Genomic DNA, 229,945 nt, shown 5'->3' on the forward strand with positions numbered 1-229,945 from the left:
CGATCGCGTCGGGACGGTAGGCCGTACCGACCAGCGTGTTCTCAGGGCTCGGCGGGTGGGGCTCGATGCCTTGTTCGTTGACCCATTGGCTTGAGTACGACTGGACGCCCACGAAGTCGTCGCCGGCTGATCCGTGGAGGTAGAGGTCCTCCCAGATGTGTTCAAGTTCGCGCTTCTTCTCTTCGGCTCCGGGGCGTGCGACGAATGCCCGGTTCGCGATTGTCCAGCCGACCTTGGCGTTCGTGCGGGCGCGGACGATGTCGCGGGCGGCGCGGTGCGCCTCGACCAGGCGGGCGCCGATCTGCGGGTCCGGCGGGGAAAGCTGGGGCCGGGGGTCTTGATCCACGGTGGGGCTCTGCCAGTCCTGCTGGGCTGCAGGGGCGGCCGTCATCATCCGGCGCATGGTGGCCATCATGGCGAGCATGTTCGGTTCGTTCATCGTCACGATCCAGGGGACGCCGTCCAGGATCGTGGTTGCCTCGGTGACGTAGGAGCTGAACCGTTCGATCGCCCTCTCGCCCAGCCATCCTCCCTCGTCGGCGAACCACTGCGGCGTGGTGAAGTGGTTCAGGGTCACGACGGGTGTGAGCCCGAGTCCGAGGGCTGTGTCGATCATGCGGCGGTAGTGGGCGAGCTCGGCGCGGGAGAACCGGCCAGGGAGGGGCTCGATCCTGGCCCATTCGATACCGAAGCGGTAGGCGTTGAGGCCTGCGTCGGCAAGCAGCGTCATGTCCTCGGCGTACCGGTGGTAGCTGTCGATGGCGTCGCCGCTGGGTTCCATGCCGGGGACAGTCTGCTCCTGGAGCCACCAGTCGCTGTTGATGTTGTTGCCCTCGATCTGGTGAGGTGCGGTGGAGGCGCCCCAGAGGAAGCCGGGCGGGAAGTTGTTCATAGCCGTCTCTTTCTCCGCGGCGCGGCCGCGGATTCGTGGTTCTGGATTCGTGGATTAGTAGTCTCGACTGACTTGGATCGTTTCAAATTGAGTCCGGACTGATTGCCGCTCAAGCGGCTGACCAGCCGCCGTCGCTGGGCAGGATAGCTCCATTGGTGTTGAGTGCGACACGGGGAACAGATGTTGCGGCGCGTTGTTCAGATCGTCGCGATGAGATCTTCGATTTTCTTCTTCGTGTCCATGACGGCTTCGCCGGTGAGGACGCGGAAGGCTTGTGCGACTTCGTTGGCGAAATCGAACGACGGGTCCACGAGCCACTGCGCCCGCAGGCCGCTCCAGAGCGCCATCATCTGCCTTCCCGTACCCATCGGGTCGAGCCCGGGACGTGCACGCCCTTCGCTCTGGCGTCGCTTGACGGCCGCAGCGAAGGCGAGGATGGCGTTCTCGTTGTGCTTCTTCATGTAGTGGTGCGCCGGGTGCTCTGGATTCGGGGCGTCCGCCTCTAGGGCGAGGAGGAGGCGGACGGTACTCTCCTCCGTGAGCGCCAGGCGCGCCGTTCCGGCCGGATCCCAGTCACCGGAGAGAAGCTCACTCGCCACGGACTCGGCCGTCATGCGTGAGCCGATCTCCTCGTCGGCGAACTCCATGGCCGCGACCAGCACGTGGTCGCGGGTCGGGAAGTGGTACATGAGCGCGGTCTCGCTCATGCCCGCCGCCGACGCGACTTCTGCTGTAGTCAGGGCTTTGTGCCCCTTCTCGCGGATGATGTCCAGCGCGGCCCGGGCGACGGCCGTGCGCCGCTCTGCGGTCTTGGCGTAGCGCCCTCGTGTCTTGGTGGCCTGTTCCATGTGATCCACGTTACGTAAATTCTGAAGAGACCACAAGATCTTTCGCCAAAAAAGTCCGAAGTTGTCGGCAATGGCATCTGACCGGGCCTTGAAAAGCTGTAGTCCTTCCATTTTCGCGGACAATATCCGTGGTGCGGCAAGATTTCGGGGAGAAGGTCATCGGCTTGCCCACGGCCTTCGGCATGCCCTCGACCACGGAATTCGAACGCGAGCTCAGGACGTGGACACGTCGATCAGGATCTTTCCGACGGAGCCTTGCTCCACGGCATCGTGCGCCGCCGCGGTTTCATCGAGTTGAAAGCGGATGAGAGGGAGCCCGTGTTCACTGCCGACTCGCAAGGCCCCTGCTTTTAGTGCATCGGTGACCGCGGCAACGGCCTCCATCTTCTGCTGATCGGTAACGGTGTACGTGAGGACGAACTGGTATTGAACGTTTTTGGCCATACTCTCCCGAATGGGAATGGCCAAGGATTCACCGGGTGCAGCAGCATAAATGGAAATGGTCCCCCCAGGTTTCAGCACCTCGAGGTCAGTGACGATGTTCGCCGGAGCGTTGACATCGACGATCGTATCAACGCCTCCGGGGGCTGCTTGATAAACGGTCTGCGGGACGTCGGCAGTGCGATAGTTGATCACACAGTGCGCGCCCGCCGCGCGAGCAAGTTCACCTTTCCGATCCCCGCTCACGGTTGCGATGACGGTTGCCCCCGCCCAGCGGGCGAGCTGAATGGCAGCATGCCCGACCGCCCCCGCGCCTCCGGTGACAAGCACCACCTGCCCTTCCAAAGATCCGGGGAGAGCCTGGCCGGTCCGTTTTGCTTGGAGGTCAGCGCGCGATGCGCGGTCAACGCCGGGATCCCCAGGGATGCGCCCGTGTCGAAGGATTCCGTGTCCGGAAGTGCAACGGCCTGCGCGGCCGGCACCACCACATACTCCTGGGCTGTGCCCTCGGTGCCGCCCCAGGCAACGTCCCAAAGCCAAACGCGATCTCCGATGGACAGTCCCATCACGCCGGGTCCGAGCTCGTCGATAACGCCTGCGCCATCTTGGTTGGGCACCTTTGGTGCCTCCAGCCTGCTTCCGGTCCCGCTGCCGGCCCGGGACTTCCAGTCGGTGGGATTGACTCCCGACACCACCACCCGGACTCTGACTTGGCCCGGTCCCGGTGATGTTAGCGGCCTGTCTTGCAGAACCAGCACCGACGACGGACCTGTCCTTTCATACACGATGGCTTTCACTGTGACTCCTAGTCTTCGGACTCTATGTCGGGAGAGAGCACCTATGGGAAGGGCGCGCGTCGCGAGCGCCAGAGGCTCTCCTTCCGCCATTATGGCCGAGACGTTCTCCATGATGACAAGTACATCCACGTGGGTGCACTCCTGGACGTGGATGGAGCGGTCTTGTCGGGAACTGTCGAACATCCGACGGATAGGGCCCCCCCGCGTGGCCTCTCCGTGGGGTGTCAGGTCATGAGACTTGAGCGGTGATTTCGTGTTCCTTGAACTCCTTGGCTGTTTGGATAAGGCAGTTGGCAAGGCGTTTCGCGTCTTCCCGGGTGAACCGGGCACTTGGCAGGGCAACGCTGAAGGCGGCATGTTCGCCGTCGATCACTCCCAGGGAGACGGCGAGGGCGGCGACTCCGTCTTCGCTTTCCTCGTAGTTCGCCCCCACGCCTACCCGGCGGGTTTTTTCCAGATCCGCATGGATTCGCGCCAGGTCGATTTTCCTGTCGCGCCTCCCGGAGCTTGCCGTTGCGATCTTGTACCGGGCATCAACCTCTTGCGGAGTTAGGTCAGCGAGCATTGCCTTGCCTGCTGAAGTGACATGGGCCGGGAGTACGACGCCGGTCCTCAGGCCGAAGCGCAGTGCGTGTGTCGTTGCTTCGATGCCATCGAGGTGGTGAATTTCGGTGCCGACGAGTGTTGCAAGGTGGACCGTCTCGCCAACGCGTTCGGAGAGGCGCTCCAGGTAAGGCCGGGCGCGGAGGCGAAGCGGTGGCACCGGTTGCATCATCCCTGGACGGAGGAACTCCGGCCCGGGGGAGTAGCGTTTTTGTTCTCCCTGCCGTGCAAAGCCGTCTCCGACGAGAGTAGCGAGCAGGCGTTGCGCTGTTGACGGGTTAACGTCAAGTTCCTTCGCTGCCTCCGTGACGCTGAGGGAGCCGTTTTCGGCCATCAGCTTCAACAGCACCAAAGCGCGATGGACGGCTTCAACCCGGGAAGACTCTTCATTGCGTATCACGCAATTACTCTAACATCTATTGCGCCACGCACAATCGCGGGGCTACGGTTACATCACTTCCAGGTGGACAAGGCGCAGAACCGGACCAAGAGTCCGGACCGACCGCTACACCTGGCACCCCCAACAATCCGCTCACCCGACAAAGGAGTCTTGATGAGTCAGCCCGCCCCCACCCCTTACGTGAAACGTCCGCTGCGGACCCGCACGCCAGCATCGCCCCAGGCCAAGCGCGCAGTCGTCAGCGGAACCTTCGGTTCGGCCCTCGAATGGTTCGACTTCGCCGTCTACGGCGCGATGTCGGCAACCGTCTTTCCGGTGGTGTTCTTCAACAAGCTGGACCCCGCCATCGGGTTGCTGGCCTCGTTCGCCGCCTTCGGTGTCGGCTTTTTCGCCCGCCCGCTCGGAGGCGTTGTCTTCGGCTATCTGGGAGACCGGTTCGGACGCCGAAAGATCCTGCTCACCACTTTCATCCTGATGGGTGTGGCGTCAATGATCATCGGCTTGCTGCCGCCGTACTCCGCCATCGGATTCATCGCCCCGTTAGCGCTGGTTTTCATGCGCTTCATCCAGGGAGTCGCATTGGGTGGTGAGGCGACTGGCGCTCAACTCATGACGATGGAGCATGCCCCTGCAGACCGGCGCTCCTTCTATGGCGCACTCATGGCGATGGGGTCGCCCATCAGCCAGGTGCTGGCCAACCTCTTGCTTGCGGTGCTCTCCGGCGTGCTGAGCGCGGAGGCTTTCCTCGCTTGGGGCTGGCGGGTGCCGTTCCTGCTCAGTATCTTCCTCGTGGCCGTGGGCATCTATATCCGTCTCAAGGTCGAGGAGACTCCGGTATTCGAGGAGGGTGCCAAGGAGATTGCGGCAGAACAGGCCAACCCCCTGAAGGTAATGAAGACCCAGGGCGTGACAATCCTTCGGCTGATCCTCGCTTTCGCCCCGATCGTCATCACGTTCTACATCGTTTCGGTCTTCGGCATCAGCTACCTGACCAGCCACGGATTCACCCAAAGCCAGACGTTCACCATCATCATGATCTCCAATTTCCTGTCCGTGATCGCGATCTGGTGGGGTGGCCGGCTGTCCGACGTCTACGGTCGCCGGAAGATCCTCATGATCGGCTCTGCCGGCACCTTGCTGGCAGCGTTCATCTTCTTCCCCGTCGTAAATCTGGGCAGCTTCCCGCTGGCGCTCGCGGTGGTGGCCTTTGCCCTCGTCTCTGCCCAGTTCGGCAATGCCGGGCAGGGAGCGCTTTTCGCCGAAGCCTTCCCGACCCACATGCGCTACACGGGATCCGCATTGGCCTTGACTGGATCGAACCTGATCTTCGCGGCACCTGCCCCTTTCCTTGCCTCGTGGCTGATGACCATCAGTGCCGGCAACACTGTCTCGATCACGATCTTCTGGGTGGTCACCATCGTTGCCGCGCTGATCAATATGCTCCTGATGGGCGACGGCAGGACACTCGAAGGGAAATCGCATCGATTCGGTCGCTATGCACCGGCAGCCGAAACTGGTGATCGGGACGTCCAGCCATCCACCAACGCGATGGTGAGGTGACCGATGATCGTCGAACAGCGCATCGAATCCATTCACCGGAAACTCCCGGAACGCCACACTCTCACCAAGACGGCAGTCGTCACAGGAGGCGCAGGCGGCATCGGACGGACGATCAGCCGTCGCCTCGCGACGGAGGGCTACGCCGTCGTCGTTGCCGATATAGATCAGGACGCTGCCGATCACGCGGCGGCCGGCCTTCCCGAGATCGACGGCGCGAATCACCGCGGTTTCGGCGGCGATCTCACCGATAGCGCCGTCAACCGCGAGCTGGCACAGTTCGCTGCCGGTACTGCGCCTATCGGAGTCCTGGTCAACGCCGTCGGCATTTCCCCGAAACGCAACGGCCGGAAGATCCCGTTCTTCGAGCTCGGCGATGAGGAGTGGAACCACGTGATGGCGGTCAACGTCAGCGCGCCGTTCTTTCTTATCCGAGAGGCATTCCGATACATGCCTGCAGACGGCAGCGCAAGCATCCTGAACCTGCTCTCTATTACGGCCAAACTGGGCACCGGCGGCCCCGCCGATGCCGGCTTCGGTCCATTCCTGCCCAGCAGCGCGGCCTACGGGGCGTCAAAGGCGGCACTGCAAAATCTGACCGCCAGCCTCTCGCATGAACTGGCGGATCGGCGGATCCGCGTCAACGGAATCGCTCCGGGCTTCGTTCAAACGCCGATGATGGGCGAGGTTCCCATGGATGAGAGGCTCCTCGGCCAGGTGCCGATGAAGCGCTTCGCGAGACCTGAAGAGATCGCCGACGCCGTCGCGTTCCTTATCAGCGACCAAGCCAGCTACATCACCGGAATCAGTCTCGACATCAACGGCGGTTGGCTCACCTGCTGATTGCTGCACGGAGACGCCGCCCCGGACACTGCGGTCACCGTTCAACTCTTCCGACATACATCTGAAAGAGAGCGTGCATTACTACCATGCCCGAACAACATACATACGATCTGATTGTCGTCGGCTCCGGCATCGCCGGGCAGACGGCCGCAACGTCAGCTGCTGAGGCGGGACTGAAAGTGGTCCTCCTGGAAAAGACCGGAAGCCTCGGCGGGTCTTCGGCGATGAGTGGCGGCTGGTTCGCGTTCACCGGCACCGAAGAGCAGGAAGCGGAGGGTATCGAGGACTCTCCCGAACTGTTCCTGCAGGACATGCTCGAGGTTGGCCAGTACCTCAACGACCCGTCCCTGCTGCAGGCCTACCTCACCCACCAGCAAGAGACGTACCAGTGGCTTAAGCACCACGGAGTGGAGTTCCGCGAAGTGGAGATCAGCTCCGGACAGTCGGCACGTCGCAGCCACAACTCGGTCATCAAAGAAGTCCTCGCCTCACTCCACCGCGACTTCACCGCCGCGGGAGGACAAACCCTCCTCAACCACCGGGCCGTACGACTCGTGCAGGACGAGTCTGGGCGCGTCACGGGAGTCGTCACCCAGTCAGAACAGTCAGGCGAACTGTTCATCGCAACCGGCGGTGTCATCCTGGCCACTGGCGGATTCAGCCGAGGAACGGAGCTGCTGAAGACATTTGCCCCCGAGCAGCTGGCCGCCATCCCCTACGGGGGAAAGGGCAATACAGGGGACGGGCTGCGGATGGCATGGAAGCTCGGGGCCGGCATGGCCGACATGTCATTCGTCAGCGGCACCTACGGCTCCCACCCGGACACCGGGGAGGACTTCCATGAGCTCCTGACGGCCTATTACATGGGGGCTGTCATCGTCAACAAGCACGGCCGGCGCTTCGTCGACGAATCGCAGGATTACAAGACCCTCGGTCGAGTGGTCCTGGACCAGCCCGAAGGACTCGGTTTCGAGATCTTCGACGCCAAAGTGCGGGCGAAGTCCCACCGGGGCATTCCATTGAAGGACATCGACACCCTCGAGGACATCGGACACGTGCACAAGGCGGACACCCTCGAGGAACTGGCCGAAATTGCCGGCATCGACGCCGGTGCCCTCGCCGACACCATCCGCAAATACAACGCCGCCGCTGCCGGTGGGCAACCGGACGAGGTAGGGCGGAGCAACCTGTGCAACGGCGTCGGTGAGCTGCTGCCCATCGACCAAGCGCCCTTCTACGCCTACCCCGCCAAGTCTTTGATGACCACCACCTACTGCGGCCTCACCATCACGGACCGGGGCCAGGTCCTCGACGTCGACGGCGGGGTGATCGACGGTCTCTATGCCATCGGAGAAGTGACCGGCGGATTCCACGGCGCGGCGTACATGACGGGCACATCCCTAGGCAAGGGCGCCGTCTTTGGCCGCATCGCGGCCGAGCACGCTGCCGCAAGGCTTGCCAGTGGCGTCGGCGTCGGCGTCGCATGAAACACGAAACGGAGGAGTATTTCCTTGGCACATCACGAAAGCGCTGACGAGACGCGCAAGGTGGACGTCGTCGTCGTCGGGTCCGGGATCAGCGGATCATCCGCGGCCATGACCGCGGCCCGGACCGGGGCGAAGGTGGCGATGCTGGAGAAATCGGAGAGCTTCGGCGGATCTGCCGCCCTGTCCGCCGGCATGTTCTGGACGGCGCCCACCGTCGAGGCCTACGAAGCCCGCATTCCCCTGGGAAACCCGGAGCTCGGGACCCGCGTGGTCGGGGACTACCAGGAGGCGCTCGCCGAGCTGCGCGCCTCGGGGGTGAGAGTGGCCGATGAGCCCAAGCACGGCATCATGACCTTCGGCATCGGCTACTCGACTGATATTCACGCAATCCTTGCTTGGTGTCGGGAGGAAGTGGTTGCGGCCGGAGGCCAGGTCCGCACCAATTCGCCGATCATCGACCTGCTATACGACGGCGGCAGGGTCACCGGGGTGGTCGCGCGTGGGGACGGGGATCGCTTGGTGCGCTACGAAGCCAAAGCGGTCATTCTGGCTACCGGCGGATTCCAAGGCGCCCGCGATGAGTTGACCCGCCACATTGGTCCCAACGCGGATCGGTTGATGCTGCGGTCCAATCCTGGCAGCGTTGGCGACGGGCTGCGCCTGGCCCGCTCTGCCGGAGCCGGGGGCACGACGGCGATGAGCACCTTCTACGGACACCTCCTTCCGTACCCCGTTGACCGGTTCCAACCGGAGGACTACCTGCCGTACTCGCAGTACTATTCCGGGTCCACCGTGCTGGTCAATCTGCTTGGAGAGCGATTCACAGACGAGACGGAAGGCGACGAACTGCTCAACCAGGCCGTCACCTTCCAACCACAGGCCCGTGGCGTGCTGATTTTCGACGAGCATGTGCGCAGCACCGAGGCGACCGAAGAACCGTTCCCGGGGCTTGGAGCCACCGACCGGTTCGCCACCGCCGTCGACGCCGGTGGCACGTACGCGGTAGCCGATACGCTGCCCGCGCTGCTGGACCAGGTCGCCGCGTGGGGAATCGACCGCCATACCCTCGGCCTTACCTTGGACGCCTATGCGGATGCGGTAGCCTCCGGCGGAGGAATCGCCCGTGGCATCAAGGTCTCCGGGACGGCCCGCGCCCCGCAACAAGGACCGTTCTACGCCCTGGTGGTCCAGCCATCCATCACCTTCACCTTCGGGGGAGTGCGCACCAACTCCGATGGCGAGGCCCTTGACCACGACGGTCGGCCCATCCCCGGCCTCTACGCCGCCGGAGCCGACATCGGAGGTCTGTCCAACTACGGTTACGCCGGAGGCCTGGCACCGGGATACATCACAGGACGATGGGCCGGGAGATCAGCATCACAACTGGTGGCTTCAGCCTTCCAGCTGAACCGCGCACCGTCGCTGAGCAAACAAGCCCACCCAACAACACCCGGAGCAACAGCATGAACACCACCGCAGATGTCCTTGTCATCGGCGGCGGAGGCTCAGGAATGAGCGCCGCCATCTCCGCAGCGACGAGCGGAGCTACTGTCATCCTGCTCGAAAAATGCCCCAAGGTCGGCGGCAGCACCGCAATGTCAGTCGGATCATTCACCGCGGCCAACACCTCCTACCAGTACCGCGCCGGCGTCAACGACAGCATCGAGCTGTTCGTCGAGGACATGAAGGTCGCCAACGGCCAATTCGAGGACCGCGAAAACAAGGAGCTTCGCCGCATCCTGGCCGAGAACGCAGGAACCACCGTGGAATGGCTCTCCAGTATCGGGGTGCAGTTCCTCGGCCCGACTCCGGAGCCGCCCTACGAGAAGCCTCGGATGCACAACGTCCTGCCGAACTCCTCAGCCTACGCATCGGCACTACTGCGGGAATGCAGGAAGCGCGGCGTTGAGGTGCGCACATCCATGCGCGTGGACAAGCTCCTGCGCAACGGGGCGGGCGAGATCATCGGAGCCCGGGCGAACGGTACCGACTTCTTCGGCCGCCGCGGCGTGATCCTGGCCACCGGAGACTACTCCGCGTCCACTGAGATGAAAGCCGAGTTCGTTGGAGAAGCCGCCGCCAAGATTCCCCCTGTGAATCCAAACAACACGGGAGACGGGTTCAAACTGGGCACCGACGCAGGCGGAGTCATGATCCAGATGGACCGGCTCTACGAGGGGCTGCGGTTCGCGCCCGCAAACCGGCCCGATCCCATCAAGATCCTGCCCTCGCACCCGCTGTTGTCCAAGGCCATGCGGCTCGTTGTCGAGCGACTGCCAAAGAAGCTGCTCGCATACGTTATCCGTGGCGCCCTGACTAGTTGGGTGGGCCCGAACAACACGATGTATCAGGCGGGTGCCATCTTGGTAGGACGTTCCGGGAAACGGATAGCCAACGAGGACTCCGACAAACTCATGGCGCGCGCCGCAGCTGCCGATGAGAAGAACACGGCCTTCATGGTCTTCGACGAACGGGTGGCCAGAAGGTTCTCCGCGTGGCCGCACCCGGTGTCGACTTTCCCGGGAGTGGCCTATGCCTATGTCGACGACTACAAGAGATACCGTCCCGACGTCTACCACCGGGCTGAAACCATCGAGGACCTCGCCTTGGGCCTTGGGGTGACGGCCGCAGTCCTGAAATCCACCGTCGAGGAATGGAACGCCGATGTCGCGAACGGAAAGGACAGCCGGTTCGGCCGGCAGCACCTTGGCGACGGCGTCAGCGAGGGACCGTTCTATGCTCTAGGCCCGATGAACGCCTACATCACCCTTGCCGACGGCGGCCTTGCCGTCGACACCCAGCTGCGCGTGACACAGGCCGATGGCGAGGCAATACCAGGGCTGTGGGCCGCCGGGTCCACGGGTCAAGGAGGCCTGCAGCTCCTCAACCACGGCCTGCATATCGGCTGGGCGATCGTCTCCGGCCGACTCGCCGGACGAAGCGTAGCCCAGGCCCCGAACCGCCTCGATCTCGAAGCCGTTGGGAACGCCGTCGTCCTCACCGTTTGCGAACCGTGAGTCCAGCGTGGGTGGCCCACCTGGTGCGTCTCCACAGGATTTCCCAAGGATTTCCCCGAGAACGCTACAACCTGCCTTCCTCCGTGTGAGCATTGGCTGGGGACGACGATTCAGGCCGCTTCCAGCGGGAGGGGCCACCGACACAGGAGAAGTTGAGGAAGATGTCCGACGCCGGACCAGCAAGGCATGACAGGCGGTCATGACGATGCTCCAGCTGGCCAGCCCGGACGGGATCCTGCGCCCCGTCGACCCCGTCGGAGAGTACTTCAAACCGGCCATGTCGAGTGTCTCTCACCCGTCGCGATGACTTTGATCGAAGAGTCAGACGAGGCCTCGATGACCCGAACAGCGTGGGATCATCAGCGGCAGCCTGAACTGCAGGAGGCGTACGGACTAACGGGCGGGACCGGAAGGAGCCTCGCGGATTCCAGCGTCAAGGGCGCCAAAGGCGCCAAAGGCGCGGTGGAACTGCGGGCCGATGGCGTTGTCCACGTGATCTGGACACCGAAGGGCACCATCGAAGCCGCCGATGCCCTCGCGGCAATGGTGGCCGTCGACGAAGTCTGCCGGGGGTCCGAACACCCGTTGCTGGTCGACATGGCAATGACGGAGGCTCTCAGCCGGGATGCCCGATCCATCTTCTCCACTTGCGCCGCCTCGCGGATCGCATTGCTCGGGTCCAGCCCAGTGGATCGGGTCATCGCCAGCTTCTTCCTCGGCGTCCACAAGCCACCATGTCCCAGCCGCTTTTTCACGTCCAGGAACGAGGCCATGGCGTGGCTGGCCCAGCCGGCGGGGCCTTCGTGTTGACGGATAAGGGAACCTCATGACATTTGGCTCTGCATCACAGGATTTTCCGCCACGACCCGATGGCATCCTAAAAGGCGACGGGCTGGGCGACCGGATCCCGGGACAGGCGGTCATCGAGAAGCTGCTGGTCGACAGGGACAGTGCGCCCTCGCGGTCCCTTTTGGGGCGTATTTTCGGTGTTGACCCGCTGAGCCCGGAAAACCTCCCCTGGTACAAGGGCGCCCTCGGAGAGGTAGCAGTGGGGAGGATCCTTGAACATCTAGGGCCTGAATGGACGGTCCTGCACGCCGTCCCGGTCGGCGCCGGCACATCGGATATCGATCACGTCCTGATAGGTCCGGCAGGGGTCTTCACCCTCAATACCAAGAACCATGCGGGTCAATCCGTTTGGGTGGCCGGGCAAACCCTGATGGTCGCGGGCAAGAAGCAGCGCCACCTCCACAACGCCAGCTATGAATCAGCCCGCGCGGCGAAGCTCCTTACAAGCGCGGCGAACCACGCCGTGGAAGTCTCCGGCGTCGTCGTCATCGTTGCCCCCAAGAGCATGACGGTCAGGGAAAGCCCCTCCGGCGTCGCCGTGGTCACGGACCGGCAGCTCCTGCGTTGGCTCAACGGCCGCCCGACTGTGCTGACGCCAAGGCAGGTAGACCTTGCTGCAGCGGCGGCCGTCCGGCCCGGGACCTGGCACCGGAACCCGCTGGCCGGTGCGGACGTCGCAGCTCTTCAGCATGAATTCGCCGCGCTCCGCACCCTCGTGGACCGGGCGCGGCGCCGTCGCGCAGGATGGATTCTCGCCCTGTTGATCCTGGCCCCGGTAGTCCTGACCAATCTCACGCGATTTTTCTGACTGCCAACGGCAACTTAGAACTGACCGGTGGCGGCAGGTATTTTTGGACAGGGTCGGGCGTGGTCGCCGCGATAGGCAGCCTCGTGGCGCGGGCTGCTCTCGGCTGCCTGCCTGTCGCGAGGACTGGAAGGATGTGCGTGCTTTGGACTCTCGTGTGTCTTAAGCCCTGGTCCTATGAGACCTGTGGCGACTCTAGTGACTGGTGTGGCATCCGACCCGGTCCGGGCCGACTCAGCGGATGCACGTTTTCTCAGGATGTCCGCACGCTATTGCAACCCGCCAGTAAGTTACCGCAAAGTAGCTAGGGATGCCGCGGACATAGGGGTTCGCGGCCAGGAGAAAGGCAGGCCATGCGCCGATTCCGACTCACCGCCGTGCTCGCCACCGCGCTGCTCACGATTGGACTCTTCGCCTCACCCTCGGCTCAGGCCGACTCGATCTCGCCAGACCCGCCCGGGGCCAATGACTGGACGTGCAAGCCGTCGAGCGTGCATCCGTACCCCGTGGTCCTTGTCCCCGGAACGTTCGAGACGATGTACAAGAACTGGGCACTGCTTTCACCCGTGCTCAAGGACCAGGGGTACTGCGTCTTCGCGCTCAACTACGGGGTGGTCAATGGTGTCCCCGCCAGCGGGGCGATTCGGGACTCCGCAGCTGAGCTTGCGACGTTCGTGAAATCAGTCCTCGGCGCGACGGGTGCAAAGAAGGTCGATCTCGTCGGGCACAGCCAAGGCGGGATGATGCCGCGGTACTACATCGGCTTCCTCGGCGGCGCCAAGTACGTCAACCACCTCGTCGGCATTGCGCCGTCGAACCACGGCACACAAGGCCTCATCGCGCCGTCGCCTGCTGGGATGATTCTCGACACGACCGCAACGAGCACCCTGTGCCAGGCCTGCACTGACCAGCATGCAGGGTCGGCGTTCATGGCTGAGCTCAACTCGATAGGCGACGCCGTACCCGGCCCGTCCTACACCGTGATCTCGACCCGATACGACGAGGTCGTTACCCCTCACTCGAGCCAGGCTCTTGTTGGGTCGGTGAAGCAGGTGTCCAACCTTGTGCTCCAGGACTACTGCCCTCTGGACACATTCGAACACGATCAATCTCCCAACGATCCGAACGTGTGGTCCCTTGTCTCCAATGCGCTTCTCCAGAGCGGCCCCGCAGATCCGACGTATCGCCCGGAGTGCGTCTAGCGGTCAGCGTCCCGTCTGGTCCCCCACCAGGCGGGACTTTCGTCCTGCTGTGGCTCGCACCTTGAGGGTGAGCACGGCCAGCGCGAGCATTTCGAGTCCGGTCCATGCGAGCGTCCCGCCCCAAATTTCAGGGGAGAAGCTAAGTGCGCCGTCGTGGAGCGCCACACCAGCGAAGTACGGGGCCCAGAACACGACGGGGGAGAGGCCTGTAACGGTCATGAGCCTCGCGTTACGGTCCGGGGTGGGGCGCACCACCGCCCACACCACTCCAACGAGGACGGAACCGACGAGGGCCACCGGCACGAGCCAGGCGTCCCGAAGTGCGACCATGACCTGCAGGGCTACAGAGGGGAGCAGTGCCATGGCCGCGGGCACCGCTGGGTGCAGGCGCCAACGCAGCGACAGCAAGAGGGCGGGCACGAAGAGCACGGCCGTTGAGACGAAGAACGATGCCAAAGAGACCATGACGGACGACGACGTCGGAATCGTCACCGCGGGCTGCGCCCCGGCAGCGCCGGTGTATGTCTGGATGAGCCCATGGCGTGCGAAGACCGCGAACTCCTGCAGGATGAACGCGGCAACCATGCCAGAGAGCATAGCGCTCACGACGGCGGGGATCAGCCGTGGCCAGGACCGCTGGGGCGAGTGCCATGCTGCGGAGAACGGCGCGCCGAGGATGAGGAAGCCGCCGGTGGCGAGCCCCAGATGGGACGGGCTGAATAGGGCCTTGAGGCCCTGCTCGACGCCGAACACCGAATGCCAGGCGAAGTCGGCCGCCCCGGAGATGAGGAAGAGGAGGACCCCGGCTGCCGCGGCCCCGTATCCGGCGGGGATCGCTTCGGTCCACCGCGAGCCGGGGGCGTGCCGGCGCCAGGTCAGGGCGGCGATCCAGAGGGCGCAGGCCGCGAAGCCCGAGTAGAGAATCGCGTGCCACGGAGTGAAGAACGTCTCGAGGTCGCGGAGGTTGTTGTGCGCCCAGCCGTCAACATAGGTTCCAATGAGGAGCCAGACGCCTGCCGCGAGGGTGATGACGTCTTCAACGGCAGTGGTGGGGCGGTGAATTGCCGGCGGAATCGCAAAGGTGTGTGCTGCTGCGGCGTCCATAGCTCCACAGTAGGTCCCGCCGCTTTTCGAGGCGAGAGGCAGCCTTGACGCGCTACGGGTGCGCTTCGACAACCGCCTCGGCCGGATCGCCGCCGCTCCTGGCCTTGTCCGAAAACGCACAAGGTCCACCCAATCAGGGCGTGCGGATGTAAGGATCGGTTATGCCCCACCGCCTGATGCTCCTCGATACCGCGTCGCTGTACTTTCGTGCCTTCTTCGGCGTACCCGATTCGATCCGCCGCGCCAATGGCACTCCGGTGAACGCCGTTCGCGGCCTGCTGGACATGATCGCGCGGCTCACCACCGACTATGGAGCGACGCATCTGGTGGCGTGCTGGGACGACGACTGGCGTCCGCAATGGCGGGTGGACCTCATCCCGACGTACAAGTCGCATCGGGTTGCGGAGGCGGTGGCGGGCGCTCCCGACGTGGAAGTGGTGCCGGACGCGCTGCAGGTGCAGGTTCCCATGATCCGCCGGGTGCTCGACCTCGCGGGCATCGCCGTCGTCGGAGCTGCCGGACATGAGGCCGACGATGTCATCGGCACCTATGCCAGCCACGCGGAGCTTCCTGTCGACGTCGTGACGGGCGACCGGGATCTGTTCCAGGTGGTCGACGACGCACGCCAGGTGCGGGTCATCTATACGGCGAGAGGCATGAGGAACCTTGAGGAAGTGACCGATGCTGTCGTTGTCGGCAAGTATCGCGTGTTGCCCGAACAGTACGCCGACTTCGCGACGCTGCGCGGCGACGCCTCCGACGGGCTGCCGGGCGTCGCCGGGATCGGCGAAAAGACCGCGGCGTCGTTGCTCGCGGCGTACGGCACGCTCGACGAGTTGCTCGCGGCCGCGGTGGATCCAGACAGCGGGCTGTCCGCGCCCGTGAGGTCGAAACTCGCCGCCTCCGCCGACTACCTGACGGTTGCTCCAGTTGTTGTGAAAGTCGTGCGCGACCTCGCACTGCCCACACTCGAAGAGGCGGGAGCGCTGCTACATCCCGTCGTCGGAGACGCGCGCATTGAACTCGAGCGTCTTGCTACCGACTGGAACCTCGGTGGCTCGGTGAAACGATTGCTTGACGCCCTCGAATTCCGTCAGTGACGTCGAATCCGACCAATTGCACGTTGAATTCGCGACACGGCCATAGGCCGGGCTGGTCGTCGTCCTCCGGGTTTCAGTAACTAGCGAACCTTGAATAGGTGGCGGCCAATGACAGGTAGTGGCCACTCGGGCGGTTTCAACGCGGAGTGAGTAAGGTCATCCACGTGTCAGACCGCTCAGGCGCATCGTCGTGGGCGGGCTGCCACGAGCTGAATTCACTCCATAGGAGGTCATCACCATGTCCGTCATCATCACAACCAAGGTTTCCGGTGACACGAGCGTGTTCGCCACGTCTCTGGTGGACCGCGCTGACGAGTACCGCCAGTGGGGCGAGCGGGGTCGGGCGGCAGGCGCTATCCACCACCAGTTCGCGATCGGGGACGGGTTTGTCCTCGTGGTCGACGAATGGGAATCGGCTGAGGCATTCCAGAAATTCTTCGGTGATCCCGAGATCCAGGCGTTCATCGGCTCAGTCGGCGGCGACCCGAACGCGGCACCCGAAATCGCCATGGGAGAGTCGATCGACTCTCCGGACAAGTACTAGCCGTCGACTCGAGCCGATCCGCTTCCGGATGCCTGCCGCTTGGAGAACCGTTTAGAACACCGGCCGCCAGGTCTCGACGGCGTCATTGCTGACCGCGACTACCTCGCGCCAGCGGTCGAACACCGAGCAGGGGTGGGAGATGCCCAGGTCCACGATGTCGCCGACCTGCAGGCCCTCGGCGTCGTCCACGATGGCGTGGTGGTCGAAGAGTCGGGTCAGCGTGGCGTCTGCACCGGCAGGCAGGAGGGCCCCGTTACGGTACCGGGAAACGATCACCGGCAGGCCGGCGTCGTACGCCAACTCGCGCTTGCCCGCGTTCAGGACAACGCGCCCGGCTTCCGGGGCGGAGATGACCAGCGTCCGCACCACTGCCGCGGCGGCGAGGCCGGGGACCGGGGAGACGCCCTGGTAGGTGCCGTGGTCGTGCACCACGTAGCAGCCCGAACGCAGCACGTTGACTGAGGCGCTGTGCGGCAGGAACGCGGCTGCACGGTCCTGGAACGCCGAACCGCCGTTGCTGAAGACCGGCAGCTCCACCTCGAAAGTGGGGTGCAATGCATCGAAAATGTCGCGGGCCAAGCGGCAGTGCGAGTCGATCCCGGCCAGGTTTTCATCCGTCCGGGTGTTCGGTGCCACGCCCTCGTAGGCGCTGACGCCGGCTAGCAGCAGGCTGCTGGCGGCACGGATCTCCGCGGCCAGGGGCCCGGCCTCGGCCTCGCTGCGGATCCCGGTGCGGCCGCCGGGGGTTCCGACGTCGATCAGTACGTTCAGCGGCCGGGGGGAGTCCTCGAACACCTCGGTCATGGCCCGGACGCCCGCCGCGGAATCGGCCAGGCAGTAGATCTCCAGCTCCGGCGAGGCGGCCAGCCAGGCACGCAACTGCTCGAGGTGGCCCCGGAACAGGACTTCGTTCGCAATGAGGATCCGGGTGGCACCCCACTCTATGGCCTGCGCGGCCTGCGCGGTGGTCGCTACGGTCACGCCCCAGGAGCCGGGCAACTGCCGGCGGACAATCTCGCCCGTCATGGTGGTCTTGATGTGCGGGGCCAGCACCATGCCGTGCTCCCGGGTCCACGCCTCTTTGATACCGATATTGCGCTCGACGGCGGAAACGTCCAGGAGCATCTGCGGCAGGGTGTGGAGCGGGAGGGTGGCGTCAAGATGCGGCATGTGGTGAAGTTCTTTCGGGATCGTCCGGGAAGCTTGGTTCCCAGAGATCCTATCGCTGCGGCGCCCCTCTTCCTCTGCCGGGCGTTGGTCGTGAAGTCTAGTTTTGGGATGTTCTCGGGCTACGAACAAGCCGCACGAGCTCTGCTTCCGGACCTGATAGTTGGCGGGGTCCGTCCCACACCGCGCGCAACGCCCGATGGAGGACAAGATCCTGGACTGGGATGATCTTCATTTCTCCGGCTTTTACCTGGTCTGCCACTGCAAGGGTGCTCATCACTGAAGGACCCATGCCGGCTAAAACGCTTGTACGGATAGCGGCCGCGCTGCCAAGTTCGAGCAAGGGAGCCGCACGCGGGTACTCGGCCAGTGCAAGGTCAAGCGTGATGCGGGTGCCCGACCCCGGTTCACGGACAAGCAAGGATGTTGATGCTAGTTCGGCAATGGAGATCGGCTCCCGTCGCCGGGTCCATGGGTGTTTGGGATGAACTACGACGACCAGTTCGTCGCGGGCCACGGTGAGGCTGTGCAAGGTCCGGGGGATGGTTGGAGATTCAACGAAGCCTATATCGCAGGCTCCGCTGCTCACATCCTCGAAAACCTGCGCGGAATTATGGACAAGCAGGTGTATCCGTACTTCAGGGTGCAGCCTTCCGAATGTGCCAAGCCAACTGGGCACCAGGTGTTCGGCGACGGTCATGCTGGCAGCTACCGTCAGTTCGGTCCGTCTCTCCGCGCGCAGGGAATCGGTAGCCTCCAGCATCTGCCGTGCTTCGGCGAGGATTCTTCGCGCCCAATGGGCCACGACCGTGCCTTGGGGGGTGAGCGTGGAACCCGTTGGACTGCGCTGCAGCAGGGTCATGCCCAGCTGGCGCTCCATCACTCTGATGGATCGGCTCGCGTTGGGTTGAGCCAGGCCCACCCGCCGGCTGGCAGCGCTGAGGCTTCCGTAATCGTCCACTCCAACCACGAGTTCCAGTACGGTCAGATCCGGCCACTTTGCCATGCGCCAAGCATATAACAATGAGAAATGTGTTGCGATTTTGATATACCCACATGTAAAGAAGACGGCTATCTCGAGACCATATTCCGGCCGACAATTAGGAGATGAGCAGCCAGGAGATCCAGCGAGGGCCTGGCGCATGCCGGCTCCGGGAGGATCGCAGACAAGCATGAGACAAGACGTTGCCACACCGGCAAAAGACGGACGGCAGGATGCGCTGCCTCCCCGAGGCTTGCGGAACAAGCGGTTGCCCGGACTGATGGCGGCGGCGGCCGCCGTCGCCGTCGCCTGGCTGATCCATTCGACCGTCCCGGTGATGCCCTTTTTGACAGCGTCAGTAATGCTGGGAATTCTTTCTGCAAATCTCCCCGGGATCAGCACCGCCGTAGAGGGAGTCCTGCAGCCCGGGCTGGTGCTTTCCGCCAGGAGGTTCATGCGGCTGGGAATCATTCTGTTGGGTCTCAAACTCAGCCTGGTCGATGTAGGTGCGCTGGGCTGGAAGACGCTGGCGATCGTGGTTGGTATTGTCCTGCTGACCTTTTTGGGAACGCTGGTCCTGGGCAAGGCACTCAAACTTCCGGGCGATCAGCCCCTGCTTCTCGCAACGGGATTCTCCATCTGCGGCGCCTCCGCCATCGGGGCCATGAGTGGAGTCACCAAAACGGATCACCGCGATACCGTTGTTCCAATCGCCCTTGTGACCCTGTGCGGAACGCTGGCGATCGCGGCCCTTCCCGCGCTCAAGGGACCCCTTGGCCTGGACACTGTCCAGTTCGGCTACTGGGTAGGAGCCAGCGTCCACGATGTGGGGCAGGTTGTGGCAACGGCGCAGACGGCGGGTGCTGCTTCCCTTGCCGTCGCGCTCATCATCAAGCTCACCCGCGTGCTGATGCTTGCGCCGATGGTCACCGGAGCCGCGCTGGTGGCACGCTTCCGCCGCCGTCGGACGGCAAACGGCGCTGAGGATACCGCCATCAAGCTCCCTCCGGTGATCCCGCTCTTCGTGGCCGGGTTCATGGCGATGATCGTTTTGCGGACGCTGGGGATCCTGCCGCCGGTTGTCCTCGAAGTTGCTGGCACGGTCCAGGACCTCCTGCTTGCCGCAGCCCTGTACGGGCTTGGAACCTCAGTTCAGGTCCGGTCCCTGCTCCAGACCAGTGGCAGGGCCATCATCGCAGCGATGCTCTCTTGGGGTCTCATCGCAGCGCTGGCATTTGTCGGCGTGCACTTCATCTAGGTGCTCTACGAGCCCACTGAGTAGCACGGATTCCCCATTCGGCCATTGCCGAGCGCCCCAACGTCACCCGACGCCGTCACCAACCGCCACGCGTGGGCGTATGTCCCGTCCGTGCATCGTCCGGCATAGCCATTTCGGCCCGCAGCCCCAGGAGCCGTATCGGACGGCCCGCTTCAATTCCCGCTGCGAGGTCCAAGGCCCGCGCGAGGATTTCGCTCCGGTCGAAAGTCTCGGGAATCTTTCTCGCATGGGTGGTGGTGAAGAACGGCGCGTACCGAACCTTGAGGGTCAGCCCAACCACGGGCCGTCCTTCGGCCACAACATCCTCAAGGACACGCGCTGTCAGCTCCTTCACGGCGTCGTGTATTTGGGCGGGGACGATCAGGTCCTGCTGGAAGGTGGTTTCCCGGCTATGCCCGCGGGAAACCCACGGGGTGTCGTCCACAACGCTGGCGCCGTCCCCGCGTCCGAGCTGCGCGTACCAAGGGCCCATCCTAGGGCCGAACTCGGGCACCAGGTCCTGGGGGTCGGACGCGGCCAGCTCGGCGACTGTATTGATGCCGAGTTTGGCCAGCCGGCCCGATACTTTGGCCCCGACGCCCCACAGGTCCTTGGTGGGCCGACTGCCCATGACGTCGAGCCAGTTCCCGGCAGTGAGACGGAAGACGCCGGCCGGCTTGCCGAAACCGGTGGCCACCTTGGCCCGGACCAAGGTGTCGCCGATGCCCACGCTGCAATGCAGCTGTGTTCGCTCCAGGACAGCGGCCTGTATCTGCCGGGCGTAGGCTTCCGGATTCTCTGTCTCGGTGCCTATAAAGGCTTCATCCCAACCCAGCACTTGAACGGTGGCGCCGGGCTGCTCGCGCAGGGTAGCCATCACCGTTTCAGACGCCGCGAGGTAGGCCTCCTGATCGACGGGGAGGATCACGGCGTCGGGCACTTTCCGGGCCGCAATCCGCAAAGGCATGCCGGAACCGACGCCGAACGCCCTGGCTTCGTAGGATGCGGTCGATACCACGGCCCGTTCCGTGGGGTCGCCCCGGCCGCCGACAATGATCGGCTTGCCCGCAAGCTCCGGCCGCCGGAGCACTTCGACCGCCGCGATGAACTGGTCGAGATCGACGTGTAGCACCCACCGGATTCCGCTCACGCCACCAGTCTGCCTTAAACATCCCTGCCAAGCATCGGTTCTCCGCCGAGCTTGGCAGGCTCAGCCAACCTCCTGTCCGTGGCCGCAGCTGTCATGTCTCCGCGCGTTCCGCCTCCATGTCAATACCCGTCACCACGTCGCCCGCCCGCTCATAGACGAGCCAGATCGCGCCCTTCGGGAAGGCCCGCGGCGGCTGGGCGACCGTGAAAGCGGCGGGAACCGTCCCGTCGCGGAAGATCCGCTTGCCCCTGCCGAACGTCACCGGGTACAGCCAGAGATTCAGCCGGTCGACGAGGTCCTCGGTGAGGAGGGTCTGGAGGAGGCCACCGCTGCCGATGACGTGGGTTTCGTCGTAGCGTTCGCGGATCTCGCGGACCTCCGATCCGACGTCCGCCAGCACCGTCGTCCCCGCCCAAGCGGGGTCGGTCAGCGTGTGGGATGCGACATACTTCGGCACAGTGTTGAACCGGGCGGCGATTGGGTCGTCGGCCGGGGCAGTGGGCCAGAAACCGGCGAAGATGTCGTAGGTCTTCCGGCCGAGGAGAAGCGCGTCGAGGCGTTCGATGCCCGCTCCGATCGCTTCGCCCGACTCCTTGTCGAAGTATGGCCCCTGCCAGCCGCCGAACTCGAAGCCGCCCTCGCGATCTTCGTCCGGCCCGCCGGGTGCCTGGTATACCCCGTCAAGGGTACTGAACAAGTCGACGACGATGATTCCCATGATGTGCTCCCTTGCATGAACGACAAGCGGATACCGTTTTTTGGCTAGCCTTCGCGGTCGATCTGCAGATAGCTGAGTCCGCTCACGTCGAGCCAGTATTGGGTGGGAGTCTCTACGAGGCGCAGCAGCACGCCCTCGCAGGAAGCGCAGCGGACAACGATTCCCGGTGCGTCAACGTACACCATCGTCTCCCCGAAGACGCGGACCGCGCCGCAGTGCTTGCATCGACCGATCGCTGCGACGATATCGAAGCGGAACAGTTCCCATAGCGGTCCTGCCACCGCGTTTCCGTCCAGATGGGGTACCGCGTTGCCTGCGATTCCAGCGATGTCCTGGTCCTCGAAGCCTGGATCTCCAGCACCTGGAGAACCGGAGCCGTTGTTGCCACTCACCGGGTTCCTCCTGTTCCGCCGAAGCGCTCGGTCTTGATCGAGGCGGTGGGATATCCCGCCTGTACGAGCCATTCCGCGACCGTTTCCACAAAGACCGTCTGGCCGCAGATGAAAATGTCCGGGGCGGGATCAGTCGGCAAGATGTTGGCCAGCAGGGTTTCGGCCGTGAGCCGTTGCGGAGCAGCCGGCCAGCCATCTGGCGTCTTGCGTGTGTAGACGTAGTCGATGATCAGCTTGCGGGATTCCTGCCCCAAGGCTTGGAGTTCTTCCCGATAGAACCCGGCTTCGGGTGACTTGAGTGAATAGAGCAGCCGGAACTGCGCCGGATTTTCCGATGCATGATGGGCGCGGATCATGGACATGAGCGGCACGATGCCTGATCCTCCGGCAATCAGCTGGACGGGGTTTGTATCCATCGGATTCCAGACGAACCAGCCACCCACGGGACCACGGATCTCCAGCTGGTCACCGACCGCCAGCTCCCTGACCAGATAGGGGGAGACCTCTCCGTTGGCCAATTCGTCAACGGTGATTTCCAGGGTTTCGTCCATGCCTGCCTTGGCCACCGAGTATGAGCGCACAGCCGTGTACCCGTCGTCGGCAGTGAGGCGGACATCGATGTGCTGGCCGGGGAGGTTGCCGTTCAGGCCGTCCACCCGGAGCCCTATGGTTCTGGCCGTTTCGGTTTCGGGGATGCCGCTGACGACGTCGGCAACGCGCCACTGCGTGCTCATCTGGCGCGCCTCATGAGTAGCGCTCCTCCCGCCACGGGTCGCCGTGGATGTGGTAGCCGTTGGTCTCCCAGAAACCAGGATCATCATCCTGCATCAACTCGATGCCGTTGATCCACTTTGCACTTTTCCAAAAGTAGAGGTGCGGCACGAGGAGGCGGGCAGGTCCGCCGTGTGCGCGTTCAAGCGGCTCACCGTCGAATTCCCAGGCTACCCATGCGCGGCCGCCAAGGAGGTCCTGGAGGGGGAGGTTGGTCGTGTATCCGCCGTAGGAGCGGGCCATCGTGAACTCGCAGCCGGTTTCCACATTTTCAAACAGAGTATCCAGGGACACACCCCGCCACGTGGTGCCGAGCTTGGACCAGCTGGTCACGCAATGGATATCCGTATGGATGTCCATCTGGGGCAATGCCATGAAGGTATCCCAGGACCATGCATGGCGCTGTCCGGCCTCGGTGGTGATGAAGAATTCCCAGTCCTCGGTGTGGATTCGAGGCGCAGGGCCGGCGGTGAGGACTGGAAAGCCTTCGGTTTCATATTGGCCAGGTGGCAATGCCGGATTGCCGGTCTGTCGTCTTCCGTGAAATCCAGACGAGATGATGCCCATCATGTACCTCCGATGCGGAGCGTCGGGCCGAAAGTGCTCGGTTCCCCAACGATAGGGCAATCGCCGGTGCGGGGTCTAGATGAACCCCGGCCCCTATCCCGGCGGCGGCGAGCGATGGGAGGCGCTACTCGGCGGACGGCCGCCTTCGTTGCAGTTTCGTCGCCGCCCGCTGTTCCTTCGCAACCCGGTGCCGGCGTTTCGAGCTCCGGGTGGGTTTGGTGGCCCGGCGGCGAGCAGCATCGGGAGCAAGCCCCTCCGTCACGAGGTCGGCGAGCTTGGCCAGGGCAATCTCGCGATTGCGCAGCTGGGAGCGCCGCGCGGAGGCGGTCACGGTGATCACCCCGGCAATGAGACGTGGTCCGAGACGTGTGACCAGCATCAGCCGTTGGTCATCCGAGAGCACAGCGGAGTCGGCGACATTCCATGTGAGTTCGACCCGGCTGTCCGAGGTGTTGACGTGTTGCCCACCCGGCCCGGACGAACGCGAGAACCGCCAGCCGAGTTCCGACGCAGGAATCGTGAGCACGGGCGATACTTCAAGGTCCATGCACTTAGCGTTGCACGATATGGGCGGCATCGAAGCCGCTATCCCCGCGCGATCAAATGTGGTCCCATCAACCGAACCCATCATGGGCTACTTCATTTCGAGGCGACTCCGGAGTTGCTGCGGGTAATCCTCGATCTCGAAGGTGTTGTCCATGAATGCAGGGTACGCCCGGACGACCGCCACTTCGAGGTCGGGGTCGCCAGCGCCGCAAGAGGAGGAGACTATGACGGTGAGCTGCTGTGCTCCTCAGGAGCAGGGTTTGCCTTCGCTGATGAAAGGGTCGAGATGAGCTACAAATATCGAACTGTACGGGTTCGCGGCACCGACTTGATTGGGACCATTGCGCGCAAACACGGGAGCGCGCCCGAGATCTACGAGACCTCAAAGGATGCGAACACTTCAGTAGTTCCAGTGTTCTTCCAGGCAACGGGCGAGATCCGCTTCTTTGACAGGTCCATGCTGGAGGACGTAGTGACGCCAACTGGTTAGCAGTGGCGGCGCATCCTCGGAACGGGTGTCTGGCTTTCCTAGGACTGGCAGGGCCACGCGCCAGAGCCGGACCCGGCTCTACTGTGGATTCGACAAAGCCGACCCCCATCAGGGCCGGCCCCCATCAGGCTTGCCAAGATGCGTGGCCGGGCTGGCCTTTGCGGGGAGTCCGGTCGGAATCGCCGAGCCATACCGAGGGAGAAACGATGAGAATTGCAGTGACCGGTGGAAGCGGAAAGCTGGGCAGGCACGTGGTGCGCCGACTCACGGAGGACGGGCACCAGGTGTTGAACCTGGACCGTGCGGGTACGAGAAACCCTGGCCTGGCGATCGTGGACTTGCGTGACTACGGTCAGGTGTTGGACGTGTTTTTGGGGCTGGATGACCGGCACAGTGGTTTCGACGCCGTTGTGCATCTGGGCGCCATTCCGGCGCCCGGCATCGTCCCCGATGCCGCGACGTTTGAGAACAATATGCTCTCTACGTACAACGTGTTCCAGGCGGCCCGCCGGGCCGGCATTAAGAAGGTTGTCTACGCCTCCAGTGAGACGGTACTGGGCCTGCCGTTCGACGTCGACCCTCCCTATATCCCGGTGGATGAGGAATACCCGGCCCGGCCGGAGAGCACGTACTCGCTGGTGAAGCATCTGGAGGAACAGATGGCCATCGAGTTGACGCGCTGGGACCCTGAGCTCAGCATCGTGGGGCTGCGGTTCTCGAATGTCATGGACGTGGAAGATTACGAACGATTTCCGTCGTTCGACTCCAACGCCATGCTTCGCAAGTGGAACCTGTGGGGGTACATCGACGGGCGGGACGGTGCGCAGGCCGTGGCTCGTGCCCTTGAATACGGCAAGCCGGGGTTCGAAGCGTTCATCATTGCCAACGCGGACACGGTCATGGGCCGGTCCAGTGCCAGCCTGGCCGCGGAGGTGTTCCCCGACGTGAAGGTGGTCAAGGAACTGGGCGAGCACGAGACCATGCTCTCCATCGATAAAGCCAGGCGGCTGCTGGGCTTCGAGCCCGAACACACATGGCGCACCTACCATCCGAACCGCACAACCCCAACCGAGGATTGAGGAACATCATGGAATATCGCACTTTGGGCAACAGCGGCGCCGTGGTTTCGAACTACGCCCTGGGAACCATGACGTTCGGGGCCGAGGCCACCGAGGAAACGTCACACGCCATCCTGGACAGCTACGTTGCGGCGGGCGGCAACTTCATCGATACCGCCGATGTTTACAGCTCCGGGGTATCAGAGGAAATCATCGGCCGCTGGCTGGCCGAACGGCCAGATGCGCGGGACCGCGTGGTGCTGGCCACCAAGGGCCGCTTTCCCATGGGTGCGGCCCCAAACGACGTCGGGACCTCCCGCCGCCACCTCACCCGCGCGTTGGATGATTCGTTGCGGCGCCTGGGCGTGGAACAGATTGACCTCTACCAAATGCACGCCTGGGACCCCATCACACCCCTGGAGGAGACGCTGCGCTTCCTGCACGACTCCGTCAGTTCCGGCAAGATCGCCTACTACGGTTTTTCCAACTTCCTGGGGTGGCAGTTGACCAAAGCCGTCCACCTGGCCAAGGCCTTTGGCTGGAGCGCACCGGTGACCCTGCAACCGCAGTACAGCCTGCTGGTCCGTGAGATCGAATCGGAGATTGTTGCGGCTTCGCTGGATGCGGGCATTGGGCTGCTGCCGTGGTCGCCCTTGGGTGGCGGCTGGCTCTCCGGTAAGTACAAGCGTGACGAGCCGCCCGTCGGTGCCACCCGCCTGGGTGAAAACCCGGAACGCGGCATGGAGGCATGGCAAGCCCGCAACGACGACCCCCGCACCTGGGATGTCATCGGGACGGTGGAAAAGATCGCCGCGGATCATGGCGTGAGTGCTTCCCAGGTTGCGCTGGCCTGGTTGGCGGACCGGCCTGCCGTGACGTCCGTGATCCTCGGCGCCCGCACCACGGAGCAGTTGGCCGACAATCTGGCCGCGGCAGACCTGGAACTCAGCCCCGAGGAAACCGGGCGGCTCACCGAGGCCAGCCAGCCCCGTGTGGGCGTCTATCCATACGGCCCGATGGCCCAGAATCAGCGCAGCCGGAAGATCGAGGGCGGCCGGTAACGCCGGGCGCCAGGTCTTGGCCGCCGAATATGCCGAAGTCGATTGCTGACGAGGCAGGACAGGCGTTGAATGTGGCTTATGGTCGACTGGGTTCTACTCTCCAACCTCGGCACCGCCCTCGGCACGACGGTGCTCGCCATCGCAACGTTCATTTCCACGAGGTCGGCCAACCGCTCGGCGCGGCTGGCCGAGCGCGCCCTGCTGAATGGTCTGCGGCCGATCCTGCTGCCCTCCAACTGGTCGGACGCCCCGCAAAAGGTGCGGTTCATGGAAGGCAAGTGGATGGTGGTGCACGGCGCCCATGCCGCCCTGGAAATCGCCGCCGACGCCGTGTACCTGTTGATGTCCGTTCGCAACGCCGGTGCAGGGGTGGCAGTTTTGCACGGCTGGCACCTGCCTCCGGACGCCAGGGCTCCGCTATCACGGGTCGAGGAGTTCCACCGGCTGACCCGCGACATCTACGTGCCGGCCAACGACGCCGGATTCTGCCAGGTCGCGATCCGGGACCCGGAGTCGGCCGACTACCGCAACGCAACCGCGGGAGCGGCCGGCGACGGCTTCACTGTCGACGTGCTCTACGGAGACGCCGAAGGCTCGCAGCGCGTTGTCTCCCGCTTTTTCATTACGCCGGGACCTGCCGGCCTTGGCCACGAAGATGAGGCCGAATGGCTGCTGATGGTCTCGCGCCACTGGAACCTCGACCTGCCGGCGCCGCGCGGCTGAGTCCGTTGACTCTGCTCAGCGCCACGAGGAGACTTTCCTTTGGGGGTTGCCTCGTCGAAAGGAGCCCCAAATGCCGTGGCATGTCGAGGGTACGTATTTTGAGAATTGCAACTGCGACATGGTGTGCCCGTGCACGACCTCCGGGCAGACCGCACCTGCCGACAACGAACGCTGCAACGTGGCATTGGCCTTCCACGTGGATTCCGGTGACGTAAACGGCGTCGACGTCGGAGGCCTGACGGTCTGCGTTGTAGCGGATACACCCGCCCTGATGAGTGGCGGGGGTGGAAGCTCGGAGTTCTCATGGATGCCGCGGCCTCAGCTGAGCAGGCCGAAGCGCTCGGTGCAGTCTTCGGTGGCCAGCTCGGCGGACCAATGGAGGGCCTCGTCCCCTTGATCGGTGAAATGGCGGGAATAGAGTCGATGGAAATGTCCTACTCCGACGATGGGCGTAGGCACCAGGTCCGGATTGGCAGCGCCGTCGACATGGCGGTCGAGGACTTTGTGTCTCCTTTCGATCCGACAGGACTAGGGGTGAAAGTCAGCGGGGTCGGATTCCCGGCTGACACTCTGGCGGCCGGCACTTCCAGCACCGCCCGCGTCGACGTGTTCGGGATGACTTGGGATAACGCTGGGAAGAACTCTTTCTCGGCCCCCTTTGCCTGGTCGGCCTAGGCGGCTACGGATGCGGACAAAGGTGCCCTGGCCTTACGGCCCGGGCACCTTTGTCTTGTCTGTCCTTGCGGTTCAATCCAGTCAGTTCAGTCCTGGCCGAGGCCGGCTGCTGAGACCTTTTGTCCGCTGAGGCTGTTGAGGGTGCGGAGGTCGAAGATGCCGTTGATGTCGGCCGGTTTGGTGATGCCGGCGTCGACGCCGTCCTGGAGGAGTTTCTTGTAGGTTCCGGCGAGCGGGTCCACGGTGAAGGTGATGTTCTTCAGTGAGCGGTCGATCACGTCGGCCGGGAGGGTGCTGCCTGCGGCCGCCTTCAGTGCGGTGTTGATGGCGGTGGCCTTGTCGGCGGCCGAGGCGGAGTTGAGCCAATCCACGGAGGCCTTGTTGCCCTTGAGCAACGCGGTGACGGTCTCGGGGTGCTCGGCGGCGAACTTCTTGCTCACGATCAGGATCGTGGTGGGGAACTGGCCTTTCTCCCAGAGGTCCTTTTCGTCGACCAGGACCTTGGCGCCGGCCTGGAGGACCAGGCGAGAGGCCCAGGGCTCGGGCAGCCACGCGCCGTCGAGCTTTCCGTCCTGGAAGAGCTTGAGGGTCTGGGCGTTCTCGGTGGGGTTGATGGCGACGTCGCCGCCGCCGTTCGGGTTGGTCTTCAGGCCCTGCTTGCCCAGCCAGGCGCGCAGTGCCACGTCCTGGGTGCCGCCGAGCTGCGGTGAGGCCAGGGTCTTGCCCTTGAGGTCCGCCGCGGTGTTGATGCCGGGCTTGACCACCAGCTGGGCACCGCCGGAGGCTGCGCCGGCGATGATGTTGATGGATGCGCCCTTGCTCTGGACGAAGGAGTTGATGGCCGGGTTCGGGCCAAGGTAAGCGGCGTCGATCGCGCCGGCGTTCAGGGCCTCGATGGCGGCCGGTCCGGCGTTGAAGATCTGGGTGCTCAGCTTCGTGCTGCCCAGCTCATTCGCGATGAGGCCCTTGCTGACGCCCACCAGGGCCGGGGCGTGGGTGACGTTGCCGAAGTAGCCCAGCCGCAGCTCCGTAGCGGGCGTCGTCGTTGCCGCCGCCACGGCAGGCTGGCTTTCGTTGTTCTTCGTGACGACCGATGCGACGGCGGCGCCGGCGCCGATCAGCAGGACGAGTCCGACGGCGATGCCGATCTTCAGCGTGCGGCGGCTCTTGGGCTTGCTGCTCTCGCCGGCGACGATGCGCGTGGTCGAGTTGTCATGGGGTGATGACACGGAGGTATTCCTTTGGGGGAGGGTGCAGGCCTGGGCAGTGCTCCAGTCCTGGGAACGGAGAATTGTTGGGGGTGATGAGGATGCGCCGGGTTCCGGTCAATGTCGGCGGACAGGCCTGGATTCCGGGACGGTGATGCCTCATGCGGGGACTGCTGCCCGGGCGTTGGAGCCCGTGCATGGAATGAGATTACGGACGCCGGAGGGTGGCGACAACGGCCCGTGACACCCGCGGTAATTGGGCGACGCGCGGGTTAATTTAGCGACGTCCGTGTTCATACGAAGACAAAAACCTTCATCTGATGATTCGCCGCCGGGGCGGGGGCCATTGACGCATGGTACATGACATGTAACATTGTACTGAGATGGTGATGTGGGTCACGAATTTGAAGTGCCAATTACCTGGGGACATCGCTGATATGAAGGAGCAGTGATGGTGGCCCTGAAGTGGTTGCGCACGGTTATCCGGCACGCGTGCGGGTTGCGATCCAGGGCAGGCGTCAGTCGCATTTCCACTTCGACCCCGGATGGGCAGCTTCTGGCCCGACGACTCGACGCTGATGACTCATACTGGTGGATCCTCGGGGGCGGCATCCATGTGCCGGGCTACGGCCCCGAAGGGGAGGGGTAGCAAAGAACGGAAGGGCTTCCCGCGCGGCCGGGAAGTCCCCTTCGGCGCGCCACTGAAGCCGCGCCCAGGCGTGCGCGCGTTGATCTCGCAACCTCACCCTAAATGCGTTTGGCATGCCAAAGCTAGGAATATTGCCGAAAAGTGATGACAAAGATCACATTTGATGGGATTCTGTATACCAAATCGCCTTGAGCGATGCCTCCCTCAAACAGAAAGGCATAGTGATGACACCCACGCGATCACTCCTGGAACGCATGGACGGCATGCGGGTCGGCAGGCCGCATCTGCAGCTTGCTCTCATCGGGGGCCTCGGACTGCTCTTCGACGGCATGGACGGCTCGCTCGTTTCGTACGTGCTGCCGATCATCAAGCCGCTCTGGCATCTGGATGGCGCCCAGGCCGGACTCATTGGCAGCTCACTTCTCATTGGCATCTTCATCGGTTCGATCGGCGCCGGAGTCCTCGGCGACCGGATCGGCCGCCGGCGCATCATGATGTACGCCCTTGCTCTCTACGCGGTGGCCACAATCGTGGCCGCATTCTCCCCGAGTTGGGAGTTCTTCTTCATTTTGCGAATCATCGCCGGCATCGGTATTGGCGCCGAATCGGCCATCATCCCGACCTTCATCGCGGAGTTTATCCCCAAGCACCGCCGCGGCTTCTTCGTCGGCGCCGTCGCCGGGTTCTTTGCGCTTGGCTACGTGAGCGCCGCCCTCATCGGCACCACGGTTGTTGCGGGACTTCCTGAGGGCTGGCGAATCGGCCAGCTGATCACGGCTGCGCCCGTCGTGATGCTGCTCTGGTGGCGGCGTGTGCTGCCCGAGTCACCAAGGTGGCTGCTGACCCGTGGCCGCCACACCGAAGCGGAAGATGTGATTCGTGGCCTGGAGGAAGGACGACTGGTCAGGGCATGGCACGGGCCCCAGGCCGCTGCGGGAACCACGGCGCCGAAAGCCCCGCCCCTGTTCCAGCACGCTGATCTGTGGCGGCACGGGAATGCTCGCCGCACCGCGGTGATCTGGCTCCTCTGGCTAGCGGTCACGTTCTCCTTCTATGGCTTCTTCGTCTGGATTCCCTCGCTCCTTGTGACCAAGGGAATGACGATCACCGGCAGCTTTACCTACTCCCTCATCATCACGGTCGCGCAGATTCCGGGCTACTACAGCGCGGCGTTCCTCAACGAGAGACTCAGCCGGCGCGTCACGATCGCGCTCTATCTCGTAGGGGGCGCGGGCGCGGCGTTCCTCCTCTCCCAGGCGTCGAACGAAGGCGCCGTCCTCCTCACGGGCTCGCTCCTTTCGTTCTTCATGAATGGCTGCTATGCGGGCCTCTACGCCTACACGCCGGAGGTCTACGGGACCAAGCTGCGGGCAACCGGCATGGGCAGTGCCTCTGCCTTCGGGCGCATCGGCGGCATCACCGCGCCGATCCTCATCGGTGCCGCCTTCCCGGCGCTGGGCTTCGGGGGCGTGTTCACGATGATCATGGCCGTCCTGGGCAGCGCCGCGCTCGTCGTCCTTGTCTTCGGAGTCTCGACGAGCGGGCGCTCCCTCGAGGAGATCGACGGCGGATCGGCAGGCGCCCCGGGAGGAGAAACGGGGCCCGACGGCGGCATCCAGCCCACCGCGGCAGGCATGCGTGCCGCTGTGCGTGGCAGTGAGGAAGGCAGCCATGGCAGTTCGCACTGACCCCGGACACTCCCGGACCGCCGTCGTCGTCCTTCGTCGGGCGCACATCCTCGACGTCGCGAGCGGGGAACTCAGCGCCCCGCGAACCATTGTTTCCCGGGACGGCATCATCACCGAGATCTCAGCCTCGACCCGCACGGTGGCGGATGCCGTCGAAATAGACGTGGAAGGCCAGACTGTCCTCCCGGGACTCATCGACGCCCACGCCCACGTCACGCAGGCGTCGGGGGACTTCAACGAGATTCTGTCCTGGTCGCCGCAATATCATGCGGCCCGCACCTCCCGCGTCCTGCACGAGATGCTCCTGCGCGGCTTCACCCTTGTCCGGGACATGGGCGGGGCGGACGCCGGGCTGGCCCGCGCCGTCGACGAGCGGCTCGTGACCGGCCCCCGCCTCAAGGCTGGTGGCCCGATCTTCGCCCCGACCGGAGGGCACGTCCTCACGAAGGTCTGCGACGGCGAAGTCGAGCTTCGCCGGGCACTCCGGGCCGAGTTTCGTGACGGTGTCGACCACGCTAAGCTCACCCTCTCTGGCGGCGTCGTGTCGAAGATGCGCCTCGAGGCACTCGGCTTCTCTGACGCGGAGGTCCTCGCTGCCGTCGATGAGGCCCGCCTCGCCCACCGGTACATCGCCGCGCACGTCTATACGGCCGAGGCCGTGGCACGAGCGCTGCGTCTCGGCGTCCGCACGATCGAACACGGCAACCTGCTCGACGACGAGTGCATCGGGCTCTTCTTCGAGCGGGACGCCTTCTACGTTCCGACGCTCGCCACATACTGGGCAATCCTTACCGAGGTGACGGGCCACGGGCTCGACGCCACCAAGAGGGCTGTCGTGGAGGACATATTCGAGCGAGGCCTCGAATCGCTCGCCAAGGCTTCGGCAGCGGGCGTCCGGATCGGCTACGGAACGGATCTTCACGGTGAGGGCCTACAGTTCCAACTCGAAGAGTTCCGGCTACGCGCGCGGGTCCAGGAGCCGCTCGACGTTCTCCGCTCGGCTACCGTCGTGGGCGCCGAGATCGTCGGGGAAGTAGGCCGCGCCGGCGTCGTGGCTGAGGGAGCGTTCGCCGACCTGATCGTCGTCGAGGGAGATCCACTGGCCGACATCGGCGTGATGGCCGATGGGCGCTCGCTTCGGCTCGTGCTTGCCGACGGCGATCCCGTGCGCCCCGGGTCTACAAGTCAACTCGGCCCCTTGAACGTCTGATCGCCCCGGGGTTAGCATTGCCGACGGGAACCGCCTGTCCCTGGGGCCCAGCGGGCACAGACGTCGATCAATCGAGGAGACGGCCATGGGTGAGACAACTGCGGAAGCGTCATCATCGCAGCTGATGGTCGACCTGATCATATCCCTGGACGGGTATGCCTCGGCTGAGGGATGGCCCGGCTGGTGGGGCCTGCAGGGGCCGGAATACCTGGCGTGGCTCGGGCAGGAGGGGGAGAAGGGCTATACCTTCCTTCTCGGGGCGAACACGTACCGGCTGATGTCCGGGATGTCAGAGGAGGCCGCGGCCGAGGACTCTGGATTCTCCGGTGATGAGGGGGCTACCCTGACCGGCCTTGCTGCCGTGCCGAAGGTCGTTTTCTCCTCCACCTTGCAGGCGCCCCTGACATGGCCGAACTCAGAGCTGGTTACGGGGGACGCGGTCGAGGCCGTGACGGAGATGAAACGGGCCGGGAACCGGCCCTTGAGCACCCTCGGGAGCCTGAGCCTCTGCCGGTCGCTGCTGAGCGCCGGCCTCGTGGACAGGTTCCGGGTGGTCGTCTTCCCGGTGATCACAGGCAGCACCGGGCGGGAGCGGATCTACGACGGTTATCCGGACGTCTCACTCGAGATGGTGGACAGCAGGACCTTCGACGGTCGGATCCAGCTGCTCGAGTACGTCCCCACGGTGCTCAGCGGTCCGCCGGGCGGCGGCCCGGCGTGAGTCAATCCGTGGGGAGCCCGCCGTGATCCCGGGCCTATCTGCGCCCAGACGCCTTCGCGGCTTTGATGGCAGCCTTGGCAGCCTGCTTGCTCGCGCGCACTTTTCTCAGCGACTCCGGGTCCACGATGTCGGCGACAGAAAGAAATGCGCTCTCCTGGCCATAAGGGGCGGCAGCCTCGCGCCAGCCTTCTGCCCGGAGTCCGCACTGCTTGCCGAGCAGCGCCAGGAAGATCTTTGCTTTTTGCTCTCCGAAGCCGGGCAATCCCTTCAGCCTGCGGAGCACTTCCTGCCCGTCCGGGTCGTCCCGGGTCCAGATGGCAGTTGCGTCCCCGTTCCAATCGCGTAGGACGGTCGCGGCGAGGTCCTGGACTCGGCCGGCCATCGAGCCGGGGAAGCGGTGGACGGACGGATGCTCCTTGAACATCTCGACGAAGCCTGCCGGGTCATATTCAGCGATGGCGGCAGGGGCCACGGTCCCGATGCGCGTCCTGATCTTTTGGGGTCCGGAAAACGCAGACTCCATGGTCACTTGTTGGTCAAGCAGCATGCCGATGAGAAGTGCGAACCCGTCATCGCTGAGTAGTTGGTCGGCTGCGGCGTCGCCGGTGATGTGCAGTTCCATGCGCCCATCCTCCCACCTGCTCCGTTCCAGGTCATGACGGGCACTACGTCCGATTCGATTCCGACGCGCTCGGGCGCGTTCTGGCGCGTTCTGTCATTCGTAATCACTGGGTCAGTCCTGCCCGTCGAACAGGCGCTTCAGGCAGTCGGCGTAGTTGGTCATCGTGTCTGCGAAATTGAGGAGCTGGAAGCGGCCGTAGGCGGTGGTCCCTGTCCTTTCGGTGTCTGCTTCGTCGGCGCGGCAGAGGAGTGGCTCGCAACTGGTTCCCTGCACGGTGAGCGTTGCGATTCCCCAAGGGTGGCTGGGTTCGGTGACCGCGATGCCCGCAGCGTCGAAGGTGTCTCGGAGGACGTATCTGGTGACGGTCCTCCATGACTGGAGAAACGGTGGCCGCAGCTGTTCAATGAGCTCGTCGTCCTTGCTGTCGTAAGCACGCCGCAGATTGGTAGATAGCTCGTCCCACTCTTGGGCGTCGCGGACCATGAGATGTCCGGCGCGTAGACGGGCAATAGTTTCGTTCAACGTCATGGTCAGTCCCCAAACTTCCGCTACTTGTCCCCGCCGACGAGGCAGGTCATCATGCGATGAGAACGGACAGGACCCCGGGATGATTCCCGCGTGTGGGCGGCTGGCGGGGCATGCCTGCGAACCAACCGCGCAGCCGTGCCTTTCTTACGAATGATTTCCTCCAGAGCTTCAAAGACGACTTGCATTGTGAGTTGGCTCCTCGAGGTTTCCGGCGGGTTGCCCGGTCTCTTGCGGCAGCCTTTCGAGATCCCGGCCAAGGCCCGCGAAAATCTCCGGTTTGTTTTTACGAAGGTGCCGGGCCAGGAGCAGACCCCCGGCGATGGCAGCGACCAGCAGCAAGGGCAGCATGGTGATGGCAGGGGCATCCGAGCCGGCCAGAACCGAAAAGTTGGCGATGGCCAGGACCACGATGACACCCAGGCCCAAGAGACCAATGCCTGGCGCCACCAGTGTTGCCCACAGTCGCCGGTCCCGGGTTTTCCTGAAATGCACGACTATTGCGAGGGTGGCAAGGAGTTGAAGTGTGAGGATCCCCAGCGTGCCGAAACCAGTCATGCTTGGAATGAGTGAGGTGAGGGGTTCCAGGCCAAAGAGTGCGAACAGTCCGGCCACCACGATCCCCAGGGCGAACTGGGCTATCGAAGCGCGCTGGGGAACCCCGTTGGGACGGGTCCGGCTCAGCCGGGGAGTGAGGATTCGTGCGCGGCCGAGGGAGTAGATGTATCTGGTGGCGGAATTATGCAGGGCCATCAGTGCGGCGAAAAGGCTTAGGAGCAGCAGGACCATCATGAGCGTGGTGAGGCCCTCGCCGAGATAGTCGTTTGACAGGAAGAACACCAGATCGCCGGCGGCAAGGTGCTCGGTAGCGACAGCCTGGGTTTGGGCTGTTCCCAGCGCGCTCACGATCGCCCACGTTGTCACCGCTGCGAGCGCTCCGATGAAGCCTATGGCAGTGTACGTGGCCCTAGGAATGGTCCGGCGGGGGTTCTTGGCCTCCTCACTGAACAGGCCGGTGGCTTCTACTCCAACGAAGGCATTGGCGGCGAACAGGAAACCGATGCCTGCTCCGCCGGAGAACACGATGCCGGGGTTGAAGACATCAAGGGTGTAGCCGTTCCTGAGCAGTACGGCAATGTCGAAGATCACCAGAATGGAGACTTCCAGGATCAGGCCTACCCCAAGAACTTTGGCGCTGAAATCGATGCCCTGGCGGCTCAGCAGGAACGCGGCGGCGACGGCCACGAGGCTCCATATGAACCAGTGAACGTTGAGTCCGGTGAGCTGTGCGATCACGGTCTGCATGAAGAAGCCTATTGTTCCTATCGCCCCGGCTACAAAGCAGTTATAGCCCAGCATTGCTACCAGTGCTGCCACCAGCGCCGCTGGTTTGCCGAGACCCTTGAGGACGACGGCGTAGAATCCGCCCGCGCTGACAAGCAGCTTGGACATCTGGGCGTAGCCAACGCCGAAGAGCAGGAGTATTGCGGTAACGATGATGAATGAACCCACCATCCCGGCTCCATTGCCGAGTGCCAGGCCAAGGGCAGTGATGACGATGATCCCTGTCAGCGGGGCGACCGCCGCAAGGACGAGGAAGACGACGCCGAAAACGCCCAGGGAGTCTTTGGACAGTTTGTCCGGACCGGCAGGTAGGTGTTCCTGAAGTTGATTAGCCATGGGTAACTCTCTTCTTTGAGCTGGCCTTCTTCGCCTCGGCGCAGGGGCCAGGTATTACGGCTGGGGTAATGATCAGGCAGGAAAGGAGGACCTGGCGGAATAGCCGAAGTCCGAAAGGATATTGGTCCCGTTGAGGGCACGGGCGCCTTCGCTGGAAAGGAACATGACCGTCTTGGCGATGTCGCTGGGGGTGTTGACAGGGAATTCCGCATCCTCGAAGCTGTCTACGCCCAAGCCTCGCCTGGCCATCGGCGTATCTACGATGGACGGGCAGACGCTGTTGACCCGGATTCCATGGGATTCGAAGAGCTCGAAGGACAGCGCCCTGGTGAGCTGTACCAGCGCCCCCTTCGAGGCGTTGTAGGCCAGCATCCCGGGAGCGGCGACGAAGCCTGAGTCGGATCCAATGATGGTGATGGAGGCATGCTGCTCTTTTGCGAGGAAGGGCAGGGTGTGCTTCACCGCGTGGAACACTCCCAACACGTTGACTTCCAGGACCCGGAGGAAGTCCCGGGATGTCACGTCCTGCACCGCGCTGCCCATTTCGCCCTCTATTCCGGCGCTTGCAACGACTGTGTCTATGCCCTGAAGCCGGGTGTCGAATTCCTTGAAGGCGTTGGCCATGGCAGCTTCGTCAGCGACGTCAGCCACGATTCCGTGGCACCGGCCGTCGCGGTACTTGGAGAGAGGTCCTTGGAAGGCCTGGTCCAGGCTTTGCCTGGAGCGGCTGATGATGCCCACTGTTGCGCCCTCCTCGAGGAAGGCTTGTGCTGTGGCAAGTCCGATCCCCGATGCGCCGCCGGTAATAACGACCCGTCGGGGGTTGCCTTGTGAGAGATTCATGTGTTTGTCCGATCAGAAGTGGTTCCCTAGATGCTGCGGAGCGAGGCTTCCAGCCCTTCCAGCAGTTGTTCCGCGTGGGATTTGTTGAATACGAGTGGTGGCCGCACCTTCAGGACGGTTTCATGTCGGCCCACCTTGCTAATCAGGATGTTGTTCTCCTTCATGCTTTCCACGAGCCTTTTTGTGACGGCCGGGGCAGACAGGCCCGATTTCGGGTCAGGGAGCAGCTCAATGCCGAAGAACAGCCCCCGACCCTTGACCGCGCTGACGAAGTCGAAGGCGGCGGCCAGTTTTTCCATCCCGTCCTTCAGGGCGTTGCCGGTACTCCGGGCGTTCGCCATCAGGTCCTCGTCCTTCATGACTTGCAAGACGGCACGGCCCGCGGCCGCGGAGACAGGATTCCCTGCGAAGGTATTGAAGTACAGATTGGCGGCACCAAACTCATCCAGCAACTCGGCGCTCGTGACGACACCACCCATCGGGTGTCCGTTGCCCATGGGCTTCCCCATGGTGACGAGGTCCGGGGACAGCCCGAACAGCTCAAAGCCCCACATCGCCTCACCCGTGCGCCCAAACCCGGACTGCACCTCATCCGAGATCACCAGGCCTCCGGCTGCGTAGATGCGCTGCTGAACGGCCTGCAGGTAGCCATCCGGCAGCCTGCAGAGGCCTTCCGTGGAAAACAGCGGATCGAACAGGAAGGCGGAGACGCCGTACCCCCCACTCTTCAGCGACTCAATGGCAGCGTCCAGTTCGCGAAGGCCTTTCTCCAGAAGCTGCTCTGGAGCGAGGTCGTTCCCGGCTGCATCAAGGTCGGGGATGCGGATGGCCCGGACATTGGCAGACAGTCCGTTCCTGGTGGGCAAAGCCGTGGTCACGTCCGCGAGGAGGGCGGTATTTCCGTGGTAGCTGAAGTCGGACACGATGATGCCCGTATTCCCGGTGCGCTGGTTGGCGATCCTGAACGCAAGATCGTTCGCCTCCGATCCGCTGTTGGTGAGGGAGACTTTGTCCAGGCCTTCGCCGAAGGTTGCCACGAGTTCCTCGGCGTAATCGATCACCTGGCTGTTCAGGTACCGGGTGTGGATGTTCAGCTGGGAGGCCTGGGCGCGGATGGCTTCGACAACGACCGGGTTGCAATGACCGACGTGTGGAACGTTGTTGTACGCATCAAGGTAGGTCCTGCCGTTGATGTCCGTCACCCACACGCCTTCGGCGGATACCAAAGCGATGGGTTCGTCGTAGAACAAAGGGGAATGGGCGCCGAGCGTCTTCAGCCTGCGCGCCAGTAGCCCGGATGCGGAGCTTTCATCCTGCTTGGGGCGGGAACGTGGATTGTGTGTGTCAGGCATTTGTCTCTCCGTTTTCGGGCATCACACGGAAGCCCGGCGATAGCGGGTGGATCATGAGGCGCGGATGCGCCGGTTCTTGGGCTGATGACGACGATGTACTGGACGACGCCGATGACGTTGCGGAGGGCGGGTTTACTGTCCCGTTGAGACCCGGGAGTAATTCCTCGCCATGTCCAGGACCATGGGGACAACGTGGCTGACGACGAATTCTGCGGCGTCGTCCCCTCGTCGTGTTGATGCCCAGCCCATGTAGGTCAGGCCTCGCGCTAGCAGCATGGCATCCCACCACTTCAGGTGTTCCTCCGGCAGTGCCCGGGCGGAGCGATATCCGTCGAAGACGCTTCGCTGGTAGTCGGGGTAGTTCGGATGGGGTAGGTAGAAGAAGAGCAGCGTGGCCAGGTCGAATAGATGCCAGCCCTCGCCGAAGTCGTCAAAGTCGATGAGGATGCACTCTTCGCCGCGGACCAGGATGTTCTCGGGCGTGAAATCCGCATGGATGACGCCGTACCGATCTGTGCCGACGCCGAAGGAATCCAGCTCATCCTTGAGTTCGCGCTTGACGCCCTTAAGCAGGGCGACGTCCTGCCTTGAAAGCTCAGCAATACTGCACGGATCGTCCCATAGGGCCCCATCTCCCACCAGGCCTTCGCCGTCCCAGGCCTGACGGTCGAAACTCACGATGCGACCGATGGCCGTTGCCTCATTGTGGAAGGTCGCGGCTAGGACACCGAGCCGGCGAAAGGTCTCAGGGCTGAGGCGTGCTGTTCCTTCAAAGGCTTCCACTATGTCGCCCAAGGGAGCCGCACCTTCCGCCCAAACCAGCACGTCAATCTGGGAAGTGGCGCCATCACTTCCTTCGATGAGGCAGAGCAGTTCACCATCCGCCGTCGGAAGCACCCCAGGGACGTCCACACCGCGGGCTCGTAGCGCCCGGAGGAAGTCAAGTTCGCACTTGACCTCGGAATCTGAGCGATAACCCGCGCGGTGCAGCCTCACGGCGTAGGACGTTTGCCCCTCGGGGCGAATGCGGAAGACGTAGTTCTCGCGGTATTTAACGAACTCAATGGGTGTGTTGTCTTGAAGTCCGTATTGCCCAAGTGCTCGCCGAACCGTCTCTACTGCAAGTGCTTGGTCCACAGTGGATCTCCCTCATTGATTTCCAGGTCCGTGAGGATGAATGATCCACCACCGGCTGGGTTGGCATGCGAGGTTCCTTCGCCCTCTCTTCTTCAAAAAGTGAACCACACCACAAGGCCAAAATCTAGACTCTGAGTCTAGATTTTGTGGTCGGAGGATAAGTTGGGGGAGTGTGGGTGGGGTTTCACGGAAGCAAGAGGTGGACTCTCCGTCTAGAAACGATGCTTAAGAGACAATTCTTGTGATGGAAGGATATATCCTGTCTCTTTCGACCATGGAGGCTGTATGACTGCGGCGACCGAAAAGCCTGTTGGGACGAACCTTCGGGAGCGTCGGCGGGAGCAAACAAGGAATGACCTGACCAGCGCCGGTTTGGAAATCATTTCTGCCGAAGGTGTCGATGCGGCCACCATCGATAGATTGGCAGCCCAGGCGGGGATGTCCCGTGGAACGGTCTACGCACATTTCGAGGGTGGCCGTGACGAGGTGCTCCAGGAGGCGTACAGGCGTGTTGGTCGCGATCTCGTCAATGCTGCCCAGCGGATGGCGGATTCCGCCGCCACGTGGCGGGACCGCGTCATGGCCTATGCGCGAGCGATGGTTGCGCTGACTGAGGACCGTCACCGCGGCTATTTCTATAACGTGGCGGGCCCTGCGTTGTTTGGCGGCCGCGTGGAGCGTGGGGAGGGCTCCTCCGCCAGCCTTGCTGCGATACGCAAGGAATTGCTCCATGCCCAGCAACGGGGCGAGATCGACAGTGAGGTGGACGCCGACGAGATGGCGGTGCTGCTTGTCGGATGCCTTCGTGAAGCGGGGATCGAAATTGCCCGTGAGGCGATGCAACCAGCGAAGTTCCTGTCGGCATTTCAGCGCTTGCTTGACGGCCTGAACGCTTAACGGACTCGGGTGGGACGGTGCCGGTCAGGCCCCAACTGGCTGGCAGTTGTTGTCGTTCTGAGGGCTCAAAGCGACAACAACTGCCAGCTACTTGGGGGCCCTTAGGCGATCTTGCGCCGGTAGGCGGCCATGGCGAGGACGTACGCGAGGACGAGGATGCCGACGCACCAGGCGAGAGCGATCCAGATGTTGCTGCCGACTGGGCGTTGCGCGAACAGGTCCTGGATTGCGTTGACGATCGACGTGACCGGTTGGTTCTCGGCGAAGACGCGCACGGGACCCGGCATGGTGGCCGTGGGTACGAAAGCCGAGCTGATGAACGGCAGGAAGATGAGCGGGTAGGAGAACCCGCCGGCACCGTCCACGGACTTCGCAGTCAGGCCCGCGATGATTGCGAGCCAAGTGAGTGCCAGCGTAAATAGCGCCAGGATTCCGGCGACCGCGAGCCATTCCAGAGGGCCTGCCGAGGTGCGGAATCCCATGGCCAGGGCTACCAGCACGATGATCAGGAGTGAGAGCCCGTTGGCGACCAGCGAGGTCAGGACGTGGGCCCACAGCACAGATGATCGTGCGATCGGCATCGAATGGAATCGTTCGAAAATGCCGCTCTTCATATCGGTGAACAACCGAACGGCGGTGTACGCTATGCCCGAAGCGATTGCGATCAGCATGATCCCCGGCAGCAGGTAGTTGATGTAGTTCTCGGCGTCTGTCCTGATTGCGCCGCCGAACACGTACACAAACAGCAGCATGAGGGCGATTGGCGTGATCGCGGTGGTGATGATCGTGTCCACGCTGCGAAAGATGTGACGCATTGAACGGCCCAGCAAGACGGCCGTGTCTCCGAAGAAGTGTTTGCTCATGACCTTTCCTTACTTGACTCGACCTTGCCGTCGTTTCCCACAAGTGTGAGGAAGATATCCTCCAGGGTCGGCTGCTTTTCGACGTACTCGACCTTCGCTGGCGGGAGTAGTTGTTTCAGCTCGGCGAGGGTGCCGTTCGCGATGATGCGCCCCTCGTGAAGGATGGCGATCCGATCGGCGAGTTGCTCGGCTTCGTCGAGATACTGCGTGGTAAGCAGAACGGTGGTCCCCTGCGTCGCGAGCTCCTTGATGACCTGCCATACGTCGATGCGTGCTTCGGGGTCGAGTCCCGTTGTCGGTTCATCGAGGAAGATCACTTTCGGCTGCCCGATGAGGCTCATGGCGATGTCAAGGCGGCGGCGCATGCCTCCTGAATACGTGGACACCTTTCGCGCTGCCGCATCGGAGAGGTTGAAGCGGACGAGGAGGTCATCCGCCACGTGGCCCGGGTCACTCAGATGCCGCAACTTGGCAACCAGCACCAGGTTCTCGCGACCGGAGAGGATCTCGTCGACCGCCGCGAATTGTCCGGTCAGGCTGATCGACTCCCGAACGTGGAGCGGGTTGGCCGCGACGTCGAATCCGTTCACGGTGGCCGTGCCGGCGTCCGGGCTCAGCAGCGTGGACAGGATCTTCACCATGGTGGTCTTGCCCGCTCCGTTCGAGCCGAGAAGGGCGAAGATGCTGCCCGGTGCCACATCGAAGTCAACGCCGCGCAGTACGTGCAACTCCTTGTAGGACTTTTCCATGCCTTGCACGCGGATCGCAGGTTCGTAGGTGTTGGGTGCGATGGTCACGAGCCCTGCCCCTTCCCGCCGTCGCCGGCAGCGGCGTCGATCGCCTTGGTCAGGCGCTCACGCTCCTTGTTGATCCATTGACCACCCGTGTAGTTGCGCATGAACGTCTCTGCGAATTCCACGGGGTCGTCACTGACGATCTCGCGGATCGGCGTTCCGTCCGCGGCACTCTGCTCGAAGAGATCGGCGAGGTCGCCGAGCATCGACACCAGCACGTCGCCCTTCGTGATGGACCCGTAGTACATCAGGTACCGCTCCAGCGCAGTCGCTGCCGCGCGGTAGTCGGCGGGAAGCTGCTCCACGCGTGTTTTGTACTGCCGGTATTGCTTCTTTTGTTCGAGCGACCCCGTGAGTTGCTCGATCCACCCTGCGGCCATGTCAATTTCCTCCATTTCGGAGCTGGTCCAGTCGCTCGGACAGGAAGCTCCACGTGTTCCAGAATTCGTCCAGTTCTTTCTTGCCCTGCTCGTTGAGCGAATACACCTTGCGGGGTGGTCCTTTCTCGGACGGACGCTTCTCGACGTCGACGAGGCCCTTCTGCTCGATCCTGACGAGCAGCGCGTACACCGTGCCCTCAGCGATATCGGAGAAGCCCTTCGCCCGGAGCAGCGTGGTGATTTCGTACCCGTACGCCGGGTTCCCGGTCAGGAGAGCAAGAACAATGCCCTCCAGCGTCCCCTTGAGCATCTCCGTCATTTGCTTGCCCATCGGACACCTCCTCAGCTACTCAGTGTTACTAGCTACTGATACATAGTATCGCTAAGTACCGGAGTTGCAAGCCCTCGGTCGATATAGTTGCGGCATGCCCGGGATGAGGTGCGTTTAGGTGGGCCGAGCAAGCAGTTCACTGGCGTGAATGGAGGGAACGTCCATGGTCAAGGTCCGTATGATCGTGCCCGCAAACGTGCGCCATCGTTCCGGCGGAAACATCTACAACGCGAGGCTCGTTGAATCCCTCCGCGCCCAGGGCGCGGAAGTCGCGGTCCGGAGCCTGGACGGCGGCTGGCCTTCCGGAACTGCCGGAGACAGGAAACTCCTTGCCGATGCCCTCGCCAGGGACAAGGTGTCCATCTGCATTGTCGATGGCCTGATCGCCACGGACTCGCCCACGGAAATCGAGAACGCAACCGCTGCCGGGCATCAGGTCTGGGTGTTGCTCCACCAGCCCCTTTCCGGAGAACAGCCACCGCAACAGCGTGCACTCCGTGCCGCGACAGGTCTTCTCTGCACCGGCTCCGGCACCGCAGAAGCCGCCAAACGGTGGGGTCTGCCAAACGTGCACGTGGCGACCGCCGGCGCAGATCGCCCCAGGAAGCAAGCAATTCCGTGGGGACCGGGTGGAAAGCCACGTCCGTCCGGGGTTCCGGAGGCACCGCACTTCATCATGGTTGGCGCCCTACTTCCCAATAAGGACCAGGTCTTCTTTGTCGAGGCGTTGGCACGGATCAAGGACCTGGCGTGGACGGCGGCGATCGTGGGTTCGGTAACAGCAGACCCGTCCTACGCAACGGCCGTGCGGGAGCGCATCTTCCGGCATGGCCTCGAGAGGCGCGTGGAATTAAGAGGTGAACTTTCCGGTCCGGCTTTGGAAGAACAGTGGCAGCGCGCGGATCTCAGTTTGCTGATCTCGCACTCGGAGTCCTTCGGCATGGTCGTCCAGGAATCCCTGGCCCGTGGTGTACCGGTAGTGGTCCGCAAAGGAACCGGAGCCGTCGAAGCGCTCGGAGTCCACGGGGCCGGCGAAGCGATCGATCTTGCCTCGGGAACCGGATCTTTGGAGGAGCTCCTCCAGAGATGGCTGGGGGATCCTGCCCTGCGGCAGAAGTGGCGGGATGCGGCTACGGCGGCTAGCCGGGTGTTGCCGCGATGGGAAGAAACGGCCCGGGAGATCCTGCGCATCATCACAGATGGAGAACCCCAGTGAGACGGGGGCCGCCGGAACAGGCACGCGTCATGTTCCCCGTGCGCGCAGCTCCCGCCGAAGGATCTTCCCCGACGCCGACTTGGGAATCGCATCGACGAACTCGACGAACCGCACGCGCTTGAACGGCGCGGAGCGGTTGGCAACGAACTCCATGACGTCCTCGTCCCCGACGTCGGCCCCAGCCTGCCGGACGACGAACGCCTTCGGCACCTCCTCGCCGTCGTCCGCCGGGACGCCGATGACCGCGGCGTCAGCAATCAGGGGGTGGGTGAGCAGGAGCGCTTCGAGCTCGGCGGGCGCGATCTGGTAGCCCTTGTACTTGATGAGCTCCTTGAGCCGGTCCACGATCCTCACCACGCCGTCGGCCGTCACCGTAGCGATGTCGCCGGTGCGGAGGAACCCGTCCGGGTCGATCATCGCGGCGGTCGCGTCAGGCTGGTTGAGGTAGCCGAGCATGACCTGCGGACCCCTGACCAGGAGCTGGCCGCGCCCGGTCTCTCCCTCGGAGGGCAGCGGGATCTCTTCGTCGGTGGCAATATCGAGGAGCTTGCACTCCGTGTTCGGGATGGAGTAGCCGACGGAATCAAGGGGAACAGTGTTGGCGTCCCGAAGGGGAATTGAATGGGAGACCGGGCTGAGTTCGGTCATGCCGTATCCCTGGAGCATGACGCACCCGAGACGACGTACGACGGCGGCGCCCAATTTGCCGTCGAGCGGCGCCGCGCCGGACACCACGACGCGGACGGACGAGAGGTCGTACTGGTCGACGAGCGGGTGCTTCGCGAGCGGAACCGCGATAGGCGGGGCGATGAACAGATAGGTGCAGTGGTAGTCCTGGGTGATGCGCAAGAACTCCTGGAAATCGAACTTCGGCATGGTCACGAGCCGCGCGCGCTCGGCGAAGGCGAGGTTGAGGAGGACGGTCAGGCCGTAGATATGGAAGAACGGCAGGACGGCAAGCAGCACGTCGTCGGGAGTCAGCCCGAAGCCGCTGTTCTGGGCAACGTTCGCTACGAGGTTGTACTGGCTGAGCATGACGCCTTTCGGGGTGCCGCTTGTGCCCGAGGAATAGGGGATGACGGCCGGGGCGTGCGGGTCGATGCGCACGTCGGGAGCAGGGAGGCCCGCGCCGAGCGCTTCGGCGAGCGAAGGATGCCCCGCAGCGGCAGCTGCATCACCGCCGTCGAGCACCACAAGCCGCTCGGCCGGTATGCCGGCCGCCCGCGCGGCGGCTTGGGCCCGCTCAAGGAACGGCGAGATGGTGAAGAGCCATGAGGCACCCGCATCGGTGAGCTGGCGGCCGACTTCATCGGCGGTGTACAGCGCGTTGACGGTGGTGACAGCGGCGCCCGCGCGGAGGATCCCGTGGAAGACGACGGCGAAGGCCGGGATGTTGGGGCAGAACAGGCCCGCAGTGGTCCCTGGCCCGGCCTCCTGGCCCGCCAGCCAGCCGGCGAGGGCGTCGATGCGCGCGACAAGCTCGCGGTACGTCGTTTCGCCGCCGGCCGTGCCGTCCACAAGCGCCACCCGGTCCAGGTCCTCAACGCTTAACCCGCCGAACAGGTAGTCGTACAGGGTGGCCTCGGGGATCTCGACGTCGGGGTACGGGCTGGCGAACATGGCGCTCCTTCGACGCACGACGGCGGGAGTCGCCGTCGTGCGTCCATTACACCCGGTGCCGGGGGCAGGGACAAGGGGCGCCTCGCCTAGGGATGCACCTTTTCCGGGATGGTGGGAGGCGTGGCCACCGCCGCCCGACTGCAACCCAGAGCCATGGCCTCTTGCCCGTCGGCGTGCCAGTATGTTGGGAATCAGGGTCAATTCAATGCGGCCCGGCTACGGGCAGAATGGACGCGCGGTTGTGACATACATCAACAACTTACGCGAGGTGGGAACCGGCGATGTGGCCGTGGCTGGTGGCAAGGGTGTTGGCCTGGGCGGCCTCGTCCAGGCCGGGGTGCCTGTCCCTCCGGGGTTTGTCTTGAACACCTCAGCCTATGCGGCTTTTGTGGATGCCAATCACCTTCAGGCGGGCATCCAGGAGCTGGCCGCCCTGTCGCCCCAAGCCACGCCGCAGGACTACGAGGACGCCTCAGAGCGGATCCGGGCCTTGTTCATCGGCGGCACCATGCCGGCCGGGATAGCTGACGAGCTTGGCGCTGCGTATCGAAGCCTCGGGAGCGGGGACGAAGCCGTGGCTGTTCGCTCCTCTGCCACGGCCGAGGATCTCGCCTCGGCCAGCTTCGCCGGACAGCAGGAAACCTACCTCAACGTCCGTGGCGCGGAAGCCGTGGCCGTAGCGGTGACGGATTGCTGGGCTTCGCTGTGGACGGCGCGTGCCATGGCTTACCGGGTCCGTGAAGGCATCGGACCGGAAACCGTACGCTTGGCTGTCGTGGTCCAACGGATGGTCGAGGCCGAGGCGGCCGGGGTCATGTTCACGGCCAATCCAGCCAACGGGCGCCGCGACCAGATCGTGATCGGTGCCGCGTGGGGCCTCGGAGAATCCGTGGTCAGCGGAACCGTCACCACGGATGACGTCGTCGTCGATGCCGGGACTGCGAGGGTGCTGTCGCGGCGGACGGCGAACAAAGAAACGATGACCGTCTACGCGGGCGGCGGCACCGCCGGCCAAGGAACTGCCAGCCAAGGGACTGCCGGCCAAGGAACCGTGGAGCAGCCGGTGCCGGCGGCTCGCCGCAACCAGCCAGTGCTCGACGACGGGGCGGCGGCCGCGCTGGCCCGCTACGGAACACGGATTGCCGATCACTTCGGGGCCCCGCAGGACATCGAGTGGGCACGGGCCGGCGGCGAATTTTTCATCCTGCAATCCAGGCCCATCACGGCACTGCCTGAACCTGCGGCTGACATCCCGGACACCTGGCCCGTGCCTTATCCCAAGGGGCTCTACTTCCGGGCCAGCATCGTGGAACAGTTGCCCGATCCGCTCTCGCCGTTGTTCGCCGACTTCATAGACGGCTCGGTGACCCGGTCGCTCAAAGCCCTGCTGTCCGAGGCTGTCGGCAGTGACGTCATTCGGGACGGTGATGTCGGACTGCCTACCGTCAACGGCTACGCCTACTACTACTACCGCACCTCAGGAATGTGGCGGGTAATGGGCAAGGTGGTGACCGCGGTGCGCGCGCTGGCCACAGGCAAGGCCCACATGGGCATAGCCGGCTGGCGGGAATTCTCCCACCCCCGCTACCGGCAGGTGATCAAGGACTGGTCGGCCAGGCCCGTGGGGGAGTTTTCGGGAGAAGAACTGCTTGAGGGTGTCCAGACGTTGCTGGACGCCGGGACCGTGTACTACACAGCCGTGGAGTCGGTCATTCCGATCGCTGCCACAAGCGAGATCACCTTCCGCGCGTATTACGACAAACTCGTCAGGCGCGATGGGGATCCCCCGGCCGAGTCATTCCTCCTCGGCTACGACAGCGAACCCATCCGGGCGGAGAAGTCGCTGTACGACCTCGCAACCCGGGCCCGCGAGGATCAAGGGCTGGCCTCGGCGATCCTCAATGAATCGACGGCGGCGTTGGCCGAATCGCAGCGCACCGGGCTCCCGCCTGCCGGCATGGACCAGGCACTCTGGCAGCAATGGCATCCACGTTTCCAGGCCCACCTCGACCGGTTCGGCCATGCGGTCTACAACCTTGACTTCCTCAGCCCGGTGCCGGCCGACGATCCCTCGCCGCTGCTGGATACGGTGAAGTTCTACCTGCGGGGACAGGGCAATGACCCGCACGAGCGCCAGCGACTCTCGGCCGCCCGCAGGGAAGACCAAACCGAGCGAGTGCTCGCCCGGCTGGGGCAGAACCGGCTCGGGCGGAGCCGCCGGGCCCCGTTCCTCCGTCTGCTTCGGTGGGCGCAGCGCGCCGCTCCGATCCGCGAGGATGCACTGGCCGACGTCGGGCTGGCCTGGCCGCTGATGCGGCAGATGCTGCTTGAGCTCGGACAACGGTTGGCCACCTCCGGCGTCATCGCCCGGGCCGCCGACGTGTTCTGGCTGCGCGAGCAGGAGCTGCGAACCGCCGTCGGGTTCGGCCTTGCCGGGGAAGGGACGATTACCGGAGCGGAAAGGCCCGTCCGGGCCGAAGCCATCGAGGAACGCAAGATGCTCTGGCGTGGCCAGGCGAAAGCCGCAGCACCGCAACTGTTACCGGAGAGCCGTTGGATGGAACGGACATTCGGGGGGATGATGCCTGCGCGCTCGCAGCACCAGCAAGGCGACGTCATCAAGGGAGTCGGCGCCAGCTCGGGCCGGGTCAGCGCTCCTGCCCGGGTCCTCAGCGGGCCACAGGACTTCGCACAGATGATGCCTGGAGACGTCCTGGTCGCCCGCATCACTACGCCTGCATGGACCTCGCTGTTCGCGATGGCCTCGGCCGTGGTCACAGACGTTGGCGGCCCGTTGAGCCACAGCTCGATCGTGGCACGGGAGTACGGTATCCCGGCGGTGCTTGGCACGGGAGTGGCCACCCAGCGGCTTGCCAGCGGCCAGCTGATCCGCGTCGACGGTGACGCCGGCACCGTCACGATTGAGGGGCAGCCTACAGAGAAGTGACTGGGGTCAGCTCCGGACTGCAGCCATGATGCGTTCGCCGTTGAAGTATTCGAGCTGCCAGCCGTCAACGGGGTGGTGGTGGGCGAGGTTGAGCACGGCGTTGTCAATGCTTTGCAGGGTGCGGCCGATGGCGCGGTTGAGGCTCACCCGGAGGAGCGTGCCGTGGGCGACCACCAGGATGCGTCCGCCGCGGAACTCTTCGGCCAGTGCTTCCAGCGCGGCCAAGCCGCGGGAGGCCGCCTCGTCCTCGCTTTCTGCGCCCCGGAAACCGCCGGGGATGCGTAGTGCGTCCAGTTCCGGGCCGGCCTGCAGGCCCTCGGCTGGTCCGAATCGACGCTCGGTGAGATCCGGCACGCGCCGGTCCACCCTGCGCCCCAACCCGGCGGCGATCAGATCTGCGGTTTCCGCGGCCCGGCTCAGCGGCGAGGACACGATGGCGTCCCACTCGCAACCCGAGAGGACAGCGACCGCGTCGCGCGCCTGGCCGCGGCCGACGTCGTTCAGCGGAATGTCCGTGGATCCTTGGAGCCTGCGCTGCGCGTTCCAGTCTGTCTGGCCATGGCGGATGAGGGCGAACGTCGTGAGAGGCATGTTTTCCATTCTGCCCTGCGCTTATCCTGACTTCCGCATCCGAGCAGTGGGGTAAGTGAACGTAGCGTGAAAGTTGGGTCAATAGGCGCCCCAACACGCCACACCGGACCGGACCCGGCGTCGAGCCTTTGTACGGTGGACGCATGAAATCCACACTTAAGTCCCGCAGCGCCCTGACCGGCGGCCTGGTACTCGCCGTCTTTTCAGCGATCCTGAGCCCTGTGGGGCCCACCCATGCGGATGTCGGCCAGAGCAGCGAAGACGGTACGGACCGGAGCGCCCACCTCAACCTTGGCGCCGCCGACCTTCCCGAGAACCGGACCGTGACAACCCTCGCCCCAGGCGTCACGCTGACCAAGATCACCCGCGGCGGTGTGGACCCTTCGCTCTTCTGGACGGCCGAGGTTGCCATTCCCTCGGACTCGCCGGATCCTGACGCACCCGCCTCAGCACTCTCAAGCCAGGCCACGGCACAGAGCACTGCCGACAAGCTCACAGCCGCCGGTGTCGATGCCCGGGTCGAGCAGGTCCAGTCGCCCCAGTTGGCTGATGCCGGGGGCAACCTTGGATACCGTGTCCGTGCAGGCCATCTCGCCGCGCAGGCCGACGGGGCCCCGATCGTCGCGAAGATCAAAGCCGCCGGTTTTGCCTCGTCAGTGATCTACTCGGGCTGGGACGGCGACGCCGGGACCAGCCCGGAGACCCGCGGACCGTGGAACCTTGATGTGATCACGATCGACCCAGGGAAGTACCAGGGCCAGCTTGCCGCCTCGTTCGGCCCGGATCTGGAGAAGCGGGAGACCACCAGCCAACTGGCTTCCGAGGCGCACGCCATCGCCTCGGTCAACGCTGGCTTCTTCGTCTTCGATCCGAAGGCCGGTGCCGAAGGAGACCCCGCCGGTGTTGGTGTGTATGCGGGCAAGACCCTCAGCGAACCCGTCGCAGACCGTCCGGCCCTGGTCATTGATGGCAAGAAGAACGCCACCAGCATCCAGCGACTGACCTGGTCGGGGAAGGTCTCCTCGGGTTCCGGGAGGCGCCTTTGGACGGTATCGACCGGGTCCCCGGCCTGATCCGAAACTGCGGCGGCGCCAACGACGTCCCCAGCCCGCGTGCACTCCAGGACGTCACCTGCACAAACCCGAACGAGCTCGTGACCTTCACCCCGGAGTTCGGACCGTCCACTCCTGCCGGTGCGGGCCTTGAAGTGACGGTGGACAGCCACGACACCGTTACATTCGTCGCTGAAACCCGCGGCGCGGCCGTTCCAGCAGGCGGTCACACCATCCAGGCGACCGGAACCGACGTCGCACGGCTCCGCGCGCTGGCTCCGGTGGGCGCCAAGCTGAAGATCGATGCCGGCCTGCTCGGCCAGGATGGCAAACCCCTCCACACGAACAAAGCCACGAGCGTGGTGAACGGCGGCCCACTGCTGGTCAAGGACGGCATTGAAGACGTCACCGTCAAACATGACGGCATGGTCCACCCCAACGACGGAAACAGCTTCTACTACGGCTGGGTCCACAAACGGAACCCCCGGACCTTCGCCGGGACCGATGCCCAGGGCCGAACCGTGCTCGTCACAGCAGACGGACGCTCGACCGCTTCGCTGGGACTGAGCTTGAAGGAAGAGGCCGACGTCGCCATGTCACTCGGCATGGTTCAGGCCATGAACCTGGACGGCGGCGGCTCAACAACAGCCGTTGCCGGAGGAACAGTCCTGAACAGCCCATCGGGCGGATCCGAACGTGCCGTGGGGGACGCCCTCCTCGTGCTTCCTGCACGCAAGGACGAGCAGTAGAACTGGCCGTTGACCGGCCGCTCCGCGGCGGCGTGCCCCGCATCCGGTCCGTCCTCCGCAGACGCACTGGACGGCGCCGATGCACCCGGCCATCATGGAAGGAATCGCGAGGGCTGGATTGTCATCCGCAGTTGGCGGTGGCACCCCGCGGCGGAGGTGCGGTGGCATGTCACACAAACCGGTGCCGGAGGAGCACGCCAGGTCATCCGTTCCGCGCGAGCCGGACGAGCCTTTCCTGAGCGACTATTTCGCACAAGTGTCTGCGGAAGACCTGCGGAGCTACAGCGCCCAGACACTCCGTGCGAGGGTGGCACACCATCTGAACGTGGCGTCGACGCGAGCCCCGGGCCAGGCCGCCGTCGGGATCCTGAACGAAATGGACGCCAGCGTGGTTGCGGTGGTGACCGATGACATCCCGTATCTGGTCCATTCCATCACGGCGGAACTCACACGCGATGATGCCACCATCCGGCTGTTTGTGCATCCGAGCTTCCAGGTGCTGCGGGATCCCGCTACCCACGAGCTGGTGGACGTCTGGACCGGTTCTTCCGCGGAAGGCGCCCTGACAGGGCGTTCCCGGGAAGGCGGCGCAGCCGAGGTCTGGATTGCGGCCGAGATCGGCCGGCTGGCAGACGACGCCGCAGCAAGGGAACTCACAGTGAACCTGTACAGGGTGCTTGAGGACGTTCGAATCGCTGCCGAGGACGCCGCTGCCATCCACGGCAAGCTGCAAGATGCCGTTTCCTCCGCGACCAGGTTCCCGGAAACCGTTGTTCCGTCACCGGAAGAGATCCGCGAGCTGCTCCTCTGGCTCGACGATGGCAACTTCCTTTTCCTGGGGTATGACGAATGTGGGCTCACGACGGCGGGCGGCCGCGAGCTGCTCTCCGAACAGCCGGGGTCCGCGCTGGGCCTGCTGAGGCGACCGCAAGGGGACGCCGCCGCCGGAAGGCCCGGGCCGGGGCTGCTCTCGACAGGCGAATCCCAAACGCTCACACTTACCACGTCAGAGGTAAGGTCCACTGTCTTGAGGCGGTCCTACTTGGACGAATTGCGCCTGCAGCTTGTCGACGAGGCCGGCACGACGACGGGGGAGCGGCGGTTCATTGGATTATTTACCGCTGGCGCCGCCCATCAGTCCGTCCGGCGGATCCCGGTGATCCGTGAAAAGGTCCAGGCTGTCGGCGAGCGCTTGGGATTGACGCCCCGGTCCCATCATGGCAAGGACTTGCTGGCGATTCTGGAGACCTTCCCGCGCGATGAACTCTTCCACATCGACGTGGACGATCTTACAAGCCTGGCCGGTGAAATCCTCCGGACCGAGGTACACCGGCGGACGCGTGTGTTCCTCCGGCCGGACAGTTTGGGGCGATTCATGTCCGCGCTGGTCCTCTTCCCGCGGCGGCGCTACAGCACGGCGGTCCGGTTGCTGATGGAACAGGAGCTCCGGCAGGTCTTCAAAGCGAAATCCATTGAATTCGATGTCAGCCTGACAGAGTCTCCCATAGTCCGCGTGTTCTTCCGGATCCACATGGCCGGCGCCGCATCGGACGCGCCTGATTCCATCGCCGTCGACGTCGATCCCTCCGAACTGGAGCGGCGGCTGGTCTCAGCCACCCGGCCGTGGGCCGAGGGCCTTGAAGAAGTGATCCGGGAGCGTTTCACATCGGCCGAGGCCGCGCGGCTCTCCGAACTGTGGTCGGACGCGTTTCCCCCGAGTTATCGCGCGGATTACTCGGCGGAAACCGCTGTCGGGGACATCGTGAATTTCGAGACGTTCGACCTCGATGGCACAGGAGGCCGCCATCGCGGCGATCCGCTGCTGACGGTCTACACCAGGCCGGGCATATCGCCTACCCTTGCCGAGGATGCCCGGATTCGCCTCTACCTGACCAAGCCCAGGAGCCTGACACAGATCCTGCCGTTCCTGCACAACCTCGGGCTTGAGGTGCTGGACCAGCGGCCTTTCGAACTCCGGCGGGGGAGTGGACAGGATTTGTTCCTTTACGACCTTGGCGTGAAGTATCCCGCCGGCGTCGACCCGGAGGCTACCAGGGAGCTGATCGCTGATGCCTTCGCCGCCGCCATGCGCGGCGATATCGAGTCCGACCGCATCGACGCACTGGTCATCCGGGAGCGGGTGGGTTGGCGTCAGGCGGCCATACTGCGAAGCTATGCGAAGTATCTCCAGCAGTTGGGGACAACCAACTCGTACGGTTTCATCGCGGAGACGCTGTTGGGCAACGCCCGGGCCACCCATGCACTCCTGGATCTGTTCCAAGCGAAATTTGATCCTGGGCTGGACGGTCCCGGCCGGCTCGGGGACACCCGAGCGGCGAAGGAGGAGTTGTTGGCCGCCATTGACGAGATTCCCGTCCTTGACGCAGACCGTTTGCTCCGGACGTTCATGGACCTCGTGGAAGCGACGTTGCGAACCAACTATTTCCAGGGCAAGTCACACCTGAGTTTCAAGCTGAATCCGGCCGCGATCGCCAACGCACCGTTTCCGCGGCCGAAATACGAGATCTGGGTCTACTCCCCGCGGGTTGAAGGCGTCCACCTCCGTTTCGGTGCCTTGGCCCGGGGTGGGCTGCGCTGGTCTGATCGAAGCGAGGATTTCCGGACCGAGGTCCTGGGGTTGGTCAAGGCGCAAAACGTGAAGAACTCGGTCATTGTGCCGACCGGGGCCAAGGGAGGGTTCTATCCGAAGAGGTTGCCCGACCCGGCCGCCGACAGGGAAGCCTGGCTTGCTGAAGGCCTGGAATGCTACCGGATGTTTATCAGCGGGCTGCTGGATCTGACCGACAATCTGGTGATCACGCCGCGCGGTGAGGCGGTGGTGCCGCCCGAGCACGTCGTACGCCACGACGGCGACGACTACTACCTCGTGGTAGCCGCTGACAAGGGAACAGCATCTTTTTCCGACACAGCCAACGCCCTGGCCCGGGACTATGGCTTCTGGCTCGGCGACGCCTTCGCATCCGGCAGATCCGTGGGCTACGACCACAAGCAGATGGGTATCACGGCGCGCGGCGCGTGGGAATCCGTGAAGCAGCATTTCGGCGAGCTGGGCATTGACTCGCAGGAAGAAGACTTTACCGTGGCCGGCATCGGAGACATGAGCGGTGATGTTTTTGGAAACGCGATGCTGCTCTCGCCGCACATCCGGCTGGTGGCGGCGTTCGACCACCGGGACATCTTTCTTGATCCGAACCCCGATCCGGCAGCGTCTTTCGAAGAACGCAAGCGTCTGTTTGCCCTTCCCCGTTCGTCCTGGGCGGATTATGGTTCCGCACTGATCAGCGCGGGCGGGGGCGTCCACTCCCGACGGGCCAAGAGCATCGACGTCACGGAACAGGTCCGGGGGTGCCTCGGCCTGGAGCCGGGAACTGTCTCTCTGCCTCCCCACGCACTCTTGCAGGCTATCCTCCGCGCGCCCGTGGACTTGCTCTATAACGGTGGCATCGGAACGTACGTTAAATCCTCTACGGAAAGCCAAACCGACGTTGGCGACAAGGCCAACGATGCCCTCAGGGTCAACGGCAACGAGCTGAGGGCCCGGATAATGGTCGAGGGCGGAAACCTGGGCGTCACGCAGCGCGGACGGGTGGAGGCGGCCCTTGCCGGCGTCCTCCTCAACACTGATGCGATAGACAATTCGGCTGGCGTGGACTGCTCGGACCATGAGGTCAACATCAAGATCTTCGTTGACCGGATGATTGCGGCAGGAAAGATGCGGGCCGAGGAACGGACAGGGTTTCTTCAGTCCCTGACCGATGAAGTCACCAGGCTCGTCCTGGCAAACAATGTGGACCAGAACGTCCTTCTTTTCAACGACCGGCATTTGGCCCTGGACCTGAGCCCTGGTTTTGAGCGGATCATGGATTGGTTGGAAAAGACCGCGGACTTGGACCGCGGCCTGGAGGGGTTGCCGAGCACGGAAGAACTCCAGGACAGGCTGCAGTCAGGCAACGGACTGACCGGACCGGAACTTTCGGTGCTTGCCGCCTACGCGAAGATCGAACTGGCCACGGAGCTCACCGCGAGCGACCTCGCCGATGATCCATGGTTCAAGCGGATACTCCGGGACTATTTTCCGTACCAGTTGTCCGAGCGTTTCGATGCTGAGCTGGACGAACACCCCCTGCGCCGGCAGATCATCTGCACAGCGGTGGCCAATGACATGATCAACCTCGGAGGTATCACCTTTGCGTTCCGCGCCATCGAGGAAACGACCGCCGCCGCCGCGGCCGTGGCCAGGGCCTTCGTGGTGGTCCGCGAGGCGTATGGGTTGCAGTGGTTCGTGGACAGGATTGCCGGCCTGCCGCCAGGGTTTCCCAGCGAACACTCTGCCGCAGCGATCATGCCACTGCGCAGGATTCTCGACCGGGCAACCCGGTGGTACGTGACACACGACCATCGGGACCAGGCAATCGCCGAGGCCTTGAGCAGGATTGCGCCGACCTTGGACTTGCTCCGGACTCGCACCTCCGAGTTTCTGCGCGGCTCGGATCTGGACCGCGCCAAGGAACGGTTGGCGCACTGGAACGACGTCGGAATGCCGCCCGAGCTGGGACGGCGCGCCTCTGATTTGTTGGAAAGCTTCTCGCTGTTGGACATCTCGCTCGTCTCGGAGCAGGTGGATGAGCCCCTCACGACGATCGCCGACATGTACCACACGGTCATTCATTGGATCGGTGTGGGAACGTTGCTCCTCCGTATCACCGACCTGCCGCGGCAGAGCCGGTGGGAAGCGCTGGCCCGTGCAGCCCTGCGCGACGACGCCTACTCCGCCGTCGTCGACATCACAATTTCCGTCATGCGGACTACCCAAAGGAGCGAGGCCTCCGGCGCATCTGCGGTGGAGCGCATCGTGGAGTGGGAGCGAGGACGCCAAGAGCAGCTCAGACGGATCAAGGACACCTTCGCGGAGGTGACCAAGCCTGGGCAGGTGGACCTCGCCTCGATATCCGTGGCTTTGAAACTCCTGCGCACCCTGGCCAAGCGGTAGCTCTCCACTTCCAGCCGCCTCTGACCGGGACAGCGCTGATGAATGGCGCGAGTCGGCACTGCCATTGTGGGGGTCCAGGGTGGGGCATACCCTGAAAGAGGTACAAGCGCTTTGCACTCCACGGCTTTGAGGGGCGAAGGATGGGCGCCAATTCCATCACCGACACCTTCCACCGGCCCTTGAGGGACCTGCGGATTTCCGTCACGGACCGGTGTAACTTTCGTTGCGTCTACTGCATGCCCAAGGAGATCTTCGGCAGGGACTTCGTTTTCATGCCGCGGGACCAATTGCTGACGTTCGAGGAAATCACCCGCCTGGCCTCGATCGCCGTCGGGCACGGGGTCCGGAAGATCCGCCTGACCGGCGGGGAACCCCTGCTGCGCAAGGACATCGAGGAACTGGTCCGGATGCTGGCCTCGTTGCGCACTCCCGACGGACTCGCGCCGGATCTGGCCATGACCACGAACGGCTCGGTCCTGGCCCAGAAGGCCCACACCCTCAAGGACGCGGGGCTGAACCGGGTAACGGTGTCCCTTGACTCTGTCCGGGAGGAAACCTTCCAGGCCATGAACGACGTCGGCTATCCGGTTGCCAAGGTCCTGCACGCCGCGGACGTCGCCCAGGCGGCTGGGCTGGGGCCGGTGAAGATCAACATGGTGGTCAAGCGCGGGACGAACGACCGGGACATCCTTCCCATGGCAAGACACTTCAAGGGGTCGGGGTTCATCCTGCGGTTCATCGAGTACATGGACGTGGGTGCCTCCAACGGTTGGAAGATGGATGAGGTGGTGCCCTCTGCCGAGATCCTTGCCCGCATCGGCGCGGTGTTCCCGCTGGAGCCCGTGGCGCCCAACTACCCCGGCGAGACCTCGGACCGATGGCGCTACGCCGACGGCAGCGGCGAAATCGGCGTCATCTCCAGCGTGACCCAGGCCTTCTGCCGCGGCTGCACGCGGGCCCGGCTCTCCGCCGACGGCAAGCTGTTCACTTGTCTGTTTGCCACGGCCGGCACCGACCTGAGGGCACTCCTGAGAGGCGGCGCGTCCGACGTCGAGCTTTCCACGGCGTTGTCAGCCCTATGGGGCGCCCGCACAGACCGTTACTCGGAACTGCGCGGCGCCCGCACGCCGCGGGACGGCCACCACACGCCCAAGGACCCGGCCGCGCCACACAAGATCGAGATGTCGTACATCGGCGGATAGACGACCTTCGTTCGTGGTGCTTTTCCGGCTGGGTGGCAGACCTACTAGGATTGACGCTCGATGGTAGCTTTTGACGAAACGTCCGATCAACCGGGGTCAGCGTCGCAGCGCGGGCCGGTCTTCGTCGACGCGTCAGGTCGGCGACTGCGTCGGGTCAAGCTGATCGGCCTCGGCGCCCTCGCGCTCGCGGCGGGGTACGTGGTCCTCCTGCTCGTCGCGCTGGTCGGAGGCCCCAACATCGCTGCGCCCTACCTCCCTCTGCCAGCGGCCTCGGCGGCCCGTGATCTTCCGTCAACCCCATCAGCACCGGCTTTCAACGCGGCCGGACCTCCGGTTGCCGATGCTCGGCCCGCTGCGCCCGCAGCGCCGGCCGCCTTCCAGGCCCCTGCGGCTCCGGCTTCGCCCGTTCCTGCGGCACCACCGATCAATAGCGCGGCCACAAAGCTTGGCGCCGCTTCTGCACCGACCGCCACTCCGGCGCCGGGCGCGGGCCGGACGAGCCCGGGCAAGAGCGGGACCGCTCCTGGCCAGGCAACGCGACCGTCCACGCCCGCGCACCCGTGAGTGCGCGCCGCCTGAGTAAGCGCACTGCTCCGGTCAGTGTCAAGGCACACTGGTTCATTCTTCTTGCCGTCCTGGTCGCGCTCGGTGTTGCCCTCATGGTGCAGGGGTACATGCACCACCTCGCGGGGATCGGCGATGACTCCCTGCCCGCGAACGGGTCCGCCGGTTCCGTACCGAAAGCGGTCTCCCAGGGCGGCCCCGTCATCGACTCGCGCGGCGGAACGATCCGCACGGTGACCCCGCCGGATCGCACTCTAGCCCTGACGTTCGACGACGGCCCGGACCCCGTCTGGACCCCTCAGATCCTCGACGTCCTGAGGAAGCACCACGTTCACGCCACGTTTTTCGTGGTCGGCTCGGCGGCGATCGACAACCCCGATCTCGTGCGCCGCATCATCGCCGACGGCAACGAAATCGGCGTGCACACGCTGACCCACGCGGATCTCGGAAGCGTCCCGGCCTGGCGCGAGCAGCTTGAGGTGCAGGGAGGCCAGCAGGCGATCACCGGCATCACCGGCCACGCCGCGACGCTCCTGCGGCCGCCGTACAGTTCGGAGAACGACGCCGTGCGGGACGGCACATGGACTGCGATGAGGTCCGCCGCGAACCAGGGCTATCTCACTGTGCTCACCACCAAGGACAGTGAAGACTGGCAGCGGCCCGGTATCGCAGCAATCGAGCGAAACCTTGCCCCATCCGGCCCGCAGGGCCAGATCCTCCTGATGCACGACGGCGGTGGAGAGCGGGCGCAGACAGTCGCCGCGCTCGACTCCGTCCTCACGAAATTCTCGGACCAAGGCTTCCGCGTCACGACGGTGGGGGACGCCGTCGGGATTACGACCATGCGGGACGCGTCAGCCGCGGAGCAGATCAGCGGAAACGCGTTCGTGTGGGGGATCCGGCTCAGTGATTTCATTGTCACGGCCATCTCGTGGGCGCTCGTCGCGGCCGGTATCGTGACGCTCATCCGGGCCGTCCTGGTGGTCGGCTTCGCGGCGAGCCATCGGAGAGCGGGCCGCCGCCTTCGAGCGGCCAGCAGTGGCCGACGCCGGATGGACGTTCCGTTGCGTCCTGAGATCACCGAGCCAGTCAGCGTCATCGTCCCCGCGTACAACGAGTCGGCCGGCATCGAAGCGGCGGTCCGATCCATCGTCGCTTCGTCCCATCCGGTGGAGATCATTGTGGTCGACGACGGGTCGACCGACGGGACCGCAGACATCGTGGAGGCACTTGGCCTGCCGGGCGTCACGGTGATCCGAAAAGAGAACGGCGGTAAGCCGTCGGCCTTGAATGCCGGGATTGGCGCCGCCAGCAACGACCTTGTGGTGATGGTCGACGGCGACACAGTCTTCGAACCGGACACGGTCCGTGCCCTCATTCAGCCCTTCGTCGACCCACGCGTGGGTGCAATTTCAGGGAACACCAAGGTCGCCAACCGTGGAGGGATCCTCGGCGCCTGGCAGCATATCGAGTACGTCGTCGGCTTCAATCTGGACCGCCGGCTGTTCGACGTCGCGGAGTGCATGCCGACCGTCCCCGGGGCCATCGGTGCCTTTCGCCGCGATGCCCTCCGCCGGGTGCGCGGCGTCAGCGACGACACCCTCGCCGAGGACACCGACTTGACCATGTCATTGTGCCGCGACGGCTGGCGCGTCGTATACCAGGACGACGCGAGGGCCTGGACCGAGGCACCCGCGAGCCTGGGCGCGCTCTGGAAGCAACGGTACCGCTGGTGCTACGGCACGCTCCAAGCGATGTGGAAGCATCGCGGCGCGGTGGTGCAGGGTGGGCCAGCCGGAAAACTCGGCCGACGCGGGCTCGGCTATCTGCTCGTGCTTCAAGTGTTGCTTCCCTTGTTCGCGCCGATCGTCGATATCTTTGCCGTCTACGGCCTGGTATTCCTTGATCCGGTCAGGATAGCGGCGCTCTGGTTTGTCTTTCTCCTCGTTCAATTCCTCATGGCCGCCTACGCGTTCCGGCTCGACAATGAAAGGCTTGGCCCGCTGTGGACGCTTCCACTTCAGCAGTTCGTGTATCGGCAGCTGATGTATCTTGTCGTCATCCAGTCGGTGGTCACCGCCATTGCCGGCGTGCATTTGAGGTGGCACCGAATGGAGAGGTACGGCAGCCTGCGTGTCCCGCACGCCGGGTAGGTCCGAGGGTGGTCTGGCCCAAGGCTCGTGTCCGCAGTAAGTGTGCTCCGCGGGCCTACGCCTCGACTAAACCGGCGCAGGACGCGTCGACCAAGGCAGGGGTGTGCCAGGGGCGGCCGGTTCTTTCTCTTTGGGGGAGCGGATTGTGGTGCCGGGACGGAACTGGAAGTGGCGGCATTGCGGCAGGACTGGTTTGCTTCACAACGGGAACCGGCGGAGCGGGTGCTGGCACGCGGTGGGGGACTTCCGGGCAGAGATCGGTGATCAGGCCCATTCCGGCATATTCGCGTACGTCGCTGATGCCGCACACCGCGGCGGCCTTGTCGGGAAACGACCTGGAGACAGCTACCACCGTTCCGTCCGGCGCTTTGAGCCTGAATCTGAAGCTCGTGTCCTCGTCGATGAAGAGTTCAAACATCCCGGTCATGCGTATCCTCCTGAACAGCGGGCGGCACGTGACGCCCGGTAGGTCTCGCCGGGACTGGGGCGCGGCGTTGCGCCCCAGCGGTTTTTGTCCGGCAAATGGATCATCTGACTCACAGCGTGTGTGATGCCCCCCACACGGTGTAGTTAACTAAAATACGGGGAAGAACCGTGGCTGGCTAGTGCATCAGGACGGCGCTATGGTTACCGCTGCTCGAGGATTCGGTGTGCGGCGTCCTGGGCGGCCAATGCCCTGTCGTCTACGATCTGGCCGGGCAAGTGTCCGGCGGCAGCGATGGCCCGCCGCAATTCCGCCACGGTGCGAGGGGTCCCCACGCTCCGGTGTGCCATGGCGTGGCAGTTGGCGCACAGCGGCACGAGGTCCGCTATGGGATCCAGCTTGTAGTCGCTGCCGAGCTGTGAAACGGGGACGACGTGGTGGACGTGGATGAAGTCTTTGCCGATTTCCCCGTAGCTTACTTCGAAAGAGAAGGCGCACGCGGCACAAGATGTTCCATGGAAAGCCAAGCAGATCCGACGGGCTTCAGGGTCCCGCTCGTAGCGGTTCGTTTCAATTCGGCTGACGGCTCCTTCCGGGTAGGTTCCGGGGACGGTTTGGCACGGCTCGGGGGCCGCTGGCCCGTGCTCCCGCCACACGCGCTGAAGGCCTGGTTCTGATGCTGACGGAATGAGCCGTCCGGAACCGCGGAAGGTGTTCCAGGCCACGTCCGGCACTTCGCTGGAGAGGACGCTCGACGGTATCTGGCCGCCGAGGGGGAGCAAGGCATCGAAGGCAACGCTTACGTACCGCGCGGTACTCTCCGATCCGAAGCGTTGTGGTGCCTCATACGTTTCGGACATGACGACGCCGTGTCCGATCAGCCCGCGTCCGTGTGGGCCCGCGCCGTACAGGAGAAGCCACGCTTGGATGCCTGGCTGGATCTTGCGGTGTTGTCCGACGTTCCACCGCTCCACGAATTGACCTGTTTGGGCGACCTGTTCGATCACAGCCTCGTAGTTCCAGTCGTTCCAAAGCCCTGGATTCCATCCCAGGATGATGGCTGCCATGGCTGCTCCTCCCTGCCGGCCGGTGAATCTATGCGAGTCGGGTCCGGACGATGTCGCTGACGGCCTTGCCGTCGAAGCGGCCAGCGACCTTGGCCGTGACGGGCTTCATCACCGCACCCATCTGCCTCACGGTGAGTTCCTGGCCGTCAGCTTTTAGCGCAGCAATGGCTTCGTCGACGATTGCCTCGACTTCGGCGGTGGTCAACATCCTGGGCAGGTACGCCTCGATGACTTCTGCTTCGGCGATTTCCGCGGCGGCGCGCCCGGCCTCACCGGCTTCGGTGTAGATGCGGGCTGTGTCCCGGCGCTTGGCGGCTTCCTTTTGCAGCAGGGTTGTCACCTGGGTGTCGTCGAGCTCGATGGGAGTCTTGCCGGACTTCTCGCGCGTTTCGATTTCGCCCAGCACGTTGCGCACCGTGGTGAGCGCGGTCTTGTTGTGGTCCTTCATGTGGACGACGACGTCAGCATGCAAGCGGTCCTTCAGGGTGCTCATGGCGATCCCCTTTCCTAGGTGGTTGGTTCCATTCTTCACGAAACCGGCCCTCTAATATTCTGCCTCTGCAAATGCCCCAAGAAGGCCTGTAGCGACGTAGCATCAAGGTAGGCGGCAGCCAGGAGTGTGGCGAAATGTTTGAGAGATTTACGGACCGTGCCCGTCGCGTTGTTGTGCTTGCCCAAGAAGAGGCACGCATGCTCAACCACAACTACATCGGTACCGAGCACATTCTTTTGGGTTTGATCCAGGAGGGTGAAGGGGTCGCCGCCAAGGCGCTGGAGTCGATGAGCATTTCGCTCGAGGGCGTCCGCGAGCAGGTGCAGGAGATCATCGGCCAGGGGCGGCAGGCCCCGTCCGGCCACATCCCGTTCACCCCGCGCGCCAAGAAGGTACTCGAGCTCGCACTCCGGGAAGCCCTGCAGCTCGGCCACAACTACATCGGTACCGAGCACATCCTGCTTGGCCTCATCCGCGAGGGTGAAGGTGTTGCCGCGCAGGTGCTCGTCAAGCTTGGCGCGGACCTCAACCGGGTCCGCCAGCAGGTCATCCAGCTGCTTTCCGGCTACCAGGGCATGGAACCAACCGGGTCCAGCGCAGGTGCGGGACCGGGCCAAGCCGAGGTCCTCCCTGCTGGTTCGGTGGTATTGGACCAGTTCGGCCGTAACCTTACCCAGGCTGCCCGGGAAAACAAGCTTGATCCTGTGATCGGCCGCGAGCTGGAGATGGAACGCGTCATGCAGGTCCTCTCCCGCCGTACCAAGAACAACCCCGTGCTGATCGGCGAGCCCGGCGTCGGCAAGACCGCCGTCGTCGAAGGTCTCGCCCAGGCGATCGTTCGCGGGGACGTTCCGGGAACTCTCAAGGACAAGCAGCTTTACACGCTGGATTTGGGCTCCGTCGTGGCGGGTTCCCGCTACCGTGGTGACTTCGAAGAGCGGCTGAAGAAGGTCCTCAAGGAAATCCGCACCCGCGGCGACATCCTTCTGTTCATCGACGAGATCCACACCTTGGTGGGCGCCGGTGCGGCCGAAGGTGCCATCGATGCCGCGTCGATCCTCAAGCCGTTGCTGGCAAGGGGTGAGCTCCAAACCATTGGTGCCACTACCTTGGATGAGTACCGCAAGCACATTGAGAAGGATGCCGCGTTGGAGCGCCGCTTCCAGCCGATCCAGGTCCAGGAACCCTCAGTTGCCCTCACTGTTGAGATCCTCAAGGGCCTGCGTGACCGCTATGAAGCGCACCACCGCGTGACTATCACCGACGGCGCGTTGGTCGCTGCAGCGAACCTCTCGGAGCGTTATGTCTCCGATCGTTTCCTGCCGGACAAAGCGATCGACCTGATCGACGAAGCCGGTGCGCGCCTGCGCATCCGCCGCATGACCCCTCCGCCGGAACTCAAGGCGATGGATGCCCGTATCGCCGAAGTGAAGATGGAGAAGGAATCGGCCATCGACGCCCAGGACTTCGAAGGTGCCGCCTCGCTGCGCGCGAAGGAGCAGAATCTGGTCACCGAGCGTAAAGAGAAGGAACGCAAGTGGAAGTCCGGCGGCATGGACGGCATTTCCGAGGTCAACGAGGAACTGATTGCCGAGGTACTGGCGAATTCGACCGGCATCCCGGTCTTCAAGCTCACCGAGGAAGAGTCTTCGCGTCTGCTCAAGATGGAGGAAGAACTGCACAAGCGGGTTATTGGCCAGAATGAGGCCATCAGCTCGGTGTCGAGGGCCATCCGCCGCACCCGTGCAGGCCTCAAGGATCCCAAGCGTCCGGGCGGTTCGTTCATCTTCGCCGGCCCCACCGGCGTCGGCAAGACCGAACTCGCCAAGGCCCTCGCCGAATTCCTCTTCGCCGACGAAGACGCGCTCATCACGCTGGACATGTCCGAATACTCGGAAAAGCACTCGGTCTCGAGGTTGTTCGGTGCCCCTCCGGGCTATGTTGGCTACGACGAGGGCGGGCAGCTGACCGAGAAGGTCCGCCGTCGTCCGTTCTCGGTGGTGCTGTTCGACGAAGTGGAGAAGGCCCACTCCGATCTGTTCAACTCGTTGCTGCAGATCCTTGAGGACGGCCGCCTGACGGATAGCCATGGCCGGGTGGTGGACTTCAAGAACACCGTGATCATCATGACCACCAACCTGGGAACCCGCGATATCTCCAAGAGCGTCGCGACCGGCTTCCAGTCCGGCACGGACACCACCACGGGGTACAACCGGATGCGGGCACGTGTCACCGAAGAGCTCAAGCAGCAATTCCGCCCCGAGTTCCTTAACCGCGTTGACGACGTCATCGTCTTCCCCCAGCTAAGCCAGGAGGAGATCATCGAAATCGTGGACTTGATGATAGGCCGCTTGGAGCAGCACTTGGCGGACAAGAACATGGGCATCGAGCTCACCGCCGCAGCCAAAGTGCTTCTGGCCACCCGCGGCTACAACCCGGCCATGGGTGCCCGGCCGCTGCGCCGCACCATCCAGCGCGAGATCGAGGACCAGCTCTCCGAGAAGATCCTGTTCGGTGAACTGCACACGGGCGACATCGTGGTGGTTGACGTGGAAGGCGAAGGCGACGACGCCAAGTTCACGTTCGCCGGCAACGCGAAACCGCGCATCCCTGACGCGCTGCCCGCCGTGGGCTAAGGCGAGTCGACAGACTACCCCGGCGGGCCGCCGTCGGGCGTGTCTTTCTCAAGCTTGTGCCCGAGGCTGGTGAGCAGGCGTGCGACGGCGTCCTCGGCGGTTGGCGGTGGGCCGAAGACCTCGCGTTGTCGTGAGGTGTCTGCGACGTAGCGGCCGGTCCGGAACCATTCCATCATCGCCCCACGGTCCGCCCCCATCTGGTTGATCGGGTTGAGGACGAGCTGAACCTCCCGGCGGAGCAGTTGGGCGGCGATGTCGGCGATGTCCTGCATGCTTACCGGCCGGTCCCAGCCGATGTCGATACGCTGCCCCTCTACATCGTTCGCGTCGACTGCTGCCGCAAGGTACCCGGCGAGGTCACTGGCAAGCACGTACGTCAGGGGAACGCCCGGAGACCCGAACGACGTGAGCCGCCCCTCGCGGAAAGGGTCGCCGAAGCGGGTGATCTGCTCAAGGAAGGCGCCCGGGCGCAGCGCCACGAACGGGACGCCGAGTTCTTCCAGGCGATCCTCGGTCAGTTTCTTGTGCCAGAAGTGCGGAACATCCGGTGTTTGATCGCAAGTGAGGATGCTGGTGAGGACGAATCTGCGAACACCGGCGCGGCTGGCTGCATCGACGAGGTTGGTGTTGCCCACCGTGTCGATGACGGGGGTGTCGCCCTCCCGATGGTGGGTGTATCCCGCCGCTGAAGTGATCACAGCGTCGACGCCGTCCATGGCGCTCACAAGCGACTCCGGATCCATCATGTCGCCACGGGCGATCGTGGCCCCTAGCTCCTCGAGGCGACTAGCGTCCGAGCCGGGGCGCACCAAGGCCCGGACTTGCTTTCCTGCCGCTAACAGCCTTGAAGCCACCTGGCTGCCCAACATCCCGGTTCCGCCGACTACAAGCACCGGTCCAGACTCAGTCATCGTCGCCTCCAGCTCGCGGCGCCACCCTCAGGTTTCGTTTCCACGCGACTCTATGAACTCCTTGAATTTCTTCAGGTCCGCCTTCACCTGCATCGCGTCAACTTGAAGCGCGGCTCCGGCCTTCTCGATGACGGTTTCGGGCGCCCATTCGAAATGGACCTTCACGTGCGTGTGGTCGGCGTCCAGCGGCGAAAACCTGATGATGCCGGCGTGCGACTTGCCGTCAATACTGCGCCAAGCAATCCGATCATCGGGTTCCTGGTCGACTATTTCCGTATCGAATTCCCGTTCCACACCCCCTACGTTGGTGACCCAATGGTTGGTCGTGTCGCTCAACTGGGTTACGGATTCCACACCGGGCATGAATCGGGGAAACGACTCAAACTGCGTCCACTGGTTGTATGCCGTATGGACGGGGACTGCCACGTCGATGGCTTCTTCAACCTTTTGCATCTTTCCTCCTCGCTCGGACTTGCGTGAGCCGGCCGCGGGGATGGCCCATGGGCCGTCCCTTCGGAAAGCCGGCCACTCTTGAACATTAAGCTTGCTGATTATCCACGTCCAGTCCTGCCGCGACTGCAGGACCGGTTGCCGGTTAGGTGCGGGATCGACCGCGGCGGGCGACCGCGTCGATTGTCACGGCCGCGACCAGAACTAGTGCGGTGACTACGTATTTAGCCGGCGCACTGTAGCCCTGCAGTCCCATGCCGTTGTCGATCGTCGCGATCACCAGGCCACCGAGGACTCCGTGCAGCACCTTGCCTCGCCCGCCGAACAGGCTGGTCCCACCGATTACCGCGGCCGCTACAGCGTAAAGCACCAGCGTGCCGCCGTCGTACGACGTCGAGACCGAACGGAGCCGCGAGGCGTAGACGATTCCGCCGATTCCTGCGGTGAAGGAGGCGAGCATGAACGCGAGGGTGCGGATGCGCGCAAGGTTTACGCCTCCCCGCCGTGCGGCCTCGGCGTTGCCGCCAATGGCGTAGACGTAACGGCCGAAGCGGGTACGCCCGAGCAGCAACGTCCAGACGGCGAGGACTCCGAGCACCACGAGAAGCACCCACGGCACCCCGCTGATTTCGACCAAGGTACCGCGGTCTGTATTACAGAGCCAGACGATGGCCACGCCCGCGGCGAGCACCGCTGCGATCTTCAGTGCGCTCACGCTGGCGGGTGGCGCGACGAGTCCCGTGTTGCGCCGGCGGGCATCCCGCAGCCATGTCCACGTGCTGAACGCTCCGACGACGACGAGCATGAGGATCCAGCTGGTGACCGGGCTGAGGTTGCCGCTGGCGATGTTGTTGATGACGTTGTCGTTGATGGGAACCACGCCGCCGGTGCCGAGGATGATGAGCATGACGCCGAGCCAGCCGAGCTGGCCACCGAGCGTCACGACGAATGAAGGCAGCCCGAGGCGCGTGATGATGGTTCCGTGCAGTATCCCGATCCCGGCGCAGGTCATCAACCCGACCACCATTGCTGCCCACCACGGCCAGCCGGTCGACTCCTGGACGAGTTCGGCCATGATGACGCCTCCCACGCCACCGACGTACCCGATGGACAGGTCGATTTCGCCGAGCAGGAGCACGAAGACCTGGCCCATCGCCAGCAGCATGAACACTGAACCCTGAATGAGCAGGTTCACCATGTTGCCGGGAGTCAGGAAGTTCGGGTTCAGCGACTGGAACAGGACGGAGATCAGCAACAGGCCCGCGAGCACCGGCAGTACTCCGCTCTCGCCGCCCCGCACCCGCGCCAGCGCCGCGCGGAAGTATTCGGGCAGCGACGTCGCGGTGATGTCCGGGTTCAACGCCAGTGCGGCCTTCCGCTTGGCGGCTGCCGTGGTCGGCTCGTCCTGGAGTACGGCTGCCACGGAGGGGAGCGGACCCTTGGCGGCGGTGAGCTGGCGGTTCGACGGCGGTGGCGGCGCGAGTTCGGGCCGTGTCCGCTCGGATACCCCTGTGGTCATGAGGTCGACCACGATCTGCCGGTCCATTTCAGTGATGGGCCGGACGTCGACGAGACGCCCGAGCCTGAGCACGGCGATGCGGTCTGCAACCTCGAACACGTCGTTCATGTTGTGCGAGATGACGATAACGGCGACGCCACGGTCTGCGAGCTGGCGAATAAGGTGAAGGACAACCTCGGTCTGTGCGACGCCGAGAGCTGCGGTCGGTTCGTCCATAATGACGAGCTTCGAGTTCCACAGCACCGACTTCGCGATCGACACGGACTGGCGTTGCCCACCGGACAGCGACGCGACGGGCTGCCGGATGGAACGCACGGTGGTCACGGCCAGGCTCGCGAGCGTCTCCCGGGCGGTGACCTCCATGCTCTCTTCATCGAGGAGAAAATGGCGCAGCCGTTCGCGGCCGAGGAACAGGTTCTGCACGATGTCGAGGTTGTCGCACAAGGCCAGGTCTTGATACACGGTCTCGATGCCGAGCGCCGCTGCTTCGTGCGGCGAGTTCAATCGCACGGGCTTGCTTTCCCAAAACAGCTGGCCGTCGTCGGGGGCGTGAATACCGGCGACGCATTTGATCAATACCGATTTGCCCGCGCCGTTGTCGCCGGCAAGCGCAGTGACCTTGCCGATCGGCACCTCAAGGGTGATGTCGACCAGTGCCTGCACCGGCCCGAAGTTCTTGTCGATGCCTTCCAGCCGAAGCAGGGGCCCGACGTCGGCGGGGTCCGGGGTTGCCAACTCACTCATCGTTCGGACTACTGGATACCTGCCGCGGTGCACGCGTCCTTCACCTGCGAGATGCATAGCGAGGAGACCGTCACAGCGCCGTCCTTGACGACGGTGTCGGCCATGTTCTTCGTGGTCACCCACAGCGGGGTCAGCAGGACCGAAGCGACGTCGGTCTTCGCGGTGTCGTCCGTGGTCTTGCCATTCACCAGGGTTGAGGGAATGCTCATGCCCGCCCGCAGGTAGAGCGCTGCTGCCGCCGCTGCCTGGGCCTCAAAATAGATCGGCTTGTACACCGTTCCGCATTGGTAGCCCTTCAGGATGTTCTGCAATCCGGAAAGGGACGCGTCCTGCCCCGTAGTGGGGAACGTCTTGGCAGGGATTTGTTTGCTCTGCAGGTACGAAATCACCGCGTTGGCGTTGTCGTCGTTAGGCGTGACCACCGCGTTGATGTTCGAGTGGGCAGTGTACTGTTGGGCGAACGTCGTCTGTGCCACTGACGGTGTCCATGTGCCGGCAGGTTCGCCGACGTTCACGTACTCGCCACTGTCGAAGTGCGGCTTCAGTACGCCGTTGTAGCCTTCGGCGAACAGCTTGGCGTTGTTATCGGTCGGGTCCCCGTCCATGATCAGGACGTTCGGCTTGGTGACTTTCCAGTCCGCGATGCAGCTGATTTCGCCTTGGCCTATCAGTTGGCCAACCTTGACGTTGTCGAAACTGACATAGGTGCGATCCTTCGCGCCGCCTTTGACGAGCCGGTCATAGTCGATCACCTTGACGCCCCGAGAGGAAGCTGCCGCCTCGATGGCCGCTCCGGAACCAGAGTCCAGGGCATCGACCAGGAGCACGGATGCCCCTGCCGTGATGTCGGCCTCGGCCTGCGTCTGCATGGTGCTTGCGCTACCCTGCGCGTTGTCGATCTTGAACTTGCTGGAGTCGAGCCCCGCGGCTTCGAAGGCCTTCTTCAGGTACGGAGCGTCGAAGGTGACGTATCGCGCGGACGTAGTGGTGTCCGGCAGCAGTACGCCAACCATGCCCTTGCCTTGTGAAGCGAGCGACGCGAGTTGTTTCATCGCCGAGAAGTCGGCCGTGAACGCATCCGCCGAGATCTGCGGTACGGCTCCTCCGGAACTCGTGGCGCTTGGCGACGGCGATGGGCTCGGGCCCGAGCAAGCGGCGAGTGCCGTGATAGCGAGGGTTGCAATGAAGGCGGTTCCGGCGCCTCGTGCCGGGACCTTCATGTTGAGCATTTCTTTCCTTCCATTGGTTGCAACTGCGAGCGACCTGGCGGGTCGGGCCGGAACCCGGGCGTTGGCGGCGGACGCAGGTCCACGCCGGAGGCCACGGCGGTTCGCACCAACGGACGTCGATAAGTCAGCGCTGAACTGACTGGCGACTTTACGACCAGCGACTCGATATCACGGGGTCCTCTCTGGACGAACATGCCGGCGACGCCGGACAAATTCGTCGATGTTGCTCTATGACTACGTTGTAGACCGGAAGTCTGTTCTTAGCAAGGCTTCGTGCGGCAGGATTCGACGACGGCGGACGCATCCACAGGCGTTCGCAGGGAAGCAGCGGCGCGCGGATTTTGTTACACCAGTACCGGAGTACATGCTCAATGCCCCGGGGTGCAGCCCACATCACAGAGGTGGTTTCAATGAAGAAATGGACGCGATGGCAGGATTGGGTCACGGTTATTGCCGGTCTCTACGCTGCCCTATCGGTCATCTGGACCACGGCGGCCGGCGGGTCGGCTGCCTTGATGGTCGTATTCGGCGCTTTGCTGGTCATCAGCGGCGTCATCAATCTGGCCATGCCCGGAACGCCGGTCATGGAGTGGGTGCAGGCGGCCTTCGGTGCCTTGCTGTTCCTTTCTCCGTGGCTAGGCTCGTACTCCATGCAAGCCGGAGTCGCCTGGACATCGTGGATCGCTGGCCTGGTGGCACTCGTCGTCACCGCGATGGCGATCAAGCCCAGCACCGAGGAACATCGGCATCACATGGTCAGCCCTTCGCACTGAAGTGTTGAACGCGAAGTGTTGAAACGCTGAACAGCGGAATACCGACCGGCGGGCCGTTATCGGACCCGCCGATCGCCGTTTTTTTGCTCCGGCCTGCCCGTCTGTGATGGGGGACATGCGCAGTTCAGACCTTCAGGACGGCAGCTCCGGTAACACGGCTACCGGCCAAATCCCGGAGCGCCCGATCGGCCTGAGCCAACGGATACACCGTCGTGGTGGGAGCCAGCGGAATTTCCGCGGCCAGGGACCAGAACTCTTCGCCGTCTGCCCGGGTGTTGGCGGTGACACTGCGGAGCTGCCGCGCATAGAAGAGATCGGCAGAATAGTTCAAGGGCGGTATGTCACTCAGGTGGATGCCGGCAATCGCGAGGGTACCGCCCCGGTCCAATGCCTTGAGGGCGACAGGGACGAGGTCCCCGACCGGGGCAAAAAGTATCGCCGAGTCGAGGGGGCTGGGCGGGGAATCGTACGCGTCTCCCGCAAAGACGGCGCCCAGTTCACGCGCCAGTTCGCGGGCTGATTCCGAGCGGGTCATCACGTAGACCTGCGCTCCTTGGTGGCGCGCCATCTGCGCCGTGAGATGGGCGGATCCTCCGAAACCATAGATGCCCAGCCGGCCACCCTCCGGAACAGCGGCCCGTTTGAGCGCCCGGTACCCGATGATGCCGGAGCACAACAGTGGGGCCGCCTTCTCGTCTGAAAATTGCTCCGGAATCGTGTAGGCGAAGTCCTCGGAAACCGTGAGTTGTTCGGCATAGCCGCCGTCCCTGTCCCATCCGGTGAACGTGGGGGAGAGGCAGAGATTCTCGTCGCCACGGCGGCAATACGCGCAGCTCCCGCACGTTCCTCCAAGCCAAGCCACTCCGACCCTGTCGCCCGGATGGAACCTCGCGCACCCTTCGCCCGTGTCTCTGACTATTCCCACCACTTCATGGCCGGGCACTACGTCAGGCATCCGCGGCGCAAGATCGCCCTCGGCCAAGTGGAGATCTGTCCGGCAGACTCCGCAGGTTCGGACACTGACGAGCAGTTCCCGGGGCCCCGGCTGCGGATCGGGCCTTTCGCCCCAAACAAGTGGCCCTGTCGCAATCGGACCGGGTTCATGCACCCACCATGCGCGCATTAGTGCCTTGCCTCGCCTTGAAATTAGCTCTGATTCTCCGCGGTGGAGCCGGCGCTGGCGGCCCGCCGCTCCGCTTTCAGCAAGCGAAGGCCGCAGTGATCATTTGCTCACGCCTTTGGGTTCATTCGGCCTTGTATATGGATTCTCCCGCTGTTCCCGTGCGCACGCCACAGCCCCACCGCTCCGCAGGAATTTGCCGGTTCAACCCTACCGGTCAGGGGGTCAGAAGAACCTTGATTGCGCGCCGTTCGTCCATGGCTCGGTAAGCCTCGGGTGCTTCCTCGAGCGGCATCACCGTGTCGAAGACCCTGCCCGGATTGATGGTGCCGTCGAGTACGTCCGTAAGCAGTTCCGGGATATACGTACGGGCCGGGGCCATTCCGCCCGCAATCGAAATGTTCGTGTCGAACAGGTAGCGCAGCGGGGCTTCGGCGCCGCCCGTCGGGACACCGACAAAGCCGAGGGCGCCGCCCGGGCGGACGCTGTGCAGTGCCTGTTCCATGGATTCCTTGGTCCCGACGCACTCCAGCACGGAGTCCGCCAGGACCCCTCCCAGCAATTCGCGGACCATGGCGACCCCGTCTTCGCCACGTTCGGCGACGATGTCCGTAGCCCCGAACTCGCGGGCGATGGCCTGGCGGTCGGCGTGCCGGGACATGGCGACGATTCGCTCGGCGCCGAGCCGCTTCGCTGCGAGCACGCCGCAAAGCCCTACCGCGCCGTCGCCGACAACGACGACGGTCCTGCCGGGGCCGACCTTCGCTGCGAGGGCGGCGTGGTGGCCGGTGGCCATGACATCGGACAGCGTCAGCAGGCTGGCACGGAGCGCGTCGTCCGGCGCCGTGACGCCGGGAACCTTGACGAGGGTGGAGTCCGCGAGTGGTACCCTGACCGCCTGGCCCTGGCCGCCGTCGATCGCGTGGCCGCTATCATCCTTGCCGCCCCAGCCAGCCAAATGGTCGCAGGCCACCGTGACGCCATCCAAGCACTGCGGGCACTTGCCGCAGCTGACCACGAACGGGGCGATCACGAAGTCGCCGACCGCCAGAGTGGTGACATCCTCGCCAATGCTCTCCACATTCCCGATGAATTCATGCCCGATCGCTGACGGTTTGTGAGTGGGCTTGACGCCGCGGTACGGCCACAGGTCCGATCCGCAGACGCAGGAAGCGGTGACTTTGACGATGACGTCGGTGGGCAGCTGGACCGTCGGGTAGTTACGGTCTTCTACACGGATGTCGCCGGGGCCGTGGATGATGGTGGCGCGCATGGGGCTCCTCAAATGGTGGTTGTTGGGCTTGGATCGAGTCTATCCCCGGGACACCCGTGCCCCTCTGGCAGTTGAATCCGGCGTCGCCTGCGCCGCGTTCGTCGCTTCGCCTCTGCGTCGCGCAGAATAGCCCCATGACAAATAGCAGCGGGCGCTTGCCACGGCTTGAGGACGTGGCAGAGCGGGCGGGGGTCTCGCACCAGACCGTGTCCCGGGTGATCAACAACCACCCCAACGTCAGCAAGGGCACCCGGGAGCGGGTGGAGACGGCCATCGCCGAGTTGGGGTACCGGCGCAATACCGCTGCGCGGAGCCTCGTTACGCGGCGCTCCCAGACCATCGGCGTCTTGGCGAGCGAGCTCTCCCAATACGGTCCGGCCAACACGCTTCTTGGAGTTGAACAAGCGGCCAAGGATGCCGGCTACTTTGTCAGCATCGCGGCCCTGAGAACGGTCAGCCGGGAGGCCATTCTGGATGCGGTCCGGCATTTCCTGGACCAGTCCGTGGACGGGATCGTGGTGATTGTGCCTCATTCCGAAACCCTGCTGGCGTTGGCGGAAGTGAAGGCCGGGGTTCCTGTGGTGGCCGTTGGTTCGCTGGGCAACGCGGGTGTCGGCGGGGCCATGGTGGACCAGAGACGTGGCGCGGAACTGGCCGTCAGGCATTTGGTTGAGCAGGGGCATCGCCGGATCGGGCACGTGGCCGGCCCGCAGGACTGGATCGACGGGGTGGCCAGGGCCGAAGGGTGGAGCGAAGCCTTGCGGGCCGCGGGCCTTGAGGATGACTTGCTGGTGGAGGGGGACTGGAGCGCGGGCAGCGGCTATGACATCGGGAGGAAGCTCGCAGGCGAAAAGACTGCCACCGCGCTCTTCGTGGGCAATGACCAGATGGCATTGGGCTTGCTGCGTGCCTTCAACGAAGCAGGTGTCCGCGTGCCCGAGGACGTTTCGGTGGTGGGTTTCGATGACCAGCCAGAATCGGGCTATTTCACGCCGCCGCTGACCACTGTGCGCCAGGACTTCGAAGAACTCGGGCGACGCTGCATGGACCTCATGCTTGCCGCCATCGAGGATGGGGAAAGCGCTGGCGCCACCGTGGTTGAGCCTGAGTTGGTAATTCGCCGGAGTACGGCCGCCCCCGCCTGACGCATCCTTCTTGGCCGGTGGCCGGCTTGACGGCGCTGCCTTGACGTCCACATTGTTAGCGCTCACAATAGGTTCAGTCCGCAAAGCAGCGGCGTGGTTATTGGAGGACTTCATGGACGTCACAGCGGACGGCAACGAACAATATGTCATCGGCGTGGACTACGGCACGCTTTCGGGCCGGGCCGTGGTGGTGCGGGTCAGGGACGGCAAGGAGCTGGGAAGCGGCGTGTTCGACTACCCGCACGCGGTCATCACCGAGGCTTTGCCCAGCGATCTGGCGGGCGCGCCTGCTGGACCGGCTGTCCGCCTTCCCGGCGAATGGGCACTGCAGGTGCCGCAGGACTACCGGGACGTGTTGCGCCACGCGGTTCCGGCCGCGGTACGCGACGCCGGGGTCGATCCGGCCGCCGTCGTCGGGATCGCCACTGACTTCACGGCGTGCACAATGGTGCCGGTCAAGGCTGACGGTACGCCGCTGAGCGAACTCCCCGGTTTTGAGAACCGGCCGCACGCCTATGTGAAGCTGTGGCGCCACCACGCGGCCCAGGGGCAGGCTGACCGCATCAACGCACTCGCCGCCGATCTCGGCGAGATCTGGTTGCCGCGCTACGGGGGACTCATTTCCTCGGAGTGGGAGTTCGCCAAGGGACTCCAGCTCCTGGAGGAGGACCCGGAAGCCTATGCCGCCATGGACCACTGGGTGGAAGCCGCCGACTGGATCGTCTGGCAACTGTGCGGGAACTACGTCCGGAATGCCTGCACCGCAGGGTACAAGGGCATCTACCAGGACGGCGCCTACCCGTCCGTGGAATTCCTGGCCTCCCTGAACCCGGGCTTCAAGGACTTCGTCGACACCAAACTGGCCCACACCATTGGCCGCCTGGGTGACGCCGCGGGTTACCTGACTGCCGAAGCCGCCGGCTGGACCGGCCTCCCGGCCGGGATCGCCGTCGCGGTCGGGAATGTTGACGCCCACGTCACCGCGCCCGCCGCCCGGGCCGTGGAACCGGGACAGCTCGTCGCGATCATGGGCACCTCCACGTGCCACGTCATGAACGGCTCCGAGCTTCGTGAGGTGCCGGGCATGTGCGGAGTGGTCGACGGCGGGATCGTGGACGGGCTCTGGGGTTACGAGGCCGGCCAGTCCGGGGTGGGCGACATCTTCGGCTGGTTCACCAAGTACGGCGTGCCGCCCGAATATCATGCAGCTGCCGAAGCCGCGGGCCTGGGCATCCACGAATACCTCACCGAACTCGCCTCCACCCAGGAGATCGGTGAACACGGACTCATTGCCCTGGACTGGCACTCGGGGAACCGGTCCGTCCTGGTGGACCACGAACTCTCCGGAGTGATCGTGGGCCAGACCTTGGCAACCCGCCCGGAAGACATCTACCGGGCGCTGCTGGAGGCCACGGCCTTCGGCACCCGCACCATTGTGGATGCCTTCCGGGACGCGGGGGTGCCGGTGAAGGAATTCATCGTGGCCGGAGGGCTGCTGAAAAACACGCTATTGATGCAGATCTACGCCGATATCACGGGGCTGCCCCTCTCCACGATCGGCTCCACCCAGGGTCCCGCGCTGGGTTCGGCGATCCACGCCGCCGTCGCTGCGGGGGAGTATGCGGACATCCGGGAGGCCGCGGCCGCCATGGGATCCCGGCCCGGCGCCGTCTACACGCCGATCCCGGAAAACGTCGCAGCCTACGAAGGGCTGTTCCACGAATACCGGACCCTGCACGACTATTTCGGCAGGGGAGCGAACGAGGTCATGCACCGGCTCAAGAAGATTCAGCGAAATGCCACGCGAGCGCTTCTCACGGCAGGAGCCTCCGCATGAGCGCCCTGCTGGAGACGATTGCCCGGATCCGGGCCGAGGTGTGCGCGCTGCATGCCGAACTGACGCGTTACGAGCTGGTGGTCTGGACCGCGGGCAATGTCTCGGCCCGCGTTCCTGGCTACGAGTTGATGGTTATCAAACCGTCAGGGGTGTCCTACGATGCGCTGACCCCGGAGCTCATGGTGGTCACGGACCTGCACGGCACACCAGTTTGCGGTATCAACACCGGGAGCGGCGGCACTGTCGCGTGGGGCAACCCGGACCTCTCGCCGTCGTCGGACACCGCCGCGCACGCGTACGTTTACCGGAACATGCCCGACGTCGGCGGTGTCGTTCACACGCACTCCACCTACGCGACGGCGTGGGCCGCGCGCGGGGAGCCGATCCCGTGCGTGCTGACCATGATGGGCGACGAATTCGGTGGCACCATCCCGGTGGGGCCGTTCGCGCTGATCGGGGACGATTCGATTGGCCGCGGCATTGTGGAAACGCTCCGGGCCTCCCATTCACCGGCGGTCCTGATGCAGAACCACGGCCCGTTCACCATCGGCAAGGATGCCAGGTCCGCCGTCAAGGCCGCCGTGATGTGCGAGGAAGTGGCCCGCACGGTCCACATTTCCCGGCAGCTCGGTGAGCCGCTGCCCATCGACGCGGGCCAGATCGAGTCCCTCTACGACCGCTACCAGAACGTCTACGGCCGCTGACGCGCCCTGCACCAAGCCGCCAGACCTTCAACCCCCGAACCTTTCAAGGAGAACCCCCGTGTCCCACGCCCAGAACACCTCCAACGCCAACAACACCTCCCTCAAGCAGTACGAAGTCTGGTTCCTCACCGGAAGCCAGCACCTGTACGGCGAGGACGTCCTGAAGCAGGTCGCCGCGCAGTCCCAGGAGATCGCCGCCGCGCTGAACGCTTCCTCCGTTGTTCCGGTCAAGCTGGTCTGGAAGCCGGTGCTGACGGATTCGGACGCCATCCGGCGCACCGCGCTGGAAGCGAACGCCGACGACACCGTGATCGGCGTGACTGCCTGGATGCACACCTTCAGCCCCGCCAAAATGTGGATCCAGGGCCTGGACCTGCTCCGCAAGCCGCTCCTGCACCTGCACACCCAGGCGAACGTGGCCTTGCCGTGGGCGGACATCGACTTCGATTTCATGAACCTGAACCAAGCGGCCCACGGCGACCGTGAATTCGGCTACATCCAGTCCCGCCTCGGTGTGCCGCGGAAGACCGTCGTCGGGCATGTCTCCAACCCGGACGTCACGCGTCAGGTGGGCGCCTGGCAGCGGGCCGCGGCCGGCTGGGCCGCAGTACGCACCCTGAAGCTGACCCGCTTCGGTGACAACATGCGCAACGTGGCCGTCACCGAAGGGGACAAGACCGAAGCCGAGCTGCGCTTTGGCGTCTCGGTCAACACCTGGTCCGTGAACGAGCTCGCCGACGCCGTGCACGGCGCCCCGGAGTCCGACGTCGACGCCCTCGTCGCCGAGTACGAGCGCCTCTACGAGGTGGCACCTGAACTGCGCGCCGGAGGCGCCCGGCACGACTCGCTGCGCTACAGCGCACGAATCGAGCTCGGCCTCCGCAGCTTCCTGGAGGCCAACGGCTCGGCCGCGTTCACGACGTCGTTCGAGGACCTCGGCGCGCTGCGCCAGCTTCCGGGCATGGCCGTGCAGCGGCTCATGGCCGACGGCTATGGCTTCGGCGCCGAGGGCGACTGGAAGACCGCGATCCTGGTCCGGGCGGCCAAGGTCATGGGCGCTGGGCTGCCCGGCGGGGCCTCGCTCATGGAGGATTACACCTACCACCTGACCCCGGGTCAGGAGAAGATCCTCGGCGCGCACATGCTCGAGGTCTGCCCCTCCCTGACCGCCTGCAAGCCGCGCGTGGAGATCCACCCGCTGGGCATCGGCGGCAAAGAAGACCCCGTGCGTATGGTCTTCGATACCGACGCCGGCCCCGGCACCGTCGTCGCGCTCTCGGACATGCGCGACCGCTTCCGCCTCGTCGCGAACGCCGTCGACGTCGTCGACCTCGACGAACCCCTGCCGAACCTGCCCGTCGCCCGGGCTCTCTGGGAACCCAAGCCCGACTTCGCCACCTCCGCCGCCGCGTGGCTCACCGCAGGGGCCGCGCACCACACTGTCCTCTCCACGCAGGTCGGCATGGACGTGTTCGAGGACTTCGCCGAAATCGCCCAGACCGAGCTGCTTACCATCGACCACGGCACCACCATCAAGCAGTTCAAGAAGGAACTCGCCTGGAACGCCGCCTACTACAAACTCGCCGGCGGGCTATGAACGGCAACGAATTCCGACTGGACCCCTCCGGAAGGGGAGTTGGCATGTCCGGGGACCGGTCTTACATGAGCCACTGCACCGTGACGTTCATGGCTAGCAGGGCATTTGTCAGGGGCGCGAGTATCGAGTTGTCGGCCTCCATGCGGCGCAGCGTCTCCAGGAATTCATCCAGCTGAAGGGACGTGAACCCCCCGTCCCGGAGTTGCTGGAGAGCAAGCTCGGTATTTTCTTCCCGGGTGTTGCTGAACCGCGGATTGACCTCTGGCTGTACCGGTTCCGAATCCATGAGTTTTAGTCGTCCCCAACGTTCTCCCCGCGCGAAGGATGCTCCTCGCATCAAAAGTATTCCTGTATTGCAAATGCTACTATCTCGGCGCGGTCTTTTTCGTATCCTCGTGACATCACAGGGTGAACCGAAAGCAGACAGAGTCAGGCCCCGCAGCAATAGCATGGGTCAATGATGGATAAGTCGCCGGATTCTGGCGCGCTAACCCACCACGTGGCCCGGGACCCCGGCCGCGTGCACTGGATGGAGCTGTTCTTCGACCTCGTCTTCGTGGCCTTCGTCGGGCAGCTTGCCCATGGGATTCACGGCAATCCCGGGTGGGCCGAGTTCGGTACCTACGTCCTGCTCTTCTTCCCGGCTTGGTGGGCATGGGTGAACATCGTTTCCGTCGTCAACCTTCTGCCTGGGTTGTCCTCCCGGGCGCTGGGTGTCGCGATGCTCGCAGCCATGGCCGCGGCGAGTGTTATGGCGGCAGCCGCGCCGGGTGCTTTTGGCGAGCGGGCGTGGGCCTTTTCGCTGGCCAATGCTGCCATCCGCGTTGTCCTGTTGGTCTTGTGGTTGTATCAACACCGCGAAAACTCAGCTGAGACACCGTGGCGTATTTGGATCTACAACGGCGGCACGGCCGTCCTTTGGTTCATCGCGGCCTTCTTGCCACTCCATGTCGCCGTCGTCCTGTGGGCGACGGCCATCGTCGTGGAGGTTGGCATGATGGTGGTGAGCGCGCGCCTTTGGCCTGACCGCGGCATCGGCGGTATCAATATCGAACACGCTTCAGAGCGGCTTGGATTGTTCGTCATCATTGTCCTCGGCGAATCCGTCTTCACGATCGTCACTGAGGTCTCTGATGATTGGGGTCCGGGCGCCGGGATGGTTGGCGCGCTCGGATTCCTCATTGTTGCGTTCCTTGGCTGGGCGTTCTTCCAATACGGCACCGGGACGCTCACCTCGGGGCTTGAGCGCCTGCACGCTCGCTCGGACTTCGCAGGGATACTCCAGACCACGTTGTTCCTGCCGTTTCTCCTGGTGCTGGGAGTGACAGCGATCGCCGGCGCGATCGCGACTGCCATTCCAGCGCCATACGAGCACCTGCCTCTCGGTTCGGGGATCTCGCTCGGCGGAGGTCTAGCTCTCTTCTACGCGTGCAATGCAACCGTGTCGCTGCGCTACGGTCGGCCACCGCGCGCGGTGCTGCCATGGGCAGTGCCCGCCGTGGTGATCGCCGTACTGCTCATCCCGGCAAGCGCTGTGGTTTCCGGCGCCGTCGTCTTGGCGTTTGCCGTGATCGTCTTGCTTCTTGTCACGGCCTACGTGGAGATACGGAGGCGACGGCGGAGGAGTCCCCTACCTGCAGCCGCGCCTCCGTCACCGCCTAACCGTTGATGATCTGGGGTACTCCGAGCGCTTTGAGGCCTTCGACGCCGAATTCGAGGCCGTAGCCGGACTGCTTGGCCCCGCCGAAGGGAATGCGGGGGTCCACGGCGCCGTGCTTGTTGATCCAGACGGTTCCGGCCTGGATGCGTGCGGCTACTTCCCGGGCCTCGTCGAGGTTCGATGACCAGACCGAGGCGCCGAGTCCGACGTCGAGCGCGTTCGCCATGGCGACCGCCTCGTCGACGGTGCCGTAGCGGATGATCGGCAGCGCAGGGCCGAACTGTTCCTCGGCGACGAGCGGGTTGCTGTTGTCGATGTCGGACACGAGGGTGGTGGGGTAGAAGTTGCCGGGTTGATCAGGCTCGGGGTTGCCGCCGAGCAGGATCCGGGCGCCGGAGTCGCGTGCTGCGTCCACGAGCCGGGCGACGATGTCGTACTGCTGCCTGTTCTGCAGCGGACCGAGGACGTTGTTCTCGTCGAGGCCGACGCCCATGGGCATCGCTGCGGCGACCTTGGTGAGTTCGGAGCATACTGCCTCATACAGTGAGTCGTGGACGTAGAGGCGCTTCAGCGCCGCGCAAGTCTGGCCGGTGTTGATGAAGGCGCCCCAGAAGAGGCCTTCGGCGATCGCTGCAGGGTCGGCGTCGGGCAGGACGATGCCGGCGTCGTTGCCACCGAGCTCCAGGGTGAGGCGCTTGACGGTGTCCGCGGAGGATTTGATGATCGCCTTGCCGGTGGCGGTAGAGCCGGTGAACATGACCTTGCCGATCGCAGGGTGTTCGGCCAGCCGCGCGCCGACGTCGCGGCCGCCGGAGACCACAGTCAGGAGGCCTTCGGGAAGCTCCTCGTTGAGGACCTTGGCAAGGGCCAGCACGGACAGCGGGGTGTATTCGGAAGGCTTGACCACCACGGCGTTGCCCATGCGCAGGGCGGGGGCGATCTGCCAGATGGTGATCATCATGGGCCAGTTCCACGGGCCGATCGCGCCGACGACGCCGATGGGCCGGTAGTGCAGTTCGGCGCGGGTTTCGCCGTCGTCCACCACGGTTTCCGCCTCCAGCGCGGTGCCGGCGGCGGCGCGGAGCCACGCGGTGCAGGCGCCGACTTCGAAGCGGGCGTTGGGGCCGTTGAGTGGTTTGCCTTGCTCGCGGGAGAGCAGGTGGGCGAGTTCTTCGGCGGAGCGTTCGACGGCGTCGGCGGCCTTGAGGAGAGCGGCTGAGCGGGCGTCGTGGCCGGCCGCGGCCCATGCGGGTTGGGCGGCCTGGGCGGCGGCGATGGCGGACTCGAGGTCCTCGACGGTGTGTACGGGCGCCTGCCCGACGGCGGCGCCGGTGGCGGGATCGAAGATCGTCCGGGTCTCCCCGGAGGACGGGGTGATTGAGGCCAGGAGGGCGTCGTAGGTTTCCAAGGGTTTACTCCACTCTGAGTTGGTACTGCTCACCGGCCGGCGTGGCCGTGAGGTTGGTGTTGACTCTGCCTGCCCGACGGGAAGGCGTCTTGTGTATCCGGGAACGGCCGTTGACGTTGGGTGAACGGCTCCGGTGAAGTAGCGGTTTTCGCATGGGCGGCAAGGTCATCACAGGGCCATCAGGATCATCGCGCCCAACGCACCTGCCGAAGAAAGGGCTTCGACAGGTTCAAACGCGTGACTTCGGTGTCCGCGCCGGAGCGATCGGGCCGCCAAGATGACCGAGTAGGCGATGACTGCTACCGCGAGGGCTACCGCCAGGGCCGGGTTGGCTCCTCCAAGTCCCGAGTGTGCGTGGGCCTGGTGGAGCGAACCCGATGATGCCTGGGGAAGGGTTGTGACGAGGATGGCGAACATGGCCAGGATTGACATGGAGCGGTGTATTTCCATGCCGCCGCGGCGATCCTTGGGCAGGAGCACCAGCGGGAGCGGTGAAGTAAGGAGCAAAAACAGGCCCCAAACAACGCCCGGGAAGATGCCCGGCCCAACGGTTGTGTCCGCCATCGCCACGAGCATGAGTGCCATTGGGCCCCACTGGCTGAGGTTTTTGACCATGCCTTCGCGCAGCGGGCTCCAGATTCCGAGGGCGCAGCAGCCCAGCATGGCTATCGAAAGGATGGTGTGCATGAGGTTTGCCGATCATCAGTTCCGGTGCTGGTCAGTCTTCTTCGTCACCGAGGTGAACGGCCGCCGGCCCCTCTTCGCCGTGTCCGATCCGCCGATAAACGGCGGGGTTGCTCCGGCGGAGGCGGAATGCCCAGGCGACCCCCACCAATCCGGGCACTATGATCGTGGCCGGCAGGATGAACGTCAGGGCATTGGTCTCGTTCTGCCCCAGAAGTACGTTGAAGTTGATCACGATCAGAACGAAAATCACGGCCAGGAGCACGAACCCCAGGGCTGGGGCGATCATGCGGGTCCAGATTCCGGCGCCATGCCTGTTCTTGCGGAAGAATCCAATGACGGCCAGCGAAACAACGGTCATCAAGAGGACAAGTCCCATCGCGCCGTCGTTCGTCAGCCACGTGAACATGGTCAGGACCGGGTAGAGATCGCCCAGCGATGATCCGGTCCCCGCGATGGCGAACGCCACCGTGACCACGACGGCGATGACCGTCTGGGCGAGCGATCCGGCATACGGGGCGCCGCTATGCCGACGCACGGCCCCAAGCTTTCGGGAAAGGACCTGTTCGCGGCCGAGGGAGAAGAAGTAACGGGCGGCGGCGTTGTGGAAGCTGACCAGGGCCGCAAAGAGGCTCGTGACGAAGAGCAGGCGGGCCAGGTCGGCGAGAAGGACGCCGGTGTGGTCACTGAGGAAGCCGAACATCAGGTCCGGTCCTTGTTTTGCGGAAGCGTCCACCACCGCGGACGGGCCTGTTCCGACCGCCATCGCCCAGGAGGAAACAGCGTAGAACAGGGCGATGATGGCGACGGCGGTGTAGGTCGCCCGCGCGACAGTGTGTTTGGGGTCCTTGCTTTCCTCGCCGTAGATCGCAGCCGACTCGAATCCCATGAACGCCGCGATGCCGAAGGAGAGGACCGCGCCGACGCCCGGCACAAAGAGACTTTCCGGGCTAAGGGGTGCTCCGCTCACTCCTTCCGGGGCCACCGCAAAGGAGACGACGTCGTAAACGATCACCACGAGGAACTCCAGGCCGACAAGCACCCCGAGGACCTTGGCCGAGAGGTCAACCCGGTTCACTCCCAGCACCGCGACGACGGCGATGCAGACCAGGACCGGAATCCACCAAGGGACAGTGGCACCGAAGCGTTCGTTGATCAGGCTCGAGACGGTGAAACCGAACAGGCCGTAAATGCCGACCTGCATCAGGTTGTAGGCCATGAGCGCCACCATGGAGACACCGACGCCAACAGGCCGCGAGATGCCCTGCGCTACGTAGGAATAGAAGGCGCCGGCGTTGACCACATACCGGCTCATCGCCGCGTAACCGACGGCGAACACAGCGAGCGTTGCCCCGAGCAGCAGGAAGGAGAGCGGTACGCCGGTGACCCCGGTGACTGCGAACGTTGTGGTCACCCCACCGGCGAGGACGGTGAGCGGTGCTGACGCGGCGATGATCATGAAGGTCACCGCCGGGACGCCGAGGCGGCGCCGATGATGATGCGGGTGGGCCACCTCGGTGGACTCTTTGCCGGTTGTCATGCTCATTTTTGTGCCTCCATATGGCAGTGGCCGCCTTCAGCGGGCTTCGACGCGGGGACATCGAGGACGGGGCTACGGTCGAAGAAGCCTTCAGGGCGGAGCTTGAAGCCCACCGTGTCCACGGGCATGATCGGCCAGTCCTCCGGACGGGGGAAGTGGGTCAGCCCGAAGGTGTGCCACACCACGATGTCCTGTCCGTCGATGTCCCTGTCACGGGCAACGTAGGACGGCAGGCCGGCTCCTCCGGAGTGTTGGTTGACGAAGTCGCCGCTGGGGTAGCGCTCGGCCTCGTCGTGGCGGGTCACCCACAGGTCCTTGGTAGCGAATGCGGCACGCCGGGCGATGGATGATTCAGGGTCGGCCAAGAGCATCGGGTGCCCCTGGCCATGGAGCTTGTACCCCACAGGTTCGCCCAGGCGGTTGAGGGATTCGGGATTCGAGATGATCCACGCCCGCCCGGCCGCCATGTTGGACTCCCGCACGGCCTCCGATTCGTGCTTTAGGACAGTACGACGGCGGGTGAAGGCATTGCCGCGTTCGTTCCCTTCGCCCATCGGCACCCGGATCGCGTCCTCTTCTTCGACGCGGTTCGTGAGTCCGTCGATGGCAAAGTCCAGACGGGCGCTGAAGAGGTGCTGGTGGAAGGGAGCCCCAAGCCCTGGGGCGAGCTCCGAGGCGTAGGGGTAGCCCTTCCCGGGGTGGGCGCTGGTGAAGACGACGCCGGTGGCCTTGGCTTCGAACTCGATGGTGCCGTCGAGGTAGAGGTACCAGTAGAAGCCGTAGTCGTAGTTGCCAATGGTGGTGAAGAAGCTGATGACCAGGCGGCGGTTCCGGCGCGTATAGTTCACGCCGCTCCAGAGGTCGCTGTGCTTGGCGAGGATGCTCCAGTCCTCTTCGTGCATGCAGATGCCGTTGCGGATTTCCCGCGGGCGGCCGAAGGCGTCGCTGACTACGGGGCTAAGGTAGGTGATTTCGCCGAGGCAATCGCAGCCGAGTTCCAGTGAGTTGGCGTATTGGCCCACCAGGTATTCGCCCGTATCGAAGTAGTTCTGCCAGGAGCGCACGGGGGAGGGATCCCCGTAAGGAACCACCATTTCGGCGATGGAAGCGCGCTTGAGGATGCTGCGGCGGCGATCGACGTCGTCGAACGCCACATTGTGCAGGACGACGCCCTCCCGGACATCGAAACCGATGTCGAGGCTCCACTTTTCCCACTCGACGTGGTTTCCGCCCTGGACCGTGAAGCTCGAACCGTCCGGCTGGGTGATGTGGATCGGGTTCTGGGTGGTGCGCATCGGTCCGGTCAGCTCAGGGTCCGTAAAGTTGCCGTGCTCCTCCGGGACCGGAACAGGCCCGAAGTCCAAGACCTTGTCAACGGTCTTGCTCACGACGTCGACGTAGGCAACCAGCCCGTCCACCGGATGCGCCCAGGCGCTGTCTTCCGGGAAATCCTGAACGAAAGCCAGGCCGCGCAGGATCCGGCGGCCCTTCTCTTCCGGGTATTCGAAGACCCCGGCGGACAGGGGAGCGACCCTGACCTTGGTGACATCGAGGTTCCGGTCGGACAGGGCCTTGAGCCACCGTTCGTCCTGGCCGAGGACTTCTTCAACCACTTCGAACTCCTCTTCGATGACTGGAAGCTCGCCCGTCACGGACGTGTCCAGTTCCACCTTCGAGACGACTTCCCGATGCGTCACAGAGACCACAACGTCCTGTGCCGCTCCCGATGAGACGTCGTGCAGGAACGCCCTGAACCTGCGATCCGGGTTTTCCGGATCGCGCGTCTCCGAATCGCGCGGGGGATCAAGCAGTCCAAGATAAGCGACCCTGATGGATTCACCGAAGAGTCCGGCATCGGCCAGGATGCTTCTGATCGCAGTGATGTCTTCGGCGCTGGTCATTGCATAAGGAGACAGTCCGGCGAACGCGGCCTTTTCGGCGATTTCTGGAGAGGAAGTTGTGCTCATGGAAGGCCTTCGTAGTTGACGGGTTTATTTTCTATGTGTGTAGAGAATAGCATCGTGTAATCTGAGTCACAACGGTTGTAGAAAAAAGATTTGGGGAACGCGTGCCGAAGATCGTAGACCACGACAAGCGCCGGGTGGAGCTCGTCGAAGCCACCTGGCGGATCATCGCGAAGAGGGGGATCGAGGGGGCGACAATGCGCGAAATTGCCCTGGAAGCAGGCTTTGCCAACGGCGCGCTCAAGCCCTATTTTCCGACGAAGGACGATCTGCTGACGTTTGCGTTCGCCCACGTTTTCAACCAGACGAACGCCCGAATGGGCACCTCCACTGCCAGCCAGCGCGGACTATCTGCGTTACGTAGCTATTGCCACGAAATCCTGCCCCTGGATGCCGAGAGGCTCAACGAGGCGCGAATCGCCATCGCGTTCTGGCAGCGCGCGCTCACGGACCCGGCGAAGGCGGCCTTGCATGATTCTTCGATGGAGCAATGGCGTGAGTCGCTTTTCGCCAGGCTCGGTGAAGCCAGGGACCTCGGCGAGCTGAAGGAAGGGCTGAACGACGACGACATCGTTGGCGGGATCATGACGTTCGCGCTGGGTGCGCAGATCACGGCTACCCTCACCCCCGAACATCACTCGCCTGATCAGTTGCGGTCCCAACTGGAGACCTACATCTCGCTCATTTCATCCGAAAGGAGCGCACTCGTTCCGGCTGTCGGATCGAACAAGCTCTGATGAGGACGGGCGGCTTCCTGAGCGGCTGTTGGGTGGGCACCGGGCGTTACGCGACCGCCACTGTGCGGAATCCGCAGTTGCCGGACGAGGATTCGGGAGTGTTGGAGGTCCTGGCCGCAACGCGATAGCGGTTGCAGTACGAGTCGTGGCAGAGGTACGACCCGCCACGCATGACGCGGCCTGCGCCGATGGTGGGGCCTTGGGGATTGTGGCCGGGGGAGTTGCGGTAGTACTTGGGCAAGAACCAGTCCGCGCACCATTCCCACACGTTCCCGGCTACTTCGTAGAGTCCGTAGCCGTTGGGCGGGAACGTTTTCACGGGGGCGCTGCCCAGGTGGCCGTCCTCTTCCGTGTTCAGGACCGGGAAGGTTCCTTGCCAGATGTTGCAGTGGTGTTCGCCTTCGGGCGTGAGCTCGTCACCCCAGGCGTAGCGTTTCCCGGCGAGCCCGCCGCGGGCTGCATACTCCCATTCGGCTTCGGTGGGTAGGCGGCGCCCGGCCCAGGCGCAGTACGCCAAAGCGTCGTGGTGGGAGACGTGCACCACCGGGTGCTCCGGCGTCGTGCTCCAGTGTGAATCCGGTCCGGCCGGGTGGGCCCAGTCGGCGCCGCGTACATTCAACCACCACGGCGCCCCGGCGGACGCCCCGAGGATCTCGCTCTCGGGTGCCTTCACGAGCAGATGGAACACCGCCGAGGTCCCGTACTGCTCCGCTTCGGTGCGGTAAGCGGTGTCCTGGACGAAGGCGGCGAACATCCGGTTGGTGACGGCCGTCGCGTCGATCCGGAACGCGTCCAGGCGCACCTCATGCACGGGGTCCTCGCCATCGGCCGGATAGCCCTCGCCGAAAGCGTCGCCCATGGCAAACACGCCTCCGGGAATCAGCACGTCCTCGTGCAGGGCGGGCGAAGCTCCCGTGGAGGCGCCGCCGTTGACGGCGACGGCGGCTACCGGAAGCGAGCGCCCGACGTCGGCCCGTGCCGCGGCGTTGACCGGGTCAGGCGCGCGCGGCGTGGCACAACAGCTGCTGCCTGTCGCGCCGTGTGTTCCGTTGTCCTCGATCATGCTGGTCTTTCTTGTTCGAGCGGCGCCATGTCTACGGAGCCATCATAGAGCCAGGCCGGCTTCACGCCCTCAAGCCGCGTCCGCCGTGGCTGCCGATGCTGGAGTCGCTATGCTTGGCGGGACTTGGCGCGAACGTGCATCCGTTCGCCCTGCCCGCCGAACAGACTGAGGACCTCTGCCGGCTGATTGCCGGCGCTGCCAAACCAGTGGGGTACACGGGTGTCGAACTCCGCCACTTCACCGGGACCGAGGACCATGTCGTGGTCGCCGAGGACAAGGCGCATACGGCCCGCGAGCACATACAGCCATTCGTACCCTTCGTGGGTCCTTGGCTCCGGGTCGACTTTCGCGGCGGGGATGACGATCTTCCAGGCCTGGAGGCCGCCCGGTTGCCTGGTCAGGGGGACGACGGTCCGTCCATTCGCCCGCCGAGGCTTCAGGCGGATTCGGGGGTCTCCGACTTCGGGAGCGCCGACCAGATCGTCGAGGGGCACGTGATACGCCTGCGCAAGTGGGAGGAGCAGCTCAAGGCTTGGTCGCCGCTGTCCTGTTTCCAGACGGGACAAGGTACTTTTCGAGATCCCGGTTGTTTCCGCGAGGCTCGTGAGGGTCACACCTCGTTGCATTCGTAGCCGTTTCAACCTGGCTCCGACCTGGCCAAGCGTAGCCGCGATCACGGTTGTTGTATCTTCCACCTCTCCATCCAACGCCGGTTTCCCAGAAACAGCAACGTTTGTTGGCAAAACCGGGACAACCAGAAAGCCTTGAGGACATGAGCAACTATGACTATGACGTAGTGGTAATCGGCGGCGGGGCGGCCGGGCTGTCCGCGGCCCTGGTCTTGTCCCGCGCCCGGCGCAAGGTCCTCGTGGTGGACTCCGGGGCACCACGAAACGGCCCAGCCCAACACATCCAGGGGTTCTTGTCCAGGGACGGATTGCCGCCCGGGGAGTTGTTGGCGCTCGGGCGTGCCGAAGTGAAGGGCTACGGTGGCGAGATCCATGAAGGGACTGTCACGGAACTCGTGAAGGGCGGGACTTCCGGCTTTTGGGTTCAGATGGCAGACAATCAGCGGGTCTTTGCCCGTCGACTGCTCGTCGCCACAGGCCTGCGCGATGAATTGCCCGATGTTCCAGGTTTGGCTGACAGGTGGGCGCGCGACGTCCTGCATTGCCCGTACTGCCATGGCTATGAGGTGCGCAACAAGCAGCTTGGCGTTCTGGGCCTTTCCCCTGACGCTGTCCGCTATGCGCAGATCGTCCGGCAGTGGTCCGACGACGTCGTGTTTTTCGCACCTCACGGAACCTTGACTGCCGCTCAGCGCTCGGAGATGGTCGCGCGAGCGATCGGAATCGTCGAAGGAACGGTCAAGCAGATCCTTGTTGAGGAGGACCACCTGAGTGGTGTCGAGATGGAGGACGGCCGCACCATCCCACGGGGCGCTCTCTTCGTACCGCCGCGCTTCATCCCCAACAACGATCTCCTTGTCCGGCTCGGCTGTGAAATGGACGAAACCGGCTGGCCGGTGAAGGACGGCAACGGACAGACCAGTGTCTCCGGGGTGTGGGTAGCGGGCAATCTGGGCAACCCGCGCGCCCAACTCATTACCGCCGCCGGCGAAGGATCCGCGGCAGCCATAGCCATGAATGCCGATCTGGTAGGCCAGGACGTCCAGGAAGCAGTCCGCTCCTTCAACCTGGGCTACTGACGCAAGTACGGAATCATGGGTTGGCGGGCCCGTTACTTCGGCCGGGCGTCGGCTCTTTCGGCCTGGGTCCGGATGAAGCTCAGGTCCTCGGGGGAGAGGCTGGCTTGGCTATGCTGGTCGGCGTCAGGGGTGACGCCCGTTTCTTGGTGAATTATTTCCGTGATGGTGCGGGGTAGAACAACGCACCCCGGGTTGTCGGTGAGCCACCGTCGCGTTTCGGGACTGAGCCTGTCCCAGTGGTTCCTGATGTTCATCTCCATGGATGACGCCTAACTGAGTAGGTACGGAACAATATGCCGGCTGAAGCCGGTGCCGGAAGCGTAATTAGAATACTCCGGGGCTTGGGGGAATGACAGGGCCGCCCGATAGCAGATCAGTACCCGTTGATCCGTTCCGGTAGACCTCGGAGGCTTGCCGGATCTCGTCGTTGCGTCCCGCCAAGGATGCGCCTAGCGTGATCAGACAGGGGAGCCGCACGATGGGTCATGAGATGACAACTCCAACCGAAGGCATCGGCTTCCGTTCCCAACGTGGACCGGTGCTGATAGCCCTGATGCTGTCGAGCGGGCTCGTCGCGATCGACTCCACGATCGTGGCGACCGCCGTGCCTTCGATTGTGCGTGAAATCGGAGGTTTCTCTTCGTTCCCTTGGCTCTTTTCCGCTTATTTGCTTGCGCAGGCCGTCTCGGTTCCCGTTTACGCGAAACTCTCGGATATGGCAGGCCGCAAACCGATCATCCTCACAGGCATTGGCCTCTTCCTGCTCGGCTCGATCCTCTGCGGGTTGGCGTGGAGCATGCCGACGCTCATCGCGTTCCGCGTCGTGCAAGGGCTGGGTGCCGGCGCGGTGTTGCCCGTTGCCATTACGATCGCCGGAGATATCTACTCCCTGGCTGAGCGCGCGAAGGTACAGGGCTACCTCGCCAGTGTGTGGGCGGTCTCGTCTGTCGTGGGCCCCACCCTGGGAGGGGTGTTCTCCACGCTGGGACTTTGGCGCGGAATTTTTCTTGTCAACATTCCACTGTGCCTCGTGGCTGCGTGGATGCTGGTTCGAAGGTTCCACGAGAACATCGATCGCATAAAGCACCGGGTCGACTACCTCGGAGCCGCTCTTCTCACGACGTCTTTGACCCTGATTATCCTCGGAGCCCTGGAGGGCGGCCAGGCGTGGGCCTGGGCCTCTCCGATCAGCGTCGCCGTGTTCATCATTGGTTCAGTCTTGTTCGTTGCCTTCGTCCTTGTCGAGCGGCGAGCGGCCGAGCCCGTCCTTCCACCCTGGGTCGTCTCGAGGCGCCTTCTCGTTACTACGACGTTGATTTCCTTCGGCGCCGGAGCAATAGTGCTCGGACTTACCTCCTACGTTCCGACCTTCCTCCAAGGAGCGCTTTCGGTCTCCCCGGTTCTGGCGGGCCTTTCCTTGGCCGCCCTGACACTCGGTTGGCCGATCAGTGCCTCGCAATCGGGGCGTTTCTACCTTCGAATTGGATTCCGGGCAACAGCTTTGATCGGGATCACGGTCACACTCATTGGTGCGCTGGCCCTCGCCGTCACGGCCTATACGCCGAACCTTGTCCTCGTCGCTGCCAGCTGCTTTGTCTCCGGGCTCGGACTCGGGCTCCTCGCAACCCCGAGCCTGATAGCTGCCCAGTCCAGTGTCGATTGGAACGAACGCGGAGTAGTGACAGGCACTAATCTCTTTGCGCGTTCCATTGGCAGCTCCCTAGGCGTTGCCGTCTTCGGGGCCGTGGCAAATGCAATCTACGCTGGCAGCCCCGGCGGCGAGAAGAATCCGCAGACGATCGTGTCCGCCTCCGCTGCGGTATTTCTTGCGGTGCTTGTCTGCGCCGCGCTCACCGTCGTCGCGGTCCTCGTCATGCCGTCCACAGTCCTTGAGGATTTTCATCCTCAGGTGACCAAGTTTTTCGGCTCCTCTGGCGACTGATTGGCTTCGCGGCCACCCGGACGGACAACGCGGATTTTCGTGGTGGGGGACTCCGACTGTTCGGGTAGCTGGATGCGGATTTCGAGGACACCGTCCTCGTAGGTGGCCACGATGCCGTCCTGGCTCACACCCCTGCGAAGCGGGACGCTGCGCGAGCGTTCGCCGTAGCGAAGCTCGCTGCGGTAACCCTTCTTGGCTACGTGGTCCGCGTTCTCCTCCCTCCGCGCCTGGATGTGGAGAGAGTCGTCGGAGACGCTGATGTCGACGTCAGTCTCTGGATCGATTCCCGGCAGATCCACCCTGATGACGAGGATGTCCCCTTCTTGGTATTGCTCGATGCGAAGCGAAGGGTCGGATTCGCCTTGAAGGAAACGTCGGACGGGCTCCGGGACTTCGAGTCCGCCGCGTCGGAGAAAGTTGTCCATGCTGACCTCCTGATAGGTGCCGACTGGCAACCAATGCGGGTCTCTCTGATGAGAAAAAAGCTACGCCGAGCATGCCCGCGTGGCTAGTCCTTGGGCGTGTCTTGACGTCCGGTCTGGACGGCCGGAAACTGGGCATAGGAGGCGCGCCGTGGGCAATTTACCGTGGTTATTCGTGCTGCTCATCCCGTCGCTGGGTTTCATCCTCTTCCTGGTCTACGTAAACATTCGTCTGTCGCGCAGGCGGAAAGCTCTTGGGCTACCCCCTTTGGGCCTGACTCCACGTCGTGCCAAGACTCGCCACCGGAAGCATCACAAGTACGTGATAATTCATCGCCTCAAACACTGACGGGGAGCAGGTAGGACGCTCGGCCGCTAGTCGTAGCGAGCTTGTCAGCTTTGATGGAAGTCGGGGGCCTTTGGAGCATCGAGTATGCCGGCGACTTTCTCTTCCAAAGCTGCGATGGTTGCTTCGGGCAGGACAATCAGCCCATCCAATTCGCGCCGGGCTCGCCTGTACGCCGTCTGACGCTCTGCCGGCGTCGCTGCACTGTCCGAAGCGATCCTGAGCAGCTTCCTGGCGGTCGCCAGCCGCTGGCGCTCGGGCTCGGAAAAATTGCTGTCTTTGACACGTTTGGCTTCCCGCTCGGCTACATCGAACGCCAGTTCAAAGCTGCGCACGGCCGCGCGGTATTCCGCCAACTGTGCCGCCGTCGTAATGTCGCCGGGTGCCGCAGGGCGTAAACCGTCCGCTTCCCGTTTGGCCCGGAGAAAGGCCACCGTGAGCGGTTCGCGCACATCGGACATGACCGGAAAATCAATGAGTTTTCCCACGTCAAGTTCGTATTCCAGCCATCGCCGGTTCACCGTGTCGTGAGCCCCCTGCAGCCGGAGGACCTCAGCCTGGCTGGCCTGCTCCGCCTGCGCCGTTTGGTTCTGGAGCCGGTAGAGCTCCACCCGACGGCGATGCCGCCGTTCGCTGGCCCTTGACCAGGACCGCGCCCATCCGCCGGCCAAACCGCTCAGGGGAAAGACCAGCCACCAGTAGTGGCTGAGAAAATCGAAGAAGGGATTCACCGCTTCATCGTCCCACCGGCCCGGACCCGTCTCAAGGGGACAACGCCGGTAAGGACACACGCGAGGCCGCGGCTCTGGAGACTAACCGATCTTCCGAAGCCAGTCGCTGAGGATGGGCAGGACCACCGAGCTGCGCATCGCGCTGATGTGGTCGAGGCCGGGAAGTACCAGGACATCCCAACCGGCCTCAATGAGGCCTTGCTCGTGCACTGCAAGGGGCTCACCGATCTCTACCCGGACATTGCCCCATGCGGGTCCGTAATCGATCCGGTCGTCCGCGCCGGCGAACACGAGCCTCGGCAAATCCCGCGGGACCGCGGCGGAGGAATCGTCGAAGTCCTGGAGGGCCTCGTAGAGGGTGACGAACTGACGGGTTTGTGCCTCATTCGTTTGGACCGGCACCGCATCCCAGTCTCCGGGTTCCGCCGCAGTGGCGGGCGAAGGAACCTGGTTGCCGGATTGTGTGGCCATCGAGTGCGCTGCCCGGGTGACCGCCAGCATGCTCTCGTAGGGTCCATCGCGCGGCGGGTATCCGCCCATGGCCAGTGCCCAAAGGCGGTCCGTGCGGATAGCGAGTTGCAAGCCGCAGAGCGCCAGCCATGAATAACCGTAGTAGGCGAAGGTGCGGGCCTCAGCGGCGTCGGCGATGGCCAAGAAATCTGCGGAGACATTCCCAGGCGTGAGGCTGTCCGGTGCAGGGTGTGCCATGCGATGTGCTTCGTAATCGGCAACGACGACCCGGTTTGATTGCGCAAGACCGTTGACCAAGTTGGGTCCCAGATCTGGATCAGCGCCCCACCGCCGCATTGTGTCGGCTTCCTCGGGCAGATAGGGAGCAAAGCGTGCCGGGACTATCAGCGCACGCCCGTTTCCGTGGATGGTTATGGGGATCGTCGAGCCGTCGTGAAGAACGGCCTCAGCAGTGTCAATCACAGCTTGCCCTCCATACGAGTTCGTTGTGATTAAGCTTGCCACTGAACCACCGCTTGCAGCCCTCGGACGGAGTGCCCGGGCTTGCCGAATCCCATCGACAGGCACCCGGGCCAGGAATAGCCTTAAGCCGTCCCATTGACCGACGAGGATGACGGAGAGGTATTCTGACATGGGAGCTACAGAAAACGCTGAATTGGTCCGGCGGGGGTACGAGGCCTTTAACGCAGGTGATCTGGCGGCACTCAGCGAGTTGTTCGCGGAGGACGCAGTCTGGTACGCAGCTGGAAGTGGCGTGCTGTCCGGGACGAAACAAGGACGCGACGCCATCCTGGCCTACTTCGGCGAGCTGGGAGCGCGTTCGCAAGGTTCCTTCCAAGCGATGGTCCAGGACATCGTCGGCGGAGAAAACCATACGGTGGGGCTCCAGCAAAGCCACGCTGAAAGCGACGGAAAAACCCTGGATGTTGCAACTGCCATCTCCTTCGTACTCCGCGACGGAAAGGTTGTCGAGGGACGGGAGTTCTTCGAGGACACGGCCAAGGCAGACGAATTCTGGACCTGAGTCCAGGACTTTGATCCCGACGGCGAAAACGCCTTGACATCCCGGATGGCGAGGTCTATTGCTTGGCATGTCCACCCGTCTAGACCATTCAAGGAGCAGATATGGACGCCGCACCATACGGAGTTGTGCACTTCTTCCCAGGAGGTACCAAGGATCAATACGAGGCCTCAATTGCCGCTGTTCACCCGGGCGAGGGGCTCCTGCCCGACGGTCAGACTTTCCACGCCGCAGGCCCGTCGGCAGGCGGTTGGACGATCATGGCAGTCCACGAGTCGAAAGAGAGCTGGGAGAAATTCCGCGATGGCATTCTCATGCCCCGAATGCAGGCGGGCATCGAGGGCGGTTTCACCTCGCCCCCGGAAGAGACCGTCGTCGATCTCTACAAGGTCATGCCCTAGATATTCGGGAGGCCGCCCAAAGGTCTGGAGGGCGGCCTCCCACCTACTCATGGCGGAAGGGGAGAGGAAACAGCGATGGCGGGCATTGTGAACTATTTCGAAGTCGGATCGCCCGATCCGGATAGCGCGCGAACCTTCTACGGCTCACTCTTCGACTGGACATTTGGTGAGTCCTCGCCCGCTGGTTACCAGATGGTGAATGGCGACAAGGGCGGTCTATGGAAGACCACCTCGCTGGGGGAATCGTCATGGGCGATCTTCTACGTGCAAGTCGACGATGTGAAGGCCGCTATCGCCAAGGCCGAGTCGCTCGGTGCGAGTGTGGCACTCCCGTTCGTTGACAACGGCGCTATCGAGTTCGCGCACCTCCTGGACCCGCACGGCAACCGTTTTGGCGTGTGGCGTCCCAAGATGCCGGCTTGAGGCGACGTCGCCCGCCACATTCGATGAAAAGGACGAAGTGCATTGACACTCGATACATTGCCGGTACTCGATCTTTCACTGTTGAATGCCGGACCAGACGAGGCGGCCCGGTTCCGTGACCAACTGCGCAATGCCATGCACGAGGTTGGCTTTCTCTACCTGGCCGGGCACGGCATCCCGCAGGAGTTAACGGACGCTATTCTCGATGTGTCGCGCCGCTTCTTCGAGCTGCCGGAAGAAGAAAAACTCGCGATCGAGAATGTCCACAGCCCACAGTTCCGCGGCTACACCCGCGTAGGCGGCGAGCTCACCGACGGTGGAGTCGATTGGCGCGAGCAGATCGACATCGGCGTCGAGCGCGACATTGTGGAGCCGGGTCCGGACGTTGCGGACTATTGGCGTCTGGAGGGGCCCAATCTGTGGCCAACTGCGCTCCCGGAAATGCGGGGGATTGTCTCAGAATGGACTGAACGGCTGAGTGCCATTTCCCTCACCCTACTGCGGGCCCTGGCGGTTTCCCTGGGGGCGCCCGGGGACACCTTTGATGCCGCGTTCGCCGCACATGCTTTCCCGGTGCTCAAGATTGTGCGATATCCGGGGGAATCCAACCCCGAACCCAAACAGGGGGTCGGGTCCCACCGCGACGGGGGCGTGCTGACGCTCCTCCTCGTGGAGCCCGGAAAGGGCGGCCTCCAGGTCGAGTATCAAGGGAAGTGGATCGACGCGCCCCAAGTCCCCGGAACATTCGTGGTCAATATCGGCGAAATGCTGGAACTGGCCACGAACGGCTACCTCAAAGCGACCCTGCACCGCGTGATCTCACCTCTTCGAGGCACTGACCGGATTTCCCTGCCGTTTTTCTACAATCCGGCGCTGGACGCGAGAATGCCGCAGCTCGCGGTGAGCCCGGAGTTTCAAGCGAAGGCGCGCGGCCTTTCGGTGGATCCGACGAACAGCCCGATTCTTGAAACCTACGGTGACAACGCCCTCCGCTACCGGCTTCGGGCACACCCGAACGTCGTCGCGGCCCAGCACGCTGACCTGCTGACAGGCTGATGGCGTGTCTGGATCCTCTTCGGCAGGCTATCCACGCCCGTTTAGGGGCGCGTGGTGAAGGATTCGACCTTAGCCGGGTCGCGTTCAGTGACAGGGTCGAGGATCGTGTCGATCCGGGCCAGCAGCTCCGGATCCAGTTTGATTCCGACGGCGGTGGCGTTGTCCACGAGCTGATCGGGTCGGGATGCTCCCACGATGGCAGCTGAGACGTTGCTGTTCTGCAAGACCCAGGCCACGGCGAGGGCGGCCATGGACAAACCTGCTTCCTCCGCGACCGGTTTCAGCGCCTGAACCCGTTCGAGTACTTCGGGGCGCATGAACTTGTGCTCGGTCTTCAGCCCGCCTTCCTCCGTCGCGAACCGGGAGGCCGACGGCGCGTCCTGGCCTGGGATGTATTTGCCGGTGAGAACCCCTTGGGCAAGGGGAGACCAGCAGATCTGGCCCAGGCCCAGTTCCTGGCTGGCTGGGACCACTTCTTCCTCGATGACGCGCCACAGCATGGAGTATTGCGGCTGGTTGGAGATGAGGTGTACTCCCAGCTCTTTGGCGAGTTTGGCACCAGCCCGAATTTCATCAACCGTCCATTCGGAGACGCCGATGTAAAGCGCCTTGCCTGCCCGGACGATGTCCGCGAAAGCCTGCATTGTCTCTTCGAGCGGGGTTTCGTAGTCGTAGCGGTGGGCCTGGTAAAGGTCGACGTAGTCCGTGCCGAGGCGCCGCAGGGAACCATTGATGGACTCCATGACGTGTTTGCGGGACAGGCCGCGGTCGTTCTTGCCTTCGCCGGTGGGGAAGTAGACCTTGGTGAAGATCTCCAAGCCTTCGCGGCGCACGCCTTCGAGTGCTTGGCCGAGAGCTGTCTCGGCGCGGGTGCCTGCATAGGCATCGGCGGTGTCGAAGGTGGTGATGCCCAGGTCGAGGGCCTGGCGGACGCATGCGTTGGCGGCGTCCTGGTCGATCTGCTCTCCGTGGGTGACCCAGTTCCCGTAGGCCAGTTCACTGATGTACATGCCGGATGAGCCGAGTTTGCGGTATTCCATGGCGTGCCTTTCCTTTGTCAGGTGGTTTCTGTCAGGTGGTTATGCGTTTTCCTGGGGGACTGCGGTCCTGTTTCGAAGCGGCCGTGGGGGCGCAGTGCTTCCCCTGACTACCAAGGTTGCCGGGACGGTGACTGTGGTGGTGGCCGCGCCAGATGCCTGGAGCGCAGAGACCAGAAGGCGTGCTGCTTCGGCCCCTTGCCGGGTCACGGAGTGGTCCATGGTTGTCAGGTCGAGGAGACCGGAGAGCTCGTGGTTGTCGAAGCCGAGCACTGACATGTCGCCGGGGACGCTGATCCCCGCACCGCGGAGCGTCACGAGTACGCCGAATGCCATTTCGTCGGAAGCGACGAAAACAGCCGTCGGCGGGACCTCGGCGCACAGCAAGCGCGCCATGGCAGTGGATCCGCCTGTGGTCGTGTTCTCTTCGAAAACCTCGTACTCGGGGCGCTGATCGAGGCCCGCTTCGCTGAGGGCGTCGCGGTAGCCAAGCAACCGCTGCGCCGGGGGAACGCCGCCCAGCGTGCTGCCGGCTGGCTGTTGGATGCCGATGAAAGCGATCCGATCGTGTCCCAGGTTCAGCAGATGGCGGACGGCGGAGCGGCCTGCGCCCCTGTCCTCCACACGTACACACGGTATACCCGGTTGCTCGGAGCCTAGGACGGCCAAGGGAAGCCCCTGCGCCGTGAGGGCCGCTAGCTCTGCCGGCGTTGGCTGCAGGGCCAAGATGAGGACGCCGTCGGCGCGGCCCGGCAATGCGGGTTCGTCGAAGAATCTGCCGCGCGTGCCCGCATCGGCCAGTTCATACAGCAGGACATCGTAGCCGGCCTCGCGCAGGACGCCGCCGGCGGCCGCGAGGACCTGGCCGAAAAACCACTTGGACAGGCTGGGAGTGACGATCGCAACCGTGCGCGTCTTGCCCGTGGCAAGCCGGGATCCGGCCAGTGAGGGTACGTAACCGAGTTCTTGAGCTACACTTTGCACGCGCTTGCGGGTCTTTTCGGAGATGCCGGGCACGTTTCGAAGGGCTCGGGATACCGTTGAAACTGATACACCCGCCAGCTCGGCCACAGCATCTACGGAGGAAGTCATGGGCATCAAGATATCCCGGGGCGATCTCAATCGCAAGCGCTTGCGAAAAGTTGTGACCTACAAAAGGTCACGCCCCTGGAGGGGTCATTTGATCCCCTCCAGGGGCGGCAAACCAAAGCCACACGCTACGCAACGTGCCCCGCAACCACCTCGTGGTCCCGCCCGAGGTTCCCCAGCGCCGATCCCCCTTGCGGGGATCCGAGTTCCTCGAAGAACTCGACGTTGGCCCGGACGTAGTCGGCCCACTCATCCGGAACGTCGTCCGAGTAGTAGATCGCCTCGACCGGGCACACGGGATCGCAGGCGCCGCAGTCCACGCACTCGGATGGATGGATGTAGAGCGAGCGTTCGCCTTCGTAGATGCAGTCCACCGGGCACTCGTCGATGCAGGCCTTGTCCTTGACGTCCACGCAGGGCTGCGCGATCACGTACGTCATGGTGTGCTACACACCCGTGTAGACGGTCTTGCCCCAGGTGAAGAAGTCCAGTGCGGACTTGCCCTGTTCGCGGAAGGTGTTGGTGGAGGAGTCCTTCACGCCACCGAACGGCACGTTCAAGTCCAGGCCGGCGGTGGGACGGTTTACCTTGATCACTCCGGCCTGCGCCCGCGCGGCGAAGTCCGTAGCCAGAGCCAGGGAATCGGTACAGATTCCTGCGGTGAGGCCGTAGCGGGAATGGTTGATCGCGGCCAAGCCTGCCTCGTAATCCGGAACCTCAAGGACTGCAACCACCGGCCCGAAGATTTCCTCCGTCACGGCAGCGTCGTCAAACGGGAGGTCGGTGAGCACAGCCGCCGGGAATAACAGCGCACCGGAGGAATCGCCGTCGTACTCTCCGTGCAGGAGGGTGGCGCCGCGTTCGACGGCGGTGCGCACCGCTGCCTGGTCCTGCTCGAACTGCTGGCTGCTCACCACAGCGCCCATCTTGGCGCTGCCGAGCCCGTCACCGGCGGTGTACTTGGCCGCCTCAGCAACAAGGGCTTCGAGGAAGGCGTCGCGGACGCCTGGGGTGACGTAGGCGCGGGACGTTGCCGTGCACGCCTGGCCCGTGAGTCCGAACGCGCCGGCTGCGACTACGGCGGCGGCCTTCTGCGGATCGGCGTCATCGAGGACCAGGACGCCGTTCTTGCCACCCATTTCCAGCTGGACGCGGGCGCGGCGGGCATTCAGGATTTCCTGGAGTCCGAGCCCCACTTTGGTGGATCCGGTGAAGGACAGCCCGGCGATGCGGGGATCGCGAGCCAAGGCGTCGCCCACCACGCGGCCTTTGCCGTGCACCACGTTGAAGACTCCTGCCGGAAGCCCGGCGTCCTGCAAGGCGTGGGCAAGGTGCGTCGCGGAGAGCGGGGTGAGTTCGGCAGGCTTGACGACCACCGCGTTCCCGCTGATGAGTGCGGGAGCGGCCTTCCATGCCGGGATAGCGATGGGGAAGTTCCAAGGAGTGATAAGCCCGACGACGCCGAGCGGCTCGCGCCGGGTGGTGATGGTGGTGTCCGGGAGGCCGCTGGGAAGTACTTCGCCGGTGGCGGCCCAGCCGAGGGAGCCGAAGAAGCGCAGCACGTCCGAGGCGCGCTTGACCTCTCCCTTGGCTTCGGCGAGGGTTTTGCCTTCCTCGCGGACGAGGTCCTCGGCGATCGCGCTTTGGCGATCTTCCAGCAGCTTGCCTGCGTTCATGAGGATGGCGCCGCGGGCCGGGGCGGGGAGGGCCGCCCACGCCGGTTGGGCGGCGGCAGCGGCAGTGATGGCCGCGTCGACGTCGGCGGCGGTGCCCCGAGGGGAGAGGGCAGCGAGCTCATCCGGGCGGGCCGGGTTGATTCGCTGGATTTCGGGCTCTCCGGTCCATTCGCCGTTGATCAGGTGCTGCGCTGCGGCAACATCCTGGCGGGTGGAGGTTGCGGATTCGGTGGCGGTGGAAGTCATGGTAATCCTTTGGCTTTTGCAGTAGGGATGGGCAATGGGGCTGTTCGGGAGGCGATCAGGGCCTAGAGGCTCCGGATCAGGCCACCGTCGCAGCGAAGCGCGACGCCGGTGATGTACGAAGCGGGGGCGCTGCAGAGGAAGGCGCCGGCGGCGCCGAACTCCTCCGGTTCGCCGTAGCGTCGGGCAGGGATGGTCTTGCGCGACTCGAGTTGGATTTCCTCCGGTGTGGTGCCGCGGCGTTTAGCCGCCGCCCGGTCCAGTTCGGCGACGCGGTCGGTTGCGATGCGTCCTGGCAAGAGCATGTTGACTGTGACGGCGTCGAGGGCCACTTCCGCTGCAAGCGTCTTGAGGTAACCGGCCAACGCTGCACGGCCTGTGTTGGAGACGGCGAGGTTGGGCAAGGGTGCCACAACGCCGCTGGATCCGATGGCCAGGATCCGTCCCCAGCGCCGTTCCCGCATCCCCGGCAGGATCTTGGAGACAAGCGCATGGTGCGGCTTCACCAGCAGCTCGAACGCCGCCGCGATGTCGTCGGCGCCAAGGCTGGCGGCCGCCCCGGGCTTGGGGCCGGGGCCGTTGAGCACGAGGATGTCGATGGGGCCGAGCAGATCCACGGCGCGTTCGACGGCGGCGGTCACTCCGTCCGCGGTGCTCAGGTCGGCCTCGACAGCCACGGCGCTGTGGCCGTCAGCCTGCAGCTCCGCCGCGATCTTCTCGGCCAGTTCGCCACGCCGGCCCGTGATGGCCACACGGACGCCTTCGGCCGCGAGTCCGCGGGCGACGGCTAGTCCCAGTCCTCCTGTGGAGGCGGCGACGAATGCGGTCTTGCCGCTGATTCCGAAGTCCATCAGAGCCTTCCTGCTGTGTGGGCGGTTGGGGTAAGGGAGAGATCCAAGGCCCGGGCCGCTTCAGCCAGGTGCGTCAGCATTCCGTTCCTGAGGACCTCCGGGAAAGGAGCCGCGGGCGGGCGGACACCGGAGTCCTTGATGAAGCCCCGCTCACGGAAGCATTCTTTCCGGACCGCCAAGGCAATCCGGGCCTGCTGCTCGAAGTTGATGAGCGGCAAATACGGAAGCAGTGCGTCCCGGGCAGCGTCGTAACCGCCCGATTGCCAGGCACCGACGCAAGCCATGAGGGCTTCCGGGTAGGAGAACCCCGTCATGGCGCCGGCTGCGCCGGCCACCAATTCGTCCAGCAGCCCTTGACCTCCCAGCCCGCCGAACACTGAAACGTCGACGGCGGCCGCCAGGTGGGCGATGGCCACACTGGTGGGCGGGGCCTCGGCCTTGACCGCGATAACGAACTTGCAGGCCTGGACCACGTAAATGAGTGCTTCCGTGCTGATGCTGACTCCGCTGGCCACCGGGTAGTCCTGCAGGACCACCTTGGCGCCGGTGGACTGGTGGATGGCGTTGAGGTGTGCGATGACAACCTCCGGCCGGGCCGAATTTGCCTGCACCATGACGGCGGCGAGCCGGTCTCCGGCCACGGCCTGGGCAGCGCGGATTTCTTCGACTGCCGTGCCCGTGAAGAGCGAGGTCACACCCACCACGAGAGGCAATTGGGTTTCTTCGACCACCACTTCCAGCACCAGGCTGCGCTCCGATGCTGTTAGGGCGGCGGCCTCGCCGAAAACACCCAGGACAGTCAGGCCCGTTGCGCCGATGGATTCATAGTGCTCCACCAACTGGGCCAGGCTGTCGGTGTCCAGATCGAGGGTGCTGCCCTGGAATGGCGTGGCAACGACGCCCCACACGCCGGGTGTCAGTGATTCCCGCATTGGATTGTCCTTCCGTTCATGCTGAAGTTCGGTGTCTTGCATTTGTTCGTGCCGCATCTAGCGGCCCGGCCACACCGGCGGGCGCTTTTCCTGGAAGGCGCGCACGCCTTCGGCGGAGTCTTCGCTGTCGAGTGCGGCCATGAGCGCTGGCAGCCTGAGGCCGCGGGCTTCCACCGCGCTCAGGTGGCCGGTCCTGCTGACCATTTGCTTGACGGCGCGGACGGAGCTGGGCGCACAGGCGAGGATCTGGTTCACCCAGCGCCGCACCGCGGCGTCGAGCTCCTCCGCGGGAACCACTTCGTTGACCAGGCCCATCGATTGCATTTCCGCAGCCTCGGCCTTGCGGCCTGTGAGGAGCATGCCCATCGCTTGCGTGTAGGGGACGCGGCGCACCAGCTGGTGGATGCCGCCGTCGAGCGCCAAGCGCCCGACCCGCGGTTCGGTGAGGCCGAAGCTGGCCGTGTCCGCGGCGACGACGATGTCGGCGCCGAGGACGATCTCCATGCCGCCGCCCAGCGCGTACCCGTTCACGCGGGCAATGACCGGAATGTCCAGGCTCGTGCGCAGGCTCAGTCCGCCGAAACCGTTGGGGTCAAGCTCCGCCCAGTACTGCAGGCCGGTCTTGTCGACGGCAGAGGCGGACATGTCCGCCCCGACGCAGAACGCCCGCGTTCCGGCGCCCGTGATAACGACGGCGCGAACGTCAGGATCGGCTTCGATCTGGTTCCAGATGTCATTGAGCCGGGCCTGGGCGCTCCCGTCGACGGCGTTGAGCACGTGCTGACGGTCGATCACCACCGTGGCCACGTGGTTCTCGATGGTCAGGGTGACCTGGTCAACGATCTTCTTCTCATCCATCGAAACAGTCACCGGAGGACCCCCAACTTCTGCAGGCGCTCGATGGCTTCGGCGTCGAATCCGTTTTCCAACAGGACCTCGACGTTGTGCTCGCCGAGCCGCGGCGCCACGCGGCGGACTGAAGGCGGCGTCGCAGACAGGCGAATCGGGGCATTGAGCATCTTCACGGTGCCGACGCCCGGGTGCTCGGCTTCCACGATCATGCCGTTGGCCTCGGTCTGGGCATCGGCGAGGGCCTGTTCCAGGGTGTGGACGGGTGCGTTGAGCAGGCCTTGGCTCTCCAGCTGGTTGGTCCAGTACTCGGTGGTGTTCGTGGCGATGCGTTCCCGGAAGATCGCTTGCAGGGCCGGCTTGTGCTTGAACTGCTGCTCCAGGTTGGCGAACTCCGGCCGCTGCGTGAGGTCCTCGTCCAGGCCCAGCGCTTCGGAAATCCGTGCGAGCGGGTCGGGCGTGAAGCCGCCCACCATGCAGACGGCGCCGTCGGTGGTTTCAAAGACGCCGCTCAGCGGCATGGCGCCCCAATTGACTTCGTAGCCGCGGTTGAGCTGCATGCACGCCTCCTGCATCTGCAGGTGAAGCATGGAGTCGTACATCGTCACCTCGACCTTTTGCCCGACGCCGGACGCCTCCCGGGTGCGCAAGGCCAGCAGGATGCCCTGCATGAGGTGCATGCCCGTGATGTAGTCGCACAGCGTAGTGGGGTAGATGGCCGGCTTCACGTCGTCCGACTCGCGCCGCCACATCACGCCGGAGTAGGCCTGGGCGATCGCGTCCTGGCCGCCCTTGTGGGAGTACGGCCCAACCGGGCCGAAGCCAGTGCCGGAGGCCCAGATGATGCCCGGGTTCCCGGCCTTGAGTTCCTGGTAGCCGAAGCCCATCCGCTCCATCACGCCGGAACGGAAATTGCTGACGACGACGTCGGCGTCGGCCATGACCCGGCGGAGGACGGCCTTGCCCTCGTCGGTGCGGGTATCCACGGAAACGCTGCGCTTGTTCCGGTTGATGGACAGGAAGATGGGATTGTCCTGGCCGTCCTTGTCCGGGAACGAGTTGCGCGAGATATCGCCGGCGCCCGGGCGTTCCACCTTGATGATGTCCGCGCCGTAGTCGCCCAGGAGCTGGGTGCAGGACGGTCCCATGAACACCTGGGTGAAGTCCACGATCTTGATGCCGTCGAGGGGGAGCGGGACTCCGTTGGGCTTGGCAGCGGCGGCGGGCGCCGCCGTCGTGGTTTCGCTCAGAACGTTCTCATCGAGAAGGGTGTCGGTGCTCATGCCCCCACCACCGCTTCGCTGTCGACGGTAGCGTTCGACGACGGGACGTCGCCCGGGTCTGCGCCGTGCCGGCGCATGCCCTGCTGGATGTCCAGCGCGGAAACGTCGCGGACGAGGGTGCCGTTTTCGACCGCCAGCGCCGCGGCAACGCCGACTGCCTGGCCCATGGCCATGCAGGGCGGGATCTCGCGGGACATCTTCTGCGCTTCCGGGGTGGCCGAGTAGTGGCGGCCGGCGACGAGCAGTTGGTCCACTTCCTTGGGAAGCAGCGAGCGGTACGGGTAGTAGTAATCGCGGCCGCGGGCCACGGTGTCCGCGAAGTGGCGGCGGGAGGTGACGTCGTCCTTCGTCATGACGTATTCGCCCTCGAGCAGGCGGGTCTGCCGTACGCCCATCTGGGACGCGACGTCGAGCATATAGCAGTTCGCAAAGCCGGGCAGGTGGGCGCGCACATACTCCACGGCCTCACTGATCCGGTCACGTGCGGCAAACTCGGCGGCTGTCATGTCCGCGGGGTCCACGCCGTCGTACCCGGTCATGTGGGGAGCGTTGCACCAGACGACGCCGTCGATGGGGGTCTTGAGCCACCACAGTTCCCAGGCACCGCCAAGGAGCCGCTTGATGGTGCGGTTGATGGCGCGGGCTTCCTTCGGGTTGGCCTGCTCGAAAGCCACCGCGGCGGCTGTGTTTACGTTGCCGAGGCGGAAGACGAGGGTGGTGAGGTAGCTGTCCTTGATGTGGCTGGCGCCGGCACGGGAGGCGACGTCGATGTCTCCCGTCGTGTCGATGACGATGTCCGCCATGAACGCCTGCGGGCCGGACTTGGTCTCGCAAATGACGCCCTTGATGACGCCGTTGTCCACGATCGGACGGGAGAACCACGAATGCAGGCGGAGGTTGACTCCGGCTTCGCGGACGAGGTCGTTGGAGACCCGCTTCCAGCCGTCGGGATCGAAGGCCGCTGCATAACAGATCGGCTTGGGGTTGGTGTGGGAGTGGAAGTCGAAGGTGCCGTAGCGGCCCCACTTGTTCCAGAGTTCCTCGGAGGTCTTGCGGTCATCGGCAGGCGGGACAATCGCCAGGCCGAGCTTCTGCAGCCGTTCCACGTACTCCGAAACGATGCCGGTGACCGTGATTTCCTGGCCGTTGATCATGTCGTCGAGCACCAGGACCATCCCTCCGGAGGCAAGTCCACCGAGCGAGGAGTAGCGCTCCAGGAGTGTGACGGATGCGCCGGACCGTGCTGCGGTGACCGCGGCGGCCACGCCAGCGGGACCACCGCCGACCACGAGGACGTCGGAGCGGGAGATGACGGGTGCGGTGAGGTCCGCCGTCGTCGTACTGAGTTCCAGTGACGATGTGGTGGCAAAGGAGTTCATGGAGGATCCTTACTTCCCGGCGGGCATGCCGTTGGAACGGTTGCCGGGGTATAGACGGGGTGCTCAGGAGGAGCCCGCTGCGATGCACGGAGCGGACCAGGCCTGGCGGAGGGCATGACGAGTAGAGGTCCCGGGGACCTGGACACGGAAAGTTGAGATGTTTGCGAACGGACGTCCAAGGGTCCGTACGTGTATGGGAGCGAGCGGCGGCTAGCGCCGGCTGGTCACCATACGTGCGGGGCGTTGACCCAAATAGCTACGCATACCTCTTCGTAGCTGTTTTTGTACCAGTGAGGCGTATCCGAGGAGAAGGTGATCGAATCGCCCGCCTCTAGCGTGTAGCACTCACCGTCGAGGAAGATGTCCTTCTTTCCCGACAAGATGATGCCGAACTCCTCGCCGCTGTGGCGGAAAGGGGTGGCGCTGGTGTCGTGGCCTGGCGGACTCACGATCCATTGGGCCTCCAAGGCGCCATTGAGGTCCGGGGTCAGGAGCTCATAGACTGCCTCTCCCACGGACTTCTTGGTGACGCCTTTGAGGTTTCGCCGCTCGGACTTACGGACAACCGGCGACCTGGTTTCTTCCTGGCCGAGGAAGAACTTCCCCACGGGAATGTCCAGGCCATGAGCCAACTGCGCCAAGGTGGTGAATGATGGGTTGGCCAGCCCACGTTCGATCTGGCTGACGATCGCCGGGCTGAGACCGGTGATTTCCGAGAGTTTGGACAGGGTCATCCCCTTGTCCTTGCGCATCGTGCGGACCTTGTTGCCGACAGTTGCAAGAAGTGCGCTCGTGCCGGCCGGTGAGGATGCCGTGATGATCTCGTTGGTCATGATCCAACTTTCTCTCGGTGAGCTGACTCACATAACTATAGTGAAAAATTTTAGCGAATCAATGGTTCGGTGAAGATTTCTTCGGGAGAGGTATTTCTCAAAAAGCATTGACCTGGTGAAAATCTTCAATATAGTTATGTGAGTCGCATCACCTGGGGAAGTTCGCTGCACGATCAGAAACGTGGGCACTTTCATCCTTCTGGCGGAAGGTCCAGCCCGCCTACGTCCATCTTCGTGTTCTCCATACTGATGCTGAGACATCCAAGCAAACCGTCCAAGCTCCTTGTTGCCGGGCTGGATGTCGTCGTTTGCATTCGAGCGCTACGAAGAGGCACGCGTAGCTATCTGGGCTAACTCGCCTCCCATGAGGTGAGCTGGTGCGGCCCTGCCGAACCAAGCCAAAATGATAGTTTCGATCACTTGCCACCCTCTGGGCAGCAATGGTGATCCGTACCCTCACGCACCGCGAAGGTGCGGAGGAAGGAAAGAATCATGACTGACACTATTGTCAAGAATGGCTCGGAGAGCGCCCGGAAGTCCCGGCTCTCTCCTGAAATCCGCCGTGGGCTGCTGGGCCTCGGACTCGGGAACACCCTTGAGTGGTATGACTGGATGGTCTTCGGACTGCTGTCGGCCTTCATCGGACCAAAGTTCTTCCCTTCCCAGGACCCCACCGCCGCAACCCTTAACGCCCTGGCGGTCTTCGCCGTCGGCTTCGCGTTCCGTCCGCTGGGAGGCGTCCTGCTCGGTACCTTCGCCGACAGGATCGGCCGTCGAAAAGTGATGCTCTGGTCCATCATGATGATGGCCATCACCACGCTGATCATCGCTTTGTGTCCGACGTACCAGCAGATCGGCGGCGCTGCCGGTGTCATCCTCTTGGTCTGCCGCGTTGTGCAGGGTATCTCCACGGGCGTTGAAGCTCCCCTTTCCACCGCCCACGCCGTCGAGCTGGTACCGGTGGGACGCGAGGGGTTCGTCGCGGGGATCATCTCCTTCTTCGTCAACTCGGGCATTCTCCTCGCCTCGCTGGTCAGCTACCTGTGCAGCCTGATGCTGAGTGGGGCCGTCATGGCTGACTGGGGTTGGCGTGTTCCCTTCATCGTGGGGGCCATCTTCGGTTTCGTCGTGGTCTACCTTCGCCGGACCCTTCCGGAAACCATGCGGCCGGAGGAGCTGGCCGAAAACTCCTCGTCGAAAACGGTCTGGGGCGGGGTAGGCAAGCATTGGCTGAGCGTGCTGGCCATTACGTTCGTCGTCGGAGCGGCCCAGGCCTACAACTACGCCTGGAACACGGGACTCCCCACCGCGGCCCGTAGCAGCTTCAAGGAAGACGCCACCGCTGTCTTCGCCCTCACCACCGTACTTGGCGCGGTCCTGGTAGTCGGCAGCCTGGTAGTGGGCAAACTTGCCGATGGCAGGTCGATTTCCAAATGGTTCCTGATCACTCGCGCGTTGTCCATTCCTTCCGTCTTCCTGATGCTTATGTACGTGCGCCCAGGCATCGGTGGATTTGCTGCGGTCCTCCTGGGCGGCTCGGTGGTCCTGGTCCTGAACATGACCCTCTACAACGTGGTCACCAGTTCTCTGATGCCGAAGTCCTGCCGTGGCGCCGGAACCGCCCTCGGATACGGAATTGGCGTCGCCCTCTTCGGCGGCACGGCCTCATACCTCCTGGTTTGGCTCCAGTCCCTGAATGCCGCCTGGATCTTCCCGGTTTACGTGGCCGCCCTGTCGCTGCTGAGCATTGTGTTCTACGTGCTGGCGCGTCGGAAGAACGGCATCTTCATTGGAAGGTAGGACGCTCGTGATCACCTGCCAGCAAGGCTGCGATGGCTCCGGAGGTGTACGTGATCTCCTTTGAACTCAGCGAGTCCGATCTGGAGCTTTACCACGCAGCCCGTCAGCTGCTCCTGCAGGCACATCACAGCGAGAACCACCGAGTTGCCGCTGCTATGCGAGGAGCGTCAGGTGCCATCTACCTCGGCCTCCACCTAGGCTCCAAGCGGATCAACGTGTGTGCCGAATCCAGCGCCCTCGCCAACGCCCGTATTGCGCAGGAAGCATCGATCCACACGGTCGTTGCCGTCAGCATGGATGAACGCGGAGAACCCCAAGTCACCAACCCTTGCGGCGTTTGCCGGGAACTGATGCGCAACTACGGGACCGAGACGTCTGTCCTGGTTGATTCCGGGGGAGAGGTCGGAACTGTCAGTCTTGAGGACCTCCTGCCCTATCCCTGGATGCGGGCCACCGAAACAGAATGGACCACCCTTCCGCCGGGCACCGGGACACACGACCTGGGGTCAGTCGAGCTGAAGGCTCGCTAGAGTGCGATGCGAAGGGGCCGGGACTCTTTGAGTCCCGCCTCTTTGCAAGCGATTCGTGCCCGCCCGGTAGGGCCTGGGTATGACTAGGGACAGGGTATGACTAGGAACCCTCCTGTCGGAGGGTTTTGATGCGTTCCGTGGCATGTTCAATGGCTGCTGCGAGCTCCTCGGGTGGCACCGGCCGCGCAAACAGGTAGCCCTGGAGGGAATGGCAGCCGAGGCGCAGCAAGTGCCGGGCCTGTTCCGGGGTTTCCACACCCTCTGCGGTGATGCGGTGTCCGAGGTGGTGGGCCATGGCGCTCATCGATGTCAGGATCGGAAGATCCTCCACTCCGCTGTGTATGACAGAAACGAAGGTCCGGTCGATTTTAAGGATGTCCACGGGCAGGTCTTGAAGGCGTCCAAGGGAGGAATAGCCGGTGCCGAAGTCGTCCAGGGCCACTCGGATTCCCTGGCGGCGCAGCGTTGCCAGCTGCTCGGTGATATCGGGTGCGGGGTCAAGGAAGACGCTTTCGGTCACCTCCAGGATCAGCTGGCCACCTTTGACTCCTGCGGCGGCCAGCGTACTGAGGACGGTGTCGGCGTATCCCTGTTCGCGCAGCTGGACGGCTGAGACATTCACGGCGACGGCGCGGTTGCTGTTCCCAATGAGCCAGCTCCTGAGCTGGGCGCAGGCCTGGGACAGGACTTCTTGGCCGACCACACTGATCAGCCCGGAACGCTCTGCTGCGGGGATGAATTCCGACGGCGGGGTGAGCCCTTCGGACCGCTCCCAGCGAGCCAGGGCCTCCACCTGCGTGACCGTGGCCGACTCGGCGTCAACGACGGGTTGGTAGTGGACTGTAATTTCTCCGTTGTCGACGGCCGAGCGAAGGCCGGTTTCCATGTCATTGCGAACGAGCAGCGCCGTCATCATGTCGGGATGGAAACGGAGGCATCGGTTCTTTCCAGCTGCTTTCGCCGCATACATGGCAATGTCTGCACGCCGCATCAGGTCCGGGCCATGAAGCTCGGGGTCCGCGCCGGTCAGACCGAGGCTGACCCGGGGGCGTAGCTCACGGCCATGCATCGTAAAGGGGGAGTTCAATGCGGCCATTACATGGGAAGCAATGCGGTCGGGGTCGGGCGTGCGGGTCAGGAGGATGACAAATTCGTCCCCGCCGAGCCGGGCGACGGTGTCGTCCTCGCCTACGCAGCGTCGTAGCCGGCGGCCGATCTCGATGAGCATTTCGTCGCCTGCCTGATGGCCCAGGACGTCGTTGACTTCCTTGAAATCATCCAGGTCCAGGAGCAGTACGTGAATGCCGGAGCGTTCCGTCGAGGCCAGGGCTACTTCAAGCCGGTCACGGAACAAGGCACGGTTGGCCAGCCCCGTAAGGTGGTCGCGGAAGGCAAGGAGCCTCAGTTCTTCGGCCTTCCTGGCGAGTTCCGCCAACGCCGCCCGCGCCTGGTCTTGCGCCTGTATGCGGGCTGTGGTGTCGCGGAAGCTCCAGACGCGTCCAACGATGGTTTCGGCGACCCTCTGGGGCCTTGAATAACGTTCAAAGGTCCGCCCGTCGTGAAAATGCAGCAAGTCCAGGCTCTCCGCTCCCGGATCCGAGTAGAGCTGCTGGACTTTCGCCACGAATGCCTCCGGGTCGGTGAGCTGGTCCAGGACGAAGCCCATGACTTTTCCGTCATCGTGGGAGTCCAGAAGATCCTTGGGGATGCCCCACATGGTCGCGAACCGTTCATTGGAACCGGCGATTCTTCCATCAGCGGTAACAACGAGGATACCGTCGGCCGTTGACTCGAGAGTTGCGCTGACCAGGGACAGCGCCTCGCGCAGCGCTGCATCGCTGCGCTTGCGCTCGCTTACATCCCGGATCGATGCCACAACGTTGGCCGCGTCCGCGGTCACTGGTGCGAGATTGACCTCCATGGGGAACTCCGTGCCGTCGCGCCGCAGGCCGAAAAGTTCCAGGTCTGTCCCCATGTGCCGGGCTTGCACGTCAATGGCGAAAGGCTCTCCCAGGCCCTCATTGTGTCCTTGGAGCCTGCCCGGGAGCAGCGCCCGATAGTGCCGGCCCAGCAACCACTCGCGGCGATATCCGAAAAGACGTTCTGCCGCTGCATTGAAAAAGCGGATGGCACCGCCGGAATCGATCATGAGCAGGGCATCCGGCGACCCCTCCAGCAACTCGCGATAGGACAGGACCGCGGTGCCGACCGACGGCTCACTCATCACGCGGACGATTCGGTTGCGTGGCCCCGTTGTCTGGAAAAGAAGGTTCTTCGAGGCCGGGTCCGGAACGTTGCGGGGCGGCCTCCGGAGGGGCGGGCGAGCCGTCTTCGGTGGTAGGCCCGGAGGTGGACGATTGGCTTGGGCAGAGGTCCGAGATCAGTCCCATTCCCGCCCAGGCGCGCACATCGCGAATCCCTGCAACTGCGGCGGGCTTGTCATCAAACCCTTTCGACACCGCCATCACGGTCCCGTCCGGCGCCTTTAGACGGAACCTGTACCGTGCTTTGGTATCCACATACAGTTCGAACATGCCTGCCATCGTTGACCTCCCCCAGTCAAGGACGATAGTCCTCTACGGACCGTACCGGGCAATGGCCGGAAAAGTAAAGCACCCTTAGTGTCGGCGCCCGCCCCCAAGAGGTTGCCCGATGGGTTGCCGGCGTGTAGTTTGGGCAATGCTAAGTAGGCTTAGCATTACCCGCCGCCGCCGGGCTCGCGGTTCAGCAGGAGGTACAGCAGTGAGAATTGGATCATCCATCTTCCTTATCGCACTAGGTGCCATTCTGGCCTTCGCCGTTGCAGGAGATGTTGTGCCGTACTTCGACCTCCATATGGTCGGTTACATCCTCATGGTGGTCGGCGTCATTGGCTTGATCGTTTCCCTTCTCGTGTTCGGCCCGCGCAGGACCCGCCGCGTCAGCGAAAGCCGCGCTTCCGTTGACCCGGTGACGGGGGAGCGCATCGTTACCAGAGACAGCCGCGACACGGGAATCTAGCTCCACAACCGTTGCTGTCCGGCCCGCCCGCGGGGCACCATCGAGACATGACCAAATACCTCATCTCCTTCCCGAGCGAAGCCATGGTGCTCACCGAAGAGGAGTTCCCGATCGTGTTCGCCGAATCCCACGCTGTGATCGAGGAGGCGAAGGCTGCCGGTGTCTACGTCTTCGCCGGTGGTATCGACGAGGAAGTTAACCCCATACTGGTCTCCGCCGACGGCTCGGTGAGCACCGAGATCTATCCAGGCTCCGAAATCAAGGGTGGGTTCACCGTGCTGGAGCTGCCGACGCGCGGGGACGCGGTCGATTGGGCGAGGAAGATCGCGGTGGCCTGCCGTTGCGCGCAAGAGCTCCGCGAGTTCATGTACGACCCGGAGAGCTAGCCGTCAATCCCGCTGCGTGTGCCTAGCCGTTTCCTTTGCCTTTGCCCTTGTGGTTCCCAGGGGCCGGTGCCACAGGCGGTGGCGACTCGACGCTCACGGAGGGCGAAGGCGCAGGGTCGCTGGGCGTCGTTGTGGGCGTCACGGCAGGGGTGGTGGGCGGTGGTACCGGGGCGGCCGGAGCCGGCGGCTGGAGCGCACTCACGCCAAAGATCACCAGTGCGGCCACGAGCAACCCGGCACCGGCAGTCCACATTGATCTGCGTGAGCGGATGAGCGGCTTCCCTTGCCCCGGTCGGCGGTTTTCCGCGGCCGGCACGACGGCGGCCCCATCCCCATCGTTGAGCCTCACCGCAGGCTGGACGCGTGCACGGATGGTGGGTTTTGGTGTCCGGGGCGGACGGTCAGGCAATCGGGGAAGTGCCTGGGTTGCCCCGCCGGCCCGCCCGGGAATTGCCGAGGGGACGCTGGAGCTGACGGCACCTCGGAGTGCTTCCTCAACGTCGCGGGCTGTTGGGCGGCTGGAAGGCTCTGCCAATGTCATGGCGGTCAGGAGGTCAACCCAACGCGCACCGAGGGCCGCTGGGACGCGAGGTGGGCGATGTAGCCTCGCAACCGCTGATTCCACACTGGTTCCCGGGTATTCGAGCGTTCCGGTCAGGCATTCGAGGAGGAGGAGTCCCAGCGAGTAAATATCGCTTGCCGGTCCAAGGGCAGAACCTGTGGCCTGTTCCGGGCTGAGGTACGCGGCGGTTCCGACCGTCGTTCCCGTGGCGGTCAGGCGGGTGCCCTCGATGATGCGCGCGATTCCGAAGTCCGTGAGCTTCGGCCGGAGGGGGGATCCTGCGGGGGCGTCGGCCAGGAGGACATTCGCTGGCTTGATGTCGCGGTGGATGATCCCACGCCCGTGGATATACTCCAGGGCCGAAGCCAAGCCTGCCCCGATCTGGGCGACGTCCGCCATCGCCAGAGGGCGGCCACGCAATCTGGCATACAGGTCCGGTCCGTGGATCAACTCCATGGTGAGGAATGCCCTGGGGTGCTCCGGGTCCCGGCGGTCGGTTCCGGCGTCGAAAAGAGTCACGAGCGACGGATGGTTGAACGTCGCCAGGAGGCGCATTTCGGTTTCATGCCGGGCAAGCCCCTCCGGACCTCCGGGGAGCGGAGCGAAGAGTTTCAGCGCAACGTCACGGCCCAATCTCTCATCGTGTGCCCGGTACACGGACGCCGTGGCGCCGCGGCCGATCAGGGTGCCCAGCCGGTATCGGCCGGCGATGAGGCTTCCAGGTTGCCCCGTGCTTGGGCCATCCAACACTGTGCCACACCTTGCTTTCTTCGAACCGACCGAGCCCGTACAGTCTAGGCGTACGTGCTGGCCGTAGACACACGCCCCAGTGATGTAATCGCCAGGCCGAGTGGGAAGGTTACGTTCGGGCAGGCTCGGCGCGGCCGCCTAGGCACCGACGAAAAACCCGGTCATCGGCTGACCGGTTCATGGTTGCCCAGAAGCTGCAATTCTTCGCGGCGCGGGAGCCCTTCCCAGTCGCCCGGTACCAGGCAAACAAATGCGCCGGTGCTTACGGCAGTTTGAAGACGCTGCCTGGGCTCGCGTCCCTCGACGAATTCGGCCAAGTAGCCGGCCACGAACGCGTCTCCCGCGCCCACGGTGTCTAGGGCGTCGATTGCCATGGCTTCCTGTCTGAAGAGTTGGCCGTCGATGTATGCCAGTGCGCCATTGGCGCCCAACTTGATAACCACTTGGCTTGGGCCCATCGCGGCAATGAGCCTGGCTGCTTCTTCGGCGTCGCCGGCTGGTCCGACGGCGAGCTGCGCCTCCTCGAGGCCGGCGAACACGATGTCCACCTGCGGGATGACCTCGCGGTAGGCCCTTCCGGCGGTGTCGGCGTCCCATAGCTTGCTGCGGTAGTTCAGGTCGAAGGAGACCGGAACGCCGGATGCTCCGGCTGCGGCGATGGCGTAGCGAAGGGTGGAAGCTGCCTGCGGGGAGAGTGCCGGGGTGATCCCGCTGACGTGGAGCAATGCGGCCCCGGCAATCAGCCGTTCGTCGACGTCGTCGGGCGCAATCCGCGAGCCTGCACTGTCGGAACGGTAGTAGGCAACCTTCTGGGCTGTGGGGGTCCGGCGTTCCTTGATCATCAGGCCCGTCGGCGCCTCGTCGTCCACCGTGGCGCGGACATCCACGCCCTCGGCGCGGATCTCCCGTTGCACGAGCTGGCCGAGGGAATCCGCTCCCACACGGCCACACCAGACAGCTTGGACACCCAAGCGTTGCAGGCCGATGGCGACATTGGACTCGGACCCTCCGATGCCGAGGCTCATGGTGGACGCATGGGCCAGCGGGCCGGCCTTGTCCGAGGCCATGAGCGCCATGGTTTCGCCGAGGGTGAGCACATATGTTCCGTGACTCATAGGGATCCACGTGCCTCATCAACGAGGTTTCGGACCCGTCGCGCCCGAGCGGTCAACTCAGGCAAGCTCCCGCCCTTGAAAGCATCGCCCAACAGTGGACCTCCGAGGCTGACTGCCAATGCGCCCGCGCGGATCCATGCCGGGACGTCATCGATGTCGACGCCGCCGGAAGGGACCACTTGGATCTCCCGGAAGGGGCCGCGCAGTTGGGACACGTAGCCGGGTCCTACGGTGGAAGCGGGAAAGACTTTGACGGCGGTGGCGCCCAGGTTCCAAGCGGTGTGGAGCTCGGTAGGGGTCAGTCCGCCGGGGAAGACCGGTACGCCGCGCTGTGTGCACGCTTCGATGACGCCCGGTTCGGTGATGGGCGTGACGATGTACATGGCGCCCAGGTCGAGTGCCGTTTCGGCCTCGTCAGCAGTCGTCACAGTGCCGACGCCGATTTCAACCGAGTCGCCGAACCGCTCGTGCAGTAGCGGAAGCTCCTCGAATACTCCCGGCGTGCTCAGCGTCAGTTCGATACTGAGCACATCGCCGTCCCGGAGGGCTTCGATCACGGGGGTGTAGTCCTTGGCGTGCCGGGCCCTCAGCACTGCCACGACCCTGGTGTCGCGGAGGATGGCGGACGGTGCCGGACGGGAGTTGGTGTCCGGGGTTTCGAGACGGAACATTGATGTCCTTCGTGCGGTGGTTGGTTGGCGGGGTCTTCCGACGGCGGCACTCGCCGCCGTCGGAAGACCGTCGGGTATTACTGGACGTGCTGCGCTTCGGAGGTCACGGGGACAACACCGCTTTTGCTGTGCGCGGCGTCCTCAGGGTCCGTCAAGTCGCGGTTGAGGGTTTCCGGCGACATGCGGGTGGCGATGAAGCTGATGATCATGGTCACGGACATGTAGATCGCCACAGGAATCCAGGAGTTGCTGAACATGCCCAGTAGAGCGGCGCAGATCATCGGAGCGATACCCCCGCCGATGATCGAGGAGAACTCGCGGCCCAAAGTGACGCCTGCGTAGCGGTAACGGCTGCCGAAGATCTCCGGGAAGTAGCTCATGTGCACGCCCACCACGCCTTGGCACGCCAGCATGAAACCGATGATCATCACCAACACGATGGCAACCGGGGAGCCGGTGGTCAGCAGCAGGAATGCGGGGGCGGGGAAGAGGATGAGCGCCCCGGTAATGAGGGAGACGACGCGCCGGCGCCCGATCTTGTCGGACAGGATTCCGAAGGACACAGCCGCCACGCCGCCACAGAGCGATCCGATGAGGAGCACGGGAGGGATGAACTTCGGGTCTGTCCCGATCACGCTGATCAAGTAGGAGGCCATGAACACCTGGATGGTGTAGGACTGGGTGCTGACGCCGAGGTTCATCAGGATGACGCGGAGTACGTTGGCTTTGCCGTACTTGGCGACTTCCCTGAGGGGTGCCGGCGGCTCCGTGCGGGCCTGCTTGATCTCCTCGAAGACCGGTGATTCGTCCAGCTTGCGCCGGATGACCAGAGCGGCGATGGTGACGAAGATGCTGGAGAGGAAGACGAGCCTCCAGCCCCACGTGAGCATGTCGTTAGGCGCAAGGGACTGGGCCGCGATCCACACGAGTGCGCCGAGCGCAGTTCCGGCGGCTGCACCAACCATGATGAGGGAGGCCAGCTTGCCTCGGGTGCCGGGCGCTGCGGACTCAGTGAGCAGGGTTGCACCGCCTGATTGTTCGGCACCGGCGCCGAAGCCCTGGGCTGCGCGGCAGAGGCACAGCAGGACGGGGGCGAGGAGCCCGATCTGCTCAAAGGTCGGAAGGAGCCCGATCGCCAGGGTGGCTCCGCCCATGAGGAGGAGGGTGACCACGAGGATCCATTTGCGGCCGAGGCGATCACCGAAGTGGGAGAAGAAGATCCCGCCGAGGGGGCGGAACAGGAATCCGACGGCGAAGGTGCTGAAGCTGGCCAACAGTGCCGCGGCGGGGGAAATGTTGGGGAAGAAGAGCTTGCTGAAGACCAGCGCCGACGCCGTTCCATAAATGACGAAGTCGTAGAGTTCCAGGGTGGTGCCGATGAGTCCGGCGACGGCGGCCTTCCGGACCTTGCTTTGGTCCACCGACGTGGGCGGAAGGTTTGCTGCTGTGGTCATTTCCATACTCCTTTGAATGGATGTCCGCTGGCCCGTACGTGGGCCGAGTCAGTAGGTGATGAGGACTTTGAGGTTGGTGGGGTCTGTCACTGGGGCCGTGAGTGCGGCCTCGACGTTGGCGAGGGGAAACGTGGAAGTGATGATGGACCGGAGGTCCACAACCCCCGATGCGGCGAGCTGGATCGCCGTCGGGAAGGCGTTGGAGTACCGGAACGCGGTCACGAGGTCGATCTCGTAGCGTTGGAGGAAGCCGAGCGGGATCCCGTCAACGGTGGGACGAGCCTGGCCCACCACTGTGGCGCGCGCGGCAGGCGCCAAGGTCTGGATGCCATCGGCCAGGGCATGGGTGTTGCCGGAGCATTCGATCAGGCGATCCATGTCTTTCAACTCCAAGACCGTAGCCGAGGTGTTGATGGTGCGGGTTGCGCCGAATGCCGCCGCGACGGCCAAGCGGTCGTCGTTGACGTCCGTCACGATCACCTCCGACGCTCCCCGGGACGCCGCCACTTGCGCGACGAGGAGCCCTATCGGGCCAGCACCCGTGATCAGCACACGGTGCCCGGCCTGGACCTGCGCCCGTTCAACCGCCCAGACCGCGACGGCGAGCGGTTCGATCGCTGCCCCGATCTCGGCCGGGATGCTGTCCGGCAGTTCGTGAAGGGCGGCTTCGGGAACCACCACGTGGCGGGCGAACAGCCCGTCGGTGGGCGGGGAGCCGAAGCACGTCCCCGTGGGGCAGAGGTTGTAGCGTCCGGAGAGACACGTGGGGCACTTCCGGCAGGGCAGTGCGGGTTCAATCACGACGGCGGTGCCCGCGGCAACGCTGACCGCCTCACCGGCCGCAACGACGACGCCGGCTCCCTCATGGCCGAGGACGGTGGGCTGGCGGAGGATGTTGGTACCGTTGCGGCCGTCAGCGAAGTAGTGCATGTCCGAGCCGCAGATTCCGCCCGAGCGCATTTCGACGAGTACATCGTTGGGTCCCAGGGGCTTCAGGGCTTTCCGCTCGATGCGGATGTCGCCCGCACCGTGAAGGACGGCTGCCTCCGTGGCGAGCGGCAGCGAAGGTCCGTCGGTGCGGCGGATTACTTGTGTGGTCATTGGATGCTCCGGGTCTGTGCGGGAAGGAGGGAGGTCGCCTGGGCTGACGCGTTGGCGGCGGCAAGCGGACCCTGCCGGTGGATGATGTCAATCAGCTCGCCGGTGCGGCGGATGAAGTCTTCACGCATCGCGAGTTCGTCACCCAAGAGGTGGTGTTCGCCGAGTACTTTGGCGGCGAGGTCCCGTCCCGAGCTGGATCGTGCTGCGAGCCCTTGGAGTGTTTCCCGGGCGGGGTCTTGCATTTCGTTGGCGTGCTTGCCGGGGTCGAACCCCTGCAGGGGCGCGATGCATGACAAATACGCCGCTGCAGTGAGGGCGAGGTAGTGGGGCATGGCGCCGGCGTCGAGCATTTCCAAGGCCGGGATCGGGATCCGTTGGCGGAGCTTGACGGAACCATCGCTGCCCACCTGGCTGGTCCGGTGCCCCAATGCAGAGTTGCGCCACCGTGAGAAGAGTTGCTCCTCGTAGGCGTCGACGTCGACGGCTGCGGGCACAGTAACGCTCGGCAGATACTCATCGCGGAGTACGCGGCGGGCCGCTGCCTCGATGTAGTCCGTGGCAGTGGCGTCAGGAATGGTGGCTGCACCGGACAACGCCCCGAGGTAGGCGATCAGCGAATGGGTCCCGTTCAGCAGCCTGACCTTGAGCTGCTCGTAGGCCGCGACGTCGTCGGTAAAGATAGCGCCTCCGGCCTCCCAGGCAGGGCGGCCGGCTATGAACTTGTCCTCTAAGATCCACATTGTGAACGGCTCGGCGGGCACGGGGATCCGGTCCGCGTAGCCGAGTTGCTCGGCGACGAGACTGCGGTAGTGATCCGTCGTGGCTGGCACGATCCGGTCCACCATGGAAGACGGAAACGTTACATTCGCGTCGATCCACGGCAGCGTTTCGGCGGCCTCGGGGGCTGGCAGCAGTGAAGCGAATTCGCGGACAAGCCGCTGAGTGTGGTGTCCGTTGTCCGCGAGGTTGTCGCAGCTGAGGACTGTCAGCGGCTTGCCGTGTGTCCGTGCCCGGTACTGGAGCCCGCGGACGATCTGCCCGATCGGAGTGCGGGGGACTGAGGCGTTTGAGAGGTCGTGCCGGACATCAAGATCGGCGACGTTGAGCGATCCCGTTGCCGGGCTGTAGGTGTAGCCGTTTTCGGTGACCGTTAGGGACACGATGCGCGTGGTCTCGGCGCCAATGGCGGCTACGACCCGTTGGGGTTCCCGTGCCGCGACGAAGGCGTCCGTATGCACGCGTGGCGTCGAGAATTTCGATCCCTCGGGCGAGATCTCGACGACGGTGTAGAGCATGTCTTGGGCATGCATGGCATCGGTGATGGCTGAGGAACGGCTGGAAATTCCGATGATTCCCCAGTCACCGCCCTGGGCGGCCATGGCGGCTTCCGTGTAGACCGCTTGGTGGGCGCGGTGGAAGTTGCCCAGGCCGAGGTGCACGATGCCCGGGGCGGGAGCTTCCATTCGGTGCAGGATTCCAGGCGTTTCGGCGTTCAGCGGCAGGAGGCTTGACGTGGCCATGGATCACCAGTCCTTCATGGAGCCGTCGAGCTCCCGGGCGATGGGCAGGTAGGCCTGCGCGTACGGGAAGCGGGCTGCGGCTTCTTCGTCCACGTGGACGCCCAGCCCAGGCTCGTCGCCAGGGTGTAGGTAGCCGTCTTCGAAGCGGAAGCTGGATTGGAAGACCTCGGACACCTTGGGGTCGTAGCCCATGTATTCCTGGATGGCGAAGTTGCTCGTCGCCAGGCCGAGGTGCAGCGATGCCGAGAGGTTGATGGGGGAGACATCGGAAGGCCCGTGCGGGGCGCCCTTGATCTGGTAGACCTCGGCGAGTGCCAGGATCTTGCGGACGTGGGAGATCCCTCCGGCGTGCACGACGGCGGTGCGGATGTAGTCGATGAGCCGTTCAGTGATGAGCAACTCGGCATCCCAGACGGTGTTGAAGACTTCGCCGATGGCCAGCGGGATGGTGGTCTGCTGACGCAGCGTACGGAGCAGGCGTTGGTTCTCGGCGGGGGTGACGTCCTCCAGCCAGAACAGGTCCACGTCTTCCAAGGAGCGCGCCAACCGGGCCGCCTCGGTGGGGTTGAGGCGGTGGTGGACATCGTGGAGCAACTTGAGCTCGGGGCCGACGTGTTCACGGACTGCGGACAGGATCTTTGGTGCGTGGCGCAGGTAGGTCGAGGTGTCCCAGTCTTCTTCGACAGGTCCGGCGCCGCGACCGGCGGGTTCGTAACTCGCTGCACCCTTGGTGACGCCGTAGACCTTTGACAGGCCAGGGACGCCCGACTGTGCACGGACGGCGCGGAAGCCTTGCTCGCGGCGTTGGTCTATCGAGTCCAGCAGTTCCGGCAGGTCCCAGCCGGTGGCGTGCGTGTAGGTGAGGATCTTGTCGCGGGCCGCGCCGCCGAGGAGCTGGTAGACCGGAACGCCGAGGGCCTTGCCCTTGATGTCCCAGAGAGCGAGGTCGATGGCGCCGATTGCGGCCATGGTCACCGGACCGCGGCGCCAGTAGGCCCCTTTGTAGAAGTATTGCCAGGTGTCTTCGATGCGGTCTGCGTCCCTGCCCAAGAGGGCTGGGCCGAGGTGATCGCGGAGGTAGCTCGCGACGGAGAGTTCGCGGCCGTTCAGGGTGGCGTCACCCCAACCGACCAGGCCGTCGTCGGTGGTGATCTTGAGCGTGACGAAGTTGCGGCTGGGGCTGGTTACCAGGACGTCGACGTCGACGATTTTTCGGGTCATCGGGAAATCACTACATTCTTCAGCGGTTCGTTTTTGGAAAGGCGGGTGATGTTTTCGGCGATCTCGAGCGCGCGGCTGCGGAAGGTCTCCGCGGTGACGCCGGAGGAATGCGGGGTCATGATGATGTTGTCCAATCGTCCGAACGGAAGGGTGGATGGTTCGCCCCGGCCGTCGGTGCCCGGGTATTGGTACCAGACGTCGATCGCGGCCCCCGCGATCCGACGGTCTTTCAGGGCTTCGTAGAGCGCGGTTTCATCAACGACGGGTCCGCGGGCAATGTTGACCAGTAATCCGTCCGGGCCAAGGTCGTCGAGTTCAGCTGCGCTGATGATGCCGGTGGTCTGCTCCGAGAGCGGGATGCTGACCACCAGGATGTCCGATTCACTGAGTGCCTCGCCAAGCCTTTCGGTAGCGCCGGCCCAGCGCAGGGAGTTGGCCTGGGCGTTCACACTGCCGCTTCGGGTAATGGCGATGCCTTCAGCGCCGAAGGCTTTGAGGAGCGCCCATGCCGCGCCACCGATGTGCCCGAACCCGAGGAATGTCACGACGGCCCCGCGAAGCGTCTCCGGCTGGCGGATCTCGGGGGAGTAAACGGAGGAAGCCCAGACGCCGCTCCGGAGAGCCGCGTCCTGGACGATCAGGTTGCGGCGCAGGGCCACCAGGACCGCGGCGATGTGTTCGGCAATGGAGCTTTCGTGGTGGAAGGTGTTGGCGCAGACCGCCCCGGCGGGCAAAGCATCGGCGTCGATGCCGTCGTAACCGGCACCTCCCACGTGGACCAACCGCAGCTGGCTGGCGGCTGCGCCCATGTCCTCGGTGAAGCGTGGACCCACATAGACGTCTGCGTCCTTGAGGTCGGTCAGGACGGCGTGCTCATTCCAGCTATCGTGCCAGGAGGTGAGGGATCCCCCAGGAAGGGCGGCCTCGAAGGTGGACCGCTGGGGCATCAGATTGGGGTCTGCGATGACTATTCTCATGGTTACTTTCCCTGGAGGGCTTGCTCGGCGGTGCGCGCGGCAAATGTGGAGCCACGCACGATGAGTTGGGAGCTGAGGTGGACGGCTTCCGTGGCTATCGGCTTTCCGGCCATCTGCTCAAGGAGGAGTTCGAGGCTGAGGGCACCGCTTCGGTCAATGGGTACTCGGACAGAGGTAAGTCCCGGTTCGGCCGCGGCGGCGATGTCAAGGTCGTCGATGCCGACAACGCTGATGTCTTCCGGGCAGTGGTAGCCGAGAGTCCGGGCCCCCGCGAGCATGCCGATAGCGACGAGGTCGTTGTACGCGATGACTGCGGTGGCACCGCTGGCGACTACTGACGCCGCTGCCGCCAGTCCGCCGTCGACCGTTGCGTTTTGGTTCCCGACGGTGACGAGTTCAATCCCCCAAACAGTGCAGAAGCGGGTGATGGCGGCGCTGCGCTGGCCGTTTGCCCATGACGACGCCGGTCCGGGGATGTAGGCGAGTTTGCGGTGGCCGAGGGCGTAGAGGTGTTCTATGGCTTGGCGGATTCCTTCGCCGGCTTCCATGAGTACACGTGCCGCGTGCTCGGCTTCGCCGTTGATGACCACGAGCGGGGCGCTGCCGGCGAGTTCGTGGATCTGCTCCGACGGCAAGCGGGGCGAACAGAGGATGATGCCGTCCACCCCCGTCGAGAAGGACTCAAGATGGGCGCGTTCGCGCGAGGAGGATTCGGCGGTGTCGGCCAAGACCATCCGGTGCCGGCCATGCCATGCCTGGTCCTGTATGGCCTTGATCAGGGCCGCGAAGACTGCGTTGGAGACATCAGGGACGATGACGCCGAATGTCCGGCTGCCGGTCACTCCGGGCACGTCGTAGCCGAGTTGCTCCGCTGCGGCCATGACCTTCTGCCGCGTCTCCGCGGCCAGTCGTCCGGGATCTCCGAATGCCCGCGAAGCTGTTGCCAGGGACACTCCCGCCAGCTTTGCGACATCCGTGAGTTTTGCCGACATCTGTCCTCCAGTTGCTTCGTTGAAACCTTGTTCTGCAAGTATTGAAAATCTTGTACAAGTTTGTCAATGGTTTGCAGAGATTGCTGGCATCCAAGAGATTGCCTGCACCCGTTGAGCCTCGCACCACCGCGGAGTAGGGTGGCCACACCGCCAACCCGCACAACCTTGATGGGGGAGCCACCATGCCACATGCAAGACTTCGACTGGCCACCATGACGGCAGTCCTCGCGCTGAGCGTGACGAGCGGTGCCGTTGCCAGTCCCGCCTTTGCCGATCCGCGCCAGACTGAAAAGACCGCCACCGCCACGGGATATGGCGGCGCGGTAAGCACAGTAGACCCCGAGGCATCCGCTGCGGCGATCGAGGTCCTGCGCAAGGGCGGCAACGCAGCCGACGCCGCCGTCGCCGCGGCCGCAACCCTTGGGGTGACCGAACCGTACAGCGCCGGGATCGGCGGTGGCGGATACTTCGTGTTCTACAACGCGAAGACCGGAAAGATCGGCACCATCGACGGCCGCGAGACCGCACCGGCTGCGATGCCGCACGACGCGTTCATCGATCCGAAGACCGGAAAGCCCTACAACTTCACGCCCGAGCTCGTCACCAGTGGCGTCTCCGTAGGCGTCCCCGGCACAGCGGCGACCTGGGAGCGCGCTCTGGACCGTTGGGGTACGTTGAGCCTCGGCGATGCGCTCCAGCCGGCCATCAAGGTCGCGACACGGGGCTTCGTCGTTGACCAAACCTTCCGCCAACAGACTCTCGACAACAAGCTCCGCTTCGGGGCGTTCAGCTCCACGAGCAAGCTGTTCCTCCCAGGAGGCGACGCACCCGCCGTTGGAAGCGTCTTCCAGAACCACGACCTCGCCGCGACGTACCGGCTCCTCGCGAAGCAGGGCATCAGCGCCTTCTACGGCGGCCCGCTGGCAGCCGAGATCGCCGCAACAGTCCAGGCACCGCCGAAAACAGCCACCACCACGCTACCGATCCCCGTGGGGCACATGACTACGGGCGACCTCGCCGCGTACAAACCCCTGGACCAGGCGCCCACCCACGTCGACTACCGCGGCCTCGATGTCTACGGCATGGCGCCGTCGAGCAGCGGGGGCACCACAGTGGGCGAGGCGCTCAACATCCTGGACACCGTCAACCTCTCCGAGATGTCCAAGCCCGCCGCCCTGCACCACTACCTTGAAGCGAGCGCGCTCGCGTTCGCCGACCGTGGAAAGTACGTTGGGGACCCTGCCTTCGTCGATGTTCCTACGAACGCGCTCACCGACCCGGTCTTCGGCAAGGAACGCGCCTGCCAGATCGACCCTCTGCACGCGGCCACGAAGCCCGTCGCACCGGGGGACGTGTCCGGGTACGACGGCGTGTGCCCGGCGTCCGCTGCCGCGCTCGCCGCTGAGAAGGACACCGAAAACATCTCGACAACCAACATGACGGTCGCGGACAAATGGGGAAACGTGGTTGAGTACACGCTTACCATCGAGCAGACCGGAGGATCGGGCATCGTGGTGCCCGGGCGTGGGTTCCTGCTCAACAACGAGCTGACCGATTTCTCGACCGTCTACAACGCGGCTGATCCAAACCGGATCGAGCCGGGGAAGCGCCCGCGCTCATCGATGTCCCCGACTATTATCCTCAAGGACGGCAAGCCGTTCCTCGCCCTCGGTTCACCCGGTGGATCGACCATCATCACCACCGTGCTGCAGACGATCCTGAACAGGGTGGACTTGGGCATGAGCATCTCCGACGCGATCGCTGCCCCGCGTGCTTCGCAACGGAACACCGCCAAAGTGACGGCCGAGCCGGACTTCATCACAGCGTATGGGAGTCAACTGACACCGTTTGGCCATCAGTTCACGCCATCAGGTGATGCTTTCACCTCGGCCGCGGAGATCGGTGCGGCAACAGCGATCGAGTTCAGGCCCGGCGGGCTCATGATCGCTTCCGCAGAGCCAGTGCGGCGCGGAGGAGGCTCGGCGATGGTTCTCAAACCGTCGCGATGACCGATGAATGCGGATTTCCTTCAAGCTGCTGACACTGGAGTAGCGCCGGGGTAGCTTGTCCCCATGGCTACCGAAGCAACCATCCTCACCGTTGACGGTCCGAACGGTCCTCACGAAATACGGATCTCCAGTCCTAGCCGGGTCCTTTGGCCGGAGCTCGGCCTGACCAAGCTGGATCTCGCGCGCTATATCGTTGATGTCGGGGAGCCATTCATCTCTGCAAACGGCGACCGGCCGGTCTCGCTGCAGCGCTTTTCGGACAATATCGACGGCGAGCAGTTCTTCTCCAAGAATCCGCCCAAAGGGACACCGGACTTTATCCGATCCGTGAAGGTGGTGTATCCGAGTGCGCGCTCGCATCCGCAATTGGTGCTCGATGAGCCAGCCGCTGCCGTGTGGGCCGTCCAAATGAACACGGTGGTCTTTCACCCTTGGCCTTCGCGGGTCGAAAACACGGACAACCCTGACCAGCTGCGGATCGACCTGGATCCGCAGCCCGGAACAGATTTCGACGACGCGATTCCCGCGGCCCTTGCGCTGAAAGGCGTGCTCGCGGAGGCTGGATTGACCACCTTCATCAAGACCTCCGGAAACCGTGGGCTCCACGTCTATGCCCCGATCGAGCCTTCGCATGAGTTCCTGGACGTACGGCATGCCGTCATTGCCGCCGCCCGGGAACTCGAGCGCCGAATGCCGGACAAGGTCACGACGGCCTGGTGGAAGGAAGAACGAGGTGAACGGGTGTTCGTCGATTTTAATCAAGCCAACCGTGACCGGACCATAGCCGGCGCGTACAGTCCGAGGGCGCTCGCTCATGCTCCAGTCTCCTGTCCAATCACGTGGGACGAACTTGAATCTGCGGACCCGAAGAACTTCACCATCCTCACCGTGCCCGGCAGGTTGAAAGCCGTTGGCGATCCGTGGAGTGACATGAACTCCAAAGCGGGGAGGATCGACCTCCTGCTTCAATGGTGGGAACGCGACCTGGGCGCGGGGTTCGGGGAATTGCCGTTCCCGCCTGACTACCCAAAGATGCCCGGCGAACCGCCGCGTGTGCAGCCGAGTCGAGCACGCAGGAACGACTGACTGCCACTGCGGGCCAAGATGGCCATGGCGGTAAAACGGTGGAAGAATTGTGGGTGGACCAAAACGGCCGGCGGCGCATCTCGCCTGCTGAGACCCAGGTGAGTCCCCCAGTGCGCCGTCGGTCCTGACCTTGTCGAATTCTTATGCTGCGCCGGTCCATCTGGGCGCGGTTGCCGCCCGCCGGAGTTCCTTGGCGCGGCTGCGGAATCCATCGCTCGCCTTGCGCCGCTCGTCACACGCTTGGGGATTCGCGTTTTGGGGAACCGTGCTCTGCGGAACCGTGCTCTGCGGAACCGTGCTTGGACGGGACATCGGAGCCGGTTCCAGCGCGCCCCCAACCGGGCAAAGATCGGTGACCAGCCCCATTCCTGCACACTCGCGCGCCGCGGCGATGCCGGCGACCACCCCGGACTTATCCTCGAACGGCGTCGAAACAGCAATGACCATTCCGTCCGGTGATGTGAGGCGGAACCTGAAAAGGGACTCCCCGTCAACGAATACTTCAAACATGCCGGCCACAACTACCTCCCGGTCTGCGGATCCCGCTCCGTAGCAGCTTCACTACGGAGCGGGACGGAGCATCGCTGCATTCCTTAGCCGCTGCTTTGGTTGAACGATCGCCATGGATCGCCTTTCACGTCATATTCAGTCTGTGCCAGCTCCGTTTCGGCTCACAAGACCGGGTGGGTAAACCCTGTGTAAAACGTGTGCAACCCCCCGGTCCTCCGCAAACCGGTCTCCGTAAGACCCGGGCGTTACGGGTGAGCGCCCTGCAGCCAGTCGGGTGTCAATGGTTCCGATTCATCAAATGCTCGAGCAGGGCGAGTTCCGGGAAGCCAGGATGTCGGGCAATGCTGGCCTTCAGTTTGGCTCGTATGTGCTCACCGTCCGGCTCGGTACCGCTGAGGACTTCGTCGATGATGCCTTGTGCCTGCTTACGGAGGGCCGCAAGGTTGTCACTTCCGACCGCCGCAAAGTTCATCACCGCTTCCGGCCCTCCGAATGGGTCAAAAGACTCTAAAGGTTCCGACACTGCCAGCTCCCCAATGGTCATCCCGGCCGGTCCCGGCTGAGCCCGGGATTGCCCGCATCCACTCTAAATAGTAATGAGGGCAACCGGATTGTTCACGGCGTTGGAGCCAGAACAATGAATATGGCCTCGTATTGACGGTTTGTGACGGGAACTAGGAGAATCTTCCCGGCCGGAATGTTGAGAGCATGGGGTGCTTCCTTCCGGTGAAGATTTCGCCCGCGAGCAGTTCGCCGACGATGAGTCCCAGCGTGGCCCCGGAGTGGGTGAATGCTACGAAGCAGCCCGGCAATTGGGCGAGTTCGCCCAGAACTGGTTCGCCGTCGCCGGGAATGGGCTTGTAACCGATCTTCCAGGAAGCCGGCTTCAGCGCGGGGTTGCCGGTGAGGAGCTTTGACGCCTCATCGGCTAGTTCCTGGACGACGTCATCCGGGATGCTGAAGGAGCCGTCTGGGTGTTCGGTGATGTGCTTTTCATACCAGTCGTGGTCCAGCGCAAAGGTGTTCCCGGGGTTGGGCCGGATAGCGACGCGGGGGGTGTTCATGACGGCCTTCACTTCGTGGTCCACCGGCTTGGTGAGCACCAGCATGGAGACGGGGGAGCCGTTGGGGATTTCGACGCCGAGAGGCGCGACGACGGCGGGGGTTGCGGCACCGCAGGCCACCAGGACGGCATCAGCTTCGTAGGTTTCGCCGGCTGCTGTTTCGACGCCGGTGGCCCGGCCGCCGTCGACCGTGACCGAAGCTTTGCCGGCATTGAGTACCAGCCGGCCACCTCGTTCGTGGAACTCCTCCATGAGGAATTCCACCAGGTCCGGCAGGCTGACCCAGCCCTCGCCGGGGTTGAAAATTGCGCTTTCCGGTACAGCGCTTGCGTTAATGCCGGGGGTGGCGGATTCAATTTCTTCGGGCTTCAGCAGCTTGGAGTCATACCCGACGGACTTCTCGTAAGCGTGGCGTGCTTCCGTGACTTCATGCTGTCCGGCGGCGTTCCACATGAGACCGCCGCCGAATTGCAGCCACTCGCGGTGGGGATCCGCGGCAAAGAGTGTGCGGTAGCGGTCGACCCCGGCGAGCCGCAACTGGTGGTAAGGGGTGGAGCGTTCTCCGGCGGAGTTGAGCCACGATAGCGAACGTCCGCTGGCCTCGCTGGCGAGGCCCCGCTCGGTCAGTAGCACAACTGACGCGCCTTCGCGGAGCAGGTGGACCGCTGTTGAGACTCCCAGGATGCCGCCGCCAAGGACGACGACATTTTTCGTAGGGGGCGTGGAGGACATGGGTCTCCCTTTCTTTGGAACGTGGGTTGTTTGGTGGCGCAGGGTGGGCCCCGGCATGGTTTGGAAAATTTGGCTACGCGAAGGCGTGGATTCTTTCAATGATTCCGAGGGTTTCGAGCGACTCCATCGGGTTGACCGGTAACGGTCCGTCCCCGCGCAGGGCAATCGCGAGCTCGGCATAGAACCGGGGGTAGGAACCCCTCTGGGCCGGAACGCTCTCGTTCACTCCGTCAGCCCCCAGGACGCCCCATGAATTCTTCGGCTCAACGCCGTAGCCGGAATCGGAGGGGAGCATGCCGGCTGCAAGGGCCGGCTCTTGGCTGTCCAAGCCCCATTTCGTGTATCCGGCCTTGGAACCCAGGACGTGGAAGCGCGGACCGGCTTGGGCTGCCATGCCGTTCATCCACAACCTGGTCCGCACCCCTGAACCGTGCAGCAGCGATACGAACGCCTCTGTGTCTGCGCCGTCCCTGTAAGGTCCATGGTTTGCCGTCTCGCCATAGCAGTCATCAATGGGACCGAATAGTTGGATGGCCTGGTCAATCAAGTGGGCGCCGAGGTCATGGAGGATGCCGCCCCCTTCGGCTACAGAAACTGTGTCCCGCCAATTGCCGAAGCCTTCGGGCCGCCACCACTCGAACCGAGATTCGAAGCTTCGGACCTCGCCCAGGCCACCTTCCCGGACGATCTTCCGGAGTGTCAGGAAGTCGGCGTCCCACCGGCGGTTCTGGAAAACGGTCAGCCGCACCCCGCCGTCGGACGCTCTGGCGATGAGCTCTTCACCGTGAGCCGAGGTCGTCACGAAAGGCTTATCCACCACCACATGGAGGCCGTGGGCTATCGCGGTCGCGGCGAGGTCGAAATGGGTAAGCGGAGGAGTGCCAAGGATCACGAGGTCAAGGCCAGGAGCCAGCTCGAACAAAGCTTCCGGCGTCGGGATGACGCGGGCGCCGGGGTAGAGCCTCGCCGCTTCCGCAGCGCGTTTTGGATCAGCTGTCACGATGACGTCCAACGAGTAGCCGGGATCAGCTGCCACAAGCGGTGCGTGAAAGACCTTTCCGGACACCCCGAAGCCGACGACGGCGGTTCGGATGGGTGCCGCTGCGGTGTTCCGCATCAGAGGACTTCCGAGAGGAACCGCTGGAGCCGCTCACTGCGGGGGTTGTCGAAGAGTTCTGCGGGCGAACCGCTCTCCACAACTTCTCCTTCGTCCATGAAGACCACCTGGTCGGCGACTTTTCGGGCGAATCCCATTTCGTGGGTGACCACGAGCATGGTCATGCCGCGGCGTCCAAGGCCCGCCATCAGGTTCAGTACACCCTTGACGAGCTCGGGGTCCAGGGCGCTGGTGGCCTCGTCGAAGAGCATCACTTCGGGCTCCATGGCCAAAGCACGGGCAATGGCTACGCGTTGCTGCTGGCCCCCCGAGAGGTCCCGGGGGCGGTGGTCGGCGCGTTCGGCGAGGCCTACTTCGGCGAGGCTGCGGTGTGCACGCTCCCTGGCCGCGGCCTTGGACATTCCCTTGACGCTCCACAGGGCCAGGGCCACGTTCTCAAGAGCGGTGTGGTCGGGGAAGAGATTGAAGTGCTGGAACACCATGCCGATACGGCTGCGAAGGATGTCCGGTTTGACCTTGAGTGCGCTTTCACCGGCCAGCAGGACGTCGCCGCTCTTGGGTTCGTGGAGTCGGTTGACGCCACGGAGCAGGGTCGACTTGCCGGATCCCGAGGGGCCGATGATGCACGTGGTGGTGCCGGGTGCCACGTTCAGGCTGACGTTGCGCAGCACTTCGATGTCCCCGTACGCCATGGTCAGGCCTTTTAGCTCAAGGCTGGAGCCGTGGAACGTCTTGACGCTGGCGGTGGTGTTGTTGGTGCTGGTGCTGGCGCTCATGTGTTGCTCCCGGTGATCAGCGGCGATGCCGCATCGAGTTCTGTAACTTCCTTCAGTCCGCTGCTAGGCGCGCTTGGCCGACGGCGGCCGGTGCGGAAGCGGCTGTCAAAGTAGTTCACGAGGTGAGTGAGCGGCACGGTGATGACGAGGTAGAACACCCCGGCCATGACCAGTGGCGAGAGGTTTCCGGACAGCACGGCTGCATCCTGGCCCACACGGAAGAGCTCGCGTTCGCTGACCAGCAGCCCGAGGAAATACACCAGCGAGGAATCCTTGACGATCGCGATGAACTGGTTCACCAGGGCCGGCAGCACCCGGCGAATGCCTTGGGGCACCACCACGAGTCGCATGGATTTGGCATAGCTCATGCCCAAGGCGCGGCATGCCTCGCCTTGGCCCCTGTCCACGCTTTGGATGCCCGCGCGGAAGATCTCACCGATATACGCGCTGGCGATCAGGCTCAGCGCGATAATGCCGAGGGGGTAGGGGGAGGGGCCGAAGATTGATTGGCTCAGCCGGGCGAAGCCTTGGCCGATCAGCAGGATGGTGAGGATTGCCGGGAGGCCGCGGAACAAATCGGTGTAAATACGGGCCGGGACGCGGAGCCACTTGGAGGATGAGATCCCCATGACGGCAACAACCATGCCCAGCGCGACGCCGATGATGGTTGCGGCCACCGAGATGATCAGCGTGTTCAGCAAGCCCACGCCGAGCAGTTGCGGGAGGACTTCGGCCATCGCGCCGAAATCGAAGAATGTACGTGTGATGGTGCTTAACCAGTCCATGGTTTGCTCTCAGACTTAGGTGGCTGTTGGGCGGGCGGACCGGGTGTGGTCCGCCCGCCTACTTGGTAGGTGGCTTACTTGCTGGGCGCCGGGCTGGCGGTTTGCTCGGCCGTGGGCAGGTACTGGGTAGGCATCGGAGATCCCGGGAACCACTTCTGGTAGAGCTTCTTCCACGTGCCGTCTTCCATCGCAGCGGCCAGTCCCTTGTTCAGGGCATCCTTGAGGGCAGTCTTGTCCTTGGCCAGGGCGAAGCCGGCCGGTGCGTCAAAGGAGGGAATGTCGGCAGCGCTGACCAGGCCAAACTGCTGCTCGTAGGATTTCGCGGCCTCGTAGTCGAGGAAGTGGGCGTCTGCCGAACCACTGTTCACGGCCGAGATCGCGGAGTTGTTATCCGGGAAACGAACCAAGCTGGCGGAGGGGAAATTCTTCACCGCATATGCTTCCTGCAGAGTGCCCTGCACCACCCCGAGCCGCTTGCCGGAAAGGCCGTTGACATCCTTGATCCCTGAGGTCTTGGTCGTCAGGACGGTCAGGTATCCGGCGAGGTAGCCGTTGGAGAAGTCCACGGTCTGCTTGCGCTTGTCCGTGATGCCGATCGCCGCGACCCCGACGTCGAACTGGCCGTTGGCGACGGCCGGCAGGATCGCCGAGAAGTCCTGTCCGGTGAAGACGACCTTGTCCACACCGGCGCGGTGCGCGACATCCTTGAACAGCTCGACGTCGAAGCCCGTGAAGTTTCCGGTGGCATCAGTGAACGTGTAGGGCTTGGCATCGCCCAGGCTGGCTACGCGGATGGTGCCAGGTTCGATGAGGCCGTAAGGGTTCCCGGCCGTCGACGACGAGGCAGGGGTCGATCCGCCACACCCGCTCAGTGCCAGGAGCGCTGGGCAACTACGGTGCCGTCAGTGACGAGGTAAGGGGCCGGGTACTTGCCGCGGCGGAGGAGCTTTCCTATCGGCCCAATGAACTGGCGCGCAGCATGAACACGGGGAAATCGAACACGATCGGGGTAGTCGTGGGCGACATCGAAAACCCGCATTTCGGCCTGGCCACCAGGGGCATCACTGACACTGCGAAGAAGAGCGGTTACAACGTCATCCTGATCAACACCGACGAGGAACTCGCTGCGGAAATCGAGGCCGTTCAAGTCTTGCTCGATAAGCGAGTCGACGGACTCATCGTGGCCCCGGCGTCGTCAGTTGAAACAGAACATTTACGGCATGTTCACGAATCCGGCCGGCCCTTGGTGCTCCTGGACCGCAAGGCCGAGAAGCTCGGGGTCGAGGCCATCGCCGTCGACATGGCCGAAATCTCGTATGAGTCCACCCGGTACCTTCTCCAGGCCGGACACCGCCGGATCGCCTTTATCTCCACCCTCAAGACGGAATCCCCATACAGGGCCGGAATGGTGCTGGATTCCTCGCAGATCTCCGAGCGACTGGAGGGCATGCAGAGGGCATTCCGCGAAAGCGGACTGACCTTTCCCGAGGACCGGGTGCGGCTCAACGCCGGCGACGCCGATTCCATCCGGAACATCACGCGCGAGCTTCTTGCCATGCCCGATCCCGCCACGGCCATCGTCGCGTCCGACGGGCTCATTGCACTCAGCGTTGTCGAAGCCATCCAGGAGCTAGGCCTCTCAATCCCCGAGGACGTGTCGTTCCTGATGTATGACGACTTCTCCTGGACGCGCCTGACCAGCCCACCACTGACAGTCATCGCCCAGCCTGTCTACGAGATGGGCGTTGCAGCCGCCGCCGCCCTGATCAGGCAAATCGAGGGCCGGAAACCCGCCGCCAGCGGGCCTGGATTCTCAGCCCGGCTGGTCCGGCGGGGTTCGGTTGCGGCGCCCCGTACCGTAAGGGTTTAGCTTCGCACGGAACCCTCCGACGGCGGCCGCGCGGGAGTGCGGTGCCGGCCGTCGCGCCGTTGCTTGTCAGTCCATGACCAGGTCGCGCGCAGCGGCAGCGATGTGGCGTGCGGAAATACCTGCGGCCTCAAGCAAGTCCTTGGGTTCGCCGGAACCCGGCAGGTCCCTGACGGCGAGCAGTGCCAGATGGAGTTTGGGAGTGTTGGCGCTCGCAAGGGCTTCGAGGACGGCCGAGCCTATGCCGCCTTGGGGGTAATGGTCTTCTACGACGACGATCCGCCCACCAGTTTCAAGGCATGTCTGGCGCAAAGTATCCACGTCGATGGGCTTGACGGAGTAGAGGTCGATGACGCGGGCCCTGATTCCCCCCGGGCAAGCTGTTCGGCCGCGGAGAGGCATTCGTGGAGTGTGACGCCGGCGCCGATGAGTGCAACCTGATCGTCAGCGCCCGACCGGTGAACTTTGCTCCCGCCAACCGGGAACTGTTCGTTCGGCCCATAAATCACGGGATACGCGCCACGGGTAGCCCGCAGGTAGGAAATTCCGGGGGTGTCCGCCATCGTGCTCACCAGTTGCGCCGTTGAGGGGGCGTCGGCCGGATATAGCACGGTGGAACTGTGCACCGCCCGCATGGCGGCAATGTCTTCCAGGGCCATTTGCGAAGGGCCATCCTGGCCGATTTCAACGCCGGCATGCGTGCCGACGAGTCGGATGTTCACCTCCGAAACTCCGGCCATGCGGATAAAGTCGAATGGACGCGAAACCAGGAAAGCCGCGAAACTTGAGGCGAAGGCCACATAGCCGCGGACCGAGAGTCCGATGGCGGCGGCAACGAGTTGCTGCTCGGCAATGAAGATTTCGAAATACCGCTCAGGGGCCACCTCCTCGAAGTCCCCGGCGTGGGTCGAATTCCCCACCTCGCCATCCAGGACGACCACTTCAGGGCGGCCGGCAAGTGCGGACACGGCCGCACCGAAGGCGGCCCGCGTTGCGACTTTGTCGCCGACCGTCCAGTGTGGAAGGGTGATCGCATTCCGGGTGCCCGGCGTGATTGCTGGTGTGCCGGGCTCCGGGGGACGTGTGGTGACGTGGACGCTGCTCGGGCCGCCGAGCGCTGCTATGGCTCGCTCGGCCATGTCTGCCGGCAGCGCTTTGCCGTGCCAGCCGTTTTGGTCTTCGATCTCGGGTACCCCTTTGCCTTTGATCGTCTTGGCCAGAATGACCGCCGGCTTATCAGGATGGCTCCGCGCTCGGTGCATCGCGTCGTCGATCTGGGAAAGATCGTGGCCGTCGATGATGAGGGCATGGGCGCCGAAGGCCTCCACACGTCTGGCGTAGCTGTCCATGTCCCATTGCAATTCGGTGGGCCCGTCCTGTCCGAGACGGTTGACGTCCACGACGGCGGTGAGGTTGCCGAGCTTGTAATAGGCCGCCTTGTCGACGGCCTCCCAGATGGACCCTTCGGCGAGTTCGCTGTCTCCGCATAACACCCATGTATGGAAGGGCAGCCTGTCGAGGTACCGTCCTGCGATGCCTACCCCGACGGCGACCGGCAGCCCTTGCCCCAGCGAGCCGGTCGCCACATCAACCCAAGGCAACACCGGGGTGGGGTGGCCCTGAGGCCGGGCACCGAATCGCCGATAGGTGTTTATCAGCTCATCTTCCTCGACCACGCCCACGGCGCGATACATGGAATAGAGCAGCGGAGAAGCATGTCCCTTGGAGAAAATGAGGTGGTCGTTGTTCGGCAACGACGGACGGTCCCAGTCGTAGCGTAGGTGCCGCGTGAGCAGGACAGCCATGAGATCCGCGGCCGACAACGACGACGTGGGGTGGCCCGAGCCCGCACGCGTGCTGCACCTTATGGAGTCAACCCGCAGTTGAGTGGCCAGGGAGCGGATGAAACTGGCTTCTCCAGCCTCCAAGGGGGCGCGCTGTGTTTGTGGGTCTTTTGTCATCTCAGTTGCCTTTATGAATGCCGAGGGGCCGGTCTGGTTTGTGCGTCAGCCGGCCTACCTCCGGCTCCTCCTGCCTGTGATTACGCCGTAGATCAGCAGTACTATGAGCGATCCGACGATGGCGAGCAGCCAAGTCCGCAGGGAGAAGAACTCCTGAAGGCCGCCGCCGAAAATCAGTCCGCCGATCCACCCGCCTAAGATGGCACCGATTACACCCAGGAGCATAGTGATCAGCAATCCGCCGCCCTGCCTGCCGGGAATCAACAATTTGGCGATGGCACCTGCGATGAGGCCTAGCAAAAGAAACCCAAAAAATCCCATCACTATCTCGCTTTCTTAAATGGAAATCCAGGAATTGCTTGGTCCGGGGGACCGGAGTCGCCCCAGGGGTCTACACGAACGTGAGGGGTGGCTCTCCCCAAGGTCGTGAGGGCGGGAAGGGCAGGTCCGGCTCCGGGTTGGGAACAGGGGAAGGGCCTGGCTCTGGCAGCGGAACCGGTTCGGGGGTTCCTGGTCGCGGCCCCGGTTGGGGTTCAGGTCCAGGGGTCGGCACGGGGGTCGGGCCTGGCTCTGGCAATGGCACGGGCTCCGGGGTTGGCGTCGGGCCAGGTTCCTTCGTGGGGTCCGGGTCTCGCGTTGGGTCGGGAGGGAACTCGCTCATCGTAATCTCCTCGAATCGTGAATGGATTCTGCGGGGCTTCCGTCAGGGCCGGCCCGTTCGCTGGCCGGCCCTGACGGGGTTCAGTGCTCGGTCGAGCGTGGTCCTGGTTCTGTGCCCGTCCGAGGACCGGAACGAGGCGCCGCCGAAGGACCATTGAGGGTTTCTTCGGCGGCATAGTCGCCTTGGATTCCCTCGACGGGGACATCACCCACCCGTTCTGTTCCGTAGTCGCCCTCGGTGTACTGGCCAACGCGCTCGTCTTGGTCCGCGGCCGAGTTCGTGGCTGCGGGCGCCGTCAGATCAGGATCGACCGCTGGTAGTTCCGAGGTTATTTCGACGCCGGACGCCTCCCCGCGGTCATCGACGTCGCCACTCGTCACAGAGCCTCGCCAGCCGCCCGTTGCGTAGCCACGGGCCTCGATGAATTTCTTGAACTTGTCCAGGTCGGCTGAAACCCGCAAATCGTCGATGCCAACGAGCGATCCGGCCTTCTCGACGAAACTCTCCGGTTCCCACTCGATCTCCACGCTAACGCGGGTGCGATCCGTGCCGAGGGGCTCAAAGCGCACAGAGCCTGCGTTCCGGGGACCGTCGATACTTGCCCAACTGACCAACGAATCCGGGACTTGCTCCAGGATTTGGGCGTTGAAGTCACGCTTGACGCCACCGACGGTGGTGGAAAAGTGAAGCGCAGTTTCGTCAATCTGTTGGACCGCCTCCACGCCCTTCATGAATTCCGGGAACGATTCGAACTGAGTCCACTGGTTGTATGCCACGGATACGGGGACTTCCACGTCAATCGTTTGGTTAACGGTAGCCATGTTCATGCTCCTTTGGTTGGGTCTTGCCAAGGTTGGCGGCCATGTTGGGGGTTCAGCCGAGGTCGAATCGTTCCCGGTCGTCGTCCTTTCGACGCTCGCGTGAGCCTGCTACCACATCGAAACTAGTAGGCCGGGTGGACGCTTGTCCATGGATTCAGCAAAATTGCTCAGCAAACTTACTATATTCAGTGACAAGGCCTGGACTGGACCGATTTTGGGTCCGGAGTCAGGGTTGCCGGCCATCGGACTCTTTGCCTGAATCGCGTTCCGGATCCAGTCGGCCGTGCCTGGGAGACCAGGAAAGGAGTGGGTACAGCAGCACCAGCGCCGCGAGGGCCACGAGGATGCTGACGCCGGCCGCGGCGCCAGCCTCCTGCCCGAGAACAACGCTGAAGATCAATCCGGCGCACCCCGCAATCAGCAGGGCTACGCAGGCAAGGACGCTTTTGACGATTTTGTCCCCCGCCGCAACCAGGCGGGACTTGACGTGGTGCTGGAAGAGCCGGCGGTGCAGGCTCACGGGAACCAGCATGAGGCCCGTAGTGATGGCCGCCAAGACCACCAGAGCCAGGAACAACCACTTTTCCGGCTCGGTCAAGGTCCCGAATCGTTGCTGGAACGGGAGGGTCAGCAGGAAGCCTCCGATGATCTGGACACCGGTCTGCAGGACGCGCAATTCTTGGAGGAGCTCATTCCAATTGCGGTCCATCCGCTGGTCCTTGGACTCGTGCCTGGTATCGGCCTGCGGGCCAGGCGGCAGTGGATCCGGCCGGTTCACGACGGTCGCGGCAGCTCGCAGCCGGCCGCAGGGTTCAATCCCATGTAGTTCAGTGGACCGGCAACGATATTCAAAGTAATCGTCGCGAACTGGGAACACTGGGCGGGAACTGCGTTGAAGTAACCGCGCTGGCCGGCAGCTACTGCCCCCACGACGAGCCAGATCACGACGATCAGCCCCAGAATCGATCCCAACCGCATATCCTTCGACCAACCTCTCCTCAATCCCGGATATCATAAGCTTACTTATTAACTGGCGTGGACCATAGGCCGGCCGGATGGGAACTCACGTTGGGACGTCCCAGGCTCTCAGCGTTTTCCTCGGCAACCGCCAGGCCTGGCTCCCTCGGTTGTTAGGTACGGTAGGTTCCATGGGTCAAAGCAAGAGCGTCAAGATGCCATCTTCATCGCTCACGACCGTGATTCTGGCTTTCGCGGCAAATCTTCTTGTTGCCGCGGCAAAAACAGTCGCTGCCGCGATTACCGGATCCGCTTCAATGATCGCTGAGTCCGCCCACTCTTGGGCCGACACGGGAAACCAGGTTTTCCTCCTTGTGGCTGAGAGGAGATCCTCGAAACAGCGGGACGTAGCCCATCCGATGGGCTATGGCAGGGAAGCATACGTGTGGTCGATGTTTGCCGCGTTTGGCTTGTTCACCGCAGGTGCGGTGGTATCCGTGATGCACGGCATCCAACAGCTTTTCGCGCCGGAGCCAGCCGGTGATTTCGCGGTCGCCTATGTTGTCTTGGCGATATCATTCGTGCTCGAAGGCACCTCCTTCATCCAGGCGTTCCGGCAGGCTCGCAAGTCCGCCAGGCAGCTTGAACGCCGCACTTTGGAACAAGTGCTCAAGAGTTCGGATCCCACCATGCGTGCTGTCTTCGCGGAGGACAGTGCTGCGTTGATAGGCCTGATCATCGCCTTCTTCGGCATCTTCTTGCACCAGGCCACGGGTTCGCCTGTTCCAGACGCTCTGGGCTCCATTCTTGTCGGCATCCTTCTCGGGGTTATCGCGGTGGTGCTGATAGATCGGAATCGTCGCTTCCTCGTAGGTCAAGGCGTTACGCCTGAACTTGAGAAATCGATGGCGATCCGGGTCCTGGAACATACGGAAATCGAGCGTCTGACCTATCTGCACTTGGAATTTGTGGGACCACGCAAGCTGTACTTGGTGGCGGCTGTAGACATCAAGGGTGACCTTCGGGAACACGACGTAGCCGTGGCTCTGCGCCGCGTCGAGCGCGAACTTGAGGACGAGGAGACCGTCGAGGAGGCCGTGCTGACACTCTCCACCCCCGATGAACCTTCACTGGCCTTCGGCGTTCGTCCACCCTCACCGGCGGTCGAGTAGCAGCCCCAGCGGCAACTCTCCGGCAAACCCCGCCGGAGGAAAACAAGTACACGCTACTCGTGCCATGCTTCACGCAAAGTTGTTGACTCGAGAGACCAGAGTCCGCGCGCAGCCCGGGGGTAGGACGGAACCGCCGCCGCGGCGGCAGAGGCACAGTCAATCTCGAGGAGGGCCTAAATGGACGGGCAACAATGGATCTGGATCGTCGTCGTGGTTGTGATAATCGCCCTGATCCTCGCCGTCGTCGTTTTTGGGCGCCGTGCGAAGACCGCCGTTGACCGCAAGCGCGCGGCTGAGCTCCGCGAGCGAGCACGCACCGATGCCCTCGGAGCTCATGAGCGCAGCGCCGAGGCGGCGCGGGCGGAGGCCGACGCCGCCCGCGCCGAGAGCGAAGCGGAACGGCTGCACAAGGAGGCCATGGACAAGCAGAAGGCTTCAGAGCGGGCCAACGAAGTCTCGCAGGACCGGCTGCGGCGGGCAGAAGCATTGGACCCTGATGCGGGAAGCCGTTCGGAGAGGGACGACGACGGCGAGCAAGAGGGGCGGCGGCCGTAGCCCTGAATCAGCCGGGAGGCCACTCTTAGGCCGCGGTTACGCTCCACCTGCCTGCCAGTACCTCCATCGCCACCGGCCCCGGCCTAGAAAATGTGGAAGTCGCCGGCGTCGGCGTTCGCCGACGGGTACACCACAGGTTCCCACCCCAACTCAAGCAGGACGTCGTTGATGCTCATCTGTCCGTCCAGTTGCACGGCCGGGGCGAAGGCGGTTTCGGGTTCGGCTTCAGCGGTCATGGATCGATCTTATGTGCGTCGGGGTGCATGGACCCGCTGAACACGCGGCCTTCAGAGCAAGAGGCCGAGGGGCTGCCTTGCGAGGCTCAGGGCTTTTGCGATGCAGCCGCAGACGGGGAAAGATCGGACAGTGTCAGCGGATGTGCCGGCGCCTCGGGGAAGGGGTAGCTGGTAGTCACTTCCAGCTCCGGACCGACGTGGACCAGCGCGCCGCCAGCCAACGGACTCCACTCCTGGTTGTCATCCATAGGTTCGGTGGCGACGAGGACGTGCCCGGAACGGGAGAGCTCCTTGCTGTGGGCGCGGATACGGGAGCTCCTCGCGTCCAACGGGGCTGCCTCGCCAGGACCGGAGGGCGTCCGTTTCAGAAGGTGCAGTTCGTGTGTGTCCGGGTACCTCACTGCCCAGAGGTCGGTCGCCGTCGTCAGAATGAGATTCAAGCTGAACACGGGAAGCTCATGGGCGATCCAGCTGATCGCTTGGGTGATACCTTCGCCGACGTCGCCACCTGCTCGCCTGCTCTCTGCAGTAATCAGGGCGAAGAGTCGCTCACTGTCGGTCTGGCCATGCACCAGATCCGCGACTCCGAACTCAGCCAGTCGCTGATCGAGTCGTTCAAGATCGCCAAAGGCGCCGTTGTGGGCGAACAACCTCCCATCCTGCTCGAACGGGTGCGTGTTGACCATGGTGTGCGCGCCGGTACTGGCATACCGAACATGGGCCAGGAACGTCGTGCTCTTCAGGACCCGCGCCTCGCGCGCAAAGGCGTGGTCCTCCCATGCGGCGAGCGGCCGCTTGGCGACATGCGCCTTGCCGTCACCGTCAAAGGTTCCTATGCCCGCGCCGTCGGGCTCGCGCCGGCTTTGGTCAGCGAGGCTGTCCGGCGCGTCCAAGAGCCAGAAAGTGGCACGGACCGGCTCCGAACCGGCATGCAAGCCGAACAAGCGGCACATGGGCATTCCTCCTTGCGAGTCGCTGCTGACTAGTGGTGGAACGCCTGGGCTTGCCCACCTGCGGGCATCGGTGCAGCAAGGCCGTCCAAGTAGGCAACTTCCTTTTTGAGGTCGTTCAGGAAGCTGGATGCGAGGTCCCGCGTGAAGCCATTGCGGACAACGATCCTTTGCACCGTCATTTCGCTCAGGCCCTCTGGCATTGGATAGGCAGGGACGAGCCATCCATTCATCCGCAACCGTTCGGACAAGTGGTGGAGGTTCCACTTATCCGTATAGCCGTCCGTGAGTTGCCAGGCAAAGACCGGAATATCGGATCCGTCGCTCCACAAAGTGAATGACCCCATCGCCCCTATTTCACTGGAGAGATAGAGCGCTACGTCCCGGGATGTTGCTTGGACGGATTTATATCCCTCGTATCCGAGTCGGAGGAACAAGTAGTACTGCAGGAGCACCTGAGCGCCGGGGCGTGAGAAGTTCAGGGCGAAACTCGCCATGTTCCCACCGAGGTAACTGACGTGGAAGATCAGGTCCTCGGGAAGTGCTTGCTCGTCCCGCCAGATGACCCATCCAAGGCCTGGATAGACCAAGCCGTACTTGTGACCTGAGGTGTTGATCGAGGCAACCCTTGGCAAACGGAAGTCCCAGACAGTCTCCGGTTGAAGGAAGGGCGCGACCATTGCACCGGATGCGCCGTCAACATGAATCGGAATGTCGAAGCCGTGCCGCGCCTGAATCTCATCCAATGCCGCGGAGATTCTTTCCACAGGCTCATAGGATCCCGTGTAGGTCACGCCCATGATGGCAACGACGCCAATGGTGTTCTCGTCCACATGCCTATCCAGTTCGTAGCCGTCGAGCACCGGGTGTTCCTTGGACACCGGAACGAACCGGGCTTCCACGTCCCAGTAGTTGCAGAATTTCTCCCAACACACCTGCACGGCCGAGCTGAGGACAAGGTTGGGTTTGTCCGTCGAAAGACCGGCCGCCCGCCTCGAATGTTGCCAGCGGCGCTTCAACGCCAGGCCGCCGAGCATGCATGCCTCCGACGAACCGATGGTTGACGTCCCCACGGACTTGGCGGGATCAGGCGCGTTCCACAGGTCTGCCAGCATGCGCCAGCAGCGGGTCTCGATCATGGCGGTCTGGGGGTATTCGTCCTTGTCGATCATGTTCTTGTCGAACGTCTCGGCGTAGAGTTTCGACGCTTCGGGTTCCATCCACGTTCCAACAAACGTCGCGAGGTTCAGCCGGGAGTTCCCGTCGAGCATGGCCTCGTCGTGGACAATCTGGTACGCCGTCGAAGGAAGGGACTCTCCGTCCGGAAGGGTGAAACGCGGAAAGATGCTGGATTCTCCCGGCCGGCTGAATACCGGATTCAACTCAACAGCTGTGTCGGGTTCATGGGCTGATGTTCGGTGTGACCTGTTGATGGTTCGCTCCTTTTGACTCGCCACAGCGCTCGCCGTGGCGCTCGCCGTAGCGGTGCCAAGGCCTGCCGGGGCCTACGCTACCGCGGGAGGCCGCCGCACCCAAGCCCCAAGGGCATGGTGCCAAAGTGGCTCCGGGTACATAATCGCAGGGGACGGAGCTCTGTCTCCGCGGTCGTAGGAGGCACCAATGTCGATGCAGGACATCCCTGAAAGGCGCCGGTCGGCTGAGAGCCGCAGCGTCCCGCTACCGGGATCGGAAAGGGCCCCCGCCCCGGGAGTCCGGGACATTCTCGGACCGGTTGACCCCTCCCGTCGGATTGAGGTGACGGTCATCCTTCGGCGCCAGGAAGAATTGACCGAAATGCCGTCCGTCCTTCTTTCCCGGGACGAGCTGGCTTCGAGTTACGGCGCATCCGCCGAGGACCTTGATCTGGCCGTGCGCACTTTCGCCGGTTCAGGCCTCGAGGTTGTTGAATCGGACGCGGCCAGCCGCAGGATTCGGCTGGCCGGCACGGTGGAGCAGCTAAGCAGCATTTTCGGAACGTCCCTGGATCAGCTGACCAGCCGTAGCCCGGACGGCACCGCGGTCACGCACCGCCACCGCACGGGAGGCCTGCAGGTACCCGCGGCCCTCGATGGCGTCGTTGTTGCCGTGCTAGGCCTTGACGACCGGCCCCAGGCCCGGGCTCAGTTTCGCGTCATACCGCTGGCCGCGACAGGTACCAGCTACACCCCGCCCCAGTTGGGAAAGATCTACAACTTCCCTGAGGGAACGGACGGGGCAGGCCAAACCGTGGCCATCCTCGAACTTGGCGGAGGCTACGGCCAACAGGACCTGGACGCCTACTTCCAAGGCCTCGGTATTCCCACGCCGACCATCACTGCGGTGGGAGTCGACGGCGGGGCAAACCAACCGGGGCAGGATCCGGCCGGTGCCGACGGGGAGGTTTTGCTCGACGTCGAAGTAGTCGGTGCGTTGGCACCGAAAGCGGACATTGTGGTCTACTTTGCCCCCAACACCGACGCCGGGTTTCTGGACGCGATTATTGCCGCCTCGCATGCGAATCCCGCGCCGGCCGCCATCAGCATCAGTTGGGGCCAGAGCGAGGACGCCTGGACCGCCCAAGCCCGTACGGCGTTCGACCAGGCCATGGCTGACGCCGCGGCCCTCGGAGTGACGGTGACAGCGGCGGCCGGGGACAACGGAAGCGCAGACGGCGCGGCGGACAATAGGGACCATGCCGACTTCCCGGCGTCGAGCCCGCACGTACTGGCCTGCGGCGGTACCCGCCTTCAAGCAGATGCCGCGACGGGTGTCATTAGCGAAGAAACTGTCTGGAATGATGGCCCGAACTCCGCCACCGGCGGAGGCTACAGTGATGTCTTCCCTGTTCCGTCCTGGCAGTCGGGCGTCATCGGACATGCCAAGCACAAACCTTCTCCCGGGAAAGCAGGACGAGGCGTGCCGGATGTCAGCGGCGTCGCGGACCCGCAGACTGGCTACCAAGTTCGGGTGGACGGGAAAGACATGGTGATCGGCGGAACCAGCGCGGTCGCACCACTCTGGGCGGCGCTGATCGCCCGCCTCGCCCAGGCAACCAACAGGCGCTTCGGGCTGATCCAGCCGCTGCTCTACCAAAACGGTACGCAACCGGCGTCAGGCTTCCATGACATCACTACGGGCTCCAACGGAAACTACAGGGCCGCGGCCGGCTGGGACCCCTGCACGGGCTTGGGCAGCCCGGACGGTAAGGCTCTCCTTGCATTGCTGCAGGCCAGGCCCTGATCGACGTCAGGCCGGCGCCTGCGTTCTTGGGCAAAAATGCTACAGCCCAAGCGGGCGTGGCTCGGTAGACTGGGTGGTGTCCTTGTTAACCGCAGGATTCAAAGGAGGCTACACAATGGCTGGATACTTTGAGTTGGTCGACGCACCCGATGACGGGTACAGGATTGCATTGCGCGACGGCAACGGCGAGATTCTGGCGATGTCCACAACGTTTGCCACCAAGCAGATAGCTGTCCGAGCGATATCCACACTGAGGGAGATCGCCGGAACGGCCCTCATCAAGGACCGGAGCCACGGAAAGTGGACCCCTTCGCTTGAGCGGCAGGTTCACCGGCTGCATCTGCTCCATCAGCCAGCATGGCGGACCCACGAGTTGAGGAAAGCCGCAAGCCGCTGATCGCCTGGGGCCCTCATGAGCCAGGGCCGCACGAGCACCCTTCGTCGCGCTCAGCCACCACATGAGTAGCGCTGGATCCCAAGCTGCGCCCTGAGCGGTCCTCGTGGTGACCCATGGGCAATATCCGTTTGGCCCTATTCTTATGCCTCGAAACGGCACGCCCGTGCCTGCTTTGGTGGCCTCCGCCGGAGCGGATACGATGGACGATGGCTGGCTGTGGTCCCCGTACGCCACAAGCTATGAAGCCTTATCAATGAATAGGAGACACCCGTGTCAGATGCCCAGCAGATCACCCTCATCGTCGATGGCGAAGAGACCAAGGTGACGGAAGGGACCACCGGCGCGGAACTCTTCTTCGAGCGCCGCGACGTCGTAGTGGCCCGAGTCGACGGCGAACTCAAGGACCTTGACCAGGTGCTGCCCGAAGGCGCCCAGGTTGAAGGAATCACCATTGATTCGCCGGACGGCCTGAACGTACTGCGCCACTCCACCGCGCACGTCATGGCCCAGGCCGTGCAGCAGTTGCGCCCCGACGCCAAACTCGGAATCGGTCCGTACATTACCGACGGCTTCTACTTCGACTTCGACGTTGCCGAACCCTTCACCCCCGAAGACCTGCGCCAGCTCGAAAAGATGATGCAGAAGATCATCAACCAGAACCAGAAGTTCGTGCGCCGGGTCGTCACCGAGGATGAAGCCCGCGAGGCCATGAAGAACGAGCCCTACAAGCTCGAACTGCTTGGCAAGAAGAACGACGCAGCTGACGCCGGCGAAGGCGTCAACGTCGAGGTGGGCGCCGGGGACATCACCATCTACGACAACGTCGACCGCAAGAGCGGTGACAGTGTCTGGTGCGATCTTTGCCGCGGCCCGCACTTGCCCAACACCAAGCTGATCTCGAACGCCTTCGCCCTGACCCGCTCGTCTGCGGCCTACTGGCTGGGCAACCAGAACAACCAGCAGCTGCAGCGTATCTACGGCACTGCTTGGCCTACCAAGGACGCCCTGAAGGCCTACCAGGAGCGCATCGCCGAGGCCGAACGCCGCGACCACCGCAAACTCGGCGCGGAGCTTGACCTCTTCTCCTTCCCGGACGAACTGGGCTCAGGCCTGCCGGTGTTCCACCCCAAGGGCGGCATCATCCGTAAGGCCATGGAGGACTACTCCCGCCAGCGCCACGTCGACGCCGGCTACGAGTTCGTCTACACCCCGCACATCACCAAGGGACACCTCTACGAGGTCTCCGGCCACCTTGACTGGTACAAGGAAGGCATGTTCCCGGCGATGCACATCGACGCGGAATTGAACGAGGACGGCACCGTGCGCAAGCCCGGCCAGGATTACTACCTGAAGCCGATGAACTGCCCCATGCATAACCTCATCTTCCGTTCGCGCGGCCGCTCCTACCGGGAGCTGCCTTTGCGGCTCTTCGAATTCGGCTCTGTGTACCGCTACGAGAAGTCCGGCGTTGTCCACGGTCTTACCCGTGTTCGCGGCATGACACAGGACGACGCCCACATCTACTGCACCCGCGAGCAGATGAAGGACGAACTCACCACAACCCTGAACTTTGTCCTCGGCCTGCTCAAGGACTACGGGCTGGACGACTTCTACCTCGAACTGTCCACCAAGAACGAAGACAAGTTCGTTGGTGAAGACGCCGCCTGGGAGGAAGCCACCCGCACCCTGGCCGAAGTAGCAGAGGCCTCGGGGCTGGAGCTGGTCCCGGACCCGGGTGGAGCTGCGTTCTACGGTCCCAAGATCTCCGTGCAGGCCAAAGATGCGCTGGGGCGCACCTGGCAGATGTCCACCATCCAACTGGACTTCAACCTGCCTGAGCGTTTCGAGCTCGAGTTCCAGGCCGCGGACGGCACCCGCCAGCGTCCCGTCATGATCCACCGTGCTCTGTTCGGTTCGGTAGAACGCTTCATGGGTGTACTCACCGAACACTATGCAGGAGCCTTCCCCGCGTGGCTTGCGCCCGTGCAGGTGGTTGGCATTCCGGTGGCGGAGGCGTTCAACGACTACATGTTCGACGTCGTGGACCAACTCAAGGCCGCAGGCATCCGTGCCGAGGTGGACATTTCCTCGGACCGCTTCCCGAAGAAAATCCGCACTGCGAGCAAGGACAAGATTCCCTTTGTCCTCATCGCCGGTGGAGAGGACGCGGAAGCCGGTGCGGTGTCGTTCCGCTTCCGGGATGGCAGCCAGGATAACGGTGTGCCCGTTGCCGAGGCCGTCCGGAGAATCGTGGACGCCGTCAAGAACCGCGAGAGCTGACGAGGCGGCAACGCCGAGGCGCAAAACAGTGCAGGAGAACACAGGCGTGACAGCTGACTATCCGGGCGATGCCGAAGTAACCGACGACTTCGGCCTGGCGGGCGTTCCCGACGCCTTCCAGCGCCTGTGGACTCCCCACCGCATGGCATACATCAAAGGCGGGCCGAACCAGTTCAAGAACCAGGACGACTGCCCGTTCTGCGTAGCTCCAAGTCGCACGGACGAGGAATCCCTCATCGTGCACCGCGGCAGGACCTGTTACGTGGTGCTCAACCTGTTCCCGTACAACCCGGGTCACTTGCTCGTGTGCCCGTACCGGCATGTGCCGGACTACACCGACATCACCGTGGAGGAAACGGCGGAGATGGCGGAGCTCACGCAGACCGCAATGCGGGTGCTGCGCAAGGTGGCCAACCCTGGTGGCTTCAACCTGGGCATAAACCAGGGCGTGGCCGGAGGTGCGGGAATCGCAGCCCACCTGCACCAGCATGTGGTTCCGCGCTGGGGCGGGGACGGAAATTTCTTCCCGATCATCGCTCAGACGAAGGCCATCACCCAGACCCTTGACGAGGTCCGCCAGCAAGTGGCCGACGCTTGGCCAGGAGAGTCGGACGCGCCCGGGGAGACGGATGCTTAATCGGCATGCGCGCGGGTTTTTCACCGGGCTGTTCTCACCCCTTGCCCGATTCCTACTCAAGGTGGGGGTCTCGCCCGACGCCGTTACCGTCGTCGGGACCGCCGGCGTAGTGCTCGGCGCCCTGATTCTCTACCCCTTGGGCCAGCTCTGGTGGGGTTCCCTGCTGATCGCCGTTTTCGCGCTGTCCGACGTCGTTGACGGCATCATGGCGAGGGAACAGGGACGCAGCGGCCCCTGGGGAAACTTTCTCGACTCCACGCTGGACCGGCTGGCGGACGGCGCCATTTTCGCCGGCGTCGCAATCTGGTTCTTCACGGGGGGCGGGAACAGCGCGATTGCCATAGCGTCTCTGGCCTGCCTAGTGCTCGGGATGGTGGTTTCGTACGCCCGCGCCAAGGCTGAATCACTAGGCTTCTACGCCAATGTGGGCATCGCCGAGCGCGCGGAGCGGCTTATCTCGGTGCTGCTCGTCACGGGCCTGACCGGCTTGGGTCTACCTCCGGTCGTGTTGCTCGTGACCCTCGTCGTGCTCGCGGCGGCGACAGGCGTCACGGTGGTCCAGAGGATGGCAGCTGTCCGCGAACAGGCCATGGCAGACGTCGACGGCGGGACGCCCGCCTAGGCGGTGGGATCGTCCTGTCGTGTACAAGCGTTTCGTGTCCTGGGCGGGTTTATGTCCTGGTGGGTCTGAAGTGGTGGTTGCGTCTGGGTGTTTGGCGGGGATCGACGTGGGGTGGGGGTTTGAACCATGCGGTGCCGGTTTCCATGGTGATGGTCCAGTGTTCTTTGTGGATGACGTGGTGGTGGTGGCTGCACAATAAGGTGCCGTTGTCGGTTCCGGTGGTGCCGCCGTGGGACCAGTAGGTGATGTGGTGGGCTTCGCACCAGGGTGCGGGGATGGTGCAGTCGGGGAAGGCGCAGCCTTGGTCGCGGGCGATGATGGCTTTGCGGATGTGGGGCGGGAACACCCTGGTTGTGCGGCCGATGTCCAGGACGCGGCTGTCGCTGCCGAGCAGGACGGGAATGATGTCCGCGTCGCAGGCGATCTTGCGGATGACCGAGGGGTGGATCGGGCCCTGGAACGTGGAGGCACCGGTGCTCGGACGAGGATTCGCGGTAGTGGGGGCGTGGTGTTCGACGCGGTCCAGCAGGTCTCGGTAGTCGATGGTCACCATCACCTGCGGCCGGAGGCCACCGGTGGAGGGCAGCTCACCGGTGGACAGGGCCACTCCGCAGGCGCCGACGAGCCCGTCGAGCAGCTTCTGCGCCCGCGAGCGGCGATCCAGCGGCGGACGAGCGACGACGTCGTGCTCCAAAGACCCTCCGGTGCCGCCGCCGGTGTTCCCGCCTGAATCAGCGTCCCCTGGATCGGTATCCGGCGGTCCGTCAGGGTCGTGCTGGAGACGCGGGTTGGTGGCGGTGTTCATGACGGTGGCGAGGGTTTCGAATTGTTCCGCGGTGGCGAAGATTTCCAGGTGGTGCAGGCCGCGGCGGGCTTTGCGGATGAATGCACCCTGGCGGTGGCGGAGTTCTTCCTCGCCGGGTTCGGCTCCGTCCTGGTCGATGGCATCGACCCAGCGCTTGGCCATCCGGGACACGAAATCGGGATCGCTCTCAATTGCGGTTCGGGTGAGGGAGTGTTCCATCCGCCGGGCGGTGTCCGTATCGGCGAGGTGCCGTACCTGATCCAGGGCCATGCTGATGATCGTGGCCGAACGGGACGGCACTCCTGCAGAGGAAAGGGCCGCGGCGAGGACTTCGTGGCGTGCAGGTAGGTCTTGTCCGGCGATTCCGGTCTGCGGGAGTACTCCGGCGGCCAGGGTCAGCCGGCGCCGGGCTTCGCCGATGCCGATCCGCAGCCTGGCGCGCAGGAATTCGGCCGCGTTCCGGTAACCGTCGTCGATCGCGTCAGCTACTTCCGTAGCGCTGGCGGCAGGAGCCGAGGCCGGGACGTCAGTGGCCTCCGGAACGTCCGGGTCGGATGCCGTTGCCGCGGGCTCGGCTGTCGTGGGCTCGGTCCAGCCCGTCCTCCACCCCAGCGTCGGGGATGACTGCCGAGCGGCCTGGGCTTCGCGCCGCGTCCGCTCCACGGCCTCGGCCGCAACGATCTGCAAAAACTCCACCGTCCGGGAGATCTCCTCGACCTTGCCAGCGAACTCCGCCGCATCAGAGAAACCAAACAACCGGGCGTCAGAGACAGCAGCTGAACGAAGCGCATGGACCGCCGCTGCTGCCTGGTCAAGGTCATGTGCGGGCGACGGCACGGCAGCAGCCGGGTTCTGAAGCCTGGCATGCCGGGCAGGAACGGGCTTCAGGCGGCGGGAAAGACGTCCCAGCGCCGCAATCCCGCCAGCGGGCGGGGCTGCCCAAGGTGCCACGAGTTGACCGATGCCTTCCATGAATAAACCCTGTCACGAGGGTCTGACAATTTAGCCCAGCTAGCTTGCGATCTGCTCCCGGAGGTTACCGGCGCGACCCGGTGCGCGGTGCCTCTCTGCTCTTCGGAACTGCGTGGTCCGTGACGGGTAATCAAGTACGACGGGCCCAGCGCAGGGGACTAGTATTGAACTTACTTGGTCAATGTGACCTGGAAATCCGGTGTGCGCTGTGTATGGCCCCCTGTCCGCCTGCGCCCCGGCCAAGGTCTTCTATCTACCCATAGGGGTTTTTGTGTCTACACCTGATGTAAGCAACGAAGCCGGTTCGTCCGCAGCCAGCGTTACGGGCAGCAGCCGCGTCAAGCGCGGCATGGCCGAGATGCTCAAGGGCGGCGTCATCATGGACGTCGTCAACGTCGAGCAGGCCCGCATCGCCGAAGATGCCGGTGCCGTGGCCGTGATGGCGCTTGAACGCGTTCCCGCGGACATCCGCGCCCAGGGCGGCGTGTCCCGCATGTCGGACCCGGACATGATCGACCAGATCATTGCCGCCGTGTCCATCCCCGTCATGGCCAAGGCCCGCATCGGCCACTTCGTCGAAGCCCAGGTCCTGCAGTCCCTGGGCGTCGACTACATCGACGAGTCCGAGGTCCTGACCCCGGCCGATTACACCCACCACATCGACAAGTGGAACTTCACGGTTCCCTTCGTCTGCGGTGCCACCAACCTGGGCGAGGCCCTGCGCCGCATCAACGAGGGCGCGGCCATGATCCGTTCCAAGGGCGAGGCCGGCACCGGCGACGTCTCCAACGCCACCACCCACATGCGCCAGATCCGCGCCGAGATCCTCCGCCTCTCCACGCTGCCGGAGGACGAACTGTACGTCGCGGCCAAGGAGCTGCAGGCACCGTACGAACTGGTCAAGGAAGTCGCCGCCACCGGCAAGCTCCCCGTGGTGCTGTTCACCGCCGGCGGCATCGCCACCCCGGCCGACGCTGCCATGATGATGCAGCTCGGCGCGGACGGCGTGTTCGTCGGTTCGGGCATCTTCAAGTCCGGCAACCCGGCCCAGCGTGCCGCCGCCGTCGTGAAGGCCACCACCTTCTTCGATGACCCCGACGTCATCGCCAAGGTCTCCCGCGGCCTGGGCGAAGCCATGGTGGGCATCAACGTCGAGGAAATCCCCGAACCCCACCGCCTCGCCGAGCGCGGCTGGTAGGTCTTAGTTAAGCCGGCGCGCTCTGTTGGCGCGCCGGACGGCGCTGATCCTCTGCGCGCTATTCCCCGCGCCCGCTGCCGCGGCTTTGCGGCGACCTGGGGCGGGGGCCCTTTTACGCGCGCTGCCGGATTACACCGTCCATCGCCTTGCGCTGCCGCTAAGTACGACGCCGGTCGGTCACCTTTCGTGGTGACCGACCGGCGTCGCGCGTTAACCCAACTGACTCGCAGTTAATGTCGTTTTGCGGCTCCATAACGACAACAACTGCGAGCTAGTTGGGCCGGGGTTAGTCCAGCCCGCGGCGCTTGAGGAGGGGTTCCAGGGAGGCATCGTGTCCCCGGAGCGTGCGGAAGGACTCCAGCGGATCCCGGCTGTTGCCCCGGGAGAGCAGTTCCACGCGGAATCGCTCGCCGTTCTTGCGCAGGAGTCCGCCGTTTTCGGTGAACCAGTCCACCGTTTCCGCGTCCAGCACCTCACTCCAGATGTAGGAGTAGTACCCGGCTGCGTAGAAGTCACCGGCGAAGATGTGCTGGAAGTACCCCGTGCGGTACCGGGGCGGTATGAGGGAGTGGGCCACACCGGCCGCGGCCAGTGCCTTGGCCTCGAAGTCCTGCGCATCCTGTGGAACGCCTTCGACTTCAAGCACGTGCCAGGCCAGGTCCAGCAGTGCGGCGCCGAGATACTCGGTGGTGGCGAAACCTTCGCCCCAGAGCCGGGACTCGTTGAGGCGATCGATGATGTCTTGGGGGAGCGGTTCGCCGGTGGCGTAGTGCCGGGCATAGTTGCCGATAATCTCGGGCCACATGATCCACATCTCGTTGACCTGGGACGGGTACTCGACAAAATCCCGGGGGACCGAGGTTCCGGAGAACCGCGGGTACGTGACGTTGGAGAAGAGTCCGTGCAGGGCATGCCCGAACTCGTGGAAAGTGGTACGGACTTCGTCCAAGGTGAGCAGGGTCGGTTCTCCGGCAGGCGGTTTGGAGATGTTCAGGTTGTTGATCGCCACTGGCTTGGTACCCAGTAATGCTGACTGTTCGACGAGCGAGTTCATCCAGGCCCCGCCGCGCTTGGAGTTCCGGGAGTAGTAGTCGCCCAGGAAAAGGCCGAGCTCAGAGCCGTCCTCGTTTCGCACCTCCCAGACGCGGACGTCGGGGTGGTATCCCTTGAGGTCTTTGCGCTCATGGAAAGTAATGCCGAAGAGACTCGTGGCTGCGAAGAACACTCCATCCACCAGTACGCGGTCCAATTCGAAATATGGCCTGAGAAGCTGCTCGTCCACTGCATAGCGCTCCCGCCTGACCTTGGCGGAGTAGTACGCCCAGTCCCAGGCTTCCAGCGGGTGCCCTGCGCTCTGCGCCAGTGCGGCGGCTTCGGCGTCGGCGTTGCGGATTGCGGCAGGGGCGAGCCGGTTGAGCATCGCCTGTACGGCCTCAAAATCAGGTGCAGTCTGCCGGTCGATGACTAGTTCGGCGTAGTTCCCGAAGCCGAGAAGGGCCGCCTTCTCAGCCCTCAAGCGAACCATCGACTTCGCCAGTTCCAAGACGTCCAGGCTGCCGCCGTCGCTGCCCCTCGCGATGGATGCCTCATACAAACGGCGGCGCAGTGCGCGGTTCTCCAAGGAAGCCAATGCAGGCTGGTTGCTCGGTTGTATGAGGGTCAGGAGGTATTTTCCCTCATGTCCGGCAGTGCGTGCTGCTTCGGCAGCGCTGGCGATTTCGCTCGCCGGCAAGCCGGCCAGGTCCGCGGCATCATCCAGCAAGAGAGCGGCGGCCTTCATGGCTTCCTTGACGCGCTGGCCGTACTCCGTGCCCAAACGGGACAGCTCCGCATTGAGGTCCTTGAGCTTCTCCTGATCGTCGGGATCAAGCTGAATTCCGGACTGGCGGAATTCCCTGAGGTACTCCTGCACGAGTCGGACGGACTCGTCATCGAGCCCTGACGTGTCAATGGCTGCGAACCGCTCGTACAGGTCCCTGTTCAGGTAGACGGCATCCTGATGGGCCGCGAAACGCGGAGACAGCTCCGTCTCGAGCTCTTGGATGGCCTCGGAAGCATGGGCGGACACCAAAGTGAAAAAGGCTGCTGCTGCCCGTTCCAGCAGACGGCCGGACCGTTCCATGGCCACGGCAGTGTTGTCGAAGGACGCCGGCTCCGGGTTGTCCACGATCGATCGGATCTCGGCCACGTGCTCGGCAAGGCCCGCGTCCACCGCCTCCGCGTAGTGGCTGTCCTGGATCTTTGCGAAGGGTGGCAATCCGAAGGGAAGGTTACTCGGCTCCAAGAGAGGGTTCGTCATCAAGCAACCCTTTCATGCAGGGCCCCGGTTCACAACGATGTCCTGCGCGATTCCGGCCGCCCGCCGTCGTAGCATAGGGGCCATGGCCGCATCCACCCGCAAGCGTTTGGCAGCATTAGCTGCGGCCTCGGCCGCCTTGCTCACCGTGGCCGTGGGGTGCGGCGTCATTGCCGAGGTCGACGCCAGGAAATCCAGCGCCGCTCAGACGCCGATGAGCTCCGCGACTCCCGCTTCCACCCCGACACCGACCCCGACGCCGACACCCGGCAAGGGGCCCGAGTGCGTCGCGCTCCGCTGCACTTCCGTTCTGGTCACCGGGGACATGCTGGTGCACGCCCAGCTCTGGCAGCAAGCGAAGCAGGATGCCATCGCCGCAGGCGGGACAGGCTATGATTTTGGCCCGCTTCTCGAGGGCCAACGGAGATACATCAAACAAAGCGATTTGGCCATCTGCCACTTGGAAACTCCCGTTGCCGTCCCGCAGGGCCCATTCTCGGCCTACCCGTCTTTCAACGTCCCGCCGCAGATCACCACAGCTTCCAAAGCGGTGGGATACCAGGCGTGCACCTCGGCCAGTAACCACACGATCGACCGAGGAACAGCAGGGGTCGTCCGGACCCTCGACGCACTGGACGCGGCAGGCCTGAAGCACACCGGCTCGTACCGTACGCAGGCGGACTCCCAAGGCATCCTGCTCCTGAAGACTGATGCTGCCACTGTCGCGGTGATTGCCGGGGCGTACGGGCTCAACGGCCAGGTTCCAGCATATGACTGGCAAGTGGACATGCTCGACCCCGCTGTCATGATCGAAAAGGCCAAGAAGGCTCGTTCCATAGGTGCAGACATCGTCCTTGGCGTCATGCATGCCGGTGATGAGTATGCGAGCCAAGCCAACGCCCAGCAGCAGGACGTGGCGCACGCCTTGGTAGACAGCGGGCAGTTCACTATGATCTACGGGCACCACACGCATTCGGTGCTGCCTATCGAAAAGTACAAGGGAACGTGGATCGTGTACGGCCTCGGCAATGGGGTGACGGAGTTGTCGCCTTGGTATGTCGTCAACAATGAGGGCTTGCTGGTGAGGGCGCAGTTCAGTCAGGATCAGGGCGGCAAATGGACTGCCTCGGACCTCGCGTGGGCGCCTTCGGTCATCGTGCGAAATCCGTACCGATGGTGCTCGGTGGCCAGCGACGCACCACAGGGCGGTTGTGCCACTCCCGCCGCCGACGCGGAAACACGGGCGCGCACAAAGACGGTGGTCGAGTCCATGGGCGCGGCAGCAGCCGGAGCGCACGAACTCCTCATCACCAAAGAGAAATAGCTACGCTGCCCGGCCCATTCGCCGGGTGTGCGGCTAGCGCGGGCGCCGTGCCGCGTGTTCGCGCGCCAGGCGGGCAAAGTCGTCGTCGGGCGTCCCCGGAACAAAGCTTCCGTATTTGCGTTCGACGGCGGTGCGGATCAGGAAATCGGCGATGGCAGGATTCTTTGGCAACAGGGATCCGTGCAGGTAACTGGCAACGACGTTGCGGTGCCGGGCACCTTCATGGCCGTCTTTGCTGTTGTTGCCGGCGCCCTTTGACACGGTGCCGAGGGGCTCGACGCCGGGGCCCAGAGAGGTCTGTCCGCTGTGGTTTTCGTAGCCTAGGATTTCGCCGAACTCAGGTGAGGTGAGCGTGACGTTGCCGATGAGCCGCTCATCGCTGCCGACGGTTTCGACATCCAGGATGCCTATCCCCGGGATGACCGGGCCGGCCTTCGTCTTGAAGAACTTGCCGAAAAGCTGGTAGAGCCCGCAAATGACCAGCATGGGCGTTCCGTCCTCCGCCATCCCGCGGAGCTGGTCGCCGCGTGCCTGGAGGTCGTCCTTGATGACGATCTGGCCGCTGTCCTGTCCACCGCCGCCGACAATGATGTCAACATCCTCTGGGAAGTCGTCGCCCACGTTGTACTCGAGGAGCTCGGGCGTGTAGCCGTGCCAGAGCAGCCGCTGGCGCAGGACGAGGGAGTTGCCCCAGTCCCCGTAGATGTTCATTGCACGGGGATACAACTGCAGTACCCGTATGGTGCCCTTGTTTGCGTGTTGTGCGGTGTCTTCGGCCGGGGTCATGAGACCACCTCCACTGTGGTGATTTTGGAGAGTTCACGCCGGATGGCCAGCATCGCAGTATAAGTGCAGAAAACCCGCTTCGGCTTGCCTGCCGACCCCCGGATGAATTCACCCAAGGCCGCGGGGATGTCTGTGTTCACGGAGCCAAAACGGACTTCGTCGTACTGAAGCCGCAAGGCCATGTCGTACGCTCGGACGCCGGTGAGGACGTCCACGCCGTCCTCGCGGAGGGACTCGAATTCAACGTCCCACAGCCAGGACATGTCGCGGCCGTCGGCATAGTTGTCGTTGATGGCGATCATGGACGCGTAGCCCTTCGCCGGGAAGGACTTCAGGCCGAGCCGGAAGCCGCTGGGATTCTTCACCAGCACCAACTCGAGGGGCTGGCCGTCCACCACCAGGCTTTCTCCGCGGCCGAACGCCGGAGCGACCTCAGAGAGGGCCCTGACCAGCTTCGCGGCGTCGCCTGGCTTGCCGCTTGCCCCGGTGATGCTCCGTGCGAGCACCAGCGCGGCGGCGGCATTGAAGATGTTGTAGACGCCGCGGAGCTTCATGTGGGTGGTGACCCGTTCGCCGTCGAACTCGAAGTCCGCGTCGTCGGCACCGACCCGTCGGAGCACGACGTCGGCTGTTTCGACGGCGGGAACGTCACTTTTGGTGCCGGTTCCCGGCGTCGCGGTGCGCATGTCGTCGTCGTTCGGGAAGGTGCTGCGGAGCGATTCGTCCAAACCGAAGTAGAGCACTTCGGGACCAGCAATGGTCGCCGCGATCCGGGCGACGCGCGGATCCTCGCGGTTCAGAACGACGGTTCCCGTGGTTCTTTCGGCGATCCTCTGAAGAAGCAACGCGGTCGTGTCGATTTCGCCGAAGCGGTCCAGCTGGTCGCGAAGAACGTTCAGGAGGAGGCAATAGCGCGGCGGTACCTTGTTCACGAAGTGCACGGCATGTGCCTCGTCAAGTTCCAATACCGCGACGTCGGCGTCCAGCTTGCCGCGCCAGTCCACCTCACCCAGGAGGGCGGCTGCCACGCCGCGGGTGAAGTTGCTGCCCGTACGGTTGGTGAAGACCTTCAGGCCTTGGCTTTCAAGCAGTTCCACCACCATTTTGGTGGTGGTCGTCTTGCCATTGGTCCCGCTCACCACAGCCACGCCATGGGGGAGCGAGGATAGCGTCCGTTGCATGAAACCCGGGTCGATCTTCTCGACCACGAGGCCAGGCAAAGCCGAACCCCCGCCGCGAAGCCTGGACACAGCGCGGACCAGCTTGCCGAGTGGAACGGTGAACGAAAACATGCTCTGTAATATATCCCAGTTGGGGCATGGACCACGTGCCGCCCGCCTGGGATGGGGCCTCCGGGGCAAGCCTGGCATCAGCGGCGCACTATGATGGTCGAATGACCAACCCCCCTTCCGAGGCGTCATCAAGCGTGGGCTCCGGCCTGCGCATCGGCGTCCTCGCCTTACAAGGCGATTTCCGTGAGCACCTCCACGCTGTCGAAGCGGCCGGTGCCACCGGCGTCGGCATCCGGCGTCCGGCAGAGCTCGACGACATTGACGGCCTCATTATTCCCGGCGGCGAATCCACCACCATCGACAAATTGGCGCGCATCTTTGAACTTGCCGATCCCATCCGCAAGCAGATCGCATCCGGTTTGCCGGTTTACGGTTCCTGCGCCGGCATGATCCTGCTCGCGGACGACATCGCGGACCCGGCTACCGACCTCGCCGGGAACCCCCAGCAAACCTTCGGCGGACTGGACATCACGGTCCGCCGCAACGCCTTCGGCCGGCAGCGCGAGTCCTTTGAGACTGACCTTGACTTCAAGGGTCTTGAGTTCAGTGCCGGGGAGTCTGGAGTTGATCCGGTCCACGCAGTGTTCATCCGCGGACCGTGGGTGGAACGCGTTGGTCCCGGCGTCGAAATCCTTGCCCAGGTGGAACCGGGCAAAGCCACCCACACGGACACTTTGCACGGGTTGGCTAGAATTGTTGCAGTGCGCTCAGGTCGGTTGCTGGCCACCTCCTTCCACCCGGAAGTGACTGGGGAGAAGCGCGTGCATGAACTGTTTATTCGAATGATCAGAGGGGAAGTTTAAAGCATGTCAGGCCACTCCAAATGGGCGACGACCAAGCACAAGAAGGCCATCCTCGATAGCCGCAGAGCCAAGTCGTTCGCCAAGCTGATCAAGAACATCGAAGTCGCTGCCCGCATGGGCGGCCCGGACCTTGCGGGCAACCCCAGCCTGGAACTGGCTGTCACCAAGGCCAAGAAGACGTCGGTCCCCGCTGACAACATCGACCGCGCCATCAAGCGCGGAGCCGGCCTGACCGGCGAAGTCGTCGATTACACGGAGATCATGTATGAAGCTCGCGGTCCGCAGGGTTCCGCCCTCCTGATCGAGTGCCTCACGGACAACAAGAACCGTGCCGCCTCCGAGGTCCGGCTCGCCATTTCCCGCAACGGCGGCACCATTGCCGACCCCGGCTCCGTGAGCTACCTCTTCACCCGCAAGGGCGTCGTCAACCTGCCCAAGAACGGTCTCAGCGAAGACGACATCCTCATGGCCGTGCTCGACGCCGGTGCCGAGGAAGTCAAGGACAACGGCGACACCTGGGAAATCCACTCGGAGCCCACCGATCTCCCCGCAATCCGCGAAGCCCTCAAGGAAGCCGGCATCGAATACGAGACGGACGAAGCTGAATTCGTCCCGTCCATGCAGGTGCCGCTGGACCTCGACGGCGCCAAGAAGTTCATGAAGCTCGTCGACGCCCTCGAGGATCTCGACGACGTCCAGAACGTGTACACCAACGCGGACATGAGCGAGGAAGTCCAGGCTGCGCTCGAAGCCGAGTAGTGCCTTTTGCGACATAGCCTGACAACAAACAGGGAGGCCCGGACTTGACTCTTCGCGTATTGGGAGTCGATCCGGGCCTCACCCGTTGCGGCATCGGAGTAGTCGACGTCGAACGGAACCGCCGCGCCACCATGGTGGCCGTCTGCGTCGTGGGAACCTCCCCGGAGCAATCATTGGACCAGCGCCTGCTGGTCATCGCCAAGGCCATCGATGAATGGCTGGACCTGTACAAACCCGACGTGCTTGCGGTCGAACGGGTTTTCTCCCAGTTGAACGTCAGCACGGTCATGGGCGTCGCCCAGGCGTCCGGCGTGGTCATCGCGGCCGCTGCGCGGCGCGGCATCCCGGTGGCGCTCCACACGCCGTCGGAGGTCAAAGCTGCCGTCACCGGAAGCGGCACCTCCAACAAGGAAGCCGTGACGAAACTCATCACCAAAATCCTTCGTCTTGACGCCCCGCCCCGCCCGGCCGACGCCGCGGACGCGTTGGCCCTCGCTGTCACCCACGCGTGGCGGGCCGGCAGCGGTGCCGCAGTTGCTACCACCGGGCCAGGTAGCAGCGCATTGACGCCCGCCCAGCGGGCGTGGGCTGAAGCCGAGGCGAAAGCGCGCCGCGCCCGCTAATTGTCGCCGGCCCTTGCTAGGGTATTCGTAGATATGTTCGGATAGCCCGCCGCGCACCAACGCACGGGCAGTACTTCAGGAGCCGGGTCTTGATCAGTTTTCTCCGCGGAACCGTGGCACACGTCAGTCTCTCCACGGCCGTCATCGATCTCAACGGTGCCGGAATGAGTGTTTACGCCACGCCCCAAACGCTCAGCCACCTGCATGTCGGCGAGGAAGCGAAGCTGTTCACTTCGTTGATCGTCCGGGAGGACTCACTGACGCTCTTTGGTTTCTCGAACGATGACGAACGGGAAGTCTTCGATGTCCTGCTCAGTGTGAGCGGGGTGGGGCCGCGGCTGGCCCTCGCGGTCCTGGCCGTCCATGAGCCCGAAGCGATCCGGGTGGCCGCGCATTCAGGTGACGCCAAGTCATTCACCAAGGTCCCCGGTATCGGGCCGAAGGTGGCAGGCAGGATCGTCCTGGAGCTTGCGGGGAAACTCGTACCTCACGGCACCGCGCCCGGGGCAGCCCCCTCCGTCGCGGCCGAGTCCGTGTGGAAGCCGCAGGTGGTCGCGGCCATGACGAGCCTCGGCTGGTCGGAGAAGGACGCCGCCGGCAGCATCGACAAAGCAATGGCCGATTCCCCGGAACTTGCCGACGCCGGCAACGTCGCCCAGATCCTGCGCGCAACCCTGCGCTGGCTTGGGCAGGACGGGGCCCGCGCCGGAAACCGGGTAGGCAGCCGTGGCTGAACAGTCCTTCGTTACCGGGGGAGAGGAACCCGAAGAGCGCGTCATCGAGGCCGCGCTGCGCCCGAAGAACCTGCACGACTTCGTAGGCCAGCACCGCGTCCGCAAGCAACTCTCGCTCGTGCTGGAAGCCTCCAGGATGCGTGGTCGGAGCGCGGACCACGTCCTGCTTTCGGGCCCTCCAGGGCTGGGCAAGACCACGCTCTCCATGATCATCGCGGCCGAGATGAACGCTCCCTTGCGTATCAGCAGCGGCCCGGCCATCCAGCACGCCGGAGACCTCGCGGCCATCCTCTCCTCGCTTTCTGAAGGCGAAGTGCTCTTCCTTGATGAAATCCACCGGATGTCCCGGCCCGCAGAGGAAATGCTGTACATGGCCATGGAAGATTTCCGGGTGGACATCGTGGTAGGCAAGGGTGCGGGCGCAACTGCCATTCCGCTTGAGTTGCCGCCCTTCACCCTCGTCGGGGCAACCACGAGAGCCGGACTGCTGCCCGGACCGCTGCGTGACCGCTTTGGTTTTACCGGGCACCTGGAGTTCTATTCCGTAGCGGAGCTCGAACTGGTTCTGCGCCGCTCGGCCGGACTGCTTGATCTCAAGGTCAACTCGGCCGGGTTCAGCGAGATCGCGGGCCGTTCCCGCGGAACTCCGCGTATCGCCAACCGGCTTCTGCGCCGTGTCCGGGACTGGGCTTTGGTCCACGGCATCGAACAGATCGATGCCCGTGCCGCCTCCGCCGCGCTCGACATGTATGAGGTGGACCAGCGTGGATTGGACCGCTTGGACCGCGCAGTGCTGGAGGCGCTGATCCTCAAGTTCAACGGTGGTCCCGTGGGGCTGTCCACCCTTGCGATCGCCGTCGGGGAAGAGCCGGAAACCGTCGAGACGGTCGCTGAGCCGTACCTGGTGCGCGAAGGCCTTTTGGGGCGGACGCCGCGCGGCAGGATCGCCATGGCGTCAGCATGGACGCACCTTGGATATGCGGTGCCGGCGGGAGTGTTCGGGCAGGACCCGCTGGCGCTGTTCGAGGACAGCGAAAATGAGGCAGAAAGCATCGAGACCGGCCGCTAGCACGATCCATTCAGCTTAAGCCTCTAGACTGGTATGACACTCGGCACGTTCGAGTCCTTGGTTCTGTGCCCGCCCGTCGGAGCATTGTGCGGCCAAGTGGGGGAAAGCTCCACGGCCGTCGGATCCACCGGGCAGACATAGCCGTGAAACCAAAAACGTAAGTAAAGAACGGAACTTCCCTGTGGATCCAATGACAATCCTGCTGTTTGCCATGCTTGGCGTCTTCATCTTCATGATGTTCCGCCGCAACAAGAAGACGCAGCAACAGCAGGCCAAGCTGCAGTCCCAGTTCGCCCCCGGCGTTGACGTCATGACCAGTTTCGGACTGTTCGGCCGGATCGTCTCGATGGACGACGCTGAGAACAAAGTTGTCCTTGAACTGTCTCCGGGCAACCTCGCCACGGTGCACCGCCAGGCCGTCACCAAGATTGTTGAGCCCGTCGAGGAGGCCTCGGTTGACGTACCGGACGACGCGTCGTCGCTGACGGCCGCAGATGCCGATGCATCGGCGTCCACGGAGACCCCGGAGGAAACCCTCAAGCGCCTCAACGACGAGGGCAAGAAGGACAGCTAGCCCGTACCCGCTTCACCAGCGGGAATAGTCCTACGGCAATGAATCGCCGCCGGCCTGCGCTCACCAGTGCACGTCGGCGGCTGTTCCGTCATCAACAGGAAGATCGAACATGGCACGAACCGGCCACAAAAATGCAGCCCGCAGGGTGCTGATCTGGCTTGTCGCAATATTCGCTGTACTGACAGCAGTCCTCGGTGGCGGCGTTATCACCGGTCATGCAAGCTGGGCACCAAAGCTCGCGCTCGACCTTGAGGGCGGCACTCAAATGATCCTCGCGCCAAAGGTCGAGGGTTCCTCGGGAATCAACGAAGAACAGTTGAACCAGGCTGTGGCGATCATTCGCCAGCGCGTTGACAGCTCAGGCGTTGCCGAAGCGGAAATCACCACGCAGTCCGGCCGAAACGTGGTTGTCAGCCTCCCCGGCACGCCCAGTTCGGAAACCCGCGCCCTGATCCAGGCCTCGGCGGACATGAACTTCCGTCCCGTCATCACCGCGGGCGACCCTGCGGCTGTTCCCGTGGCATCGCGGACGCCGGATGCAAGCCTGCCCAAGCCCACCGCTGCGCCGACCAACGCGAGTGACACCAACTGGGTGACTGCGGATGTCTACAAGGCGTTCGAAGCCTTGGACTGCGCCAATCCGGCCCAGGACAAGCAGCCCCGGTCCGATCCCGCCAAGCCGTTGGTGACGTGCGAGCCCGCAACAGCCACGACCCCTGCCATCAAGTACATCCTTGGTCCGGTTGAAGTGAAGGGCCAGGACATCGTCTCGTCCTCGTTCGATCCCGTTCAGGGCGCCCAGGGCTCCGTCACTAACGCCTGGGGCGTGACCATCACGTTCGACGCCAACGCCACCAAGACCTTCAAAGACGTCACGCAAAGGCTTAACCAGTTCTACGTGGCATCCCAGGCGCAGGGTGGCAATGACCCCAAGGCCCAGTTCGCCATCGTCCTGGATGACCAGGTCATCTCCGCGCCCCGTGCCCTTGCCGTTATCACTGACGGCAAGCCGCAAATCACCGGTAACTTCACCGAAGCATCCGCAAAGGCACTGGCGGACCAGTTGCGGTACGGTGCCCTTCCCATCAGCTTCGACATCCAGTCAGAAGAGCAGATCTCCGCTACCCTCGGTGGCGATCAATTGCGACTGGGACTCATGGCCGGTGTGATCGGCCTCTTGCTCGTGGTGGTCTACTCGCTCTTCCAGTACCGGGCCCTGGGCTTCGTCACTATCGCTTCCCTCGTGGTGGCGGGCGGACTTACCTACCTTGCCATCGCGATTCTTGGCTGGACGGAAAACTACCGCCTCTCGCTTGCCGGTGTGGCGGGCCTGATCGTGGCGATCGGCCAGACCGCCGACTCGTTCATTGTGTATTTCGAACGCATTCGTGACGAACTGCGTGAAGGCAAGGGCCTCGTGTCGGCCGTCGAGAATGGTTGGAAGCGCGCCAAGCGAACCGTACTGGCCTCCAAGGCAGTCAACCTGCTCGCAGCCTTGGTTCTGTACTTCGTTGCTGTTGGAAACGTTCGCGGCTTTGCCTTCACCCTCGGCCTCACTGCGTTGGCAGACCTCCTGGTCGTGTTCATGTTCACGCACCCGACCCTTCAGGTGCTGGCCCGGACCAAGTTCTTCGGCGAAGGCCACCGCTTCTCCGGCCTGGACCCTGAGCGCCTTGGCGCCGTGCCGCTGTACCGCGGCGCGGGCAGGCTCCGGACACCGACGGAAAAGCCCGCCGTCGTGCGCGCCCGCAACACGGGTGCCGCGGCAGAAGCCGAGCGCCGCATGACCATCGCCGAACGCCGGCTTGCCGAAAAGCAGGCGCAGCTGGCTGGTTCTTCCAACGGCACCAAGGAGGAGAAGTAATGACCACGAGCTTCGCTAAATTTGGCAATGAGCTCTACACGGGCAAGCGCTCCTACAACTTCGTCTCGAGCAAGAAGATCTGGTTCATCATCGCCGCAGTAGCAGTGGCGATTTCCATCCTCCTGCCCGTGGTCAAGGGCGGTTACAACCTGGGGATCGATTTCCGGGGCGGCTCCGAGTTCACGGTTTCCAACGTCAAGACGACGGATCCCGGAGTCGGTGAAAAGACTGTTCACAGTGTTGTTTCGAGCGCGATCCCGCGCGTCGCGAACGTCGCTGGCAACACCATGCGGATCCAGACGGACAAACTCAGCGATAACGAGACCATCAAGATCAAGGCTGGCCTGGCGACAGCCTACGGCGTCACCGACAACGAGGTTACCTCAACCTTCATTGGCCCCACCTGGGGCCAGGACGTTACCAAGCAAGCCTTGATTGGCCTCGGGGTGTTCGTGGGCTTGGCAGCTCTTTTGATGGCTTTGTACTTCCGTACCTGGAAGATGTCCGTTTCCGCTCTTGCCGGCATGCTGGTCACGATGTTCACCACGGCAGGCGTCTACTCCTTGAGCGATTTCGAGGTGACGCCGTCGGCGATCATCGGCTTCCTGACGGTTCTCAGCTACTCCCTCTATGACACCGTGGTGGTTTTCGACAAGATCCGTGAAAACACCTCGGACATCGCCACCTCCAGCCGGCGCACTTTTGCCGAGGAGGTCAACCTTGCCGTCAACCAGACCTTGGTGCGCTCCATCAACACCATGATGGTGGCGGTACTCCCTGTCGCCGCGATTCTCTTCATTGGTGCCGGGCTGCTGGGAGCGGGAACACTGCGTGACCTCTCCCTGGCGCTGTTCGTCGGCATCCTGATCGGTACTGCTGCCACGATCTTCATCGCGGCACCGCTCTACGCGTGGCTGCGGCAGAGCGAACCGGAGCTCCAGAAGCAGGCCAAGAAGGTCGCGAACCGACGCGCGGCGGCCGCCAGCTCAAGCTCGGAAACGGCTCCCGTCTAGGCTTGGTTCCTTGGAAAGGGCCGGTCACCGCTGAATTGCGGTGCCGGCCCTTTGCGTTGCTGCCTCCGTCATGTGGGTACCGGTTCTTGGACAGGTCACCAGCGGGAATAGACTGGGAGAATTAAGTCAGTCGTGAGAGGTGCTTTTGTGGAGGAACGTACGACGTCGGCGCCACCGGCGGGCGGGGAGGACGGCCTGAGCCGCGTGACCGGTACCGCTTCTGCAGCTACGGGCAGCACCTCGGGCGGTGTCCCCGTGGACAGTCCAGGCGTGCGCCCGACGTTTCCCGGACGGCGCGAACGGACGCGCTCCAGGCTGGCGAAGCTGACAGGACGCGGCGCGAGCACCTATTCGCCCATCCTGGAACCGCTTCTGCGGACAGTCAGGGCGAACAACCCCAAGGAAGACCTCGACCTCATCCAACGGGCCTTCACCGTAGCCGAGCGCAGCCATCAAGGGCAGAAGCGCAAGAGCGGTGATCCGTACATCACCCACCCCGTGGCAGTGGCCACGATCCTGGCCGAACTCGGGCTCACCGGCACCACTCTGGCCGCTGCACTCTTGCACGACACTGTGGAGGACACTCCTTACACCCTCGCTGACTTGACACGTGACTTCGGCCCCGAGGTCGCGATGCTCGTGGACGGCGTCACCAAGCTGGACAAGGTTCAATTCGGTGAGGCCGCGCAGTCCGAGACTGTCCGCAAGATGGTCGTGGCCATGGCCAAGGATATCCGCGTGCTGATGATCAAGCTCGCGGACCGCCTGCACAACGCACGCACGTGGCGATTCGTTTCCGCTGAATCGTCTGCCCGCAAAGCGCGTGAAACGCTCGAGATCTTTGCGCCCCTGGCCCACCGCCTCGGCATGAACACCATCAAGTGGGAACTCGAGGACCTTTCGTTCGCCGCCTTGTACCCGAAGGTGTACGAGGAGATTGTACGGATGGTGGGGGACCGCACTCCGGAGCGCGAGAAGAGCTTGAGCGTCATCCGCAACCAGATTGCCGAAGACCTTCGCGTTGCCCGGATCAAGGCAACCATCACCGGCCGGCCCAAGCACTATTACTCGATCTACCAAAAGATGATTGTCCGGGACAAGGACTTCGACGACATCAACGACCTCATGGGCGTGCGTGTCCTGGTGGACTCCGTCCGTGATTGTTACGCAGCTCTTGGCACCTTGCATTCGCGCTGGAACCCCCTGCCTGGGCGGTTCAAGGACTACATTGCCATGCCGAAGTTCAATATGTACCAGTCCTTGCACACCACTGTCATCGGGCCCGGCGGCAAGCCCGTCGAGATACAGATTCGTACGCACGAGATGCATCGTCGTGCCGAGTATGGCGTGGCGGCTCACTGGAAGTACAAGGACCAGCCCAACCGGACAGCTGTAGGCCCGGGAAGCCCCAAAGACGGCGACATGGGCTGGTTGCGTTCCCTGGTCGACTGGCAGCAGGAAACGTCGGATCCAGGCGAGTTCCTGGATTCCCTGCGTTTTGAGATCAATGCCCGTGAGGTGTTCGTTTTCACCCCCAAGGGCGAGGTCATGGCCCTTCCCGCAGGCTCCACGCCGGTGGACTTCGCTTACGCAGTCCATACCGAGGTGGGGCACAGGACCATCGGCGCGCGTGTCAACGGAAAGCTCGTGCCGCTCAACAGCGAACTCAATCATGGCGACTGGGTGGAGATTTTCACTTCCAAGGCCGAGGGCGCAGGTCCGAGCCAGGACTGGCAGCATTTCGTCAAGAGCGCGCGGGCCCGCAATAAGATCCGGCAATGGTTCAGCAAGGAACGCCGCGAAGAGGCCATCGATCGCGGCAAGGACCAGCTCACGCGGGCCATGCGCAAGCAGAACCTGCCCCTGCAGCGCCTCATGACGCATGACGCCCTGTCCACAGTGGCAGAGGAATTCCACTACGTTGATATTTCGGGCCTCTACGCCGGCGTAGGTGATGGGCACACCTCGGCCCAGTCCGTCATGGAAAAGCTCATGGAGCACCTTGGTGGCCATGAAACGCCCGATGAGGACTTGGACGAAGTCAGCATTCCCTCGCAACTTCAGAAGACGAAGTACTCGGACTCCGGCGTCATTGTCCGGGGAGTCGGGGATGTCTGGGTCAAGCTGGCCCGCTGTTGTACGCCTGTCCCGCCTGATCCGATCCTGGGCTTCGTGACCCGCGGCTCGGGCGTGTCGGTGCACCGCACGGACTGTACGAACGTCTCGGATCTCCGCGACCAGCCGGACCGCATCGTCGAAGTCGAATGGGCTCCCACCCAGTCCAGCGTCTTCCTGGTTGAAATCCAGGTGGAAGCACTGGACCGGAAGTCGTTGCTCTCGGATGTCACCCGCGTGCTCTCGGAGAACCATGTCAACATTCTGGCGGCTTCCGTGCATACCTCCAGCGATCGTGTGGCCATCTCCCGCTTCGCCTTCGAAATGGGAGATCCGAAGTACTTGCACCATGTACTCAGTGCCGTGCGCAGAATCGATGGCGTCTTCGATGTTTACAGGACCACGGGCAACCGCCGGAGAAGCTGAACCGTAGAACTTAGGCCGCCGGCTCGGGTGGGAGCGTCCCAGGCTCAAGCGATAGCGCAGCGAGCTTGCGCAGCGCGGACTTCTTGTGGGGGACCCTCGGGGACGCCTCCACGGCGAGGGTCAGGAGCCGCAGGCGGACGCCGAGTTCATCCTGGGACAGCAGCATTCGTAGGGCTGGCAGGGCCCTGTCCGCTTCGACATGCAAGGCCACGTCCACGGCCGTCCGCAGCGGACTGGTCACCAGCAGCCCTCCGATGCTGACCACATCCAGTTGGCCCAAGCGGACTTCGTGCAGAATGCAGCCACGAGCCGAGCGCACGCTCGATACACGGTGTTTCGCATCCACCAGGAGCGAGAGCCTCTCGGGGGCATCGGCGCAACCGTAGATCCAGGCCGCCGTCATCCGGCCCGCAATGACTTTCCGGCGGATGCGATCCGGAACCACCAAGGCGGCTGCGCGGGCGCGCAGCCGAGGCGTGACAGCCAGCCCAGGCGAGGTAAAGCTTTTCTCGAAGAGCGGCGTGAGCACGCCGTCGGCGGCCATTGATTGAAGCTCGGCCCACGTGAACAGCGGGCTCGGCGCGTACAGCTCCTGGGCGGGGAAGTCCTGCAGCTGTTGCGGGGGAGGGAATCCGGAGGCCATTCAGCAATCATCGCGTGGCTGCCGCAACGAAAACAGGCCCCGTTCCGGTTATGTGGATAACCGGAACAGGGCCTGTTGGTTCAAGCTGTGCTACTAGGCGAGGTCGCTGGCCGAGCGCTGGATCTGGTCGAGCCAAGCCTCGCGGGCCTCAAGGGCTTCGCGGGCAACCTTGATGCGGCGCTGATCCCCGGCCTTTTCCGCCTTTTCGAGGTCTTCCTTCAGTCCGGCGATGGCGGCTTCCAGCTGTGACAGGGCGCTGTTGGTGCGGGCCTTGGTCTCCGGGTTGCTTCGGCGCCACTTGTCGTCTTCCGCTTCCCTGACGGCGTCCTCGACCTTGCGCAGGCCGGCTTCAATCCTGCCCATGTCGGCGCGGGGCACCTTTCCGGCTTCTTCCCAGCGGTCACGGACGGACTGAAGGGCCTTCTTGGCGGCGTTCAGATCCGTGATCGGCAGCAAGGCTTGGGCCTCCGCGATCAGCTCTTCCTTGACGGCAAGGTTGGCCGTGTACTGCTGGTCAATCTCATCATTGGCGGCCTGGCGGTTGCTGAAGAAGACGTCCTGGGCGGCGCGGAAGCGTAGCCAGAGGGCGTCGTCGTCCTTGCGGCTCGCGCGAGGCGTAGCCTTCCACTGGTCCATGAGGCGGCGGTATTCGCCGGCCGCGAAACCCCAGTCCGTGGAGCTGGAGAGGGCTTCGGCCTCGACAATCAGCTGTTCCTTGGCAACCTTTGCAGCCGAGTTGGTGCTGTCCAACTGGGAGAAGTAGGCGCGGCGGTGGCGGTCAAACACCGTGCGGGCCGAGCGGAACCGCTTCCAAAGGGCGTCCTCGTTGCTGCGCCCAAGCCGGATGCCGTTCTTCTGGGCCGTCTTCCAGCTTTCGAAGAGTTCGTTCATCCGGGCGCTGGACGTCTTCCACTGGACCTGGGACGGATCCTGGGACGCAATGGATTCGGCTTCTGCAACGATCGCTTCGCGTGCGGCGAGTTCGGCTGCGCGAGCGGCGTCATGCGCGGCTTTCTCGGACTTCTCCAGTTCAGAAATCTGTCCGGCCAAGGCGTCGAGTCGGGTTTCCGCCGTGCGGATGTCGCCCACCATGTTGCGCTCAGCCAGCTGCTCGCGCAGGTGGTCCACCGTCTTCTGCATGTCCGTGGCCGGCGCCTTGGACTCCACACGGTGTTCCATCAGGACGATCTGCGCGACGACGTCCTCGTACTTCCGGGCGAAGTAGGCCAACGCCTCGTCAGTGCTCACGCCTGGGTACTGTCCCACCGGCTGCTCTTCGCCGTCGATAGTCAGGAAGACGTGCCCGTCACCCTCGGCGCGCCCCCACTTGGCGGCCTCAGCGAGCGACACTGCGGTGGGTTGGGCAGCCGGGGCAGCCGGAATCACGCTCGCTGCGGCCTTCGGACGAGCAGCAAAAGCTGCCGGAGACGGCGCGTGCGAGGGGGCTGGACGTGGCGCCGGAGAAGGAGGCTTCGGTGCGGACACAGCGGCTTCCTCTGCCGGAGCAGCGGGTTCCACGCTGGTTTCGGCGGACACGGCGGCTTCGTCTGCCGGAGCAGCGGGTTCCACGGCGGTTTCGGCGGACACGGCGGCTTCGTCTGCCGGAGCAGCGGGTTCCACGCCGGTTTCGGCGGACACGGCGGCTTCGTCTGCCGGAGCAGCTGATTCGACGCCGGTTTCGGCGGCTTCCGGTGCCTGAATTTCTTCTTCGTTGGCCACTACTGCAGTTTCGTCGGATTTCTGACTGTCTGTCACCGCTAAAAGTCTTTCGCTTGGAGGGATTACTAAGGTAAGGCGCCGTGGACCGTTGTCCGGGCTGTTTACTTCAGAGAAAACGAGTCTATCGTGACAGGTGCCACAGGGGCGCCGTCCGTGGCGCTGGTGCCCGGATTTATGCCCGCCTGGGCAATCTTCGTCACAACATCCATGCCGCTCGTCACCTTGCCTACGATCGTGTACCCGCCGGCAGAATCCGGCGGAATGACGGTGTCCTTGTACACGATGAAGAACTGATGCCCGTTGCCGTAGGCGTTGTTGCCCGTTCGTGCGACGGCGATGGTTCCGGCCGGGTATTTGTTGTCGGCGGGCGTGTTCTCCAGTGGTCCCCAATGGAAGTTGGGGTCATCGGTGGTGTTGGCGCCCTTGGTACCGCATTGCAGAACCGCGAAGTTGTCACTAGTGGTCAGTCGAGGACACTTGAGCCCGCTGTAGTAAGCCGCGTCCGTGAGGGATTTGTACACGGCGGCGGCCTGGGGAGCCGTGGTGCCGTCCAGTTCGACTCCGACAGTTCCGCCGTTGAGGCTCAGTTGGCCAGTGAAAGTCTTGCCTGCCGCGGTGTCCGCTTTGGGAATGTCCGCACTGTTCGTGGCCGCGGCCGAAGGTGACGCCGACGGCGAGCTCAGCCCGGCCTGCGCCGCTGCGAACTCCGATTCGCTCGGGTTCGAGTTGAACACGGTGAGTTGAAGTACGACGGCGGCGATCAGTGCGGCGGCACCCACACCGGCGGCGATCACATTGTCCCGGCGGCGCCGCTTGCCCTGCGCACGCCGAAGCTCGCGCTTGGCTTCCATCTGCCTGATGCGCCGTTTGGCTTCACGGTTGTCCCGCGGCCTTGTAGCCAAGAGTCCTCCTGGTTGTCTGGACAAGCTTCCATCGCAGGCAACCAAGCTAAGCGCCTGCATTAGATGTGCAGGCGCCGAAAGCATAAACTGGCTGCCGCACATAGTTTATGCATGACTGGCTGGACGTCCGCCCATCCTGAGCCGAATCGGCCCATGGTTCTTTGAGGCAGCTCCGGCCCGCGCAATCATTGAGGAGAAAATTCCACCATGGCTCGTACCGCCTCCCTGTCCGGATTCCCCGAGTGGCTTCCCCAGGAGCGGTTGGTGGAACTGCATGTGCTGGATACCTTGCGCAAGACCTTCGAACTTCACGGTTTCTCATCCATCGAAACCCGTGCTGTTGAAACGGTCGGCCAGCTCTTGCGCAAGGGCGAGATCGACAAAGAGGTCTACGGCCTGAGTCGCCTGCAGGAAGATGAGGATGCCGGCGAGGGCGGAAAGTCGGACAAGGCGGATCCCAACGCGTTGGCCCTCCACTTCGACCTCACAGTGCCGTTCGCTCGTTATGTCGTGGAGAACGCGGGTTACCTCGCTTTCCCGTTCCGCCGCTACCAGATCCAGAAGGTGTGGAGGGGGGAGCGTCCGCAGGAAGGCCGCGCCCGCGAGTTCACGCAAGCCGATATCGACGTCGTGGGCGACGGCGAACTGCCGTTCCGCTACGACGTCGAGATTGCGCTCGTGATCGCCGAAGCACTGAGTGCGCTTCCCATTCCGGACTTCCGCCTGCGCATCAACAACCGCAAGTTGGCTGAAGGCTTCTACCGCGGCATCGGCCTCACCGATACCGCCGGGGTGCTTCGCAGCATCGACAAGCTTGAGAAGATCGGCGACGCGAAAGTCGCCGAACTGCTCAAGAACGAGCTTGGCGCCACGGATGAGCAGGCGGCACTTGCCTTGAAGCTCGCGAGCATTCGCACGGAGGACACCTCCTTTGTAGCCCAGGTCCGCGCCCTCGGTGTTACGGACGAACTGCTGGAAGAAGGACTCAGCGAGCTCGAACAAGTCATTGAGGCTGCGGTGCAGCGCGCCCCCGGCAAGGTTGTTGCCGACCTCAGCATCGCCCGCGGCCTGGACTACTACACCGGGACCGTCGTCGAAACCGTCCTGGTGGGACACGAGCAACTCGGTTCCATCTGTTCCGGCGGCCGCTACGACGCCCTCGCCAGCAAGGGCAACCGTAAGTTCCCCGGCGTTGGCCTCTCGATCGGCGTGACCCGCCTCGTCTCCCGCATCCTGAGCCAGGAATTCGCGACGGCGACTCGCTCGGTGCCCACCGCAGTGCTTGTGGCCCTGAACAACGACGACAGTTGGTCCGCGGCCCAGGACGTCGCGGCCCAGCTGCGCGGGCGGGGGATCGCAACCGAGGTTGCGGCCAAGGCCGAGAAGTTCGGCAAGCAGATCAAGTTCGCTGATCGCCGCGGCATTCCTTTCGTCTGGTTCACGGACGACGACGGCAAGCACCAAGTGAAGGACATCCGCACCGGCGAACAGGTGGACGCGGATCCCGCCAGCTGGGAGCCGTCCGCCGAGGACCTCCACGTCCGCATTACCACCCGCTAGGCGCGAACCGGCGCCCGCGGGCGGGTAACCGGCCGGCGCAACGGGTTGGGGCTGCGTCCGGTGGGACGACGCTCCATCCGTACGGGTAAACTCGAACGGGATCGTTTTGTCATGATCCGCTGAAAATCATGTTGAAAGGAATGCTGTGCTGCGCACACATGACCTCGGATCCTTGCGTTCCGAGCACATTGGACAGACCGTTACCCTGGCAGGCTGGGTAGGCCGCCGCCGCGATCACGGTGGCGTGGCCTTCGTTGATCTGCGTGACGCGTCCGGTGTCGCCCAGGTGGTTGTCCGCGAGGAAGAGGTCTTCCACGGCCTGCGCAACGAATACGTGCTGCAGATCGTGGGCACCGTCAGCAAGCGTCCCGAGGGCAACGAGAACCCGCACCTCGCCACAGGTGAGATCGAGGTCATCGCTGAGAAAGTGGTGATCCTCAACACCTCGGACCCGCTGCCGTTCCAGATCGACGAGCACGTGGAGGTCGGAGAGGAAGCGCGCCTCAAGCACCGCTATCTTGACCTGCGCCGCCCGGGCCCCGCCCACAATCTGCGCCTGCGTTCCGAGGCTAACCGCGTGGCCCGTGAACTGCTCCACCAGCAGGGCTACGTGGAGATCGAAACCCCCACGCTGACCCGCTCGACGCCGGAAGGCGCCCGTGACTTCGTGGTTCCGGCGCGTTTGGCGCCGGGTTCCTGGTACGCGCTTCCGCAGTCGCCGCAGCTTTTCAAGCAGCTGCTCCAGGTTGGCGGTTTCGAAAAGTACTACCAGATCGCCCGTTGCTACCGCGACGAAGACTTCCGCGCGGACCGCCAGCCGGAATTCACCCAGCTCGACATCGAAGCCAGCTTCGTCGAACAGGACGACATCATTGAGCTCGGCGAAAGCATCGTCAAGGCACTGTGGAAGCTGATCGACGTCGAGATCCCGACGCCGATCCGTCGTATGACCTACCACGAGGCAATGGCCAAGTACGGCTCCGACAAGCCGGACCTGCGCTTCGGCCTGGAACTCACCGAATTGACGGAGTTCTTCAAGGACACGAACTTCGGTGTGTTCAAGGCGCCCTACGTTGGCGCGGTCGTCATGCCCGGCGGAGCCTCGCAGGCCCGCCGCGCGCTGGATGCCTGGCAGGAGTGGGCCAAGCAGCGTGGCGCCAAGGGTCTTGCCTATGTGTTGTTCAAGGAAGACGGCGAGCTCACGGGTCCGGTTGCCAAGAACCTCACGGACACCGAGCGTGCCGGACTGGCCGACGCCGTGGGCGCCAAGCCCGGCGACTGCATCTTCTTCGCCGCCGGCGAGAAGTCCCCGTCCCGCGCCCTGCTGGGCGCTGCCCGCGTCGAGATCGGCCACCGCACCGGCCTGATCGATCCCAAGGATTGGGCTTTCGTCTGGATCGTGGACGCTCCGATGTTCGAACCCGCAGCCGCAGCTGTCGCCTCGGGTGACGTCGCAGTGGGTGGCGGACAGTGGACGGCCCTGCACCACGCCTTCACTTCTCCGAAGCCCGAGTTCCTGGACTCGTTTGACAAGGACCCTGAATCGGCGCTGTCCTACGCGTACGACATCGTGTGCAACGGCAACGAAATTGGCGGCGGATCCATCCGTATCCACGAGAGCGATGTCCAAGAGCGTGTTTTCGAGCTCATGGGCTTGGACAAGGAAGACGCGCAGACCAAGTTCGGCTTCCTCCTTGAAGGATTCAAGTACGGTGCACCTCCCCACGGTGGCATGGCCTTCGGTTGGGACCGTGTGGTGGCCCTGCTGGCTGGCGTGGACTCGATCCGCGACGTCATCGCCTTCCCGAAGTCCGGGGGCGGCTACGACCCCCGACCGCCGCTCCTGCGCCCATCACCGCGCAGCAGCGCAAGGAGGCCGGCGTTGACTTCAAGCCTGAGGCAAAGACGCAGGCAGCTCAGGCAGCCAAGTCGGAGTAGCTGGAAACCCAGTAGCTGGAAACCCTAGTAGCAAGCAGAGGGCCCCCGCAATTGCGGGGGCCCTCTGCGTAGCATGACGGCGACTGATTGAGGAGGACGCGTGGCCCAGGAGATGAGCCTCGGATTGATTGAGGGGCTGATGGACCAGGCATGGCCGGCCCATGACCGCGAAGAAACCGGGGGGTGGGTCATGCGCGCGGCGGGAGGCGTCACGCAACGGGCAAACTCGGTCTGGCCCAAGGAACAGGCCTCTGACCACGAATCAGCAATCCGGGCCGCGACCCAGTGGTATCGCTCGCGACGCCTCCCGTTGATCTTCCAGATTTTCGAGGACGAACGCAGTGCGGGGCTCAACGCTGTGCTTGATACGCAACGGTTCACCCGGCAGTCTGAAACGCTGATCATGGTTCGGCCGGCCGGCGAGCTTTCCGGGACATCGCACGGCGACCTGGCTGCCGCCGTCGAGATCTCCGACCAGCCGTCCGAAGAGTGGCTCCGCCTGTGGTGGTCGGTGGACGGGCGCGGGGGAGGCTCCGAGCTGGAAATTGCGCAGAGCATCCTTGTGTCTTGCCCCTCCCTCTACGCTCTCGTGAGGGACGACGACGGCGCCCCGGCCGCCGTCGGACGCCTCGCCTTGGTGGAGGGCCGGGGTGGTGTCTATTGCATGGCCACGACGGCCCAGCACCGCCGCCGTGGCTACGGGCGACAAGTGCTCGACGCACTTCTTACGGCCGGCAAACGCCGAGGCGTATCGGAGTTCTGGCTACTGGTGATGGCCTCGAATACCGGCGCCCAGGCTCTATACGACGGCGCCGGCTTCGCAGAGCACGGCAGGTACGTCTACCGGCAGGCACGGCCGCAGCGGGCGTTGTCGGGCTGCTAGGAGGCGCGGGCAAGCTGCGCCGTCACTGGAGCATCCGGAGTCGGGAGCCTGCGTCCCCTGTATGAAGAGTTGGGTGTTCAGACGTTTTGGAACACCAAGCCTTCCGCGGCCGGGCCGTTCGGGGGCGCGGGCCGGCCCGGATCGTCGGTGTCGGTGCCGGGCCATGGGTGTGCGGCTGTGAAGGAGTGCCAGTCCGGGAAGGGATCCGGGGGCAGTTCCGGTTCGGGTTCCTGGCCGGGCTGCCTGGGCGGGTTTTGGTCCGGGGGCGTGTCGGTGACCTGGAGGTGGTGTGGCCAGTGGGGTGGTTCCCAGTCCTGGTGTTCGCTGGGGTAGTGCCGTTGTGAGGGTGATGTCCAGCCCGGTGGGTGGTCTTTGCTGGCCTGGGTGGGGGTCCATCCGGAGTGGTGTTTGAGGCGGTGGTGTTTGGGGCAGGGTTGGCCGAGGTTGGAGATGCCGGTGGTGCCGCCGTCGGCCCAGGCCAGGAGGTGGTCTGCTTGGTTGTCCAGGGAGTGGTTGTTGCAGCCGGGGAAGGGGCATTTGCCGTCGCGGAGCCGGAGCCATTGGCGCTGGGCTGTGGTGAGGCGGTAGCTGGTGCGTCCGATTTCCAGCGGGGCGCCGTCGCGGGGGTCGGTCAGGACGCGGTGGAAGGAGTCGGCGCCGTCGGCGATGAGCCGGCGGGCCATGGAGGCCGGGATCGGCCCGTGCCCGTCCAGCATGGCCGGTTCCTCGGTGGCGCCCAGCAGGGACAGGACGGGGACGGTGACCAGGACCTGCGCCCTCGGGGACGGAACGCGCCCCGCCCGCCCCAGTCCCGTGCCGTCGTCGGGCATTCCGTCGGTGTTGTTGGTGCCGGTGTGGTTGGTGAGGAGCCAGGTGGCGGTGATGTCGGCGCGGAGCTGGGCGAGGGTCCGGGTTTCGTGGGGGCCTTGGAGGGCGCGGGCGGCGGCGGTGGTGCGTTCCCAGATCCCGGCGGCGGTGTCTGCGGGGAGGTGGGCGGAGATCCATGCCATGCCGTCGCGGTCGGGGTGGTATTCGACGCGCCGGTCCCGGGCTTTGGTGGTGTGGCGTTCTTCGATGCTGACGGGGTGGTGGCGTTCGCGCCAGGTGCGTGCCTTGGTGCGGAACCGGGAGGGGACGAGGTCCCCGGCCGGGCACCCGCGGGCGGGGTTGGGTGCGTCGGGGTCCAGGAAGTGCGCTTCCAGGCCGGCTGCTCCGGCGGGATCCAGGCCGCCGGTTTCGTCGACGATGATCCGGGCGTGCTGCCAGGAGATCGTCCCGGACTGAAGGGCGGCCAGTGTCAGCGGCAGCCAGGTTGTCAGGGCCTGGCTTTCGGAGAGGAAGGCTGCGGCGGTCCGTTCGCTGACGGTCAGGACACAGGCCACCTCGGCGAGCAGGGCAAGCTCCTGGGCGGTGGACTCCTGCGGTGAGGCGGCCGGTGCCGCCAGGGCCGTGGCTGCCTGGACATATTCCGCGGCGAGCTTCGCCTTCAGCGCGGCGGTCCGGGCTTCCAGCCGGGCGACTTCGGCGAGGCCGTCCAGGCAATCATCGGCCAGATCCCGGAGCGGGTCGGTGCTTTCGGAGGAACCGGCGTCCCCGGTGAAGGCGGCCAGCGCGGCAGCGGACACGGCAACGGCCTCCACGGCCGCCCTGCTGTCCGCACTCCACGCTGTCCTTCCATCCATACCCACAGCATCGCAGGAGGCACCGACAATATAGTTTCTCCACCACGTTGCTGTCGCAAATTTGTCACCCTGTAGCCCAAGGATTGGGCGCCGTGAATAGGGTGCCATGGCTAGGCTGTGAATCGTGGTTTCCAAACGAAAAACCAAGCTGGCTGCGGGTAGTTCACTGCTGGTCGTGCTGGCTGTTTGGGTTAGTGCCGGGTGCGATGACGGCAATCCGGACACCGGGTCCTCAAGCCGCGCAATTGAGACGGGTCCTGCCGGTGCCGGCAGGACGGGAGCATCGGCGGCTGTCTCCCCGTCGGGAACCGCCATCGTCACCTGTAGTTCTGCCAGGGCAGTGCCGCCAAGGGAAGGTTCTTCCACGGATCTTGTCGTCGGACCCCTTCTTTACCCCGGCTTTGATCATGGATACAACCTCACGATGAACCCGCCGGATCAGGACGGAATCCGCTTTTTCAAAGTGGGCACCCACCTGGTCAATGGTTCGGTTGTGACCGTATCCGTTGCACCCGAGGCGGAAGCTTACGCGGGGATCAAAACGGAAACCGGCTCTCCGTCCGGGTTCACGGCGGTGACTTACGAAAGCTGCCCGGCCAGTCAGCAGGGGTCGATCTGGTGGGTCGGAGGATTCGCTCTCATCGGCCGTGAAACTGCCTGCCTTCCACTCGATATTCAAGTCAAGGGCGAGTCCATGTCCAGGAGGATCACGATCCCACTGGGTATGGGAGGTTGTCAGTAGATTGCCGGAGGTCGGGCTCACTACGCCGGCGCGGTGCTCATCGGAAAGCCTGTAAGCCGGGCCCCAAGGCCACGGCTCACCTTGTTGAAGTCGAGCAAGTACTCATCGAGAAGAAGCAAGAATTTCTCATGCCGGCCAATGCCGTCGCTCGGGTCAGTGCACGACCCCGGCAGGCACCGGACCGGCGCCCGGAGAGGGATTGGGCAGCCCGGGGCCCCTCCGGGCGGTGCCGACCTGGGTCTCGCAGGACGGCTTAGGGGAGTCGGATGGGTTTCAGTTCTTCGAAACGGTCGCCGGGGCCGGGGTTGTCCACGGGGGTCTTCCCGCCCAGCTGGTTCATGACTCCCCACACGGCGTTGAGGCCCGTGGTAACGGCTCCGTCGGCCCAGCCGCCGGTCCAGGAAACGTCGTCGCCTGCAAGGAAGATGCCGCGGTGTTCGGGCAGGTGGCCTTCCTGCATGAAGTGGGTGTAGAGCCGTTCTTGGTAGCGGTAGTGGCCGGGGAGGTTGTCGCTGAAGGCGCCCATGAAGTTGGGATCGTCCTCCCATGAGACCGTGATGGGATCACCGACGATGTGCGAGGCGATGTCCACCGTGGGGTAAATCTGTTTGAGGGAGTGCAGCATGAGCCGGACCCGTTCGTCGGCATCCAAGGGTAGCCACTTCAGGGCGTCGTCGTTCCAGGTGTAGGACAGGCAGATCAGGGCAGGCTGATCCGGGCCGTTGTCCAAGAGGTAGGTTCCGCGGGTGAGCCTGTCTGTCAGGGTAGTGCTCATGACCTGGCGTCCGGTTTCGGGGTCGATGTCTTTCCAGAACGGCCGGTCGACGACTACGAAGGTCTTGGAAGACTGCATGTAGTGGCTGCGTTCGATCGCAGTCCAGAGCTTGTGGCTGAAGAGTGATTCGTCGACGTCGATGCGCGCCGATAGCAACCAGCTCTGGCACGTGGCGATGACCGCCGGGTATTCGGTCGTTCGTCCCCAGCGGTCCGTGACGGCGATGTCGCCGGGGGCGCCGCCGTCGTTCTTCACGCGCGCGACGGCGGCGACGGCCGCGCGGGGGTGGCCCCCGTGCAGCGACGCCAGGCTGGTGCCGGCCTGCCAATGGGCCAGGTTTTCGGGAGTGTGGTTCCAGAGCCGCTCCGGGAGAAGCTGGGCGCCGCCGATGATCCGGTGCTGCTCGGCGTCGGCGTCCACGTAGACCACGCGGAGGATTTCGAGGAACGAGTCCGGGAAGTTGGTGTCCCAGCCGCCGGTGCCGAAGCCGACCTGGCCGAAGGCCTCCCGATATTCGAACGGCAGCGCGGAGAAGGCCTTGGAGGTGGCGAGGTAGCCGGAGAAGGAGACGTCGTCGAACTTCGGGACCAGCTCGTTCCAGAGCGTCTTGATGGTGGCCAGATCGCGGTTCCGGATGGCTTTCTGCATCGCCGTGAAGTGGGCGCGCTCCTCGACGCAGTCGTCCCAGGCGGCAGCGACATCGCCAAAGAACTGCGGAAGATCCGCGGCGGTTTCGGCGTAGTGCGCTTGGCCGCCAAGTTCGATCACGGTGCTGCCCGCTGCTGGGGTGAGCGGATTGGGGAACGGCTGGGTTTCGATCCCGACCTTGTCGGCGTAGTGGAAGAAGGACCGCCCCGAGCGGGGAAGCGCATGCCGCCGAGGTCCGCCACGGGGCCGGACTGCCCAGGCTGGGTCCCGCCGCGGAGGCGTCCACCGATCCTCGAGGATTCGTAGATGACTGGTTTGAGGCCCATTTTCATGAGTTCGTAGGCGGCAACCAGTCCGGAAAGACCGGCGCCGATGATGGCCACTTCGGTGCCGTGCATGGCTTCCGGGACGCCGCCGATCCCCGCCGGGTGGGCGAGGAAGTCATCGTACGGAAACGGGAAATCCGGGTTGAGCATGGTGATCGGAGCGGTTGCGGTTGCGGGCGCGGATGCAGTCGGAGTGCTTGTGGCTGCGATGGTCACTGGTGTCCTTAGTGGTTTGTTGCGGTGGGTTCGTTGGTCATGAAGCGGGCCAGGTAGTCAGTGTCCCGGCGAGCCTGGGCAAGGATCGCGAGGTCCACATCGGCGAGGATCAGCTCACCTTCGCCGGACGCCGCCGCCAGGCGCCGGCCATACGGGTCGGCGATGGTGCTCAGCCCGGCGAAGTTCGGGCCGGCATGGTTGGCGTAGGCGATATAGAGCTGGCTTTCGAGCGCGCGGGTGGGGACCACCATGGCGGGGATCAGCCGCGTGTCGAAAGGTTGCTCGCCGGAGTCGTCCGCGGCTCGCAGCGGGACCGCCGTCGGCACGCACAACAATTCGGCGCCCGCTAGGGCGGTGGACCGCACGAACTCCGGGAACTCGACGTCGAAGCAAATGCCGAGGGCGATCTTGACGCCGTTGAAGTCGACGACGGCGGGCGCCTCGCTTCCGGGCGTGAACACTGAGTTCTCGTCGGTGCCGAACAGGTTCTGCTTGCGGTAGCGGGTCAGTTCCCTGCCGTCGGGGTCGAACAGGGAGGCGCTGATGTAGTGCCCGCCGTCGTCGTGTTCCACGGTGGACGCCACCACTGCGATGCCATGTTCGACGGCGATGGCGGCGAGCTGCTCCCGCTGCGCGGCACCGTCGGTGCCGTGGACCAGGGTAGGGGCGTAGCCGCTCGTGAACAGCTCCGGGGTGACCAGCAGCTTCGCTCCGCGCTGCTTCGCCCCATGCGCCCCAACGGCGATCCGCCGGAGGTTTTCCGCTACCGAGTTAACAAGGCCGGTGGCTTGAAGGACGGCAACACGCAGTTCAGGGTGGAGCCCAATGGTCATTTCGCCCCGTCCAGGTCTCCACGGCAGAGGCGGGCCACGACTTCGGTGAGCATGTCCACTCCGGCGCAGGCGTCGTCGTCGTGCGTGAACTCGCGCTCATTATGGGAAATGCCGTCCACACTCGGCACGAACAGCATGACCGTGGGAACGATGTCCTTCATGTTGATCGAGTCATGGCCGGCCAGTGTGAACACCGGCGTCTTGCTCAGTTCGAGCTTGTCGGCGCATTGGCGGGCCAGTTCGACGCCGGCGGGCTGGTACGGGTTGATGCCCCAAGCATGGGATTCCTCGACGTCGATCGATACGTTGCTTTCGGCCTCGATGCGGGAGATGCCGGCACGGAGCAGCGTTTTCGCTGCTGCCAACACGTCCTCGTCGGCGGTCCGCATGTCCATGACCAGCTCCACCCTGGACGGAACCACCACGGGGGAGTTCGGGTAGACGGTCAGTTGCCCCACCGACGTGTGCAGCACGGCACCCGGGAAGTGGTCTGCGATCTCGCGCAGCAGGACGACAAGCCGGGACGCGCCCAGGAGGGCGTCCTTGCGGTCGGCGATGACAGCCGAACCGGTGTGGGCTTGCTCGCCATGGACGGTGACGCTGTACTTGGCTGCGGCCCAGCAGGAGTGGACCAGCCCTATCGTGGTTGCGGAGTCCTCAAGGGACCGGCCCTGCTCGATGTGGATCTCGGCGTAGGCTGCCGCCTGGGGGCCGTTGCCGGTGCCGAGCTGGCCGATGGCGGACAGCGCCTGGCGTACAGTGACGCCATCGACGTCGGTAATGGCGAGAGCGGTTTCAGCCGGCAGTTTTCCGGTGTAGACGGAGCTTCCCATCATGGAAGGCGCGAAGCGGCAGCCCTCTTCGTTGAACCAGTCCACCACGGCCAGGTTGTACTTGGGCTTCTCCCCGGGCACGGTGGATTCGGCCAGGCGCCGGCCGGCGTGCAGGGCGGCAGCCACCCCGTAGGCGCCGTCGTACTTTCCGGCTGTCGGCTGGCTGTCCAGATGGGATCCAACAAGAACGTAGGGCGCGCCGGGCGTCCATTCCAGGAGCGCGTAGAGGTTGCCCACCTGGTCCGTTTCGGTGCGGAAACCGTACTGGGCAGCCAAGGAGGTGAACCAGGTGCGGGCCTGTGCGTCGGCGGTGGTCGCTGCCTGCCGGTCTACGCCATGGCCTGGGGTCTCGCCAATGGCGGAAAGGCTGCGGAAGTCGCGGAGGAACGCCTCGGCGGCGGTGACGCCGGCGTTCATGCCGATGGTGGGGGTGCTCATGATGCGGGGCCTTCCGTTTCGTTTTTGGGGGTTGATGTGATGACCGGAAGGACATGGCTTCCGGGATTGATGATCGCCAACTCGTGCACGCGTTTGCGGACGGCGAACCACCCGGCGATGAGTGCAGGAATGATGATGGCTAGCGAAGCTACCGTGTACGTTCCCACCGGGAAATCGAAGACCATGAGGATCAGGACCGCCACGAGGAAGGCCAGAGTGAGGTACGACGTCCAGGGAGCGCCAAGCATCCGGAATGCTGGCCGGAGCATGAGCCCCTTCGTGGACAGTTTGTAGAGCTTGAGCTGGCATAGCACGATGGTTCCCCAGGTGCACAGGATGGCCAAGGCCGTCGCGTTGAGGGCGATCTCGAAGGCCATGGCCGGAACCACGGCATTCAGTCCCACGCCCAACAAAGTGATGGCAGCGGTGAAGAGAATTCCGCCGTAGGGAACCCCGCCGCGGCTCATCCGTTCCATGAACCTGGGCGCTGTGCCGGTCTGGGCCATGGATCGGTAGATGCGCCCGTTCGAATACAGGCCCGCGTTCAGGCTGGACAACGCCGCGGTCAGGACCACGAAGTTCATGACGTCGCCTGCACCAGGGACTCCAATGGCGGCAAAGAAGGTCACGAACGGCGATTCGCCGGCCTTGTACGCGTTGAAGGGAAGGAGCAGCGCAAGCAGCGCTGAAGACCCGACGTAGAAGATGGCGATCCGGAAAATCACCGCGTTGACAGCCTTGGGCATGACCTTCGCTGGGTTCTTTGTTTCACCTGCCGCCACGCCGATCAGGTCGATCCCGGCGTAGGCGAACACGATGCCCTGGACAATGATGACAGCCGGCAGGAGCCCGTTCGGCAGCAGGCCGCCGTTTTCGGCGATCAGGGAGAAACCAGGGCTGTGGCCAGCGACGGGGAAGTTGCCGGCGAAGAAGATCCCGCCCACGATCAGGAAGGCCACCAAGGCACCCACCTTGATGATGGCGAACCAGAACTCGAGTTCACCGAAGAGCTTGACTGAAATCAGGTTGACGCCGGTCACGACCGCCAGCGCGGCCAGGGCCAGGACCCACTGGGGAACGGAACTGAAGGCCGTCCAGTAGTGGAAGTACACGGCGATTGCCGTGATGTCGACGATTGCCGTGAGCGCCCAGGAGATCGCGTACACCCAGCCCGACACATAGGCAGCTTTCTCGCCAAAGAACTCCCTCGCGTACGAAACGAAGGAGCCCGACGACGGGCGGTGCAGGACGAGCTCGCCGAGGGCCCGCAGGACGAAGAAGGCGAAGACGCCGCAGATCGCGTACACAACAGGAAGGATGGGGCCGGCCGAGGCAAGCCGGCCGCCAGCGCCAAGGAACAGGCCGGTGCCGATCGCACCGCCCATCCCGATCATCTGGACCTGCCTGTTGGACAGGCCCTTCTTGTATCCGGACTGTTCGTCGGAGCGGACAGCCGTTGGCCGCTCCTCGACAGGGATGTTGGTGGTCATCGAAAACTCCTGGCCTAAGAATGTGACTGCCGCCATGAAAACGGCTGACATCGATCGTCCCAAGCAACGGTGGCGCGGCCAATGACAACATCACCTCGAATCGGGACCAATTAATGTACGAAAGTACAAGCGGCTTTTCCTCTTCGGGAGGCATGATGAAAGCGGACACTGGAGGAGCCATGACGGACGATGAGAAGTGGCGGGACGTGGTTGCGGCATTGTCGGAACTGCTCCCTGGAATGGTGGATACATTCATCGCGAGAATCCTCCACGATCCGGTGTACAGGGAATCCGGGCTGACCATCGAGGACCTTCGCCGCAGCAGCCACGATTCCTTGGTGGCCATTCTCGGCGTGCTGCGGGACGGGGGAGCCACCATGGATGCCCTCGAGTCCATCGCCGCAGAGTTGGGCAAGCGTCGCGCAAGGCAAGGCCTCCCCTTGGACAGCCTGGTGCGCGCCATCAGGTTGGACTTTTCCGTGGTGTGGGATGCATTGTCCGCATCCGCCCTGGCGGTGGATCCGGCGCTTCTTGTCAGCAGGACCGAACTCGTCTGGCGCACAGTGGACACCTTTGCCTCACGCGTCCAGGCGCGGTACGTCGCTGAACTGGAGGATATCGAGCGCGCCAATGCCGATCTGCAGCACCAGTACCTCTCGCAACTCCTGGCCCCCGGGGAACCGTCGGAATCGGACCTTGCCCGGATCGCCGGAGCCTTGCGCGTCGACCTCGGCGCGCGGTTCGTTGTAGCGGCGGTCAGCAGGGAAGACAGCCTGACCGTACAACGCCGCCTGCGTCACCGGGCCAAGAGGACGGAAGCCCTCTTCACCTTCGACCAGGAGCACCACACCCTGGTCATCCACAAGCGGGGCGGGCAGGGCCACGCGGAGCTTAGCGATACGCTCACTTATGACGAGTCAGTCCTCTTCGATGGCATGGCAGTAGCAGTGGCGCCCCCGGCTGAAGGGCTTGGCAGTGTGAGAACTTCGGCTGCGGCCGCCCGCGAAGTCATGCGAGATTTGCCCATGGGAAGCGTTGGCGTCTTCACCCTCAGGGACAGGTGGCTATCCATCACCAGGCACAGGTTGTCCCAGCTCGGTTGCGATCCGGGACAGCTCGTGTTTCCCAAGCTGCAGGGCTGCGCCCCGCAGGAACGGGCACGCATCCTCGAAGCGGTCACTACGTTCCTCGGGACAGGCAGCCTGGTGGAGACGGCACGCACGCTCTTTTGTCATCGGAACACGGTGGTGAACCGGTTGGCGGCGTTCGAACGGTACACCGGGCTGGACCTTCAGAACCCTACCGATCTTGCGTTGGCGGTGTTGGCGCTCCGCGCCACTACAGCGGATCCGTGACCTCGATCCGCACGGCGCACGCATCTGCTGCAGCCCTGCGAAGCACGGTCGCGTTGGGGTCGGCAACTGCCAGGAACGCGAGCCTTGTCCGCGACGCGTACTCCTTCAACGCCTTTTCTTCCAGGACCGCTGCGGACAGCGCGGCGTCTCCGCCCAGGACGAGATATTCAATGCTGTGTCCGGCGAACACACCCGCGGCATAACCGGCCACGGCTTCCGTCAGCGCGTTGGCCTGGTTCTCGCGACGACGGGCAAAGCGCTGCTGCGAGGATCCGCCTGCCGCCGAACGTGACTGCACGTAACGGGAACCCGATGTGGACGCGGCCAGCTTGCCGCCGCTCACCACACCTACCGCGTAACCGCCCCGGCGCACCAGGATGATTCCGAGCCGCCTTTCCTGTGAAGCGAGGGATGCCAAACGCTCAATCGTGTTTGCGCCCTTGCCGGGCCTTCCATCAACGGGCCACGGGGCTTTCAGCAGCGCCCTGGCGCCGTCTGCCGCTATTAGAAGCGTGCCGTCCGCCGCCCGCAAGAGCGTGCCGCCGTCGTCGGGCGCTTCCTGAAGCGCGCCATGGCTCGCGGCGAAGCGCTCCACCCAACCGGGCAACCGGGGACCAGGGATGAAGGCCGTGCGCCCCGCCCGAGGCGTCTGCTTTTCGTTGGGGCCGGATGGCCGGGTCTCCACGTCGATGTCTCCTTCGCTGGAATCATGAGTAGCCTATCCATGTGGAAGATCTCTTTGGTGCCGGCGCGGACAGCGACGACGACGACGCCGGAAGCCAGGCGGCCGATTCGGACCGTTCCAGTGATGGTCGTGCGGGCACAGGGCGTCCCGCGTCGCCGCGGAGTCCCCTGGCAGTCCGCATGCGGCCCCGGACGCTGGACGACGTCGTGGGACAGCAGCACTTGCTGGGCCAGGGGTCTCCGTTGCGCCAGCTTGCCGCGGGGGCCGATGCCGCCGGTCCCGCAGGTCCAAGCTCCGTCATTTTGTGGGGACCGCCGGGCACGGGCAAGACGACGCTCGCGCACGTCATCGCCCGCGGGCCCGGCAGGAAGTTCGTTGAATTGTCGGCGATCACGGCCGGCGTCAAGGATGTCCGGCTGGTCATGGAAAATGCCCTGACTGCCCGGGATCTCTACCGGACAACAACCGTGCTGTTTCTCGATGAGATCCACCGCTTCAACAAAGCCCAACAAGATGCCCTGCTTCCCGGCGTCGAGAACCGCTGGGTGGTCTTGGTCGCCGCGACCACGGAGAACCCGTCCTTCTCGGTAGTTTCGCCGCTCCTGTCCCGGTCACTGTTGCTGACCCTGAAACCTCTCACGGACGCCGATATCGAGGCGCTCCTGCAACGGGCCGTGGCCGATGCCCGCGGTCTGGCAGGGAAAGTGGAGCTCAGCCCGGAAGCCCTCGAGCACTTGGTCCGGTTGTCCGGGGGAGATGCCCGCCGTGCGCTGACGGCTCTGGAGGCCGCCGCCGGCGTCGCCTACGGGGATCGCAACAACGACGGCGACGCCTCCGAAGAGGAGGGGCTCGCGGGTGACGGCGCCCCGGATGCTCCGGTCGTCGTCGAACTCCGCCATACGGAGCGGGCCCTGGATGTGGCCGCCGTCCGATACGACCGCGCGGGCGACCAGCACTACGACGTCGCCAGTGCGTTCATCAAGTCGATCCGGGGTTCCGACGTCGACGCGGCCCTGCACTACCTGGCCCGTATGCTCGAAGCCGGCGAAGACCCGCGCTTCGTGGCCCGCCGGATCGTCATTTCGGCTGCCGAGGACATCGGCATGGCGGATCCAACGGCGCTTCAGACCGCCGTCGCCGCTGCCCAGGCAGTGCAGTTGATCGGCATGCCCGAGGGCCGCATCATCCTCGCCGAAGCCGTGGTGCATTTGGCGACGGCGCCCAAGTCCAACGCCGCCTACATGGGCATCAACAAGGCCATCGCCGATGTGCGCGCGGGGATGGGAGTCGGGATTCCGGCGCACTTGCGGGACGCCCATTACCAAGGAGCGAAGGGCCTTGGGCACGGCCAGGGCTACAAATACGCCCACGATGCCCCGCACGGCGTGGCCACCCAGCAATACGCGCCGGATGACCTGGTAGGCAAGGACTACTACGAACCCACCGGCAACGGTGCCGAACGGGACATAGCTCCCCGACTCGAGCGGCTACGCAGGATCATCCGAGGCAAGTAAGCGTCATGTTAGGATAGATGCTTGTCTGGCAAGGCACGGACGCACAATCCATCAAAATTCACGTTTTGATGCTGTGCCCTGCGCCCCGTAGCAAAAGGCAGCGGTTGGCCGATGCTCTCCCTCATGGAGGCCAGTAACACTGACACACCGCAGATATTGGAAGGACACAAGTGGCTAACAACACTCGTGCTCGCCGTACCGCACGCCTCTCGCGTGCACTCGGCATCGCTCTGACCCCCAAGGCCGCCAAGTACATGGAGCGCCGCCCGTACGGCCCCGGTGAGCATGGCCGTGCCCGCAAGAAGCAGGACTCCGACTACGCCGTACGTCTGCGCGAAAAGCAGCGTCTGCGCGCCCAGTACGGCATCCGCGAAGCCCAGATGACCCGTGCCTTCGAAGAAGCACGTCGCACCAAGGGCCTGACCGGTGAAAACCTGATCGAACTGCTCGAGATGCGTCTTGACGCCCTGGTCCTGCGCGCAGGCTTCGCCCGCACCATCGCCCAGGCCCGCCAGCTGGTTGTGCACCGCCACATCCTGGTTGACGGCATTCGCGTGGACCGTCCGTCGTTCCGCGTTGCGGAAGGCCAGCTCATCCACGTTCACAGCCGCAGCGAAGTCATGGCTCCGTTCCAGGTTGCAGCTGCCGGCGCACACGTCCTGAACGTCGTTCCGGCCTACCTGGACGTCAAGATTGACGCCCTCCAGGCACGCCTGGTTCGCCGCCCGAAGCGCTCCGAGGTCCCCGTGACCTGCGAAGAGCAGCTGGTCGTCGAATTCTACGCACGCTAAATTCCAGCGCGCATACAAAGAAGCCCGTGGCACGCGCCGCGGGCTTTTTTGTATGTAAGGTACTTGGGGAAGCCACGCCGGGGGCAGTCCGTGCGGAAGCGCACGGCGCGCCCACCGCAACGCAACAAATGCTAGGAGATGAGTGTCCATGACTGGTGGCGATATTGCAGGCCTGATCGCGGCCGGAGTCTTTGCGCTCCTTGTGCTGCTGCTGGCTGTGCCGATCCTCAAACTTGGACGCGTCTTTGACGAAGTCCGCACCTCCATCCGCTCCTTGAGCGACGGAGCGACGCCCCTGATGGACGAAGTCACGGCGACGGTCTCCACCACCAACCAGCAGCTGAAAAAGGTGGATGGCATCACCTCCAATGTCTCCGATGCCTCCGCCAACATCTCCGCGCTGTCCTCGCTGGTCGCCGCAACAGTCGGTTCTCCGCTCATCAAGGTGGCCGCATTCAGCTACGGGGTTCGTTCGGCTTTTTCCAACCGCCGTAAATCGAGCAGTGGCCGCCGCAGCCGTTGAACCCGTTCGTAAGTCTCGACCTTCGTATGTCAGGAAAACAGTGAAAAGAATCGTCTGGATGGGGATCGGCGTGGCAATCGGAGTCATTGCCTTCCGCAAGATCACCGAAGCGAAGGCCAATATCGGTCCCGAAGGCCTGAACCGTGCGGTAGCCCGGCTGGCCGATGGCGTGTATGACTTCGCCGACGCGGTGCGTGCCGGAATGAATGAACGCGAAGCCGATCTCCGGGCCGCGCTCGGCATCAACGAGCCCGACGCCGGCAGTCGTTAGCCACCGCGGTTCGCCCAAGCGGCCGTCAACAAGGCAGAATTAGAAGCTGCGGCAATGGCAACTGCCAGGGCCGCGCACAAACTCATGTGCAGTGAATTGAGAAGGGTAAGTAATCAGCTAATGAAGTCGCAGGAGATCACCAAACGCTGGGTGGACTTTTTTGTCAGCAAGGGCCATACAGCCGTCCCCTCAGCGTCGCTCGTATCCAGCGACCCTTCCCTCCTCTTCACCGTGGCCGGCATGGTTCCCTTCATTCCTTACCTGACCGCCCGTGAGGAGCCGCCCTTCAACCGCGCCACGAGCGTCCAGAAGTGCATCCGCACCGGCGACATCGAGGAAGTGGGCAAGACCGCCCGCCACGGCACGTTCTTCCAGATGTGCGGAAACTTCTCCTTCGGGGACTACTTCAAGGAAGACGCCATCAAGTTTGCCTTCGAACTGCTCACCAAGAGCGTCGACGACCGCGGCTACGGACTGGACGTTGAACGTCTCTGGGTGACCGTCTACGAGGAAGACGACGAAGCCCAGGATCTGTGGCTCAAGAACACCGGCATCCCCGCCTCACGCATCCAGCGGATGGGGAAGGCGGACAACTACTGGTCCACCGGACAGCCTGGCCCCGCTGGTCCGTGCTCGGAAATCTACTACGACCGCGGCCCGGCCTACGGTGCCGAGGGCGGTCCCATCGCGGACGAAAACCGCTACGTCGAAATCTGGAACCTCGTGTTCATGCAGTACCAGATCGAGAACGTCCGCTCGAAGGTGGACTTCGACATCGCCGGCGAGCTGCCTAAGAAGAACATCGACACCGGCCTCGGCATGGAACGCCTCGCGATGATCCTGCAGGGCGTCGAGAACATGTACGAGACGGACCAGGTCCGTCCCGTCATCGACAAGGCTGCAGCACTGTCCGGCAAGGAGTACACCTCCGCCGAGTCCGCCGACGACCCGCACCACACGGATGATGTCCGGATGCGCGTTGTAGCCGACCACATCCGTTCTGCCCTCATGCTGATCTCCGACGGCGTGTCCCCGTCCAACGAGGGCCGCGGCTACGTCCTGCGCCGGCTCATCCGCCGTGCCGTCCGTGCCATGCGCCTCCTCGGGGTCGAAGACGCTTGCCTTCCGCAATTGCTTCCGGCATCCCGCGACGCCATGAAGGGCGTCTACCCGGTGGTGGAGACTGATTTCGACCGCATCAGCCGCATCGCCTACGCCGAAGAAAGGGCCTTCCTGCGCACCATCGCCTCCGGCACTGCGCGCCTCGAAGAAGCCGTGGTGCTCTCCAAGGCTGCGGGCAAGCCGCTGTCCGGCGAGGACGCCTTCGCCCTGCACGACACCTACGGGTTCCCGATCGACCTCACCCTCGAAATGGCCGAGGAAGCCGGCTTGAAGGTTGACGAAGCCGAATTCCGTAGCCTCATGCTGGAACAGCGTCAGCGCGCCCAGGCAGATGCCAAGGCCAAGAAGGGTGGACACGCCGATGTCTCAGCCTTCCAGGAGCTCCTGGCCGAAGGCGAGACCGTCTTCACCGGCTACACCGAGTTGGAAGGCGAAGCCCGTGTCCGGGGCATCGTCAGCTCCGGCAGGCGCGTAGCCCATGCTTCGACGGGCGACGAGATCGAGCTCGTGCTCAACGAAACGCCGTTCTACGCCGAAGCCGGCGGCCAGTCCGCCGACAAGGGCCTCATCACCGGTGACGGCTTCGTCGTCGAGGTCCTCGACGTCCAGCGCCCCGTGAAGGGCCTCAGCGTCCACAAGGCGATCGTCCGCGAAGGCGAGATCGCCTCGGACGCCTTGGTGCGCGCCGCCGTCGACCGCGAACGCCGCCACGCGGCTGAGCAGGCGCACACGGGCACGCACATCGTGCACGCCGCCCTGCATCAAATCCTCGGCCCGGAAGCCACCCAGCGCGGCTCCTTCAACAAGGCCGGATACCTGCGCTTCGACTTCGCCTGGGGCGAGGGATTGAGCGCGGCCACGAGATCCGAGATCGAGGAGGTCTCGAACATCGCCATCCGCAACAACTTCCAGGTGGACACCAAAGTCATGGGCCTGGCTGAGGCGAAGGCCCTCGGCGCCATGGCGCTCTTCGGCGAGAACTACGGCAGCGAAGTCCGCGTTGTGGAGATCGACGGCGCATGGTCCCGTGAGCTTTGCGGTGGCACCCATGTGGCCAACACCTCCCTCATCGGCAGCCTGTCGCTGCTCGGCGAACAGTCCGTCGGTTCGGGAAACCGCCGCGTTGAAGCCTTCGTCGGCCTCGACGCCTTCCGGCACCTCGCGGCCGAGCGTGCCTTGGTCACCGAGCTCACCGAGATGCTCAAGGTCCCTTCGGGCCAGCTGGCAGACCGGATCTCCAGCACCTTGGCCAAGCTCAAGTCGACCGAGAAGGAACTGGACCGCCTCCGCAAGGAACAGCTGACCGCTGCCGCGGCCAACCTCGTTTCCACAGCACGGGACGCCGCAGGCGTCCGGGTAGTGGCGCACGACGCCGGCCAGGTCGGCGGAGCGGACGACCTCCGCAGCCTTGCGATGGACCTGCGCAACCGGCTCGGCTCCGACGCTTCCACGGTGGCCGTGGCGGGTGTCAGCAACGACCGTCCTGTCATCATCGTGGCCACCAACGAGGCCGCCCGTGACGCGGGCGTCAAAGCAGGCGCGTTGGTCCGGGTGGCAGCAGGAATCCTCGGCGGCGGCGGTGGCGGCAAGGACGACGTCGCCCAGGGCGGCGGAACCGACGCCGCGAAGATCGCACCGGCCCTCGCGGCCGTTGTGGACGCGATCGCCAAGCGCTGATCTTGGAGGCCATTGCGAGCAACGACGACTACCCCCGGGGCATCAAACTGGGGGTAGACGTCGGCACCGTCCGCGTGGGAGTTGCCATCTGCGATCCGGACGGGATCCTGGCGACGCCGTTCAAGACGGTGAGCCGGGACGCCAAGAGGAATTCCGACGTCGGGGTGATAGTCCGGCATGTCGAGGAGCTCGGAGTAGTCCAGATTTTCGTTGGCCTACCGCGCACGATGAAGGGCGAAGAACACGCGTCTGCGGTCATGGCAACCGACTACGCGGAGTTGCTTGCGGCCCACTTGCAGGGACGCGGACTCGATGTTCCCGTCAACATGGTGGACGAGCGGCTCAGCACCGTGACGGCCCACCGCAATCTCCACGAAGCTGGCATGAGCAGCAAGGACCATCGTAAAGTGGTGGATCAGGTTGCCGCTGCCGGAATTCTGCAGCACGCGATCGACATGCAAAAAGCCAGAGGAGCAGATGTGGGCAGGCGCGTGCACACGCCGATGCCACCCCAACACATTGACGGCGCCAGCGCGCCGCTGCCAGCCTCCGACATTGATCCACACTCTCCAACGAGGGGAAGACAATTGTGAGCCCGGTCAACAACGACCCCTCCAACGACGCATCAGAAGACCGCACCCGGCCCCTGACTCGTCGTGAAATCCGTGCCAGGGAACGCTTCCTGGAGACGCAGAACCAGGAGGTGTTGCCACCGCCTGTGCCTGTGCACTTTGAACCTGTCCCCGTGCCGAAGCCGCAGCCAGCGTATGTGCCGCACTACGAGCCAGCGGCACCTGTTGCGCCGGCCCGTGCCGCGGAACTCCACGATGACGGCGTTCGCAGCGAAACCCCGCCGTCCATGGACTTTCTTCCGCAGGCCGATGTGGTTCAGCCCGAAGAAGACTTGCAGCATCACGGGGCGTCGCATGACGGCGCCGTGATTCCTGACGCGGCGGAGCACCACGTCGCAGGGCACAATCACGGCACTGAGCACCCTGACACTGTGCACGCTGACGCGGGGCACCCTGACGCCGGGCACCCTGACGCCGTGCACCCTGACGTCCCTCACTATGACGCCGGGCATTACGAAGCTGTTCCGGCCTACGACGCCGCACACGGCGACGAATTCCATGAACTGCATGCTCATGACGAAGGTTATGAGCACCACGATCCCCACTTCGACTACGAAGTCCATGAAGAGCACGATGCGCATGACCTCATCCCGGCTGCGGCTCCGGTGGCAAAGGTTCCGTCGAAGAAAGTCCGCCGTCGTCGTCGCCTTCTCGCGCTCCTGCTCACCCTCACGGTGTTTGTGGCAGCAGTTGCCGTCGGGGCTCAATTCCTGAAGCCGTTGCTCGGCATGGACAAGGTCAGTGACTATCCCGGCCCGGGCACAGGTTCCGTCACGGTCACCGTGGCCCCCGGATCCGGCCCCAAACTGGTCGCGACCAACCTCCAGAACCAGCACGTCATCGCCAATGCTGACACGTTCCTGGCCGCATTCACGGCGGCCGGGGGTGAACTCTCACCGGGTGACTTCACGTTCCGCACGGAAATGAAGAACGCCGATGCCGTGAATGTCCTCCTCAACAAGGACGCTTCCAAGGTCATGTACTTCGCGCTCAGTGCAGGGCTTCGAATAGGGGAGTCCCTCGATGCGATCTCCAAGGGTTCGGGTGTCCCCGTGTCCGAGCTGAAGGCCCTGAGCGACTCGCCGGCCCAGTTTGGCGTCCCGGCCCCCGCAAAGAACCTTGAAGGCTTCCTGGCGCCGGGGGAGTACCGTTTCCCGCTGGGGACTTCCGCCAAGGACATCCTCCAGAAGCTGGTCACTGCCACCACCGATGAGCTCAAGGCGCAGGGCGTCACGGATCCCGCCAAGCAGTACCAGACCATCACCGTCGCCAGCATTGTGCAGGCTGAAGGCGGCCAGGCCGACTACGGCAACGTAGCCGGTGCCATCTACAACAGGCTCAAGCCGGGCAACACGGAGACGAACGGCCTCATCCAGTCGGACGCCACCGTCACCTACGGCCTCGGTACCAAGACCTTCCACTTGACCGACGCCCAGAAGGCCGACAAGAGCAACCCTTACAACACCTACGCCAACGTGGGTCTGCCGGTTGGCCCGATTGGCTCGCCCGGCAAAACGGCCATCGACGCGGCCGCGAAACCGACGGCCAACAACTACCTTTACTGGGTGACCATCAACCTCGACACCAAGGAGACGAAGTTCTCCAGCACGTTGGCGGAGCACAGCAAGTACGTTGAGCAATACAACGCATGGTGTGCCGCCAACGCGGGACGGTGCGTGTGAGTCGACGTGCTGCCGTCCTGGGGCACCCCATCAGCCACTCGAAGTCACCGGCACTCCACCGTGCGGCCTACGCGAAGCTTGGACTCGACATCGACTACTCAGCCATCGACGTGACCGTTGAGCGGCTTCCGGCCTTCATGGCGAGCCTGCAGCCGCAGGACAACTGGTGCGGCCTGTCCGTGACCATGCCGCTCAAGACCGCCATGGTCGACGAGGTCGACGAAGTCCGCGGGGCCGGCGCCCACTTGGGCGTCATCAACACCGTCGCGTTCGAAGCCACTGAGCACGGTGTGCTGCGGGTCGGCCACAACACCGATGTGGCCGGCATCGTCGAAGCCGTCAGGAACGCCGGGGCCAGGGAACGGCCGAGTTCCGCGATTCTTGGCGGCGGCGGAACGTCCGCGGCCGCCATTGCCGCACTCCACGAACTGGGTTCGGACCACGTTGACGTCTACGTGCGCGACGCCGGACGGGCGGCCGAGGCGAAAGCCGCAGCTGCCGCCGTCGGACTCCCGGTCCAACTCCGGCCGATCGCCGAGGCGGCTGAAGGCATCGCGGGGGCCGATCTGGTGATCTCCACGCTTCCGCCGCGGGCGGCGGACGGCATTGCCTCGCAGCTTGACCAACTTCCCGACGGCAGGCTTCCCAACGGCGCCTGGGGTGTGCTGCTCGACGTCGCCTACGATCCATGGCCCAGCCGCATTGCCGAAGTGTGGCAGTCGCGGGGTGGAGTGGTGGTTCCCGGGTTGGAAATGCTGCTCTACCAAGCCGTGGAGCAAATCCGTTTGTTTTCCGGCGCTGACGTCACCGCCGATGTCATAGATGTGATGTGCGACTCAGTCGGGCTTCCCCGGCGGGTGTACTAGGGGCCTTACATGGCAGGATTGGATATATGTTGCGTTGGTTGACCGCCGGTGAATCCCATGGCCCGGCATTGCTCGGAATTGTTGAAGGCGTTCCCGCCGGTGTGGAACTCACCAGCGGGGAAATCCGCGACGCCTTGGCGCGCCGCCGTCTCGGCTATGGCCGAGGCGCCCGGATGAAGTTCGAGCAGGACGAAGTGAGCATCCTTGGCGGTGTCAGGCACGGCGTCACGCAGGGCGGTCCCATCGCCATCCAGATCGGCAACACCGAGTGGCCCAAATGGGAACAGATCATGTCTGCCGACCCGGTGGATCCCGAACTCCTCGCCGACCAGGCCCGCAACGCACCCCTGACCCGCCCGCGGCCCGGCCACGCAGACTTCACGGGCATGCAGAAGTACGGCTTCCCTGAGGCGCGTCCGGTTCTCGAACGCGCCAGCGCCCGGGAAACCGCCACCCGCGTCGCCCTTGGCACAGTCGCTTCCCAATTCCTGAAGCAACTCGGCATCGAACTCGTCAGCCACACGGTTTCCATCGCGAGCGTCACCGTTCCGGAAGGTCGGCCGCTGCCCGTGCCGTCCGATGTCTTGGCCCTCGACGCTGACCCCTTGCGTTGCTTCGACCGCGAGACCTCGGACGCCATGGTGGCCGAGGTTGACGCAGCGCACAAGGAAGGCGAGACCCTCGGCGGTGTTGTCGAGGTCCTGGCCTACGGCCTTCCGCCGGGGCTGGGCAGCTACGTGCACTGGGACCGTCGCCTCGACTCCCGCTTGGCTGCTGCCCTGATGGGCATCCAAGCCATCAAGGGCGTTGAGGTGGGCGACGGCTTCCTCACCGCTGCCCGCCGGGGTTCCGCTGCGCATGACGAAATTGTCAGGGACGAGGCCGGCCGCATTGTGCGGAAGACCAACCGTGCAGGTGGCATTGAAGGCGGCATGAGCATCGGCGAAGTCCTGCGGGTCCGCGCCGCCATGAAGCCCATCGCTACCGTCCCCCGTGCGCTGAAGACCATTGACGTCAGCACCGGTGAAGCCGCCAAGGCCCACCACCAGCGCTCCGATGTCTGTGCCGTCCCGGCTGCTGGTGTCGTCGCCGAGGCCATGGTCGCCTTGGTTCTGGCCGAAGCTGTCGCTGAGAAATTCGGCGGTGACTCCGTCGCTGAAACCGCACGAAACCTTCGGGGTTACCTGGACAGCATCCCGGCAAACCTGGACTCGGTCGGCCACTAGTGGTCCGCGGTACCTCGGGCGCCGGTCACGGGCCTGCGATTGCTTTGGTGGGGCCGATGGCTGTCGGCAAGTCAGTCATTGGCCACCAGCTCGCCCAGCAATTGGGCGTGCCGTTTGTGGATACGGACGTCGTCATTGTTGAGCACCACGGGACCATCGCGGATATTTTTGCCGGTCGCGGAGAGCATGCCTTCCGGGAGATCGAGGCAAGGACGGTGGCGCGTGCTGTCGAAGCAGCGAGCACCGACGGCGGGGTTGTTTCACTTGGCGGCGGCGCGGTGCTGGATTCCGGCACGCAACAGCTCCTGGGCGATTGCACTGTGGTCTATCTCGAATGCGATGCCGAGACGGTCGCCGAACGTATCGCCCGCAACACTGGCCGGCCGCTCCTCGCGGGCGACGCCATGGCGCGTTGGGAAGCCCTGTTTGCTGCCAGGCGTCCCGTCTATGAACGTTTGGCAGATGTCACCGTCGATGTCCGGTCTGGAACCGTGGCGGAAATCGCCCTCCACGTGGAGGAAAGACTGCGTGAATACGCGGCCTTGAAAGAGGAAGTGCAAAAGTGAGCAACGAAGCAACTGTCATCAAGGTTACCGGCCAGTCCGCGAACGAAAACTACGACGTCGTCGTCGGACGCGGTCTCTTGGAGACCCTTCCCGCGAAGCTGGGGGAGCGCGTCAAGCGTGTTCTCGTGGTCCACCCGCGTGCCCTGCGGCTGACCGGCGACACGGTGCGCGCGGAGCTCGAGGCGGCGGGATTCACGGCCGTCACGGCTGAGATTCCCGACGCCGAAGAGGGCAAGCACATCCAGGTTGCGGCCTTCTGCTGGCAGGTGCTTGGCCAGAATGACTTCACCCGCTCCGATGCGATCGTTGCGGTGGGCGGCGGCGCCGTCACCGACCTCGCCGGATTTGTCGCCGCAACTTGGTTGCGCGGCGTCAAAGTCATCCACATGCCCACGAGCCTCCTTGGCATGGTGGACGCGTCTGTGGGTGGCAAGACCGGCATCAACACGGCGGAGGGCAAGAACCTGGTGGGTTCCTTCCACCCGCCGGCTGCCGTCCTCGCGGACCTGGACACGCTCCAGACACTGCCCAGGAACGAGCTGATTTCCGGAATGGCCGAGGTCATCAAGTGCGGTTTCATCGCAGATCCCGCCATCCTGGACCTCGTCGAAAACAAGCCGGAGGAAGTCACCGACCCCGGCTCGGCGGTGCTTCGCGAGCTCATCGAACGTGCCATCGCCGTCAAGGCGAAAGTGGTTTCGGAAGACCTCAAGGAATCCGGGCTGCGTGAAATCCTCAATTACGGCCACACCCTGGGCCACGCGATCGAACTCGTGGAACGCTACTCGTGGCGTCATGGCGCGGCAGTTTCGGTCGGCATGATGTTCGCCGCCGAGCTTGCCCGCAGCGTCGGGCGGCTTTCCGACGTCGACGCCGACCGGCACCGCACCATCCTTGAGGGGCTCGGGCTGCCGGTCACCTACCGCCGGGACCGCTGGCAGGGGCTGCTTGACGGCATGCGGCGCGACAAGAAGTCCCGTGGCGACCTCTTGCGCTTTGTGGTGCTCGACGGCGTGGCGAAGCCCGGAATCCTCGACGTTCCTGACACCTCGCTGCTTTTCGCTGCCTACCAGGAGATCGCATCATGACGACTGAAACCTTCAGCAGCATCAGTGATTGGCCTACGGGCGGGTTCCCCGGAGTACGTACCAACCCGGACACGCTCCTGCCGCATATCGTCAACGAGGAAGCCATGCAGTCCGCGTTGGCCGAATCCAGCGATCCCGCTGACCGCATCATGGCGCTCATGCTCGAAGGCCACCCCGGCGAAGCCGCCGAGTTGCTGGCCGAGGCCCGCTACAACGATCCCGAGTCCTTCAAACTCCGGATCTTCGAGGCCGAACTGCACCGTGCCACCAACCGCTTCGACCGCGCTGTGGAGCTCTTCCGCCAATTGCTCGGGGAAGTCCAGGGAACTGCCAAGGAACCGATCGTCCATCAGTATTTGGGTCGAGCCCATTTTGTGGCCGGGAATCCCGTGGCCGCAGCGGAATCGTTCACCAAGGCCCTGGACCTGCGCGTTGCCTTGGCGGCTGATGCTTCCCTGATCTACTCCTCTGCCGTTGCCTTGCAGCGTGCCCGGAACGCCCTCGAACTCGCCTCCTGAACGGGGCGCCTCCCGAACGGGCCCACCGCCGAACCATGGGCGCGAGCAGGCGCGCCACATTTTGCCGGTAGAATGGTCTTTGGATTTTTGATAAATACGCGCTGGCGGCCGTCAAGGCATGCCTGCTTGGCATAGTCGGCTGGAAGCCAGAAGGCGCAGCTAGAACCAGTGAAAGAAACCAGAGGACACTAGTGGCAACCACAAATGACATCAAGAACGGTACCGTGCTGAAGCTCGAGGGCCAGCTCTGGAACATCATTGAATTCCAGCACGTCAAGCCGGGCAAGGGCGGCGCGTTCGTACGCACCAAGATGCGCAACGTCATGTCTGGCAAGGTGGTGGACAAGACCTTCAACGCCGGCCTCAAGATCGAAACCGCCACCGTTGACCGCCGCGACTACCAGTACCTGTACCAGGACGGCGCGGACTTCGTGTTCATGGACACCCAGGACTTCGACCAGATCACTGTTTCCGGTGCCACGGTAGGCGACGCCACCAACTTCATGCTGGAAAACCAGATGGTCAACATCGCCATCCACGAGGGAACGCCGCTGTACATCGAGCTGCCGCCGAGCGTCGTGCTCGAAATCACCTACACTGAGCCGGGCCTGCAGGGCGACCGCTCCTCCGCTGGAACCAAGCCAGCTACTCTTGAAACCGGCTACGAGATCCAGGTGCCCCTGTTCGTTGAGAACAACACCAAGGTCAAGGTTGACACCCGCGACGGCAGCTACCTGGGCCGGGTCAACGACTAGTGAGTGCCCGTGGTAAGGCCCGTAACAGGGCCCTCGAAGTTCTGTTCGAGGCGGAGCAGCGTTCCGCCTCCGCTTTCGAGGTCTTGAAGGCCCGCCGGGAAAAGACCGACCTTGTGGTCAACCCGTACACGACCGACATCGTGGAGGGCGTGGTTGCCATGCAGCCGACCATCGACGAATTCCTCCAGACCTACGCGCAGGGCTGGACCCTTGAGCGGATGCCGGCAGTGGACCGCATTATCCTGCGTATCGGCGCCTGGGAACTCCTCTACAACGACGACGTCCCGGACGGCGTAGCGGTCAGCGAAGCGGTAGCCCTGGCAAAGGTCATGTCCACCGACGAATCTCCTGCGTTCATCAACGGCCTCCTAGGACGTTTGCAGAAGCTGAAGCCCTCGCTTCTCGCCTAGGCGGCACGGAGAGCACCCAAAGGGCCGGTCTCCACAGGAAAACTGTGGGCACCGGCCCTTGGCAATACCGGCGTGTGAGCTAAAACGCATTCCGAGGGCCCGGGGCGCGTCGGACGCCCCCCACCCCTGTGGTAATTTTGTAGGGCAAATGTTCCTTTTTAATTCCGTCCCGTGAGGCGGGGAAAGGGGAGACGAGCGATGACTGAAGTCACTGCGCCGGTGCCGTCCCGGGTTGTCCTCAACCACGCGGATATCGACCGTGCGCTCACTCGTATCGCCCACGAAATCCTCGAGGCCAACAAGGGCTCCCAGGATCTGGTTCTATTGGGCATCCCGCGCCGCGGCTATCCGCTGGCTGTACGGCTGGCAGACAAGATCGCCGCCGCAGATCCGTCCGTCAACGCCTCGGCAATAGTCGGTCAGCTGGACGTGACCATGTTCAGGGACGATCTTTCCCACCAGCCCGCCAGGCCCCCTTATCCCACCAAGCTGCCGCTGTCCGGCATCGACAACAAGGTTGTTGTCCTCATCGACGACGTCCTGTACTCGGGTCGCACCATCCGGGCAGCCCTGGACGCCATCATCGACCTTGGCCGGCCCCGCATCGTCCGCCTCGCCGTCCTCGTGGATCGCGGCCACCGCGAATTGCCTATCCGCGCGGACCACGTGGGCAAGAACCTGCCCACGTCTTCCTCGGAAAAAGTCCGGGTCCACCTTGAAGAACTCGATTCGGTGGACGGCCAACCGATCAATGAAGTAGTGATCGAGGCCGGCGCGTGAAACACCTGCTCTCCACAGAGAACCTCAGCGCCGAGAACGCCATCCGGATCCTGGATACCGCCGAAGAGATGGCCGCAGTGGGGGACCGGGAGGTCAAGAAGCTTCCCGCCCTGCGCGGCCGCACGGTAGTCAATCTCTTCTTCGAGGACTCCACCCGCACCCGAATTTCCTTCGAGGCGGCAGCCAAGCGGCTTTCCGCCGACGTCATCAACTTCGCGGCAAAAGGTTCCTCGGTATCAAAGGGCGAGTCCCTCAAGGACACCGCGCAGACCCTCGCGGCGATCGGCGCCGATGCGGTGGTCATCCGTCACTGGGCTTCCGGCGCGCCGCACCGCTTGGCTGCCACCGACTGGATCGACGCTGCCGTCATCAACGCCGGCGACGGCACGCATGAACACCCCACCCAGGCTCTCCTGGACGCGTTCACGATGCGCCGCCACTGGTCCAAGTTGCACGGCTCGGCATCCGCGGGCGCTGATCTCTCAGGCATGCGCGTCGCAATCGCCGGCGACGTCCTGCACTCCCGCGTCGCCCGTTCCAATGTGTGGCTGCTGCGCACCCTTGGTGCGGAAGTAACCCTGGTGGCGCCGCCCACCTTGCTGCCGATCGGCGTCGAACACTGGCCTTGCAAGGTCAGTTACAACCTCGATGAGACACTCGAGGCCGGCGTGGATGCGATGATGATGCTGCGGGTCCAAGGTGAACGCATGAACGCCTCATTCTTTCCCTCGACGCGGGAGTATTCCCGCCGGTGGGGCTTCGATGATGCCCGCCTCCGGGCCCTCGATGAACTCGGGCTCAAAGACACCATCATCATGCACCCGGGCCCCATGAACCGCGGACTGGAAATTTCCTCCGCCGCCGCCGATTCGCCCCGCTCCACCGTGCTGGCCCAGGTCCGCAACGGTGTTTCGGTCCGGATGGCCGCCCTGTACCTGCTGCTCTCGGGAGATACCCGTGAAGCCGCCACCACGCCGGGCACCGCCCGTTCCGACAAGGAGAACAACTGATGACCGAGACCGCAACGGGTACAAGAACCGGTACCTACCTGATCCGCGGCGCGGCCATTCTGGGCGGCGACGCCGAGGACCTGTTGATCCGCGACGGCGTCATCGCTGAGCGGGGCACCGGCCTGTCCGCCGAAGGCGCCACGGTGATCGAGGCCGCCGGCCTCGTGGCACTTCCCGGCATGGTCGACATCCACACCCACCTGCGCGAGCCCGGTCGCGAGGACGCCGAAACCGTAGAAACGGGAACCCGCGCCGCGGCCCTCGGAGGCTACACGGCGGTGCACGCCATGGCCAACAGCAACCCGGTGGCCGACACCGCCGGCGTCGTCGAGCAAGTCCACAGCCTGGGCCGCGCGTCCGGCTGGGTGGACGTCCGGCCGGTGGGCGCCGTCACGGTGGGACTCGCAGGCGAACAGCTCGCCGAACTCGGCGCCATGGCCGACTCCCGCGCCCAGGTCCGCGTCTTCTCCGACGATGGCATCTGCGTGCATGATCCCGTGCTGATGCGTCGTGCCCTGGAATACGTCAAGGCGTTCGACGGCGTCGTTGCCCAGCACGCGCAGGAACCGCGCCTTACCGCTGGTGCCCAGATGAACGAGGGCACCGTCTCCGCCGTTCTCGGCCTTGCCGGTTGGCCGGCGGTCGCCGAGGAGAGCATCATCGCCCGGGACGTCCTGCTGGCCCAACACGTCGGCTCCCGCCTGCACGTCTGCCATGTGTCCACCGCCGGATCGGTAGAGATCGTCCGCTGGGCCAAGGAACGGGGGATCAACGTCACCGCCGAGGTCACGCCCCACCACTTGTTGCTCACCGACGAGCTGGTCCGCAGCTACGACCCCGTGTACAAGGTCAACCCGCCCCTGCGCACCGACGCGGATGTCCAGGCGCTCCGTGCCGGACTCGCAGACGGCACCATCGACGTCGTCGGCACGGACCATGCCCCGCATCCGAGCGAGCACAAGGAATGTGAGTGGGCCCAGGCGGCCATGGGCATGACGGGCCTGGAAACAGCCTTGTCTGTAGTCCAGGAGACCATGATCGAGACCGGGCTGATGACGTGGGCCGACTTCGCCCGCGTCACGTCCACAGTGCCGGCGGCCATTGGCCGGGTGGCAGACCAGGGACGCCCGCTTGAGGCCGGAGAGCCCGCCAATGTGATCCTCGTGGACCCGGCTGCCCGCTGGATTGTGGATCCGCATAAGATGGCGACCATGGGCCGGAACTCACCCTTTGCGGGCAAGGAGTTGCCGGGCGCCGTCGTCGCCACTTTCTTCAAGGGCCACCCGACCGTGTTGGACGGCAAACTCAACACCCCGTACCGTTATGCAGCGGACATTGCCGCCGCAGGCAGCAGCAACTGATGGACAAAGTCGCTTCCTTGCTCCTGGTCTTGTGTCTTGCCGCGGTTGTCGCCGGACTCATCGCGATGGGTTGGCGCAGCAGGCTCAAGCGGCAGGCCGGCTTCGGGCCGCTTCCGGAAGTGCCTGAACAGCTCAGCCCGGCGGGCATTGTGGCTGAAGGCCAGTATGTCGCCACCACGACGTCGGGAGACTGGCTTGACCGGATCGCGGTCCATGGCCTGGGCTTCCGCGGGAACGCGGAAATGAGCGTCCATTCGGAAGGCGTCCTCTTCGACCGCGCGGGAACCGGACCACTGTTCATTCCATCGCGGGCCGTGACCGATTGCCGCAGCGCCAGCGGCATGGCCGGAAAGTTCGTGGAAAAGGACGGACTGGTGGTCTTGAGCTGGATGCTCGGAGAACGTGAGCTCGATACCGGATTCAGGACCAGGCACGCCGCCGACAAGCAACCCCTCCTCGAAGCACTTCAAGAATTGATCTCTGCAGCCCCCCAGGCAGATGCCGATAGTGGAAAGTAACAACGTGACGGACACCAACGCAGTGACAGCAAACTCAGTGACCCCTAACAACCCGGCAGAGTCCTCCGCGGCAGTGCTGGTCCTCGAAGACGGCCGCACGTTCCGTGGCCGCAGCTACGGCGCTACCGGGATCGCCTTGGGCGAGGCCGTTTTCGCCACCGGCATGACCGGTTACCAGGAAACCATCACGGATCCCTCGTACGCCCGCCAGCTCGTGGTCCAGACGGCGCCGCACATCGGCAACACCGGCGTGAACAAGGAAGACGCCGAGTCCCGCCGCATCTGGGTGGCCGGCTATGTGGTCCGCGACGCCGCACGCCGCCCCTCGAACTGGCGCTCGGAGCGCAGTCTTGATGAAGAGCTCATTGAGCAGGGCATCGTCGGCATTCAGTCCGTGGACACCCGGGCCATCACCCGGCACCTGCGCGAGCACAAAACCATGCGTGCAGGAATCTTCTCCGGCGAAGCAGCCAAGGCCACTGACAAGGAGCTGCTGGACACCGTCCTGGCCAGCGCCCCCATGGAAGGCGCCCGACTCGCCGAAGAAGTGAGCATCGACGAAGCGTACGTTGTTGAACCGGCCGACCACGGCTGGGAGGGCGAAGCGAAATTCAGCATCGCCGCGATTGACCTTGGCATCAAGGCCATGACCCCGGCGCGTTTCGCCGAACGTGGCGTCCGCGTCCACGTCCTGCCCGCGACGGCCACGCTGGAGGACGTCAAGGCAGTCAACCCGGATGGTTTCTTCATGTCCAACGGCCCTGGCGACCCCGCCACCGCTGACGTCCAGGTGAAGCTGCTCCGCGCGGTGCTCGACGAGAAGCTGCCGTACTTCGGTATCTGCTTCGGCAACCAGATCCTGGGCCGCGCGCTCGGATTCGGTACCTACAAGCTCAAGTATGGCCACCGCGGCATCAACCAGCCGGTGATGGACCGGCGTACGGGCAAGGTGGAGATCACTTCGCAGAACCACGGCTTCGCCGTCGACGCTCCCATGGACGGCGCCACGCTGGCTCCGGAAGAGCGCTTTGGCCGCGTGGAGGTTAGCCACGTCAGCCTCAACGACGACGTCGTGGAAGGACTCGCCTGCCTCGACATCCCGGCCTTCTCGGTCCAGTACCACCCCGAAGCCGCAGCCGGACCGCACGACGCCGCCTACCTCTTCGACCGCTTCATCGACCTGATGGAGAGCACGAAGAACGGCCGGAACGCCGCGCAGGCCGCCGACACTCAGACATCGAACTCCGCGAAGAACGAGGACACCAAGTAATGCCAAAGCGTACAGATCTCAAGAGCGTCCTTGTTATCGGTTCCGGCCCGATCGTCATCGGCCAGGCGGCCGAATTCGACTACTCCGGCACCCAGGCACTGCGAGTGCTGAAGGAGGAGGGCCTGCGCGTCATCCTCGTGAACTCCAACCCGGCCACCATCATGACGGACCCCGAGTTCGCCGATGCCACCTATGTCGAGCCCATCACCCCCGAGGTGGTCGAAAAGATCATCGCCAAGGAGCGCCCGGACGCCCTCCTGCCGACGCTGGGCGGACAGACTGCCCTCAACACGGCCATCGCCCTGGACAAGAACGGCGTGCTCGAGAAGTACAACGTCGAACTCATCGGTGCCAACATTGCTGCGATCGAACTCGGCGAGGACCGGGAAAAGTTCAAGGGCGTCGTGGAGCGCTGCGGCGCCGAGTCGGCCCGCAGCCACATCATCCACACCATGGATGAAGCACTGGGCGCCGCGGAAGACCTCGGTTACCCGATGGTCGTCCGCCCGTCGTTCACAATGGGTGGCCTGGGCTCGGGCCTGGCATACAACGAGGACGACCTGCGCCGCATCGTCGGCCAGGGCCTGCAGTACAGCCCCACCTCCGAGGTCCTGCTCGAAGAGAGCATCCTCGGCTGGAAGGAATACGAGCTGGAGATGATGCGCGACAAGAACGACAATGTCGTTGTTGTCTGCTCCATCGAAAACTTCGATCCGGTGGGTGTCCACACGGGCGACTCCATCACCGTTGCCCCGGCCCTGACCCTGACCGACCGCGAGTACCAGCGGCTGCGCGATATCTCCATCGCGGTCATCCGCGAAGTCGGCGTCGACACGGGTGGCTGCAACATCCAGTTCGCCATCGAGCCGGACACGGGACGCGTCGTCGTTATCGAAATGAACCCGCGCGTTTCGCGTTCCTCGGCGCTGGCCTCCAAGGCCACCGGCTTCGCGATCGCCAAGATCGCCACCAAGCTCTCCTTGGGCTACACCCTGGACGAGATCCCGAACGACATCACGCAAAAGACGCCGGCATCGTTCGAGCCGACGCTCGACTACGTCGTCGTCAAGGTTCCGCGCTTCGCCTTCGAGAAGTTCCCGGCCGCGGACAACACGCTGACCACCACCATGAAGTCCGTGGGTGAAGCGATGGCCATGGGCCGCAACTTCACGGAAGCCCTGCAGAAGGCGCTTCGCTCCCTTGAGCAAAAAGGCTCGCAGCTGGACTTCAGCCACGTGCCCGAGTGGGAAGTTCCGGAACTCATCGAGAAGTCCAAGCGCCCGACGACGGACCGCCTCTACCAGGTCCAGCGCGCTTTGCTCGGAGGTGCTTCGGTCGAAGAGCTCTACGCCGCCACCAAGATCGATCCGTGGTTCCTGGACCAGCTGCAACTCCTCAACGAGACCTCGCAGGAGATCCGCAAGGCCGGTGCCCTGACCGAAGAGATGCTGCGCAACGCCAAGCGCCACGGCTTCTCGGACGAGCAGATTGGCGCCCTGACGCACACCCCGGAAGCTGTTGTGCGCGGCGTCCGCCAGGCGCTGGGCATCCGTCCGGTCTACAAGACCGTGGACACTTGTGCCGCCGAATTTGCCGCCTACACCCCGTACCACTACTCCTCGTACGACGAAGAGGACGAGGTGGGCCTGCACGCCAAGCCTTCCGTCATCATCCTGGGCTCCGGCCCGAACCGCATCGGCCAGGGCATCGAGTTCGACTACTCGTGCGTGCACGCCTCCATGGCGCTGCGCAAGGCCGGCTACGAGACTGTCATGGTCAACTGCAACCCGGAAACCGTGTCCACGGACTACGACGTCTCCACGCGCCTGTACTTCGAACCGCTGACCCTTGAGGACGTCCTCGAAGTCATCGCGGCGGAGGAACGCACTGGTGGCGTCATGGGCGTGTTTGTGCAGCTCGGCGGGCAGACTCCGCTCAAGCTCGCACAGCAGCTGGCCGACGCGGGTGTACCGATCCTGGGCACCTCGCCCGAGGCCATTGACCTCGCCGAGCACCGTGGCATGTTCTCCCGCGTGCTCGACCAGGCCGGCCTGATCGCCCCGAAGAACGGCACCGCGGTGTCCTTCGAGGACGCCAAGAAGATCGCCGACGAAATCGGCTACCCGGTCCTCGTTCGCCCGTCGTACGTGCTCGGCGGCCGAGGCATGGAAATCGTCTATGACGAAGCCAACCTCTCCCGCTATATCGCCAACGCCACCGAGATCACCCCGGACCACCCGGTACTGATCGACCGCTTCCTCGAGGACGCCGTCGAAATCGACGTCGACGCGCTCTTCGACGGGACGGACATGTACCTCGGCGGCATCATGGAACACATCGAGGAAGCCGGCATCCACTCCGGTGACTCCGCATGCGTCCTGCCGCCGATCACCCTTGGCAACAACGTGATCGAACGCGTCCGCACGGCCACCCGGGCCATCGCGGAAGGCGTCGGCGTCCGCGGCCTCATCAATATCCAGTTCGCGCTGGCTTCCGACGTGCTCTACGTCCTGGAAGCCAACCCCCGCGCTTCCCGCACCGTGCCGTTCGTTTCCAAAGCGACTGGCGTGCAGATGGCCAAGGCTGCCGCCCTGATCGGTACCGGCGTCACCATCAACCAGCTGCGCAGCGCTTACAAGATGCTGCCGGAAACGGGCGACGGCTCAACCCTGCCGCTCGACGCGCCGGTTGCCGTAAAGGAAGCCGTGCTGCCGTTCAGCCGCTTCCGGACGCCTGAGGGCAAGGTGGTGGACTCGCTGCTCGGCCCGGAAATGCGCTCCACAGGCGAGGTCATGGGTATCGACAAGCATTTCGACACCGCTTTCGCCAAGAGCCAGGCCGCGGCCAACAATGCGCTGCCCACCGAAGGCAAGATCTTCGTCTCGGTCGCCAACCGGGACAAGCGCTCGGTGATCATGGGCGTCAAGCGCCTGTCCGATCTCGGCTTCGAGATTGTCTCCACTGGCGGTACGGCGGATGTGCTGCGCCGAAACGGCATCCAGGCAACCCCGGTCCGCAAGGTCGCGGAAGGCAGCAGCGCCGAGGGCGAAGGCACCATCGCGGACCTCATCATCGCCGGCGAGATCGACATGGTCTTCAACACGCCTTCCGGGGGCGAAGCCCGCAGCGACGGCTACGAGCTCCGTGCGGCCGCTACGTCCATCGGCATCCCGTGCATCACCACCGTGGCCGAGTTCAACGCCGCGGTGCAGGCAATCGAGGCGCTGCGCACCTATGAGTGGTCGGTGACCAGCTTGCAGGAGCACGCCGCCAACCTGAAGGCATCCACCGAGGCCGTCAATGCCTGAGTCTGCTGTAGTCGGGCAGCCTGTTGTCAGGTCGGGGCCCCGACAGCCGTTCGGTTCCCGCCTGGCTGCCGCCATGGCCGCGCGCGGGCCCTTGTGCGTCGGGATCGACCCGCACCGCGGGCTGCTGGCGGACTGGGGATTGAACGACGACGTCGCCGGGCTGGAGCGTTTTTCGCTCACCGTTGTGGAGGCGGTGGCGACGCTCGCTGCCGCGGTGAAGCCGCAAGTGGCACTCTATGAGCGCCACGGCTCCGCGGGCATGGCCGTACTGGAACGGACCCTTGCGGCCGCGTCCGAGGCCGGCGTGTTGAGCATTGCCGACGCCAAGCGGGGAGACATCGGCTCCACGATGGCTGCATACGCTGACGCTTGGCTGCGCGACGGTTCGTCCTTGGCTGCGGATTCGGTCACGCTCAGCCCATATCTCGGATTCGAGTCACTGCGTCCGGCATTGGACCTCGCGGCCGAGTACGGCCGGGGTGTTTTCGTCCTTGCGCTGACTTCCAACCCCGAGGGAAAGTCCGTTCAGCACGTTGGCGGCTCCGAGTCGGTTGCTCGAAGGATCGTTGAGGCGGCCGCGGACGAGAACCGTCGCTATGCCGGCGCCCTGGGCTCGGTGGGCATGGGGTCTGTCGGTCTTGTGGTGGGTGCCACTATCGGCACGGCCTTAGTGGACCTTGGCTTGGACCTGAATGCGGTTCGGGGCCCCATCTTGGCTCCCGGGCTGGGAGCCCAGGGCGCCACGCCCGCGGATCTGCGTGACACTTTCGGCGAGGCATATCCGGCCGTACTTGCGACGTCGAGCCGCGGAATCCTTGCTGCCGGTCCCGCCGTTGCCGGATTGCGTTCTGCTACTGAGGCCACGCGTGACGGCTTGCTGAAAGGTTGATCGACATGTTGCAGGGTCCGGTGCATTGCGCTTCGCACTGACCACGCGGTAGCTTCGGGAGCAGTCCAAACCGCTACGCACTTGATGCCGGCCAAAGGGGGATGTGTCAGTGACGTTGAAAGCTTTGTCTGCAGAAGAACGTTCCGATGCCTTGGAAAAGGCCGCCAGGGCCCGGGCAAGACGGGCCCTGGCCAAGGAACAACTCAGGACCGGTGAACTCAGCATCGCCCGGCTGGTCAAGTCGGCGCAGACTGATGAGGCCATCGCCCGCATGCGTGTTTCCGAGCTTCTGGAGGCTGTTCCGGGTGTTGGCCCTGTCCGGGCCGCGGCCATCATGGCCGAGATCGGAATCGCACCATCACGCAGGCTCAGGGGTCTGGGAATTCACCAGTCCCGGTCGCTGATAGATTTTATGGAAGACAAATACAGCGTTTGAACAAATACAGGGTTAAACAAATACAGCGTTTAAGAAGAAATGCAGCCTCTCCACGAAGGACGATGTGAGCAAGAATCCGGGACTGACCGTCCTCGCAGGCCCCACTGCCGTTGGCAAGGGAACCGTATCCACGTATATCCGCGACAACTACCCCGAGGTTTGGCTTTCAGTTTCGGCCACCACCCGGGCGCCGCGTCCGGGGGAGACAGACGGTGTCCACTACTTCTTCAAATCCGCCGAAGAATTCGACGCTCTTGTTGAAGATGGCCAATTGCTCGAGTGGGCAGTGGTGCACGGCAAGAACCGCTACGGCACGCTCCGCAGCACGGTCGACGCCGCAATTGCCGAAGGCAAGTCCGTGCTGCTGGAGATCGATCTGCAGGGCGCGCGCCAGGTCAAGGCTGCCGTCCCCGACGCGAACTTCGTCTTCCTCGCGCCACCCAGCTGGGACGAAATGGTCCGCCGCTTGGTAGGGCGCGGCACCGAAACCCCCGAGGAACAGCGGCGGCGGCTGGAAACCGCTAAACTGGAACTTGCCGCTGAACCGGAGTTTGACCACACCGTCATCAATGACGACGTACGCCGGGCAGCGGACGAGCTTGTTTCACTCATGGGGCTTACCCCGCACCAGCGCTAAGCGCTAGCACTTGTCAGCCCGTTAGAATTTGGAGATTTCGTGTCCACGAACCTTGAAGGCATCATCAACCCGCCGATCGATTCGCTGCTTGCTGCTGCCGATTCGAAGTACGGCCTGGTGATTTTCGGCGCCAAGCGCGCGCGCCAGATCAACGCCTACTACGCCCAGCTGCACGAGGGCCTCTTCGAGTACGTTGGCCCGCTGGTCGACACGAAGCTGAACGAGAAGTCGCTTTCCATCGCCCTGCGCGAGATCAACGAAGGCCTTCTGGTCTCCACCCCGATCGAGCCCGCAGAGTAAAACAGACTGCCTGTTGACGGAGGTCACGTGCGCATAGTCCTCGGAGTCGGGGGAGGGATCGCAGCCTACAAGGTTGCATCGCTCCTCCGGCTTTTTACTGAGGCCGGACACAACGTCACGGTCATTCCCACGGAGGCCGCCAGCCGATTCGTCGGCGTAGCTACCTGGGAGGCTCTCTCGGGCAATCCGGTGAGCAACAGTGTCTTTGACGACGTGGAGAAGGTCAACCACGTCCGGCTTGGTCATGAGGCCGATCTCATCGTGGTCGCACCGGCAACCGCCGACCTGTTGGCCAAGGCCGCTACCGGCCAAGCCGGAGACCTACTCACCAACACGCTCCTCATGGCTCATGGCCCGGTGCTTTTTGCTCCCGCGATGCACACCGAAATGTGGCAGAACCAAGCAACCCAGGCGAACGTGGAAACACTGCGCAGCCGCGGCATCACCGTCCTTGAACCCGCAGTGGGTAGGTTGACTGGCGCGGATTCCGGGCCGGGCAGGCTCCCCGAACCGGAGGCCATTTTCGCGGCGGCCCTCGCTTTGGTTGGCGCCACGATACCTTCCAGCGCCGCGCCTTCCACCCAGCCTGTTGGCCCCAAACCTCTCTCCGGGCGAACGGTGACAATTTCCGCGGGCGGCACGAGGGAAGCCCTGGATCCGGTCCGTTTCCTCGGGAACAGGTCTTCCGGTAAGCAGGGTGTTGCCCTTGCCGCAGCAGCCCTCGACGCCGGCGCCACTGTGAGATTCCTCGCTGCCCATATGGACGTCCAGCCTCCCGCCGGCGTCGAACTGGTCCAGGTTGAATCTGCTTTGGAACTCCGCGACGCCGCGCTGGAAGCCGCCGTTGGCTCCGACGTCGTGATCATGGCGGCTGCAGTGGCTGATTTCCGTCCCGCTGAAGTTTCAGATACGAAGATCAAGAAGAGCGAAGGCGACGACGCTCCCGTGGTGCGCCTTGTGCGGAACCCTGACATCCTGCATGAGCTGGTAGGGCGCCGCGACGCCGAATCAACCACGCAATTGATCGTTGGGTTCGCGGCCGAAACCGGAGACGAAGACGGCAACGTCCTCGAACACGCCACCGCCAAGCTCAAACGCAAGGGCTGTGATCTTTTGGTGGTCAACCAGGTCGGCGTCGGGCGGGTGTTCGGCCAAGACCAGAATTCTGTGATCATTCTCTCCGGCCATGGTGCGGCGCCGCAGTCCGCGGCCGGTTCGAAATCCGACGTCGCCGCCGCCGTCATTGACCGCATCAGCACTGAGTTGAGCCGCGTGCACCCGGCCACCTAGGCCTGGACGCAGATCATTCCTTAGCTGGTCCATCCTTAGCATAGGGACATACGGCGGAAGCCGACCGCCCTCAACCGAGTAAGGTAGTCGAGTGACTTTACCGCTGCATCATGAATCCCACGGAACCCCGTCCAAGCTCCGGCTCTTCACTTCGGAGTCGGTAACGGAAGGGCACCCGGACAAGATCTGCGACCAGATCAGCGACGCCATCCTTGATGCGCTTCTGGCAGCAGACCCCGAGTCCCGCGTGGCTGTTGAGACCATGGCCACCACCGGCTTGGTGCACGTGGCTGGCGAAGTCACCACGGATGCATACGTCGAAATTCCGCAGATCGTCCGCGAGACCATCCTCGGAATCGGCTATGACTCTTCCGCCAACGGCTTCGACGGCGCCCGTTGCGGCGTGTCAGTCTCGATCGGCCAGCAGTCCAACGACATCGCGGGCGGCGTCTTCAACTCCCTCGAAGCCCGCGAAGGCCGCCAGGAGGATGACTACGACCTCCAAGGCGCCGGTGACCAGGGCATCATGTTCGGCTACGCGAGCGACGAAACCCCGTCCTACATGCCAACGCCCATTTGGCTGGCCCACCGCCTCTCCGAGCGGCTCACTGAAGTTCGCAAGAGCGGCGAACTGGCCTACCTCCGCCCTGACGGCAAGACGCAGGTGACGGTCGGATACGACCGGGACCGCCCCGTTTCCGTTGAAACGGTGGTTATCTCCAGCCAGCACGCCGAAGGAACCCACCTTGACCGCTTGCGCGCTGACCTCGCCGCGCACGTGATCGATCCGGTCCTGGCAGTGTCCAACCTGGATATCTCCCACGTCGCGAACATCCTGAACCCCGCCGGCGCCTTCGTCATCGGCGGACCTGTCGGTGATGCCGGACTGACCGGCCGCAAGATCATTGTTGACACTTATGGCGGCATGGCCCGCCACGGCGGCGGTGCTTTCTCCGGCAAGGATCCGTCGAAGGTTGACCGTTCGGCCGCCTACGCGATGCGCTGGGTAGCCAAGAACGTCGTGGCCGCAGGCCTGGCGAAGCGCGCCGAAATCCAGATCGCTTACGCGATCGGCCAGGCGCGTCCTGTCGGCACGTACGTCGAGACCTTCGGTACCGAGACTGTTGACCCGGCCAAGATCAGCGAAGCAATTGCGGAGATCTTCGACCTCCGCCCGCGCGCCATCATTGACGCCCTTGACCTCAAGCGCCCCATCTACGCCAAGACGGCAGCGCACGGACACTTCGGCCGCGACGAGCCCGATTTCACGTGGGAGCGCCTGGACCGGGTGGACGAGTTGAAGGAATTCTTCAACGCCTGATCTGGACCCCCCTCATGACGGTCCGGGCCGGCCAGGTACTGGTCCGCTAAGGGCAAAATTGTCGGTGGTGTCTGCTTGGCTTGACCCAAGATTGAGCCCGTCGCTGGCATTCGGCACTTGAGGGAGGTGACAAGGATGAGCGATGATTCGCTCCTTCCCTTTGCCATGGCGTTGCCCTCGCCGGCCCGTCAGCCGTCCTTGCTGCAGGGATTCCCGGCCCGCGGGAGCGACGCCGGCGGGCCAGCCCTCGCAGCAGGCAATCCGGTGGCACGGGTCCTGGTTGAATCGCCCCTGCCGCATTTGGACCGGCCTTTTGACTACAGTGTCCCGGCTGAGTTCGCAGACACCGCGTTGGCGGGCGTGCGGGTCAAAGTGCGTTTCAGCGGACAGGAACTTAACGGTTATGTGCTGGAGCGTGCGGAGTCGTCGGAGGCCGGGCACGCACTGAGTCCGCTGCTCAAGGTGATTTCATCAGTCCAAGTGCTGACACCGCCCTTGCTGGAACTTGCCTCCAGCGTCGCGGCCCGCTACGCCGGGACGTTGAGCGACGTCCTCCGGACAGCCATCCCGCCGCGGGTCGCGGGCCTGGAGAAGCTGCTCCTTTCCGGTGTGTCGCTCCTGGAGGAGCAAACCGAGGCCGCCGCCCCTGCTGCCGGCGCGGTGTCCCCGCCTCAAGCAATGTGGGCTTCCTACACCAACGGAGTACCGTACCTGCAGCACCTGGCCGGAGGCGGCTCGCCCAGGGCTGTCCTCACCGCCGTGCAGGGCTTTGGAGCCGCCGGCTGGCCCGAACTTGTGGCGTCTGCGGTGGCGGCAGTCCGATCCTCAGGGCGGGGCGCCGTCGTCGTTGTGCCCGACTACCGTGATCTTGACCGCATGGAAGCCGCGCTTGACGCCGTCTTGCCGGCAGGGGAAATCGCACGGCTGACGGCCGACGACGGTCAGTCCCCGCGGTACCGGAGCTACCTTCGGCTACTGAGCGGAGCAGCCAAAGTGGCGATCGGTACGCGGTCCGCCGCGTACGCTCCAGTCCAGGACCTTGGACTTGTGGTCTGTTGGGACGACGGCAACGACCTCCACATCGACCAGCGCGCTCCTTACGCCCACACCCGCGAAATCCTGCTTTTGCGCTCCGAACAGGAATCTGCGGCATGCCTCATGGCCGCGCACAGCCGCAGCACCGAGCTTCAGCGACTGGTCGAAGGCGGCTGGGCTGTGCCAGTGGAACCCCCTCGGACGGTGGTGCGCGCCCGCGCGCCGCGCGTGCTCAACACGGCGGACAGTTTCGAGCAGGAGCGCGACCCCCTGGCCCGGATTGCACGCTTGCCCGGGGCCGCGTGGCGTGCGGCGAAGGACGGGCTGGAACGTGGACCTGTCCTGGTACAGGTGGCCCGGGCCGGTTACGCGCCGTCGTTGGTCTGCGAGGATTGCCGCGAGCCCGCCAGGTGCAACACGTGCCAAGGGCCCCTCGCAATCGCCGGTCAATCGGCCCTGCCGCAATGCCGCTGGTGCTCCACCCCGGCTCCCGACTGGCGTTGTCGCCATTGCGGCGGGGGCCGTCTTCGCAGAGGGGCCGCCGGGGTGCTCCGGACCGCTGAAGAGCTAGGCAGGGCTTTTCCGGGCAAGGCCGTGGTGACTTCCTCAGGAGACCAGGTCAAAACCACTGTTTCAGATGCCCACGCGCTGGTAGTGGCCACCGTGGGCGCTGAACCCGTCGCACCCGGCGGCTATGCGGCAGCGCTGCTCCTGGATGGCAATTCGCTCCTCCGCCGGGAGAATCTTCGTGCCGGCGAGGACACCGTGCGGCGATGGTTCAACGCGGCCGCGCTCGTGCGCCCTGCGGGCGAAGGCGGGCTCGTAGTCATTACTGCCGACGACACCACCGCGACAGGCGCCCTCCTGCGCTGGGACCCGGCAGGGTATGCCTCCCGGGAGCTGGTGCTGCGGCAGGAACTTCAGTTGCCGCCAGCGGTGCGGATCGCGTCCGCCACCGGCAAACGGGCCGACGTCGTCCACTTCACCGAGGGCCTTGCCAGGAACATCCAGCTGCGCACCGCTGGCCCCGCAGCCGTTTCGCTCGCACTGTCAGCACAGCGTGCATCAGCGCAAGACGGCGATCCGGACGTCCGGACCCTGTTCTTCATTCCCTATGCCCAAGCGGCCGAAGCCACCAAGGCCATGCGCGCAGTCAAAGCAGCCAGTGCGGCGAAGCGCACCTCGGGGCCGGTGCAACTGCGGCTCGACGGCGTTGACGTCCTCTAGCGCTTGCGGCTGCGCATCGCCACCACTTCTTCGGCCACCGCCAGCAGTTGACGGGCAGACTCGTCCCAGTTGAAGTCGGCGGCGCGTTCCACTGAACGGCGTGAGCGCGCTTGCCAGAGTTCCTCATCTTCAAGGGCCCTGACGGCCGCAGCGAATTCGGCGGGTGATTCCGGGTGCACATAGCTCACGGCATCCGCACCGACTTCCCGGAAGATGGGAATGTCGCTGGCGATGACGGGAGTGCCAAGTGCCATGGCCTCAACCAGGGGCAGCCCGTAGCCTTCCGCCTTGGACAGGCTGATGAGGGCGGTGGCCCGGATCAACAGGGAATCGTACTCGGCGTCGGTGACGCCGTTGTGGAATTCCACCCGCGCACCCGGCGGCACCAAGGGCTCCAGCTCGGCACGGCGCATGGGGGTGATCCTGCTCAGCAGATGCAGTGTGAATCCAGGCAATTCGGACATGCCCTGGATCATGGTCTCCACGTTCTTGTACGGCATGAACGAGCCCATGTAGAGCAGGGACTTCTCGGCGCCGCCCTCTGGATCACGCGGCGTTTGGCCCGGCTGTGGCGCGTTGCCCACGATCCGGACGGGGCGGCGGGTCAAATTGAACTTCGCCATGAGCGACTCGGTAGTGTGGCTGATGGTCGCAACGATGTCGGCCCGATTGAGAAGCAAGCGCTGCGGCCAGTAGGCCTTGTGGTAGAGCCGCCACAGCAACCGCACTGGTGCGGGCAGGAAGCCCGGAGGGGCCGGGTGCTCATAGTAGATGAGGTCGTGCAGGGTCAGGACCAAGCCATACTTCCGGCCCAGGGTTCCCATGGTCTGCATCGGGCAAACCACCACGTCGGCGCCGAGCTTGTTGACTTCCCGCGCCACGAATAGTTCGCGCGGCGACAGCGGGCTGCTGATGAGCACGTAGGGGACGTCCGGGAGAAGCGCCAACTGGCGTTTGTCGCTGATGAGCATGCTGACATCCGCGATTTTGGACGCCGCCGCTATCAGGCTCGAACCGTAGCGGCTGATGCCGTCATGATGGTCCGTACGGGTGAAGCGGGCGTCGATGACGATTTTCACGCGGGGTGTTCCTCCAGGAAGCTTCGGATGGCGGCGGCGGCCGACGCCGGTGTCTCGTAGTGGATCAAATGCCCGACGTCGGGAATCACTACCAGCTCGCCGTCGGGCAATAGCTCCAGCAGTTTGTGCTGGTCCCGGAGCAGCGCGATCTCATCCTTTTCGCCTGCCACCAGCAGCACCGGGAGGTCCAGTTGGCTGGCAACCTCGGCCACATGGCTGGACACGGAGGCCCTGAAGGACTCCAGAAGGCTGGCACGGTCGGCGAAGGCGGAGAAGTACGCATCGTGCTGCCCATGGACGAAAGCACGGAGTTCCTTGTCGCGGGTCTTGGCCATAGTGGCGCTCATGACCCGAACAATCAGGCGGCTGCGCAACACAGCGAGACCCAGCCTGCGCGGGAGCTTGGCAGAGACCTGGTAGTACATGACGGCCAGCTTGGTCATGATGCCCTTGGGCCCCTCAAGCGCAGGTGCCGCGATGGGATTGACCAGGATCAGGGGGCGGATTGCACCCGGGTTCGAGGCGGCGAAATGGCTGGCGACGATGGATCCGAACGAATGACCGAGCAAAACCGTGTCCGGCCCGAGACCCAGGGCCGCCATGAAGCCGGTGATGAACTTTCCATAGCGTTCCACCGTGTGGGGGTCTCCGGCAAAAGGTTCCGAACTGCCGAAGCCCGGAAGGTCCGGCATGATGATCCGCATTTCGGGCAAATGGTCTGCTACCCGGAGCAGGCCGTGGTGGTCGCCGCGGAAACCGTGGATGACCAGGATGGTTCGTGTATCCGCCGTCGTGGCGACCGGTTCGTAGCACCAATACGCCACGTTGCTGCCGTCGAGGTCAAGGTCGGAGGCACTGGTCCGGGAGGCCAGGGCCTTGCTGAAGAACTCCCGTGGGGAGGCTGGGGTGGGTTCGGGGGAGTGGGTGTCCACTTGTTCCATTCGTCGGGTCCTAGTTGACGTTGTCCGGGTGTGAGCCGGTGCGATGGTGGCGTTCGAGGGTGGCAATGCCGTCCATGTCCTCCGCATCAAGCTCGAAGCTGAAGACATTGAAGTTCTCCTGGATGCGAGCCGCGGTGCTCGCTTTGGGAATCACGATGTTCCCCAGCTGGAGGTGCCAGCGGATGATGATTTGTGCAGGCGTCTTGCCATACTTGTCCGCCAGCGCGCGCACGGCCGGATCCTGGAGGACTTGTCCGCGCCCCAACGGACTCCAGGCCTCGGTGCGGATACGCAACTGCTCGTGCAGGGTCCGGAGTCGGGGCTGCTGCAGCCATGGGTGCAGTTCAATCTGGTTCACGGCTGGAACCACTTCGGCCTTCTGCATCAGCGATTCAAGGTGGGCCGGCTGGAAATTGGAGACACCGATCGCGCGCACGCGGCCTTCACGGTACAAGGTCTCCATGGCCCGGTAGCTCTCCTGGAACAGGCCGCGCCCGGCGCAAGGCCAGTGGATCAGGTACAGATCGACGTAGTCCAGGCCGAGATTGGCCATGGAGTTATCGAAAGCCCGGAGAGTGGAGTCATAGCCGTGATCGTCATTCCAGAGCTTCGTGGTGACAAAGACGTCTTCGCGGGAGAGCGAGTGCGTGCCCTCCCCGGAGCCTCCTGTGTTGCCATCCACACCGGCCGGGGGTATCACGGCGCTTCCTATGCCGCGGCCAACGCCGGTCTCGTTGCCATACATGGCGGCGGTATCGAAGTGCCTGTAGCCGGCGCCTAGCGCAGTGGCGACCAAAGAAGTGGCGTCGGCCGGTGGCACCTTGTAGAGCCCGAACCCCAACTGGTCAATCAGGACGCCGTTGTTGAGACTGAGCCTAGGCGAGGGTTTCATAGCCAAGACTCTACCTACCTCGATGCCGGGAATGATTCAGGACCAGTGAAATATTCAGGACGGGCTCCCGAAACTCACGAGGCGTTTTGCGGTGGCCTCGTCCAGGATCAGATCCGTGGCCAGCCTAGCCGCCAAGGCGCCACGCAGGCCGTTGATCTTGGATGCGCCCGAAACGACGCAGATGCGGCGCCGCACCTGCCTTAGTTGCTCGTGGCTTGGACCGGTGGAACGTTCGTTAAGGGTGATCCCGTCGGAAGAGCCGTCGGCACGGAAGAAGACGGTGGCGACGTCCCCTACGACGTCGGAGCTGGCCAGCAGATTGAGGTCGGTTTCATCGAGGTAGCCGCCCGCGTAGACGTGGCTGGGGTAGTCCGAATGGACCGAACCAACACCGAAGATCGCGATGCTCATCCTGGCTTGGAGGTCGAGCACTCGTTGGACGCTGCGCTCATTCCACATGGCGGTCTTGGTGGAAGCGTGGTCGAAGAAAGCAGGAACCGGGAACTGTTCCACCCGTGCGCCATAGGCAATACCGAAACGGCGCATGATGTCGCTCGCGTAGGTGATGCCGGTAGTCTGCATGTTCCCGGCACCGTTGAGCTGCACGATAGTGCTGTCGTGCGTGATCTTGCGGGTCAGGTGCCGGCTGACGGCGCTGATGGTCGCACCCCAGGCCACGCCGATAATGGCGTTGGAATCGACAAGCGGACCGATGGTCCGAGCTGCCTGCATCGCCACCCGGTCGAGGGTTTCCGCCTCGTTCAAGGTGTCCAAGACAGGCACCACGTGTACATCGACGCCATAGCGGCTGCGGATCATCCGCTCCAGTTCCGGGGCGGAGTCCAGTGGACTGCGGATCTGGATCTGCACCAGTCCCGACTCCCGGGCCGAGGCCAGCAACCGGGAAACTGTTGAACGCGAAGTCCTCAGTTCGCGGGCGATGGCGTCCATCGTCAGGTCTTGGAGGTAGTACATCTGCGCTGCCCGGAGGGCCTCTGAATGTCGTACTCGTGGCATCTCAGTTCCGTTCTGCACGTTTGTGCAAATAGCTTGATTTCATTTTCCACTCTTTCGAAGAATAGTTGTGCAAGGTGCGCCGTCAAGTGATGCAGCGCTCATACCAAAGCCCAAGGGAGCAGTTTTGGGACACAACAGCATTTCCGGTTCCGCAGCGGGATCATCACGTCGAACCGCCACTTCGGCACTTCGCGAACGGCCGAAAGCCCAGGTGCTCATCATCGGAGGCGGCATCAACGGTGTGGGCACATTCCGTGATCTGGCACTGCAAGGCGTGGACGTCGCACTCGTGGAGCGCGGTGACTACTGCCAGGGCGCCAGCGGAGCTTCGTCCCATATGATCCACGGCGGTATCCGCTACCTCGAGAATGGCGAATTCCGCCTCGTGCAGGAATCCGTGGTCGAGCGCAACCGCCTCCTGAAGATCGCCCCCCACTACGTGAAGCCGTTGCAGACAACAATCCCCATCTTCAGCACCTTTTCCGGGATACTGTCCGCCCCCACACGGTTCCTCACGCACAAGCAAGGCAAGCCCAAGGAACGCGGCGCATTCCTCATCAAGCTCGGACTGAGCATGTACGACTTCTTCTCCCGCGACGGCGGCAGCGTGCCGCGCCACCAGTTCCGGGGCAGGGAGAGGGCGCTGGCCGAGTTGCCGCAGCTGCACCCCGGCATCAAATACGCAGCCACCTATTTTGACGCCTCCGTGCACAATCCAGAGCGCCTGACGCTCGATGTGCTCCAGGACGGCGAGAAGGCGGGCAGCGGAAGTAGCCTGCCAGGTGGCAGCGCCCGCGCCAGCAACTACGTCTCGCTTGTATCGATGGACTCAGCCGCCGGCGCGGCCGGCGCTGTTTTGCTGCGTGATGAACTCACCGGTGAAGAATTCAGCTTCCAGGCTGACGTCATCGTGAACACGACCGGTGCATGGGTTGACCTCACCAACGACGCCATGGGAGCCGCGAGCCATTTCATGGGCGGAACCAAGGGCTCCCACATCGTGCTGGATCACCCGGAACTGCTTGCAGCCTGCGGCGGCCGGGAGATCTTCTTCGAGCATACGGACGGACGGATCGTCCTGATCTATCCAATGGGTGACCGTGTCCTTGTGGGCACCACCGACGTCGACGCCGACATGGGCCAGGACGCCGTGTGCACCGAAGCGGAGGTTGACTACTTCTTCGACCTCGTGGGGCACGTCTTCCCATCCATCACGGTGGACCGTAGCCACATCGTCTACAGCTTCGCCGGGGTTCGCCCGCTACCGCGCCACGATGATACCCAGCCGGGCTTCGTGTCACGCGATTACCGCATCGAGCGAAGGGAGCGCCAGGCCTCCGGCACTGCGGCCGCCCAAGGCGGCAAGGCCGCCGTCGTCCTCTCATTGATCGGCGGAAAATGGACCACTTTCCGCGCCCTCGCCGAACACCTGAGTAACGACGTCCTCCATGAACTGGGCATGGAACGCAAGGTTTCGACGGCGAAACTAGCCATCGGCGGCGGCTCCGGCTTCCCGAACAGCGAAGACGGCATCCAGGACTGGGTCAAGAAGCACATGGCTCCCGGACTCGACGCCGAACGCGTCAGCGGCTTGCTGACCCGCTACGGTACCCGCGCCGAGGAGGTCATCGCTTTCCTCAAGGCAGGAGAGGACCGGAAACTGCGTTCCACGAATGAACTCAGCGTCCGGGAGCTGGAATTCATGGCCGCCAACGAACAGATCGGGCACCTCGTGGACGTCCTTATTCGCCGCACGTCGCTGGCCTTCCGGGGCCTTGTGACGGGTGAGCTGCTCAACGAAATCGCCGAGGTCCTCTCCGGGCAGCTTGCCTGGGATCCAGCAAAGCGTGACGCGGAAATCCACCACGCACAGGAGGTGCTTCTACGTTTTCATGGCGTGACTGTTCACAGCCTCGTCGCCTGAACGTAATGTACGTCACATCAGCTTGATTGTCCCGGCCATGAAGCCGGGACACAAGGGTTGCGATGCTCCGCTCCGCTAGGGCGCAGCGCAGCCGGGACGGCGCGAACAGACGCCGGACCAACGGCCCCCAACAAATCCGCGGGGCTGACAACAGAAGAAAATGAGGAGTCAAAGATGTCTCTCGGAATTGTTTTCCTTTCCGAAGTGTTCGGAACCGGAATGCTTACCCTGCTCGGTTGCGGCGTTGTGGCAAACGTCGCGCTGAAAGGCACAAAGGGTAACAATGGCGGGTTCCTGATGGTGAATTTTGGCTGGGGCATCGCTGTATTTGCCGGCGTATACGTGGCGGCTATGTCCGGCGCGCACCTGAACCCGGCCGTCACGCTTGGCCTCTTGGTTGACGGCAAAGCCGAGTTCGCTCCAGGGGTAGCCGTGAGCGCGGCGTCCACGTTCACCTACTTCGGTGGAGAACTGACCGGCGCCTTCCTCGGCGCCATCTTCGCGTGGCTAGCCCACAAGCAGCACTTCGACGCCGAGCCGCTGGCAGCAAGCAAACTCGCGGTGTTCTCCACGGGTCCGGCTATCCGGTCATACCCCTGGAACCTCGTCACCGAAATCATCGGCACTTTTGTGCTTGTCTTCGTGATCCTGACCTTCGGCGGCACTCCGTCCGGCCTCGGGCCGCTCGCAGTGGCATTGCTCGTCGTGGGTATCGGCGCATCCCTCGGCGGACCCACGGGCTATGCCATCAACCCTGCCCGTGACCTCGGTCCGCGCATCGCCCACGCCATTCTGCCGATCAAGGGCAAGGGCTCCAGCGACTGGGCATACTCGTGGGTTCCGGTGGTCGGACCGCTCCTGGGCGGGACCATCGCGGGCCTCGTTGCCCACTCAGTGCCGATCATGGCAACCATCGCCAAGTAGTACTCCGCTCAGACACCTATCCCGCATCCACACCCAAGCAATCAGACAAGGACGTCAAAATGTCGCAATACGTCATCGCCATTGACCAGGGAACCACCAGCTCGCGTGCCATCGTTTTCGACCACTCGGGAAACATTGTTTCCTCCGGCCAGATGGAACACGAGCAGATCTTCCCCCAGGCCGGATGGGTGGAGCACAACCCGGTCGAAATCTGGGACAACACCCGTGAGGTCATTGGCTCGGCGCTCTCCAAAGCGAACCTGACCCGGCACGACATCGCCGCTGTCGGCATCACGAACCAGCGCGAAACCGCCGTTGTGTGGGACAAGAACACGGGCGAACCCGTCTACAACGCGATCGTCTGGCAGGACACCCGCACACAGTCAATCGTGGACGAACTGGCCCAGGACGGTGGACCTGAACGCTTTAAGCAGAAGGTCGGCCTGCCCTTGGCAACCTACTTCTCCGGGACCAAGATCAAGTGGATCCTGGATAACGTTGAAGGTGCGCGAGCCAAGGCTGAAGCCGGGGACCTTATCTTCGGCAACACCGACTGCTGGGTTCTGTGGAACCTGACAGGCGGCGTCGACGGCGGCGTGCACGCCACGGACGTCACCAACGCCTCGCGCACCATGTTCATGGACCTCGACACCTTGCAATGGGACCAGGACATCCTGGACACGTTCGGGGTGCCGGCGTCGATGATGCCTGCCATCAAGTCCTCTTCCGAGGTCTACGGCACGGTGCACACGTCCCAATTGCTGCGGGAAGTACCCGTCGCGGGCATCCTCGGTGACCAGCAAGCGGCAACGTTTGGCCAGGCGGCGTTCCAGGCCGGCGAAGCCAAGAACACCTACGGCACCGGCTGCTTCCTGATCTTCAACACGGGCGAGGAGATCGTCCACTCGAAGAACGGCCTCCTGACCACGCTGGGCTACAAGCTGGGCGATGCCAAACCGCACTATGCACTGGAAGGTTCCATCGCCGTCACGGGTTCGTTGATCCAGTGGCTGCGCGACAACCTTGGCTTGATAAGCACCGCTCCCGAGGTGGAGACGCTGGCAGCCGGAGTCGAGGACAACGGCGGCGTCTATATCGTGCCCGCGTTCTCCGGCCTGTTCGCCCCGTACTGGCGTGCTGACGCCCGCGGAGCCATCGTGGGACTGACCCGTTTCGCCAACAAGGGCCACATTGCCCGCGCAGCGCTGGAGGCCACAGCGTTCCAGACCCGCGAAGTGCTCGACGCCGTCAACGCGGACTCGGGCGTTCCGCTGACCGAGTTGAAGGTCGACGGCGGCATGGTCGCCAATGAGGCGCTCATGCAGTTCCAGGCGGACATCCTGGGCGTCCCCGTGGTCCGTCCGAAGGTCGTGGAGACCACGGCCTTGGGTGCTGCCTACGCGGCTGGGCTTGCCGTTGGTTTCTGGAAGGACCTCGGCGAACTCAGTGCCAACTGGGGCGAGGACAAGCGCTGGGAGCCGCAGCTCCCGGCCGAAGAGCAGGAGCGGCAGATGCGCTTGTGGAAGAAGGCTGTTACCAAGTCCATGGATTGGGTTGACGAGGACGTTAAGTAGGTCTCACGCTTACTGTTCGCGCCGCACCTAAGTTAGGGGCCGCCCCGCCTGTTTCGAGGGGGCGGCCCCTGCCCCGCCCGCTTCGCGGTGCCCACCACACCCGGGCGAGGGGCCGCCCCCTCGAAACGCAGTTCACCTACCTCCGTCGAAAGGCGGCTTCCCTCGAACTTTCGGCTACTTGTTGCGTGTTTCCATAAACACGTAACAGGCGGGTAAGGTGGCTGTATGCGTGCGATCCTTCTGCTTAGCTAGCCGCCCGGTGAACGTCGATTTTTAGACATCGCGAACCGAGCGGCCGCCCCTCCTTGCCGAGGGGCTTTTGTGTGTCCGGGACCTTCCGGGGCCCCGGAGCAGGAGGCAAAACCGTCATGGAAGAACAGAAGAGGGCAGCAGTGAGCGTTCAGCCGGAGACAGAAACCGGAGCACAGTCAACAGTGGCAGGCGAGACGCCCGAGGAGGGCGTCTACAGCTTCGCCTCGATGGAAGCCAAGTGGCCGCAGGTCTGGGAAGACCTCAAAGTCTTCACTCCTGCTGATGACGGATCCCGTGAGCGGCGCTATGTCCTCGACATGTTCCCCTACCCTTCAGGCGACCTCCACATGGGCCACGCCGAGGCTTTCGCCATGGGCGATGTGGTGGCACGCTACCTTCGGCAGAAGGGCTTCGACGTCCTGCACCCGATCGGCTGGGACTCCTTTGGCCTGCCGGCAGAGAACGCCGCCATCAAGCGCAACGCCCACCCCAGCGAGTGGACCTACGCCAATATTGACACCCAGGCCGCATCCTTCAAGCGCTACGCCATCTCCGCCGATTGGTCCCGCCGTCTGCATACTTCTGACCCGGAGTACTACCGCTGGACGCAATGGCTGTTCAAGCGTTTCTACGAGCGCGGTCTGGCTTACCGCAAGGATTCCCCGGTCAACTGGTGCCCGAAGGACCTGACCGTACTGGCGAACGAACAAGTGGTCAACGGCGCTTGTGAACGCTGCGGCACGCCCGTAACCAAGAAGTCCCTGAACCAGTGGTATTTCAAGATCACCGATTATGCCGACCGTTTGCTGGACGACATGTCCGAGCTCCAGGGACACTGGCCCGAGCGAGTGCTGGCAATGCAGCGCAACTGGATCGGCCGCTCCGAGGGCGCACACGTCCGGTTCGCGATCGAAGCCACGGACGGCCGCGCCGAACGCGAAGTGACTGTCTTCACCACCCGCCCGGACACCCTGTATGGGGCCACGTTCTTCGTCGTCGCCGCGGACGCGCACCTGGCCTTGGACCTGGTCACGCCCGAACACCACGACTCCCTCATGGCCTACCGCGAAAAGGTCAAGGCCCTGTCGGACATCGAGCGCCAGTCCACTGAGCGCGAGAAGACCGGCGTGTTCACCGGCCGCTACGCCATCAACCCGCTCAACGGCGAAAAGCTGCCTGTCTGGGCCGCCGACTATGTGCTTGCCGACTACGGCACTGGCGCCATCATGGCAGTGCCCGCTCACGACCAGCGCGACCTCGATTTCGCCCGGGCCTTTGGCCTGCCGGTGCGCCCGGTGCTGAACACCGGTGGGGAAGACCCTGCGGAAACCGGCATTGCGACCGCCGGCGAAGGCACCCTGATGAACTCCGGCGAGCTGGACGGATTGTCCAAGGCCGAGGCCATCCCTGCAGCCATCGACATCCTGGAGAAGCTGGGCACGGGGAGAAGTTCGTCAACTTCCGCCTGCGCGACTGGCTCCTGAGCCGCCAGCGTTTCTGGGGTACCCCGATCCCCATCATCCACTGCGCCGAATGCGGCGAGGTGCCGGTACCGGACGACCAGCTTCCTGTCACGCTGCCCGAAAACCTGCGCGGCGAGGCGCTGTCTCCGAGGGGCACGTCCCCCCTCGCCGCGGCACTGGAATGGGTCAACGTAGAGTGCCCGAACTGCGGAAGGGCCGCCCAGCGCGACACGGACACCATGGACACGTTCGTGGACTCGTCCTGGTACTTCCTGCGCTTCGTTTCCCCGCACTACACCGAGGGGCCGTTCGATCCCGCCAAGATCAACGACTGGATGCCGGTCGGCCAGTATGTGGGCGGCGTGGAGCACGCCATCCTGCACTTGCTCTACGCCCGCTTCTTCACCAAGGTCATCCACGACATGGGCCTGCTTGACGCGGACGAACCCTTCAGCGCCTTGCTCAACCAGGGGCAGGTCCTCAACGGCGGCAAGGCCATGAGCAAGTCCCTCGGCAACGGGGTGGATCTTGGCGAGCAACTGGACAAGTTCGGTGTCGACGCCGTCCGCTTGACGATGGTCTTTGCTTCCCCGCCGGAGGACGACGTCGACTGGGCGGACGTCTCGCCGTCGGGCTCGGCAAAGTTCCTTGCCCGTGCCTGGCGCCTTGGCCAGGACGTGGCAAGCGAGCCCGGCGTCGATGTCTCCACTGGTGACCGCGCGCTGCGCACCGTCACCCACAGGACCATCGCCGACGCCGCCGAGCTGTTGGACAACAACAAGTTCAACGTCGTGGTGGCCAAACTGATGGAGCTCGTCAACGCGACCCGCAAGACCATCGACTCCGGTGCCGGTGGCGCAGACCCCGCCGTCCGTGAAGCCGTGGAAGCAGTCGCAGTCATACTCAGCCTCTTCGCGCCATACACGGCCGAGGACCTGTGGAACCAGTTGGGCCACCCGGCCTCCGTGGCGAACGCTGGCTGGCCCTCCCACGATGCCTCTCTTCTTGTCCAGGACACCGTGACTGCTGTCGTGCAAGTCCAGGGGAAGGTCCGCGACCGCCTCGAGGTTTCTCCGGACATCAGCGAAGACGCCCTGCGCGAACTCGCCCTGGCGAGCGAAAACGTGCAGCGGGCACTCGATGGCCGTGGCATCCGCACGGTGATCGTGCGCGCGCCTAAACTGGTCAACATCGTCCCGGCCTAGCCGGGAATGCGGCCGCCGGTGTTTGCCGGCGGCCGGCCAGCAGCCCAGGAGGCACCGTTGACGGACCGCGAACCACCCGCATGGTTGTGGCTCAAGGAACGTTTGGCCCGTCTGCGTCAGTCCACGACGCCGGGTCGCGCCGGAGCTGAATCGCCGCCGGTCGCCGTGCGCACCGCCGTCGTCACTGACTCGGCAGCCGCACTCCCGGCCGAATGGGTCAAGGCGTTCGTTGCGGACGGGCGTCTCGCCGTCGTACCGATGCCGGTCATGGTGGGCGAAGAAATCTACGGCGAGGGTGAAGACGACATCACCGAGACGCTGGCGCTGGCCCTGGCGGCGGGATCGTCCGTGAAGACCTCCAGGCCGTCACCCGGCCAGTTCGAACAGGCCTATCTCGCCGCGCAGTCTCGCGGCTTCGAGGCTGTGGTCTCCATCCATATTTCCGCCGGGCTGTCCGGCACTGCCGATGCCGCCCGGTTGGCTGCGCAGCGTGTTGCAATCCCGGTCGAGGTCATAGACTCCCGAACCGTGGGAATGGCGCAGGGCATGGGTGTCCAAAGTGCGCTCGTTGCCGCAGCAGACGGCCGTTCGGCGACGGAGGTCCGTCGCTTCGCCGAGGAACGATTGAGTCGCACCAAGGTCTACTTCTACGTCCCGAGCCTTGAGCAGCTCCGACGCGGCGGCCGAATCGGCACTGCAGCGTCCTTGCTCGGAACAATGCTGTCCATCAAACCGATACTGGCGGTCGAAGACGGCAAGATCGTGCCGCTCGAAAAGGTGCGCTCGGCGGCCAAGGCCGTCGCTCGGCTTGAAGAAATCGTTGCCACCGACGTCAATTCCCGGCCTGTAGGACAATCGCGGCTCGCCGTGCATCACTTTGGAAACCTGGCAGAGGCCGAACGGCTCGCGGCCCGCCTTGGAGAGAAATGCCTCGGTTGCCCGCCTGCACAGATCAGCGCCCTGCCGGCCGTGCTGGCGGCCCACGCAGGTCTCGGCGTTTTGGCCGTCGTTGTCGGGGAAAGCAGTACACCTGGCGCCACGACGCTCTCTGCGTGACAGTTCGGAAGCCACAACGGATCAGGCGAACACTAGGCGGGGCCACCCGTAGCGGCGGGCGCACGCAGACCCTGAGCGACGGACCTATTTTGTCGTACCCCTCTGGCAGAGTGTTTCCATGGAAGCGATCGGATACTTCGACACCCGGCACGGCCTTGCCTCCCGCGGGTATTTCGGAGTGTCCCGTCATGCCCGTGGTCCGCGCCTGACCGCCGTTCCAGGTCAGCCTCCTGGCCCCGTGGTCTCTGTAGATGTTGGAGATCGGGGCGGCCGGCTGGCCGCTTTGGACGGGGCCGTGGCGGCAGTGAGGTCTTTGGCGGACAAAGCCGCGGACGACGTCGGAGTCCTGGGTTTCGAGGAGGCTGTTGCGTTCGCGTCCGGGGTCGAGGAACTCTCCCGGACCCTGGATTATCTTCAGGTGGTCGCCGCCTCGGCGCTCGACGCGGTACGGAACGATGAACCCGCCGCCAGGCAGGGCTGGACAACGGGCTGGGCTGCCGAGGCGGATAGCGGCTCCGGCACGGGCTGGACCTCCAGGGCCACGGCAGGCGACCCGGACGCGCGGGGTGGTGCCGCCGGCCTGGGCGCCCGGGGCGGGGAGTTCAGGTCCACGGCCGAGCACCTGCGTTCGTTGCTGCGCATCAGTGCCGCCGAGGCCAGGCACCGGCTCGCCCTGGCGGGCGAGCTGCTACCGGGCCGGAGCCTCACCGGGCAAACGGTCCCCGCCCGGCACGGGGAAACGGCCGCGGCGCTGGCGTCCGGGGCGATCGGGTCCCGCTCGGCCGGGATCATCACGATGGCCGTGGAGAAGGTACGTCCGCTGTGCGCCCCGGAGAAGGCCGCGGAAATGGAACACGCCCTGGCCCGCACCGCGGAGGAAAACGATCAGGATTTCCTGGCCAGGGTTGCCCGGCGCTGGGTCGAGGCGATCGACCAGGACGGCCCGGAACCGTCCGAAGAATCCCTCCGCCACCATCAAGGGGCGTTCCTGCGCCGTCCCAAGCACGGACTGGCGCATGTGGAGATCTTCGCCACCACCGAGCAATACGAACACCTGCTCACGGTCATGAACACCGCCGCCAACCCCCGCACCCGCACACCCCAGAGCACGGTTCCTGGCTGCGTGGAACCCTCCGGCGACCCGTCCGGCGATTCCTCCGGCGAGGCATCAGACATTGCAGCGCCGCTGGACAATGCCGGGCCGCCGGACCGGCGTTCGAGGGCGCAGAAGCTCCTGGACGGTTTGATCGGCGCCTGCCGACTCGCCCTGGCCACGGGGTCCCTGCCCGCTGCGGGCGGCCACCGCCCGCAGATCCTGGCCACCATCGACCACCGCGAACTCTTCACCCAATACGGCCGGGATCCGCAGCCCGGGCAACCTTTGCGGTCCGGGCAACCTTCACCGTCCGGGCATTTTTCGCAGTCCTGTCAGCCCGCCCTGTTCAACCACCCCCGGCAGGGCGGGGGCACCGGGTCCTTCACGTTCACCGGTCCCGTCCCGGCAGCCACGTTGCGCAAACTCGCCTGCGACGCGGACATCATCCCCGTGGTCCTGGGCGGCGAGGGCCAGGTGCTGGACATCGGACGGGCCTCAAGGATCTTCCCGCCGCACCTCCGCAAGGCCATCACAGCGCGGGACAAGGGCTGTGCTTTCCCCCGGTGCACCATGCCGGCACCGTGGTGCGAGGCCCACCACATCGAGTATTGGTCCCGCGGCGGACCCACCAGCGCCGCCAACGGGACGTTGCTCTGCAGCCACCACCATCACCTGATCCACAAGGAAGACTGGCGCATCCAGGTCCGCAACCAGATCCCTTGGTTCATCCCGCCACCCCACACCGACCCGGACCGGAAACCCCGAAGAAACCACTACTTCCAGACATGACCCCGAAACGGGCGGTGACCTGCGCCCACTGATCCTCCACAGGCACTCTGTGGCGGCCCTGTCCACATAGCGCCGGTCCGGGCTGCTGCTGCGAGCTCGGACGTTCTAGGCTCCTGGATATGCCACGTAGGAACCGAGCCTCACCCGCAGACGATGCTGCGTGTGCCGCCCGGCTCCGATTCGCTGTTCGTCTTGCACCACCGTCGGACCAGGAGGCCGTCGCCCAACCGAGCCACGACGACAGGCCGAGCCACGACAACGAAACGGAACCTTTGCTTCCATTGCACACCTTGATGTCGACCGGCTCGGGCATGGCCGGTACGGGGGAGCAGTCGGGCACAGAAGACTTGTCAGAAGCGGCGGGTTCTCCATCGCGGCTTCGGTGGCGCACTCCATGGCGCGTAGCCGTGTTGTTGGCTTTGCCCTGCTTATTGCTGGTGGCGTGGTTCTTCTGGCAGTCCTGGTCCGGGCAGCCGACGATTGAGCCTCTCGTCCGAAGTTCACATGCGGGAGGAACTCCGGAAGCGGGTACGGGAAGTAAAAAAGGCGGTGTCAACGAGGCCCCGGAACCACAGGATGGAGCCCAGCTACTCACAGTCCACGTTGCGGGTGCGGTGAAGAATCCCGGGATCGTCAGAGTGCCATCCGGTGCGCGGGTGTTTGACGCAATCGCTGCGGCTGGCGGAGCGGATCCGGCAGCCGATCTGAACAGCCTCAATCTCGCGGCGGTGGTGCAGGACGCCGCGAAGATCCATGTTCCGCGGGCAGGGGAGGCGGCTCCGTCACAGCTTCCGGGGGCGGTTGGCGGGGCTCCAACAGCCGGTAACACAGGAGCCGGGACTTCTGCCGGTGGCAAAGTCGATCTCAACACCGCAACCGCCGAAGAACTCGATGCCCTGCCGAAGGTCGGCCCCGTCCTTGCCAAACGCATCGTCGAATGGCGGCAGCAACACGGCCCGTTCGCTTCCGTGGAGGACCTCGATGCGGTGGACGGTGTTGGTCCCAAGATGATGGAATCCCTTCTGCCATTGGTGACGGTTTAGGGTGCGTGGAGTCAAGGTGAGCCCGGACCGCGTAGACCTTCGGCTGGTCCCGTCTGCCGTTCTCGCGTGGGCTATTTCCGTTGGGACCGCTTTTCTACCTTCGCTGTGGACGGTAGTTGTGTGCGTGGCATTGCTCGTCGCAGTGTGTCTTCTTCTCAGCACCCTGTCCGGAGCCCCTCGAAGCTTGAGGACGTTTCCTGCCACATTGGCCATTGCGTGCTTGTTCGGAGCGGCCGTGGCCGCCCACGCCGCAATGGAGGCCGGACCACGCCAAGACGGCCCGGTTGCTGGGGCCGCGGCGTCGCGGGACTCAGTTGTCATCCACCTGGTGATTGTGGGAGAGCCGCGCGAACTGGGCACCGACTCACGTGGATCGGGACGGTGGGCCGTGCCGGCCGAAGTGATGGACATTGCAACTGACGGTCAGTTGATCCATTCCCGTACAAGAATTCTGCTTACCGGGGGACAGGGCTGGGACCAAGTGGTCACGGGACAGGAGGTCAGGACCGCTGGAAAGCTGAAGCCGGCAAAAGCAGGGCAGTCGGAGGCCGGCGTTCTCGCGGCGGCTACACCCCCTCTGGAGCCTGACGCGCGGCAGGACCCCAAAGGACGGCAAAACCCGGAAGCCCATGGCAACATTCCCCACGGTCCGGCCCAGTTGAAGAAACAATTCAGCTCCGCCGCCGAGTGGTTGCACGGCGACGCTGCCGGTCTTTTGCCCGGAATGGTCACGGGCGACACCACCGGCCTGGACGAAAGCCTGGAAGCCGCGATGAAAGCCACCGGCACCACCCACCTCACGGCCGTGAGCGGCGCAAATTGCAGCCTCATCCTCGGCGGCTTGGTGCTTTTGGCCAGAAGCTTGCGGCTTCCCAGGAGCGCCTCGGCAATCGTGGCGCTTGCGGGCTTGGCGGCCTTTGTCATGATGGTCGGCCCGGATGCGAGCGTCCTCAGGGCAGCCGTCATGGGTGCTATTGGCCTTACAGCCCTTAGCGGGGGGCGGCGGGGCCGGAGCCTGGGGTTCCTCTGCCTCGCGATCACTGGTCTGCTCATTCTGGATCCTTCACTTGGCATGAGCGTGGGTTTCCTCTTGTCGGTCCTCGCCACGCTGGGAATCGTCCTCTTGGCAAAGCCCATCGCATCCTGGGCTCCAGCTTGGGTGCCTTCCTGGATCGCTTCGGCCATTGCCGTTCCCCTGTCAGCGCAGCTCCTGTGCAGCCCGGTGATTGTTGCCCTGCAGCCACAATTCTCCAGCTACTCATTGCTGACGAATATCGCAGTTGCTCCGTTTGTCGCACCCGTGACGATCCTGGGGACCATTGCCGTCCCCCTCGTTCCGTTGGTCCCCTGGCTTGCAGCCATTCCTATGGCCATTGCCGGAGCGAGCGCGGGAATGGTAGCGGTCATCGCCAGGCTTTTCGCAGGACTTCCTGGAGCGGCCCTGCCCTGGCCGGAAGGTCCCATGGGAATTACCACCATGCTCCTGTGGTCTGTCGTGACCATCCTGCTGGTGTGGCTGGTCCTGCACCCAGCGTGGGCAAGCAACGCAGTGTTGGCTTTGCACCGCTGGTTGGTGTTCCTCATGGCCACCGGTGAGTCGGCTGTCCGTCGCCGATGGGCCAAGGGCCATTCCGGGGGCTCGCCGACGCCCGGGAGGCGGGCCGCGGGCTTGAGGATCACCACCGAGGACGCTGAACGTGGGAGACTGGGACTCTGCAAAAACCCTTCTGGAAGGAAGCAACATTGGCTGCTGCCCAGGTCTCCAAGGCTAAGACTTCCCCGGCGAACACCGCCAGCTGGCGGGACGTTACCCCGTCCGCCGTAGTGCTCATTACCGGCCCTGAGGAGTACCTCGGAATCCGTGCCATGGATCGGATCCGTTCCCAAGTGCGGACCATCGCGCCCGATGTGGAAATCAGCAAGCTCAACGCGGGAAGCTACGAGTCCGGTTCCCTGGCCATGACTGTCACGCCGTCGTTGTTCGATGAGGCCAAACTCATCGAGATCGAGGGCCTCGAGTCCATGAACGATGCCTTTCTTACCGATGCCCTGACTTACCTTGCACATCCTGAGAATGACGTCGTGCTGGTCCTTCGCCACGGCGGCGGAGTACGTGGCAAGAAGCTCCTGGACGCCATCAAGTCCTCCGGATGGCCGGTTGTGGATTGCCAGCCCTTGAAGAAGGATGCCGAGAAAACAGCGTTCGTCGTCTCGGAATTCAAGGCGGGCGGCCGCCGCATCGAAGCGGAAGCTGTCCAGGCGCTCGTCAATGCAGTCGGTTCCAGCCTCTCTGAACTCGCGGCAGCATGCAACCAGCTCATCGCGGATGCCACCACCGCGGTGGACGCAGCCACGGTGGAGCGCTACTACGGTGGCCGCGTGGAAGCCACTGCCTTCAGGGTTGCGGACGCCGCCATGGCCGGCAACGGCCCGCAGGCCCTGTCCAGCCTCCGGCATGCACTCGCCACCGGGGTTGACCCCGTGCCGCTGGTTGCCGCCCTTGCCGCGAAACTCCGCACCCTTGCCAAGGTCGCCGGAGCCCAGGGCTCTTCGGCACAGATCGCCAAGCAGCTTGGCATGCAGCCCTGGCTGGTGGAACAGGCGCAGCGGGACGTCCGGCGCTGGACCCCTGAAGGCCTCATCCGCTCTATCCAAGTTACGGCTGAAGCGGATGCCCAGGTGAAAGGCCTCTCGCGGGATCCGGTATACGCGGTGGAGCACGCTGTAACGGTCATTGCCACCTCGGCCCGGGGACGCTAGCCCACCCACGACGCCCAAGTTGTCCGGCGCTACGCGAAATTCTTGGGGACGCCCGAATACCGGCGTCACTGGTCCATTTCCGCGTCGTGAGTTGAGTTCGGGCGAGATGGGCCCACGAATCTTAAATACCTGAGGCCGGCACCCATGGGTGCCGGCCTCAGGTTCAGCTCAGTCGAACTGGAAAAACCTTAGAGTGCGTTGACCTTTTTGGAGATCGCCGACTTGCGGTTTGCAGCGTTGTTCTTGTGAATAACGCCCTTGCTGACAGCCTTGTCCAGCTTACGGCTGGCAGCAACAAGAGCCTTTGCAGCGGCATCCTTGTCCGTGGACTCAACGGCGGTGGCAACGGCGCGGATGGCCGTCTTCAGCT

205 protein-coding genes and 5 pseudogenes (2 of these 210 only partly in view) are annotated in these 229,945 nt (G+C 64.1%); 109 read left to right on the forward strand and 101 right to left on the reverse strand.

The window, feature by feature from the left end:
- The 4 genes and pseudogenes from ACX5I4_RS10175 to ACX5I4_RS10190 all read right to left on the reverse strand — a co-directional run.
- Positions 1-892: the 5' portion of a glycoside hydrolase family 1 protein gene (locus ACX5I4_RS10175; RefSeq protein WP_461836545.1), read on the reverse strand. Its footprint begins 326 nt before the window's first position; 892 of the gene's 1,218 nt are visible here — the first part of the coding sequence; its start codon is at positions 890-892; its stop codon lies beyond the left edge, outside the window.
- 197 nt (positions 893-1,089) lie between these two features.
- Positions 1,090-1,740 (reverse strand): TetR/AcrR family transcriptional regulator, encoded by a 651-nt coding sequence (locus tag ACX5I4_RS10180; protein ID WP_461836546.1) that lies wholly within the window; start codon positions 1,738-1,740, stop codon positions 1,090-1,092.
- Between the two features lie 213 nt (positions 1,741-1,953).
- A pseudogene (locus tag ACX5I4_RS10185) lies at positions 1,954-2,978 on the reverse strand (NADPH:quinone reductase).
- A 229-nt stretch (positions 2,979-3,207) separates the two neighbouring features.
- Positions 3,208-3,981 carry an IclR family transcriptional regulator gene (locus tag ACX5I4_RS10190; RefSeq protein ID WP_461836547.1) on the reverse strand — a complete coding sequence of 258 codons (774 nt, stop codon included), beginning with the start codon at positions 3,979-3,981 and terminating at the stop codon, positions 3,208-3,210.
- 153 nt (positions 3,982-4,134) lie between these two features.
- Here ACX5I4_RS10190 and ACX5I4_RS10195 point away from each other — a divergent pair, with 153 nt between their 5' ends.
- The 8 genes from ACX5I4_RS10195 to ACX5I4_RS10230 all read left to right on the forward strand — a co-directional run bounded on the left by ACX5I4_RS10195 (position 4,135) and on the right by ACX5I4_RS10230 (position 13,741).
- A complete protein-coding gene (locus tag ACX5I4_RS10195; protein WP_461836548.1) occupies positions 4,135-5,541 on the forward strand; it encodes an MFS transporter in 1,407 nt (468 codons plus the stop codon).
- A gap of 3 nt (positions 5,542-5,544) precedes the next feature.
- Positions 5,545-6,381: an SDR family NAD(P)-dependent oxidoreductase gene (locus ACX5I4_RS10200; RefSeq protein ID WP_461836549.1), complete on the forward strand. Its 837-nt coding sequence runs from the start codon at positions 5,545-5,547 to the stop codon at positions 6,379-6,381.
- An 86-nt stretch (positions 6,382-6,467) separates the two neighbouring features.
- Positions 6,468-7,868, forward strand: a complete 1,401-nt coding sequence (locus ACX5I4_RS10205) for an FAD-dependent oxidoreductase (RefSeq protein WP_461836550.1) — start codon at positions 6,468-6,470, stop codon at positions 7,866-7,868.
- Between the two features lie 24 nt (positions 7,869-7,892).
- Positions 7,893-9,335: an FAD-dependent oxidoreductase gene (locus ACX5I4_RS10210; protein ID WP_461836551.1), complete on the forward strand. Its 1,443-nt coding sequence runs from the start codon at positions 7,893-7,895 to the stop codon at positions 9,333-9,335.
- The gene (locus ACX5I4_RS10215; protein ID WP_461836552.1) at positions 9,332-10,885 is read left to right on the forward strand and encodes an FAD-dependent oxidoreductase; all 1,554 of its coding nucleotides are present in this window, start codon (positions 9,332-9,334) and stop codon (positions 10,883-10,885) included. The genes ACX5I4_RS10210 and ACX5I4_RS10215 overlap by 4 nt, the downstream gene beginning before the upstream one ends.
- Before the next feature lie 336 nt (positions 10,886-11,221).
- The gene (locus ACX5I4_RS10220) at positions 11,222-11,695 is read left to right on the forward strand and encodes a DUF7793 family protein (protein WP_461836553.1); all 474 of its coding nucleotides are present in this window, start codon (positions 11,222-11,224) and stop codon (positions 11,693-11,695) included.
- Positions 11,696-11,711: 16 nt separating this feature from the next.
- On the forward strand, positions 11,712-12,542 hold the full coding sequence (locus ACX5I4_RS10225) for a nuclease-related domain-containing protein (protein WP_461836554.1): 831 nt from the start codon (positions 11,712-11,714) through the stop codon (positions 12,540-12,542).
- A 350-nt stretch (positions 12,543-12,892) separates the two neighbouring features.
- Positions 12,893-13,741 (forward strand): esterase/lipase family protein, encoded by an 849-nt coding sequence (locus tag ACX5I4_RS10230; RefSeq protein WP_461836555.1) that lies wholly within the window; start codon positions 12,893-12,895, stop codon positions 13,739-13,741.
- Positions 13,742-13,744: 3 nt separating this feature from the next.
- Here ACX5I4_RS10230 and ACX5I4_RS10235 read toward each other — a convergent pair whose 3' ends face one another.
- Complete coding sequence (locus ACX5I4_RS10235; protein WP_461836556.1) at positions 13,745-14,845, reverse strand: hypothetical protein; 1,101 nt, start codon at positions 14,843-14,845, stop codon at positions 13,745-13,747.
- A gap of 161 nt (positions 14,846-15,006) precedes the next feature.
- Here ACX5I4_RS10235 and ACX5I4_RS10240 point away from each other — a divergent pair, with 161 nt between their 5' ends.
- Positions 15,007-15,945: a 5'-3' exonuclease gene (locus ACX5I4_RS10240; RefSeq protein ID WP_461836557.1), complete on the forward strand. Its 939-nt coding sequence runs from the start codon at positions 15,007-15,009 to the stop codon at positions 15,943-15,945.
- A 238-nt stretch (positions 15,946-16,183) separates the two neighbouring features.
- Complete coding sequence (locus tag ACX5I4_RS10245; protein ID WP_461836558.1) at positions 16,184-16,489, forward strand: hypothetical protein; 306 nt, start codon at positions 16,184-16,186, stop codon at positions 16,487-16,489.
- Positions 16,490-16,540: 51 nt separating this feature from the next.
- On the opposite strand, the gene ACX5I4_RS10250 is transcribed toward ACX5I4_RS10245, so the two are convergent.
- A complete protein-coding gene (locus ACX5I4_RS10250) occupies positions 16,541-17,659 on the reverse strand; it encodes an alanine racemase (protein ID WP_461836559.1) in 1,119 nt (372 codons plus the stop codon).
- Between the two features lie 97 nt (positions 17,660-17,756).
- Positions 17,757-18,662: a LysR family transcriptional regulator gene (locus tag ACX5I4_RS10255; protein ID WP_461836560.1), complete on the reverse strand. Its 906-nt coding sequence runs from the start codon at positions 18,660-18,662 to the stop codon at positions 17,757-17,759.
- 256 nt (positions 18,663-18,918) lie between these two features.
- Between ACX5I4_RS10255 and ACX5I4_RS10260 the strand changes: the two genes are divergently transcribed.
- Positions 18,919-19,896 (forward strand): YeiH family protein, encoded by a 978-nt coding sequence (locus ACX5I4_RS10260; RefSeq protein ID WP_461838691.1) that lies wholly within the window; start codon positions 18,919-18,921, stop codon positions 19,894-19,896.
- Between the two features lie 76 nt (positions 19,897-19,972).
- On the opposite strand, the gene ACX5I4_RS10265 is transcribed toward ACX5I4_RS10260, so the two are convergent.
- The 6 genes from ACX5I4_RS10265 to arfB form a co-directional block, all read right to left on the reverse strand.
- On the reverse strand, positions 19,973-21,046 hold the full coding sequence (locus ACX5I4_RS10265; protein WP_461836561.1) for a DNA polymerase IV: 1,074 nt from the start codon (positions 21,044-21,046) through the stop codon (positions 19,973-19,975).
- A 91-nt stretch (positions 21,047-21,137) separates the two neighbouring features.
- A complete protein-coding gene (locus ACX5I4_RS10270; RefSeq protein WP_461836562.1) occupies positions 21,138-21,764 on the reverse strand; it encodes a dihydrofolate reductase family protein in 627 nt (208 codons plus the stop codon).
- A 44-nt stretch (positions 21,765-21,808) separates the two neighbouring features.
- On the reverse strand, positions 21,809-22,156 hold the full coding sequence (locus tag ACX5I4_RS10275) for a DUF6510 family protein (RefSeq protein ID WP_461836563.1): 348 nt from the start codon (positions 22,154-22,156) through the stop codon (positions 21,809-21,811).
- Positions 22,153-22,890, reverse strand: coding sequence for a ferredoxin reductase (locus tag ACX5I4_RS10280; RefSeq protein WP_461836564.1), 738 nt, complete (start codon positions 22,888-22,890; stop codon positions 22,153-22,155). Before ACX5I4_RS10280 ends, ACX5I4_RS10275 begins: the two co-directional genes overlap by 4 nt.
- Before the next feature lie 10 nt (positions 22,891-22,900).
- The gene (locus tag ACX5I4_RS10285; protein WP_461838692.1) at positions 22,901-23,494 is read right to left on the reverse strand and encodes a sulfite oxidase-like oxidoreductase; all 594 of its coding nucleotides are present in this window, start codon (positions 23,492-23,494) and stop codon (positions 22,901-22,903) included.
- Between the two features lie 124 nt (positions 23,495-23,618).
- The gene (gene arfB, locus ACX5I4_RS10290; RefSeq protein ID WP_461836565.1) at positions 23,619-24,041 is read right to left on the reverse strand and encodes an alternative ribosome rescue aminoacyl-tRNA hydrolase ArfB; all 423 of its coding nucleotides are present in this window, start codon (positions 24,039-24,041) and stop codon (positions 23,619-23,621) included.
- A gap of 114 nt (positions 24,042-24,155) precedes the next feature.
- Here arfB and ACX5I4_RS10295 point away from each other — a divergent pair, with 114 nt between their 5' ends.
- From ACX5I4_RS10295 to ACX5I4_RS10315, 5 genes and pseudogenes are all read left to right on the forward strand, one after another.
- Positions 24,156-24,530, forward strand: a complete 375-nt coding sequence (locus ACX5I4_RS10295; RefSeq protein WP_461836566.1) for a hypothetical protein — start codon at positions 24,156-24,158, stop codon at positions 24,528-24,530.
- Between the two features lie 206 nt (positions 24,531-24,736).
- Positions 24,737-25,609 (forward strand): NAD-dependent epimerase/dehydratase family protein, encoded by an 873-nt coding sequence (locus ACX5I4_RS10300; protein WP_461836567.1) that lies wholly within the window; start codon positions 24,737-24,739, stop codon positions 25,607-25,609.
- 8 nt (positions 25,610-25,617) lie between these two features.
- Positions 25,618-26,649 (forward strand): aldo/keto reductase, encoded by a 1,032-nt coding sequence (locus tag ACX5I4_RS10305; RefSeq protein ID WP_461836568.1) that lies wholly within the window; start codon positions 25,618-25,620, stop codon positions 26,647-26,649.
- Positions 26,650-26,727: 78 nt separating this feature from the next.
- A complete protein-coding gene (locus tag ACX5I4_RS10310) occupies positions 26,728-27,372 on the forward strand; it encodes a hypothetical protein (RefSeq protein ID WP_461836569.1) in 645 nt (214 codons plus the stop codon).
- A gap of 118 nt (positions 27,373-27,490) precedes the next feature.
- Positions 27,491-28,047: pseudogene (locus ACX5I4_RS10315) on the forward strand (DUF1326 domain-containing protein).
- A gap of 86 nt (positions 28,048-28,133) precedes the next feature.
- Here ACX5I4_RS10315 and ACX5I4_RS10320 read toward each other — a convergent pair.
- Positions 28,134-29,276, reverse strand: coding sequence for an ABC transporter substrate-binding protein (locus ACX5I4_RS10320; RefSeq protein WP_461836570.1), 1,143 nt, complete (start codon positions 29,274-29,276; stop codon positions 28,134-28,136).
- 430 nt (positions 29,277-29,706) lie between these two features.
- Between ACX5I4_RS10320 and ACX5I4_RS10325 the strand changes: the two genes are divergently transcribed.
- The 4 genes from ACX5I4_RS10325 to ACX5I4_RS10340 all read left to right on the forward strand — a co-directional run bounded on the left by ACX5I4_RS10325 (position 29,707) and on the right by ACX5I4_RS10340 (position 33,523).
- Positions 29,707-29,904 carry a hypothetical protein gene (locus ACX5I4_RS10325; RefSeq protein ID WP_461836571.1) on the forward strand — a complete coding sequence of 66 codons (198 nt, stop codon included), beginning with the start codon at positions 29,707-29,709 and terminating at the stop codon, positions 29,902-29,904.
- 224 nt (positions 29,905-30,128) lie between these two features.
- Positions 30,129-31,592, forward strand: a complete 1,464-nt coding sequence (locus ACX5I4_RS10330) for an MFS transporter (RefSeq protein ID WP_461836572.1) — start codon at positions 30,129-30,131, stop codon at positions 31,590-31,592.
- On the forward strand, positions 31,576-32,802 hold the full coding sequence (locus ACX5I4_RS10335) for a metal-dependent hydrolase family protein (protein WP_461836573.1): 1,227 nt from the start codon (positions 31,576-31,578) through the stop codon (positions 32,800-32,802). Before ACX5I4_RS10330 ends, ACX5I4_RS10335 begins: the two co-directional genes overlap by 17 nt.
- Positions 32,803-32,887: 85 nt before the next feature.
- The gene (locus ACX5I4_RS10340; protein WP_461836574.1) at positions 32,888-33,523 is read left to right on the forward strand and encodes a dihydrofolate reductase family protein; all 636 of its coding nucleotides are present in this window, start codon (positions 32,888-32,890) and stop codon (positions 33,521-33,523) included.
- A gap of 34 nt (positions 33,524-33,557) precedes the next feature.
- On the opposite strand, the gene ACX5I4_RS10345 is transcribed toward ACX5I4_RS10340, so the two are convergent.
- From ACX5I4_RS10345 to ACX5I4_RS10370, 6 genes are all read right to left on the reverse strand, one after another.
- Positions 33,558-34,145, reverse strand: a complete 588-nt coding sequence (locus tag ACX5I4_RS10345) for an HhH-GPD-type base excision DNA repair protein (RefSeq protein ID WP_461836575.1) — start codon at positions 34,143-34,145, stop codon at positions 33,558-33,560.
- A gap of 111 nt (positions 34,146-34,256) precedes the next feature.
- The gene (locus ACX5I4_RS10350; RefSeq protein ID WP_461836576.1) at positions 34,257-34,673 is read right to left on the reverse strand and encodes a hypothetical protein; all 417 of its coding nucleotides are present in this window, start codon (positions 34,671-34,673) and stop codon (positions 34,257-34,259) included.
- A gap of 168 nt (positions 34,674-34,841) precedes the next feature.
- Complete coding sequence (locus ACX5I4_RS10355) at positions 34,842-36,350, reverse strand: APC family permease (protein WP_461836577.1); 1,509 nt, start codon at positions 36,348-36,350, stop codon at positions 34,842-34,844.
- A gap of 72 nt (positions 36,351-36,422) precedes the next feature.
- Positions 36,423-37,193 (reverse strand): SDR family NAD(P)-dependent oxidoreductase, encoded by a 771-nt coding sequence (locus ACX5I4_RS10360; protein ID WP_461836578.1) that lies wholly within the window; start codon positions 37,191-37,193, stop codon positions 36,423-36,425.
- Positions 37,194-37,219: 26 nt separating this feature from the next.
- Positions 37,220-38,545, reverse strand: coding sequence for an aspartate aminotransferase family protein (locus ACX5I4_RS10365; RefSeq protein ID WP_461836579.1), 1,326 nt, complete (start codon positions 38,543-38,545; stop codon positions 37,220-37,222).
- 132 nt (positions 38,546-38,677) lie between these two features.
- On the reverse strand, positions 38,678-39,682 hold the full coding sequence (locus ACX5I4_RS10370) for a phosphotransferase enzyme family protein (protein WP_461836580.1): 1,005 nt from the start codon (positions 39,680-39,682) through the stop codon (positions 38,678-38,680).
- Positions 39,683-39,967: 285 nt separating this feature from the next.
- Here ACX5I4_RS10370 and ACX5I4_RS10375 point away from each other — a divergent pair, with 285 nt between their 5' ends.
- Complete coding sequence (locus ACX5I4_RS10375) at positions 39,968-40,579, forward strand: TetR/AcrR family transcriptional regulator (protein WP_461836581.1); 612 nt, start codon at positions 39,968-39,970, stop codon at positions 40,577-40,579.
- A gap of 101 nt (positions 40,580-40,680) precedes the next feature.
- On the opposite strand, the gene ACX5I4_RS10380 is transcribed toward ACX5I4_RS10375, so the two are convergent.
- The 4 genes from ACX5I4_RS10380 to ACX5I4_RS10395 are packed head-to-tail and all read right to left on the reverse strand — an operon-like array spanning position 40,681 to position 42,947.
- Positions 40,681-41,442, reverse strand: coding sequence for an ABC transporter permease (locus tag ACX5I4_RS10380; RefSeq protein WP_461836582.1), 762 nt, complete (start codon positions 41,440-41,442; stop codon positions 40,681-40,683).
- Positions 41,439-42,191: an ABC transporter ATP-binding protein gene (locus ACX5I4_RS10385; RefSeq protein WP_461838693.1), complete on the reverse strand. Its 753-nt coding sequence runs from the start codon at positions 42,189-42,191 to the stop codon at positions 41,439-41,441. Before ACX5I4_RS10385 ends, ACX5I4_RS10380 begins: the two co-directional genes overlap by 4 nt.
- A 44-nt stretch (positions 42,192-42,235) precedes the next feature.
- The gene (locus tag ACX5I4_RS10390; RefSeq protein ID WP_461836583.1) at positions 42,236-42,616 is read right to left on the reverse strand and encodes a DUF1048 domain-containing protein; all 381 of its coding nucleotides are present in this window, start codon (positions 42,614-42,616) and stop codon (positions 42,236-42,238) included.
- A 1-nt stretch (position 42,617) separates the two neighbouring features.
- Positions 42,618-42,947 carry a PadR family transcriptional regulator gene (locus tag ACX5I4_RS10395; RefSeq protein WP_461836584.1) on the reverse strand — a complete coding sequence of 110 codons (330 nt, stop codon included), beginning with the start codon at positions 42,945-42,947 and terminating at the stop codon, positions 42,618-42,620.
- A gap of 163 nt (positions 42,948-43,110) precedes the next feature.
- On the opposite strand from ACX5I4_RS10395, the gene ACX5I4_RS10400 reads away from it, so the two are divergent.
- A complete protein-coding gene (locus tag ACX5I4_RS10400; RefSeq protein ID WP_461836585.1) occupies positions 43,111-44,163 on the forward strand; it encodes a glycosyltransferase family 4 protein in 1,053 nt (350 codons plus the stop codon).
- A gap of 27 nt (positions 44,164-44,190) precedes the next feature.
- On the opposite strand, the gene ACX5I4_RS10405 is transcribed toward ACX5I4_RS10400, so the two are convergent.
- A complete protein-coding gene (locus ACX5I4_RS10405; protein ID WP_461836586.1) occupies positions 44,191-45,783 on the reverse strand; it encodes an AMP-binding protein in 1,593 nt (530 codons plus the stop codon).
- Between the two features lie 241 nt (positions 45,784-46,024).
- Between ACX5I4_RS10405 and ACX5I4_RS10410 the strand changes: the two genes are divergently transcribed.
- Complete coding sequence (locus tag ACX5I4_RS10410; protein WP_461836587.1) at positions 46,025-48,730, forward strand: PEP/pyruvate-binding domain-containing protein; 2,706 nt, start codon at positions 46,025-46,027, stop codon at positions 48,728-48,730.
- A 6-nt stretch (positions 48,731-48,736) separates the two neighbouring features.
- On the opposite strand, the gene ACX5I4_RS10415 is transcribed toward ACX5I4_RS10410, so the two are convergent.
- A complete protein-coding gene (locus tag ACX5I4_RS10415; RefSeq protein WP_461836588.1) occupies positions 48,737-49,321 on the reverse strand; it encodes a histidine phosphatase family protein in 585 nt (194 codons plus the stop codon).
- 143 nt (positions 49,322-49,464) lie between these two features.
- Here ACX5I4_RS10415 and ACX5I4_RS10420 point away from each other — a divergent pair, with 143 nt between their 5' ends.
- From ACX5I4_RS10420 to ACX5I4_RS10445, 6 genes are all read left to right on the forward strand, one after another.
- On the forward strand, positions 49,465-50,394 hold the full coding sequence (locus ACX5I4_RS10420; protein WP_461836589.1) for an SPOR domain-containing protein: 930 nt from the start codon (positions 49,465-49,467) through the stop codon (positions 50,392-50,394).
- Positions 50,364-51,122: a phosphodiester glycosidase family protein gene (locus ACX5I4_RS10425; RefSeq protein WP_461836590.1), complete on the forward strand. Its 759-nt coding sequence runs from the start codon at positions 50,364-50,366 to the stop codon at positions 51,120-51,122. The genes ACX5I4_RS10420 and ACX5I4_RS10425 overlap by 31 nt, the downstream gene beginning before the upstream one ends.
- Before the next feature lie 166 nt (positions 51,123-51,288).
- Positions 51,289-56,133 carry an NAD-glutamate dehydrogenase gene (locus ACX5I4_RS10430; RefSeq protein WP_461836591.1) on the forward strand — a complete coding sequence of 1,615 codons (4,845 nt, stop codon included), beginning with the start codon at positions 51,289-51,291 and terminating at the stop codon, positions 56,131-56,133.
- 140 nt (positions 56,134-56,273) lie between these two features.
- A complete protein-coding gene (gene moaA, locus ACX5I4_RS10435) occupies positions 56,274-57,335 on the forward strand; it encodes a GTP 3',8-cyclase MoaA (RefSeq protein ID WP_461836592.1) in 1,062 nt (353 codons plus the stop codon).
- A 60-nt stretch (positions 57,336-57,395) separates the two neighbouring features.
- Positions 57,396-57,899 (forward strand): hypothetical protein, encoded by a 504-nt coding sequence (locus tag ACX5I4_RS10440; protein WP_461836593.1) that lies wholly within the window; start codon positions 57,396-57,398, stop codon positions 57,897-57,899.
- Positions 57,896-60,052: a bifunctional polysaccharide deacetylase/glycosyltransferase family 2 protein gene (locus ACX5I4_RS10445; RefSeq protein ID WP_461836594.1), complete on the forward strand. Its 2,157-nt coding sequence runs from the start codon at positions 57,896-57,898 to the stop codon at positions 60,050-60,052. The genes ACX5I4_RS10440 and ACX5I4_RS10445 overlap by 4 nt, the downstream gene beginning before the upstream one ends.
- Positions 60,053-60,107: 55 nt before the next feature.
- Here the strand turns inward: ACX5I4_RS10445 and ACX5I4_RS10450 are convergent, their stop codons facing one another.
- The 3 genes from ACX5I4_RS10450 to ACX5I4_RS10460 all read right to left on the reverse strand — a co-directional run bounded on the left by ACX5I4_RS10450 (position 60,108) and on the right by ACX5I4_RS10460 (position 62,036).
- Complete coding sequence (locus tag ACX5I4_RS10450) at positions 60,108-60,479, reverse strand: YegP family protein (RefSeq protein ID WP_461836595.1); 372 nt, start codon at positions 60,477-60,479, stop codon at positions 60,108-60,110.
- A 200-nt stretch (positions 60,480-60,679) separates the two neighbouring features.
- The gene (locus ACX5I4_RS10455; RefSeq protein WP_461836596.1) at positions 60,680-61,543 is read right to left on the reverse strand and encodes an HNH endonuclease; all 864 of its coding nucleotides are present in this window, start codon (positions 61,541-61,543) and stop codon (positions 60,680-60,682) included.
- A gap of 28 nt (positions 61,544-61,571) precedes the next feature.
- Positions 61,572-62,036, reverse strand: coding sequence for a GatB/YqeY domain-containing protein (locus tag ACX5I4_RS10460; protein WP_461836597.1), 465 nt, complete (start codon positions 62,034-62,036; stop codon positions 61,572-61,574).
- A gap of 134 nt (positions 62,037-62,170) precedes the next feature.
- Between ACX5I4_RS10460 and ACX5I4_RS10465 the strand changes: the two genes are divergently transcribed.
- Positions 62,171-64,672: an ATP-dependent Clp protease ATP-binding subunit gene (locus ACX5I4_RS10465; protein ID WP_461836598.1), complete on the forward strand. Its 2,502-nt coding sequence runs from the start codon at positions 62,171-62,173 to the stop codon at positions 64,670-64,672.
- 14 nt (positions 64,673-64,686) lie between these two features.
- Here the strand turns inward: ACX5I4_RS10465 and ACX5I4_RS10470 are convergent, their stop codons facing one another.
- From ACX5I4_RS10470 to ACX5I4_RS10485, 4 genes are all read right to left on the reverse strand, one after another.
- Positions 64,687-65,583, reverse strand: coding sequence for an SDR family oxidoreductase (locus ACX5I4_RS10470; RefSeq protein WP_461836599.1), 897 nt, complete (start codon positions 65,581-65,583; stop codon positions 64,687-64,689).
- A gap of 27 nt (positions 65,584-65,610) precedes the next feature.
- Positions 65,611-66,036 carry an SRPBCC family protein gene (locus ACX5I4_RS10475; protein WP_461836600.1) on the reverse strand — a complete coding sequence of 142 codons (426 nt, stop codon included), beginning with the start codon at positions 66,034-66,036 and terminating at the stop codon, positions 65,611-65,613.
- Between the two features lie 142 nt (positions 66,037-66,178).
- Positions 66,179-68,296, reverse strand: coding sequence for an ABC transporter permease subunit (locus ACX5I4_RS10480; RefSeq protein ID WP_461836601.1), 2,118 nt, complete (start codon positions 68,294-68,296; stop codon positions 66,179-66,181).
- 8 nt (positions 68,297-68,304) lie between these two features.
- Entirely contained in the window at positions 68,305-69,525 is a 1,221-nt protein-coding gene (locus ACX5I4_RS10485) for a sugar ABC transporter substrate-binding protein (RefSeq protein WP_461836602.1), read from the reverse strand.
- A 410-nt stretch (positions 69,526-69,935) separates the two neighbouring features.
- Between ACX5I4_RS10485 and ACX5I4_RS10490 the strand changes: the two genes are divergently transcribed.
- The gene (locus ACX5I4_RS10490; protein WP_461836603.1) at positions 69,936-70,298 is read left to right on the forward strand and encodes an SPW repeat protein; all 363 of its coding nucleotides are present in this window, start codon (positions 69,936-69,938) and stop codon (positions 70,296-70,298) included.
- Positions 70,299-70,422: 124 nt separating this feature from the next.
- On the opposite strand, the gene ACX5I4_RS10495 is transcribed toward ACX5I4_RS10490, so the two are convergent.
- Together ACX5I4_RS10495 and ACX5I4_RS10500 are read right to left on the reverse strand one after the other, a co-directional pair.
- Positions 70,423-71,421: a zinc-dependent alcohol dehydrogenase family protein gene (locus ACX5I4_RS10495; protein WP_461836604.1), complete on the reverse strand. Its 999-nt coding sequence runs from the start codon at positions 71,419-71,421 to the stop codon at positions 70,423-70,425.
- Between the two features lie 214 nt (positions 71,422-71,635).
- Positions 71,636-72,691, reverse strand: coding sequence for a zinc-dependent alcohol dehydrogenase family protein (locus tag ACX5I4_RS10500; RefSeq protein ID WP_461836605.1), 1,056 nt, complete (start codon positions 72,689-72,691; stop codon positions 71,636-71,638).
- A 134-nt stretch (positions 72,692-72,825) separates the two neighbouring features.
- Between ACX5I4_RS10500 and ACX5I4_RS10505 the strand changes: the two genes are divergently transcribed.
- The 4 genes from ACX5I4_RS10505 (at position 72,826) to araA (ending at position 77,974) form a co-directional block, all read left to right on the forward strand.
- Positions 72,826-73,836 (forward strand): LacI family DNA-binding transcriptional regulator, encoded by a 1,011-nt coding sequence (locus tag ACX5I4_RS10505; RefSeq protein WP_461836606.1) that lies wholly within the window; start codon positions 72,826-72,828, stop codon positions 73,834-73,836.
- A gap of 112 nt (positions 73,837-73,948) precedes the next feature.
- On the forward strand, positions 73,949-75,673 hold the full coding sequence (araB, locus tag ACX5I4_RS10510) for a ribulokinase (protein ID WP_461836607.1): 1,725 nt from the start codon (positions 73,949-73,951) through the stop codon (positions 75,671-75,673).
- The gene (locus tag ACX5I4_RS10515) at positions 75,670-76,377 is read left to right on the forward strand and encodes an L-ribulose-5-phosphate 4-epimerase (protein WP_461836608.1); all 708 of its coding nucleotides are present in this window, start codon (positions 75,670-75,672) and stop codon (positions 76,375-76,377) included. Before araB ends, ACX5I4_RS10515 begins: the two co-directional genes overlap by 4 nt.
- Before the next feature lie 58 nt (positions 76,378-76,435).
- The gene (gene araA, locus ACX5I4_RS10520) at positions 76,436-77,974 is read left to right on the forward strand and encodes an L-arabinose isomerase (protein WP_461836609.1); all 1,539 of its coding nucleotides are present in this window, start codon (positions 76,436-76,438) and stop codon (positions 77,972-77,974) included.
- 61 nt (positions 77,975-78,035) lie between these two features.
- Here araA and ACX5I4_RS10525 read toward each other — a convergent pair whose 3' ends face one another.
- Positions 78,036-78,260, reverse strand: coding sequence for a hypothetical protein (locus ACX5I4_RS10525; RefSeq protein ID WP_461836610.1), 225 nt, complete (start codon positions 78,258-78,260; stop codon positions 78,036-78,038).
- A 171-nt stretch (positions 78,261-78,431) separates the two neighbouring features.
- Here ACX5I4_RS10525 and ACX5I4_RS10530 point away from each other — a divergent pair, with 171 nt between their 5' ends.
- Entirely contained in the window at positions 78,432-79,643 is a 1,212-nt protein-coding gene (locus tag ACX5I4_RS10530) for a low temperature requirement protein A (protein WP_461836611.1), read from the forward strand.
- Here ACX5I4_RS10530 and ACX5I4_RS10535 read toward each other — a convergent pair.
- The 4 genes from ACX5I4_RS10535 to ACX5I4_RS10550 form a co-directional block, all read right to left on the reverse strand.
- Positions 79,633-81,042, reverse strand: a complete 1,410-nt coding sequence (locus ACX5I4_RS10535; protein ID WP_461836612.1) for an aldehyde dehydrogenase family protein — start codon at positions 81,040-81,042, stop codon at positions 79,633-79,635. The two genes, ACX5I4_RS10530 and ACX5I4_RS10535, sit on opposite strands and share 11 nt — an antisense overlap.
- A 168-nt stretch (positions 81,043-81,210) precedes the next feature.
- Positions 81,211-81,729: a hypothetical protein gene (locus ACX5I4_RS10540; RefSeq protein WP_461836613.1), complete on the reverse strand. Its 519-nt coding sequence runs from the start codon at positions 81,727-81,729 to the stop codon at positions 81,211-81,213.
- Positions 81,730-81,760: 31 nt separating this feature from the next.
- Complete coding sequence (locus ACX5I4_RS10545) at positions 81,761-83,272, reverse strand: APC family permease (RefSeq protein WP_461836614.1); 1,512 nt, start codon at positions 83,270-83,272, stop codon at positions 81,761-81,763.
- Entirely contained in the window at positions 83,269-85,233 is a 1,965-nt protein-coding gene (locus tag ACX5I4_RS10550) for a primary-amine oxidase (RefSeq protein ID WP_461836615.1), read from the reverse strand. The genes ACX5I4_RS10545 and ACX5I4_RS10550 overlap by 4 nt, the downstream gene beginning before the upstream one ends.
- 101 nt (positions 85,234-85,334) lie before the next feature.
- Between ACX5I4_RS10550 and ACX5I4_RS10555 the strand changes: the two genes are divergently transcribed.
- On the forward strand, positions 85,335-85,967 hold the full coding sequence (locus tag ACX5I4_RS10555) for a TetR/AcrR family transcriptional regulator (protein ID WP_461836616.1): 633 nt from the start codon (positions 85,335-85,337) through the stop codon (positions 85,965-85,967).
- A 46-nt stretch (positions 85,968-86,013) separates the two neighbouring features.
- Here the strand turns inward: ACX5I4_RS10555 and ACX5I4_RS10560 are convergent, their stop codons facing one another.
- Positions 86,014-87,030, reverse strand: coding sequence for a formylglycine-generating enzyme family protein (locus tag ACX5I4_RS10560; RefSeq protein WP_461836617.1), 1,017 nt, complete (start codon positions 87,028-87,030; stop codon positions 86,014-86,016).
- Positions 87,031-87,137: 107 nt separating this feature from the next.
- Positions 87,138-87,920 (reverse strand): helix-turn-helix domain-containing protein, encoded by a 783-nt coding sequence (locus ACX5I4_RS10565; RefSeq protein WP_461836618.1) that lies wholly within the window; start codon positions 87,918-87,920, stop codon positions 87,138-87,140.
- Between ACX5I4_RS10565 and ACX5I4_RS10570 the strand changes: the two genes are divergently transcribed.
- Positions 87,803-88,738 carry an NAD(P)/FAD-dependent oxidoreductase gene (locus ACX5I4_RS10570; RefSeq protein ID WP_461836619.1) on the forward strand — a complete coding sequence of 312 codons (936 nt, stop codon included), beginning with the start codon at positions 87,803-87,805 and terminating at the stop codon, positions 88,736-88,738. The genes ACX5I4_RS10565 and ACX5I4_RS10570 overlap by 118 nt on opposite strands.
- Before the next feature lie 32 nt (positions 88,739-88,770).
- Here the strand turns inward: ACX5I4_RS10570 and ACX5I4_RS10575 are convergent, their stop codons facing one another.
- Positions 88,771-88,998 (reverse strand): hypothetical protein, encoded by a 228-nt coding sequence (locus ACX5I4_RS10575; protein ID WP_461836620.1) that lies wholly within the window; start codon positions 88,996-88,998, stop codon positions 88,771-88,773.
- A gap of 230 nt (positions 88,999-89,228) precedes the next feature.
- On the opposite strand from ACX5I4_RS10575, the gene ACX5I4_RS10580 reads away from it, so the two are divergent.
- Entirely contained in the window at positions 89,229-90,680 is a 1,452-nt protein-coding gene (locus ACX5I4_RS10580; protein WP_461836621.1) for an MFS transporter, read from the forward strand.
- On the opposite strand, the gene ACX5I4_RS10585 is transcribed toward ACX5I4_RS10580, so the two are convergent.
- From ACX5I4_RS10585 to ACX5I4_RS10595, 3 genes are all read right to left on the reverse strand, one after another.
- Positions 90,644-91,105, reverse strand: coding sequence for an Hsp20/alpha crystallin family protein (locus ACX5I4_RS10585; RefSeq protein ID WP_461836622.1), 462 nt, complete (start codon positions 91,103-91,105; stop codon positions 90,644-90,646). The two genes, ACX5I4_RS10580 and ACX5I4_RS10585, sit on opposite strands and share 37 nt — an antisense overlap.
- 390 nt (positions 91,106-91,495) lie before the next feature.
- Positions 91,496-92,179 (reverse strand): hypothetical protein, encoded by a 684-nt coding sequence (locus ACX5I4_RS10590; protein WP_461836623.1) that lies wholly within the window; start codon positions 92,177-92,179, stop codon positions 91,496-91,498.
- 81 nt (positions 92,180-92,260) lie between these two features.
- The gene (locus ACX5I4_RS10595) at positions 92,261-93,112 is read right to left on the reverse strand and encodes an alpha/beta hydrolase (protein ID WP_461836624.1); all 852 of its coding nucleotides are present in this window, start codon (positions 93,110-93,112) and stop codon (positions 92,261-92,263) included.
- A 169-nt stretch (positions 93,113-93,281) separates the two neighbouring features.
- Between ACX5I4_RS10595 and ACX5I4_RS10600 the strand changes: the two genes are divergently transcribed.
- The 4 genes from ACX5I4_RS10600 to ACX5I4_RS10615 all read left to right on the forward strand — a co-directional run bounded on the left by ACX5I4_RS10600 (position 93,282) and on the right by ACX5I4_RS10615 (position 95,551).
- On the forward strand, positions 93,282-93,674 hold the full coding sequence (locus ACX5I4_RS10600) for a nuclear transport factor 2 family protein (protein ID WP_461836625.1): 393 nt from the start codon (positions 93,282-93,284) through the stop codon (positions 93,672-93,674).
- 101 nt (positions 93,675-93,775) lie between these two features.
- Positions 93,776-94,072, forward strand: a complete 297-nt coding sequence (locus ACX5I4_RS10605) for a hypothetical protein (protein ID WP_461836626.1) — start codon at positions 93,776-93,778, stop codon at positions 94,070-94,072.
- Positions 94,073-94,147: 75 nt separating this feature from the next.
- Positions 94,148-94,495 (forward strand): VOC family protein, encoded by a 348-nt coding sequence (locus ACX5I4_RS10610; protein ID WP_461836627.1) that lies wholly within the window; start codon positions 94,148-94,150, stop codon positions 94,493-94,495.
- A 42-nt stretch (positions 94,496-94,537) separates the two neighbouring features.
- Positions 94,538-95,551, forward strand: coding sequence for an isopenicillin N synthase family dioxygenase (locus ACX5I4_RS10615; protein WP_461836628.1), 1,014 nt, complete (start codon positions 94,538-94,540; stop codon positions 95,549-95,551).
- A gap of 41 nt (positions 95,552-95,592) precedes the next feature.
- Here the strand turns inward: ACX5I4_RS10615 and ACX5I4_RS10620 are convergent, their stop codons facing one another.
- The 10 genes from ACX5I4_RS10620 to ACX5I4_RS10665 all read right to left on the reverse strand — a co-directional run bounded on the left by ACX5I4_RS10620 (position 95,593) and on the right by ACX5I4_RS10665 (position 105,723).
- On the reverse strand, positions 95,593-96,591 hold the full coding sequence (locus tag ACX5I4_RS10620) for an aldo/keto reductase family protein (RefSeq protein ID WP_461836629.1): 999 nt from the start codon (positions 96,589-96,591) through the stop codon (positions 95,593-95,595).
- 39 nt (positions 96,592-96,630) lie between these two features.
- Positions 96,631-97,680: a LacI family DNA-binding transcriptional regulator gene (locus ACX5I4_RS10625; protein ID WP_461836630.1), complete on the reverse strand. Its 1,050-nt coding sequence runs from the start codon at positions 97,678-97,680 to the stop codon at positions 96,631-96,633.
- Positions 97,681-97,805: 125 nt separating this feature from the next.
- Positions 97,806-98,117, reverse strand: coding sequence for a ferredoxin (gene fdxA, locus ACX5I4_RS10630; RefSeq protein ID WP_461836631.1), 312 nt, complete (start codon positions 98,115-98,117; stop codon positions 97,806-97,808).
- 6 nt (positions 98,118-98,123) lie between these two features.
- Positions 98,124-99,599 (reverse strand): aldehyde dehydrogenase family protein, encoded by a 1,476-nt coding sequence (locus tag ACX5I4_RS10635; RefSeq protein ID WP_461836632.1) that lies wholly within the window; start codon positions 99,597-99,599, stop codon positions 98,124-98,126.
- 62 nt (positions 99,600-99,661) lie between these two features.
- Complete coding sequence (locus ACX5I4_RS10640; RefSeq protein ID WP_461836633.1) at positions 99,662-100,447, reverse strand: SDR family oxidoreductase; 786 nt, start codon at positions 100,445-100,447, stop codon at positions 99,662-99,664.
- Positions 100,447-101,379: a dihydrodipicolinate synthase family protein gene (locus ACX5I4_RS10645; protein WP_461836634.1), complete on the reverse strand. Its 933-nt coding sequence runs from the start codon at positions 101,377-101,379 to the stop codon at positions 100,447-100,449. Before ACX5I4_RS10645 ends, ACX5I4_RS10640 begins: the two co-directional genes overlap by 1 nt.
- 57 nt (positions 101,380-101,436) lie before the next feature.
- Complete coding sequence (locus tag ACX5I4_RS10650; protein WP_461838694.1) at positions 101,437-102,237, reverse strand: enoyl-CoA hydratase-related protein; 801 nt, start codon at positions 102,235-102,237, stop codon at positions 101,437-101,439.
- A gap of 8 nt (positions 102,238-102,245) precedes the next feature.
- Positions 102,246-103,511 carry a CaiB/BaiF CoA transferase family protein gene (locus ACX5I4_RS10655; RefSeq protein WP_461836635.1) on the reverse strand — a complete coding sequence of 422 codons (1,266 nt, stop codon included), beginning with the start codon at positions 103,509-103,511 and terminating at the stop codon, positions 102,246-102,248.
- Positions 103,508-104,890, reverse strand: coding sequence for an FAD-dependent oxidoreductase (locus tag ACX5I4_RS10660; RefSeq protein WP_461836636.1), 1,383 nt, complete (start codon positions 104,888-104,890; stop codon positions 103,508-103,510). The genes ACX5I4_RS10655 and ACX5I4_RS10660 overlap by 4 nt, the downstream gene beginning before the upstream one ends.
- A gap of 224 nt (positions 104,891-105,114) precedes the next feature.
- A complete protein-coding gene (locus ACX5I4_RS10665; RefSeq protein ID WP_059389980.1) occupies positions 105,115-105,723 on the reverse strand; it encodes a helix-turn-helix domain-containing protein in 609 nt (202 codons plus the stop codon).
- Positions 105,724-106,215: 492 nt separating this feature from the next.
- Here ACX5I4_RS10665 and ACX5I4_RS10670 point away from each other — a divergent pair, with 492 nt between their 5' ends.
- Together ACX5I4_RS10670 and ACX5I4_RS10675 are read left to right on the forward strand one after the other, a co-directional pair.
- Positions 106,216-107,523 carry an MFS transporter gene (locus ACX5I4_RS10670; protein WP_461836637.1) on the forward strand — a complete coding sequence of 436 codons (1,308 nt, stop codon included), beginning with the start codon at positions 106,216-106,218 and terminating at the stop codon, positions 107,521-107,523.
- 32 nt (positions 107,524-107,555) lie between these two features.
- Positions 107,556-108,053 carry a cytidine/deoxycytidylate deaminase family protein gene (locus ACX5I4_RS10675; protein WP_461836638.1) on the forward strand — a complete coding sequence of 166 codons (498 nt, stop codon included), beginning with the start codon at positions 107,556-107,558 and terminating at the stop codon, positions 108,051-108,053.
- A gap of 100 nt (positions 108,054-108,153) precedes the next feature.
- On the opposite strand, the gene ACX5I4_RS10680 is transcribed toward ACX5I4_RS10675, so the two are convergent.
- Both ACX5I4_RS10680 and ACX5I4_RS10685 read right to left on the reverse strand, forming a co-directional pair.
- Entirely contained in the window at positions 108,154-110,277 is a 2,124-nt protein-coding gene (locus ACX5I4_RS10680) for a putative bifunctional diguanylate cyclase/phosphodiesterase (protein ID WP_461836639.1), read from the reverse strand.
- On the reverse strand, positions 110,270-110,596 hold the full coding sequence (locus ACX5I4_RS10685) for a YegP family protein (RefSeq protein WP_461836640.1): 327 nt from the start codon (positions 110,594-110,596) through the stop codon (positions 110,270-110,272). The genes ACX5I4_RS10680 and ACX5I4_RS10685 overlap by 8 nt, the downstream gene beginning before the upstream one ends.
- 199 nt (positions 110,597-110,795) lie before the next feature.
- Here ACX5I4_RS10685 and ACX5I4_RS10690 point away from each other — a divergent pair, with 199 nt between their 5' ends.
- On the forward strand, positions 110,796-111,053 hold the full coding sequence (locus tag ACX5I4_RS10690; protein WP_461836641.1) for a DUF6458 family protein: 258 nt from the start codon (positions 110,796-110,798) through the stop codon (positions 111,051-111,053).
- Positions 111,054-111,100: 47 nt separating this feature from the next.
- Positions 111,101-111,439: a YciI family protein gene (locus tag ACX5I4_RS10695; protein ID WP_461836642.1), complete on the forward strand. Its 339-nt coding sequence runs from the start codon at positions 111,101-111,103 to the stop codon at positions 111,437-111,439.
- A 22-nt stretch (positions 111,440-111,461) separates the two neighbouring features.
- Here ACX5I4_RS10695 and ACX5I4_RS10700 read toward each other — a convergent pair whose 3' ends face one another.
- The 9 genes from ACX5I4_RS10700 to ACX5I4_RS10740 form a co-directional block, all read right to left on the reverse strand.
- On the reverse strand, positions 111,462-112,751 hold the full coding sequence (locus ACX5I4_RS10700) for a serine/threonine-protein kinase (RefSeq protein WP_461836643.1): 1,290 nt from the start codon (positions 112,749-112,751) through the stop codon (positions 111,462-111,464).
- A 161-nt stretch (positions 112,752-112,912) separates the two neighbouring features.
- On the reverse strand, positions 112,913-113,866 hold the full coding sequence (locus ACX5I4_RS10705) for a sugar kinase (protein ID WP_461836644.1): 954 nt from the start codon (positions 113,864-113,866) through the stop codon (positions 112,913-112,915).
- Complete coding sequence (locus ACX5I4_RS10710; protein ID WP_461836645.1) at positions 113,863-114,537, reverse strand: bifunctional 4-hydroxy-2-oxoglutarate aldolase/2-dehydro-3-deoxy-phosphogluconate aldolase; 675 nt, start codon at positions 114,535-114,537, stop codon at positions 113,863-113,865. The genes ACX5I4_RS10705 and ACX5I4_RS10710 overlap by 4 nt, the downstream gene beginning before the upstream one ends.
- 77 nt (positions 114,538-114,614) lie before the next feature.
- Positions 114,615-115,991 (reverse strand): MFS transporter, encoded by a 1,377-nt coding sequence (locus ACX5I4_RS10715; RefSeq protein ID WP_461836646.1) that lies wholly within the window; start codon positions 115,989-115,991, stop codon positions 114,615-114,617.
- A 48-nt stretch (positions 115,992-116,039) separates the two neighbouring features.
- Entirely contained in the window at positions 116,040-117,092 is a 1,053-nt protein-coding gene (locus tag ACX5I4_RS10720) for an NAD(P)-dependent alcohol dehydrogenase (protein WP_461836647.1), read from the reverse strand.
- Positions 117,089-118,612, reverse strand: coding sequence for a mannitol dehydrogenase family protein (locus ACX5I4_RS10725; protein WP_461836648.1), 1,524 nt, complete (start codon positions 118,610-118,612; stop codon positions 117,089-117,091). The genes ACX5I4_RS10720 and ACX5I4_RS10725 overlap by 4 nt, the downstream gene beginning before the upstream one ends.
- Before the next feature lie 3 nt (positions 118,613-118,615).
- Positions 118,616-119,833 carry a D-mannonate dehydratase ManD gene (gene manD, locus ACX5I4_RS10730; protein WP_461836649.1) on the reverse strand — a complete coding sequence of 406 codons (1,218 nt, stop codon included), beginning with the start codon at positions 119,831-119,833 and terminating at the stop codon, positions 118,616-118,618.
- Positions 119,830-120,810: a 2-hydroxyacid dehydrogenase gene (locus ACX5I4_RS10735; RefSeq protein WP_461836650.1), complete on the reverse strand. Its 981-nt coding sequence runs from the start codon at positions 120,808-120,810 to the stop codon at positions 119,830-119,832. Before ACX5I4_RS10735 ends, manD begins: the two co-directional genes overlap by 4 nt.
- Before the next feature lie 2 nt (positions 120,811-120,812).
- On the reverse strand, positions 120,813-121,802 hold the full coding sequence (locus tag ACX5I4_RS10740; protein ID WP_461836651.1) for a LacI family DNA-binding transcriptional regulator: 990 nt from the start codon (positions 121,800-121,802) through the stop codon (positions 120,813-120,815).
- A gap of 182 nt (positions 121,803-121,984) precedes the next feature.
- Between ACX5I4_RS10740 and ggt the strand changes: the two genes are divergently transcribed.
- Both ggt and ligD read left to right on the forward strand, forming a co-directional pair.
- Complete coding sequence (gene ggt, locus ACX5I4_RS10745) at positions 121,985-123,811, forward strand: gamma-glutamyltransferase (RefSeq protein ID WP_461836652.1); 1,827 nt, start codon at positions 121,985-121,987, stop codon at positions 123,809-123,811.
- A gap of 63 nt (positions 123,812-123,874) precedes the next feature.
- Entirely contained in the window at positions 123,875-124,897 is a 1,023-nt protein-coding gene (gene ligD, locus ACX5I4_RS10750; protein ID WP_461836653.1) for a non-homologous end-joining DNA ligase, read from the forward strand.
- Between the two features lie 141 nt (positions 124,898-125,038).
- On the opposite strand, the gene ACX5I4_RS10755 is transcribed toward ligD, so the two are convergent.
- The 7 genes from ACX5I4_RS10755 to ACX5I4_RS10785 all read right to left on the reverse strand — a co-directional run bounded on the left by ACX5I4_RS10755 (position 125,039) and on the right by ACX5I4_RS10785 (position 130,759).
- Complete coding sequence (locus tag ACX5I4_RS10755) at positions 125,039-125,407, reverse strand: YegP family protein (RefSeq protein WP_461836654.1); 369 nt, start codon at positions 125,405-125,407, stop codon at positions 125,039-125,041.
- 277 nt (positions 125,408-125,684) lie between these two features.
- Positions 125,685-125,879: a hypothetical protein gene (locus ACX5I4_RS10760; RefSeq protein WP_461836655.1), complete on the reverse strand. Its 195-nt coding sequence runs from the start codon at positions 125,877-125,879 to the stop codon at positions 125,685-125,687.
- A gap of 202 nt (positions 125,880-126,081) precedes the next feature.
- Positions 126,082-127,203, reverse strand: coding sequence for an NAD(P)/FAD-dependent oxidoreductase (locus ACX5I4_RS10765; protein WP_461836656.1), 1,122 nt, complete (start codon positions 127,201-127,203; stop codon positions 126,082-126,084).
- A gap of 73 nt (positions 127,204-127,276) precedes the next feature.
- Complete coding sequence (locus ACX5I4_RS10770) at positions 127,277-128,320, reverse strand: Gfo/Idh/MocA family protein (RefSeq protein WP_461836657.1); 1,044 nt, start codon at positions 128,318-128,320, stop codon at positions 127,277-127,279.
- On the reverse strand, positions 128,320-129,096 hold the full coding sequence (locus ACX5I4_RS10775; RefSeq protein WP_461836658.1) for an amino acid ABC transporter ATP-binding protein: 777 nt from the start codon (positions 129,094-129,096) through the stop codon (positions 128,320-128,322). Before ACX5I4_RS10775 ends, ACX5I4_RS10770 begins: the two co-directional genes overlap by 1 nt.
- Positions 129,093-129,881 carry an amino acid ABC transporter permease gene (locus tag ACX5I4_RS10780; protein WP_461836659.1) on the reverse strand — a complete coding sequence of 263 codons (789 nt, stop codon included), beginning with the start codon at positions 129,879-129,881 and terminating at the stop codon, positions 129,093-129,095. The genes ACX5I4_RS10775 and ACX5I4_RS10780 overlap by 4 nt, the downstream gene beginning before the upstream one ends.
- Positions 129,882-129,955: 74 nt before the next feature.
- Positions 129,956-130,759: an ABC transporter substrate-binding protein gene (locus ACX5I4_RS10785; RefSeq protein WP_461838695.1), complete on the reverse strand. Its 804-nt coding sequence runs from the start codon at positions 130,757-130,759 to the stop codon at positions 129,956-129,958.
- On the opposite strand from ACX5I4_RS10785, the gene ACX5I4_RS10790 reads away from it, so the two are divergent.
- Positions 130,753-131,751, forward strand: coding sequence for a LacI family DNA-binding transcriptional regulator (locus ACX5I4_RS10790; RefSeq protein ID WP_461836660.1), 999 nt, complete (start codon positions 130,753-130,755; stop codon positions 131,749-131,751). The genes ACX5I4_RS10785 and ACX5I4_RS10790 overlap by 7 nt on opposite strands.
- Positions 131,752-131,817: 66 nt before the next feature.
- On the opposite strand, the gene ACX5I4_RS10795 is transcribed toward ACX5I4_RS10790, so the two are convergent.
- From ACX5I4_RS10795 to ACX5I4_RS10820, 6 genes are all read right to left on the reverse strand, one after another.
- Positions 131,818-132,069: a transketolase C-terminal domain-containing protein gene (locus ACX5I4_RS10795; RefSeq protein ID WP_461836661.1), complete on the reverse strand. Its 252-nt coding sequence runs from the start codon at positions 132,067-132,069 to the stop codon at positions 131,818-131,820.
- A complete protein-coding gene (locus ACX5I4_RS10800; RefSeq protein WP_461836662.1) occupies positions 132,015-133,709 on the reverse strand; it encodes a transketolase in 1,695 nt (564 codons plus the stop codon). The genes ACX5I4_RS10795 and ACX5I4_RS10800 overlap by 55 nt, the downstream gene beginning before the upstream one ends.
- Positions 133,710-133,763: 54 nt before the next feature.
- Complete coding sequence (locus tag ACX5I4_RS10805) at positions 133,764-134,030, reverse strand: GlsB/YeaQ/YmgE family stress response membrane protein (protein WP_461836663.1); 267 nt, start codon at positions 134,028-134,030, stop codon at positions 133,764-133,766.
- A gap of 420 nt (positions 134,031-134,450) precedes the next feature.
- Positions 134,451-135,191, reverse strand: a complete 741-nt coding sequence (locus ACX5I4_RS10810) for an SRPBCC family protein (protein ID WP_461836664.1) — start codon at positions 135,189-135,191, stop codon at positions 134,451-134,453.
- A 226-nt stretch (positions 135,192-135,417) separates the two neighbouring features.
- Entirely contained in the window at positions 135,418-135,969 is a 552-nt protein-coding gene (locus ACX5I4_RS10815) for a DUF6328 family protein (RefSeq protein ID WP_461836665.1), read from the reverse strand.
- A complete protein-coding gene (locus tag ACX5I4_RS10820; RefSeq protein WP_461836666.1) occupies positions 135,966-136,163 on the reverse strand; it encodes a hypothetical protein in 198 nt (65 codons plus the stop codon). Before ACX5I4_RS10820 ends, ACX5I4_RS10815 begins: the two co-directional genes overlap by 4 nt.
- 200 nt (positions 136,164-136,363) lie before the next feature.
- Here ACX5I4_RS10820 and ACX5I4_RS10825 point away from each other — a divergent pair, with 200 nt between their 5' ends.
- Together ACX5I4_RS10825 and ACX5I4_RS10830 are read left to right on the forward strand one after the other, a co-directional pair.
- Positions 136,364-137,320: a cation diffusion facilitator family transporter gene (locus tag ACX5I4_RS10825; RefSeq protein ID WP_461836667.1), complete on the forward strand. Its 957-nt coding sequence runs from the start codon at positions 136,364-136,366 to the stop codon at positions 137,318-137,320.
- A 177-nt stretch (positions 137,321-137,497) separates the two neighbouring features.
- On the forward strand, positions 137,498-137,875 hold the full coding sequence (locus ACX5I4_RS10830) for a hypothetical protein (RefSeq protein WP_461836668.1): 378 nt from the start codon (positions 137,498-137,500) through the stop codon (positions 137,873-137,875).
- A gap of 83 nt (positions 137,876-137,958) precedes the next feature.
- Here the strand turns inward: ACX5I4_RS10830 and ACX5I4_RS10835 are convergent, their stop codons facing one another.
- The 3 genes from ACX5I4_RS10835 to ACX5I4_RS10845 all read right to left on the reverse strand — a co-directional run bounded on the left by ACX5I4_RS10835 (position 137,959) and on the right by ACX5I4_RS10845 (position 140,494).
- Positions 137,959-138,111 (reverse strand): hypothetical protein, encoded by a 153-nt coding sequence (locus tag ACX5I4_RS10835; protein ID WP_461836669.1) that lies wholly within the window; start codon positions 138,109-138,111, stop codon positions 137,959-137,961.
- Between the two features lie 86 nt (positions 138,112-138,197).
- Positions 138,198-139,064: a class II glutamine amidotransferase gene (locus ACX5I4_RS10840; protein WP_461836670.1), complete on the reverse strand. Its 867-nt coding sequence runs from the start codon at positions 139,062-139,064 to the stop codon at positions 138,198-138,200.
- A gap of 29 nt (positions 139,065-139,093) precedes the next feature.
- Positions 139,094-140,494, reverse strand: a complete 1,401-nt coding sequence (locus ACX5I4_RS10845; RefSeq protein ID WP_461838696.1) for a glutamate decarboxylase — start codon at positions 140,492-140,494, stop codon at positions 139,094-139,096.
- A gap of 187 nt (positions 140,495-140,681) precedes the next feature.
- On the opposite strand from ACX5I4_RS10845, the gene ACX5I4_RS10850 reads away from it, so the two are divergent.
- From ACX5I4_RS10850 to pgsA, 5 genes are all read left to right on the forward strand, one after another.
- A complete protein-coding gene (locus ACX5I4_RS10850) occupies positions 140,682-142,280 on the forward strand; it encodes a S53 family peptidase (RefSeq protein ID WP_461836671.1) in 1,599 nt (532 codons plus the stop codon).
- A 115-nt stretch (positions 142,281-142,395) separates the two neighbouring features.
- Positions 142,396-142,677 carry a YegP family protein gene (locus ACX5I4_RS10855; RefSeq protein ID WP_461836672.1) on the forward strand — a complete coding sequence of 94 codons (282 nt, stop codon included), beginning with the start codon at positions 142,396-142,398 and terminating at the stop codon, positions 142,675-142,677.
- A gap of 270 nt (positions 142,678-142,947) precedes the next feature.
- Positions 142,948-144,957, forward strand: a complete 2,010-nt coding sequence (gene thrS / locus ACX5I4_RS10860) for a threonine--tRNA ligase (RefSeq protein WP_461836673.1) — start codon at positions 142,948-142,950, stop codon at positions 144,955-144,957.
- A 28-nt stretch (positions 144,958-144,985) separates the two neighbouring features.
- Positions 144,986-145,594, forward strand: a complete 609-nt coding sequence (locus ACX5I4_RS10865; protein ID WP_461836674.1) for an HIT family protein — start codon at positions 144,986-144,988, stop codon at positions 145,592-145,594.
- On the forward strand, positions 145,587-146,216 hold the full coding sequence (gene pgsA, locus ACX5I4_RS10870) for a phosphatidylinositol phosphate synthase (RefSeq protein WP_461836675.1): 630 nt from the start codon (positions 145,587-145,589) through the stop codon (positions 146,214-146,216). Before ACX5I4_RS10865 ends, pgsA begins: the two co-directional genes overlap by 8 nt.
- Positions 146,217-146,265: 49 nt before the next feature.
- Here pgsA and ACX5I4_RS10875 read toward each other — a convergent pair whose 3' ends face one another.
- Complete coding sequence (locus ACX5I4_RS10875; RefSeq protein ID WP_461836676.1) at positions 146,266-147,993, reverse strand: HNH endonuclease signature motif containing protein; 1,728 nt, start codon at positions 147,991-147,993, stop codon at positions 146,266-146,268.
- 271 nt (positions 147,994-148,264) lie between these two features.
- Between ACX5I4_RS10875 and pdxS the strand changes: the two genes are divergently transcribed.
- Positions 148,265-149,191: a pyridoxal 5'-phosphate synthase lyase subunit PdxS gene (gene pdxS, locus ACX5I4_RS10880; RefSeq protein ID WP_441438258.1), complete on the forward strand. Its 927-nt coding sequence runs from the start codon at positions 148,265-148,267 to the stop codon at positions 149,189-149,191.
- Between the two features lie 286 nt (positions 149,192-149,477).
- On the opposite strand, the gene ACX5I4_RS10885 is transcribed toward pdxS, so the two are convergent.
- Positions 149,478-151,490, reverse strand: a complete 2,013-nt coding sequence (locus ACX5I4_RS10885) for a M3 family metallopeptidase (RefSeq protein WP_461836677.1) — start codon at positions 151,488-151,490, stop codon at positions 149,478-149,480.
- Between the two features lie 82 nt (positions 151,491-151,572).
- Between ACX5I4_RS10885 and ACX5I4_RS10890 the strand changes: the two genes are divergently transcribed.
- Positions 151,573-152,811 (forward strand): CapA family protein, encoded by a 1,239-nt coding sequence (locus ACX5I4_RS10890; RefSeq protein ID WP_461836678.1) that lies wholly within the window; start codon positions 151,573-151,575, stop codon positions 152,809-152,811.
- Positions 152,812-152,844: 33 nt separating this feature from the next.
- On the opposite strand, the gene ACX5I4_RS10895 is transcribed toward ACX5I4_RS10890, so the two are convergent.
- Positions 152,845-153,597 (reverse strand): type 1 glutamine amidotransferase, encoded by a 753-nt coding sequence (locus ACX5I4_RS10895; protein WP_461836679.1) that lies wholly within the window; start codon positions 153,595-153,597, stop codon positions 152,845-152,847.
- The gene (locus ACX5I4_RS10900) at positions 153,594-154,889 is read right to left on the reverse strand and encodes a DUF1727 domain-containing protein (RefSeq protein ID WP_461836680.1); all 1,296 of its coding nucleotides are present in this window, start codon (positions 154,887-154,889) and stop codon (positions 153,594-153,596) included. Before ACX5I4_RS10900 ends, ACX5I4_RS10895 begins: the two co-directional genes overlap by 4 nt.
- A gap of 101 nt (positions 154,890-154,990) precedes the next feature.
- Here ACX5I4_RS10900 and pdxT point away from each other — a divergent pair, with 101 nt between their 5' ends.
- The 9 genes from pdxT (at position 154,991) to ACX5I4_RS10945 (ending at position 164,869) form a co-directional block, all read left to right on the forward strand.
- Positions 154,991-155,692, forward strand: a complete 702-nt coding sequence (pdxT, locus tag ACX5I4_RS10905; protein ID WP_461836681.1) for a pyridoxal 5'-phosphate synthase glutaminase subunit PdxT — start codon at positions 154,991-154,993, stop codon at positions 155,690-155,692.
- Positions 155,693-155,695: 3 nt separating this feature from the next.
- Positions 155,696-156,451 carry a YebC/PmpR family DNA-binding transcriptional regulator gene (locus ACX5I4_RS10910; RefSeq protein WP_284754939.1) on the forward strand — a complete coding sequence of 252 codons (756 nt, stop codon included), beginning with the start codon at positions 155,696-155,698 and terminating at the stop codon, positions 156,449-156,451.
- Between the two features lie 44 nt (positions 156,452-156,495).
- Positions 156,496-157,074: a crossover junction endodeoxyribonuclease RuvC gene (gene ruvC, locus ACX5I4_RS10915; protein ID WP_078108969.1), complete on the forward strand. Its 579-nt coding sequence runs from the start codon at positions 156,496-156,498 to the stop codon at positions 157,072-157,074.
- Between the two features lie 89 nt (positions 157,075-157,163).
- On the forward strand, positions 157,164-157,808 hold the full coding sequence (gene ruvA / locus ACX5I4_RS10920; RefSeq protein ID WP_461836682.1) for a Holliday junction branch migration protein RuvA: 645 nt from the start codon (positions 157,164-157,166) through the stop codon (positions 157,806-157,808).
- Positions 157,801-158,877 (forward strand): Holliday junction branch migration DNA helicase RuvB, encoded by a 1,077-nt coding sequence (ruvB, locus tag ACX5I4_RS10925; protein WP_461836683.1) that lies wholly within the window; start codon positions 157,801-157,803, stop codon positions 158,875-158,877. Before ruvA ends, ruvB begins: the two co-directional genes overlap by 8 nt.
- 190 nt (positions 158,878-159,067) lie before the next feature.
- Positions 159,068-159,451, forward strand: coding sequence for a preprotein translocase subunit YajC (yajC, locus tag ACX5I4_RS10930; protein WP_461838697.1), 384 nt, complete (start codon positions 159,068-159,070; stop codon positions 159,449-159,451).
- A 109-nt stretch (positions 159,452-159,560) separates the two neighbouring features.
- Entirely contained in the window at positions 159,561-161,315 is a 1,755-nt protein-coding gene (secD, locus tag ACX5I4_RS10935; protein WP_461836684.1) for a protein translocase subunit SecD, read from the forward strand.
- Entirely contained in the window at positions 161,315-162,328 is a 1,014-nt protein-coding gene (gene secF, locus ACX5I4_RS10940; RefSeq protein ID WP_461836685.1) for a protein translocase subunit SecF, read from the forward strand. Before secD ends, secF begins: the two co-directional genes overlap by 1 nt.
- Before the next feature lie 147 nt (positions 162,329-162,475).
- Positions 162,476-164,869, forward strand: coding sequence for a RelA/SpoT family protein (locus ACX5I4_RS10945; RefSeq protein ID WP_461836686.1), 2,394 nt, complete (start codon positions 162,476-162,478; stop codon positions 164,867-164,869).
- A gap of 10 nt (positions 164,870-164,879) precedes the next feature.
- Here the strand turns inward: ACX5I4_RS10945 and ACX5I4_RS10950 are convergent, their stop codons facing one another.
- From ACX5I4_RS10950 to ACX5I4_RS10960, 3 genes are all read right to left on the reverse strand, one after another.
- Positions 164,880-165,512 (reverse strand): hypothetical protein, encoded by a 633-nt coding sequence (locus tag ACX5I4_RS10950; protein ID WP_461836687.1) that lies wholly within the window; start codon positions 165,510-165,512, stop codon positions 164,880-164,882.
- 93 nt (positions 165,513-165,605) lie between these two features.
- The gene (locus ACX5I4_RS10955) at positions 165,606-167,267 is read right to left on the reverse strand and encodes a DUF349 domain-containing protein (protein ID WP_461836688.1); all 1,662 of its coding nucleotides are present in this window, start codon (positions 167,265-167,267) and stop codon (positions 165,606-165,608) included.
- 65 nt (positions 167,268-167,332) lie between these two features.
- Positions 167,333-168,133: a peptidylprolyl isomerase gene (locus ACX5I4_RS10960; protein WP_461836689.1), complete on the reverse strand. Its 801-nt coding sequence runs from the start codon at positions 168,131-168,133 to the stop codon at positions 167,333-167,335.
- A 207-nt stretch (positions 168,134-168,340) separates the two neighbouring features.
- Between ACX5I4_RS10960 and hisS the strand changes: the two genes are divergently transcribed.
- The 3 genes and pseudogenes from hisS (at position 168,341) to ACX5I4_RS10975 (ending at position 172,514) form a co-directional block, all read left to right on the forward strand.
- Positions 168,341-169,693, forward strand: coding sequence for a histidine--tRNA ligase (gene hisS / locus ACX5I4_RS10965; protein ID WP_461836690.1), 1,353 nt, complete (start codon positions 168,341-168,343; stop codon positions 169,691-169,693).
- Between the two features lie 145 nt (positions 169,694-169,838).
- Positions 169,839-171,631, forward strand: a pseudogene (gene aspS / locus ACX5I4_RS10970) (aspartate--tRNA ligase).
- Between the two features lie 112 nt (positions 171,632-171,743).
- The gene (locus ACX5I4_RS10975) at positions 171,744-172,514 is read left to right on the forward strand and encodes a GNAT family N-acetyltransferase (RefSeq protein WP_461838698.1); all 771 of its coding nucleotides are present in this window, start codon (positions 171,744-171,746) and stop codon (positions 172,512-172,514) included.
- A 77-nt stretch (positions 172,515-172,591) separates the two neighbouring features.
- Here the strand turns inward: ACX5I4_RS10975 and ACX5I4_RS10980 are convergent, their stop codons facing one another.
- On the reverse strand, positions 172,592-174,196 hold the full coding sequence (locus ACX5I4_RS10980; protein WP_461836691.1) for an HNH endonuclease signature motif containing protein: 1,605 nt from the start codon (positions 174,194-174,196) through the stop codon (positions 172,592-172,594).
- A 424-nt stretch (positions 174,197-174,620) separates the two neighbouring features.
- On the opposite strand from ACX5I4_RS10980, the gene ACX5I4_RS10985 reads away from it, so the two are divergent.
- Positions 174,621-174,938 carry a hypothetical protein gene (locus tag ACX5I4_RS10985; protein WP_461836692.1) on the forward strand — a complete coding sequence of 106 codons (318 nt, stop codon included), beginning with the start codon at positions 174,621-174,623 and terminating at the stop codon, positions 174,936-174,938.
- A gap of 253 nt (positions 174,939-175,191) precedes the next feature.
- Here ACX5I4_RS10985 and ACX5I4_RS10990 read toward each other — a convergent pair.
- From ACX5I4_RS10990 to ACX5I4_RS11005, 4 genes and pseudogenes are all read right to left on the reverse strand, one after another.
- Positions 175,192-176,837, reverse strand: a pseudogene (locus tag ACX5I4_RS10990) (flavin monoamine oxidase family protein).
- Positions 176,838-176,911: 74 nt separating this feature from the next.
- Positions 176,912-177,736, reverse strand: coding sequence for a nitrilase-related carbon-nitrogen hydrolase (locus ACX5I4_RS10995; RefSeq protein WP_461836693.1), 825 nt, complete (start codon positions 177,734-177,736; stop codon positions 176,912-176,914).
- Positions 177,733-179,007 carry a M20 family metallo-hydrolase gene (locus tag ACX5I4_RS11000; RefSeq protein ID WP_461836694.1) on the reverse strand — a complete coding sequence of 425 codons (1,275 nt, stop codon included), beginning with the start codon at positions 179,005-179,007 and terminating at the stop codon, positions 177,733-177,735. The genes ACX5I4_RS10995 and ACX5I4_RS11000 overlap by 4 nt, the downstream gene beginning before the upstream one ends.
- The gene (locus ACX5I4_RS11005) at positions 179,004-180,497 is read right to left on the reverse strand and encodes an amino acid permease (RefSeq protein WP_461836695.1); all 1,494 of its coding nucleotides are present in this window, start codon (positions 180,495-180,497) and stop codon (positions 179,004-179,006) included. The genes ACX5I4_RS11000 and ACX5I4_RS11005 overlap by 4 nt, the downstream gene beginning before the upstream one ends.
- A 179-nt stretch (positions 180,498-180,676) precedes the next feature.
- Between ACX5I4_RS11005 and ACX5I4_RS11010 the strand changes: the two genes are divergently transcribed.
- The gene (locus ACX5I4_RS11010; protein WP_461836696.1) at positions 180,677-181,852 is read left to right on the forward strand and encodes a helix-turn-helix domain-containing protein; all 1,176 of its coding nucleotides are present in this window, start codon (positions 180,677-180,679) and stop codon (positions 181,850-181,852) included.
- Here ACX5I4_RS11010 and ACX5I4_RS11015 read toward each other — a convergent pair.
- A complete protein-coding gene (locus tag ACX5I4_RS11015; protein WP_461836697.1) occupies positions 181,836-182,537 on the reverse strand; it encodes an acVLRF1 family peptidyl-tRNA hydrolase in 702 nt (233 codons plus the stop codon). The genes ACX5I4_RS11010 and ACX5I4_RS11015 overlap by 17 nt on opposite strands.
- 41 nt (positions 182,538-182,578) lie before the next feature.
- On the opposite strand from ACX5I4_RS11015, the gene ACX5I4_RS11020 reads away from it, so the two are divergent.
- The 27 genes from ACX5I4_RS11020 (at position 182,579) to ACX5I4_RS11150 (ending at position 211,560) form a co-directional block, all read left to right on the forward strand.
- Positions 182,579-184,051 (forward strand): replication-associated recombination protein A, encoded by a 1,473-nt coding sequence (locus ACX5I4_RS11020; protein ID WP_461836698.1) that lies wholly within the window; start codon positions 182,579-182,581, stop codon positions 184,049-184,051.
- A gap of 170 nt (positions 184,052-184,221) precedes the next feature.
- Positions 184,222-184,842 (forward strand): 30S ribosomal protein S4, encoded by a 621-nt coding sequence (gene rpsD / locus ACX5I4_RS11025; protein ID WP_028267147.1) that lies wholly within the window; start codon positions 184,222-184,224, stop codon positions 184,840-184,842.
- A 148-nt stretch (positions 184,843-184,990) separates the two neighbouring features.
- Positions 184,991-185,365 (forward strand): DUF948 domain-containing protein, encoded by a 375-nt coding sequence (locus ACX5I4_RS11030; RefSeq protein WP_461836699.1) that lies wholly within the window; start codon positions 184,991-184,993, stop codon positions 185,363-185,365.
- Between the two features lie 58 nt (positions 185,366-185,423).
- The gene (locus ACX5I4_RS11035; protein WP_461838699.1) at positions 185,424-185,636 is read left to right on the forward strand and encodes a hypothetical protein; all 213 of its coding nucleotides are present in this window, start codon (positions 185,424-185,426) and stop codon (positions 185,634-185,636) included.
- 120 nt (positions 185,637-185,756) lie between these two features.
- Positions 185,757-188,435, forward strand: coding sequence for an alanine--tRNA ligase (gene alaS, locus ACX5I4_RS11040; protein WP_461836700.1), 2,679 nt, complete (start codon positions 185,757-185,759; stop codon positions 188,433-188,435).
- Positions 188,436-188,437: 2 nt separating this feature from the next.
- Positions 188,438-189,028: a Holliday junction resolvase RuvX gene (gene ruvX, locus ACX5I4_RS11045; protein ID WP_461836701.1), complete on the forward strand. Its 591-nt coding sequence runs from the start codon at positions 188,438-188,440 to the stop codon at positions 189,026-189,028.
- A complete protein-coding gene (gene mltG / locus ACX5I4_RS11050) occupies positions 189,025-190,749 on the forward strand; it encodes an endolytic transglycosylase MltG (protein ID WP_461836702.1) in 1,725 nt (574 codons plus the stop codon). Before ruvX ends, mltG begins: the two co-directional genes overlap by 4 nt.
- On the forward strand, positions 190,746-191,615 hold the full coding sequence (locus tag ACX5I4_RS11055) for a shikimate dehydrogenase (protein WP_461836703.1): 870 nt from the start codon (positions 190,746-190,748) through the stop codon (positions 191,613-191,615). The genes mltG and ACX5I4_RS11055 overlap by 4 nt, the downstream gene beginning before the upstream one ends.
- A gap of 26 nt (positions 191,616-191,641) precedes the next feature.
- Positions 191,642-192,841, forward strand: a complete 1,200-nt coding sequence (aroC, locus tag ACX5I4_RS11060; RefSeq protein WP_461836704.1) for a chorismate synthase — start codon at positions 191,642-191,644, stop codon at positions 192,839-192,841.
- Positions 192,841-193,407 (forward strand): shikimate kinase, encoded by a 567-nt coding sequence (locus ACX5I4_RS11065; RefSeq protein WP_461836705.1) that lies wholly within the window; start codon positions 192,841-192,843, stop codon positions 193,405-193,407. The genes aroC and ACX5I4_RS11065 overlap by 1 nt, the downstream gene beginning before the upstream one ends.
- Positions 193,404-194,495, forward strand: coding sequence for a 3-dehydroquinate synthase (gene aroB, locus ACX5I4_RS11070; RefSeq protein WP_461836706.1), 1,092 nt, complete (start codon positions 193,404-193,406; stop codon positions 194,493-194,495). The genes ACX5I4_RS11065 and aroB overlap by 4 nt, the downstream gene beginning before the upstream one ends.
- The gene (locus tag ACX5I4_RS11075) at positions 194,492-195,013 is read left to right on the forward strand and encodes a tetratricopeptide repeat protein (RefSeq protein ID WP_461836707.1); all 522 of its coding nucleotides are present in this window, start codon (positions 194,492-194,494) and stop codon (positions 195,011-195,013) included. The genes aroB and ACX5I4_RS11075 overlap by 4 nt, the downstream gene beginning before the upstream one ends.
- A gap of 191 nt (positions 195,014-195,204) precedes the next feature.
- Positions 195,205-195,768 (forward strand): elongation factor P, encoded by a 564-nt coding sequence (gene efp, locus ACX5I4_RS11080; protein ID WP_028267136.1) that lies wholly within the window; start codon positions 195,205-195,207, stop codon positions 195,766-195,768.
- Positions 195,768-196,178 (forward strand): transcription antitermination factor NusB, encoded by a 411-nt coding sequence (gene nusB / locus ACX5I4_RS11085; RefSeq protein WP_461836708.1) that lies wholly within the window; start codon positions 195,768-195,770, stop codon positions 196,176-196,178. The genes efp and nusB overlap by 1 nt, the downstream gene beginning before the upstream one ends.
- A 198-nt stretch (positions 196,179-196,376) precedes the next feature.
- Positions 196,377-196,958, forward strand: a complete 582-nt coding sequence (gene pyrR, locus ACX5I4_RS11090) for a bifunctional pyr operon transcriptional regulator/uracil phosphoribosyltransferase PyrR (protein WP_269992114.1) — start codon at positions 196,377-196,379, stop codon at positions 196,956-196,958.
- Entirely contained in the window at positions 196,955-197,968 is a 1,014-nt protein-coding gene (locus ACX5I4_RS11095; protein ID WP_461836709.1) for an aspartate carbamoyltransferase catalytic subunit, read from the forward strand. The genes pyrR and ACX5I4_RS11095 overlap by 4 nt, the downstream gene beginning before the upstream one ends.
- On the forward strand, positions 197,968-199,329 hold the full coding sequence (locus ACX5I4_RS11100) for a dihydroorotase (protein WP_461836710.1): 1,362 nt from the start codon (positions 197,968-197,970) through the stop codon (positions 199,327-199,329). The genes ACX5I4_RS11095 and ACX5I4_RS11100 overlap by 1 nt, the downstream gene beginning before the upstream one ends.
- Complete coding sequence (locus ACX5I4_RS11105) at positions 199,329-199,847, forward strand: PH-like domain-containing protein (RefSeq protein ID WP_461836711.1); 519 nt, start codon at positions 199,329-199,331, stop codon at positions 199,845-199,847. The genes ACX5I4_RS11100 and ACX5I4_RS11105 overlap by 1 nt, the downstream gene beginning before the upstream one ends.
- Positions 199,828-201,117: a glutamine-hydrolyzing carbamoyl-phosphate synthase small subunit gene (carA, locus tag ACX5I4_RS11110; protein ID WP_461836712.1), complete on the forward strand. Its 1,290-nt coding sequence runs from the start codon at positions 199,828-199,830 to the stop codon at positions 201,115-201,117. Before ACX5I4_RS11105 ends, carA begins: the two co-directional genes overlap by 20 nt.
- The gene (gene carB / locus ACX5I4_RS11115; RefSeq protein WP_461836713.1) at positions 201,117-204,425 is read left to right on the forward strand and encodes a carbamoyl-phosphate synthase large subunit; all 3,309 of its coding nucleotides are present in this window, start codon (positions 201,117-201,119) and stop codon (positions 204,423-204,425) included. The genes carA and carB overlap by 1 nt, the downstream gene beginning before the upstream one ends.
- Positions 204,418-205,314 carry an orotidine-5'-phosphate decarboxylase gene (gene pyrF, locus ACX5I4_RS11120; protein ID WP_461836714.1) on the forward strand — a complete coding sequence of 299 codons (897 nt, stop codon included), beginning with the start codon at positions 204,418-204,420 and terminating at the stop codon, positions 205,312-205,314. Before carB ends, pyrF begins: the two co-directional genes overlap by 8 nt.
- Positions 205,315-205,423: 109 nt before the next feature.
- Entirely contained in the window at positions 205,424-205,750 is a 327-nt protein-coding gene (mihF, locus tag ACX5I4_RS11125; protein WP_461836715.1) for an integration host factor, actinobacterial type, read from the forward strand.
- 64 nt (positions 205,751-205,814) lie between these two features.
- Positions 205,815-206,387 carry a guanylate kinase gene (gmk, locus tag ACX5I4_RS11130; protein WP_028267126.1) on the forward strand — a complete coding sequence of 191 codons (573 nt, stop codon included), beginning with the start codon at positions 205,815-205,817 and terminating at the stop codon, positions 206,385-206,387.
- 39 nt (positions 206,388-206,426) lie between these two features.
- Positions 206,427-206,687, forward strand: coding sequence for a DNA-directed RNA polymerase subunit omega (gene rpoZ / locus ACX5I4_RS11135; protein WP_078109003.1), 261 nt, complete (start codon positions 206,427-206,429; stop codon positions 206,685-206,687).
- A gap of 27 nt (positions 206,688-206,714) precedes the next feature.
- Positions 206,715-207,977 carry a bifunctional phosphopantothenoylcysteine decarboxylase/phosphopantothenate--cysteine ligase CoaBC gene (gene coaBC, locus ACX5I4_RS11140; RefSeq protein ID WP_461836716.1) on the forward strand — a complete coding sequence of 421 codons (1,263 nt, stop codon included), beginning with the start codon at positions 206,715-206,717 and terminating at the stop codon, positions 207,975-207,977.
- Positions 207,978-208,068: 91 nt separating this feature from the next.
- On the forward strand, positions 208,069-209,298 hold the full coding sequence (metK, locus tag ACX5I4_RS11145) for a methionine adenosyltransferase (protein WP_461836717.1): 1,230 nt from the start codon (positions 208,069-208,071) through the stop codon (positions 209,296-209,298).
- A gap of 135 nt (positions 209,299-209,433) precedes the next feature.
- Complete coding sequence (locus tag ACX5I4_RS11150; RefSeq protein ID WP_461836718.1) at positions 209,434-211,560, forward strand: primosomal protein N'; 2,127 nt, start codon at positions 209,434-209,436, stop codon at positions 211,558-211,560.
- Here the strand turns inward: ACX5I4_RS11150 and ACX5I4_RS11155 are convergent.
- From ACX5I4_RS11155 to ACX5I4_RS11170, 4 genes are read right to left on the reverse strand one after another with little or no spacing between them, the layout of a single operon-like run.
- On the reverse strand, positions 211,557-212,639 hold the full coding sequence (locus ACX5I4_RS11155) for a glycosyltransferase family 4 protein (protein ID WP_461836719.1): 1,083 nt from the start codon (positions 212,637-212,639) through the stop codon (positions 211,557-211,559). The two genes, ACX5I4_RS11150 and ACX5I4_RS11155, sit on opposite strands and share 4 nt — an antisense overlap.
- Positions 212,636-213,580 carry an alpha/beta fold hydrolase gene (locus tag ACX5I4_RS11160; protein WP_461836720.1) on the reverse strand — a complete coding sequence of 315 codons (945 nt, stop codon included), beginning with the start codon at positions 213,578-213,580 and terminating at the stop codon, positions 212,636-212,638. Before ACX5I4_RS11160 ends, ACX5I4_RS11155 begins: the two co-directional genes overlap by 4 nt.
- Before the next feature lie 10 nt (positions 213,581-213,590).
- A complete protein-coding gene (locus ACX5I4_RS11165; protein ID WP_461836721.1) occupies positions 213,591-214,472 on the reverse strand; it encodes an aldo/keto reductase in 882 nt (293 codons plus the stop codon).
- A gap of 54 nt (positions 214,473-214,526) precedes the next feature.
- Positions 214,527-215,489, reverse strand: a complete 963-nt coding sequence (locus ACX5I4_RS11170) for a sugar-binding transcriptional regulator (protein WP_461836722.1) — start codon at positions 215,487-215,489, stop codon at positions 214,527-214,529.
- A gap of 124 nt (positions 215,490-215,613) precedes the next feature.
- Here ACX5I4_RS11170 and ACX5I4_RS11175 point away from each other — a divergent pair, with 124 nt between their 5' ends.
- From ACX5I4_RS11175 to holA, 9 genes and pseudogenes are all read left to right on the forward strand, one after another.
- A complete protein-coding gene (locus ACX5I4_RS11175; RefSeq protein WP_461836723.1) occupies positions 215,614-217,413 on the forward strand; it encodes a glycerol-3-phosphate dehydrogenase/oxidase in 1,800 nt (599 codons plus the stop codon).
- Positions 217,414-217,587: 174 nt separating this feature from the next.
- Entirely contained in the window at positions 217,588-218,337 is a 750-nt protein-coding gene (locus ACX5I4_RS11180; protein ID WP_184735076.1) for an MIP/aquaporin family protein, read from the forward strand.
- 59 nt (positions 218,338-218,396) lie between these two features.
- Positions 218,397-219,911 (forward strand): glycerol kinase GlpK, encoded by a 1,515-nt coding sequence (glpK, locus tag ACX5I4_RS11185; RefSeq protein WP_461836724.1) that lies wholly within the window; start codon positions 218,397-218,399, stop codon positions 219,909-219,911.
- Between the two features lie 392 nt (positions 219,912-220,303).
- A pseudogene (gene leuS, locus ACX5I4_RS11190) lies at positions 220,304-222,831 on the forward strand (leucine--tRNA ligase).
- A 57-nt stretch (positions 222,832-222,888) separates the two neighbouring features.
- Complete coding sequence (locus ACX5I4_RS11195) at positions 222,889-223,887, forward strand: DegV family protein (RefSeq protein ID WP_461836725.1); 999 nt, start codon at positions 222,889-222,891, stop codon at positions 223,885-223,887.
- A 118-nt stretch (positions 223,888-224,005) separates the two neighbouring features.
- On the forward strand, positions 224,006-225,772 hold the full coding sequence (locus ACX5I4_RS11200) for an HNH endonuclease signature motif containing protein (RefSeq protein ID WP_461836726.1): 1,767 nt from the start codon (positions 224,006-224,008) through the stop codon (positions 225,770-225,772).
- Between the two features lie 479 nt (positions 225,773-226,251).
- A complete protein-coding gene (locus tag ACX5I4_RS11205) occupies positions 226,252-226,815 on the forward strand; it encodes a helix-hairpin-helix domain-containing protein (protein WP_461838700.1) in 564 nt (187 codons plus the stop codon).
- Positions 226,816-226,831: 16 nt separating this feature from the next.
- A complete protein-coding gene (locus ACX5I4_RS11210) occupies positions 226,832-228,640 on the forward strand; it encodes a ComEC/Rec2 family competence protein (RefSeq protein ID WP_461836727.1) in 1,809 nt (602 codons plus the stop codon).
- Complete coding sequence (holA, locus tag ACX5I4_RS11215) at positions 228,559-229,575, forward strand: DNA polymerase III subunit delta (protein ID WP_461836728.1); 1,017 nt, start codon at positions 228,559-228,561, stop codon at positions 229,573-229,575. Before ACX5I4_RS11210 ends, holA begins: the two co-directional genes overlap by 82 nt.
- Positions 229,576-229,763: 188 nt before the next feature.
- Here the strand turns inward: holA and rpsT are convergent, their stop codons facing one another.
- On the reverse strand, positions 229,764-229,945 hold the 3' portion of the coding sequence (rpsT, locus tag ACX5I4_RS11220) for a 30S ribosomal protein S20 (RefSeq protein ID WP_028267110.1). The gene runs 79 nt beyond the window's last position; only the last 182 of its 261 coding nucleotides appear in the window; its start codon lies beyond the right edge, outside the window; its stop codon occupies positions 229,764-229,766.

Source organism: Arthrobacter sp. MMS24-S77 (genome assembly GCF_054888235.1).

Excerpts from the sequence above, each read along its gene's own strand:
- ACX5I4_RS10180 (WP_461836546.1), bottom strand. The coding sequence starts at position 1,740 with ATGGAACAGGCCACCAAGACACGAGGGCGCTACGCCAAGACCGCAGAG.
- ACX5I4_RS10195 (WP_461836548.1), top strand. The coding sequence starts at position 4,135 with ATGAGTCAGCCCGCCCCCACCCCTTACGTGAAACGTCCGCTGCGGACC.
- ACX5I4_RS10200 (WP_461836549.1), top strand. The coding sequence starts at position 5,545 with ATGATCGTCGAACAGCGCATCGAATCCATTCACCGGAAACTCCCGGAA.
- ACX5I4_RS10205 (WP_461836550.1), top strand. The coding sequence starts at position 6,468 with ATGCCCGAACAACATACATACGATCTGATTGTCGTCGGCTCCGGCATC.
- ACX5I4_RS10215 (WP_461836552.1), top strand. The coding sequence starts at position 9,332 with ATGAACACCACCGCAGATGTCCTTGTCATCGGCGGCGGAGGCTCAGGA.
- ACX5I4_RS10220 (WP_461836553.1), top strand. The coding sequence starts at position 11,222 with ATGACCCGAACAGCGTGGGATCATCAGCGGCAGCCTGAACTGCAGGAG.
- ACX5I4_RS10225 (WP_461836554.1), top strand. The coding sequence starts at position 11,712 with ATGACATTTGGCTCTGCATCACAGGATTTTCCGCCACGACCCGATGGC.
- ACX5I4_RS10230 (WP_461836555.1), top strand. The coding sequence starts at position 12,893 with ATGCGCCGATTCCGACTCACCGCCGTGCTCGCCACCGCGCTGCTCACG.
- ACX5I4_RS10235 (WP_461836556.1), bottom strand. The coding sequence starts at position 14,845 with ATGGACGCCGCAGCAGCACACACCTTTGCGATTCCGCCGGCAATTCAC.
- ACX5I4_RS10240 (WP_461836557.1), top strand. The coding sequence starts at position 15,007 with ATGCCCCACCGCCTGATGCTCCTCGATACCGCGTCGCTGTACTTTCGT.
- ACX5I4_RS10245 (WP_461836558.1), top strand. The coding sequence starts at position 16,184 with ATGTCCGTCATCATCACAACCAAGGTTTCCGGTGACACGAGCGTGTTC.
- ACX5I4_RS10250 (WP_461836559.1), bottom strand. The coding sequence starts at position 17,659 with ATGCCGCATCTTGACGCCACCCTCCCGCTCCACACCCTGCCGCAGATG.
- ACX5I4_RS10255 (WP_461836560.1), bottom strand. The coding sequence starts at position 18,662 with ATGGCAAAGTGGCCGGATCTGACCGTACTGGAACTCGTGGTTGGAGTG.
- ACX5I4_RS10260 (WP_461838691.1), top strand. The coding sequence starts at position 18,919 with ATGGCGGCGGCGGCCGCCGTCGCCGTCGCCTGGCTGATCCATTCGACC.
- ACX5I4_RS10270 (WP_461836562.1), bottom strand. The coding sequence starts at position 21,764 with ATGGGAATCATCGTCGTCGACTTGTTCAGTACCCTTGACGGGGTATAC.
- ACX5I4_RS10280 (WP_461836564.1), bottom strand. The coding sequence starts at position 22,890 with ATGAGCACGCAGTGGCGCGTTGCCGACGTCGTCAGCGGCATCCCCGAA.
- ACX5I4_RS10285 (WP_461838692.1), bottom strand. The coding sequence starts at position 23,494 with ATGGGCATCATCTCGTCTGGATTTCACGGAAGACGACAGACCGGCAAT.
- arfB (WP_461836565.1), bottom strand. The coding sequence starts at position 24,041 with ATGGACCTTGAAGTATCGCCCGTGCTCACGATTCCTGCGTCGGAACTC.
- ACX5I4_RS10300 (WP_461836567.1), top strand. The coding sequence starts at position 24,737 with ATGAGAATTGCAGTGACCGGTGGAAGCGGAAAGCTGGGCAGGCACGTG.
- ACX5I4_RS10305 (WP_461836568.1), top strand. The coding sequence starts at position 25,618 with ATGGAATATCGCACTTTGGGCAACAGCGGCGCCGTGGTTTCGAACTAC.
- ACX5I4_RS10310 (WP_461836569.1), top strand. The coding sequence starts at position 26,728 with ATGGTCGACTGGGTTCTACTCTCCAACCTCGGCACCGCCCTCGGCACG.
- ACX5I4_RS10325 (WP_461836571.1), top strand. The coding sequence starts at position 29,707 with ATGGTGGCCCTGAAGTGGTTGCGCACGGTTATCCGGCACGCGTGCGGG.
- ACX5I4_RS10330 (WP_461836572.1), top strand. The coding sequence starts at position 30,129 with ATGACACCCACGCGATCACTCCTGGAACGCATGGACGGCATGCGGGTC.
- ACX5I4_RS10335 (WP_461836573.1), top strand. The coding sequence starts at position 31,576 with ATGGCAGTTCGCACTGACCCCGGACACTCCCGGACCGCCGTCGTCGTC.
- ACX5I4_RS10340 (WP_461836574.1), top strand. The coding sequence starts at position 32,888 with ATGGGTGAGACAACTGCGGAAGCGTCATCATCGCAGCTGATGGTCGAC.
- ACX5I4_RS10345 (WP_461836575.1), bottom strand. The coding sequence starts at position 34,145 with ATGGAACTGCACATCACCGGCGACGCCGCAGCCGACCAACTACTCAGC.
- ACX5I4_RS10350 (WP_461836576.1), bottom strand. The coding sequence starts at position 34,673 with ATGACGTTGAACGAAACTATTGCCCGTCTACGCGCCGGACATCTCATG.
- ACX5I4_RS10355 (WP_461836577.1), bottom strand. The coding sequence starts at position 36,350 with ATGGCTAATCAACTTCAGGAACACCTACCTGCCGGTCCGGACAAACTG.
- ACX5I4_RS10360 (WP_461836578.1), bottom strand. The coding sequence starts at position 37,193 with ATGAATCTCTCACAAGGCAACCCCCGACGGGTCGTTATTACCGGCGGC.
- ACX5I4_RS10365 (WP_461836579.1), bottom strand. The coding sequence starts at position 38,545 with ATGCCTGACACACACAATCCACGTTCCCGCCCCAAGCAGGATGAAAGC.
- ACX5I4_RS10375 (WP_461836581.1), top strand. The coding sequence starts at position 39,968 with ATGACTGCGGCGACCGAAAAGCCTGTTGGGACGAACCTTCGGGAGCGT.
- ACX5I4_RS10380 (WP_461836582.1), bottom strand. The coding sequence starts at position 41,442 with ATGAGCAAACACTTCTTCGGAGACACGGCCGTCTTGCTGGGCCGTTCA.
- ACX5I4_RS10385 (WP_461838693.1), bottom strand. The coding sequence starts at position 42,191 with ATGGAAAAGTCCTACAAGGAGTTGCACGTACTGCGCGGCGTTGACTTC.
- ACX5I4_RS10390 (WP_461836583.1), bottom strand. The coding sequence starts at position 42,616 with ATGGCCGCAGGGTGGATCGAGCAACTCACGGGGTCGCTCGAACAAAAG.
- ACX5I4_RS10395 (WP_461836584.1), bottom strand. The coding sequence starts at position 42,947 with ATGGGCAAGCAAATGACGGAGATGCTCAAGGGGACGCTGGAGGGCATT.
- ACX5I4_RS10400 (WP_461836585.1), top strand. The coding sequence starts at position 43,111 with ATGGTCAAGGTCCGTATGATCGTGCCCGCAAACGTGCGCCATCGTTCC.
- ACX5I4_RS10405 (WP_461836586.1), bottom strand. The coding sequence starts at position 45,783 with ATGTTCGCCAGCCCGTACCCCGACGTCGAGATCCCCGAGGCCACCCTG.
- ACX5I4_RS10415 (WP_461836588.1), bottom strand. The coding sequence starts at position 49,321 with ATGCCTCTCACGACGTTCGCCCTCATCCGCCATGGCCAGACAGACTGG.
- ACX5I4_RS10420 (WP_461836589.1), top strand. The coding sequence starts at position 49,465 with ATGAAATCCACACTTAAGTCCCGCAGCGCCCTGACCGGCGGCCTGGTA.
- ACX5I4_RS10430 (WP_461836591.1), top strand. The coding sequence starts at position 51,289 with ATGTCACACAAACCGGTGCCGGAGGAGCACGCCAGGTCATCCGTTCCG.
- moaA (WP_461836592.1), top strand. The coding sequence starts at position 56,274 with ATGGGCGCCAATTCCATCACCGACACCTTCCACCGGCCCTTGAGGGAC.
- ACX5I4_RS10440 (WP_461836593.1), top strand. The coding sequence starts at position 57,396 with ATGGTAGCTTTTGACGAAACGTCCGATCAACCGGGGTCAGCGTCGCAG.
- ACX5I4_RS10450 (WP_461836595.1), bottom strand. The coding sequence starts at position 60,479 with ATGACCGGGATGTTTGAACTCTTCATCGACGAGGACACGAGCTTCAGA.
- ACX5I4_RS10455 (WP_461836596.1), bottom strand. The coding sequence starts at position 61,543 with ATGGCAGCCATCATCCTGGGATGGAATCCAGGGCTTTGGAACGACTGG.
- ACX5I4_RS10460 (WP_461836597.1), bottom strand. The coding sequence starts at position 62,036 with ATGAGCACCCTGAAGGACCGCTTGCATGCTGACGTCGTCGTCCACATG.
- ACX5I4_RS10465 (WP_461836598.1), top strand. The coding sequence starts at position 62,171 with ATGTTTGAGAGATTTACGGACCGTGCCCGTCGCGTTGTTGTGCTTGCC.
- ACX5I4_RS10470 (WP_461836599.1), bottom strand. The coding sequence starts at position 65,583 with ATGACTGAGTCTGGACCGGTGCTTGTAGTCGGCGGAACCGGGATGTTG.
- ACX5I4_RS10475 (WP_461836600.1), bottom strand. The coding sequence starts at position 66,036 with ATGCAAAAGGTTGAAGAAGCCATCGACGTGGCAGTCCCCGTCCATACG.
- ACX5I4_RS10480 (WP_461836601.1), bottom strand. The coding sequence starts at position 68,296 with ATGAGTGAGTTGGCAACCCCGGACCCCGCCGACGTCGGGCCCCTGCTT.
- ACX5I4_RS10485 (WP_461836602.1), bottom strand. The coding sequence starts at position 69,525 with ATGCTCAACATGAAGGTCCCGGCACGAGGCGCCGGAACCGCCTTCATT.
- ACX5I4_RS10490 (WP_461836603.1), top strand. The coding sequence starts at position 69,936 with ATGAAGAAATGGACGCGATGGCAGGATTGGGTCACGGTTATTGCCGGT.
- ACX5I4_RS10495 (WP_461836604.1), bottom strand. The coding sequence starts at position 71,421 with ATGCGCGCATGGTGGGTGCATGAACCCGGTCCGATTGCGACAGGGCCA.
- ACX5I4_RS10500 (WP_461836605.1), bottom strand. The coding sequence starts at position 72,691 with ATGCGCGCCACCATCATCCACGGCCCCGGCGACATCCGTGTAGAAGAC.
- ACX5I4_RS10505 (WP_461836606.1), top strand. The coding sequence starts at position 72,826 with ATGACAAATAGCAGCGGGCGCTTGCCACGGCTTGAGGACGTGGCAGAG.
- araB (WP_461836607.1), top strand. The coding sequence starts at position 73,949 with ATGGACGTCACAGCGGACGGCAACGAACAATATGTCATCGGCGTGGAC.
- ACX5I4_RS10515 (WP_461836608.1), top strand. The coding sequence starts at position 75,670 with ATGAGCGCCCTGCTGGAGACGATTGCCCGGATCCGGGCCGAGGTGTGC.
- ACX5I4_RS10525 (WP_461836610.1), bottom strand. The coding sequence starts at position 78,260 with ATGGATTCGGAACCGGTACAGCCAGAGGTCAATCCGCGGTTCAGCAAC.
- ACX5I4_RS10530 (WP_461836611.1), top strand. The coding sequence starts at position 78,432 with ATGATGGATAAGTCGCCGGATTCTGGCGCGCTAACCCACCACGTGGCC.
- ACX5I4_RS10540 (WP_461836613.1), bottom strand. The coding sequence starts at position 81,729 with ATGCACACCATCCTTTCGATAGCCATGCTGGGCTGCTGCGCCCTCGGA.
- ACX5I4_RS10545 (WP_461836614.1), bottom strand. The coding sequence starts at position 83,272 with ATGAGCATGACAACCGGCAAAGAGTCCACCGAGGTGGCCCACCCGCAT.
- ACX5I4_RS10550 (WP_461836615.1), bottom strand. The coding sequence starts at position 85,233 with ATGAGCACAACTTCCTCTCCAGAAATCGCCGAAAAGGCCGCGTTCGCC.
- ACX5I4_RS10560 (WP_461836617.1), bottom strand. The coding sequence starts at position 87,030 with ATGATCGAGGACAACGGAACACACGGCGCGACAGGCAGCAGCTGTTGT.
- ACX5I4_RS10570 (WP_461836619.1), top strand. The coding sequence starts at position 87,803 with ATGAGCAACTATGACTATGACGTAGTGGTAATCGGCGGCGGGGCGGCC.
- ACX5I4_RS10575 (WP_461836620.1), bottom strand. The coding sequence starts at position 88,998 with ATGGAGATGAACATCAGGAACCACTGGGACAGGCTCAGTCCCGAAACG.
- ACX5I4_RS10580 (WP_461836621.1), top strand. The coding sequence starts at position 89,229 with ATGACAACTCCAACCGAAGGCATCGGCTTCCGTTCCCAACGTGGACCG.
- ACX5I4_RS10585 (WP_461836622.1), bottom strand. The coding sequence starts at position 91,105 with ATGGACAACTTTCTCCGACGCGGCGGACTCGAAGTCCCGGAGCCCGTC.
- ACX5I4_RS10600 (WP_461836625.1), top strand. The coding sequence starts at position 93,282 with ATGGGAGCTACAGAAAACGCTGAATTGGTCCGGCGGGGGTACGAGGCC.
- ACX5I4_RS10605 (WP_461836626.1), top strand. The coding sequence starts at position 93,776 with ATGGACGCCGCACCATACGGAGTTGTGCACTTCTTCCCAGGAGGTACC.
- ACX5I4_RS10610 (WP_461836627.1), top strand. The coding sequence starts at position 94,148 with ATGGCGGGCATTGTGAACTATTTCGAAGTCGGATCGCCCGATCCGGAT.
- ACX5I4_RS10620 (WP_461836629.1), bottom strand. The coding sequence starts at position 96,591 with ATGGAATACCGCAAACTCGGCTCATCCGGCATGTACATCAGTGAACTG.
- ACX5I4_RS10625 (WP_461836630.1), bottom strand. The coding sequence starts at position 97,680 with ATGACTTCCTCCGTAGATGCTGTGGCCGAGCTGGCGGGTGTATCAGTT.
- fdxA (WP_461836631.1), bottom strand. The coding sequence starts at position 98,117 with ATGACGTACGTGATCGCGCAGCCCTGCGTGGACGTCAAGGACAAGGCC.
- ACX5I4_RS10635 (WP_461836632.1), bottom strand. The coding sequence starts at position 99,599 with ATGACTTCCACCGCCACCGAATCCGCAACCTCCACCCGCCAGGATGTT.
- ACX5I4_RS10640 (WP_461836633.1), bottom strand. The coding sequence starts at position 100,447 with ATGGACTTCGGAATCAGCGGCAAGACCGCATTCGTCGCCGCCTCCACA.
- ACX5I4_RS10645 (WP_461836634.1), bottom strand. The coding sequence starts at position 101,379 with ATGCGGGAATCACTGACACCCGGCGTGTGGGGCGTCGTTGCCACGCCA.
- ACX5I4_RS10650 (WP_461838694.1), bottom strand. The coding sequence starts at position 102,237 with ATGGATGAGAAGAAGATCGTTGACCAGGTCACCCTGACCATCGAGAAC.
- ACX5I4_RS10655 (WP_461836635.1), bottom strand. The coding sequence starts at position 103,511 with ATGAGCACCGACACCCTTCTCGATGAGAACGTTCTGAGCGAAACCACG.
- ACX5I4_RS10660 (WP_461836636.1), bottom strand. The coding sequence starts at position 104,890 with ATGAACTCCTTTGCCACCACATCGTCACTGGAACTCAGTACGACGACG.
- ACX5I4_RS10665 (WP_059389980.1), bottom strand. The coding sequence starts at position 105,723 with ATGACCAACGAGATCATCACGGCATCCTCACCGGCCGGCACGAGCGCA.
- ACX5I4_RS10670 (WP_461836637.1), top strand. The coding sequence starts at position 106,216 with ATGACTGACACTATTGTCAAGAATGGCTCGGAGAGCGCCCGGAAGTCC.
- ACX5I4_RS10675 (WP_461836638.1), top strand. The coding sequence starts at position 107,556 with ATGGCTCCGGAGGTGTACGTGATCTCCTTTGAACTCAGCGAGTCCGAT.
- ACX5I4_RS10680 (WP_461836639.1), bottom strand. The coding sequence starts at position 110,277 with ATGAGTGAGCCGTCGGTCGGCACCGCGGTCCTGTCCTATCGCGAGTTG.
- ACX5I4_RS10685 (WP_461836640.1), bottom strand. The coding sequence starts at position 110,596 with ATGGCAGGCATGTTCGAACTGTATGTGGATACCAAAGCACGGTACAGG.
- ACX5I4_RS10695 (WP_461836642.1), top strand. The coding sequence starts at position 111,101 with ATGACCAAATACCTCATCTCCTTCCCGAGCGAAGCCATGGTGCTCACC.
- ACX5I4_RS10705 (WP_461836644.1), bottom strand. The coding sequence starts at position 113,866 with ATGAGTCACGGAACATATGTGCTCACCCTCGGCGAAACCATGGCGCTC.
- ACX5I4_RS10710 (WP_461836645.1), bottom strand. The coding sequence starts at position 114,537 with ATGTTCCGTCTCGAAACCCCGGACACCAACTCCCGTCCGGCACCGTCC.
- ACX5I4_RS10715 (WP_461836646.1), bottom strand. The coding sequence starts at position 115,991 with ATGACCACAGCAGCAAACCTTCCGCCCACGTCGGTGGACCAAAGCAAG.
- ACX5I4_RS10720 (WP_461836647.1), bottom strand. The coding sequence starts at position 117,092 with ATGACCACACAAGTAATCCGCCGCACCGACGGACCTTCGCTGCCGCTC.
- ACX5I4_RS10725 (WP_461836648.1), bottom strand. The coding sequence starts at position 118,612 with ATGGCCACGTCAAGCCTCCTGCCGCTGAACGCCGAAACGCCTGGAATC.
- manD (WP_461836649.1), bottom strand. The coding sequence starts at position 119,833 with ATGACCCGAAAAATCGTCGACGTCGACGTCCTGGTAACCAGCCCCAGC.
- ACX5I4_RS10735 (WP_461836650.1), bottom strand. The coding sequence starts at position 120,810 with ATGAGAATAGTCATCGCAGACCCCAATCTGATGCCCCAGCGGTCCACC.
- ACX5I4_RS10740 (WP_461836651.1), bottom strand. The coding sequence starts at position 121,802 with ATGTCGGCAAAACTCACGGATGTCGCAAAGCTGGCGGGAGTGTCCCTG.
- ggt (WP_461836652.1), top strand. The coding sequence starts at position 121,985 with ATGCCACATGCAAGACTTCGACTGGCCACCATGACGGCAGTCCTCGCG.
- ligD (WP_461836653.1), top strand. The coding sequence starts at position 123,875 with ATGGCTACCGAAGCAACCATCCTCACCGTTGACGGTCCGAACGGTCCT.
- ACX5I4_RS10755 (WP_461836654.1), bottom strand. The coding sequence starts at position 125,407 with ATGTTTGAAGTATTCGTTGACGGGGAGTCCCTTTTCAGGTTCCGCCTC.
- ACX5I4_RS10760 (WP_461836655.1), bottom strand. The coding sequence starts at position 125,879 with ATGAACTTTGCGGCGGTCGGAAGTGACAACCTTGCGGCCCTCCGTAAG.
- ACX5I4_RS10765 (WP_461836656.1), bottom strand. The coding sequence starts at position 127,203 with ATGTCCTCCACGCCCCCTACGAAAAATGTCGTCGTCCTTGGCGGCGGC.
- ACX5I4_RS10770 (WP_461836657.1), bottom strand. The coding sequence starts at position 128,320 with ATGCGGAACACCGCAGCGGCACCCATCCGAACCGCCGTCGTCGGCTTC.
- ACX5I4_RS10775 (WP_461836658.1), bottom strand. The coding sequence starts at position 129,096 with ATGAGCGCCAGCACCAGCACCAACAACACCACCGCCAGCGTCAAGACG.
- ACX5I4_RS10780 (WP_461836659.1), bottom strand. The coding sequence starts at position 129,881 with ATGGACTGGTTAAGCACCATCACACGTACATTCTTCGATTTCGGCGCG.
- ACX5I4_RS10800 (WP_461836662.1), bottom strand. The coding sequence starts at position 133,709 with ATGACAAAAGACCCACAAACACAGCGCGCCCCCTTGGAGGCTGGAGAA.
- ACX5I4_RS10805 (WP_461836663.1), bottom strand. The coding sequence starts at position 134,030 with ATGGGATTTTTTGGGTTTCTTTTGCTAGGCCTCATCGCAGGTGCCATC.
- ACX5I4_RS10810 (WP_461836664.1), bottom strand. The coding sequence starts at position 135,191 with ATGGCTACCGTTAACCAAACGATTGACGTGGAAGTCCCCGTATCCGTG.
- ACX5I4_RS10825 (WP_461836667.1), top strand. The coding sequence starts at position 136,364 with ATGCCATCTTCATCGCTCACGACCGTGATTCTGGCTTTCGCGGCAAAT.
- ACX5I4_RS10830 (WP_461836668.1), top strand. The coding sequence starts at position 137,498 with ATGGACGGGCAACAATGGATCTGGATCGTCGTCGTGGTTGTGATAATC.
- ACX5I4_RS10835 (WP_461836669.1), bottom strand. The coding sequence starts at position 138,111 with ATGACCGCTGAAGCCGAACCCGAAACCGCCTTCGCCCCGGCCGTGCAA.
- ACX5I4_RS10840 (WP_461836670.1), bottom strand. The coding sequence starts at position 139,064 with ATGTGCCGCTTGTTCGGCTTGCATGCCGGTTCGGAGCCGGTCCGTGCC.
- ACX5I4_RS10850 (WP_461836671.1), top strand. The coding sequence starts at position 140,682 with ATGTCGATGCAGGACATCCCTGAAAGGCGCCGGTCGGCTGAGAGCCGC.
- ACX5I4_RS10855 (WP_461836672.1), top strand. The coding sequence starts at position 142,396 with ATGGCTGGATACTTTGAGTTGGTCGACGCACCCGATGACGGGTACAGG.
- pgsA (WP_461836675.1), top strand. The coding sequence starts at position 145,587 with ATGCTTAATCGGCATGCGCGCGGGTTTTTCACCGGGCTGTTCTCACCC.
- ACX5I4_RS10875 (WP_461836676.1), bottom strand. The coding sequence starts at position 147,993 with ATGGAAGGCATCGGTCAACTCGTGGCACCTTGGGCAGCCCCGCCCGCT.
- ACX5I4_RS10885 (WP_461836677.1), bottom strand. The coding sequence starts at position 151,490 with ATGACGAACCCTCTCTTGGAGCCGAGTAACCTTCCCTTCGGATTGCCA.
- ACX5I4_RS10890 (WP_461836678.1), top strand. The coding sequence starts at position 151,573 with ATGGCCGCATCCACCCGCAAGCGTTTGGCAGCATTAGCTGCGGCCTCG.
- ACX5I4_RS10895 (WP_461836679.1), bottom strand. The coding sequence starts at position 153,597 with ATGACCCCGGCCGAAGACACCGCACAACACGCAAACAAGGGCACCATA.
- ACX5I4_RS10900 (WP_461836680.1), bottom strand. The coding sequence starts at position 154,889 with ATGTTTTCGTTCACCGTTCCACTCGGCAAGCTGGTCCGCGCTGTGTCC.
- pdxT (WP_461836681.1), top strand. The coding sequence starts at position 154,991 with ATGACCAACCCCCCTTCCGAGGCGTCATCAAGCGTGGGCTCCGGCCTG.
- ACX5I4_RS10910 (WP_284754939.1), top strand. The coding sequence starts at position 155,696 with ATGTCAGGCCACTCCAAATGGGCGACGACCAAGCACAAGAAGGCCATC.
- yajC (WP_461838697.1), top strand. The coding sequence starts at position 159,068 with ATGACAATCCTGCTGTTTGCCATGCTTGGCGTCTTCATCTTCATGATG.
- secD (WP_461836684.1), top strand. The coding sequence starts at position 159,561 with ATGGCACGAACCGGCCACAAAAATGCAGCCCGCAGGGTGCTGATCTGG.
- secF (WP_461836685.1), top strand. The coding sequence starts at position 161,315 with ATGACCACGAGCTTCGCTAAATTTGGCAATGAGCTCTACACGGGCAAG.
- ACX5I4_RS10950 (WP_461836687.1), bottom strand. The coding sequence starts at position 165,512 with ATGGCCTCCGGATTCCCTCCCCCGCAACAGCTGCAGGACTTCCCCGCC.
- hisS (WP_461836690.1), top strand. The coding sequence starts at position 168,341 with ATGGCTCGTACCGCCTCCCTGTCCGGATTCCCCGAGTGGCTTCCCCAG.
- ACX5I4_RS10975 (WP_461838698.1), top strand. The coding sequence starts at position 171,744 with ATGAGCCTCGGATTGATTGAGGGGCTGATGGACCAGGCATGGCCGGCC.
- ACX5I4_RS10980 (WP_461836691.1), bottom strand. The coding sequence starts at position 174,196 with ATGGATGGAAGGACAGCGTGGAGTGCGGACAGCAGGGCGGCCGTGGAG.
- ACX5I4_RS10985 (WP_461836692.1), top strand. The coding sequence starts at position 174,621 with ATGAACCCGCCGGATCAGGACGGAATCCGCTTTTTCAAAGTGGGCACC.
- ACX5I4_RS10995 (WP_461836693.1), bottom strand. The coding sequence starts at position 177,736 with ATGACCATTGGGCTCCACCCTGAACTGCGTGTTGCCGTCCTTCAAGCC.
- ACX5I4_RS11000 (WP_461836694.1), bottom strand. The coding sequence starts at position 179,007 with ATGAGCACCCCCACCATCGGCATGAACGCCGGCGTCACCGCCGCCGAG.
- ACX5I4_RS11005 (WP_461836695.1), bottom strand. The coding sequence starts at position 180,497 with ATGACCACCAACATCCCTGTCGAGGAGCGGCCAACGGCTGTCCGCTCC.
- ACX5I4_RS11010 (WP_461836696.1), top strand. The coding sequence starts at position 180,677 with ATGACGGACGATGAGAAGTGGCGGGACGTGGTTGCGGCATTGTCGGAA.
- ACX5I4_RS11030 (WP_461836699.1), top strand. The coding sequence starts at position 184,991 with ATGACTGGTGGCGATATTGCAGGCCTGATCGCGGCCGGAGTCTTTGCG.
- ACX5I4_RS11035 (WP_461838699.1), top strand. The coding sequence starts at position 185,424 with ATGGGGATCGGCGTGGCAATCGGAGTCATTGCCTTCCGCAAGATCACC.
- alaS (WP_461836700.1), top strand. The coding sequence starts at position 185,757 with ATGAAGTCGCAGGAGATCACCAAACGCTGGGTGGACTTTTTTGTCAGC.
- aroC (WP_461836704.1), top strand. The coding sequence starts at position 191,642 with ATGTTGCGTTGGTTGACCGCCGGTGAATCCCATGGCCCGGCATTGCTC.
- ACX5I4_RS11075 (WP_461836707.1), top strand. The coding sequence starts at position 194,492 with ATGACGACTGAAACCTTCAGCAGCATCAGTGATTGGCCTACGGGCGGG.
- pyrR (WP_269992114.1), top strand. The coding sequence starts at position 196,377 with ATGACTGAAGTCACTGCGCCGGTGCCGTCCCGGGTTGTCCTCAACCAC.
- ACX5I4_RS11100 (WP_461836710.1), top strand. The coding sequence starts at position 197,968 with ATGACCGAGACCGCAACGGGTACAAGAACCGGTACCTACCTGATCCGC.
- ACX5I4_RS11105 (WP_461836711.1), top strand. The coding sequence starts at position 199,329 with ATGGACAAAGTCGCTTCCTTGCTCCTGGTCTTGTGTCTTGCCGCGGTT.
- carA (WP_461836712.1), top strand. The coding sequence starts at position 199,828 with ATGCCGATAGTGGAAAGTAACAACGTGACGGACACCAACGCAGTGACA.
- carB (WP_461836713.1), top strand. The coding sequence starts at position 201,117 with ATGCCAAAGCGTACAGATCTCAAGAGCGTCCTTGTTATCGGTTCCGGC.
- pyrF (WP_461836714.1), top strand. The coding sequence starts at position 204,418 with ATGCCTGAGTCTGCTGTAGTCGGGCAGCCTGTTGTCAGGTCGGGGCCC.
- ACX5I4_RS11150 (WP_461836718.1), top strand. The coding sequence starts at position 209,434 with ATGAGCGATGATTCGCTCCTTCCCTTTGCCATGGCGTTGCCCTCGCCG.
- ACX5I4_RS11160 (WP_461836720.1), bottom strand. The coding sequence starts at position 213,580 with ATGGAACAAGTGGACACCCACTCCCCCGAACCCACCCCAGCCTCCCCA.
- ACX5I4_RS11165 (WP_461836721.1), bottom strand. The coding sequence starts at position 214,472 with ATGAAACCCTCGCCTAGGCTCAGTCTCAACAACGGCGTCCTGATTGAC.
- ACX5I4_RS11170 (WP_461836722.1), bottom strand. The coding sequence starts at position 215,489 with ATGCCACGAGTACGACATTCAGAGGCCCTCCGGGCAGCGCAGATGTAC.
- ACX5I4_RS11180 (WP_184735076.1), top strand. The coding sequence starts at position 217,588 with ATGTCTCTCGGAATTGTTTTCCTTTCCGAAGTGTTCGGAACCGGAATG.
- glpK (WP_461836724.1), top strand. The coding sequence starts at position 218,397 with ATGTCGCAATACGTCATCGCCATTGACCAGGGAACCACCAGCTCGCGT.
- ACX5I4_RS11200 (WP_461836726.1), top strand. The coding sequence starts at position 224,006 with ATGGAAGCGATCGGATACTTCGACACCCGGCACGGCCTTGCCTCCCGC.